This is a genomic window from Marinomonas algae (genome assembly GCF_047525555.1).
GTDB lineage: Bacteria > Pseudomonadota > Gammaproteobacteria > Pseudomonadales > Marinomonadaceae > Marinomonas.
In genome coordinates this window covers 1-230686 of sequence record NZ_JBLIXK010000003.1, presented here as the reverse complement: position 1 = coordinate 230686, position 230686 = coordinate 1, and the positions used below count along the sequence as shown (strand labels likewise).

The following is a 230686-nucleotide window of genomic DNA, read 5'->3' as shown; positions in this document are numbered from 1 at the left end:
TAAACACCAATAGTTTGTCTTTTTCTCTTGGAAGCAATTCCATATTGTCACCTTCAAAAACGAAATTAAGTTGCCCAGATTCTAGGCTCACACGCTGTTTTTCCCGTCAATACTGGGCGAATGTCTCGCCAACATTGAATAAATAACTGTTTCATTTGCTCAGAATCATCATGCACACTTCGCACCATAATGTATTCGTCTACCAAGCTTGCTCCACTTAAAGAGACGTGATTCGTACAATGTGTGCGGAGTTTATCAATCAACTCATCATGATTTGCATTTGAGTCAAATGGGCCTGCGATCATCAGACCGTTAATTGGGTTACCATCCAAGCCAGCTTTAGCATGAAAAATATCTTGGCAGCCTTTGTCTATCACAAAACGCTCACGCACTTTCAAACGGCCGTTTTGTCGAATTTGAAAACCCTGTTCAGCATGCCCTTCTCCAAAACTCGCTTTGTTAGCAGGCAACCCAAAACAAGTAATTTCCCAACCAATAAACTGCGAGTTTTCTTCTAGGTCGATGCAATTTTCAAGTCGGGTATGGGCATTAGGATAAAGAATGGTTTCCTGTGGAAGCCATTCCATCAGGCTATTTTTCCCCACATTTAATTGAGTAATTTGGTGCTGTAAGGTTTTGTCCTCACGAGCTCGATACACTCGTCCGGCACCAGGAGTGGTTATCAGAACATGAGTATTTTCAGCCAAATTCGCAGTAATCGTTAAACGATCACCTGACACCAAACCACCTGGAGGATGCAATAAATACACATGAGCTGTCTCAGCGCCTTCAGGATAAAAGGACTTTTGTACATACAAAGGCCCTTTATGATCGCAAGTTTTTAATACTGTACCGCGTGCTGTCTTACTAAAGCCTAAAGTAAGAAAGGCATGCCATTGGGAAACCGTCAAAGCTATACCGCCAAATATTGTTTTATCAAAGTATCATTCAAATTTTCCATTTTATCTGATGCAACAATACGTCCTTTTTCCATTAATCGAAACTCTTTGCCCACTCGTCTTGCGAAGCCAAGTTTTTGCTCAACAAGAATTACCGTTAGGCCTTCTTCTTCATTGAGCTTAAGAATAACGTCACCAATTTGTTTCACTATATTCGGCTGAATACCTTCATTTGGCTCATCAAGAATCAATACTTTCGGCTCTAACACCAAGGCGCGGCCAATCGCCAGTTGCTGCTGTTGACCACCCGATAAATCCCCACCGCGACGATGCAACATGTCTTTTAGCACGGGAAATAATTCAAAGATTTTTTCAGGAATGTCCTTTGGGCTGTCATCTGTTCGCTTACCACGGACAGGCAAACCAATGCGCAGGTTTTCCTCTACCGTCAGCATAGGAAAAATATCTCGCCCTTGAGGCACATAACCAATACCAGAATAAGCGCGCTTCTCTGCACTTTGCTTATTCAACTCAGCCCCTTCCATAGTAATTGCACCACTTTTGATGGGTAACAATCCCATAATCGTTTTTAGCAAGGTGGTTTTCCCTACACCATTACGCCCCATGATGCAGGTAATCGAGCCTGCTTCGATCTCTAAATCTAAGCCCCAAAGAATTTGTGTACCGCCGTAAAGTTGGTCAACATTATTAATTGAAATCATGCGCTTGCTCCCTCTTCTACCGCTTCTTCTCCTAGGTAAACTTCTATCACATCTTTATTGCTTTGAATTTGATCCATAGTGCCTTCTGCCAATACAGAGCCCTGATGCAACACAGTTACGGTTCTTGCAATACTACGAACAAATTCCATATCGTGTTCAACCACGATAACAGTTCGCTCACCAGCAAGAGAGGTTAGCAGCTCAGCTGTTCGCTCTGTTTCTTGTGCTGTCATTCCAGCAACAGGCTCATCAATCAATAACAAACGAGGGTCAGCCGCCAATAACATACCTATCTCTAACCATTGTTTTTGACCATGAGATAAAGCCCCTGCCAACATAAAACGGTGTTTCGCAAGACCAATAATTTTTAACACTTCATCGATGCGATCAATCTGAGTCGGTGTTAAACGAGAAAACAAAGTCGGCAATACGCCCTTGTCTGTTTTTAATGACAGTTCCAAATTATCAAACACCGTTTGTTCTTCAAACACAGTCGGCTTTTGGAATTTACGACCGATTCCAAGCTGAGCGATAGCAGCCTCATCTTTGTTCAACAAATTATGGTTCTGACCAAAGAAAACCGTGCCAGAGTCACATTGAGTTTTCCCTGTAATAACATCCATCAGCGTGGTTTTACCCGCGCCATTGGCACCGATCAAACATCGTAACTCACCATCATTCACATAAAGGTTAAGATTGTTCAGCGCTTTAAAACCATCAAAGCTCAAGTTCAAATCTTCCACGTATAAAATCATCTGATTGTCTACGTTTACCTTACTTTGAGCTGGCGCTAAAAATGGCCAAACTTGGTCGCGACGAAACGTTTCACGAAAGCTCTCAACTGTGTTTTCAATTGCACTCATGCTTCAGACTCCTGTGCTGTTTTCGGGCGACGTTTAACCATCATTTGTGCGTATAAGCCCATCAATCCTTTTGGCAAATACAAGGTCACCAAGACAAACATGGCTCCCAATGCGAACAACCAAGCATCAGGCAAAATAGCGGTAAATCGTGTTTTGGCATAGTTCACTAGAATTGCACCAATCACAGCACCAATCAAAGTGCCTCGGCCACCAACTGCCACCCAAATCACCATCTCGATGGAGTTGATTGGCGAGAATTCTCCCGGATTGATAATGCCAACTTGCGGCACATACAAAGCACCAGCAATACCAGCGATCACAGCAGAATAAACAAACAACCAAACTTTGTAGCGGTCTGTGCGGTAACCAATGAAACGCGAACGAGATTCCGCATCGCGAATGGCTAACACCACTTTACCGAAGCGAGAAGCCAAAATGCGCTGACTCACCACAAACAGTACTGCCAATAAGAAAGCTGTAATCATAAACAAGCTCACTCGAGTCGAATCCGCTTGCAGGTCAAAACCGATAATCTCTTTAAAATCGGTCAATCCGTTGTTGCCACCAAAGCCCATTTCATTGCGGAAAAATGCCAACAACAAAGCGTAAGTTAGCGCTTGCGTCATAATCGACAAATACACACCCGTCACTCGTGAGCGGAAGGCCAACCAACCGAACACAAAAGCCAATAAACCAGGCACAGCGACCGCCATCAACATAGCGAACCAGAATTGATCCATGCCTAGCCAAAACCAAGGCAACTCTTTCCAATCTAAGAACACCATGAAGTCTGGCAGCAAAGGATCACCGTAAACACCACGGTCACCTATCTGACGCATTAAATACATTCCCATTGCGTAGCCACCGAGCGCAAAGAAGGCTCCGTGACCTAAACTCAAAATGCCACAATATCCCCAGATAATGTCCACTGCTAATGCCAACATGGCATAGCAAAGATATTTACCTAACAAGGTGATGGTGTAAGTACTCACGTACAACGCGGAGTCTTCAGGTAAAAACAGATTCGCCGCAGACGCTAACAAAGAAACTACTAACAGAATCACTACAAACGGCAGCGTATGTTTGCCCGTTGAGCGCCCTGCGGAAAACCATTCTTTAAGACGTGTCATTCTGCCGCCCTCCCTTTTTGTGGAAAGAGTCCTTTAGGACGTTTTTGAATAAAGAGAATAATAAACACCAAGACAATAATGGCTGCGAGAACGGCACCTGTTGTTGGCTCTAGGAACTTGGTTGCAATACCTAAAGAGAACGCCGCCACTAATGTTCCCAATAAGTTACCAACACCACCAAACACCACCACCATGAAAGAGTCGATGATGTACGCCTGACCCAAGTTTGGTCCTACGTTAGTTAATTGACTAAGAGCAACACCCGCGATGCCCGCAATGCCCGACCCAAGGCCAAATGTCATCGCGTCTACCCAATGAGTTTTCACGCCCATTGCTTTTGCCATGTTTCGGTTTTGCGAAACTGCTCGAACATTCAGCCCCAAAGAGGTTTTGCGCAAGACGATAACCAAGGCAATAAATACCAACAAAGCAAAGGCTAGGATGTACAAACGATTCAGAGTCAGAGATAAAACAGGGTTAATTTCCCATGAACCACTCATCCAGCTTGGTGTAGAAACCTGACGGTTCAGTGGAGAGAAAATGGTTCTCACCAACTGCTGTAAAATCAAACTGATACCAAACGTTGCTAACAAGGTTTCTAATGGTCGGCCATGCAAATGTCGAATAACCAGACGTTCAATCAGTACACCCATTAAACCGGATACAAGAAAGGCCGCAGGAATCGCCACCCAGATAGAATAATCAATGTAGTTCGGCATAATCAGCTGAACCACATAAGTCGTGTAGGCTCCCAACATGATCATTTCGCCATGAGCCATATTGATTACGCCCATCACACCAAAAGTAATCGCCAAACCAATAGAAGCAAGTAAGAGCACTGATCCTAAGCTCAAACCGAAAAAGAGCTGATCAATAAATGCAAAACGCTCTGCTCGTTGTGCAATTTTATCTAATGCCGTCGTCGCGGCTTTTACCACCGCTGGGCTTTCATCTTTTGTTAACTTAGTTAGAAGGTTTCGAACATCGCCTTCTAAACTTGAAGACAAACGCTCGATCGCCGCAACTCGATTTGAAGCGGCCAATTCTGTAGAAGAAGCAGTATGCATAGACAAAGCTAAACCCATTGCTTCTTTTACCTTGCTATTCGTTTCATTCGCATACAAAGATTCAATCAAATCAACCGTGTCAGAATCCAGCTTAGATAAAAGCTCTCGCACTGCTGATTCTCGTACAGCTGGCGACTTTGCTGTTAATTGAATCTGCGCAATGGCATTACGCAAGTAGCCGCGTAACGTGTTATTTACGCGAATTTTTTTTACGTCCCGTGTACTCAAATCAGGTACAACTACTTGGCTAAATACGTCTTTATAAACGGTATCGCCCTGTTCGTCTGATTTACCGACCAAAGACTTATCTGCTTTTATGTAGTACAGATCGCCACCTAATAAGGTATAGAAAAGCGGCAATACCGCTTCACCTTGAAGTTCAGCTAGCTGATCTAGAATCGGTGCCATTTCTTTGAATTTTGCATCTGTAAGCTCAGTAAGCAAAGTTTCTTGTTGGCTAACTTCAGCGGCCTGTACTGAAAAGGATAAGAGCCCAAAAAGACAGCAGCAGAGTGCAATTAAATGTCTCAAGGTCATACTCCATGTATTAAGAAAAGGGGGAACAAAAAAGGCTCTCAGACCCTATAAGGTAGAGAGCCAATGTTTGCTGGGAAGCAAGTAACTTAGTAGTTCTGACCAGAACACGCTTTGGTTTTCGTGTTGTAGTTACCGCACTTGATTGGCGCAGTCCAATCAGATATTAAGTCCTTAGAACCTGGTAAGAAGTCAGACCAAGCATCACCTGGAACAACACCGTCGGTTTCCCAAACCACTTCAAACTGACCGTCATCTTGGATTTCACCAATCAGAACAGGTTTGCTCAAGTGATGGTTTTTGTTCATCACCGCAATGCCACCAGTTAGGTTTTCTGTTTCTTGGCCAATCATGGCTTGTTCAACAGCATCTACGTCAGTCGTACCAGCTTCAGTAACCGCATTCGCCCACATCTTGAAACCGATGTAAGTCGCTTCCATTGGATCATTGGTTACGCGATCTGGATTATTCGTGAAGGCTTTCCACTTCGTGATAAATTCTTCGTTTTCATCACTCTCAACACTTTGGAAATAGTTCCATGCCGCTAAGTGACCAACTAAAGGCGTCGTATCTAAACCAGACAACTCTTCTTCACCCACAGAGAAGGCAACAACCGGAATGTCTTCCGCTGAAATACCTTGGTTACCTAACTCTTTGTAGAAAGGTACGTTCGCGTCACCATTAATAGTAGATACAACAGCTGTTTTCTTACCTTCGCTACCAAATTTCTTCACATCAGAAACAATAGACTGCCAATCAGAGTGACCAAAAGGCGTGTAGTTGATCATGATGTCTTCCGCCGCTACACCTTTTGCTTTCAGGTAAGCTTCAAGAATTTTGTTGGTTGTACGTGGGTAAACATAATCCGTTCCCGCAAGAACAAAACGCTCAACCTCCAATTCATTCATCAAGTAATCAACCGCTGGGATCGCTTGTTGATTCGGCGCAGCGCCTGTGTAGAAAACATTTTTAGAAGACTCTTCCCCTTCGTACTGAACTGGGTAGAACATCAAGCCGTTTAATTCTTCCAATACAGGTAAAACAGATTTACGTGATACCGATGTCCAGCTTCCGAAAATCACGTCTACTTTTTCTTGCGTCAAAAGCTCACGACCTTTTTCCGCAAACAAAGGCCAGTTCGATGCAGGGTCAACCACAACAGCTTCAAGTTTCTTACCCAGCAAACCGCCTTTTTTATTTTGCTCTTCCACCATCATTAAGACAGTGTCTTTCAATGTCGTTTCAGAAATCGCCATGGTGCCAGACAAAGAGTGCAATACACCTACTTTAATGGTGTCAGCCGCCATGGAAGGAAGTGCGATCAAGGTTGCACCGGAAAGTGCTATCGCAGAAGCAAGAGTCTTGATTTTCATAATTGAAGCCGTCCTATTGTGATTTATAATTTGTATTGAGTAGTGATAGAAAGTCCCAAGCGGATTAAGTACCGTCGAAACATCAATATCAGTCCATTCAGTATTCAGAAATCACAATAAGAAAGGTATGCGCGAAATGACCTAGAGGCATACGTCATTTGACGTATGCCTCTAGGTCAGAAAGGAAAGAATTACAATTTTTAGGCTATATTTTCGGTATAGCCATAAGAAACGGATTTCGCTAATTCAACAATAGCGCATTTCATTTTTCCATCCGTCAGGTTTTCCCAACTGGCATGAAGGCTAAGAAGCGGCGGTGACTCTACACCTTGTAGAACAACCAAATCACCATTATCCAATTCGTTTTTAATAGCTGCCATAGGTAACGTTGCAATACCTAATCCTCCTTGAACCAAATGACTAATAATGGATATAGACGTTACACAATGTATTTGCTTTGGCTTTAGACCTTTATTCTCAAACATAGAGCACAAAGCCAAATGAGGTTGAGAGTCTCTAGTAAAGGTGATGATCTCCGATTCAGCAATATCATCGAATGTGGCATCTCTATGAGCCAAGTGACTGTCTTTATGACAAACCCAACAGATTTCCAAAGGATTTAAAGCAGAGCTAACAACTGTACTATCTAGAACTGGAGCCGTTTGAATAATTATATCCAAAGCCCCTTTGGCAAAAAGAGCTTGCAGATGCATCGTTGGTTCTGCTGTTAATTCAAACTCAATATTAGGGTAAAGAATTTTCAGTTGAGTTAGAAATTCCCCCAACCAAGTGTGAACAATAGATTCGATTACACCAATTCGTATATTTCTAACAATACTATTATGATGCTTTAAGGATTCTAGTAGATCTTGTTCAGCGTCTAATAAACGTTCCGCTTTTTCTAACAGCAGATACCCTTTATTTGTCAGCACAACATCATGCTTTGCTCGATCAAACAATCGACAATCAAACTCCGCCTCAATTGAAGAAATTCGCCCTGATATCGTCGCCTGAGACACATTAAGTTTTTGCGCAGCCGCACGAAAACTTTTTAATCGAGCAACCCATACAAACGCTTCAACAAACCTAATATTCATTTTTTGCCTCAGTAAAAAGGAAAGTCCCATTAACCCAGTGCGCTAACAATCCGTTCTTCATCCTATATTGCTCAACTCTGCTTCCAGTCGTGAGCCACGCCACTTAACAATTACTTTGAACTTGTAAAAAACCTGTTACAGCTCTCTTCAATATTACCTTTATTCCACGCCCTCTGCACAAAATAAGCATCATAAAAACTGATCACTCTCGATCATAATTTACCGTTTGCTTAAGTGAAAATGAAATATTAGTTTCATTAATGGAACTAAAAAAAATGCAATTAAAAATTAATTCATCCTACAAACAAAATAAGAAATGAATAAATCCAAAAGGTGCAAATATGAAGAAAAAACTGGTCTACCTCCTTTCAGCAATAACACTAAGCTCCGTTTCACTTCCTGCGTTTTCAGCAGACGCCCCCATTAGATGGAAATTGGCTGAAACCTGGCCTAAAGGTTTGCCAATTTACAGTGAAGGTACGCACGAATTCGCAGAAAGAGTAAAAGAACTTTCCGACGGTCGTTTAATCATCACGATTGATTCAGCGAACAAACATAAAGCGCCTCTGGGCATTTTTGACTTTGTTAAATCAGGTCAATATGAAATGGGACACTCAGCGTCTTATTACTGGAAGGGTAAAGATGTAAACACTTTATTCTTCACAACTATGCCTTTCGGCATGATTACCGCTGAACGTTTTGCTTGGTATTACTATGGCGGCGGTGCAGAGCTTGCACAAAAAGTTTATGGCCAATACGGCATCACTCAATATCCAGGCGGTAATGGCGGCAACCAAATGGGTGGCTGGTTTAAAAAAGAAATTAACAGCCTAGAAGACATTAAAAGTCTGAAAATGCGTATTCCTGGCTTCGCTGGTGAAGTTATGGCGAAAGTTGGTGCAACCGTTGTCAACATTCCACCGGGCGAGCTTTATACAGCACTAGAGCGTAACACGATTGACTCATTAGAGTGGGTTGGGCCTGCGATGGATCTTCGTATGGGCTTCCATAAAATTGCGCCTTACTACTACACTAGTTGGCACGAGCCAGGTTCTGGCTTGCAATACATGGTCAACGACAAAGCGTTTAATGAATTACCGAAAGACCTTCAAAGCATCTTAAAAACAGCAATGAAAGAATCCGCTTTCGAAATTTCAACTCGTATGACCCATGAGCATTCGGAAAACTGGGAAAAGATCAAACAAGAGTATCCGAATATCGAAATCAAAACTTTCCCACCAGAAGTTATGGACGCTTTGAAAGCAGCTAACCAAGAATTGATTGCTGACCTAGAAGCTCAAGGGGGATTAACAGCTGAAATTATTCAGTCCCAACGGGAATATCTACGCAAAGTCAGAAACTGGACCAGTATCTCTGATAAAGCTTATTTGAATAACTAAGTTCAGAAAAAGCCCTAATCTTCATTAGGGCTTTTTATATTGTAATAATGGATCCCTTCATGCTGCAAAAAATAGAAAAAATCATTAACAAAATCATGGATATGGTAGGGTACGTATCGAGTTTTCTACTCATCGCACTTACTTTAATCATTTCTTATAACGTTATTGGCCGTTACGCTTTTAATCGCTCTTCGATTGCTCTGGATGAACTGTCTTGGCATATCTATTCTTCACTTTTTTTACTGGGTATTTCTTACGCCTTAAGAACTGAATCTCACGTTAGAGTCGATATTGTATTTGAGCGTTTATCTTCTCGTACACAAGCCATCATTAACACCCTTGGCTCTTTAGTATTCCTATTTCCGCTTTGTTTAATCACTGTTTATTACGGTTGGCAGTTTATGATGGAATCCTATCTATGGGGTGAACATCCAGACACAGTAACAGGGTGGTTTACACAATTATTCACAACAGGAATTGGAGAAAAAAGCTCTGATCCTGGCGGTCTACTCAATAGATTTCTAATCAAAGGGATGATTCCTTTGTCTTTCCTTTTCTTAATATTAAGTAGCGTGGCATTCCTTATAAAAAATGTCTCAACCTTACTCAACAGACAAAATGAAGCAGCCAATTAAAACGCGCTCTACTGGCTCTATTTTTAAGTATTCAAGGTATTAACATGATCGGAATTTCCATTTTTATTTTAGCGCTAATACTGCTTTTGTTTGGCTTCCCTGTTGCCTTTACATTTGCTGGTGTTGGTATTTTATTTGTGGTTTTGTTTGCAGACCCAAGTCAATTGGCACAAATCCCTTATCGTATCTATGCCAATATGGGTGAAAACGGTGGCGGCACAGTGCTGATGGCCATTCCACTTTTCATTTTCATGGGACTCATTTTACAACGCACCAAACTGGCTGAGCAGTTGCTCGTTTCAATGGGGCGTTTGTTTGGTTCTGTAAGAGGTGGATTAGCCATTTCAACGGTTCTAGTGGGAACATTATTAGCCGCTTCAACTGGTGTAGTTGGTGCCAGCGTTGTCGCAATGGGCTTAATCTCCATGCCTATTATGATGCGTTATGGCTACAACAAAGCATTATCCGCAGGCACCATATGTGCAGCCGGAACATTAGGGCAATTAATCCCGCCTTCTATCGTGCTTATTATTCTAGGAGATGTGCTCAGTATTCCTGTAGGGGATTTATTCCGTGCTGCAGTGAAACCCGGTTTAGTTTTGGTCGGCTGCTATATCGCATACATCGTCATCTTCTGTATTATCAAACCTGATGCAGCCCCTATCATTCCATTGGAAAATGATGATACTTCGCGAAAGAAAGCCTTACTAGATGCCCTATTTGCTGTTATTCCGCCTCTGTTACTGATCCTAGTTGTTTTAGGCTCCATTTTTTATGGCGTAGCAACCGCCACAGAATCTTCTGCTTTAGGCTGTATTGGTGCCGTGGTATTAGCCATTATCTATCGCAAATTTTCTCTACCAATGTTGTTTGAAAGTGCCAACGAGACAGTAAAAATAACCGCTATGGTATTCGCAGTTATTATTGGCGCATCCATCTTCTCCATGGGCTTTTCCTACACAGGCGGAGAAGAAGAAGTCGAGCGTCTATTGCTGAATATACCAGGTGAGAAATGGGGATTCTTAGTTTTCACTATGTTGCTTGTGATGGCGTTAGGCTTTTTCTTAGATTACATAGAAATTTCCTACATTGTCCTGCCTCTTGTGTACGTGGTTGTTGAAGCACTAAATATCAACCCAATCTGGTTTGCTATTTTAGTCGCGATGAACCTACAAACCTCATTCTTAACACCGCCTTTTGGCTTTGCTCTGTTTTATTTAAAAGGCGTCGCCCCGCCAGGTGTTAATACATTTGATATTTATAGAGGCGTTATTCCCTTTATCTTGATTCAAATCGCTGTTGTTGTGTCCTTGCTACTTTTCCCAGAACTATATGGGATCAGCCCAGAAGCACCTAGCTTGTGGTAGATAAATAGACAGTTGGGCTCTTGTTATCAGAACAGGAGCCCACTTACTCATGCATTGAATTCTAAATTCCAAAAAATAAAAGATCAGCCATGGTGATCAAGAAGCCATTCTTTTATCACTTAGCCATTCGAACAGCACATCATCTTTCTCTCAAAGTTTGAACAATAATCGAGAATTCCACATTTCATGACTATTAAATAGTAAGCAGTCGAAGGATAATCGTTACATTAACTAACAATAATTTAAGGAAGAGTATGTTTGATCAGGTTGTCAGTATTTTGTTTCCAATACTAGGATTAGCATTCGCAGGCTTATGTGTAGGACGTTGGATTAAGCCGGACTTCCGACCTATCAATCGAGTGAATATGGACGTTTTTGTCCCTGCACTGACCTTCTCTTCTCTTGTTGTCATGCCGCTTGATATAAGCCAAATACCTCTATTAAGCGCCTCACTTTTCGCCGTTATCATTCCGGGTGTATTGATGATACCGGTCTGCTACTTTCTAAAGATCAGATACAAGGTATGGGCGCCACCATTGATGTTTCGAAACAGTGGGAATTTAGCAATTCCTCTGTTCACGTATGCTTTTGGACAAACGGCTGTCGCGCCCGCCGTTATGTTATTTGTCGTGTCATCTTGTCTTCACTTCAGTCTTGGCTTAGCCATTGTTAGCAAAGGCATTTCGCTTTTACAGCTCATTCGCATGCCAATTTTTGTCTCCGCTGTTTTGGCTCTGACACTCAACCTGATCGGCGTGGGAATTTGGGAACCTTTACTGAATGCAACCACTTTACTAGGACAAGCCGCCATTCCTATTATGCTTGTGTCTTTGGGCGCTCAAATGTGCAATATGCGCTTGAGTGGACTAAAGACAGGTCTAATGTGTACCGGATTATCTCTGGTGACGGGCGGCATCTCATTTGGATTAATTTACCTGTTTATCCCGCTCTCTACGCTACACCTGCAAATGATGCTACTTTTCACCCTTTTCCCACCAGCCGTACTCAACTACATGCTGGCAGAGCGTTTTGATTTAGAGCCTGAACGCGTCGCGTCCATGGTGTTATTCAGTAACTTTTTTTGCGTTGTGACCTTGCCCATAATGCTCTCCATTGCCCTATCTCTAGAATAAAGATTTTAGCTTTCACCCAAACTCAGCCTTTCCGTAGGTCACGATAAGGAAGGAACGACCATAATCTGACACTGAAAACGACGCTTCCATTCCCTCAAAATCACCTCAATAGTAGGTCGCACTTTAGTGCGACAAATTGCTTTAATTTTAGATTCGGCCAATTCCTTGCTCGTTTACACTAGCCAAATCACCAAGGGTCGAACCCCTTTTCTATCTGCAAAACTTGTAATCAATAAAAAAACAATTGAAAAGGGCTTTGACCCTACTTAGCAAAATACATACTGGTAAATCTACTTAGCTCAAGCTACATTAACGTCATAACGGAATAGAAAGACAGTGACTAGCGGACAGTTAACCCCTCCAAAAAACCCTTCTTTTTATTCCTTGAAACATAACGCACACACTTGTTTTTTCTATTTTAGAATTTTATGAATAACTTTATAAAACACTGGAAATTCAGTTGGTTATAAAGATATCTAGAGTGTTTTAAAAAAGTATAGATGCGCATGCGCACTATGAAAAATGTTAGCTGCCTCAGAGTGTAGAAATAAATAATTATGACAAGTACTCTTGATTTTATTAAAAAGGACTTTGGCTCAACGCTATTTCCACTTAAAACCAATTTGATATTAGCGGAAGTTATTGGGGATGAGATAAAAGAATATATCGACAACAAGGTGTTGAGCGATCAGCACGAAGGTGACAATTTTCTTTCTCAGCACAAGGTTTACGCAACCAAACCAAGAGGCCATCTTAGGCGAACAGTTAAGCTTGACCCAGTTTCTGAGTACTTCATTTATGATGTGGTTTACAGAAACAGGGCGATCTTCAGACCTCAGGTAAGTGAGAATAGGCGTAGCTATGGATACAGGTTCTATGAAGGAAATCATATTCCTGTTCATAAATCATACTCTGAATACAAAGCTCATCTTGGCGAAGGGTCAGGTGAGTTTTCGCACAATATACAGTTTGATATTGCTTCCTATTTTAATAGCCTATATCACCATGATTTGACGCACTGGTTTGCATCTAAATCCGGTGTTACTGGTGTTGACAGTAATGCTCTTGGAAAATTTTTTAGAGAAACAAACTCAGGAAGGAGTGTCGACTTTCTACCTCATGGAATATATCCATGCAAAATGATTGGAAATGAATTTTTAAAATTTGTTGATCTTTCGGGACTTTTGAAATCATCTAGAATTGTAAGGTTTATGGACGACTTTACACTCTTTGATAACAACCCCAATGTTCTAAAGCAGGATTTTATTCGTATACAACAGTTGCTTGGAAAGTTTGCACTAAATGTAAACCCTTCAAAAACATATTACGACAACAAAGTTGGTGATATTGAAGCAACGTTAACGAATATTAAGCAATCACTAAAAGAAATAATCACAGATTATGAAGAGTTTCCTACAGCCTCTGGTGTAGCTGTTATTGAAACAGAAGTTGAAATTGAAAATAATCTAAGTCAGGAGCAAATTGATGGGCTAATGATGTTATTGAGAGATGATGACTTAGAAGAATCTGATGCAGATTTAATATTGACTTTTCTTCGTTCTCATAGCGATCGGTTGCTAGAGATTTTCCCAACATTACTCGAAAAATTCCCTAATATAATAAAACACATTTATTCACTTAGTGCTGAGGTTGCTGACAAATCCGAACTAACGAAAATAATCCACACCTTTCTTCACTCGGGCGTCGTTTTATTGGAGTATCAACTTTTTTGGTTGGGAGCAATATTAGAAGACTTTCTTTGCGGCACTGATCTATATGGTGAATGCTTAATAAAAATATACGAACTAACTAGCGAGTTTAAAATTGCTAGAGCAAAAATCCTTGAAATTCCCGAGCAAGGCTTTGGGTTTAAAGAAATCCGCGACGAGCTTTTGAAAACTGGGCAGTCAGATTGGTTGTCTTGGTCATCTGCTATTGGTTCAAGGTCATTGCCCGCAGGAGAGAGAAACTACGTACTTGACTATTTTTCTAAAGGATCACCGATGAATTTCTTGGTGGCATCAGGCGTTAAAAAACTATGACTCAGAAATCTACAGCAGCTAATAAGTCAAAGCACTCGGACGTAGCAAGCTGCGCCGATGTTTGAGTCGTTATATTCAATCGGTACTAACATCATAAATAATGGAAAATTATGGAAGTCGACTCTATAGAAAATTTAAGAGCCACAAGAGATTTACTAAAAGCAAGCGTTAAGGCCATAAAAGTCCGGGAATTTGAAGAAAGAACCTTCGGCCCTGAATCTGAGTATGACGCTCGAGGTGTTGTGGCTGGAGTGGATTCAATTATTACTGATATTGGTGGGTTGCTAAGGGCTCCAAAGCGTTTTCTTCAATGTTCAAATCACTCTGAGAGGGTTACACTAAATAAGCAACTGAGCAATTTAAATCATTACCTTGCCGATGAGGATTTAGCTTCTGCATGTAATCATGTTGAAGCTCTTAAGCCTATTCTCCGCAGTTACGCGATTCGATATACAGATGAAAGGTTTGATGAGTTTGTAGAACGAACAAATGAGTTACAGAAAAAAATCCAATCACTGACCGAGCTGCTGAGCGAATCTAAAGAAGCTCATACGGAGATATTAGAGATAACCAGCACAGCTCAATCATTAAAGGAAGAAATTGAGAGTCAAAATGAAACTCTAACCGAACGACAAGCGGAGTTAGAGAAACTTATTGTTCAATCTGAAGAAACACGAAGCACGATAATTGATAACTTCGAAACGGATAAAGCTAATAGTTCTGAAATTGAAGAGTTATTAACTGAAGTACGATCCCATTCAGAGCTGATTGATAGCTTTAGCAAAAAAATAGCGGCTAGAGAGAACCAGATTGAAAATCAAAGTTCAAAGTCAAAAGAATTTGAGACTACTTTGGTTGATTATACTTCGCAGCAGAAAGATTATCTTACTGAAGCCAAAAATCTCATAAAAACAGCCAAGCAAGCCTTGGAATACAAAACTGCTGAAGGGCTCAGCGCAGCATTTATCGCTCAGCATACCGCTGCGAAAAATCCGTGGGTCATGGGGGCGTGGGTGTTTGGTGCAATGCTATTCCTATTTTCTTCCGTCGCTCTAGGTGTTTGGCTTACCGTAGATCATGATATATCCACGAGCTTAATTTTAGGTCGTATTTCTCTTCTCCCTATTCTTATTGGTGGCTCGATATTTTGCGCTAGCCAGTATGTTAAACAAAAGAAAATTGCTGAAGATTACGCTTATAAAACCGTACTTACTAAATCATTGGTAGGGTTTTCTGAACAGCTATCTTCAGATGAAAATAAGGGAGAAGAGCATACTCTTTATATAAAGACCGTTTTAGCACAATTGTTGGTGGATCCTCAAAGAAAACAAAATCATGGTGAAGCGAGAAAAAAACAAGAAGATAAAGAGGTAGATATAAAAAGTGCCTTAGATAGCCTAAAAGAACTTCCGACAATTGTAGAAAAATTATCCAAAGCCGCTGGTGGGAAGTGAATATAACAAAACAATCAACCGGACTTCGCTAAGCGTGGTTCGCTTTGCTCACAATACCACACTTAGCTTCGCCAGTGTTTGAGGCGTTATCACCCCTTTAATCACAAGCAACACTCTAATGACACTCAAACATTCAAGATGAGTGTCATTAGAGTCGACTGAGTGACAAGGTTAAAAAGACAAGCGACAAAAATATTGGCAGACCTTCATTCCTCAAAAGAGCGGATCCTCAAGAAAAATCCCCTCGATTAAAATCATTAAACGCCTGCAATATTTCCGCTTTGGTGTTCATGACAAATGGGCCACCGCGGGCAACGGGTTCGTTTAATGGTTGTCCGGCTATCAGTAAAAACTGCGCGCCGTCGTTGCCACTTTTTAAAGAGACTTGGTCGCCTTTGGTTAAGACACCTAATTGTCTTGTATTGAGTGTTCGCGTGTCACCTTGAGCATCAGACAGGTTAACGTCGCCTTCAATAACATACAAAAAGGCGTTGTGATCCATTGGTAGCTTTTGTTCGAAGTCTGCATGCGCTGGCAAACGAATGTCCATATACGTTGGGCTGGTATAATGGTTCACCACTGGCCCAAATGTCCCTTGGTTCGTTTCTCCTGCAATGACTCGAATTTCTGTGCCGTTTTCATGGCGCTCGATGGGCGTCGTTTCCGGCGAGTACTCTTGGTACGCAGGTTCGATCATTTTAGCCGACGCAGGAAGATTCACCCAAAGCTGGAAGCCTTTTAATAAGCCTTCTTCTTGCTCTGGCATTTCTGAGTGCAAAATGCCCTTTCCAGCCGTCATCCATTGCACACCGCCCGCTTCAATCACGCCTTCGTTACCGACACTGTCTTTGTGCTTCATACGACCATTCAGTAAATAAGTCACGGTTTCAAAGCCACGATGTGGATGCGTAGGAAAACCGCCTAGGTAATCATTCGGTTCATCACTTTCAAAGCAATCTAATAATAAAAACGGATCCAACATGTCGATCTGCGGCGAACCAAGAATCCGCGTTAATTTTACGCCAGCACCGTCAAAGGCTTTAATGCCTGGGTAGTGTTGTACCAAGCTTCTATTTGTCACAAGTCACTCGCTTTCAGTCTCTCATCTCCTCAAACACCCAATAACATGAAACAGATAGCAATACTTTTCCGCTAAACACTCCGATCTCAGATCAGAGTGTTTGGCTTCTTAAGTATGGCAATTACATCTCGTTATTTGGCCAGTTCAGAGGTCATTGCTTCAATCTGTTGATTGATGGCTTCCTCTTTTTCAGGAGTATATTGATCAGCGTTAATAAATTGCACGTCCTTCACGCCAACGAAGTTTAAACAATGAGTTAACCATGGCGTCAGGAAGTCTTGCTCAGAACCGATTTGTGTTCCGCCAGACGCAATCACAACAAACACTTTTTTGTTTTCCAATAAGCCAACAGGGCCGTTTTCGCTGTAGTAAAACGTCTCTTTTGCGCGACACAAAAGGTCAATAAACGCCTTGAATGAAGCTGGTGCGAAGAAGTTATAAACCGGTACACCCATTACCCAAACGTCAGATTCTTTGGCGGATTCCACAATGCGATTAGAAGGTTCTAAGACCGCTTTTTGCTCGTCGGTTCTGTGCTCATCTGGTGTGAAATAACTGCCCACCATAAGATCGTTTAAGAAAGGCAACCCAGCGCTTACGTCTAAAACGTCGCTTTCTATGGTGGTTTTTTGAGCTAAAGTATCAACAAATTTCTTTGTTAATCGTTTACTCTGTGATTGTTCATTTCTAGCGCTTGAATCGATGTGCCATACTTTCATGTTGCTTTCCTTTATCAGATTCGGTGTGTGTCGTTGCTATATAAAATAAGATAGTAGCCACATTAGCCGTCATTATTTCGTTCTTCCGGTAAATCACTAAGATATTCCACAAATTCCACTTCATAACCATCAGGATCTAAGAAGTAGGCATTCTTTCTAAACTCATTCTTTGCCCCATTTTTATCGACTTCAAAACCAACGTTTTTTAAGCGTGCAATCACAGCATCAAGGTTATGAGTAACAAACGAAAAATGTGCCAGCCCTACTTGGTGACCACTTAAATCGCGATTTTCGCCTACGCCGTGATCACTCAATGCAATATATTGATAGTCATCACCCAAATGCACCCAGTTACGATCAACACCTGACCATTGGCCAACGCCTTTGCTTCTAATACTCCAATGAGGCAGTGCAGCTTGGTAAAAATGTAGAGACGCTTCAATGTCTTTTATCACTAAATTTACATGCTCTAATTTCATTCGATTCTCCCCCTAATTTCATTTCCCATTTTCTTTCTATCCACAAAGAATGATGTCACTATAAAACCTCAAGTTAACCTGAGGTAAAGCGTTTTAATCATTTATTTGGAGTGAATGTGGAACAAAAAGATCTAACTGTCGGTCGAGTGGCGAAAAGGTGTGGAGTGAAAGTATCAACTTTGCATTTTTACGAAGAGAAAGGACTCATCCATAGTTCCCGAAATCAGGGGAATCAACGACGCTATAAAAAGGACGTGCTGCGCCGCGTATCATTAATTAAAGCGGCACAGAAAATGGGAGTCAGTCTAGAAGAGATCAAAAGCGCTTTGGCCACCTTGCCAGAAAATCGAACCCCGACAAATGAAGATTGGGCCTTATTAGCTTCCCATTGGCAACAAGGTCTAAATGAGAGAATACAGTATCTAGAAAATCTTCGAGACCTATTAACAGGCTGCATAGGGTGTGGCTGTTTATCAATGGGAAACTGCCCCATTTACAATGAAAACGACAAATTATCTGAACAAGGCCCAGGGCCCGTTTTACTAGATAAAAAATAACCGAAAAATATCTTCGATATGACAACCTACCTTTTATTTAGTAAGTTAAATGTCATCAATTCAAATTAGTAGAGAAGATAATGCGCCCTAGCACTGAACTAAAAAAGCTGTGTATAGATGACTGGACAGCCGCCTCTAGTCACGATTTTTGCCAAGAATTAGCTAAGGGAACATTGCCTTTAGAAAAGATGAAAGTGTATTTAGTACAGGACTACACCTTCATTGATAATTTTGTAAAACTAGCGGCAAGCGCCATACATCATGCACCGACACTTGCTGACAGATTACCTCTAGCGGCTTTTCTTGGCATCATTGCTGGCCCTGAAAATACCTACTTTCAACGCTCATTTGATACCCTTGGAATAACAACCGAAGAACGCATCAACCCTCAACTATTAGAGCCTTGTGCGAACTTTCAAATGCTGATGGCAAAAGCTGCACAAAGTGGACAATACGCTCATATGATTGCCGTTTTATGTGTCGCTGAGTGGACTTACTTAAGCTGGGCTGACAATTTCAAATCATTGGCAAAAGACCTACCCTTTTACTTTCAAGAATGGATAGACCTACACAGTGGCGACTACTTTGAGTCTGTCGTTGAACATTTGCGTTCTCAACTTGATACCGCATATACCTCAGCATCACACACTGAGAAAGAGTCCATCCAGCAATACTTCCAAGAAGCTGTCCGTTTGGAAAAACAGTTTTTTGATAGCTGCTACCAAACCGTCAAATAAGATGAGTTCGAAGTAGCCCCACTAGGGGCTGAGTTTTCAAGTAGTCATAATACCAAAGCACAGCTTATTATTATCCAAGTCTCTTACATACGCGGAGAAAAACGGCCCACGGGCGTTTGGTTTTCCTTCACAGCGGCCACCTAGTGCAATGGCTTTTTGATGTAAGCGCATGACTTCTTCCTCAGAATCAACACCAAATCCGATCATGGTGCCATTGCCATTCGTCGCTTCTTTTTCATCAAAAGGGATCGCCAACGCAAACGCCATATTGTCATTTTGCCAATAGGTCATTCTGTCTGTGGCAAAGGTTTGCATAAATCCCGTTTGTTCAAATAAAGCATCGTAAAATTGAACGGCTGCAGGCATGTTGTTAGTACCAAGTACGACGTAATTCATGTTCATTTTAAGATTCCTTATCCGTCGAAGTGTCAGAGGTAGAAGCCACAGCAGACGCAAAATATTCCATAATTTCGGCTCTGGTCATTTCTTTAGTTTGGTTCGAAAAGCAATAATAATCAGGACGCTGATCGCTGAAATATTGCATGTCCATTTCAATCTCATTCAGGTCTGAGAAAATCCCAACAGGCATGTTATACGCTCCTGTTTCCTTCAATTGATAAAACAAATGCGTGCCGCAATCCGAGCAGAACCCTCGCGACGCCCAGGCGGACGAATCATAGTGTTTTATGTGATTTTGCCCTTCGATAATCACTTCTGTGCCGCATTGCACGGCAAAGAAAGGCGCTCCGCCCCAGCCGCGACAAGAGTCACAATGGCAAACGGTAAAGTTAGGATTAATCTGATTGGCAGTGATTTGCACAGCACCACATAAACACTGTGCTTTTGCTTTTAACATTAGGCTGTTCCTTATTCAGTGAAAGTGTTCAGATAAACAATTTGAACACTCAGATGTCTTTCGAAATGCATTCTACGAACATCAACTGACAGCCCTATGTCAGGGGTTAAGAGAGGTTTTTTAAAACAAGGGAATTATTCAGCATAACGACGAAAATAGTCTTCCAATGTCATGTCGTGAGGTGTGAAAGTTTCAGTGAGTAGATCGAGCGTTTGTATTCTGTCTAGGCGGAAATTTCTAAAGTCTTGTCGTAAACGACACCAAGCCACAAGAATCCAACCGTTTCTGGTGTTTAATAAGGCAAACGGCTCAATACGTCGGCTTGTTGGTTGAGCGCTTTCATCTTTATAAGCAATATCAACCAGAAAGAAGTTGGTCAGCGCTTGTTGCAAGATAGATAAATTATCGCTGTTTTTTTCTTGTGCCTTCATTTGGCTAAATTGCGTTCGCTCTGAAAGCAGATTCACCTTTGCCTTGTTGTCACTGTTGAGCGAGGCTTTAATTTTATCAATCGCGTCTGAGTAATACTTTACCAGCGAAGCGTCTTTGTTGTGCAGCACCAACTGTTCCACCATAACCAAGGCATTGGCTTCGTTTTCAGTGAACATAATAGGTGGTAAACGATAGCCTTCCACTAATCGATAGCCTTTTCCTTCTTGGGTATAAATCGGCACACCCGAGCTTTCCAAAGCTCGAATGTCTCGATAAATCGTCCTGACGCTGACCGAGAAACGCTCGGCTAATTCAGTCGCTGTCACCAAAGATTTTGTCTGCAACTGCGTCGTAATCGCTGACAACCGAGATAACCGTTTTACATCGCCATTATTCAAAACTTCAGCCCTGTTCGCTTATATTATTAACCACTTCTTTTAATGACAATGTGCCATTAATCGCAGCAGGAAAGCCCGCATACACACTCATTAACAACATAATTTCTCGTATTTCTGTTTCGCTTACACCAATATTTAGCCCTGCCTCTATATGAAACTTAAGTTGTGACTGTGCCGTTCCCATAGCGGTTAATGCGGCAATTGTTGTCATCTCTCGATGTTTAAAGTCTAAAGAGGGTCTTGAGAAAATATCAGCGAAACCGTATTCGATGACAAATTTTGCCATATCAGGTGAAATATCTTTAAAGGTTTGTTCTAAATTATCTACTTGATTGGGGTTGAGCCGACTTAAGTTTTTCGCACCCAATTCATAACGCGTTGAATATTCAGGAATCTGTGATGGTTGAATGCAACCAGCTTCGTCCTTTTTACCTTCTTGCTTACGATCAGCCACAACCTCTTTTAACGCCAACATGCCATTAATTGCACTTGGGAAGCCAGCATAGCCCGACATTTGCAGAATCACTTCTTGTACCTCCGCAATGTTACAGCCCACATTCAACGCTCCGTGAATATGTACTTTTAATTGCGGAGCGGCATTTCCTATAGCGGTTAGCGCGGCCACAACAACTAACTCTTTAGACTTTAGAGCCAACTCTGTTCGGTTATAAATATCACCAAAAGCGTATTCAATTATATATTGAGCCAAATCTGGCGAGATGCTGTTTAAGCTCTCAACTACTTTTTCTCCTGCTTCTTGGTCGATGAGTTTTAAATTGTTTAACCCTGTTTCATAACGTTCATTTAACACTGTCATATTCGCTCCTGTTTCTTCATCCAGCCACAGTAGCGTAATAGTTAGAGTGAACTCTAAGTCAAGCCTTCAATTGGCTTTCAATAACCTCTTCGTAATGAATAATTTTTTCTTTAATCTTCATGAGATGTAACGACTCTAACTCGATCTTTTCTTCTAAAACCGCCACATGCTCTTCAAGTAATTGCTTCCTGAGTTGTGCAGTAACATCTCCTTTCTCTCTTAAATCAGCATACTTTTTTATTGCATCTAGCGGCATGCCCATATCTTTTAGGCGTTTCACAAAACTGATCCAATCAATGTCTTTTGAATTAAAAGAGCGATGCCCACTGGTATTTCTTGTTACATGTTTTAGCACACCGATTTTTTCATAATATCGAATGGTGTGTGCTGAAATACCGGTTAAAGCTGAAAACTTCTGAATGTTCATACTCCCCCTAAACACGTTTAATAAAACATTATGATCTAAGTTCCCCTAATCATGACCCAATTTCATTACCTTTCTTGCGTCATTATGTTTGAATAGCGCGATCTCAATTTCACTATACAAAGACCATAATGAAGCACTCAACTTTATCAAATCTGACCTTGTTAGATGGCGGCATTGGTCGCGAGCTTAAACGCATTGGCGCGCCTTTCTCACAACCTCTTTGGAGCGCTCAAGCCTTACTTGAAGCGCCTAACTTTGTTACTCAAGCACATCAAAACTTCATAGAAGCAGGTGCAGAAATCATCACAGTGAATAGCTATGCTTGTGTACCTTTTCATCTTGGTGAAGAGCTCTATAAAGAACAAGGTGCTGCTCTTGCAGAGCAAGCCGCCGTTATTGCCAGAGAAGTTGCCAACAAAGCATCTGAAAACGTACAAGTTGCAGGTGCACTGCCGCCACCGCTTGGCTCTTATCGTCCAGACTTATTCGAGCAACACAAAGCACTCGACATTTTAACGACGCTGTATAACGCACAAGACGAATACGTGGATTTATGGATCGCTGAAACCATCGCTAGTATCAACGAAGCCCGCAGCATAATTCATGTTTTAAAGGACTCAACCAAACCTTGTTACTACGCTTTTACATTGAACGATGAAATAGGTGAAACAGCCACATTGCGTTCAGGAGAATCGGTTTCTGATGCCATAGAAACACTCTTAAAAGAAGCGCATTTGAGAGAAGAAATAGACGGCATTTTCTTCAACTGCTCCATTCCAGAAGTGATGAAACAAGCCATTCTCGATACGAAAAGCGTCTTAGAAAAGCATACAAAAACACTCAACATTGGCGCCTACGCCAATAGCTTCAAGCCCATAGTCCAAGGCCATGAAGCCAACCTCAATATACAAGGCTCCCGCGATTTATCACCGAAAGAGTATCTAGACTACGCGAAAGAATGGCACAAGCTTGGCGCCAATATCATCGGTGGTTGCTGTGGGATTGAGCCGAGCCACATCAAAGCGCTCCAAGAATGGAAGCAAAAGCTTTAAAGCAACGCCGTACAAGAAGCACATGAAAAAGCCTAGCATGCTAGGCTTTTGTTTCTTTCTTTAACCAATCATAGATTTAGAAGCTTAAACTACAAGCTTACTCGCCTGTCATCATTAAGCTGGAATGGGAGAATCCATATTGGAACTCTCAGCAATGAAGCTTACTGCAGGATGCTCTTTCAGCTGTGAAATGATTTTTGGACTCTGATCATGAGTCACATCGATAATGACAATGACTTCACCATTATCTAAGTGTCGATCAAAGACACTTTTAAAGTAAGCGTCATAAGAATCACAAACTATAGCCGCCAACACTTTAGTTGCGATGAAAGCAACACCACTCACCAAAGCCAACCACAATAGATTCTGTATTGTGATGTCCATTACTCCAAGTCCAATAACAAGAATCAGTGCCAGTACGCAAAAAGCAAATAAACCTGCACGGTTACTAGAAGTGAGTAACTTGGTATTTTCAAAACTATTGCCACCATGAAGGTGGTGGGAAAGAATTCCTTTATCATCCCGAGATAAGACAAAAAAGTGTTCATCATCAACACCTTGCTTATGAACCTCATCCGATATCAACTCTGCATCATCAAGGTCATTCGTGCTATAAAATAGACGTTTCATAGTACCCTCCCGACATTCAGCTATTTGGAATTTTTATTAGCTAGGTAAATTTAGTCTGGTCGATAATCAGGGTTTTGCAATTATTTTGTTTAAAAATTAAACAGCGATAACATTTCTTTTCAAAAGGGTGGATAGGAATATCGACTCTCCAGAAACAAAAAATCCCTTTAAGACTCTCGCCTTAAAGGGATTCTAAAACGCTTTTTATGAACCGAAGAAATTAGTCTTGGTTGATAAAGTAGTTAATCACGTAAGCTGGTAATTCTGCCGCAGGAACAACGATTTGTTCCATTGTATCGCGGTCACGAACCGTTACTGGTGCGCCTTCTTTCTCGATAGAGTCAAAGTCGACTGTCACACAGATTGGTGTGCCGACTTCGTCATGACGACGGTAGCCTTTACCTACGTTACCTGTGTTTTCATAAAGAATACGACCTAAGCCCAGTTTCTGCAGCTTGTTCTTAAGCTCTTTTGCTAAAGCAACGATCTCTGGCTTGTTCTTTTTAAGCGGCATGATAGCAACTTTGATCGGCGCTAGATGTGGCTTGAATTTCAGAACAGTACGAGTCGAGCCGTTTTCCAACTCTTCTTCTGTGTAGGCTTCAGTCATGACAGCCAACAAACCACGGTCAAGACCAGCAGAAGGCTCGATACAGAAAGGCACTTCCCACTTGTTCGCTTCTAAATCACGAACCGCCAATTTAGACGTTGAGTGTTCGTTCTTCTTAACCTTTGCAGACAGGCCGAATTCTTCTTGAGCTTTGGTGTGAGAACCCAAATCGTAGTCGGTACGGTTGGCAACACCTTCTAACTCTTCAAAACCATGTGGAAACTTGTACAAGATATCCACAGTTGATTTTGAATAATGGGCAAGGTCATCACCTGTAACGTATTCAAACTCGATATTTTCTTCTGTTAGACCTTGATCCAACCACCATTGCTTACGCGTCTTCACCCAGAATTCGTGCCATTTTTCGTCTTCACCCGGTTTACAGAAGAATTCCAATTCCATTTGTTCGAATTCACGAACACGGAAGATGAAGTTACGTGGTGTGATTTCGTTACGGAAAGATTTACCAATTTGCGCAATACCAAAAGGCAAAGAACGAGAAGTCGAATCCACAACGTTTTTGAAGTTAGTGAAGATACCTTGAGCCGTTTCTGGACGAAGATAAGTGTAAGACTCTTCATTCACCATTGGGCCAACGTTGGTTTTGAACATCAAGTTGAAATCACGAGGTTCCGTTACTTTGTCAGAACCACAGTTGTCACAGATTTTGATGTCTTTCATGTGGTCGGCGCGCATACGAGATTTACACTCATGGCAATCAACCATTGGGTCAGTGAAAGTATCTTCATGACCAGAATATTTATAAACGTTTTTGTTTTGGATAATCGCAGCATCCAAACCTTCTACGTCGTCACGTTCGTAAACCATCGAACGCCACCAAGCCGCTTTTAGGTTGTTTTTCAACTCAATACCTAACGGACCGTAATCGTAAGCACCTTGCATACCACCGTAGATTTCACTGCCTTGGAAAATAAATCCGCGACGTTTACAAAGAGAGACGAGTTCATCCATTGTTTTAGCTGGCATTTCTAAACACACCTTAAGCAAAATTCGTTAAAAAAGACGTAAAACCAAGCGATTCTACGTTCAAGCAATCGTTATAGCCGTACATTGTACTCTTTGCCCGTATTTCGCTCAATGGCGATTCATCTAGCAGATAGAGGGTAAAGCTATGTAAAAAGCACAAGAGAAGACGATATAAGCTAGCATTTATAAAATAATTCGTATAAAACTCTTTCATACACTATATTTGCACATTGTTTTAATACTGGATTTTCTTTTCATGCGTACGTCTGCTTCCACACACCCTATTGTTCTCGCTTCCTTTGGGGTCGTCCCTTTTGCCTTTGCCACTTATTTGAGTTGGTCAAACGGCACCTTATTTGGCGTCTCTGGACTAGAGCTATTCATCACCTACAGTGCCATCATTCTCAGCTTTATGGCGGGTACTTTGTGGGGGCAACGTATCCATAAAGACATTAATTCCTTGAGCAAATATGTACTGATCTCCAGTAACATTATTTCTCTTGGCGCTTGGCTTTCTCTATTAATTAACGTTCCGGTTCTTTCAATCGCGTTATTATTTTTAGGCTTTATTAGCTTATTTTGGGTCGAAGCTAGGTCATTAAAGCAAAGCGAATCCTCTGATGCTCGCTATCTGAACATGCGGTTTTTCCTGACTATCATAGTCTGCGTTTTGCACCTACTTGTGCTCTACCCACACCAATAAATCCAATCAAATTTGATCTAACTTTCCTTTGGTCGCGTATCAATACTCTCTGATCTAAACAAATAAAGACGATAGAGTATTGATCATGCTGACGATTTTTTATGATGGTTATTGCCCACTTTGCACAGCAGAAATGAACTTGCTGCGGGATTTAGATAATCAAAAAAAGCTTATACTTGAAGACATTCACGCTGCTGATTTCTCCGAACGTTTTCCCCATATTGATCCAATCCAAGCCGATAAAATACTTCATGGGCAACTGCAAAACGGTGAAGTGATTAAAGGTCTAGACGTTACTTGTTTGGCTTGGAAATTAGTTGGAAAGCACAAATGGATGCAAGTGTTACGTTGGCCTGTGATTCGTCTTTTTGCAGATCTTGGCTACCTATTTTTTGCCCGTTATCGCCACTCTATTTCATCCTTTGTCACTGGTAAACCACGCTGCACATCCTGCCAAAAGGAGCTTTAACATGTCATCTTTTTACTCCCTCATCATTGGTGCTAGCAGCACTATTGCTCAAGCAGCCATAGAGCAATTCGAACAAAACCCAGATTGTCTTGGTGTGTTTGCGGTAAGCCGATCTTTACCCCATGAAGATAGCGACTCAGCCAAAGTCGAGAAAAAAGTCCGCTGGTTCATCTGCGATAATTCCGAGTCGAGCATCCAAGACGTCGTCCAACAGATCAATCTACATTCCCCAAATATCACGAAAGTACTGATCTGCAACGGCGTATTACATGGTACGCAGCAGAATAACGAAACCATGATGCCTGAGAAAAAACTAGAAGATATTAACGCTGAACAATTGGAAGCCGTTTTCCATGCAAACACCGTGGTTCCTATGCTTTGGCTCAGTAAACTTGTGCCTTTAGTAAAAGGCAAAGAAGCGACTCAAGTGGCATTATTCAGCGCTCGCGTAGGCAGTATTTCAGACAATAAATCGGGGGGCTGGTACAGTTATCGCGCCTCCAAAGCTGCATTGAATATGCTGATTCAAAACAGTGCTATCGAATACGCTAGAAGAGCCAAAAACGTCAAACTCATTGCTTTCCATCCGGGCACAACAGACACGCCGTTATCCAAGCCTTTTCAGCGTTCAGTACCTAAAGACAAGCTCTTTACACCTGAGTTTGTAGCTTCTCAGCTATTAGCCATTATGGATTCTGTCGAGATGAATGCCATTGAAGGGAATAAAAATGCGGCGTTTTTAGATTGGAATAACCAAGCAATCAATTGGTGATTGCTTGGTTTCTTCATCGAGCGTTGTCAGGAAAGACTAAGCTCTGTAACGACGAGTTGGATCAGACGCTTTCGTCGTTTGGTATTCATTAATCGTTAGCTGCTCAAGTGCCACCGCAATCCAACCACTCACCAACATATCAAACCAAGGCTCAACACCACTACAAGCCACAACAATATTGCCGTAAACAAATGAGCCGTAGAACAACACGTCGCCTTCACGCAAAGAAGAAGGGTGAAGCGTTTGATGATCAATATTTGAAACCGAATCACGCCATGCTTGTGCCGCTTTATTACGCGCTAATTCATCAAACGGTGCCGGCCAAGTTTCTGGCGTACCAAAAGTACACTCATGCAAAATAGCGTCTTCGAAAGGGGCTTCCCACGGTTTAAGCTGTGGATTCATAATGACAATATGCAATTCTTTGCGGCATGTTTTATTGAACAGCTGATCAATCGCCGGCTTTACAAGGTTTATGGCTTCGATTGCCAAGGCTTTATTATCCATCATTTTTTCCTTTCTAATCAGTAATGTAATCTTTGCTTTAATTTTACTTCAGCAAAGGATCATCTTTTGGTAAGAGTTTTTGAATCCACAAAGCCAACTTATGCTTCATGCTTGGTAAATCTTCTTTATCTGGTGGTAACGCCACAACCAACTTATCCAATACCAAAAGACGATAAATCGCTTCGGTTTTTTCATTGGCCGACATGGTTGCAGAGAAACCATCGTAGCCTCGTTTCAGTGCGTAATTTTCACCAACTTGGATGGCTTTTTTACTAAGCGCCGCCTCATTCTTTATTTTTTTCATGTTTTCCTCATCTTTTGGCTTATCGAATACTTGCCTATGGAAGCACAACTCACGCAATAAGATTGTCGACACACGGAATAAAAACGCGATTAGGACTCGGTTTCAGACTCTATCAGTTTTTTAGAAGTTGCTGAATCTTTCTCACCATAGAAATCCAAAAAACCGCCATAAAGCCCTACTCTAGCAGGAAAAGAAACTATTTCAGTATTGCTATATACGACTAAAGGATAAGCGTAAAAATAAAAAAGTGTCGACAATCTATCTTGATAATCGTTTAAAACAGGACTATAAAGAATAATATTGTCAACAATTAAGCTATTATTCGATTTTATGAGTAACCTTATTTCTATCAAATCCGCGACCTTGTCAGAAGATCTCGCACAACAGCTAACTAATGCGATTGTGCAAGGCGAAATCCCCCAAGGCAGCAAGATTTCTGAACCGGAACTCGCCAAACAATATGGTGTGTCTCGCGGTCCACTGCGAGAAGCCATCGTCAAATTAGAAGGTTTAGGGCTGGTGACTCGCACTGCAAATGTTGGCGCACGGGTAATTCAATTAAACACTCAAGACATGCTCGACACCTTTACTATGCGCGAAGCATTAGAGGGCATGGCAGCAAGGTTAGCAGCCTCCACAATGCCAGCCGAAGAAGTGAGTAGCTTGTATGATTTACTCGACAAACACCAAGCCTATCTTGATGACAACCAAGACGAACATTATCTGCAACAAGGCGGCAACGACGATTTTCACTTGCGCATTATTCACGCCAGCGGCAACGCCAAACTCATTCGTCTACTTACCGAAGAGCTGTATGCCGTCATTCGTATGTATCGACGTCACACCGCAGACCAACGCAGCGACCCTCGCCAAGCATTACGGGAACACAGAGCCATTTTAGATGCGATCGCCAACCATGAAGGCGATTTGGCTGAATTATTAATGCGACGCCATATTAGTCGCGCAAGCCACTTGTTACAGCAAGCCATGGAGCAAATCGCCCTGGTCTCACCCTAACAAAACCAATAAAAAAGAGAGAACAACGATGACAGCAGATTCTGCAGGCGCTCGTTTTAGACAAGCCGTCGCAACACAATCCCCCTTACAAGTGGTGGGAGCAGTAAACGCATATTGCGCCATGATGGCGGAACAAACCGGCCATCATGCGCTTTATTTGTCTGGTGGTGGTGTTGCCAACGCCTCCTATGGACTACCAGATCTTGGCATGACAGACCTTCACGATGTTTTAGAAGACGTACGCCGTATTACCGCCGCCTCTCAATTGCCTTTATTAGTCGATATCGACACAGGATTTGGCGGCGCATTCAACATCGCCAGAACCATTCAACAGATGGAAAAAGCAGGCGCAGCGGCGGTTCACATCGAAGATCAAGTGCAGCAAAAGCGCTGCGGTCATCGCCCTAACAAAGCCATTGTTAGCCAAAGTGAAATGGTCGATCGAATCAAAGCCTGTGTGGATGCTCGCGTGGATGACAACTTTGTCATCATGGCGCGTACTGATGCTCTCGCTGTTGAAGGGATGGAATCTGCCATAGAACGGGCCATTGCTTGCGTCGAAGCGGGCGCAGATATGATCTTCCCTGAAGCCATGATCACCTTGGAACAATATCAAGAATTTGTCGCTGCCGTTAACGTGCCAGTACTAGCAAACATCACTGAATTTGGCGCGACTCCGCTATTCAGTAAAGAAGAGTTAGCCAGCGTCGGAGTGGATCTCGTGCTCTATCCATTAAGCGCTTTTCGCGCCATGAACAAAGCAGCACTAAACGTGTACCAACATCTATTAAACGATGGCCACCAGCGTGACGTAATAAACACCATGCAAACCCGCAACGAGCTTTATGAATTTCTCAACTACCATGAATACGAAGAAAAGCTAGATGCGCTTTTCACTGAACAAAAAGGCTCAGGAAGAAACAACTAAAAAATAGCCAAGAAATAAAAAAGAAAGCAAAACATACTCAGCTGATTTCTCAAAAAAAATAATAAGAGGATAGAAGATGACGAAGATACTTTCTGGCGCTGGTCTGCGTGGCCAAAGCGCAGGTGAAACCGCACTCTGCACCGTTGGCAAAGCCGCGTCAGGGTTAACTTATCGTGGCTATGGCATCGATGCTTTAGCCAGTGAAGCCAGCTTTGAAGAAGTGGCGTATTTATTGTTGTATGGTGCACTTCCAAACCGCGCTCAATTAACCGCCTATGAGGAAAAGCTCATGGGATTAAGGTCGCTTCCCGAAACCTTAAAAAAAGCCCTAGAGTTGATCCCGAAAAACGCTCACCCCATGGATGTCATGCGCACCGGTTGCTCTTTTTTGGGTAATTTAGAACCTGAAAGCAACCTTGATCAACAACATCAAGCCGCCAATCGCTTAATCGCCACTTTGCCAGCCATTGTTTTATATTGGTATCGCTTTAGTCATGACGGTGTTCGTATCGATACATTGAACGCTCACGTTCCTTCTTTGGCGGGGCATTTCTTAACCATGCTTCATGACATTGAACCGAATCAATTACACACCCAAGTCATGAACGCTTCTTTGATTCTATATGCCGAGCATGAATTCAACGCGTCCACTTTCACTGCGCGAGTGTGCGCGTCCACCATGTCTGACATGTTTTCCTGTGTCACTGGCGGTATCGGCAGTTTGCGTGGCCCACTGCATGGCGGCGCCAACGAAGCGGCAATGGAGATGATAGAACCTTGGATGACACCAGACCAAGCCGAAGCTGAATTACTAAAAAAACTCGCTAACAAAGAAACCGTCATGGGCTTTGGTCACGCGATTTACAGTGAATCCGACCCGCGCAACGAGATCATCAAACAATGGTCGAAAAAACTCAGCGAAGAAGCGGGCGACACTCACCTTTACGCCGTTTCAGAACGTTGTGAAGCGGTTATGTGGCGCGAGAAAAAACTTTTCTGCAATGCTGATTTCTTCCACGCCAGCGCTTATCGATTTATGGGTATTCCAACCAAATTATTCACGCCAATTTTTGTGTGCTCACGCGTCACAGGCTGGACAGCACATGTTATGGAACAAAGAGCCAATAACCGAATTATTCGTCCAAGTGCCGATTATACAGGGCCAGATCATGCGGATTGGGTTGCTATCGACAAACGACCATAAGTCTAATTTTAATCTTTTAATTTTACCTAAAGGACACCAAAAATGAGCGCCAATGTAGATGTAAATAATCGTCCAGATTACGACCAAGTCATTCAAGACATCGCTGACTATGTGATGAATTTTAAAGTCGAAAGCCAAGAAGCGTTGGACACAGCGCGCAACTGTTTAATGGACACTCTTGGTTGCGGCTTGCTCGCCTTACGCTTCCCAGAATGCACGAAACATTTAGGGCCAATTGTTCAAGGCACGGTCGTTCCAAATGGTGCGCGTGTTCCGGGTACGTCTTTGTCGCTCGATCCAGTGAAAGCCGCGTGGGATATAGGTTGCATTATTCGCTGGCTAGACTACAACGACACTTGGCTGGCGGCTGAATGGGGACACCCTTCTGACAACCTTGGTGGCATTTTGGCGGTGGCCGATCACCTTTCTCAGGTTCGTTTATCCAATGGCGAAAGCCCTCTTACCATGCGCGAAGTATTAGAAGCCATGGTAATGGCTCACGAAATTCAAGGCGTGATTGCTTTGGAAAACTCCTTTAACCGCGTTGGTTTATGTCATGTTTTATTGGTTCGCGTCGCGTCTGTGGCTGTCGTCACTAAAATGATGGGCGGTGACAGAGAGCAAATCATGGCGGCGATTTCTCAAGCTTGGGTAGACGGCTCCGCCCTAAGAACATATCGCCATGCGCCCAATGCTGGCTCACGTAAGTCTTGGGCGGCAGGGGATGCGACATCTCGAGCAGTGCGTTTAGCTGATATGTCTATGCGTGGCGAAATGGGTATTCCAAGTGTTTTAACAGCGCCGCAATGGGGCTTCTATGACGTGTCTTTTTCAAAAACCAACAAAGAGCAAGCCATCAAACCCGATGCGCACCGCCAATTTTCTTTCACTCAGGATTACGGCACTTACGTCATGGAGAACATCTTGTTTAAGATTTCTTTCCCGGCTGAATTCCATGCACAAACGGCTGCCGAAGCGGCTGTTACCTTGCATCCTCAAGTCAAAGACCGTTTGACGGAGATCGACAAAATCGTCATTCGTACCCACGAATCGGCAATTCGCATCATCTCCAAATCTGGCCCCTTAGCAAACGCAGCCGATCGAGACCACTGCTTGCAGTACATGGCGGCTGTACCATTAGCCTTTGGTAACTTGGTGGCTGAACATTACGAAAATGATTTTCATGCGTCGAATCCGATCATTGATGAGCTGCGCGACAAGATGGAAATCGTCGAAGATAAACGCTTCACTGCCGAATATTTGGAAGCAGACAAACGCTCTATTGCTAACGCCATTCAGGTTTTCTTTAAAGATGGCAGCAGCACAGAAGAAGTGGCCGTCGAATATCCTGTTGGTCACCGCTGTCGTCGCGCGGAAGGCATTCCATTGCTAGAACAAAAATTCAAAAACAACTTGGCAACCCGCTTCCCGAATCGTCAGTGCCAAGCGATTTTCACCTTGTGTAAAGATCAACAAGCACTGGAACAAACACCTGTTAATCGCTTTATGGATTTATTCGTCATTGGTTAAAAGGCATTTTAAAATGCCAAGATGACCTTAAAACGAGGTAAACGACACATAATATTTGCGCAACTTTATGATCTCAGTATGATACTGAGATCATAAGGAGACGTTATGTATTCACCTGATAATTCGACCGTCAATTTAGTAGGCCAGCATCGCCACTGTTTTTTATTGAAGGGCTCAACTAATGAGGTTTTGTCAGATTTCTTACGTTTAACTGAAGCGTTTTCCGCCCCGCTCATTTGCGCTTACGATGTCAGCGCTTATGACGCACTTATGAATCAATCAACGCCATTCCTCACACGAACTTTCAAACAAGTTCGTCAAGAACTCGGCAGCACTCATGACGCTGTCTTAGTCGATTTAACTCAAGGTATCTCCGCCAGCGTATTGGCTATCTTGTCTGGAACAGTTCGCGGCAACGGCATCTTTGCCATTGCGCTTCCTAGTGATGATTGGCTGTCTTTGGTGGATCAGGATTTGCCTCGCTACTTACCTTGGCCTTATAAACCTGAGCAAATTGATTCCAGCTTTAAACGCTTTTTCTTAAATCATTTAGAAAGCCCAAACTCACCTTTCCAATCGATAAGTCGAAAAACAATTACTGCCTTACCTGCCCTCATATCTGTTGATGAAAATGCTCCTCTCACTAAAGAGCAGACTCACGCTCAAGCCAGCTTGCTAGATCAGCAAGCAGAGTCTTATGTCCTTATTGCTCCTCGCGGGCGTGGTAAATCGACCTTGCTTGGAGACAGCATTGCCAAGTTACTAAAAGCAGGAAAGCGAGTTGCTGTAACTGCACCGAATCAAGCTGCTATCAGCACATTGAAAGCTCGCTTTGAGCATACAGCTCAATCTATCGATCTAAGCCAGAATTTACCGTTTTTCGCCCCTGATGCGTTATTGGCCGATGAAAACCAATGGGATTATTTATTCGTTGATGAAGCTTCAATGATTCCTGTGCCTTTACTCATTGCGCTCAATCAAAAAGCAAAACACAGTGTTTTCAGTACCACAGATTATGGTTACGAAGGCGCAGGAAAAGGCTTTGGAATACGTTTTTGCCAATACTTGAAACAGCTTAATTCGTCATTAAAAGAGCTTTCTTTACAACAGCCGATTCGATGGGGGGGAAATGACCCACTAGAGAATTGGATCAATGATTGCTTCTTTTTAGGCGTCATCAACCAAGCCGCTACAGCCCATAATTCAACAGGCTCGAACGAATACCAACAACTTGTAGGCAAGGAATGGCTAGGTAAGACAGAATTATTGGCTCAAACCTTCCAACTTTTAGTGAGTGCTCACTATCAAACTTCGTCCGATAATTTGCGTTGGATATTAGACGATCCTTCTGTTTCCACCTTTTTGTCGTTACAAGAAGATGCGCTGAATAGTGTGGCTATCGTCACGGAAGAAGGCGATCTTCCTGATGCGCTTTGCCTTGACGTCATACAAGGCACTCGACGTCCAAGAGGACATCTCGTTCCTCAGTCTTTATTGGCTCATGAAGGCATAGCAGATGCAGGGCAATATACTTATTGGCGAATCAGTCGCATTGCCACAGAACAAGCTCAACAAAACCAAGGTTTGGCCAGTGGGTTAATTCGTCATATCGAAGAAGTCGCTAAAGGACGATGTGATTTTCTTTGTACCAGCTTTGCAGCAACCGCGGATGTGGTGGCTTTTTGGCTCAAAAATGGTTTTATCCCCGTGCGCCTTGGTACTGGAAAAGACCAAGCCAGCGGCTGTTATTCCTTAATGATGGTCAAACCCATGCATGCCAAAGCCTGCGACCTCGCCTCATTATGGCACCAGCATTATTGTGCGAACCTCAGTCTCAATTTGCCTAGAGACTATCAAGACCTCTCAGCCGATCTTGCAGAAAAGCTTGTTCAATCCACACAAACAACCAGCCTTACAGAAGAAAGCCTGTACCAGAAAGATATACTCGACCTTACTTTATTTACTCAACATCACCGACCTTATCCAACCATCCGAGCGCAGCTAACACGTCTTGTTCAAAGTGCGATAGCAAATGGAAAACTAACGAAAATACACCCTGAATATGAGCTGTTGAGCAGCGTCATCAGTCAACCACATGGCAAAATAGACTTTATGCTCTTCAGGCTAAAAACGAAGAAGCAAGTGGAAAAGCATTTGAAGCAGGTCGTAGGTGAATTGCTGCTTTAAGATGTGGGTGGAATTCCGCCCATTTGAATTTTTTCTATGTGTGTAATCTCCCCCTTTTTTAGCTTTCCATTCAATTCTCACAAACCTTAAAACGCCCAATATACGAATATTTTCCTTTTAAATCATAAGGTTGAAATAAAAGTGAAATATTTGGCACGTTTCCTGTAATGACTGAGGACCAAAGCAAATCCGCTTTTATGGTTTGTTTCAGGTGCCGTCTATCTTTTTAGATAGCGCCCAATGAAACTGAAAAAGCGGCTAAACAATAATAAATTCGTTTTTTGGAGTCATATAACAATGAAAAAAATCAGCCTTACTCTGACCTCTCTAGCTCTTGCTCTAACAGCAGGAACGGCTATCGCCAATTGTGATCCAGGCGAGCGCGTTGTTAAATTCAGCCATGTAACAGGCGGTACAACTCACCCTAAAGTCGTTGCAGCGAATAGCTTGGCAGAGCGTGTCAATGCTGAAATGAACGGTAAGCTGTGTGTAGAAGTTTATCCAAACTCAACACTGTTTGGTGATTCTAAAGAGCTTGAAGCCCTTCTATTAGGCGACGTTCAACTACTTGCACCTTCTCTTTCTAAGTTTGGTTCTTACACTGACAAACTGGGCGTATTTGACTTACCTTTCATCTTTAAAGACATGGATCATGCAATCCGTTTTACCAATACTCCAGCAGGTAAAGACCTTCTTAACGCAATGAAAGACGACATCGGCTTTGTTGGCCTAGGCTACTGGATGTCAGGCATGAAGTACTTCTCTGCAAAGAAACCACTGCTTGTTCCTAGCGATGCAGAAGGCATGAAGTTCCGCGTTCAAACATCAGACGTTTCAAAACAGATGATCGATGCAATGGGTGCTTCACCACAGGCAATGGCGTTCTCTGAAGTTTACGGCGCACTACAAACCGGCGTTGTGGATGGTCAAGAAAACACTTGGTCTAACATCTACACGAAGAAATTCTACGAAGTTCAAGACAGCACAACAGAAACAAGTCACCAATTATTGGCTTACTTGTTCATGACGTCTTCTGAATTCCTAGACAGCCTATCTGACGAAGATCGCGCGCAGTTCTTGCAAATTGCAGACGAAGTGACTCAAGCAGCAAACTTACACGTGAAAGCAGCTGAAGCCGCTAACCGTGCAAACATTCTAAAAGCAGGCGGTAAAATTAATACCTTAACGCCAGAACAACGCCAAGAATGGGTGGATGCAATGGCACCTGTTTGGAAACAGTTTGAGCGTTATATTGGTAAAGATTTGATTCAAGCTGCTGCTGGCGCTTAATCACTTTTTACCCAGCAGTGAGCTGACCTTGTTGCGTTAAAGCAAGGTCAGCTTTTGTGGTTTTACTCTGCGACTTCTCGATATCCATCTTTGTTAGATAGATTCAAAAACACCAGACATTCACCTTCACTGCTTTGATCTGTTAAGACGCATTTGATTTAGGAGTTCCCATGGCACTTTGGCCGCATCTTTATTTATGTATTTTTATTCTTATTCTTTGGATACTCGAACGCTTATTTCCTAAGGCGATGAACAAAGCAGAAGAAAACCTACTCGTTCTTGTCATTTTTTCCATTATGGCGGTGTCGTTCGGACAAGTTATCGCTCGTTATGGATTCAATACAGGCTGGGATGCAGCACTTGAGTTCAATACGATTGCTTTTTCATGGTTGATTTTATTGGGCATGAGTTACGGCATAAAAACCAATTTGCACCTTGGTGTCGACATCGTTTTGAACGCTGTACCAAAAGGCATAGCGAAAACACTGTCTTTGATCGGTGCAGCTGGCGCCATGCTTTATGGCCTAATCCTATTGGATTCTACTTGGTTGGCGCTATTAGGTATTGATGTAAATGGTGGCGCCATTGCTTACTGGTCGAAGATGTTCAAAATCGGCATAGGCACAGAAGAACTGCGTTACCCTATTTTCATACAAGATATGTTTGACCTACGCCCACGCGTTCAGCGTTGGTTAGTACTGGTTATTCTACCGATAAGCTTAGCCCTGCTGACTTATCGCTCTTTACAAGCCTTTATCGACATCGCTCGCGGCAAACGTTCAAGATTGATCAGTGGACATGAAGCCGAAGACCTTGTGAAAGAAAACCAAAACGTACTAAAAGACTAACGCAGGAGCTTTATTGTGCACTCAATCATTCTATTTTCTATGGTTCTCACCCTGCTGTTTATCGGCTTGCCTGTGGGCATCACGTTGGGCTTATCGTCCATTTTATTCATTACTTTTTTCTCCCATGACTCTTTGTCTTCTGTGGCGATTTCTTTATTTGGTGTCGGTAATCACTACACCTTATTGGCGATTCCTTTCTTCATCATCGCGTCGTCTTATATGTCGACCGGCGGTGTGGCAAAACGTCTAATTAACTTCGCGATCGCCAGTGTTGGTCATTTCCGTGGCGGCTTAGCAATGGCGTCTGTCTTGGCGTGTATGATGTTCGCAGCCTTGTCTGGTTCATCTCCAGCCACTGTAGTTGCGATTGGTACTATTGCTATCGCAGGCATGACGCAAGTAGGTTACTCAAAAGAATTCGCAGCGGGCATTATTGCCAATGCGGGTACGTTGGGCATCTTGATTCCGCCTTCTATCGTCATGGTGGTTTACGCGGCATCAGTTGACGTTTCTGTTGGTCGTATGTTCTTGGCTGGGGTTATTCCAGGCTTGATGGCTGGCGGTATGTTGATGTTGGCGATTTATGTTGTTGCTCGTATCAAAAAGCTTCCTGCTGAAGAGTGGAAAGGCTTTGGAAACCTAATTCGTGGTGGTAAAGAAGCGGGCTGGGGCTTGTTCCTTATCGTTATCATCATGGGCGGTATTTATGGCGGTGTATTCACACCAACAGAAGCGGCTGTAGTCGCTGCGGTTTACTCAATGTTTATCGCACTTTTTGTCTACCGTGATATGGGGCCATTACAAGGTCACGCTTGGGTGAATGAAGACGACGCACCTCATGCTCGTGTTGGGTTTAACGGGCTTGTTTATGGTGTCTCTTTCTTCCTTATCTGGGAAATTATGTCCTTCTTTATTTGGGCAGAGAGCGAAACCATAACTGGCGGAGATCGTGCAACATGGGGCGCCATTCTGTCTATCGCGTTGAGCATTTTCTATGTTTATAAGCGCTCTAGTAAGTTAGACGAATCCATCTTAACTTGTCTTGCGGCTGGTTTCCCTATTTGGGGACGCAACCTGTCTCTTATGACACGTAAATTCTTCCCAACCATGTTTGGCAATGAATCTCGTAAAGTCATGTTGGAAGGTACAAAAACCACCATTATGCTGATGTTCATCATCGCCAATGCTTTGTTGTTTGCTCACACTTTATCAGCAGAGCGTATTCCTCAAGCCATTACAGAGTGGATGCTAGACGCAGGATTCAATTGGTTTACTTTCCTGATCGCGGTCAATGTTTTGCTGTTGATTGGCGGTCAGTTTATGGAGCCTTCCGGTCTTTTGGTTATCGTTGCGCCAGTGGTTTTCCCAATTGCGATGGAACTGGGTGTTGACCCGATTCACCTAGGTATCATCATGGTGGTTAACATGGAAATCGGTATGATCACACCACCGATTGGTCTGAACCTCTTTGTGACTTCTGGTATCACAGGAATGAGTTTGGCTCGCGTTGTAAAAGCCGCTATGCCATTCGTTGCTGTCTTGATGGTGTTCTTGGTTTTGGTGACTTACATCCCTGCACTTTCTACTGCCTTGCCTTACAGCATTATGGGACCAGAGATTGTTCAGTAACAACTGAGTGTTTATTCTCAGCTGAAAACAAAAAAGCGCCGACTGGCGCTTTTTTTATTTTTAAATCGAGGTGTTGAAAACTTAGCGAGCTAACCAACCACCATCAACCGCTATGGTGTAACCATGTACATAACGTGAAGCATCAGACGCCAGAAACACAATCGGGCCCGCCATATCGTCAGGCGTTCCCCAACGACCAGCAGGAATTCGTCCGAGTATTTCACTGGATCGATTCTCGTCAGCTCGCAATGCTTCGGTATTGTTGGTTTCCATGTAACCCGGTGCAATGGCGTTAACATTAATGCCTTGTTGCGCCCATTCATTGGCTAAGGCTTTGGTTAAACCTAACACACCGCTTTTTGAAGAAGTATAAGATGGCACTCGAATGCCACCTTGATAAGACAACATAGACGCAATATTGATGATGTTACCTGTACTTTTCTGAGAGATAACTTGTTTCGCAAAAGCTTGAGACATAAAAAAGACCATTTTTACATTCAGGTCCATCACGTCGTCCCAATCTTGTTCCGTAAAATCAATGGCATCATTACGGCGAATAATGCCGGCATTGTTTACTAAGATATCGACTTTACCAAAGGTTGAAATGGCTTCTTTTATAGCAAGATCAGCCGTTTCTATTTTGCTCATGTCTGCAATAACACTGTGAAAACGACGGCCTGTTTTTTCTATCAAAGCCTCGGTTTCAGAGGGCACACTTCTATTTACACCCACGATGTCTGCCCCTGCTTGCGCAAGTGCCAACGCCATACCTTGTCCTAGTCCTGTATTGCAGCCAGTAATAATGGCGACCTTACCACTTAGATCAAACATGTTATTCATCGTGTCTCCTAACTTGTGCAAATAAACGGGCGGGGAATATTAAGTAACGAGGGGGAGCAATAAAAAAGGACTTACTTTTTAACTATCTCCCTCATAAATAACGTATCCGTTCCGATTCGATTTTTTAACCTCATAGAGGGCTGCATCGGCCATTTTTATGGCTCTTTCTAACGGCTTTTCATTATTCATATGTATAAAAGCAGCACCGATACTAACAGTAAAATGATGATTTTCACCTTCAACATCTACTTCATGTGCTCGAACATCCTTTAATATTGAGTTTATTAAGTGTGCTAGATCGACGGAATTGGTTTGTTTTAAAAACACCACAAACTCATCACCACCAAAACGCCCAACCAAATTGGGCTTTTTAATAAAATCACTCAATATAGAACTCAAAGCCATTAAGACATTGTCTCCACCGACATGCCCTAACTTGTCATTAATAACTTTTAAATCGTCTAAATCTAATAACAAAACCGCAGATCGATTTACTGTCTCTTCGGTTGTCTGTGAGGCTGATGTAGTCGATAACTCAGCAAGAGTTCGCTTACTTTCTTGGTAGAAATAACCTCGGTTATATACTTGAGTTAAGCTGTCTATGCTGGCTAACTCAGTCATTTTAATTTCCAAAGAATCAATCTTGAAAAATAAGCCAATTAAAAACCAAGATAAAAGAGGTGTAACAGTAAAGGTGATACAGGTAATAAGCACGATGTCTTCTAATAAAACATCAGTGAAATGAAAAGCTTTAACGAGAAGATAATTAATCAGACAGGCCAGGACTGTAGCCAACACAGTCAAAATAGACACTAAGCCAAAACGTCCTAATTTTCGCAGCATAGATCTGATTAAGGATGTCATAAGACCGCCACAAAATAATGCTTTTTAGGAGAGCTGTTCATGTCCATTTTCTTGACCTTGAATGCAATTATAAAACGCCTGTCCTTTTAAACGATTCAATGAGAGTATTCATTGAAAAACATACTCTCGATTGTATTACAGTTATATTTCTAACCAAAGGGTTATAATTTAAATATGTCCTTATCTAGGCCATATTTTCGCATTTTGTCGTAAAGGGTTTTTCTTGGTAAGCCAAGTGCATCCATCGTCCCTTTTATAGAGCCTTTTTGGCGCATCAACTCTTGTTCTAACAAGGTTTTCTCGAAGCGTTCCATCTGCTCAGGCAAGGTCATCACACCTGGATTATTTTCATTGGTAATGATCTCATCAAACTCAAAAGAGCCCGCTTCCCCCATCAAGACATAACGCTCAGCAAGATTTCGTAACTCACGAACATTCCCCGGCCATTCATAGCTCAATAAACTGTGCATTCGTGCCGCAGAAAGAGGCTCAGATTCACGCTTATATTGCGCAGTCGCCACCAAACAAAAGTGCTGCCACAACAGTGAGATATCATCTTTTCGTTCACGCAATGGTGGAATATCCACACGTACCACATTCAGACGATAATAAAGGTCTTCCCGAAACGTACCGCCTTCGCTTAATTGTTTCAGATCCACTTTGGTGGCCGCCAAAATACGCAAGTCCAAATCAATCGATGTGTTTGAGCCTAAACGCTCCAAGCGACGCTCTTCCAACACTCGCAATAAGCGAATCTGCATCGACATGGGCATGCTTTCAATTTCATCAAGAAATAAGGTACCGCCATTGGCGTGTTCTAACTTACCAATACGCTGAGTTTTAGCATCGGTAAAAGCGCCTTTTTCATGACCAAAAAGTTCAGACTCCATAATAGAATCCGGCACAGCACCACAGTTAATCGCCACAAAAGCATGGCCTCGACGAGAGCTGTGCTCATGAATATAGCGAGCGACTAACTCCTTCCCTGTACCGGTTTCACCTTGAATTAAAATATCCGCGCCCGTATCCGCCACATGCAATAACGCTTGGCGCAAGCGATGAATGCCAGCTGTATTACCGATAATACGAGGTCCTGGCGCATTTTGAGCGACTAATTCAAGACGTAAGTTTCTGTTTTCTAAAGTTAAGTGACGTTTCTCTGTGGCACGTCTGACCACTTCAATAAAGTCTTCGTTAGAAAAAGGTTTTTCAATGAAATCGTAAGCACCATCGCGTATCGCATTCACCGCCATACTGATATCGCCATGACCTGTTATAACGATAAATGGGATTTCGGCATCAATTTTCTTCACCTCTTCAAACAGCGCTAAACCACTTTTTCCTGGTAAGTTAATATCACTGACAATAACGCCTGAAAAGTCTAGAGAAAGACGTTCAATAACCCCCTGAGCACTGGAAAACTCAGCCACTTCAAAATCTTCTAGCTGCAAGGTTTGAGAGATCGCCATACGAACGGCTTGCTCATCATCGATTAATATTACCTGCTTGTTATCTAGCATGAATCTTCCTTTTGAAAAGCATTATGACTTAACGTCATGAGTCACGGACGATGAATGAAAACGCGGTAGCCTAACACAAAATTCGGCTCCGCCAGCGGGCAGATTACTGGCACTAATTTGTCCGCCCATGGCGTCAATAATTCGCTGACTGATAGACAAACCTAATCCCAACCCTAAACCTGACGATTTCGACGTAAAGAAAGGCTCAAAGAGATTTCTCACCGCTTCTTCACTCAAGCCATCCCCCGTATCTTGAACACAAATAATGACATCGTCTGCGGTGGCTTTTTGCTCAATACAAACCCCTCGTTCAGAGCCAGAGGACTCCAAAATAGCGTCTGCAGCGTTAGCCAATAAATTCACCAAAACCTGCTCTAAAAAGACCATGTCACCATTCACGATCAAGTCTTTATCATCCGCCACCACAAGCTCAATTCCCACTTCTTTGTAGCGAGTTCCCATGATTTTAATCGCGCCCATAATGGCGGTCTGAACGGCTATTGGTCCTTGGTGAACATCGCCTTTTCGCGCAAACACTTTAAAGCGAGCAATGATATCGCTCATGTGCTGACCTAATTGGCTAATGTGTTGCAAATTTATCTGCGCCTGATCGTATTTCCCACGATCAAGAAACTTCAAACCATTCCCAGCAAAAGCTCGAATCGCTGTTAATGGTTGATTTAATTCATGATTTAACCCAGCACTTAGCTGACCAAGTACCGCCAATTTGGCTGTTTGAATAAGCTCTCGCTGAGTGCCTTTGTGTTCTTCAATTTCCTGACGAAGACGAGTGTTCGCGCCTTCCAGCTCATAAGTCCGCTCTCGAACGCGCTCTTCTAAGTCGATCCGCGCCTGAGTGATTTCTTGCTCATAACGCTTCCGCTCCGTCATGTCATGGAAGGTCACCAAATAGCTTAAGCGATTAGGCAATTGCATCTCACACAAGGTCATTTCCACCGGCACAGACGCTTGATCTGGATAACACAAGCTGCCTTCCCTCGTCAGCACTTTCACCCCAAGATTATTAATAGCGTCAAACAAATCATCCGAAGAAAAAGGAGAAGAACCTTCTTTTTCTGTTCGGAACAGCTGACATAAAGGCTGACCAACCAAAGGCGCTAACGGTTGCCCAACGAGCCTTTCAACCGCTGGGTTAAAGGATTCAATTTTGTGGTTGTCATCTAGCGTCACCAAACCCGCTTGTGTATTTTGAATAACTTCACGAATATACGCCTGATTGTGGCGAGTCATTTCGTTGGCGTCAGATCGCTCCCTCAGCATTCGTGTGCGCAACATGGCTAAACCAAATAGCAAAGCCGTAATTGTCACACCACCAGCAAAAATTGCGCGCCATAAGGCGATATCTTCATTAATGGTTTTTAGCGGTGCCAATATGGATATTTGAAAGTCTAATTGGCTAATGGGAAGGCTCATCTTGAGATAAGACACACGATTCAAGTGCTCGCCATTATTTATATTGCGACTCTCAACAATATCGACGATGGACGCATTTTCATCGAAAGGCTTTTGATAAGTAATAGCTAACTTTTCAATCACCTTATCACCGTATCGCTGAGAATCGGCAATACGCTTTAGCTCCTCATGGGACAGTTCACCTAATACTCGATAGAGCCAGCTAGAACGGGAGCCACTGAACACAACATTGTCTGGATCCAACAGCACAAATTCATAATGCTGATTAGCAAAGCGCTTCTCAAATTGCGTCAAATCGACTTTGACAACCGCCACACCAATAATGGAATCACCTTCATAAATCGGATACGAAAAATAATAGCCACGGCGATTCGACATAATACCCAGCGCATAATAACGCCCCGGCTTGCCTTTAATGGCGTCTTTAAAATAAGGGCGAAACACATAATTACTGCCGACAAAACTGCTTGGGCCAGCGTAGTTTGAAGCGGCGATGGTCAAACCATCCGCATTCAAAATATAACTATCTGAGGCTTCGGTGATACGGTTAATCTGTTCTAATTCACGGTTGAGCTGATGGATGTCAGATTCAAAACCGTCCCTAAGTGCTTTTCTTACTCGGTCATTAGAAGCCAGTAAGGTTGGCATGTGTTGGTATTTGGCAATCGCACTTTCCAAAACGCTGGCCAACTGACCAAGCTGCTCAAAAGAGTCGACTTCCAAGGCTTTTATCTGTTGGTGACGCAGTGCTTCACCGCCTTTCCAGATCAGCAAAAACACAACAAAAAAAGCACAGAGATACATCAAAACAGACCGCTTTGGTGACAGTAAACCCTGTATGTTCAAGCCAATTTTCTCTCTCAACACTTTCACCTTTTTATTATTATCGAAAACCTAAGAACGCGAATGAGCAAACGGCATCACTTCTGCAATGTGCTTTTTTTCACACATTAACATCAACAATCTATCTATACCCAAGGCCACACCAGCGCATTCAGGCATGCCGCTTTTTAAAGCACTGAGTAAACGTTCATCGAATTGTCTGTCAGCCAATTTCATCTCATTACGGGATGCTTTATCTTTCTCGAAACGATGCGCCTGTTCCTCAGCATCGGTTAATTCGTGATAACCATTGGCCAGTTCCATGCCTTGCCAATATAACTCAAAGCGCGCGGCAACCCATTGATCGTTATCATCCATATGAGTTTTCGCAAGAGCCGCCTGAGACGCAGGATAGCTGTGAATAAAACAAGGTTGCTCTGTACCAATCGCAGCTTCTACAACACTGGCGAAAATTAACTCCAGCAAGGTGTCTCTATCTGTTTCCTGCAATCCATACTCTGTGTGCTTATGAGCACACTCTTGCAGTTCACTCAGACTCACAGACAAAGGATCCAGCCCAGTATGACGCAAAAAAGCATCTTGGTAACTTAACCGCTCGCACATCAAAGTATCATCATCCAATATGTACGCGAGCAAAGCTTGAATTTCATCCATCAACTGCCAATGATCAAAACCCACTCGATACCATTCCAGCATGGTGAATTCGATGCTATGACGACGCCCAACATCTTCCGCCCGAAACACTTTTCCCAATTGATAAATAGAGTCTGAGCCTGCACAAAGTAGGCGTTTCATGGCGTATTCAGGGGACGTTTGCAGGTAATAGGTTAGGTCTTCGCCTTGCGAGCGAGTCTGGCTAGTTAAGACTTCGATATGTGGGTCAGAAATACTCCCCAAAGACAAACAAGGCGTATCCACTTCCATCACATCGCGAGCATCAAAAAAAGCACGAACTGCTTTTAATAGTTGGGCTCGCTTTTTTAAAACGGGAAGGTCTGCACTGGGTTGCCATAAGGACGTATTGTACATAGTAAAAGCTCTGGAAAAATAAAATCCATCATAGCAAATACTGAGGTTCCATGGTGAGCGCTGAAGCCTATTTGCTTTATTGAGTGACTAAAACACGCACTTCCTATCGGTATAAAAAATACTGGCGGCTAAAGCACTTATTAAAAAGTACTTATCAGACAAAGATACGTTATAATATAACAATATCTTATTAATCCCTTAGGAGAGCAACATGTCTAACCCCATCCCCGTTACCGTACTCACTGGCTTTCTTGGTAGCGGTAAGACCACCTTGCTTAACCGTATATTGTCTGAAGATCACGGCCTACGCATTGCGGTGATTGAAAATGAATTTGGTGAAATCGGCATAGATCAAGACCTAGTCATTAATGCTGATGAAGAAATATTCGAGATGAACAACGGCTGCATTTGCTGCACCGTACGTGGCGACTTAATTCGCATCCTTCATGAATTAGCAGAACGCAAAGACAAGTTCGATCGCGTCATTCTAGAAACCACTGGCATGGCAGATCCTGGCCCTGTGGCACAAACCTTTTTTGTTGATCCTTCGATCAGCGAACAATATGAACTGGATGGCATCATCACTCTAGTAGACGCCAAACACGTCAGCACTCACTTAGATGAAAGTACCGACGAAGTCATGGCACAAGTGGCCTTCGCTGATCGCATCATATTGAACAAAGCCGACTTAGTCACAGAAGATGACATGCTTAACCTGAAAAAGCGCCTAAAAAGCATGAACCAAATGGCGGGCTTCTATTCTGCAACCATGGCTGATGCACCGATTGCCGAATTACTGGACATTGGCGGATTCAACATTCAGCGCGCCATGGACATGAAACCCAACTTCCTAGAGCCGGAGTACCCATTCGAATGGGGTGGAGTTTGGCAACTGCCTGCTGGTAAATACCGTTTCAAAATGGCTAACGGCCCAGATCCTGACATGGCGTTTCTTATCAGTGACATTAAAAGCACAACCGAAGTGACTGTCTTGGATTTAGCAGAAACTGTCTTTGTGGAATTCTCCAAATCTGGAGAGCCTATTTTTCATGGGCAGACACTAAGCGAAAGAAACCAATGCTACCGCCTACAACTTGAAGGCCAAGATCACTATGAATTTCACTTAGAACTGGCCACGGCTCAAGACATCGCCGTGTTCTCTCAACACACACCGGAAGAGTTTGAATTAGCGCTCTTAGACAAAGACAACACAGAGCACTTCCCTGTTGCAGAACACTATTTTAATGCCGAACATGAGCATAACGACGCGGTATCCTCAATTTCTATCGAATTGGCAGGCAGATTTGACGGTGACATCCTCAATGCTTGGATGGGAATGTTTCTGCAAGAAAAAGGCGTCGATGTGTATCGTATGAAAGGCGTACTTGCTATTCATGACGAAGAACATCGAATTGTGTACCAAGGCGTTCACATGCTATTTGGCGGGCAACTTGGAAAACCTTGGGGAGATGAAACACCCACCAACCGCATGATCTTTATTGGCAAAAACCTTGATGAAGACTACATACGCGGCTCATTAGAAAGATGTTTGTATAAATAACATTTACACCCTTAGTAATATAAAATAGAGCATTGGATGGAAGTAAAGTCACTCAATGCTCTCTCCATATCAAATAACCAAGACGACTTTAATTCTATGAAAGATATAAAAAATGTTTTCCGTAATCTCGAAAAACTATTAAGAGACGCGAGCTGGTTTGACGATGACTGGGAAATATACAACCGTGGCCCATACTTGCAACTCTACAAAACAAACTGGCACAACCATAACCAAGGCGGCGTTCATTTCGAAACCTTCATTGAAGCACCACAAATCAAACAAAAGTCGTTTCCTATCTGCATGCACGCCGAAGAAGACTGCCCTTCACAACCAGAGTTTATTGAAAAATTTCTTGAATTAGAAAGCGGCCGTATAAAAAGCTGGAAAGGCTATCAAACCATCGGCAAGGGCTATCACATCTGCGAACGCACCATGCCGCTTAACTTCAAAAACCTAGAGCAACGTATCTTTGAAGAACTGAACCGACTGCGCCAACTGGCAGACAGTATTGAACAAACACTTGACGAAGTGGAAGGTGAGTCAGAATGGTAAAGCGCCAGAAAAGTCCCTGCATCGACCTTTGTGATTTCTCTGGGCCGAAAGGCTGGTGCTTGGGTTGCGCTCGTACTCGCCCAGAGTGCAACCAATGGCAAAAAATGAAACCTTATGACAAAAACAAAATAGAAAAGGAGCTGCAAAAACGCATGAACCAAATCAAAAAAACAACATGAATCATGAGCTCAATTTGCTCATCAATATCTTAATACCAGCCACACCAAAGAAGAATGCAAAGACAGTGTCAAAAGCACGGCTCATTTTAAAATAAAAATGTCTAACTGGCGCATAAGAAAACAACATGGCATAGCCGATAAAAAGGCAAGCACTCTGTAACCCCACAAGCAAAATAATCGACATTAATCCGTCTATGCCAACGGTGCTAGGTACACCCATCGAATACAAAGCTCCAAAGAACAAGATAACTTTAGGATTGGTAAGGTGAATCGCCAATCCTCGCAAATAGACACTTTTAAGAGAAAGTATCGCGGTCTTTTGCAATTCGAACTCTTTAGGAGACAAAGCAGACTTGAACGATTTATAAGCCAAATACAGCAAGTACGCCGCACCAAGGTAGCGAAAAATATCAAACAACCATACATTCGCATACATCAAGGCCGCCATGCCAAATGCCGCCGAGAATGACCAGATAAAAGACCCTGTTAATATACCAAGCGCCATCACAACCCCATGACGACGACCAAAGTTCATAGAAGTACCAGCAATCGCTAAGGTTGCAGGTCCAGGACTTCCCGTCGCGACAAGCGCCGCCATTAAAATCAAACCGTACTGAATCTCCTGCATAGTCACTCCTTTTACATTATTCTGTTTCTAATCTTTTACGATTACTGCTTTTAAAAATCGGGGCAACGTCATTTGCCCAATAAACAACCCAGCAAGAATCAACACAGTTGCCACCACCTGATTCACACCAACCACCTCATCATAAAACACAGCCCCACCCAAAATACCAAACACAGGCACCAATAATGTCATGGGCGCCACACTCGAAATACTGTATTTCATAATCATCTTATTCCAAAACCAATACCCCAATAACGTCGTCGGATACGCCTGAAACAAAACAGAGAACAAGGCCCACTCAGTAAACTGACTCGGCAAATTCGTCAGTATTTCTGAACCATGAAAGAAAACAGCTAGTAGCAACAAAGACAAAGGGGCAAACAACATCCCCCAGATATTGAAAGCAAAGATAGACGTGGTATTCGCCCGCTTCACAATCAAACCATTCACACTCCAAAACACCGAAGCGGCCAGAACAAGAGCCAAACCTTTTGCCGTCACAGCGCCCCCTTCTGAGTAAATGATCAACACCAAACCTAACAAAGCCAACACCGTGCCCAACAACTTATTTCGAGTGATCTTCTCATTAAGAAAATACCAACCGACAAACACCCCACTCACCGCACTCATATCCAACAACAAAGACGCCATACCAGACGATAAACCAGCCCCAATCGACAAGGTCGTCATGCCCCAAACGCCAACCCCAAAAGACACCCCATAAGCCATTAAATATCGCCACGGCACATCCGGCTTTTTAATAAAAAAGATCAAGGGAAACACCGCAAAACTAAAGCGCAATGCGGTCAGTAAGAAAGGGTCAATTTCATTCACCCCAAGCTTAATCACACTAAAGTTAAATCCCCATAACGCCATTAAAGCGAACAATAACCCTAAATCTCGTAATGTCATTTTCTTTCCGTTGGTCTGCTGTGAATAAGAAGACCACCAGTATCAACAAAAAAACAAAAAGAGTGCAGGTTCAATTTTTAACAAAAACTAGAGTACAATCTAAAGAGAACGCTCTCGCTCACTCAGAAAAAAGGCCACCCAATGCCGCTATACGAAGACCTCGCCAACCAATTTATTGCCGACATAAAAGCGCAAAAATTATCCGTTGGTTCCCGTTTACCTGCCTTGCGTACCATGGCAAAACAACACCAAGTGAGCATGACAACTGTCACAAAAACCTACGACTACCTACAACAAACAGGCTGGATATACGCACAGCCTCAATCAGGCTACTTTGTTACCAACCAACACGTGGCTGGCCAACCCAGTCACTCTGCTTTTCCAACCATTCAAATAAACAACATAGAGCAGCGAGACCCAAAAGCCTTTGCCCCAGACAACGGCTACAACCCAACATCCACACTTTTCACCCCACTGGGCACTTCCATGATTGCCCCAGAATTACAACCCATCCAAGAGCTGCAACGCTGCATAAAACGCGTCACCAGAAGAGCCAGCAAACAACTTTTTGAATACCCAGACGCACAAGGTGAGCAAACCTTGAGAAGCGCCCTAGCAAGCCACTTTCAATATGAACACTTTGGTTTTTTAGGAGATGAGTTGGTCATTACCAACGGCTGTATAGATGCAGTACGAACAGCCATAGAAACCGTCACAAAAGAAGGCGACACCATCGCCATAGGCTCGCCCTGTTTCAGCGGCTTGCTGGATTTACTGGTAGGGCTTTCTCGTAACGTGATTGAAATTCCAGTGCAAGAAAATGGGATCGACCTAGACTACTTTGAATCTGTATTACAACAAGAGCTTGTCACCGCCTCGCTTTTCAGCACCTCAAATATCAATCCAACAGGACTAACCTTACCCGCCAAACAGAAACAATCACTGGCGCAATTGGCCGCAAAATACCAAACCCCAATGATCGAAGACGACATCTATTTCGAACTCAGCCACCAAAAACAACAAGATCTACCAACCAAACATTGGGACAAAGAAGACTATGTACTCTGGTGCGGCTCGGTATCAAAAACACTAGCCGCCGGATTACGTCTTGGCTGGTGTTTACCGGGCCGATATTTCGATGACTATCTGGCAAAACACCTTGCCACCGGATTTGGCGTCAATGGCCTCATGCAATCCGCCTTGGCCGAATTCATCAACACAGGAGATTACCGTCGTCATATCAACAAGACCCGCTTAATGCTCATCAAACAAGTGAACCAATATCGCCAATTTCTGATCAAACACTTGCCCAGCAATGCCAAAATCAGCCTGCCACAAGGTGGCGTTGTACTCTGGATTCAGGTGCCAAAATTGAACTGCCTAGAACTTGAAAAAGCCGCCCTAGAAAAACACATCGACATGCGCAGCGGAGCCTGCTTCAGCACCCACGATTACTTCCACGACTGCTTCCGTATTAATTGCGGTTGGCCACTGTACGATTCACTTTGCGAAAGAGGTGACAAGGCTGTTAATAAGACAGAGGTTTATCAACAGCTAATGTCTTTGTGTGAGATTATCTCAGAGATGATATCAACCCGTTAACTGCTGCGGCTTTATGGAATGTGACGAAACTGGCGATTTCTGCCAACGCGGTTTTATGTACTGTGTTTGCAGAAATGGTTTCTCCATCAAAAACGAGATCCCGTGTGGCACAAGCATCGTCCACCACAATCACCTTAAATCCACGTTCCATTGCGGCTCGAGCGGTGGCACTGACGCACATATGCGTCATCATGCCAGTAAGAAACAGTGTGTCCACTTGCATGGCGTGTAAGGTTTTTTCCAATGCCGTCTGCCAAAAACTGTTGGGGAATCTTTTCTCTATAATGGTTTCGTTTTCTAGTGGTTGAACACTGGTATGAATCTCTGCACCTTCCGTTCCCTCTACAAGAAAAGGTCGGCTACCTTGTTTACTCAGGTGTTGTATGTGAATAACGGGGGACGACTTTTCTCTAAATTCAGCCAACAATGGCAGCAATTTTTCTACAGCCTTATCTGGTGCCTTCAGTTCACATTCCCCCTCAGGGAAGTAATCGTTTTGTACATCAATAATGAGTAAAGCACATTGCATCATCAGTCTCCTAATCAGTGCGATATAAAATGAAGACGCTAGATTAGCGGTTTTTATACTGGCCTTTTATGTCTAAAATAGACAAATTTAAGTCAATTTATGACACGAGATTTACACCATGAAATGCCACTTTTTTCTCTTAGATTTTCCCGCTGCGATGGGAGCCGCCCTCGTTGGCGTGGAAGATATTCTGACATTGGCAAATCGTTTCAGTGACGAGGCAAGCTTTCTTAGTGAACGTGTCTGTGTGGGCAATTATCCAACCTTATCTGAAAACGTTAACATACTGTTTTTACCCCCTTGTATGACGCCTTTTAGCGATACGATAAAACCGGAAGGTCTGACAGATTACCTTAACGAATGGCAGCAAAGAAACGCCATCATAGTGGCCTGTTGCGCAAGTGTTTTCTGGTTGGCAGAAACCGGACTATTAGACGACAAAATGGCCACCACACATTGGCGGCTCTTTGAACCGTTATCCCGACAATTCCCCAAGATTAAAGCCATAGAAAAACAAGATGTGGTGGTCGATGAAGGAAGTGTGATAACAGCAGCTGGCTTGTTCGCCTACCAAGATTTGATCTTGCACCTAATTGCAAAATTCACCGGCTTTGACATCGCTAAAGAAGTCGCTGACTTCGCCATGTTAGAAATAAGTCCACGTTTACAAAGCCACTATCAGCACTTTCAACCTAATTACCATCATGGGGATCCATTGGTTCTCAAAGCTCAACAGTTTTGCGATACCTCTGACATCAAGAAGCTCACGGTAAAACGCCTTTGTAAACATATGTCTATGACAGAGCGAACCCTAATGAGACGCTTTAAGCAAGTACTGCACCTATCCCCCAGTCAGTATATTCTGCAAACACGCATCGAACAGAGTAAACAAGCTCTAAGCCTTAGCCTGCAAAGCATAGAGCAAATTGCTTACCAACTTGGTTATAACGATGTCAGCAACTTTAGCCGAGCTTTTAAGCTGGTAACAGGCATAACACCTGCAAACTATCGTAGCCGAGGTTTTTAAAAATTGATAAAACGCTCAAAACCCAAAGCGTGTAATACAAAACCAGAAAACAAAGAGACAAACACGGCAAGAGACGCGTATAACAGGGCCACCTTAAAGCCTAAAATGGGCACGAAGAGCGCCATCACAATAGGGTTCAATAAAGAAGAGGTAAAAAGAAAAGTCATTGTCGGACCAAAGCCTGCCTTTGCTTTTAAAAGCCCAATGAGCATGGGAATGGAGGACAAGATCAATATGACTTCTTACTGACCCTAGACACACCTTCCCTAGCTGTCATTAAGGTATTACATTCAATCGCTAGTGTTCCTGTAATGGTTTTAATGCGGTTTTGTTTACGTAATTGTGACGAAGTATTTAAGACACTGGTATTTAACCGACCCACTTGCTCACTAATTTCAGCTACTAGGTTAAGAATATCGGAGGTGATAATAAAAGGTGGTTTATAACTCATAGATCATTTTCCCTCGACACGTACTTCAGATTGCCAATTTATATATTGGCATACCCCTTCAAGATCAGGAAATATCGTTTGATAACTAATACCAAGCGTATCTAAATCTTTTAAAATTTTATTTTTATTATCAGGGTTGATTTTAATTTTAGTCATGCCTTCTGCATGATGTTCAAGCTCGCCTAAAGGTATAAACCTCCCATACTTTTTCGATGGTGAATGCACTGTGAACCAGCCATCTTGAGCAACCACTCTAGTATCTTCTAATTGAGTCCTCAATATGGATATCCCATTATGTTGATTTGTTTCTAACATCGTATCTCGGTCTAAATAATCAATATCCCAATGAGGTAATAAAATATAAACATGCGGATTATCATTAGACTTTGGATCACTACAGGCAAACCACATCGCAATCAAAGGATTTTTTGTCCAATCTAATAGCCTAGTAGCAAGCCCATAATGCTGAGCTAACGTTAACATCCCCCAAACATCCAGTTGAGAAATTTCTCGATGTAATCTCCCTCTAACTTTAAATTCAGAAAGCAAATACGATTCTTTAATTAATGGATTTTGGTAACTTTCGCCTCTAGCAATTTTCGGAAGCAGTGGAAAGTCTTGTCCTTGACCACGATATAAAAGGTGACCTTCTTGCTTAACATCATATTTATACTTTGCATCAAAATGCCTAGCATTTATCTCTTCCACCAAACATAAGAATTCGGTCACAGAGTTAACCGTCTCAGTTTGCATTTTCATCTTCCTCGAAATATCCCTCTTCCCTAATGTATTGATCTACAAACCTTTTAGGCATATCAATTAACGCCACATTATCGCTGGGAATATAAAAATCAAAGTTGTCATTACTCAGGTTTAATATCATTACTGATTCCCCTATGTCAGCACTAAACATGAGTTCAGATAATCTAGATCCATCAACAATATGAGAAAAAGTCCTACCCTCTAGATTATAAATTTGTGTTTCTAGAACAAGCTCCGCTACTTGTTCAAGGTCTAAATCATGGATATCAGTAAAAGACTCAACAGCCGCTTGAACATTTTTCGCAACAGTATACTCACCTTCACAACCAATAGATGACCAATAGTACTCTTCTAACCCTTTATAGAACTCACTGGGGTTACCTGAATAACCGTCCCAAGGAGGATTCCAATCTCCCATAGGCTGATCAGCATCATCATCCAGAGTCCACATACGGCTTACCATAGTGGGCCTAAATAGTAGAATTCTATTATTCAATGTCTCTACCGTTAGCCACTGATCTCTTGAACTCATATTGTCTAAGGCATTCGATATCCTATTGGCCTGTCCTAATGTTATTGGAAACCACTTAGAATCTTTTTGCCCATTAAGACATAATCCAAAATGCCCCCACCAACCACTTTCTTCATCTTCAGCGAAAATATAATGTGTATTCGTCATGATATAAGATTCATTGCCTGCAAACATATCCTGAAGTTCTTCCGAACTTGAGCCAAAATAATATGCAAGACTACTAAGCCCATCTTTAGAAATACAACTAGCCTCTTTCTCCCAGCTTTTGATCTCGTCAGAGGACACTCCTATTTGATTAGCTAATTCAGAGTGACTTAGGTTCCTTGACTCCCTCAATTTTTTAAGTAACGACATTTAATATCCTATATTGAGTTGCTATTTAACATTCTTTAGAGTTAATTCAATCTCTTTTTAAAATAGAAAGCTCTAAGCTTACTTCTTTCCGCTGTAGCATAAAATGATAGAAGCTCTTGCATGTAGTTATCTTAAGGTGAGGTTGAAGTGTTCTTGTAGATCTTTAAGGATGTTTAAGATCTGCGCTTGTATAGAGACGTCGAGTGCACAGGTGAGTTCAGCACAGAATTCATGATATCTATTGGTGCTATTAAGTTTTGTTCTGGTCTCTCGGTAAAAATACATGGTGTATACAAAGCAGATAAACACCCTCATAAGTGATTAAAAGTGTCTTTTATATCTTCTAGAGAAGATGTGAATAACCCAGCCTTATTTACCGCTTGTCTAGTCTGTATAATTCATATTTTCTCCTCAATAACGCCGCCAATCCGATAGAAAGAATACGTTAAAATGCCACCACATTTTTTATAGGAATTCAGGTTATGACTTATCGCCAAATCAAGCTTATTGCGCGCCCTGAAAAGGAAATCACAGCAGACATTTTTGAAATCACCACTCAAGAGATTCCAACGCCAAGCGAAGGCGAGTTTGTGGTTAAGCTGTCTCACCTTTCTCTCGATCCTGCTATGCGTGGTTGGATGAGCCCAGATACAGAAAGCTACATTCCACCCGTAGAGCTTGGTCATGTGATGCGTGCTAGCGGCATTGGCGAAGTGGTTGAATCCAAAAATGAAAGTTTCCCTGTTGGTAGCCGAGTAATGGGGCTGATGGGAATGACCGAATATGCTTTAACCGATGGCAAAGGTATTAATCTGATTCCAAAAGAGCTACCAGCCGAAGCGATTCTGTCTGTCATTGCCCTACCAGGCATCACCTCTTACCACGGTTTATTTGAAGTATTAAAACCAGAAGCGGGACAGACCATAGCTATCACAGCCGCCGCGGGCTCTGTTGGCTCCCTCGTTGGTCAAATGGCGAAAAATCTTGGTTTAACCGTTGTTGGTGTCGCAGGCTCTGAAGAGAAATGCCAGTGGCTAAAAGACGAATTAGGTTTTGATCACGCCCTCAATTACAAGGATGCAGACTTCGCAGAACAGCTTACTCAAGCCACACCAAAAGGCATTGATTTGTACTTTGAAAATACCGGCGGTGCTGCACAAACACCCATTTTCGAGCGTATGAACGCCCATGGTCGAATCGCAGTTTGTGGGTTAATTGCAGAATACCAAAAAGAAGTGCCAGACCTTGGCCCAAGCTGGTTAAACATCATCAAGAAGCGTTTAACCATTCAAGGCTTCACCATGCCAGATCATTTCCACCGTATTCCAGAATACGGTCAAGTACTTGGCGGCATGCTAATGAAAGGCGAATTGAAGTATCGTGCTCATGTTATTAAAGGATTGGAAAGCGCACCAAGCGGTTTAAATCTTTTATTCGACGGTAAAAATACAGGCAAATTAATTGTAGAGCTTTAAGACGATTAAACTCTGAAACGAATAGCAATAAAAAAGCCTTCGATAGTGTTCTATCGAAGGCTTTTCTTTGATTTGCTTCGGCTAAGAAGCCAAAAGTTACTTACCAGTCGCGCGGGAAACGTATTCGCCACTGCGTGTATCAATACGCAATACTTCACCGATGTTGATGAACAATGGCACACGAACCATGGCACCAGTCACCAAGTAAGCAGGCTTAGAACCGCCGTTTGCAGTATCACCTTTTACACCTGGATCCGTGTCTTTCACTTCAAGTTCAATGAAGTTTGGTGGAGTCACAGCAAGAGGAGCGCCGTTGTATAAAGTCACAACGTATTTTTCTTGCTCTTTCAGCCAATTTTTCGTGTCAGAAATGGCATTTTCGTCTGCTGCGTGTTGCTCGAAAGACCCATCAACCGCCATGAAGTGCCAGAATTCGCCGTCGGTGTACAAATACTCCATATCGGTTTCCATCACGTCAGCAGCTTCAAGAGATTCGCCTGATTTAAAAGTACGCTCCCAAACGCGGCCTGTTTTCAAGTTGCGCAATTTTAAACGGTTAAAGGCTTGGCCTTTGCCTGGTCTAACGTGTTCGTTTTCTAAAACAGAACATGGGTCGCCATCAACCATTACTTTCGCGCCAGTGCGCATATCGCTAGTAGAAATATTAGCCATAAATCCTCACGGTATAAATTTAGAGAAAAGGCTCCGACTGGCGTATCATGTCAGTCTAAAGGTCTTTTATAAGATCTTTAAAAGCCATCAGCCTACGAAAGGCCAAAAAAGTTGGCGCCATAATAACCCAAATCAACAACATTTTGCAGATATTTGACGTGATTCCCATTAAAACACAGAACACAACAAGCTGGCCCCAACACCTCACACAGGCAATCACCTCTCTGAATGACCTTATTGAAAGCCTTGGTTTGCCCAAAGAACTCATCACTCAAGGCCAAGACGCTCAACACAGCTTCAAACTTCTGGTGCCACGACCTTATTTATCTCGAATGGAATACGGCAATCCGAACGATCCTTTATTACGCCAAGTCATGCCAGACGCAGCAGAAATGCTGAAAGTAGCAGGCTACAACAAAGACCCATTAGAAGAAGCCGACCACAATCCGCAAAAAGCCATTGTGCATAAATACAAACGCCGCTTGCTGGTTATCACCACAGGAACTTGTGCGGTAAATTGCCGCTATTGCTTCCGCCGTCACTTTCCTTATGGCGACAACCAACTGGCTCAAGCCGAGTGGCAATCTGTCATTGATTATCTAATCGCACATCCGGAGGTCAACGAAGTAATCCTGAGTGGTGGCGATCCATTAATGATGAAAGACACCTTACTCGCCAATAAAGTACGTCAAATCGAGGCTTTGCCACAAATTAAACGCCTGCGTATTCACTCCCGTTTACCTGTGGTGATTCCTGCTCGTGTGTGTGATGACATGCTGGATTGGATAAAACAAAGCCGCCTAGACATCATTATGGTTTGGCACATAAATCACGCCAACGAGGTAGATGAAGAGCTTGCCCAAGCTGCATTCAAGCTGAAGCAAGCGGGCGTTACCTTGCTCAACCAAGGCGTATTATTGAAAGGCATTAACGATTCAGTAGAAGCACAAGTAAACTTAAGCGAAGCGGTATTTTCGGCAGGTATTCTGCCTTATTACATGTTCACGCTCGATCCCGTAGAAGGTGCAGCGCATTTTGATGTATCCATTGAAGAAGCGCAAAAATTAATGGGAAAAGTAGCCGCAGAATTACCCGGTTATTTGGTGCCTAAGCTCGCGAAAGAGATTCCGGGGCAAACATCAAAAACCGTGTTCGCACCGACCTTTTCATAAATCACTAACGCGATAGAGCAATACGACCGACCTTCACTTGCTCTCGAAGGATTTTTACACTGGGAGCAAGCTGATAAAGGTCGCCATTACGGCCTACTAACTGATTCGGCACATGACTCAATTTCGCGACATCGCCATTGGCAACAAGGTGCTTTGGCTCACCATGAACGGGAATCGCCAGCTGCGGCTGAACCCAAGTATAAAGCTGCTTAAGCTCTTCTCTGCATGGATGCCCGCTGACGTGAATGGGCAGCTCTGTATCTTGTTGCTGCAAGGTGCGAATTTTTTGGCCTTTGAATTGTTCCACCAAACGCATAATGGCGTCTTCGTTGCCAGGTATCATCATGGCGGAGAAAATCACCATGTCGTCCGCTTCCAACGTTAAGTCAAAACAGTTTCCTGCCGCAAGGCGATTCAAGGTCGCTCGAGGCTCCCCTTGGCTTCCAGTAACCACTGCAAGCACTTCTTCTCGCGGCAAATACCCAAGATGCGCCGCATCAATTAAAGGCAAATCATCGGGCCAATGTCCTGTCGCCTTGGCCGCACCCACCATGTTGGTTAAAGAGCGGCCAATCAGCGCCAAATAGCGCCCTGTTTCTTGAGCCACGCGACCAAGCGCCACCAGCCGAGCCACGTTGCTGCTAAAACAACCGACAACAACACGGTTTTTCTCTGTCGAGATGGTTTTTAATAAGGCTTCATAGCAGTCCGTTTCTGAAACCGAATGGCCTTCTTGTAAGGCATTTGTGGAATCACACACCATGGCAAGCATGTTTTCTTTCGCAAGTGCTTTGAAATTTGCAGGAGAAAAGCCTTCGCCAATAATAGGCTTCTTATCAATTTTCCAATCCCCTGTGTGGAAAATTCGCCCTGCTGGCGTATCAATGGTCATGGCAAAAGGTTCTGGAACAGAATGGGTCAAGGCGAGCCAAGTGACGTTAAACACGCCGATTCTTTGGCTCTCATTTTCTTTCACCACAATGACAGGAACGTCGTCTGCTAAACCCACTTGAATCAGCTTGCGACGTAACACTTCGGCAGTAAAAGCCGTGGTGTAAACAGGACATTTGAAACGACGCCAAAGAAAAGGCAAAGCACCCACATGATCTTCATGGGCGTGAGTAATAACAATGCCCGCAAGCCGCTCTTTTTGTTGGGTAATAAAAGTAGGATCGGCACAAACCACTTCCGCAGTATGAAGGTCATCGGCCTTTAAAGGCTCATTAAAAGAAACGCCGCAATCTATCATCAACCATTGGCCATCATGGCCATACAGGTTCATATTCATACCGATTTCGCCCGTGCCACCCAATGGCAAAAACCACAAATCGTCTTGTCCTGGTATTAATGATGAAATAATTAACTCCTTTTAACGTTTAAAAGCATTTTGATCTTGAGGTAATTTATCCGGCTTTTGAGACACTTAGCTAACAATTTGGTTCCGGCCACCATTTTTAGCTTGATACAATTTCTCATCCGCTTTATTTATCAAATCTTCAATCTGTATGCTGTCACTACTCTCATGATGCGCAACCCCAAAACTCATTGTGATACGCTCTTTTCCAGCCAACTCTGTATTTTTTAACTCTTGTCGAATTCCATTGAGCCTTTCTAAAACATGATCTAACGACATATTGGAAAACACTAGAACAAATTCTTCACCGCCATATCGAGCAACAATATCAATCCCAGTTCGGGAGTACAGATTTAAACTCTCAGCCACCTTGATCAGGACTTTATCTCCTTCTCCGTGCCCATATTTGTCATTGAATACTTTAAAATGATCGATGTCACACAAGACCAGTGTCACATTGTGTTTTTGCTCGCCGTCGACTCCCACGACTCTAATAAAATCTTGTTTAAGACCGCGGCGATTATAAATGTTTGTTAGCTCATCTTTGACAGATGTTTCAAGCAAGTTTTCATTCTCGCCTTGAAGCAAAAGCGTTCTTTCTGCCACTTTGGCTTCGAGATTATGCATCACATCACTAAGATCATCCGCCATCTCTTTTAACCCTTGGTTCAGAGCGTTTATCTCTTTGACCTTGCTAATCGATTCAGGTAAAGCTTGGATGTTTTCAAGACGTTTCTTACTCGTTGCGGCACTCAATAATTGAATCGGTTTACCAATATACCAAGCAATTAAAGCACCTAACAAACTGATAAAAATAAACAAGCCGAGCGTAATCAAAATAGAGCTGCGATTATAATCACTTAGAAGGTTTTCATGGTAAGCACTCGGAATTAATACGCCCAATAACCAGGTTTCACCGTACTCAAAACTGACAGGATGCACATGATACAAATAGTCACGCCCATCTAGAGAAAGGCGATAGGCACCGTCCTTTAAATACTCACTCGCCAAACGAAACAAACCATTCTGATGCTCAAGCAGGTTAACTCGTTTTGGTTTGCCATTTTGAGTTGAGAATAGCTCCGTATCAGTCGATGTTGCGATCATGTCGCCGTTTTGCTCGACAAGAAAAAGATAGCCGTCATCTACAATCTCTAATGACTTCAAATAGTTATCCAGCTCGTTTAACGCAACACTGGTCGCGGTTACGGCTAACAAGGTGTCATTGTTGTCATAAATGGCCGCAGAAAGAGTCGCCCCCAATGCTTCGTACCCATAATAACGCTCTATCTTTCCCCAAACAGGCGTTTTTGAACCGACAGCGCTTTGGTAAAAAGGTCGAACTCTCGGGTCGTATGTAAACTCAGCGTCTTGTTGTCTTTTACTGCCAATGCCGACAGTAGGGTCGTAATTGAACCCTTCCATTGTGAGAGGTTTATGAACAAAATTTGTTGCGAGGTGATGGCTGCGATTCTCAACGGGTGTTTGTACAGAGGTAAGATAACGACCATCGGATGTGGCAACTGAAATAAAGGTCATTTGTCGGTAAGGCATTCCCTGCTCATGAAAGCGTATTGCTGCTTTCGACAAATCATTCAGTTCATTCGGACGCGCTAAAAAAGCTTGTTGATTCACTTCAACAATGCGTAGTAACGGAGCCATAAAGCTACGAATACGCTCTTGAACTCGACTTTCCACTTCATGGATATATTGCAAACCCACTTTGTTGGCGATGTTGGACATGGTTGTCGTCGCAACAAAATACATAGTAATACCAGTGATTAAAGCCAGCGCAAAAAATGGCACTATGATTAATCGACGTAATGAAACAGACCTCACGGCCACTCCTTAGAAAAACAGTTAGCGCAGAAAATATAACAACAAACCTTACTTGCTCTCTAATCACCCCAGAGTCAACACACTCAAAAGTGCTAAAGCGGCCGGCAAGCCTTGAACCAAAATAATGGATTTCTTCACGGTCAGACTGCCATAAATCGCCGCGACAACAACGCAGGACAAGAAGAAAACTTGCAGCTGCATGGCAAAGGCTTCGTTACCATGCATTAAACCAAACACCAAACCCGCCGCCAAAAAGCCATTATAAAGTCCTTGATTTGCCGCCATGGCTTTTGTTTGTTCAGCCAAAGCTGGATCAATACCAAATACTTTTAAGGTTCTTGGCTTAGTCCACATAAACATTTCCAATACCAAAATATAAAAATGCTCGACAGCGACTAAGGCAACTAGAATAAAAGTGAGTGTGTGCATGTTTTGGATGAGTCCATCAAAAGTGAGGAGAATTGATTATTTATAACATAGACAGGGTGCGGCCACACTTTATCCCTCTAAGTTTCTTTTATCCTTCAACTTTTCATTGCATCCCCAATACAAGGCACTTAACCTAACTCACCATAGATTTCTCTCATCTTTTTAGTTATGGATTAATGCATTGAGCCGTTTTATAGCAAACATTAAAGACAAAAAAGTCGGTATTCTTGTGTCACTTTTTGTGGTTTTCAGCTTAACTGTTTTAGGTCTCTACGCCATCAAATATTTTGGCACACAATACACGGAAGAAGCCCTTAAAAAGCAACTCGACGATGCTGGCTTAACGCCTTTTGTTCATTATCAAACCGTGCACTTTAACCCTTTTACACTGACGCCATCTATCGAAGAAGTGAGCTTTGGCTTCGAAAACTCGCCTTGGTTGCAGTTCAGCCGAATTTCCCTAAACAGTTACCCATTAACCTACCCTGATTTAGATGTGGATTTCTGGATAAAAAACAGCCCAGCAGAAAGCCTTTCCTACGACACAAGGCGTCTAATGAAAATCGCTGGCATCACCACATTGCTAGGCAAAGGCTCTTTATCTTCTACAATCAATGAGGATCAAGTAACTTCCCAATTCAAGCTCGATATCAAAGACTTGGGCATATTATCGACTTCTAGTCATATTCGTTTATTGAACAACGAGCTATCCATGCACGAGATACGTACAGACTTGCTTGCGTCTATCGCCATGGGACAGCCTTTAGGGCTCTTCTTCATTCATGGTGAGGCTTTGGAAATTAACGATTTAGACATTCGCTATCAGGATTCAGGGCTTGTTACTCGGCTGATTCCTGATACACCCAAAAGTCAGCAGGAAGAAAATCAACTGGCTAGCTTACTGAAGTTTCTAAGCCAAAGCCTAGGCGTCGCAAAAGCGAACTCAGTAGAAGCAGATGAAATTACCAACACCCTAGTCGATTTTTTGAAACCTTCTCAAGATCCATCATTAAACACTCAAGCGAGCAAAAAACAGCTACGCTTACAAATGTCGCCCTCCAAGCCGCTCAGTTTGCAAGAACTGGCGCTAATGGCTCATGAAACGCGCTTATATAAAGACAGCAATATGCGGTTAACCCACTAACGTCACAATTGACCATCAGGATTGCAATGGAAAACGTCACCATTTTAGTAGACGTACAAAACGTCTATTACACAACAAGGGACACTTTCAAACGTCCTTTTGATTACAACGCTTTCTGGAAGCAAGCCACAGAAGGTCGAAACGTGGTGAAAGCCATCGCCTACGCCATAGACAGAGGTGATGAGAAGCAACGACAATTTCAAAACATCCTGCGAGCCATTGGCTTTGAAGTGAAATTAAAACCTTTTATTCAGCGTTCCGATGGCTCTGCCAAAGGCGATTGGGATGTTGGCATTGCGATTGATGGCATCGAATACGGCAAAGACAGCGACGTACTGGTGTTGGCTTCCGGGGATGGGGATTTTGCTTTGCTGGCGGATACGCTTAGGGAAAAATACCAAACCAAGGTAGAAGTTTACGGCGTGGAAGCTTTAACGGCACAAAGTCTCATTCACTCTGCCGATCACTTCATTCCAGTTTGTAACAAATTGTTGCTCGCATAAGCTTTATTGAATACAAATGATTACAATATGGCATTGCAATTCTTTTCATAGCGTTGAATTTACATGCAAAGCATTCAAACTGACATACAATTCGTTAAAACCAAAGCTGTATTGCACAGACGCCTTAGCCTAATTACTGGGCTAATCGTGCTGGCGTTCAGTCTTATAAATCTCTATCTTCAACAGTTTGATATCGCTTTCCTAGAAGCCGTTCTCGAGCGCTAAATGTTTACTTTTTTTGGTCTGCAAAACGCACTGGTACAGTTAACGCTCGTCGTATCAATTTTCTACTGTTTTCCATTTCAGCGGTCATTTTTTACACCTTCAGCATGGTGGACTTAAGAACAGGCATCAGTTATTGGTTGCTTATTCTGCCTCCTCTTTACTGCATTTTCTTAGGTCCCAAAAAAAGCCTGATTTACTCTGTTCTGGTACTGATTCCAACACTGTATTTGATCATCACTAAAAGTGACACAGAGCAAATGTTCGCTTATCGCTCTGCCTTGAATTTCACTGGCGCTTATTTTTTAGCTTATTCAGTCTGCTTTTTATACGAGAACCAATACATTAAAAACAGCCAAATACTCCATCACATGGCTTATAAAGACCCGCTCACAGAAGCAAAGAATCGTCATGCCTTAGAAATTTTCTTCGAGGAATTTAATTCTTCGAAAGATAACAATGCCAAAACAACCCAGCTTTTAATTTTGGATGTGGACTACTTCAAAAAGATCAACGACCAGTTTGGTCACGAAGTGGGCGACCTCATCTTAGTAGAATTTTCTAGCCTTTTAAGAAAGCACGTTGGCAAAGACAACGCTTACCGGATTGGAGGAGAGGAGTTCTTAGTCACTTTACAAAACACCTCTCCATTAGACGCCTGCGAGTTTGCAGAAAACCTTCGTGAAAGCATTGAAAAACATGAGTTTAAAGTCGCGGACAACACCATCACGTTAACTGTGAGCATTGGTATATCTGAGTTAAAAAGAGGAATGGAATTCAACGCTTTCTTACGAAACGCAGACCAAAACCTCTACCTTGCTAAGAACCAAGGCCGAAACATCGTTCGTCATGATGGCGGCCCTTGCCCTGAAATGAGCTAACACTCAACTTTTTACAAGGTCATCAAAAGAAGGTTTCTAAGAACAAGCTCTCGACTTTATCTCTCGCCCAAGGAGTTTTACGCAAAAACTTCAAACTGGATTTGATAGAAGGGTCACTTTTAAAGCAATTAATGTTGATGTGCACAGCCAACTCTTCCCAACCGTAATGATCAATCAACTCTATCAATATCTGCTCTAACGTAATGCCATGCAACGGATTATTGGCTTGTGTTTCATTCATTTCTAATCTGCCCTATTCATTAATTCATACTAAGCTGAAGTATACAGCAAGCAGGAATAAACTCACTGACTCTGCAATATACTCACATTGATATTTGACTAATGACGCCGTTCCCAGAAGAATAGCTTCAAACAGAGTATTTATTCATTATTAGGAGCACAACAATGGGAATCTTATCAGGCTTAAAAAGTTTATTTGCCGGAGGCGAAAGCGCACCAGAGCCGACCGAAGAAGCTATTGAATACAAAGGTTTTATGATCACCCCAGCACCAATCAAAGACGCAGGCCAACTGAGAGTCGCAGCAACCATTACCAAAGGCGAAGGTGAGGAACAACAAGTGCACAACTTCATTCGTTCAGACCTCATTCCAAGCCGTGACGAATGCATCGAAGTGACATTACGCAAAGCCAAAATGACTATCGATCAACTTGGCGACAACATCTTTGGTTAAATACAAATTAGAAAAATAAGAAGGTCATTATGAGCGCACCAATAGGACAACTTTGGTTAAATACAAATTAGAAAAATAAGAAGGTCATTATGAGCGCACCAATAGGACAACATTGGACACAAGTCAGCCAAGGTGAAGACTTATTGGGCGCAGACTTCATATCCCGCACTTTCGCCTTTCCTGGGCCGAAAACGCAAGTACACACAACATTGGTTCATCATATCGGCCGACCAAGAACCGCCAAAGCCATTCTTTATGTTCATGGATACACAGATTACTTTTTTCAAAAAGGCTTAGCAGAACACTTTATCAAGCTTGGTTATCGCTTTTACGCCGTGGATTTACAGGGTTACGGTCGCTCGATTCGTCCATCTACGCCACCAAATTGGTGTGATTCCATCGAACAATACGGGCAAGATTTAGACATAGCGCTCGCGACAATGCGACAAGATGGCGTGAAAGAAGTGGTCATCATGGCACATTCAACAGGCGGGCTTATTGCGTCATCTTATCTTGCGCAACCCTACGCACTTCCAGAAAGAGAAAGCCATTACAACAGAGCTTTTCCAGAAGTCACAGGACTCATACTCAATAGCCCATTTCTAGCTCTGCCATTCCCACCAGCTCTGCTTAACCGAATCAGCTGGCCAATACGCGCTTTGGTATCGATATTTCCTTTTGCCTTTCTACGAGCCAAGAAAATCACCACTTACGCTAAAACATTGCACACACGGTTTGGCGGAGAGTGGGATTATCGATTAGATTGGAAACCCGCGGAAGGTTTTAATTTATCCTTCCATTGGCTAAAAGAAATTATCCGTGCGCAACATAATCTCGCGACACAGAAAATAGACATTCCTACCCTGCTTTGTCGTTCGGAAATCAGCACAATTGGCAAAGAAACGGTAAAAGAAACTCAACAAGGGGATGGCGTATTAGACATAGACAGCATGGAGCAAGCCGCCGAAAAAACCTTTTCGAACCTAGACAAAGCCATCATTCCAAAAGGCTTCCACGACCTTTATCTGTCTCATCAAGAAGCGCGCGAAGCCTATTTGTCAGCCATCTCTAAATGGCTTAAACGCTGATATCAAGCACCTTGACGGCGCATCACCCAATCCAACAAACAAGTTGGTAGAACTCGTCTCATTAAGACAGCGCCGTAAGTAGGTAAGGTCACATAATAACGCGCTCTTGGTCGTGGCGACTCCAACGCATGAATTAACTTGTTCACTACCGCACTCGCTGGCAATGTTTGAGACGACGTTGCCCCTTCCTTACTTAAACGGGCAATTGCCTCTTCATAGCCTTTCTTATGACGGCTGTTTTCCATATCAATATTTTCTTTGAGTGCCACCAAAGCATTGGCACGAAAACGGCTCTCAATCGGGCCTGGCTCAATCAAACTCACTTTAATCGGTGTATCTGAAAGCTCCAATCGCAAGGTATCTGTCAAACCTTCTAAAGCAAACTTACTGGCGTTATAGGCACCACGGAACGGCGCAGCCACCAAGCCCAATACAGAACTGTTGTTCACAATACGTCCATAACCTTGCGCCAACATCAGCTTCAATACTTTTGTCGTGAGTTCATGCGTGCCGAAAAAGTTACTTTCAAACTGAGTTCGTAGCGCCTCTACTGGTAAATCTTCCACGGCACCGGGCTGCCCATAAGCGCCGTTGTTAAACAAAGCAAACAACTTGCCCTGAGTAATCGCCAAGGTATCTTCTAAGCCTTGCTGAATAGAAGCTGAATCCGCCAAATCCAATTGGACAACGTGTTTAATACCTTGCTCTTTTAGTGCTTCCACATCTTCCTTTTTTCGGCAGCTGGCCACTACTAAGAAATTGCGCTCTTGCAACATCTTCGCGGCTTCCAAACCTATCCCAGAAGAACACCCAGTAATTAGAACGGCGTATTGCATGCTTGTCTCCTATTCCACTTTCACTCGTACTTTATTAAGCCACTTCTCTTGGCGACCCAATGCGTTTGCCTTTGTAACGTTTCAACACTATACGGAAACGCAAGACGAGGATAGTCGCCAACAAACACAAACCAGCACCCAAGCCAATATAAAAGCCGCGAACAGACAAGGTCTCAGACCAAGGGCTGTAATGAGATAACCAGTAACCGAATGGCATACTCAAGCCAAACAAAGACACGCCAAAAGCAATCATAGAAGAACGCGTATCACGAAAACCACGCAAAGCCCCAGTGAAAACCGCTTGTAGCATATCTGGGAATTGATAAAAGGCTGAGATCACCAAAATGCCCGCCGCCAAAGCCACAACCTCTTCATTACTACTGTAGATATAAGGAATATGGTTGTGGAAAAGCTGAGTCACCACAAAACAAGTCGTCACGTAAGTTAGGCCAAGTCCGACGATGACACGAACCCGTTTGATAACACCTTCGACGCCTTCTTTAGACATGGCTTTCGCCACCACAATCGCCGTCACCGCACTCATCGCCATCAAAGGTGTGAACAAGAAAGACGTATAGGACATGACAATTTGTCCGCCGCCTAGAGCCAAATCACCAAAGGAAGAAATCAACCAAGTCATTGAAGAGAAAAGCCCAACTTCAAAGGCAAAAGCAAAACCCGCTGGCGCACCAACGTTTAACAAGATCGAGAATTTACGCGTGTAACGCCACACTAATCGAGTGAATAACGGCGTTTTATTAATAAAACGGTCGTACACAAAAAAGATGCTTACAGCCAGATACAAAGACAACAAAGATGCTACCGCCGCGCCTTCTGCGCCCATTGCTGGAAAGCCAAATTTACCGAAAATAAGCACGTAGTTAAAAAGAACATTCAGCACTAAACCCGTGCTCGCAACAAACAAAGGAAAGCCTGGGCGACCCGCGGCTTCAAATAGATTTTTATAGGACGTCATCAGCGCCAACATAGGCAAAGCAGGCGCGAAGATATATAAATAATTCACCGACACTCGACGAGTTTCTTCCTCTGTCGCCATCATGCCAGCAAAATATGGCAACACAAAAACCACCAACAAACTTGCCAACACACCCAAGCCGACAGACAAACCTACAGCTTGAGACATATACAAATTTACCAACTTAGGCTGACGACCGTGCAAGTGACGCGTCACCAAAGGCGTAATCCCAAACGTCACCCCAATCAAAAAGCACCCTACTGGCAACCAAAGACTCGACGCCAATCCAACCGCTGCCAAATGCAATGCTCTGTAATGCCCCAGCATGATGGTATCTACTACACTGATCGACAACTCTAAGGTCATCGTGAGTACCATAGGAAACAATAAATGGAGAACTTCTTTCAAAACAGGAAAACGCTTAACCACACAACACCGCCGACTATCCATAGAACACAAAAAAACAGCCGAGCAATTTACCACCTATCACCCAACAATGCACAGAAAACCACCAAGGCCAAAACACACTCACTCACATCATTGTATTTACTGGAAATTCTCGCGACAATAACGCGCCCTAAAAACTCAATTATGGACGATCTTTATTACATGACTATTCTCGCGACACTCGGCCCATTACTTATCTCATTACTTTTCGGTTATTGGGTGAATATAAAGGTATTTTCTCCCGCTCGAGTGGCGAAATGGCTAGAGCAGTTGGTGTACCTTATTTTGGGTTTAATCGGCTTCAGCCTTGGTGCGCTCGACAACCTTGCAGAAAAACTACTGGTTGCTGGATACCAAGCTGTTGTGTTCTTTGTGCTCGTTAGTGCGATCAGTTTATTCGGGCTTTATTTGAGTGGAATGCGTTTCGGTGGTACACATGCAGAGCATTTATCACAGAACCCAGAGGGCAAACAAAGCCATGCTTTAATGGATGCCGCGAAATCCATTGCTTGGGTCGTTGTCGGGATTATTGTGGGATTTTTCACCAAAGATTGGGTGTCCGGCATCGATGAAATGGTGACCTTTTTACTCTACTTCTTATTGTTCTTGATTGGCTGCCAGCTAAGACAAGGCAACTATCGCCTACGCAAACTCTTCTTAAACTCTCAAGGCGTTATTATTGCGCTGATCACCATCATCACGACCTTATTCGCTGGTTGGTTAGGTAGCTTAGTATTAGGCCTCAGTTGGCACCAAGGGCTTGCGGTTGTCTCTGGGTTTGGTTGGTACAGTCTATCGGGCATTTTAATCACCGGACTTGGCGATCCCGTACTTGGCACCACCGCCTTCTTGCTTGACCTCAGCCGCGAAATCCTTGCTCTGATGCTTATCCCGTTTCTTGCTCGATTAAACAGCCACATGTCCGTGGGATACTCTGGCGCCACGGCAATGGACTTCACCTTGCCTATGCTAGGGAAATTTCACGGTGCGCAAATCGTCCCTGTTTGCATCGCCAGCGGATTCATCATGAGCATACTCTGCCCAATCTTGATTCCGCTTTTTATTGGCATCAACCCAAACTAAGCAATCACAACCAACAATGGACAACTACGTAGGTCGAAATTTATTTCGACAAGGTCGATGTACATGTCGGAGATGTACAGAGTTCAACAACAAAAGAAAGCGTCAAAAATTCGTAAAGATCGAATTGTAAAGAAACGACCTTTAGCAAACACCGTCATGCTTGTGTAAAAGCGATTGTCTCCCATAAGAACTGCAGATTAACCTCATTGCATGCTTTGTCCTTTGCGGGGCCGCTTGAAAATGGAAGAAAGATCTTTTGGAACTCAAACAAAGTGTGCAGGTGAAGGGGTCGCTTTGGTAAAAACGCTCAAACATAAAATTGGCATAAAACACCTAGCTTATGTTAGAACAGATACCAACGGATCTGGCTCCGCGAAGCACAAAGCGTATTAATATCTGAATTTATATGTTTCTAATTTTTTTCCGCTTGATAAAATGCCGAATCGAAACGCTATGCGAACTGAACTCTGTCTAAGTGCTTAGATCACTCAGTGATAACTTTCAAAATAATCATGGAACACTTTTTATGAAAAAATCTCTTATTGCAGCGCTGGTTATGTCTTCAGCGTCTTTTTCCTACGCAGCTGACACGGTCACTCTGGATTCAAAAGAACAGCGTCTTGGTTACAGCATAGGCACAATGTTTGGTTCACGTATGTCACAAGACTTCTCGGAACTGGATATGGAAACTTTCATGGCGGGCTTTAAAGATGCATTTGCTGGTGAAGAAGGCCAAATGACACTGGATGAAGTTCAACAAACTATCCAAGCCTACCAGCAAGAACAAGCAGAACTTGCTCAGCTTGAGCAAGAAAAACAAGCCGCTGAAGCAAAATCCGCAAGCGAAGCTTGGCTGAAAGAAAAAGAAGCTGAAGAAGGCGTGATGAAAACGGAATCTGGCTTGTTGTATAAAGTCATCACCGAAGGCTCTGGCGAGAAACCAGCGGCAACAGACACAGTAGAAGTAGACTATGAAGGCAGCCTAATTGACGGTACTGTATTTGATAGTTCATACCAGCGTGGCGAATCCATCACCTTCCCACTAAACGGCGTTATCCCTGGCTGGACTGAAGGCCTACAACTTATGCCTGTTGGTTCTAAGTACGAACTGTACATTCCAACAGACCTAGCCTACGGCCCTGGCGGCACAGGTCCAATTCCTCCATACGCTGCACTTAAATTTGTAGTGGAATTACACAGCATTCAAGCTGCAGAGTAATCTTCTTTCTCTGTCGCTATACTGACGAGAAAAACGAAAAGCTGTTTCAGTGTTTCTGAAACAGCTTTTTTATTCCCATCAAGCTCACAATAGAAAGCTATTGAAGAAAGCAAGCGACTAAAGGAGAATAACGGCTAACTCAGAACTTGCTAGAAAAGGGAAAGACGTGAAACTTAAAGAATACATACCCTCATTCATAAACATCATCAAACTAAGAAGTCTCCCTCTAGAAAAGCTGAAATCAACAAATGCTCCTACACTACCAGTGATTGTGACTTTAACCTCCATCCCTTCCCGTTTGCATATTATTGACATTACGATTCGCAGTATTTTAAGCCAACCTCAGAAGCCGCAAAAAATTGTACTTTGGCTGCATGAGGAGCTGCAAAACCAGCTTCCCAAAAAGCTAACTGATCTTGTAGGTGAGATATTTGAAATACGCTTTCAAAAAGAGCTTACTTGCTCACATAGAAAACTGATTTACTCTCTAAAAGAGTTTCTAGATACAGCTCTTATCACTTGCGACGACGACCTAATTTACCGCCCAGAATGGCTTGCTTCACTTTACAACGACCACCAAACCTACCCAAACAGTGTCATTGCAAATGAATGTAGAATGATTACATATGATGAAAGTGGAGAGTTATTACCATACAAACAATGGACATATCTAAAAACACCAGGTGTTGTCGATAAAAAATTACTTCCTATTGGATATGGTGGTGTTTTATACCCTAAAAATGCTTTACATGAAGATGCAACCAATCCTGACCTTTTTTTAAAACTAGCACCAAAGGCAGACGACTTGTGGTTCAAAATGATGTCTCTGTTAAAAGGAACAGAGGTAAGACGGTCATCACATCCGTGTCAAAAACCTATTCCAATTGCGGGCTCACAAGCGATATCTTTAAAGAAAACAAATATTAGAGAGGATAAAAATAGACTACAGTGGTTGGCACTTTGCGAATATTACGACATAAAGCCCTAAATAGACGATAACCAAACGCATAGATCATTTAATTGAGCTACGCGCTTTCTTTTGTGCTAATAAAAATGATATATAGCGGTAGATAGAAGTAGTAGATACTTTATCTTGGAGAATTAGCTTATTTAAAGAGATTCCCCATTCTACACGAGTGCTCTCAACTACCTCCAAAACTGAGAGCAAAGCATCAGCTTTTAAAGATCGTATTTCTTTAGCTATTTGAGTAAGGGATCGAACCTTAAGCTCTTGATAAGCTTTTTTCTGTTGCCTAGTAACAACAAAAGCACCTACGGCCGTAATACACTTCAACCAACTCAGATAAGCGCCTGTTTCATATTTACGACCTGTCGCACCACTGTTATGAATACGATATTGATACACTACATCAGGAATTAATACTAAACGGCTCGCTTTGCTAAATACCTCCGCACAAAATAACAAGTCTTGTGCCATACGATATCCAGGTGTAAAACGAATACCTTTAAAACTTGATGTACGAAAAATTTTCCCCCAAGGATGACCGCGTAGCTTTTCATGTTTAAGCAGTACAGTAAAACATTCACCCTCAATATACTCTTCTTTCTCCTTTACTGAATAGTTAACTAAACATGGTGATTGAGTCGTTTTGAAGGAGGTATTATTTCCTTTGACAATATCAGCACCTGATTCTTCTATTGTATTATAAAGTGTTTCTAAAGCTGCTGCTGGAACAATGTCATCAGGGTCAACAAAGATAAAGTATTTACCTTGTACTTGCTCTAAACCTGAATTTCGAGCGACTGAGCTACCGCCATTTTCAGCATGTTCAATAAGCGTAATGTTGTCATACTTCTTCACGTATTCACGACAAATAGACAAACTATTATCTGGAGACTTATCTTCAACTAAAATAATCTGTAAAGAGCCTTGAAAAGATTGAGAGAGAAGAGAGTCTAAGCAATGTGAAATATATTGCTCAACATTATAAACAGGTAAAACTAAAGATACATCATAAGTTTCTACTACCATAAAGCTTTATACTCTATTACTTGTTTTTTTAACAGATTTTACAACGGAAAAGATCATACCTAAAAAACTACACCAAAGCCTTTTAAATATAGTTCATACAGCCCTTCTTTTCAGCGTTAGAAAGTTATCTTTTTCTTCATTTTTTATTGCAGCCCAGAATATCGTAATTGAAAAAAAGTACATCATGACCCCAATATCATGCGAAAATATAACTTCAGTAAAACCAAAATCAATATAAGACATTGGCACTACAGCACCAGCAAGAGCATAAGATTTAATATTCCAATTATTGCCCTTTCTTATTTTTTTCATAAATAACTTCAAAGGAATAAAATACAAAGCCAGTAGAAAAACCAACCCAACCAGACCTCTTTTAGATATAGTATCAAGCACCTCATTATGAGCATGAAAAAAACGTACAGAACTTTGGCTTATATATCCTGAGTCAGCTAAATCCTGTTTTATATTCCTTATTTGACTCTCGCCAACACCTAAAATAGGGGAGTCTAGGAACATATAAACAGCAGACTTCCACATATCAAAGCGCATACCTACAGAAGTTACTTTATTCGTTTCTTGTACGTAGTTTGAAACATTACTTACTGCCGCCTCTACTCGATTTTTTATGCCTGTTTGTGGTGTAAAAAAAGCAATCGAGACCATCATTAAAAATGTTATAAAAGCTAAGACTAGTCGCTTTCTCCCTAGCAACTCTCTGCTTTCCCATAATAGAAAAGCAATAATAAAAGGGATGGCGACCCACCCCCCCCTAGAACCTGAGAGTATTGAGCTAGCTACACCAGAAAAACCGCCGACTAAAAATAAAACGGTAAGTAGTGTTTTTTTACAGCTGTAATAATAAATGGCCCCGACAAAGCTTAAGAAGCCTAATAGCATGCTAATATCACCAAACATTATCGGATTTTCTGCCCCTCTGGCTCTGGGAAAACCCAATATAGTTCTTTCATAGAGTGCTACTAAAAAAGCTGATATAGAACCGATAAAAATACCATACCAAAGCACCTCTTTATAGCCTGAAGCACGTAATAATAAGACAACAACAGGCAACACCACAATTATGAGAGAAAATCTATCAACCATTTTATGAATAAATATACCTGAATGGTACCAGTCAATTAAAATGGAGAAAAAAATACTAATAAGAAATATCAGAAACAAATAAAATAGAACTTTGTCATCATAATCTAAATTTTTCCAACAGCTTTTCAAAAAAAAGAGTGAGATAGATGACAGAAACAACAACCATGCCCCTATATGATAGCCATCTGGAAAACTAATTGATAAGGCAAATATTAAACCAGCACAAAACCATACAAATTGACCTATTTTTCTCTCAAAAAACTTCATGAACTATATTACTCATCTTAATAATTTCTCAGAACTTTTCGCAACATATCATCGGTTCCATTTTCTGAAGAAACCTCCACATAACACCTCAGCTCTGGTGCATTCCCTGAAGGTCTTAAGTGGACAATATCGCCGCTGTTTAGCGTCATACGTAATCCGTCGGTTTCATCCATAGAAACCACTTCCAGCACTTCACCTTCTTCTGCTATCACAGACAATAACTCAGCTTGTTTCGTTTTGCTGTTTCTTAGCTCGGCAATAAGCTGCTTGCTGGTTTGCGTTGGAATATTTTGAATGCGGTCGCTTGCGGTATAACGAGCAGGGTAATCGCTTGTTAATTCACTGATTGGGCAGTGTTTCTCATGGGCCATCGCTAGCAAGATCAAAGCTGGCAGAACAGAGTCACGAGTTGGCAAGGCGTGAAGTGTTTGGCCATTTACCTCGAAATCCGAACCGACCAAAAAACCACCATTGGCTTCGTAACCTACAAGGCGTGCATCAGGTGTTTGCTTTAATAAGGTTTCCATTCCAGCAATCACATAAGGCGAGCCAATTTTGGTTCGTAATGTTTTACGTTCCAGCCCCTGTAATTTGCCCCTTAATTCAAGAACGGTATTCACATTCACTGGCGCGGCAACGTGGCTGGCTTTTAAATAATCCGCACACAACACGCCAAGAATATCACCACGTAACCATTCGCCTTTTTCATTGGCGATCAATGGACGATCACCATCGCCATCGGTAGAAATAATGGCATCCAATTGATGCTCTTGAGACCAAGCCAGACCTTTAGCAACGTCTTCTGGCGACACGGCTTCAGTATCAATGGGAACAAAAGTGTCCGTACGCTCTAGTGACACCACTTGCGCACCAAAATGCGCTAACAGTCGCTTAATCACATCACGAGCCACACTGGAATGCTCATACACACCAACTTTTTTGCCAGCCAGCATGTCGCTTAGGAATAAGGCTTTATAACGATCTTCAAAGGTCGTCATGGCATCGGTATTAACACTTGGAAGCAAGGTATCAGGAGACGCATCTGGCAAGGTGACAAAACCGTCCATAATAGCCGCTTCATCTGCTTTGCTGATTTCACCGTCTGGGCGGTAAAACTTAATGCCATTACGATCAAAAGGAATATGACTGCCTGTAATCATCACGGCAGGCATTTGATGTTGCATGGCATAAAAAGCCAAAGCAGGCGTAGGAATCACACCACAATAAACCGCTTCTGCGCCACTTTTCTCAATGGCAGCAATGCAGGCTTTTGCAATGTCAGGACTGCTAGGACGCAAATCCAAACCAACCGCAACTCGTTTAGAGCCAGAGCAAACACCCTGCAAAAAAGACGCAACAAAGGCAAAGCACAATTCTGGCGTGAGATCCTTCACCAAGCCACGAACACCGCTGGTGCCAAACGCCACACCCAATTCTTCACTCAATACTTTTACTTGCTTATTCATCAACGACCAACGCCTATAACAGTCTAAAAAACGAACAATATCGTCTTTTCTAGGTATACATAATAAACAGAACTCTCTGTTAATGACGCTATGTTTTTATCAATATAGTCAATTTGGTGTTAGGCTATATCATAGCCTTCTTTTACAGCCCTTTTCGCCTCAACACAACCGAAACAGTTCTAATTAAGGTTTCAACTTCCAACCAAATACTCCAATATTTGATGTAATAAAGATCATACATTAGCTTTTGACGGGCATCCTCTATATTACCGCCATAAGGATACAGAACTTGAGCCCAACCTGAAATTCCAGGACGAACTAAATGACGCTCATGATAATAAGGAATTCCATGCTCATACTCTTCTACTAAAATATTCCATTCAGTTCGAGGACCGAATAGATGCATATCGCCAACAAAGACATTCCACAGTTGCGGCAACTCATCTATTCTAGTTCGACGCATAACATTACCAAATGGGAAAATACGAGGATCTTTTTCTTGTGTATAAGGATTAAATTCTGAGTTTTCATGCATACTGCGAAATTTAATAGCCTGAAACTCTTTTCCTTGTAATCCAACCCTAGCTTGTTTGAAGAAAACGCGCCCTGGAGATTGTTTTTTTATCTTATAGACAGAAAACAACATCACTGGCCACACTAATGAAACTAGCCCTAAACAAACAGAAATGTCGACAACACGCTTAATCATATAACTTAATCGATTATAAGCTTGAATTCGACCCAAGTAGCTCAGCTCCACGGATTCATAAGGGATATAACATTTTCGTAAAAAGCTTTCCATAAAGCTATGAAGAGTAAGGATATTAACCCCTTTGAGATCTAAACGTGTCAATACTTTAATTAATTTAGGCTCTGCACTTTTATCTAAATTAATCACTAAAAAGTCTGGAGATAATGTCTCAATCCTTTCATTTATAACAGTTCTATTGAACTCAATTATTGTATGTAGACGAATGTTATGCTTTTCCAGGTATGCAAACTCAAATTCGTTAAAAGAATAACCATTGCCCAACACAAGCACTTCTGTACGACCATGAGAAGTTGAACGGCTCTTTCTATTGATGACAAACTTTAATAAAAATACAAAGGAAGGAGTAATAACAACCCACATAAGAATCACAGATCGCGCAAAGCTAAAAATAGAATAATCAAGATAAGCCGCAAAAGACAAAACAAGAATACTAGATAACCAGGCCTTAAAGGTGATTTCAAGCTTCTTAGCTATCGAACGCTCAAGGTAACGACTATAGCCACCTAAAAGCTGAGTAGACAATAAAAGAAATATTCCAGATAAAACGCCAAGCCAAATATAAGACGCCTTCCATGACTGGTCACTCAAGAAAAGCTGCACACATAACAAAGTTAGCAATGGCAAGCAAAAATCAACCACTCGATAAGCCCACAGAACTCGTTTTGATTGATATCGAGGAATCTCGTTTTCTATCACAATAATTTTACCACTTAAGCCAATAAAAATGAGTTATGACCCTACCATTAAAAAATCACACAGGACTTCCATATTAAAGAATGATCTCCTGAATTCAAGTCCGAAGTGTGGCACCTTTCATTTCAAGTAGCCAAACACATCGGCTTAAAGATAACAGCTGGTTGCTTAAACCCTAAAACTTCCTTAGATGATTGTTTATTCGCCCCCCAAATAAGTTACATGAATGAGAAAAATACACTTTCGTCTCTAATACCACCGGTATCTCAGTGTATAGGCAAACTCTCGGCCATTACATGATCTTTAAGCTACATGGCTGCTTAAGCCACCTCTGACTGACTTTAAGCCCACTTTTCTTTATCAAGTCTTCTCAGTAGCGCTTTCTTTCTTGCCTTAAATGGAGATAAAAGCAAAAATGCCACAGTTTTTGAGTACGTTAAAGATCTACTCGGGAGTTCAGTCGATTTCAATTAGAACCTAGATAAAATCAATCGTTTTTGATGATATGCGATATTTAGATCGTCTGGCTGAACAAATCCTTTGAGTTGGGTCTGGACAATATGCTGCTAGCTATTTTCCTCCTTAACTCACGATAAATCGCCGTCATACTAGCAATTCAGTACTCTTGCAATATTTGTTACTGATATTTCTTGCCCTAAAAAGAGCGAACATCTGGTATGCCTTCGGTCAACTGCTGATAATTCATGTTGGTACTGCTTAGTTTTGTGGTGAGAAGAGGCGTACCAACTGCAGCAGTTGACTTCTTCTACACCTGATTAGCAGTGTCGCACTTGCCATCTAAGTTTACAGGTATATTTATTTTAACATACCTATAAGTCGAGCTATTTTAGGAAATTTGGTTCTCATCAAACCATTGATTGCATAATGCAAAAAATAGTAACTAGCTTTAAATAAGTTTAGTCCTTCAACATCTCGGTACAAGCGCCATGTATATTTTGCTGCATTTATTTTATTCGAGGATATTGAATCAGAGTGCACACGATATTGTGCAAGACTTTCACTAATGCCATGGGCGTAATTTATTTTCTTTAGCAAGCAAAGCCATAAACCTAAATCTTGCCTCTTACGAGTTAATGGCATATACACTTTACCGAAATAATCAGTATCATAAATAACTGTCAAGCAACCAATCGAACACTTCTTCAATAAATCAGAGTAGCAAACTCTATCAGGAATTCCTACTTCTCCAATTACCTGACCATATTCGTTAATTCTTTGATAAGCAGTATAAGTGAAAGGATAGCGCTGCTCTTTCATAAATGCTATCTGCTTTTCTAACTTATCTGGCAGCCAAAGGTCATCACTATCTAAAAAAGCAATATAACGACCTTGAGCAGCCTCAATTCCTTTATTACGAGCAACTGCTGCACCCGAATTATTAAACAACCTAATCAATTTGATTCTTAGGTCTTTTTCTACAAAAGACTGAATCACTTTGACAGAATCATCTAAAGAGAAATCATCTATAACAATCAACTCCCAATCATCAATATTTTGAGAAAGCACAGACTCAATCGAAGATGATATGTAACTGGATGAGTTATGTGATGGAGTTATTATAGAAATCAATATATCACCTTCTTTTCTTGAAAATTTTTCCCAAATGAAAAATTGAAGCTACAATCCTACTAACAATGAATAAAAAATCTTCTCCTTTAAGAATCATTTTCCCATAAATAACTAAAAGATAAACAACCCGCTTAATTTCATAAAAACAAACAACTTTTTCACGAGAGGCTGATTTTTCTCGTTGATAAACATAATAGCAAGCAGACTTATCTGTTTTCTTTATCCCTCTAACTTTACCGCTAATCTCAGCCATGAATAAAGAATCTTCACCAACTTTTAGTTTAGTATCAAACCTATGCGACCCAATAATTTCTTTAGGAATAAGCTTTGCCCAAGGAGATGAAAAAAACTTCCTAGATTTAAAAAGCGATGTTTCATAATCATTTAAATTGGAAAAACTTTTTCCTATATAGTTTTCAGTATAGTCATCAATGGAGTCCTTAAAGTTAAGAACATTAGTCACTGCTATATAATTAGAAGAAACATTATCCAAAAGCTGTTCAAGATAATTTGAAGTTATTACATCATCATCATCTATAAACGCTATATATTTTCCACTAGAAACATCTAGTAACTTATTTCTCGCCTTAGAAACACCAACTTCTTCCACATATATATATTCATAAATAAATGTATATTTCTCCAAAAGATCAATTAGAAATTTTTCGTAACCCTCTTTAGGGCCATTAAGAGCAATATAAACCTTATATTTTTCTTTAGAAAGGGTTTGATTTTCTAAAGAATAAAAGCAACGATCAAGATACCAAGAAGGCTTATAGCTAGGAATAATTACAGATACTTCCACTACACCTCCTACTGGTTAATAAACAGAACTGAGTCTCTTCTTAATTTAGAAATTTTATCTTCTACAATTGAATAATCAATTTTTTTATCAATCACACCTTCGATACAACTTTCATTTAACATTAACCGTGAACTCAAACCAACATCACCAAGCAAATCTGAAAAACGTGACAGACCTCTTTTTTCATTTCCAATTACAATAAATTGCTTTTTGAAAAGAATAGAAAAAACCATCCCATGAAAAGAGTCAGTGATAACAAACTCTGCATTTTTAATATTCCACAACCATTCTTCTACGCCATAAAACTTACCATTTTCTTTATTGGATAGGTTTACTTGTTTAAAATAGCTTTTAAAAGAATCCTCCAAGCTTATTTTAACTGAAGTGATTATATCCTGTTTTTCATCATTCCAATCTAAGATATAGGTAACAATCGTCCTGGAACAACTAGATATGTTAGATCCATCAAAAAACCGGTCATAGAACTCAGCACCAATTAGCATGGTAGGATCCAGTACGTTCACCGCATCAGAGACACCAAATAAATCCTTACATAAAACAACACCACTCTTTTCTCGCGTTGAGATTGCATCAAAACTATGCAATAAACTGGAAACCTTTGCTACATGTTCAGGAGCTTCCCATTCATCCTTACCAAATGAAGCTGCATAAGCAATCTTTTTAACAGATTTATTCGTATCAAAATCCAAAAAGAAAACATTATGGTGACCATCACCGATATACTGATAACGCCAAACCTGATCACTTCCCACGATGACAGAATCAAAGCTTTCACCCTCCACCAATTCCTGCAAGTCTTGAACTGTCACGATTTCCCGTGATTTCCTAGGAAGATTTTTTTCAAGAAAAGGCTTAAGTTGCTTTGTTTTTAAATAATCTTGTCGTTTATTCTTTATATTCTGAAAGGGTACACATTCAAGAAGCTGTATTACTAATCTAGAAAAAAATGAATTTTCAAACCGTTTTTTATCAATAAGTACTACTTCATGCCCTTGATTTTCAAGATAGGAACAAAGAGCCGTTGCCTGTAAAATACCGCCATAATTATTTTTAGGTGTTAATGTTAATACGCCTATTTTCATAAGAAAACCTATTTCAATGTATTCCTCAAGGAAACCTATTCCCTTAAATAGAATAGTTTAAAATTTTGAAACAATATGTTGGTAAATCAAAGTCAAGTCAGTACCGTCTTTACTAGACCATTCATTATTCACGTTAACAGCTAAAGGGATATGCCCTTTTACTACGGTCCGAACACCTTTTTTAATATCTCGTAAATCAAGAGCTTCCTCAGGAATATCCGTCTTAACAATAAAGTCTTTAAATTTATTGTTTGTAAAATAGCCATCTGGACAATCTAAGATTATATCCGGAAATTTATAGGCAACGGGGGAGCTGCTTTGAGGTTTGATTTTCGCTGTTAATCCGTGCTGTAAAGCGAGTGGATGAGCATTAAAATGACGTACTATTCCTTCTGCTATTTTCTTAATCTCATCTGACTTAACTGGCCCACCAAAGCGAACTTCATCGTTAATGTAGATACCATGCTGACCGCTACTGAACGATTGACTAAAGGCTTGTGTTTTCTTGGGGTTAAATGGAACCATAGACTGATAAGCATTTTTTATTTTCTTACTTTTCTTCAGCTTCTCTTTCAGAGAATAAGGTACAAAATGCTTATAGGCTTTGATTATGTCTAATATACCTCTACGGCTTTTATCATTAGTTTGGTAACCTTTCTCAATGAGAAATGCATTCGCATTCACCGAATATCTATTAGTAACCATCGAATGGTCAGATACCAGCAACACTTCTGCTTCATTGTAAGTCTCAACCAAAGCTCTGACATTCCCATCAAGCTCGCGATAAAATACTTCAGACTGCTTAATGTAGTCCTGATTTACTCCCCCTCTTCCTAAAGAGAGTTTTTCAAGCTCAGAAACCAACATAGTTTCAGTAGTCACAGTGGATGACCTATAAACTACAAAACCAAAATCGACTTCGAACTCACTTGACAATTGAATAAATGCTTGTGTACGTTTTTCATTTTTTTGCCTTAATCGAGCAAAAAAATCGGCAGGAGCATACAACCCTTTTTCATCCAGAAGCGTTGGCCTTCTTTCATCAAGAATGTATCCCATATCTCGCAACCTAGCCGCAAGAGCTGATGGGTGACACTGCACAGGAGATACATCTTGTGATATCGGCCCGCCACCGCCGCCACCTGAAACTAAAAACCCATCAACTTCAGGAGCTGGAAACGTTGTTGGTACATTCATAATACCAACTTTATAACCCTTCTCATTTAAAACTTGCCAAAGAGGTTTAACTTGTTTCCCCAGTCCAGGCACATCACTAATCTTAAAAGCTTCTGTCCAATCCAGCCCCCCTTTGGCAGTTGGGCCTTCATATAGACCACCAGTATCTAAAGCATGTTTACCTGTGACAATCTCAGACCACCCTCGACTAATTAGATCTTCTTTCAACTCCAATTTTTGACCTTTATCGAGAAGAGACTTGATAAAAGGCGTCCAACCTCTATCAAAAGTCTCTAAACATACTCCATCCATACCAATTACTAACATTTTCATAAAAATTTCCTTTTGCTATATCCTAAAGCAGAGCTTTCTATAGAGAGACGCTTCTGCACAGCTTTATGTAATATAAAATTCCAAATTACTAAAGAGGTGCTAGTAGCAATTGCCGCACCTTCCATTCCCCACTGAGGAATTAATAAAAAATTCAATAAAACATTTACCAAGATAGAAATACCCAGACCGCGTACCGTGTCGTGCTCATGTCCAGTCATATTTAGCAGAGCACTAACAGAACCAAATGCGGCATTAATAAGCTGACCAATAACTAAAATTGATAATGCTAAGGACCCCGATTCATATTGGTAACCAAAGACCCATTCCATAAAAGGTCCACCAAAAAACATCAATATTAACGCAGGTGGAAGCGACAGAATCAGAATACCTCTTGCACTCAATGTAACCAGTCGCTGCAATTTTTGCATTTCGTTTAATTTATACATTCGTGCAAAGTACGGATGGAGAACTTGATTGATCGCTTGCAACCCAAAGACCACCAACAAAGCAATTTGAGACACAGCCCGATAAATTCCTACTTCCTCGTCCAGACTGAATACACCTAAGATAATAAGATCGGCATAATTATTAATAAGGTGTAGGCCAGTTATCATCGCAAGGGGAATAATAGCTTTACGCCAAACTGCGCTTTCATAATGCAGTTTAGTAACGAACCCAAGCTCTTTTGGTTTTAATTTTGATAAAATCAACGATACAATAATTAATGAACAGGCCACAGCAATAACATGCATCCCCATCACTAATTCTGCAGAGTAAGACACATTCAATTCTGACGTGAAAAAATATCCGCAGACCATACCGAGAAGAATAATTGGTCGAAGAAAAGCATCTGGCAACTGCCCAATAACCACCCTGCGCAAACCTCTAAGACATGCACCTTGCACAACAGTCAGCGCCATCAATGGAATCAAAGCAACTCCAGTTACAATTATTGCCAAACGTCCTACATTATCTTCCAACTGCATAAGCAGAACTGTGATCACTATGGCAAACAGAAAGCCAAGTGCAGAAAAACCCATAACAGCTAAGTTCCCCCAACGCCATAATCCGCGCATCAATGCCCAGTCTTGACTAGCTTGAGCCTTAGCGGTCTCTCTCACTATCAGCTGTGGAACCCCTACCTGAGCAGGTATAGCCACCAACATCAAAATAGCAAAGGCAAATGAGTATGAACCATATTCAGATGGCCCCATAAATCTTGCTAGAACAACTGCCAAAACAAAAGACAGACCTGCTCGCACCACATTAACAAGTAAACTACCTATGCTACCAGTTAAAAGCTGTTTACGTTGCTTACACACTAACTTACCCTCATAAAATAAACACACTAGACCACACTAGACCACACTATAAAAATTTCATAAATTGAATAGTATGATTTCAATACTTTGTAAGGCCTTTAAGGTAGCACCCATTTTTTACTTCCACATCTATCAAACTACATTTCTCTTATAACGCTTCACTTCTTCTCGAAGCTGCTTAACTTCTTTTTCAAGTTCGTCATACTCTTTCAGTTTTCATTTAAGAAAGCGTTGTGTAAGTAATACTCTCTCTATGGACGCCCTGTGGGGTAAATAGGCGCAAATTCAGATAATATCATGGTTGAGTAGGTGGCGAGAGATCAACTACCCATAGGTGGTATTCTAACGTCGCCAAACAATTAGTGCATTACCATGAGCTATAAGCAGTTGATCGAAGGACAACGATATCAGATTCAAGCCTATCTGAGCCAACATTTAAGTTACAGGGAGATTGGCAGGCGACTTAACGTAGCCATTCCAGCATCAGTCGGGAGTTAAAACGGCATACTATCAATGGCACTTATGAGCCAAATGTCGCACAACGCCGTGCTCAACATCGACGACACTGTGCTTGAGATAGTAGATAGCAAACAACGTTTTGGTGACCGGGAGGTCGATACCGTTTTAGGAAAGCAAGGTACTGGAGCGATTGTTAGCTTGGTTGAGCGGAAGAGTAAGATGTACTTAATCCGTAAAGTGCCCAAGAAAAGTACTGAAGATGTGTGTCGAGCGGTTGGTGCTATGCTGTGGCGCTATCGTCGTCACGTACATACGATTACCGCAGATAACGGAACAGAGTTTTGTGCTCATGAAAGCATTGCTCAAAAACTGAAGGCCGATGTGTATTTTGCTAACCCTTACGCTTCTTGGGAGCGCGGCTTAAATGAAAACTTTAACGGCCTGCTGAGGCAATATATCCCCAAGGGAACCGATCTTAGGACAGTGACAGATGAAGAGATTGCGAAGGTTCAAGGATCGCTAAATCTGAGGCCAAGGAAGTGCCTTGGCTATAGACAACCTGCGGTTGTGTTCGACGAACTACGAAGTGCAGCATAATTTAGGGAGTGGTGCACTTCGGAGTTGAATTCGCGGGTACAAATACTTCACTTTATTAGTGTTGTTTTTAAAGTTTTCGGTTTTAATTAAGCCTTTTTCAATTAATACTTTTAAGCAAAAGTTAGCCTTTCCTAAGCTAATACCTAAGCGTCTTGCCAACTCTCGTTGGCTTATATCTGGATTCTTCTGCACCTCTTTGAGAATTTTGTAACGATCTTCCTCTGTTAGCACCGACACTCACCTTTAAATTAGCTTAACGAATTAATTGAAAGACACTGTCACTCTATCGCGTTCAATGAATGAACAATATTAGGTTAAGGGTTTTAGAAATGCAAAAATGTATTGGAGATGTCCCGTAAATTTTTTATCTAAAGATGGAAAAAATAACTGAGAAGTAAGAGCTCTCTCTTGCGTTTTTTTGCGGAAAGAGCTCAGAGAGGGGTTAACCTAATAAGCTTTTAACGTAAGCTTCGATTTCTGGGCTTTGGTTATTTTCAAAGAAACATTGCTGAAAACGCTCGCCAGATACCGCTGTTCGAACCAGTTCTTGGTCGATGGCTTTTAATGTATCTAGGTAGTTTTCTTTGATAACAGCCGTTTTCACATCGTTAAGGATGCTCGCATTGCGAACTTGTGGTTCTTTACGTTCTTGAGGATAGCCTTCACCACGAGGGCCGCTGAAGGCTTTTTCAAAGATATAACGCACATTGAGCTCGGCGCCCCAGCCGTAGCCTTTTGCAAAGGCTAGAGCTAAAGCGTTGCCGTTATTAATTTGGTTAAACAAGAAAGCATCGGAAGGTTCAAGGCAGTAACCGCACACAACACCAGGGTGAACATTTAGAGACATCATTGCGCCTTGTCCTGTTCCACAACCTGCCACGACAAAATCTACTGCTTTAGAATTCAGTAAGATACTTGCCATGATGCCCAAGTGAATATAGGTAAGGTGGTGATCATTACTATCACTCATTCCTACATTGTGAACATCGTGATTAAGAGGAAGCGCTACTGTATTAAGTTGCTCTAACACCACGGCATTTTTATCTGCCTGGCTATTTTCCATCATGAGTGCGATTTTCATAACTGTCTCCGAGTTTTTATGTTTATTAGAGAGATGGTAAAAATAATTTCCTAGGTCATCTTAAGACCTTTGTACCTGAAAGCACAAAGAAAAATCTTAATAACCTTTTGTTTCTAGGAAATCTTTACGCATTGGAGTGAAGTTATCAATCAATATACCTTTTTCAATGCACTTACAGCCATGCATGATATTTGGCACTTTATAGATGGTGTCACCCTCTTGCACAAGTCGAGTGTCATCACCAACGGTAAATTCGAATTTACCAGACTTAACGTAAGTTAATTGCTCATGAGGATGGTTGTGCATTGGCGCAACGGTGCCTGTTTCAAAGTGAACTTCTACAGTCATAATGTTCTCAGAATACTGCATCACTTTACGTGATAAACCGCCGCCCAAATCTTCAAGTTCTACGTCTTTATTAAATGAAAACATAATTGTTACTTACCCTGTGAATTTAATGTTAATACTATAACAGGCCTCCAAAATAGCATTCAAGATTTAATGGGGCTTACAGAGGCATATTGACTATTTCTCAAACACTTTTTCAAAGTTCATTGGAGCACTGATAATCATTATCAAAGACACGATACTATTAAGCTGATTTTTATTTAGACAGGACGATTAAATGAAACCTTTACTCTTTTTCCTCACCCTACTTTTTAATATGGAGTTGCACTCTCAAAACTTAACCATGGCCACGGTGACGCCATTGAAGTTATCCAAACAAGAACTCCTTTCTTTACCACTAAGTGATCTAAAATCCATTGAGAAGTCACTTCTAAGCCAATACTCTGTGATGACAAAGTACATTGAACTCACAAACGACAAGGTGATTAAGAAACCCTACATAAAGATTTCTTACAATAAGACAAGTTACATAGACAACATTTTAAGCGCGCAAAAGTGGATTAATACCAATACCGATACAGTGAACAACACCATTAAGGTTGCTGTGTCCAAATCTCAGCCTGTAAAGATTTTTATCTCTAAAACAACACTCAAAGATGATGCATACGAATGTGAAGCCTTACCTATTCTAATTAACATGCACCTTGGTGAAATCCATCGCTACGCTCTGTCTTGTGATACTGGCAACAGAACCAAACCTCAACTAGAAACTACGTTAATTCTAGGTTATTCGTTGAACTATAAGCTCAAGAGCCTAAACACAAAGATTCTGGATGTTGATCCTCTATCAGATGATCCAAAAACCATTCAAATGAGTTTAGAAAACACAAACAAGATTGATTTGAACGCGACTATTAGTCTTAGAAATTAATAGTCACACAAAAAAGCTTGATATTGATTTAAATGGGATGTTCTATGATATTTGCTTTTCTAGAGCGGTGAGCCCTTTTTCAATGAAGCTAAAAATATCAGTGAAGTAGGTGTTTGAAACAGTGGAACGGATGATTTCAGGATCTATGTTTAGGTAATCGTGAACCAGCGCATTTCTTAAGCCGATGACTTTGCGCCAATTTCTCAGTTCGTCTAATGTCAGCTGCCCGTTCTGAGAAAGTCGCTCAAAAGACAAATAGGCTTCTGCAGAACTCCTACCTGTCATAGGTTTAGCCCAATGCTTGGCCACCCCAATGGCGGTTTCGATACTGACTTGAAGATTTCGTTCACAGGCGCGGTATTCAAACGTCGATAAGTTACGTTCTTGAAGTATTTTACTGAGCTCTTCTAGTTTCCATTGATAGTTTTGCACGTTGGAGCGAACTGAAGACATATAATATAAATCTGCCATGAATATCGCCTTAGTTATATTTTGAGTGGTACAGATAGTCTAATTCAGCTTTCGACATAATAATGCCTTCCGCGACATATCGTGCACTGTGATCACCACAGTATAGAAGTTTTCCTGATATAGCGTTCATGGCCAATGGGACGGGGGCGACTTGAATATCGATGACACTGATGTCCCGCTCTTCTAATTCAAGCTCTTTCACCCAACTCAGAGCAAGCAGCTCAGGGCGTAAGCGACGCTCTAGAGGATCGTTTACGCGACTGAGAAAAAGCACGGCCAGGTCGTAGTCGCTGCTTTTATGGGAAGTCCCCTTCGAGCGGGAACCATATAACCATAATGCAGCAACATCACGATCACGAGACGCAAGATTTATGAGCTCGGTTAAAACAGGTTCTTTATTCAATTCACCCAATTATAAATTCCCACATTTTTATGCTGCCTCTATTCCACCGTAACCGATTTCGCTAGATTTCTAGGCTGATCTACGTCTGTGCCTTTCACGACGGCGACATGATAAGACAATAACTGCAATGGAATAGTATGAACAATTGGCTCCAAAATGCTGTCAACTTTTGGCACTTCTGTGAAGATAATGTTGTCTTCACTATGAAGGTCTGTGCCTTTATCTGCGAATACGTATAACTCACCGCCGCGCGCTGCGACTTCTTGTAGGTTAGATTTTAACTTATCTAACATATCGTTATGAGGAACAAGGGCGATAATTGGCATATTTTCATCCACTAAAGCCAAAGGCCCATGTTTTAGCTCTCCTGCTGGGTAAGCTTCGGCATGGATATAAGAAATCTCTTTTAGCTTCAAAGAGCCTTCCAGAGCAATTGGAAACATGGTTCCGCGCCCTAAGAACAAGGCGTTATGCTTGTTGGCAAAGCGATCTGCAACTTTTTTGATATGCGCATCTTCTGCTAAAGCTGCGTTCACATAAGCAGGAAGAGAGCGCATCGCTTGAACCAACTCTTTTTCTTTCTCTGAGGACAAGCCATTTTCAACCGCAATCGCGACGCTAGTAATCAACAAAGCCGTTAGCTGTGTGGTGAAAGCTTTTGTCGATGCTACGCCAATTTCTGGGCCAGCATTAGTCAGCAAAGTAAGTGCTGACTCACGTACAAGCGTACTCGATGGTACGTTACAGATAGCTAAAGTGGTCAAGTAATCAAGCTCTTTCGCCATGCGCAAGGCCGCTAGAGTATCAGCCGTTTCGCCCGATTGAGACAAGGTTAAAAACAAGGTTTTCTTTGGTACAGCTACTTTACGGTAGCGATATTCGCTGGCCACTTCGACGCTGCACGGCAATCCAGCAAGGTCTTCGATCCAATATTTCGCCACCATTCCAGCGTGATAACTGGTACCACAAGCAACGATATGGACGTTTTCTATGTCTTTTAAAAAGGCAGAGTCTGCACCAAAGCAACTGGTTAATACTTTACTTTCACTGATGCGACCTTCCAAACAAGCGCTGATAACTTTTGGTTGCTCGTAGATTTCTTTCATCATGTAATGACGAAATTCGCCTTTATCTGTAGCGTCTACACTGTGATTAAACACGCTAACAGGACGATCTTGCACTTCGCCTTTGTCGTTATAAATGGTGACTTGATCACGAGTAACATCAACTACATCACCTTCTTCTAGGAAGATAAATTGGTCTGTCACATGCAACAATGCAAGCTGATCTGATGCGACGAAGTTCTCTTCAATACCAACACCAACAACAAGCGGACTACCTTTTCGTGCTGCAATAAAACGTTCGTTGTCGTCATTTTGCACCACGCCAATAGCAAATGCGCCTTCTAACTTTTCCAAGCTAGCTTGAACTGCCTTCAATAAACTTGGCTCTGTTTTGAGTGCATCATGAATAAGGTGAACGATAACTTCTGTGTCCGTTTCAGACTTAAATTCATAGCCTTTTGCTTTAAGCTCGCGACGCAACGGTTCGTGGTTTTCAATAATTCCGTTATGTACTAACGCAAGATTATCACCCGAAAAGTGAGGGTGAGCATTGGCTTCTGTTGGTTTGCCATGAGTCGCCCAACGGGTATGAGCAATACCGATTTTTCCATCTAAAGGCTGTACTGCAAACTTATCTTTTAAAGCTTGTACTTTACCAACCGCTCGGTGTGAAAAAACACCATTCTCGTTGTTAATCGCCACGCCTGATGAGTCGTAACCACGGTATTCAAGACGACTAAGACCTTCGATTAAAATCTTTGATACATTACGGCGCGCTATAGCACCCACTATTCCGCACATGGGAGAATCCTTCTTTGAGTTCACAAAAAGGGGTCAGATCCCTTAAAAAATAGAGTTTTCATTTGATTTAATAGTATTCATTTAAGGGATCTGACCCCTTTTTACATCCGTTATTTCTTAACAGGACGAGGCCAATTATCTTTGTTTGTTTGGCGCGCTCTGGCGAAAGCTAATTGCTTCTCGCTAACAGCTTTTGTAATGGTTGAGCCTGCAGCAATGGTGGCACCTTCAGCAACTTGCACTGGCGCGACTAATGATGTGTTCGAACCGATAAAGACGTTATCGGCCACTTGAGTCAGATGTTTATTCACCCCGTCGTAGTTACAAGTGATAGTGCCTGCACCTACATTTACATTGGCGCCCATTTCTGTGTCACCGATATAACTCAGATGATTCACCTTACTACCTTCACCGATAAGCGCTTTTTTGGTTTCAACAAAGTTGCCTATTTTGGCTTTATTCGCTAATTGGGTGCCAGGACGCAAGCGAGCGAATGGACCAATGTCACAGGCTTCGCCCACTTGGCTCTCATCAATTAAAGTATTGCTTTTGATAATGGTATTGTCGCCAATGGAGCAATCTTTTAAGTGGCAGTTTGGTCCAATTTCTACGCCATTCCCCAACACAACCTTGCCTTCAAAAACACAATTCACATCTATGATGACATCTTGTCCTGTGATTAATTCGCCACGTACGTCAATGCGAGATGGGTCCAATAAAGTCGCGCCATTTTGCATTAGCGTAATAGCTTGCTGGCTCTGCAATTCACGCTCTAAGGCCGCCAATTGCACTCGGTCGTTTACACCTGCCACTTCGGCTTCGTTTTCTGGGTTAACCGTAACGATCTCGACGCCATCTCGCGCCGCCATAGCAATAATATCAGTTAAGTAATATTCGCCTTGAGCATTATCATTGGTTAAGCTCGCTAGCCAAGTTTGCAAATGGTTATTTGGAGCAAGCAAAATACCAGTATTAACTTCTTTGATCGCTAATTCATTTTCTGAAGCGTCTTTTTGTTCAACAATGGCGGTTACTTTGCCAGTTTCATCACGCACGATACGGCCATAACCGATTGGATTATCCAAAGAAATGGTAAGTAAAACTAATGTGTTTGGTGTCGACAAAGCCGACATTTTTTCGAGAGTGCTGGCACGAATCAAAGGCACATCGCCATAAAGCGTTAAAGTCGCTCCGTCTGCTTGCAAAAAAGGCGCGACGCGACGTAATGCGTCACCAGTTCCTTGCGGGTCATTTTGCCAAACCACATTGGCTGAAAAATCCTGACAATTGGCTTCGACTTGCTCACCTTGATGACCGACGACAAGATGCAATTTCGCATTGGTAAGGGTACTTGCTGTGGCTAATACGCGGTTTACCATAGGTACACCGCCAACTTTGTGAAGTACTTTTGAGAAGCTTGATTTCATTCGGCTACCCTTTCCGGCAGCAAGAATTACTATGTCCTGAGTCATGAAACGTCCTTGTGTTGGCGTTTGAAAATAAGAATAAAATTAGAATAGTCGCTATTAAATCGTTTTCGCCAAAACACCACAAGCTAACTTGTCACAAAAAAAATGACAATTTTTAATAAAACCTCATAAGCTGATGATTTTTAGTAATTCTAAAGACAGAAAGTAAAAAAATTGTCAGAAAGAATCTTCTAAATTCCGCCACTAACACTTGGTTTAGGACAGACATTACATTCAGCCTGTAACAGATCAACCAGTAATCTCGTAGCCGGTCCTGTGCGCTCACCTTTTCCGAAAATAGCGTAAAGATAAAAGTTGCGATCACCACCTGAAACAAGATCTAACTTTTTTAATTTGCCGCTATTAAGTTCATCGAAAATATCAGCCTTAGGCAACCAAGCAAAGCCGATTCCACTGACGACAATTTCCAGAGCTGATTGCACGCTAGACACAGTCCAACGTCGTTCAGTACCAAGCCAACCCACATCCACTGAGCTCTCTACGGCGGAATCTCTAATGACAAGCTGCAATTCATGGCTTAAACGTTCGTTATTAATTGGACCTTCTTCTTGAAATAGAAGGTGATCTGGAGAAGCCACCGCCATCATTTCCACTTCTACAATAGGATCAGCGAGATAGCCTTTTGGAACAATAGAGCTGAGCACCAAGTCAGGGTTACCAAGAGTGAGAGCTTCCGTTCCACCACTTAACACCACCTCTCGTAGCTGCACTTGAGTACCTTGGCTTTGTGGTTCAAAGGCTTTTAATGCGCGCAGTAACGCAGGTGTCGGGAAAACTTGGTCAACTACCAACTCTAACTCTGGCTCCCAACCTTGCCCTAACGTATGAGCCAGCTGTTCTAATTCCACAGCTTCTTTTAACAAATGACGAGAGCGGCGCAACAATACTTCGCCTCTTTCCGTTAACTGCGCTTTACGGCCTTCAATGCTTAATAAAGGATAACCTAACTGCTCTTGCAGCTTTGCCACTGTGTAACTCACAGAAGATTGGCTTTTATGCAACGCCTCTGCCGCTTGAGCAAAACCACCTTTATCGACGACAGACTGCAATACTCGCCATTGTTCCAATGTAACTCTAGGGACTTTCAATGTTTATTTCCTTCTGACGCGGGCATAAGACTCCTTTAAAAATATCGCATTTTTCGATACTTATCCTCTAAAAAATTCGCTTTTTTATCTAATAAACTAATCATAGGATATAAACACCTTAAAACATCGAGCTGATCAAGCTCACATCTGCTACGGAGAATTTTCAATGGCTACTTTATTACGTATTGATTCCAGCGCTTCTGGAGATAATTCAAAGTCTCGTCAGCTAGCAAACGAATTTGTTGGAAAATGGTTACAAAACAACCCAGATGGCAAAGTCGTGACACGCGATGTGGATGCAAACCCACTACCTCATTTCACTAATGAAACCTTGGGGGCGTTATTCACTCCAGAAGAAAGTCGTTCTGAAGAGCAGAAAGCCATTGTTGCGATAGGTGATGACTTGATCGACGAGATTGAATCAGCTGATCTTGTAACAATATCAGCGCCTATGTATAACTTCGGGATTCCTTCAACCCTGAAATCATACTTTGATTATATTGCTCGTGCAGGCCGTACGTTTAAATACACTGAAACTGGCCCTGTTGGTTTGTTAAACAAAAGCGCTTATGTATTTGTTGCCAGTGGCAGCTTCCTAGCAGATTCTCCAATGGATCACCAAGTTCCTTACCTCAATACGTTTTTAGGTTTTGTTGGTATTGAAGTGCAACAAACGTTTGTTGCTGGCGGGCAAGCAATGGGCGAAGTTGGTGAAGAAGCCTTTAACAAAGCGAAGGCACAAATTGCAGAAATTACTGTCTCGTAACTGCCTGCACTAATAAAATTAAGCGCAATCCAACAAGGTCTCGCATCTTATTGGATTGCCTTCTTATCCCACCATCTAACCCGTGTGAACTTATAAACCGTTGGCTTTTAGGCCGATACGTTTACGTCTTACATCCACTTCTAACACTGTCACACTAACGACTTGGCCAACACGCACAAGGTCTCTTGGGTCTTTTACAAATCTATCAGCCAGTTGAGATATGTGAATAAGCCCATCTTGATGAACCCCCAAATCCACAAAGGCACCAAATGCGGCCACGTTCGTCACGACACCTTCTAATGTCATACCTTCTTGCAGGTCTTCAAGTGTCTGTATGCTTTGATCAAAAGCCGCATAGCGAAACTCAGGGCGCGGATCTCGACCGGGCTTGGCCAGTTCATTCAAGATATCTGTATAGGTGAAATCGCCTGCCTGTGCGAAGCTAGGAGCAAGCTGTTTCAGCTGCTGCAAAGCGCCGCTGTTGTTTAGTAACTCGTTGGCTTTTAACGCGAGATGATCGGCCATATTTCGCACCAATGGATAAGATTCAGGGTGCACACCAGACTCATCGAGAGGCTCTTTACCATTGAGAATACGAAGAAAACCCGCGCATTGCTCGAAGCATTTATCGCCAATGCCTTTGATTTTTCGTAATTCCGCCCGAGACTCAATACGGCCTTTTTGCTGTCTATAGTCCACGATGTTTTGCGCTATTCGATTCGTTAAGCCTGAAACATAAGAAAGCAAAGACACAGACGCCAAGTTAATATCCACACCAACTCGGTTTACACAGTCCTCAACGACATTTCCTAACGACTTACTAAGTTGAGTCGCTTTGACATCATGCTGATACTGTCCAACACCAATGGCTTGCGGGTCGATTTTAACAAGTTCAGCCAGTGGGTCTTGGAAGCGACGTGCAATGGAAATTGCTCCTCGAATAGTGACATCCAAATCAGGGAACTCTTGTATCGCAATAGGAGAGGCCGAATACACGGACGCACCTGCTTCACTAACCACAATCGCTCGGCAATCTAAATCTGCCTGTGCGATCAGCTCTTTCATGAGTGTTTCTGTTTCACGAGATGCCGTTCCGTTGCCTATGGCGACCCAGCCAATTTCGTACTGCTTAATAAGCTTGGTTAATAATGCGCACGCTTCTTGCGTGCGATTTTGCGGCCCATGAGGATAAATAACGCCATGATCTAACAAGTTACCTTGTTCATCGATAACAGCCAATTTCACACCATTTCGAAAACCTGGATCCATTCCTAGAACTCGAAAAGCGCCTGCTGGCGCAGCCATTAATAAATCCTGAAGGTTGTTTGCAAAAACTTGAATAGCGCCTTCTTCTGCTCTCTCTTTTAATTGTGCTAATACATCACTCTCTAGTTTGGCGAGGAGCTTATGTTCCCATATGATATTTAAATAACGCCATTGAACAGAGCTAAGGTTGTGGGTTATTTGAGCACTCGTGTCTAATAATTGACTCAGATGAGGAAAAATAAGGCTTCTTGGATAACCTGCCTCGCCCATTAAATGAATGCTTAATTTTAATATGGTTTCTTTCTTTCCGCGAAGTAATGCTAAAACCCTATGATCTGGTACTTTTTTGACAGGTTCTTGATATTCAAAGTAATCTCGGTATTTTTCGCCCTGCTCTTTTTTTCCTCGTAAAACTCGGCTGCATAATTGCCCATTGTTTAAAAGCTCGATTCTACCTTGCTTTAAAACCTCACTATCACTTGAAACTGCTTCGCTCAATATTTCAACAACACCTTCTAAAGCGGCTTCAGGTGTTATATTCACATTATGCTTACGTAGCCATGCCTGCACCGCAGATGTGCTGTCTGTATAGTCTCCAGACCAAATAGCCAATGCCAAAGGGTACAACCCTTTATCCTTAGCATCATCCGCTTTACTTTTTCGGGTTTTCTTGAAAGGTGCGTATAAATCTTCTAATTCATTTTTTGTTTTCGCATTTCGGATTTTTTGTTTTATCTGTTCTGATACAGAAGATTCTTTTACTAATAAGCCAAGAATACTTTCTTTGCGCTTATTTAATTCAACAAGATATTGCCATTTATCATAAAAAGAACGTAAATCCATATCACTCATGCCACCGGTACTTTCTTTTCTGTATCTGGCGATGAAAGGAACCGTTGATCCCTCCTCAAACAATTGAATGATGTTGTCACTGTATTTCTTTGAAATGGAAAAATCGGCACTCAGTTCTTTTGATATAGCATCCATTAATTGTCCTATTGTTTACACTTTTATGGCGTTTAAAACACATTTTTTCATTAGCATGTTGAGAATTTTTTCATTAGAATTATTTAATGGAATTATGAAAAACCATAATGTCATGCAACATTATAAAATCATACTAAAATGCACTGATAGTAATTTAAGTATCTTTCAAAATTAAGAGTTCATATTATAACCAACAGACAATATTTAATTTGTCTGACTTATAAGCTCTTGCCTGAATACTACCGTTTTATACAATCGGTTAAAAAAGTTTTAGGGTTGAATTTTAACACTTTTTACTGAGCATAAGGGATCTCTTCGGTGCAGGGTAGTACCCATTTTAAAGATAACTAGGAGAAATCAATGAGTTTATTATTAGAGTTAGCTGGCAACAAAGCAAAAGCTCGAGCGGCCGCTAAAGAACTAACTATTCCACAACTTGAAAACCTCATTGAAGGTTTTACAAATGCGCTAGAAAAAGCAAAAGCGGAAGAAGCAGCACTAGCAGCGGAGCAAGCAGCAAAATCAGCTCGTGCAGAAGAAATTGCAGCGCTAATCGCAAGCAGCGGTTTAACAATGGAAGAAGTAGCGTTATTAAGCGTTCCAAAAGCAAAGAAAGCAGGCGCTACAAAAGGAAAAACTGTTGCACCTAAATACCGTCTTGTTGTTGATGGCGAAACACACGAATGGACTGGCCGTGGCCGTACTCCTAAAGTATTCCAAGAATACTTTAACGCAGGCAATAGCCGTAAGAGTGTTGAAATCAAATAATTCACACTTTTATTGTTCGCATAAAAAATGGCGCATTTTAAATGCGCCATTTTTTTATCTCACGATCTACTCTTAGTTCATATTTTTTGTATAAATCAAATCCCAAACACCGTGCCCTAAACGCTCACCACGCTGTTCAAACTTTGTCAGTGGTCGCCATTCTGGGCGAGGGTGATATTCTCCTTTCCCTGCTGCGTTTGTGTAATTAACTTGTGCTTCCATCACTTCCATCATGTGTTCGGCATAAGGTTGCCAGTCGGTTGCCATATGAAAGCTGCCACCTTCTTTTAATACATTCGCTACTTGTTGAGCAAACAAAGGTTGAACGATTCGACGTTTGTTGTGCTTTTTCTTATGCCAAGGGTCTGGAAAGAATAATTGAAAACCACTGGCCGTTTTTTCAGGCAAACATTTTGCCATTACTTCAATAGCATCATCACAGTAAACTCGAAGGTTAGTCACGCCTTCTTCAGCAGCTAACATCATCAATTTAGCAACACCAGGAGGATGCACTTCGATGCCAATAAAGTCTTTCTCTGGGGCATTTTTCGCCATTTCGACCAAAGACGCGCCCATACCAAAACCAACTTCGATCACCACATCGGATTCACGACCAAAGACGTCTAGATAATCAACTCGACCATTTTCAAGTTCCAAACCATAGACAGCCCAATTCGTGTCATAGTTTTTTTGCTGCCCTTCCGTCATACGACCACCGCGGACAACAAAACTACGGATAGTACGTTTTTTAAAAGGTTCTTTTTCGGTCGCTTCTTGGCTTTCTGTTTTTTGCTCTGACATGTTTTTGTATCGCTTCGTTTGTTCTCTATTAATAAGCCAAGCAATTAACTGCTTATTAGGCCTAATCGATGATTGTTCGTCTACATTGTTTAAATAATTGGCGCGCTATCCTACCTGAAAAACTGAATCCTGTCCTTCTTTGTCTACATCACATTAAGGAAGGTTAAACACCTTCTACGGCTTTTTATAACGCCATAGACTCCAGACTAAATAAAACCAAGCAATCACATAACAGGTTCCGCCCAAAGGCGTGACAGCCCCCAATATACGAAAGTCGGTTAGCGACATGATGTATAAGCTTCCTGCGAATAAAATATTACCCACAAAGAAGAAGCGTAAAATTGTTTTGAGAGAAGGTAAATAATGCAACAGAGAGGAAGCGATTAAACCTGCTAAGGCGTGATACATAAGATATTGGCTGCCTGTATGCCACCAGCCCAATGCGCTAGCGTCCAAAGCATCTGCTAGAGCATGAGCGCCGAAAGCGCCTGCGGCGACAGAAAGAGCGGCTTGGAAGGCAAATGCCGCAGACCATTTTGTATAAGAAGTAGCGGTATGTTTTTCTACAGATGGATACTCAGGCGCCGACATAAATTATTCCAAAACATTGAGATAGCCATTGCTGCCTATCGCGTAATATCGATTGCCCAGAGCATAAGCAAGCGCTAAAACATTGGTGACAGATGGTCGGTTTTTCGCAGCGTAAAGATCCCATTCTTTTTGCACAACACCAGTACTGGTCTGAATAAGTGACACTCGGCCATTGGCTTCACCCACTAAGATACTTCGATCCTTGGTTGAAAATACCGCTTGGCTAATCGTCACGTTACGGTACTTTAAAGAGCCTGTATCAATGGTAGACAGCTCTACGCCGGTTAAAGTAGACCATATTTTGGCAGCCCCAAGATGCGCAGCGCCAAAAGCGTATTTCCCATCGGCTGATAATGCGACAGCGGAGATCTTATTCCCTAGATTCCATTGATGTTTCTGTTCGCCTGTTAAGATATCCCACAAAATCACATTACCGTTGTCATCGCCAGTTAAAGCGAATGTCACATCAGGCGTTACATCTACAGCGCGAACGGTTGAATTAGTTCTGAACGTTTGTTTGATACCACCTCTTTTAATATCAAAGAAGCGAGCTGTTTGGTCGTTTAAACCGAGTAAAGCGTAATCACCATTTTGGGTGAGCTTTAATGATTGAATATCACCAGGTGTTGTCCAAAAGCCATCTAACTTGCCTGTTAGTGCGCTCCATAATACAAGGGTACGTGCGCTGCCTGTCGCCGCAAACTCACCACTTGGATCGATGTCTACACTGGTTAATGTGGTGTATTCGCCTGACGCATGATTCCAATTAAAGCTACGTTCGTTTCTGGCGTTTTTCCAATAGCTCCCACCATGCTGAATAGAGCCAACAACTGAAGAAGATCCGTCATCGCTCAATGCAGCCGAGTGCAAACCTTGCACTGCATATTGCGCAGTACGCACAGGCGCTTCCGCGGAACAAGACAGTAACGCCGCCGCAGAAGTAATTAGTAAGCCAAATTTAAGCGCTTTTTTCACTGTGCGCTTCATGCAATTCCTCAATCAATTGATCTTCATGTTGGAACCTTTCAGCCATAACAAGCATTAATGCCTGCAACGAAAAAGGCAGAGCTTCTAACTGAGCATTACAGTGCTCTTTTGTGTCGTATTTGTCGTTGAATTCTATGGCAATTTCGGTGGTGCTTTCAATCTGTGGCAGCAACTCACCTAATAAGATAACAGCGCCATCGTCATGGAATTCTTTTGCTTCTAACGCCAACTGCTCATAGACGGTAAAATGGCCAGCAGAAACATAGTCCACTAGCATTTCACAGGCTGATTGAATTTTTGGTGTATCCGTCGGGGTAAGATCGCCACGTTCCCGTATATAAACTAGGGCTTCAATTAGCTGGCGGCGCTGCTCTAACCAACGGTCAATGATGTCATGTACACCACCCCATCTTTCTTGTGCTGTTTTACAACCTTCTAGCATTATACAAACTCCCATTAGAGTTAGGCGATAATTGTTATTGAATACCTGGTTCAAGCATATTCCGTTAACTTATCACCTGCAAGGCAATCACCTATGAGGATTTGTAACCGTTCTTTTTGAAACGTTATTCTGAGGCATAGCCCTTAATACTATCGAAATATATGTTTTCGCTTCTTAGAACGTAAGGCAATAATCACATTAATGATGGCCATAGAAGCAAACACAACCAATGTCCAGCCAGGAATACTCAAGCCTAAAAAGGTCCAAACCACATCACCACATTCCCCTGTTCCCATAATCATGGCTTGCATAATTTCTTGCCATGGGAAAACTTCAAACATGTAACTCAAACCTGGCAAACAAGCAGGAAGTTGATCCGCTGGAATGTTTTGTAAATACAAGTGACGTACCGCCAAAGCAGCGCCAGATAAAGATAAGATCACCACTATCCAAGCAATAAAGCGACGAACACCTAGAGAACCAGTTAAAGCAGATAGTAGAGACACCACACCGATGCAGAAAAACACAATGCGCTGCAGCATACATAACGGACAAGGCTCTAGCCCCATTTGATATTCCATATAAAAAGCCACAGCAAGCAATGCAAAAGAAGCCACAGCAACAAGTCCATGAAAACGACGAGCAGTTAACAAAGAGAACATATTTAAAAATTCCTAAACGAAATAAGTTAAATGTAAAACACGAATAATTAACAGATATATAAGAAAGTACAAATTCCTACTGACAGCAGGCTTTAATGGCAGTTAGTATACTGTTTATTGGAATAAATATGAGAGTCTAACATGTCATTGATGATACCTTTGCGCAATAAGCTATTGCTGTTTTTTTTATTCTTATTTAGCAACCTAATAAATTCCCATGTTTTTGCAGAGGATGTTGACCCTGCATCAACAGCTTATATCGAACTGAAACCAAGCTTCGTTGTGAATAACGTAAGCGATGGCTCTAAGCTAACCTATATCAAAGCCGACATCAGCCTTAGAACCAGCGAAGCACAACGAGCTTTAATTGAGGCGAATATGCCACTAGTACAAGACGCTTTGGTGATGTTTTTAAGCTCTCGCACCAATGCACAAGTCACAGGCGCTATCGCAAGAGAAGCAACCAGAGCCGCTGGCGCAGTTGCTGTCAACGAAGCACTACAAGCAGAAACGGGAACGTCACCCATTCAAGACATTTTATTTTCGAGCTTTGTTACCCAATAAAGTTCACCAAGAACCAATAAAAACGCCCTCTGTAAGAGGGCGTTTTTATTGGAAGCTCTATAGTCTAGAGTTCAACCATATCATCAGGACTGACATAGCCAGATAATTTATCTGTCGCTTCGTTATTGAAGAACTTCTCCATTTGCTCCATCACATACTTTCGAGATTCTGGCTGCATCAGGTTTAGCTGCTTTTCATTGATCATCATAGTTTGCAGAAGTTGCCATTCTTGCCATGCCTGCTTAGAGACAGTTTGAAGAATCTCTTGGCCTTTCGTGCCTGGCAAAGGAGCACGTTCTAATGCTTCCATGTCTTTCTGGTATTTCTTACAAAAAACAGTATTCGACATAATAAAGGTCGCTCTTAATTCAAAAAGGATGTCTTCATAATGGCGCTAAAGCAGCAGAAATCAAGCCCCAACAATCCCGACGAATATAAATCCAGTAATCAGCCAGAAAATGGATGGCCTTTTATACTTTAGCCAAGCAAAACCCGCCACAACCAATAAAAGATCCAAAACACTTTGCAGACTCGAGGTGCCAATAGGATGATATAAAGCTGCCAACAATATGCCGACAACCGCCGCATTCAGGCTGCCGACAATGGAACGAAAACGCGCATTATTAGATAGTTTTTGCCACAGACTCTGCGCGCCCAACATAAGCAATAGGCCAGATAAAAAAACACCCAACGTTGCAACACCTGCCCACACCCAAAGACTCGCACCTGCTGGCGCCGCCGACGCACCGAGAAAACTCGCCATAGTAAACATAGGGCCTGGAACAGCTTGTGCCGCCGCATAACCCAATAGTAAGTTGGATTCAGAAACACTATCTGACACAAAAGCCGACAACATTGGTAAGACAACATGACCACCGCCAAATACCAAGGCACCAGCTTGGTAAAAATTAGCGAATAAGCCACTCAGCCCATCGGTTAGCCAGAAGCTCGCGCCAAATAAAACAAGCGCGATAAGCAAATACACACCAGAAAACCGCACTTTGGGTAAAGTTTCATTATTCCCTGAATCAGTACCTGGGAGCATAAGGCCAACACCTGCTGCCAAACATAAAACAATCAAGCTAGACAAACCGAAGGGACTAAACGCAATAAAAAACGCACTGAAAAGCGCGATACAGGCTGTAGCTTTACTTTTACAAAACGAGCGCCACATACTAAGACAAGCATCGGCCACGACAACGACGGCTAAGAGTTTTAACCCATGAACCACACCATCAAACCACGAACTTCCTTGCCAAGCCTCACCAAACATGGCCAATAACACCATGAAGACAAACGACGGCAAGGTAAAACCAACAAACGCCGCTAAGCCACCAACCAATCCCGCTCTATGATACCCAATGGCAAAGCCTACCTGACTCGACCCAGGTCCTGGGACAATTTGGCTTAATGCAACCCACTGAGCATATTGGGACTCTGTTGCCCACTTTTTCAATTTGATAAATTCTTGATTGAAATAGCCTAAATGTGCAGCAGGACCACCAAAGCTGGTAAAGCCTAAAAGAAAGAAAGCCACAAAGACTTCACTAAGACGTTTCAAATAAGAAGGTGTACTGCTCTGTGACATGTATTCTCCAGCTCACGCGATTCATTCAGATTATGAATTGATACTTTCTAAGATACTCCGAACGGGGGCCGGCAAACCAAGCGACAGAGCATCTTGTTGACTAAACCATTGATATTTATCACCTTCCATCACAACACCAAGAGCATCGATTGCAACATGGCTTGGGGAGATATCCAAATGGTAATGACTAAAAGTATGTCGAAAAGATGACAAGGGTGTGACCGTTTGCACTTGCGTGGCAAATCTTTGTTCAATATGCATCACAATGGAATCGTCAGAAGCCAGTTCAGGTAAGCTCCATAATCCCCCCCAAATACCAGTTTGCGGGCGTTTTTCTAATAACAACTGACCTTGAGGGTTTACCAACACCAAAAGTTGAATACTCTTTTCTGGTTTTGCGGCTTTTTTCGGCTTTCGAATAGGGAATTGAGTTGGGTCTGGCGTGCGACGCGCTTGGCAGTCGCTTTCTAATGGGCAAATCAAACACTGAGGTTTTGAGCGAGTACAAAGCGTCGCGCCCAAGTCCATCATAGCTTGAGTGTAATCGCCACAACGCTCACTTGGCATATAGTATTCCGCTAAATCCCAAAGTGCGCTTTCGGTTTTTTTATCACCCGGCCAAGTCGGTACAGCATGAAAGCGACCTAATACTCGCTTTACATTGCCGTCCAAGATGGCAGCTTGAACACCTCGAGAGATAGACAAAATAGCGGCTGCCGTAGAGCGCCCTATTCCAGGCAATTCACACACGCCTTCGACGGTTTGAGGAAATTCGCTGTCAAATTCATCCACCAGCATTTTTGCTGCTTTGTGCATGTTTCTGGCTCTGGCGTAATAACCCAATCCGCTCCAATGAGCTAACACGTCATCTTGTTCCGCATTGGCTAACGCTTCGACATTGGGAAACGATGTCATGAACTTGTGATAATACGGGATTACTGTCGTCACTTGCGTTTGCTGCAACATGATTTCAGAAATCCACACTCGATAAGGGGTTTTGTTTTCTTGCCAAGGCAAGCTTTTACGCCCATGTTCGTCAAACCATGCCAAAACACGGGGCGCAAAATTCTCTACTGGCTGCATGTATGTCTCGCGTTTGCCACCTGTTTATTTTGGATAATTAAAACAGGTCTTTTAGTTTATTTTTCAGCTTCTCTTTCAAAGCTTCTTCTTCCGCTTTTTTCTTGGCTTCTAGCTCAGCTTTAAGGCGCGCTTTTTCTGCGGCTACCTTTGCCTCCAACTCAGCCTTTAACTTGGCTTTTTCTGCTTCAAGTTTCGCTTTCTCGGCAGCCACCTTAGCTTCCAATTCAGCTTTTAACTTAGCTTTCTCTTCCTCTGCTTTTAACTTCAATTCAGCCGACGCTAGATCCAAGAATAAATTGCCAAAGCCTTTTAGATCTGGACGGCATAAACCAGCGGGGTCATCACTGAATTGCCCACGACAAATAATAGGAAAGGTCAATTCCGCAACTTTCTCATTCACCTGACAAGCATCGTCTAAAGTGCTGCCTGGGAAACCTACGTTGGTTTGGTAGTTTAAAGAAGAGTCTGTTAAAGAAATAACACCGTCACCCGTGACTTCTATGCCCGCTGAGCGAATTTTCAGACCAGGCGTAGACACTTGGCCATTCACGATATGAGCAGGGAAAGTCATGGCTTCAAAAGGTGTGTCTTCACCAAATTTCGAACCATCTAGCGCGTCTTGTCGAACAGAAGCAATGCCTTCACAAACAGACTTGGTTAGATTAGTTCCGATTAGCGCGCCGTCTTTAATCTCAACCAACAAATCGCCTTGTAACGACGCCATCAGATCCTCAATACGGTTTCCTTGCATCAAAAGATCGCCATTTAAATAGGTCGCACCCGCCACTTTATCCATGTCCATAAAGTCGACTAACAATGGCTGAATTTGAATAGCATCAATCGAAGGCACAAGCGCTATGGTCGGTGTACTGCTTTGAGCATTAAGATTCGCCGTTGTTGAAAAACTCCCTTCGTATAACGAAGCCTTCAATGGAGCTACTTTTACAATGCCATTCGACTGGGTGGAATCCAGTTCAATTCGATCGACTTTTAGGTTCTTCACTGTCAGATTGTCGAAAGCAAAACCAACATGACCATTCAATTGGCGAATAAGCTCAACAGGAATCAAATCACTTGCTTCGCTTTCAATGGCTTGCTCTGTATTGGCTGGCGCTTCTTCATTTTCACCTTCAACAGGTGTTGGTAAATAACGATCAAGGTCTAAGTTCGCGCCAGCAATACGTAAATCCCAGTACAGTGGAGACAAGTCTAGCGCCGCATTGGCTTCGATTTTTGTTTCGTCCAATTGAAGGGACATAGGTTTCACAACCAAGCGATCTAAGCTTCCCTCTACCGACATATTCATTTGCGCACTAGTAAGAGCGCTATCGTCAGACATTTCAGGCAATGCAATATTGAGCGCCGACATAACGTCTCTTGGATTAAACTCTCCTACAGAAAATATCGCTGTAAATTGTGGGTCACTTAATACTTGATAGGCTTCTAACTTGGCATCTAAATTGACACCCAAAGTGCTTAGCGTCATACCTTCTAATAGAACGTTTTCCTGCGGCAAATCAAAATCAACTCGAATAGCATTTAATTTGGCTTCTAACGGACTGGCTGGCAACAGATCACTTTCTACTTTTGTCGACAATGCCAAAGCATCTACGGAAAAGGCTTCACGCTCTGGAAAAACAGACAAGTTGGCACTTAGCTGCACGTTTGCCTTGATTGGAGAATTGCCCTGTAGATCACTTTGCGTCAACGCCATATCCATGGCCATTGGCCAAGCTTTGTCCCATTGAACGTCATTGATTTGTACGTTTAACGTTGCGTTAACTAATTGATTCGTTTGTTCATCTCGATATTGAAGCTGCGCATTCTCAATGCGTAATTCATCCAGTTGTATCTCCGGAATAACAAAAGGTTCCGCTTCTGTAGCATCATCTGCCATGCTCGATGCAAGGCTTGTCGTTTCTTCTTCAAACGCTGCTTGCGCCGCTTCAGCAGTGTTTTCTGGGATATCGAGTTCCCAATTACCTTGGCCGTTCTTGTCTTTATTTAAGCTGGCTTTCAAGTTCACAAGGTTGACCTTATTCACTTGGATTTTTTGCTGTAACAAAGGTTTGATGGCTAAACCAAACTCAGCACGGTCGAATTGCAGAATTTCCGCATCAGAGCCTAACGCGACACCAATGTCTTCCAACTCAAGCCCAAGCCAAGGAAAAAACGACCAACTAATATCCCCATCCAAACGTAGATTAACATTCGCTTTTTCCAGGGCTACGGTTTTCAGTTCGTCCTTAAAATCATTTGGATTGACGAATAACATCACCGACGCCAACAACAGTGCAACAAGAACCAATAGGCCACCAATTAAAATGGATAAACGCTTCAGCCAAACCATGTAAAACTCCTTATAAAAACATTGCCCTGTAAACTCTTCTCTTGAGCGAGGAAAACAGCAAATAGATGGACATATCATAGCACCCGAAGAGGGTGATTATCGATCCAATAGAAGCAACTCATTAAAAAACACTCGGTCAAAGCGTAGAAGCCTGAGAGCCCACGTTCTATAATGGGGAACTTATGTCATAAAAGTGACGATCTTTTTACGTCGCAACCACTGTGGAGAAACCAATCAATGTCCGATCGCATTGCTAGCGTAGAGCGAAATACGCTTGAAACTCAGATCAAGGTATCAATTAACTTAGATGGTACAGGTAAATTTACGTGCTTTACTGGCGTACCTTTCCTTGATCACATGCTTGAGCAAGTGGCTCGTCATGGTCTAATTGACCTAGACATTCACGCCGTTGGCGATCTTCACATTGATGCTCACCATACAGTGGAAGACTTGGGTATTACGTTAGGTCAGGCTTTTGAGATCGCTGTTGGTGATAAAAAAGGCATCAAGCGTTACGGCCATGCCTACGTTCCTCTAGATGAAGCGCTCTCACGTGTCGTTATCGATTTCTCTGGTCGTCCTGGATTAGATATGCACGTGCCTTTTACTCGTGCTTCTGTTGGCGGTTTTGACGTGGATTTATTTTCAGAATTTTTCCACGGCTTCATCAACCACGCCAAAGTGACACTGCACCTAGACAACTTGCGTGGCAAAAACACTCACCACCAAGCGGAAACTATTTTCAAAGCCTTTGGTCGCGCATTGCGTATGGCATTGGAAGTGGATGAGCGCATGGCTGGACAAATGCCTTCTACAAAAGGCTGTTTGTAAAGTTCTCTCTGTTTAGATAAGTGAGTGAAAAATATGAGTGAAGCAAAAAAGTCCACGGTTGCTGTCATTGATTATGGCATGGGCAATCTGCATTCGGTTGCCAAAGCGCTTGAGCACGTTGCCGATGAAAACACTTCGGTAGTCGTGACCAGCGATCCCGCTGTTATTGATGCGGCAGATCGAGTTTTATTACCGGGTGTTGGTGCTATCCGTGATTGTATTGGTGAAATGCACAATACAGGTTTAGTACCAAGCATTCGTAAAGCCATGGCCGAAAAACCTTTCTTGGCGATCTGTGTTGGCATTCAATCTTTGATGAGCCACAGTGAAGAAAACGGTGGCGTCGATTGCCTTAATCACTTCCAAGGCAATGCGCTGTTTTTTGGCGAACAACACAAAGACCACGATGGCAGTAAATTAAAAGTGCCTCACATGGGCTGGAACCAAGTAAAACAAACCATTCAACACCCTCTTTGGGAAGGCATTCCAGACAATGCTCGCTTCTACTTCGTGCACAGCTTTTACGTTGTGCCAGAACACAAAACAGAAATGGCTGGTACTTGTGACTACGGTTTGGAATTCTGCGTTGCACTGGCTCGTAATAATGTCTTTGCCGTGCAATTTCACCCTGAGAAAAGTCACAAAGACGGTTTACAGCTTTATAAGAACTTTATTCATTGGGATGGCAAGCCATAGTTTTCTATGGACTCAGCAGCATATTTCATCATCTCAATCGTTAGTAGGAGCCAAAAATGGGCTTAGCAAAACGCATTATTCCTTGCCTTGACGTGGACAACGGACGAGTTGTTAAAGGCGTTCAATTTGTTGATATCCGTGATGCAGGCGACCCTGTAGAAGTGGCCAAACGTTATAACGAGCAAGGCGCAGACGAGATTACCTTTCTTGATATCACCGCCAGCTCTGACGATCGCGCAACCACCGTTCACATGGTGGAAGCCATTGCCAGCCAGGTGTTTATTCCTTTAACCGTTGGTGGCGGCATTCGTACCTGTGATGACATTCGTCGCATGCTAAACGCAGGCGCAGACAAAGTCGGTATTAATACCGCGGCTGTGTTTAACCCAGAATTTGTTCGTGAAGCAGCAGAACGCTTTGGTTCACAATGCATTGTCGTTGCCATTGATGCGAAGAAAGTCAGTGCCGAAGGCGAAGCTGACAAATGGGAAATTTTCACTCATGGCGGTCGTAAACCAACTGGTTTGGACGCTGTTGAGTGGGCGAAGAAAATGGTCGAATACGGCGCGGGTGAAATCCTCTTAACCAGTATGGATCGTGACGGTACGAAAAACGGCTTCGACTTGGGCGTCACTCACGCCATCAGTGAAGCGGTTCATGTACCTGTAATCGCCTCTGGCGGTGTTGGTAATTTGGATCACCTTGTTGAAGGCGTGACCAAAGGCAAAGCGGATGCCGTATTAGCCGCCAGTATTTTCCATTTCGGTGAATACAGTATCGAGGAAGCCAAGCAGTGCATGACAAATGCAGGCATTGAGATGCGTTTGTAATCACAAGTTTAAAAGATTATTACGCTGTTTCTACTATAAAAAACAAAACGCAATATCATTTGATGTTGCGTTTTTGCTTTTTAAATCCGCATACTTTGTGCACTTGGGAACTCTGACTTGCTGAAAAGAAGCTCGGCCTTGTACAATTCTAAGAATTTATTTTGAACAAGCCTCGGCTTCATATTGGAAGGATGACTTCTTGACTACTTTAACTGATGCGTTACAAGCTCTGGCGAAACACTGCCAACAGACAACTTCATTCTCCGCATTAACCTTCCATCGCGGCGTTGAACGAGAAGCACTTCGAGTCACTAGAGCCGATGGACGAATTTCCCACTTACCACATCCCAAGTCTTTAGGCTCGCCTTTAACTCACAGCTCAATTACCACAGATTATTCTGAATCCTTGATGGAGTTCATCACACAAGTTCACCCAAGTGTCGAAGGCGTTATCAAGGAACTCGAAGACATTCACAATCTAGTTAATCATGAGCTTTACAAACAAGATGAATGTTTGTGGCCAGCCAGCATGCCGTGTTATTTGAGCGGCAATGAAGATGTTCCTATTGCCTATTATGGCGAATCCAATACAGGCAAATTGAAGCGTGTTTATCGCGAAGGTTTATCCAATCGTTATGGTCGCATCATGCAATGCATCGCTGGCATGCACTACAACTTTTCCTTCGATAAAGACTTTTGGCTGTTCCTAGAGAACTACAAAGGAAAAACCGATCTTACGCCAGCGCAAAAACAGGCTTTTCAGTCTGAAAGCTACTTTGCCTTGATTCGAAACTTCCGTCGTAGCTCATGGATGCTTTCTTTATTATTTGGCGCTTCTCCTGCCATTGACGAAAGCTTCTTAGCCTCCAAGCCAAATCATTTGGGCGAGTTAAACAAAAACACTTGGTTCGGTGAAAAAGCCACGTCCCTTCGCATGAGTGATCTTGGCTACCAGAATAAAGCTCAAGCGGATTTATACGTTTGCTATAACGAAGTTGACACCTACATTAAAACCATCAAAAAAGCCCTGCAAACGCCTTATGAGACTTATCAAAACATTGGCGTAAAAGTGGATGGTGAATATCGTCAGCTAAACACCAACCTGCTACAAATCGAAAATGAATACTACAGTGACATTCGTCCTAAACGTGTCACTCAGCCAGGCGAACACCCAAGCGCAGCACTGCAATCCCGAGGTGTGGAATACATAGAAGTTCGTATTATGGATTTGGACCCTAGCTCTTCCATTGGCATGCAGTCTTCTACTTTGTATTTTATTGATGTGTTTTTGCTGTATTGCATGTTACGCGGTGACGAGCATTTAGACATGAAGGAATGCAGCCAACTTCGCAAAATGCAGCAAGAAATCGCAGAGCATGGTCGTGATTTGGAAATGAATTTTGATTTTGGCCAAGGCCCAGTAAAACTAAGAGACAAAGCAGACAGTATGCTGAGCGAACTAACCGAAGTGGCCGCTTTCCTTTCTACCAAAACTGGAAACACAGCCTATACAGAAGCGGTGGAAACGCAAATTCAGAAGCTTAAAGACATCAGCCTACTTCCATCTGCTCAATTATTGGAACGTTGCAAAACAGATCAAGGCTTCCAAAATGCCATGTTAACACTGTCGAAAGAGCAACAATCCGAGTGGATGACTATGCCGTTATCGGATTCACTGACCAATGAGTTTAAAGCAAAAGCAGAACATTCTTTGCAAGAACAAACAGAAATAGAAGCGGCCGATGAAGTAGACTTCGATACTTTCCTAAAAGCGTATTTAAAGCCTCAATAAGCGAATCATTTAGTAAAACGACAGACATAAAAAAAGCCTTAACAGGCTTTTTTTATGTCGTATTTTCTAAGCGGTTAAGCGTCAAACCTTATGCATTGGGTGAAATTGGAATTTCTTCTAGGTTTTCAAGTACTAACCATTCCGCAAGTTTAATTCTTAATGCATCTACGCCATCACCGTTTAAAGCAGAAAAAGTTTGTACAGAACCTTCAATTCCCTGCTCTTTAATCACTCTTTGCACGCTTAACATGGTCGATTTTGCCGGGCCACGCTTCAACTTGTCAGACTTGGTCAACAACACATGCACTTTCATACCGTTTGCTCGCGCCCAATCCAACATCATTTCATCGAATTCTTTTAATGGGTGGCGAATATCCATAACCAAAACAACGCCCGCTAAAGAGCGGCGGTTCATCAGATAATCTTGCATGTGTGCTTGCCATACTTTTTTCATGGCAATTGGCACTTTTGCAAAACCATAACCAGGAAGGTCAATCAATCGACGGTCTTCAACATTCAAACCAAAACAGTTAATAAGCTGAGTACGACCTGGTGTTTTCGATGTTCTCGCCAGCTTTTTTTGGTTCGCTAACGTGTTCAAAGCGGTGGATTTACCCGCATTAGAACGACCAGCAAATGCGACTTCAACTCCTTGGTCTAAAGGACATTGAGAAAGTTTCTCGGCACTTTTTATAAAGTGTGCAGACTGGAAAATAGAGTCAAAAGGCGTCATAAGTTGATATTCGTCAATAGATTGGATTAAGCGGTTATTCGGTTTCATTCGTTAGCTGTCTATAATGCCAGTAAATAGGATTTTTTACCACGCTAAACCTTCAGCGAGTATGGAATAAGTCCCTGACAACGACTCGTGCAAGCCTCACAAATAGATTGCTGGAAGTTTATTTAACAAAGGCAATGAGTTAGCCACTCACATTAATCTTGAGAAAAAGCGCTAAATAAAAACTTTTTGATGTAAACTTTATGTAAAATTGCAGGAAACACGGAACATTCGCACTATTAGATAATCGTATTCCATAGCGATTCTGTGCATGATGTACGGATACCTGTCATTTATATTATTAGGAGCAATTCATGATCAAGCTGTTCTCGGCCGTGGTACTTTCTTTCTTTATGTCACTTCCTGCTTTCGCAGCAGAATACAGTGATGGCAATGGTTACACGACGATTAAAACCCCAGTTCGCACAAGCGATCCAAGTAAAATAGAAGTCACCGAAATTTTTTGGTATGGCTGCCCGCATTGCAACGCTCTTGAACCTTATGTCAACGCTTGGAAAAAAGACCTAGCCGACGATGTGGATTTCAAATACCTTCCAGCTGTATTTGGTCGCAACTGGTTAGCTCACGCAAAAGCGTTTTACGTTGCTGATTTATTAGGTATTGAAGGAAAAATGCGTGCTGATATCTTTAATACTATTCATGTTGAGCGTCGCGGTCTAAACTCAGAAGATGCACTAGCAAACTTCTTTGAGAACTACGGAGTCAGCGAAGATGAGTTCCGTAAGCAGTTCAACTCCTTTGCAGTAAACAGCCGTTTAAGCCAAGCCGACGCAAAAATACGTGCTTATGGCGCTCGTGGCGTCCCAGGTATTATAGTAAATGGTAAATACCTAGTGTCTGCTCAAACAGCGAATGGTAACCAAAACATTTTTAATGTCGTAAACTTCTTAATAGAAAAAGAAAGACAAAATTAACAAATGAGGCGATATGACGGAATCATCTAGTGATAAACTGATTGAAGCGCTAAGGAAAGCAGTCTCCCGAACCAGTATGCTGGCTGAGGGGAATGATCCAGAATTGGACCCTGTTGTCCGTCATATTCGCCACATCATTGCCAAGGGCGCCAATACTGAAGAAATTCTTGATGCCCTCAGTAATGCAGAACCTCTGCTCATCAAAATTGATGCGGCTCAACATAATAGAGCCAAACAAGTCAGAAGCTCTCTACAAGATTTAATCGACCTACTTGAAAAGCAAGACAATCGGCTTGTTCCACAAAACGAAAAGAAACAGTTAGAAGCGCAAATTCGCTCACATTGGCATGCACCCTCTAAATGGCCAGAGCTTTTAAAAGCTTTCCAATCTCTTGCTGAACAAACACTAAACACGCCTATTGATGAAGCTAGCCAAGCTAAAAGCTCTTTCTTTAAACGCTTACTGAATCAAAAACGACAAACTATTCAACAAGCCAATGATAGAGAGCTTATGCTGCAAATTAGCCATGCTCTTTCAGGGTTGATGAATAACTTACAACTACCCAGTCATTACGATGAAGAAGTTGCTCTACTTAAAAAAGCATTGCTGAAGAATGACAACTTACAAAGACTCCCAGAACTACTAGATGAAGTCATTCACTTCATCATGATTATTATTGGTAAAACCCAAGAAAATCTGACTAATTACCTCAGCCAACTAAACAAGCAACTGGCCAGCATTAACGCAACAGTCGTGACAAGTTATCAGTCTCAGAAATCACTTTCTGAAAGTCGAGAAGGCTTGAACACTAAACTTCAATTACAAGTAGAAGACACCTCTAAAGCCGTTCAAGGCGCAAACAATTTAGACAGCTTGAAAGACTTAATTAACGATCGCCTCACCACCATTTCTGACACTATGACGGAATACCGAACCAGTATGTTAGAAAAGGAAAAGCAAGCAGCTCAGTCCATTACCATGCTAAAAAACAAAGTTACTAGGATGGAAAAAGACACCACCTCTTTGCGCTCGCTTTTACAGGAAAGGCTGGCTCAAGCTATGACAGATTCCTTAACAGATTTACCGAATCGCACCGCTTACCAAGACGCCATTTTACCGCTTTGTAAACTCATGCAAAAAAAGCAACAGCCACTTTGTTTAGCTGTGTGCGATATAGATCACTTTAAGCGAGTAAATGATACTTGGGGGCATTTAGCGGGTGACAAAGTATTGCGACTAGTCCCAAAACAAATCCGAACCGTATTAGCAAAAGAGGACTTATTCTTTCGCTATGGTGGAGAAGAGTTTGTATTAGCGTTTCCAAACACCACCAGCGAACAAGCCATGAAACGAGCAGAGACAATTCGCCAAGCCGTAGAAAAGACACCTTTTAATATGCAAGGCGAGCCCGTTTCTATTTCGGTTTCTATCGGTGTCGCTCAGCTAGCTCCCGAAGAAGACCCTGAATCTTTATTTTCACGGGCAGATAAACAACTTTATTTGGCAAAAGAATCAGGCCGAAATAAAGTCTTAATAGAAAGATAGAAGCAATAAAAAGCGGTACCCGTACTCCACTGTCACGGTTACAATAGCTATTCACATAAAAGCAGTGTTGTTACTTATACACTGTTCTATACCGTCATATAGGATGAAGAAGTAGTTTATGCAAGACGATCAGAATAAAACCACCCACTTTGGCTTTAAAGAAATCCCTACGGATGAAAAGGCCCAAGCCGTTGCACAAGTCTTTCATTCCGTCGCTGCCAAATACGACATAATGAACGATCTTATGTCCGGTGGTGTTCATCGTCTTTGGAAACGCCACACCATTAGCCAATCTGGTGTTCGCGCAGGCAACCAAGTCTTAGACATTGCAGGTGGAACTGGCGACTTAACCCTCAAATTCTCTCGCTTAGTTGGCAGTGAAGGCCAAGTAATTCTGGCTGACATTAACGACTCCATGCTGAAAGTTGGTCGCGATAAATTAGCGAACCAAGGTGTGGTTAGTAACGTAAAATTTGTTCAAGCGAACGCGGAAGCGCTACCTTTCCCTGATAACACATTCGACTGCATCACTATTGCTTTTGGCCTCAGAAACGTAACAGACAAATCCAAAGCATTGGCTTCTATGTACCGCGTATTAAAACCTGGCGGCCGATTATTGGTCTTGGAGTTTTCCAAGCCAAAATCAGAAATGCTGTCTCAGGTTTATGACCAATACTCTTTCCGCTTATTACCAGCAATGGGTAAGTTGATCGCCAATGATTCAGAAAGCTACCGTTATTTGGCTGAGTCTATTCGAATGCACCCTGATCAAGAAACCTTAAAAAGCATGATGGATGAAGTTGGCTTCGAGCGCACAAGCTACCAAAACTTAACCGGCGGTATTGTGGCGCTGCACAAAGGGTTTAAATTCTAATTATGTTGACCAGTGTTTTTCGCCTATTGCGGATTATCTTTACGGTAATTCGCTTTCGCCTTGATGTGTTTATTCCCTTTTCGCTCTTACCTTGGTACATACGCTGCACTTTAGGTGTGATTTGTTCTATTGGTCGTAAAAACGCCAGTAAAAACAAAGGCGAACGCTTGCGCTTAGCACTGGAATCGCTCGGCCCTATTTTTGTGAAGTTCGGACAAATCCTGTCTACTCGTCGGGATTTATTAGATGACGACATTGCCGATGAGCTGGCTAAGCTACAAGACAAAGTCCCTGCATTTTCAGGGAAAGTAGCTCAAGGAATCATTGAACGCGACTTAAAAGCGCCGGTATCTGAATTATTTGCTGAATTTTCTGTTGAGCCTTTGGCATCCGCTTCTATTGCTCAAGTACACACAGCCAAACTTCATTCCGGTGAAGATGTTGTTGTAAAAGTCATTCGCCCAAACATTGAAAAGACCATCGGCAAAGACATCAAGCTACTTTATACATTGGCGCACTTAGTAAACAAAATAAGCGAAGATGGCCGTCGTTTACGCCCTGTTGAAGTGGTTACAGATTACGAATACACCATTCTTGATGAATTAGACTTAGCCAAAGAAGCAGCAAACACTGGCCTTTTACAACGCAATTTCACTGACTCAGATTTGCTGTATGTGCCTCAGGTTTATTGGGATTACAGTCATCGTAATGTGATGGTGATGGAGCGCATCTCTGGTATTCCTGTGGCTGACATTCCAGCACTAAACAAAGCTAACGTTAATATGAAATGTTTGGCCGAGCGGGGTGTGGAGATATTCTTCACTCAGGTTTTCTCACACAGTTTTTTCCACGCAGACATGCACCCTGGCAACATTTTTGTTGATGTAACCAATCCAGAAAGACCAAAGTACATTGCTCTGGATTGCGCCATCATGGGAAGCCTAGACGATGAAGATAAAAACTATTTAGCGCGCAACCTTTTGGCTTTCTTCCAACGAGATTACCGCTTAGTCGCAGAGCTGCACGTCGAAAGTGGTTGGGTACCTAAAGGCACTCCGGTTCATGCTTTTGAATCGGCTATTCGCAGTGTTTGTGAACCCATGTTTGCCAAACCACTCAAAGACATTTCTTTTGGCCAAGTCTTAATTGGCTTATTCCAAACGGCTCGTCGATTCAATATGGAAGTTCAGCCACAGCTGGTTCTTTTGGAAAAAACCTTATTAAACATTGAAGGATTAGGCCGCCAGCTTTACCCTGACTTAGATCTTTGGGTAACAGCAAAACCCTTCTTAGAGCGCTGGATGCGAGAACAAATGGGGCCCAAACGCGTGATGGAAGAAGTTCGTAAACAAGCACCACAATGGGCTGGACAGCTTCCTCAAATTCCAAACTTAATCTTCTCTGCTTTGTCGCAAATATCTCAGCAAGAAGAACGCATGCAAGCTCAAACAGACGCCATTCATCAGCTTGGTGTTGAAATGAAAAAAAACCGCAGCCGTTTACCGTTAAGGCTGTTAGGTTTATTAAGTTTAGGGGGCGCTTGGGCCATCACAGATCCAAGCTCACTATCCCATTTACAAGCCGCCGACCTAACCAGTTTCGGATTAGTTTTACTTGGCTTATATTTAATTGTATTAAAACCGTAACATTTGAGAGACTATAATGAAAAGCGATGTATTGGCTGAATTAGCGGCAACTCTAGAACAACGTAAAAAGGCTGCAGCAGACTCTTCTTATGTAGCAAGCCTACATGCAAAAGGATTAAATAAAATCCTAGAAAAAGTAGGTGAAGAAAGCGTTGAAACCATTATTGCAGCAAAAGATGCAGCGGTTTCCGGTGATAAGTCTGACCTAGTGTATGAAACAGCCGACCTTTGGTTCCATACTCTCGTTATGTTATCCCATTTAGATATTGGCCCTGATGCCATACTGGATGAATTAGCGCGCCGATTTAACTTGTCCGGTTTAGAAGAAAAAGCCAATCGCACAAAATAATCCATGAAAGAACAGACCACACTTTATTAATAAGCAGGAGAAATGCATGTTAGGTGGAATCAGTATTTGGCAATTGTTGATCGTTTTGGCCATTTTGGTGCTTATATTCGGTACAAAAAAACTTAAGAATCTAGGCTCTGATTTAGGCGGTGCAGTAAAAGGCTTTAAAGAAGCCGTTGATAAAGACACGCCAGAAGATGAAAAAGTAGCTCAGAACAAAGTAATTGATTCTGAAGCAAAAAAAGACGACAAGAGCGCATAATCCGTGTTTGATATTGGTTTTTCTGAACTGGTTGTTGTATCTGTTGTTGGCTTATTAATTCTTGGCCCTGAACGTTTACCGCACGCCGCAAAAACGGCGGGATTGTGGGTACGTAAAATCCGTCGCAGCATTAACTCTGTACAAAGAGAAATTAATGCACAGCTTGATCAAGAAGAGCTGCAACAGAAAATCGCGGAAACCAATCAGCGTATTCTCAAAGAAGGCCAAAGCATCCAAAACACCATTACGCCTGTGCCTGAGTCTTATGCTCAGGAGCCAATGCGAGAAACAGCAGACCTTCCTGAACCTGAGAAAGCCGAAGAGACAAATGAGGCGTCTCCAGCACCAGAGAAAGAACCAATAGCAGAGCCAACACAACCTCGTGGTTAATTAACATCCATTTTGATTTTTCCAACGACCTGCGGATATAGAACGCATTATGAGTACAAGTTCTTCTAACCAAGCCCCTTTAGTTTCTCACCTTATTGAGCTTAGAAATCGTTTATTGAAAGCGGTTCTGGTTATTCTGGTTCTTTTTCTAGGTTTATACTCTTTTGCCAACGAGCTGTATTTGCTTGTTTCTGAGCCATTACGCTTGCTGCTTCCAGCTGGCAGTTCTTTGATCGCAACCGAAGTGGCTTCACCATTTCTGGCGCCTCTCAAGCTAACCTTTGCGGTTGCTGTTTTGTTGTCTGTACCTTATTCATTATTCCAAGCATGGTCTTTTATCGCACCAGCTTTGTATAAGAATGAAAAACGCATCGCGATTCCTTTGCTCATTTCGAGTATTTTTCTGTTTTATGCTGGCGTCTTGTTCGCTTATTACGTGGTATTGCCGTTGATCTTTGGCTTTTTCACCACAGTTGGACCAGGCGAAGTAACGGTAATGACAGACATTAACAACTACCTAAACTTCGTTTTAAAGCTTTTCTTTGCTTTTGGTGTGACGTTTGAAATTCCGGTGGCAACTTATTTGTTAATAAAAGCAGGCGTTACTACCGTAGCAACGCTATCGAAAAAACGCCCTTATATCTTCCTTGGCTGTTTTGTTGTCGGTATGTTGATCACGCCTCCAGATATCTTTTCCCAAACTTTGTTAGCCATTCCAATGTGGATGCTGTTTGAACTTGGCCTGATTGCCGGAAGAACAGTAAAAGTCGAGCCAGAAGAAGCGGACGAAGCTGATCAAGCGGCATAAAATCCGGATAAGCAAAATCCCCCCCCTGTTTTCCAAATATAATTCCCTCTTTTTGGGGGAATTGAGCCTTAATTAACGCCCAGCATCTCCGCCACCCTGTCAAATGGGATCTGTAAACCACCCCACAATAGAAGATGTCGTTTAAATGCTATAACTGGTCGATTCGATAATACTGTTAAGTGTATTAAGCCTTATAAGATGACTCTCAAATCCGTTTAAAACACCGTTTTGTCATCACAAGGATATCTTATGAATATGTTCGATACACAAACAGAGATTGCTTCTTTTACGCCTTATTCTATTGAACAGTTACCCCTTTCCATCACTTTACATGATGAGTCACTAAGCATTGTTTGGGATGATGACCACGAAAGCGAATATCACTTTTTATGGTTGCGAGATAACTGTCACTGCTCAGAGTGCGTCAGCATGCTGACGCGAGAGCAAGTGTTTGAAATTTGTGATGTGCCTTATACGATCAAACCTTCTCATGCATATATTACTGATGACCATAGATTGGTAGTGGAATGGAACCATGAGGGACACATAAGTAAATATCACCCTGGCTGGCTTCGAGAGCATTGTTATAGCAAGAGCACAGTAGAGGCAAACCAATGGAAACCTAGATTATGGGACAAATCGAGCATCGCCACGGAACTGCCGAAAAGTACGTTTGATGAAATCACTCAAAGTGACACTCAGCTTTTGATATGGCTGCGCCAACTGAGGGACTACGGTGTTGCACTCATCACTAAAACCAACCAAGCACCCAATGATTTAGTTGAGGTCGCGAACAAGATATCTTTTATTCGCAAAACGAATTTTGGCACTATTTTCAATGTTAAAGCCAAAGCCGATGCTAACAGCAGTGCTTATACGGATTTACGCTTGCCTTTGCACACGGATTTACCTACCCGAGAGTTGCAACCCGGTTTGCAGTTCTTGCACTGCTTGATCAATGATGCCAGTGGTGGCGAGTCTATCTTGGTAGATGGCTTTAAGATCGCCAGATATATGCAAGAGAACCATCCAGAAGAGTTTGATACGCTCAGAACAGTTCCTATGCCATTTCATAATAAAGATCGTCAAAGTGACTATCGCTTTCGGAGTACCGTGATTATGACAGACAGTCATGGTGAAATTGTTGAAGTTCGTTTAGCCAACTTTTTAAGAGGCTCTTTCGACGTACCTGCTTGTCAAACCTTAGCCTTATACCGAGCTTACCGCTGTTTCATAAAACTCACCCGAGAGCCGAGATTCCAGTTTTTTTACCGCCTTAAGGCCGGTGATTTGATGGTGTTTGATAACCGCCGTGTTCTCCATGCCCGCAACGCGTTTGATCTAACATCTGGCTCTCGCCATTTGCAAGGCTGTTATGTTGATCGGGACGAATTGCTATCAAGAATTAGAGTACTTGAGCGACATGAAAACTAATGCCTGCTAGTTTGCCTGAGTTCTTAATTGGGTGGCTGTGATACCGTAGAAATCTCGGAAACAACGACCAAAATGGGCAGCAGAACCAAACCCACTAGCAAAAGCAATTTGGGTTATGTTCAAGCTGGAATCGAGTAGTAAGTTATGGGCATGTTCGATTCGTAACTTTAAATAATAGCTTGATGGTGAGATGTTCAGGTAACGGATAAACAATCGTTCTAGCTGCCTTGTCGAAATAGACAAGGCAGTCGCTAGCTCTTTACTCGACAGAGGGACTTCAAGGTGCTGACTCATTAACTCCAAGGCTTTTAGTACCTTGGGGTTGTAAGTATGCACCCTTTTCATCCAGTTCACCGTTTGATAATCCTCGCGGTTTCTAACACCATTTTTAATTAGCTGATCACACACCCGTATCGCCATATCTGCATTTGTGTATTGTTCAATCAAGTGTAATACCATGTCACTAACAGCCGTGCCGCCTGCGCAGGTAATTCGCGTTCTATCTATCTCAAAGAGCTCATTGCTAATATTTAAATTAGGGTACCTTTCTTCAAGGGCAGGTTTGGCTTCCCAGTGAAGCGTTACTTTATAGCCATCTAAAAGCTTTGCTTGTGCCAATAAATAGCACCCTGTATCCAGTGCGCCAATTACAGACTTCTGTTGATTCAAGCCTTGCAGCCACTTGATTGTCTCTTTGTTGATATGTTGTTCAGGGTGAAAACTGGCATTCACGAATAGGTTCAACGGCTTTTTATCCGTCGCTTTATAGATAGCTTGCTGCAAAGCCATACCATTACTCGCGTATACGGCATTGCCATCTTCACTTAAACATTCCCAGCGAAAGACTTCTTTACCAACCAGACGATTTGCAATCCTAAGAGGCTCTATGGCAGATAACAGAGATATCATTCCATACTCTGGTAAAAGTAAAAAAGAGAGGGTGATCACGCCATCCTCTCCGACAATTAACGCTCCGGACTTAGCAGTAAATGAGAGACTCACAGCATTAGCTCACCAATATATCCAGTTGTGATCGAACATAATCACAGACTTTTGAATAGAGAATTCCACCTTCTTCTGTGACGTTAAAGCCATGTAAACTACCATGAACCAAACCGCGAACAATACACAATTGAACAGAAACGTTTGCCGCCTGCAGTGCTTGCTGATAATTACGGGCATCATCTACTAGTGGGTCGAACTCGGCGGCAAACAGCATAGTATTGGGTAAAAATTCATGACTTTGCGCTTCAAGAGGCCTCAACTCTTCCGCTTCCAAAGCAGATATATTGGGTGTTTGAATATATTGCTCCCAGCAAAAATAGAGACTGTCCAAATCCAACAAGGGAGCGTCAGACATAGCCCTGTGGGAGGCTAACGTGCCAATTTTTGATAAGGCAGGATAAATAAAACATTGTGCATAAGCACCAGTCTGTCCTTTACGTCGAAGACGCAGGGATAAAGCCGCCATTAAATTTGCTCCAGCACTGTCCCCCATCAACATAATCGCTGGTGAGCTATTTGTGACTAGGGATTGATAAACTCGTTCGATGTCATCTAGGCCAGCAGGAAATGGTGACTCTGGTGCCAGTGAATAATCAATAGCAATCACTTCTACGTCACAGTCAGAAGCTAAATGAGCACAAAAGCTATCATGACTATCCAAGTTTCCCAAATACCAACCACCGCCATGAGCAAACAAAATTCGCAGGTTATTTGAAGAATTTTCAGGTATATAGCGCCTTACAGGAACACCTTCAACACTGCTATTTTCAACAACCAGATTCGACGGAGGTGAGCAGGCAAAATGAGAAGTCATCGCTCGATAGGCTGCTCTTTGTGCATCAACACCTTGCGTCACAACGTCTGTAGGAAAAAATGACAAACTTTGATTTACAAAGTTTGTCATCAATACACTTAATGGGTATTTTTTAACCATTTATTGGCTCAACCCCTTATTAAATTCCAAGCTTAAGGTAACCAAGTTTCAACGACTTTAGGATTATTCTTCACCCACTCTTCCGCCATATCAACAGGGTCTTCATTTTCACTGGCGATTTTATACACCCATTCACTCACATAACCGGCAGATAAAGTAACTTTGCTCAAGAATTCAGCTACTTTAGGTGCTCTCTCTTCAAGGGATGTAGAGTAGCCAATGTAAATCTCAGTTTCTGGAATATTACAGGTAATATCGCTGTCTTCTAGCCAGTTTTCTGTGTCATTAAATTTGTAGCAACCTTCTGGATTGTAGTCTTCATGTTGCTTTTTACTGTCTCCGGCGTACCCAGTAAACTTAGGCTCTTCAAGCTTTCTAAGGTCATACGCGTAATGAAGCCACTCTGGCGTCCAGTAGTAAAACAAGATCCCTTCCTTCTTACGATAAGCCGTTTTCAACTGAGCTTTGATGATGGAGTCTGAAACCACAACAGGCTCAAAGTATTCATCAAAACCATAACTTTTTGCTTTTACTTGGTTGATCTTCACCCCTGTCCAACCCGGTGCTCCAGGCCAATATTCACCTAATCCATCACCATCTGAGTCAAACAGTTTCGCAATTTCAGGTTTTTTCAAATCATAAACAGATTTCACGTTGTATTCGTCTTGAATATAACCCGGTATATAAAACCCATCTGTTCCCAAATAAGGATGTTGATTGACCTTCACACTTTCTCTACTTCCTTTCGCAACAAATTTAGCTAAAGGCTCTGTTTGTGAAGAGCTCCAGATATCAGGGTGAATATCCACGCTTCCTTTACCTTTATCCATTGCTGACCAAATTGCGGCTTGATCGGCGGCGATGATTTCCACATCTACATCGAAGTTTTCTTCCATGATTACTTTCAATATATTCTCAATCGCAATCGAAGCATCCCAACTTACTTCACCAATTACTATGGTCTCTTTCGCCACAGCAACCTGAGGTAAAATTAAGCCTACTGCAGCGGTTAATCCTAATGTTGATAGTACTTTTTTCATCGATTTTTCCTCTTTGATGTTCCATTAACAGTTCAGGGAGAAACTAACTTTCTAATACTTACTCACACACTTAACTCATGCTTTGGAATGGTGACCTTGGATAATCTTGTCGAGGATCATGGCGCATAGCACAATCGCCAAACCTGCCAGCAGACCTTTGCCCGCATCAAGATGCTGCAAGGACGTCAAAACATCATAACCAAGCCCACCCGCACCGATTAATGCGGCGACCACCACCATTGATAGACTCATCATGATGCTCTGATTGATCCCAGCCATAATCGATGGCATTGCCAATGGCAGCTGTGCCTTAAATAGAATCTGTCGAGGACTTGCGCCAAAGGCCAACATAGCTTCAATAACGGAGGGATTAACTTGCTGTATACCTAACGCCGTTAAGCGAATCATTGGTGGCATGGCGAATACCACCGTCGCTAACACTGCTGGCGGCTTACCAATGGAAAAGAAAGCAATGGCTGGTATGAGATAGACAAAACTCGGCATGGTTTGCATGACGTCTAAAATTGGATTCAGAAAGCGGTTAAAAGCGGGGTTCTTAGCGGCTAACACGCCTAGCGGTGCACCTATAATCAGACAGATAAATACCGAAGCCCCAACCAATGCCATGGTACTCATGGATTTATCCCAAAAACCAAACACACCAAGGTAAGTTAGCGCCGCGGCTGTAAACATCACCACTCTCCAGCCCGCCATTTTCCACGAAAGCAAAAGAAGCAGTAGAGCCATGACTGGCCAAGGTGTACCGATAAACAGCAACTCTAAAAAATCCAACATGCCACGAATGGCCCAAGTAATAGAGTCAAAAATGTCTTCGAATGAAATGGTTAGCCATTCAACGAATGCGTCGATACTTCTCGCCGTTGAGGAGGCAATTTTGCGACTGGTTGGAAAAGTATCTAAGATTTCAATAACCTGTGAGGAGCTAAATTTGTATACGGTAACAGGGAGAATGGCCGCTATCAGCGCAGCGCCTTTAAGGACTCTATTATTGCTTGTACCGATTAACAGGCCTTTATTCACTCGCCACTTACAGTAAAGCTTGTAGTACATACTGTTCGCAACACAGCCAGCTATTAGGTGACTAACAATGAGCACACTTAACCCAACGGCAGCGCTTGCTTCTGGGTAAGCTTCTGTACTCCACAAACTTCTCGCAATGGAAATACAAGCCAGGGTATCTGTTACCAATAACAGCCAGAATAAAACCCATACATTTCGGCTTGCTGCCCATAAGGGGCCATAAAGCGCAGCTGCTAAGTTGAGTTTATATTTTTCTCCACCGATGATTTCCTTAAATGACTGAGAGTAGTACTCGGTCGAACTTCCTAGAAACTGCTTTAAGTCTTCGATCTCCTTCTTATTCAAAGACTTATCTTGGTTATCCGTTGCATTGACGCTTGCACCTTGCTTCGTAGCATTACTCATTAACATCTCTCCCCTGTATTCCGCGCAATAACTGTCGCTTAGTAATCACCCCAATTTCTATGTCCTGTTTGACGACTAGAATTGGGCTTTCATGATCAATCGCTAAGTTAATGAGCTCATCTAGGTCTGCATCATGAGCGGCTATTGGACATAGACCTTTATCTAACACGTTGTCTTTCAAATATTCGTCGATGGGACGCATGATGGATTGAGCGGAAACCAGTTTTAAACGTGAGATGTCTTTCACAAAGTCGGCGACATAATCGTTCGCAGGCTCAGTGACAATTTGCTCAGGAGTACCGATTTGAACAATCTCGCCGTCTTTCATGATTGCGATGCGGTTACCAATACGGATGGCCTCATCCAAGTCATGAGTGATAAAGATGGTGGTTTTCTTCATTTCTCGAGATAGCTCTAGGAACTGATCCTGTAACTGTCGGCGAATTAGAGGGTCTAGGGCGCTGAACGGCTCATCCATCAACAAAATGGAAGGGTCAGCCGCCATAGCGCGCGCTAGACCAACACGCTGCTGCATGCCTCCTGAAAGTTCTGAGGGTAAGCGATCTTCCCAGCCATTAAGTTGAACAAGCTCGAGCTTCTGTTGAGCGATTTTCAACCGCTTAGACTCTTCCACATGTCTCAGTTCAAGCCCTAATGCAACATTATCTCGAACCGTACGATGGGGTAATAAGGCAGTATGTTGGAAGACCATACCAATCTTTTCTGCGCGAACTCTGCGCAATTCATTTGCATTTAACGCATTAATGTCTTCATTCTCAATGAAGATGTCCCCTGACGTCGGCTCTATTAAGCGGTTGATGTGGCGTACTAAGGTCGACTTACCACTGCCAGAAAGCCCCATAATACAAAATATCTCTCCCGGTAATGCTTGAAAGCTTGCATTGGCAACACCTACCACACAACCATAATCTTCACGCACCTGGTCTTTTGTTAGCCCTTTACTCTTGACTGCCTCTAAAGCCTCAAGTGACCGATCGCCAAATATTTTCCATACGTTCCTACATTCTATTGCAGGTTGCTCTGTATTGGTTCCTGACATCTAACTTAGCCCACCTATTTTAATTGAATGACATCCACAAACATCATATTTTTATCGTGAGATTCCCTAGCGTTCCTCATTCTCAAGCTGATAGAAGCCAGTTTATTTTTCTGAATAAACTGGCCACATGATTAACGCTTAATACCTTTCTCTTTCCGGTACTCATCTAATGTTTGCATGATACGAATCAAGCAATCATCACGCTCTTCTATCAGTTCGTTAATTGATGCACCGTTCGCTTGAGTCAAGCATCCAGCCACCATGTCGTCTTTCAGCTCTTGTGTTAATTTCGGCGCTTTCAAACGTGTCCAAGGCGCTTCCAAAGACTCTTCAAAATGATCGAGCAAATGCGCCATACCACCTTGCCCACCCCCTAGATGATAAGTCAGGCAGTGGCCCATGATCGCCCAGCGTAAGCCCGGACCATAAGCAATGGCCTTATCGATATCCTCAACTGAACACTCTTTGTTTTTCACCATGTGTAAAGCTTCTCGCCATAAGGCTTCTTGTAAGCGATTACCAATAAAGCCTGGCAACTCCTTATCCATTTTTGCGACTTGTTTTTCTATGGCTTCATAGAAATCAGCCGTCCAATCCACCACCTCTTGACTGGTTCTTTCGCCACCACAAACTTCACAGAAAGGCATTAAATAAGGCGGGTTAAATGGATGCCCGACAACGAATCGATCTGGATTATCTTTTAACTCCGACGCCATATCTGTCATTGGAAACCCTGATGTACTGGAGATAATCACCACTTCAGGCGGGGCAATGGCATCCAGCTGAGCAAACAATGCCTGTTTCGCATCCAATCGCTCTGGCGTACTTTCTTGAATCACTTCGACACAGGAAACCATGTCTTCCAAGGAATCAACAAAGCGCAATTTATGTTTACCTGCACCTTCTCTCAACCCGAGCTTTTCTATGGTTGGCCAAACATGATCAACCATAGCCAGCAGCTTTTCTTTTGAGTTAGGGCCTGGGTCATAGGCAACCACTTCCATGCCCATGCGCAAGAAATGCAGCGCCCAAGCGCCACCAATAACACCTGTACCAATGACACCAATTTTCGTTACTTCATTTGGGTTTGGACGAGTCATACCTACCTCCAAGGATTATTGAGTGCCACGTAAGCGTAATTTTTCACGAGCTTCTGTCGGAGTAAGGATGCGCGACCCCATGCCCTCAATAATGCCCACTGAACGCTCAACAAGTTGACCATTGGTCGCCAATACGCCTTTGCCCAAGTACAAGTTATCCTCTAAACCTACTCGTACATGGCCCCCTAATAACGCTGATTGAGCCGCCCATGGGAGTTGATTACGGCCTAGGGCAAATGCTGTCCAATTGGTGTTCGCAGGTAGCATATCGACCATACCTTTTAAAATGCCGATATTTGGTGGCGCGCCCCATGGAATCCCTTGGCACAGCTGAAACATGGCATTGTCGTCTAACAAGCCCTCTTTCATCATTTGTAATGAGAACCATAAGTTACCGGTATCAAAGATCTCTAATTCAACAGTGACACCAAGCTCTTTAATACGAGCAGCACCAATTCTCAGCATGTCTGGTGTGGAGACATAAACTAGGTTGTTATCACCGAAATTTAATGAGCCACAATCGAGTGTACAAATTTCAGGCTTAAGGAGTTCAATGTGCTTCAAGCGTTCTAAAGCACCGACCAAATCGGTGTCTGAACCAAATTCCGCAGGATTTTCTTCAGGGCCAATATAAAGGTCGCCCCCCATTCCTGCAGTCAAATTGAGAATAATGTCACAGCTAGACGAACGAACACGCTCACATACTTCAGCATATAAGTCGACTCTTCTTGAGCCTTGAGTGGTCTCGGGGTCTCGAACATGAATATGGGCAATTGCTGCGCCCGCATTCCATGCTTCTATGACCGAGTTCGCGATTTGTTCTGGAGTAACAGGAACATTTGGGTTGCGGCTAGCGGTATCTGCCGCACCATTTACTGCACAGGTAATAATGACGTCTTGATTCATGCTTTCGATCTTCAGATAAGGTAAATACACAACGGGAACCTAATAAAATACGCTCCCCCTCAACTCACCTAATAAAATCTACTCTGAATAATCCTTTAAAATTGCTCAAATACGATTATTTTTAATTCAAAAAAGACAAAAATTGATTTATGTCGTAATTGGATAATTTGTCGTAAGCTGTCACTTAACTTGAACTTCGATGAAAAATTTCTAAAGATTACAATGAAAGCACTAACGCTCTTGGCTGGGTTTTTTCATGAATAATTGCTGATAACTACGAGTGAAGTGCGAAAGGGAAGAAAAGCCACATGCCGTAGAGATTGCAGTGATACTGTCATGGGTTTGCTGTAGCATCCAACGCGCCTTTTCTAAGCGCAGTTGTCGATAAAAAGCTTTAGGTGTCTGCTGAAGGTGTTTTTTAAAGAGTCGCTCTAGCTCTCGACTAGAGATCTCAAGATGATCAACCAAATCACTGATTAATAAGGGCTCTTCTATATTCCTCTCCATTAACTGTACCGCTTCGATTAGGTTGGCGTTACGACTGTTCAATCTAATTTGAAGTGACCGTCTTTGAGGATCTGTATGAGAACGCTGCTGGGTATACACCAACTCATCTGCAACACTCGTGGCAAGTTCATTTGTATGCTGAGAGCTAATAAGATGCAGCATCATATCCAGACCAGACAGTGCACCCGGACACGAAAAACGCTTTCTGTCTATAACAAGTAGCTCTTGGACAAAATTCACTTTTGGGTAGTGTTCAACGGTACTCGCATAGTTTTCCCAATGAGTCGTGACACGATAACCATCGAGAATACCCGCTGCGGCGGCGATATAAGCACCGGTATCCTGACAGCCTATATCCGCACCGTATTGGCTCTGCTTACGGATGAAGGCCAGAATTCCAGGCGTTAAAACCGTATGAGGCTGTGTGCCGGAACAAATCACCAACATATTGCATTTATCAACAGCACTAATGCTTGAGTTGCAATGTATCTCTATTTCATCACTGCTTGAAATCATACCGCCATGCTCTGAGAGTAAATACCACTCATATAGCGTTTCATTGCTAGTGCGATTGGCATGTCGAAGCGGCGCTAGCATGGAGGTTAGACCAAACAGAGAAAAGCCTGGTACCAATAGGAAATAAATCTTCTGAGGGCCATTTTTAAATGAGTCACCAAACATTGATATCAAACCTCGTTAATTAGAAAAACATCATACATTATTCGAATTTGATCAAGTAGCACCTTTTTTTACCACTAATATAGTCAAAATACTGTTTATTTCGCATCGAAACTAAAAGGTCACACTAATGATTACATTATTTGAAAGTGAAGTATTACCAGAGTGGATAGATTACAACGGACACATGAATGACGCTTATTATGTGGTGGCTTTTAGCCAAGGCATCGAAGGTTTCATGAAATACATTGATCTTCATGACTCTTTTCGCGAAGAGTATGACGTATCAATTTATACCTTACAAAGTATGGTGACTTACCTAAAAGAAGTATCAGAAGAGGAAAACATCGTCATAAAAGGACAGCTGCTTGAAAGCGACGCAAAAAAATTGCGCTTATTTTTAACCATGTATCATGCGACTACTCATGATGAGTTGGCGACGATGGAAACCTTACTACTGCATATGGACATGAAGAATCACCGACCAGCGCCTTTTTTACCTCATACGCTCTCTTTAGTTGAGAGAATCCAAACCGCCCACAATGGACTAGCAACGCCAGCGAACGCTGGCCAACCTATCCAAATGAGAAGACCTAAGCCCCAGAGCCAAGCTAATCCAAAATAAAGGTAACAGGGCCGTCATTGGTAAAAGAGACTTTCATATCTGCTCCAAACTGCCCTGTTTCTACTTTGTTGTATTGTGCTCGTACTTTTTCTACAAAGTCATTAAAGAGACGTTCGCCTTCCGCTGGAATGGCTGCTGTTGAGAACCCTGGACGCAAGCCTTTTTTGGTTTCTGCCGCTAAGGTGAATTGCGACACCAATAAGACACCGCCATTCACTTGCTGAACGTTCAGGTTCATTTTCCCTTCTTCGTCACCAAACATTCGATACTTAAGAAGTTTATCAGCCAAGCGCTGTGTATCTGCTTCCGTATCGCCTTTTTCGATACCGACCAAAACCAGTTGCCCATGATCGATAGCGCCAATGGTTTCACCCTCTACAACCACACTGGCGTTTAATGCTCTTTGTATTAGAACCTTCATAACGGCCTCTTTTTAAATCAAACCTGCTTGCTGCATTTCACTTTATCAAATGCCAGAAAAAACAAAAGCGCCCGAAGGCGCTTCTGTCGCTCCTGAGTTTATTTGCATAAACTCATTTGCTGCTGCTCTTTAAAAGCGACTCGACCAGTCGCTTTAGTAAAGCTCTTACTTACGACCAGCGCGTTTACGCTCGTTTTCAGTCAATAGCTTCTTACGAATTCGGATGCTTTCTGGCGTTACTTCTACCAATTCATCGTCTTCGATAAACTCAAGCGCTTGCTCAAGTGTATGCTTGATTGGCGGCGTCAAAGTTAACGCTTCATCTGTACCAGATGCACGTACGTTAGTCAGCTGCTTACCTTTAATCGGGTTGATTGCCAAGTCATTGTCACGAGAGTGAATACCGATGATTTGACCTTCGTAAACTTCAACAGCATGACCTAGGAACATACGGCCACGGCTCTGCAAGTTGAACAAAGCGTAAGCGGCTGTTTTACCAGACAACATACTTACCAAAACACCATTCTTACGGCTTTGTACTTCACCGTCTTTCACTGGTCCGTAATGGTCAAATACACTGGTCAAAATACCTGAACCAGATGTCAATGTTAGGAACAAACCACGGAAGCCGATCAAACCACGAGAAGGCATCATGAATTCAAGGCGAATACGACCTTTACCATCTGGTTCCATGTTAGTTAGTTCGCCTTTACGAAGACCAACTTCTTCCATGATCGCGCCTTGATGCTGTTCTTCAACATCAATAACCACAACTTCAAATGGTTCGCATTTTACGCCGTCGATTTCTTTTGTCACAACTTCAGGACGAGATACACCCATCTCGAAGCCTTCACGACGCATTGTTTCAATCAATACAGAAAGGTGTAATTCACCACGACCAGAAACGATAAATTTATCTGGCGTGTCACCTTGTTTAACTCGCAATGCTACGTTGTGGATAAGCTCTTGATCCAAACGATCTTTAATATTACGAGAAGTAACGAACTTACCTTCTTTACCAGCAAACGGAGAGTTGTTAACGATAAAGTTCATGCTTACCGTTGGCTCATCTACACTCAATGCAGGCAAAGCTTCAACACAATCAGGATCACACAAAGTATCAGAGATACTTAGTTTATCGATACCGTTGATACAAACGATGTCACCTGCTGTTGCAAGATCTGTATCGATACGATCAAGACCAAGGTAGCCTTTCACGTTAAGTACTTTACCTTTACGCTCAGAGCCGTCTGCAGACTTGATAACAACCTGCTGGTTTGGAGACAAGCTACCACGAGTGATACGGCCTACACCGATTACACCAACATAGCTGTCGTAATCCAATGCAGAAACCTGCATTTGGAAAGAACCAGCTGGATCAACATCTGGAGCAGGAACACTGTCTACAATCATTTGATACAGAGGCGTCATGTCTTCTGCCATTTCTTCTGGATCAGTACCAGCGATACCATTGATTGCAGAAGCATAAATAACAGGGAAATCTAGCTGATCTTCCGTTGCACCAAGGCTGTCGAACAAATCGAATACTTGATCCATAACCCAATCAGGGCGAGCACCAGGACGGTCAATTTTGTTGATAACAACAATAGGACGCAAACCTTGCTCAAATGCTTTTGATGTTACAAAACGTGTTTGCGGCATTGGACCATCAACGGCATCAACCAATAGACATACACAGTCAACCATAGAAAGTACACGTTCTACTTCACCACCGAAGTCGGCGTGCCCAGGTGTGTCTACGATATTAATACGGTAGTCGTTCCATTTGATGGCTGTGTTTTTCGCCAAAATGGTAATACCACGTTCTTTTTCTTGATCGTTAGAGTCCATGATTCGCTCGGAACCTTCGTCTTTACGATCCAAGGTGCCAGACTGGCTTAACAATTTATCAACTAGGGTAGTCTTACCATGGTCAACGTGCGCAATGATGGCTATATTGCGTAACTTACTAATATCATTAGACATTTATAATTCTCTGCATTTGATTTGAGCAAAAAGATATACCGCCGCTTGACTCGGGCGGGTATGCTCTTCAAGCGTCTCGGATCTTGGTGCGGGGTAAAATTCGCGCAATTGTACCCTTATATTGATAAATATCCCATTAAAGTGAGTAAAAAAATCCACAAAAATAGACCAATCAAGTAATAAACTGCGCTGAATTCAAAACAGTAGCATTCATTTACTACAAAAATGCTACGACTTTTCATTTCTTAATTAAGGTAAATAAACACCAACATTCTCATGGCCTTTACCTAATAAGTAAGAGGCATGCATTCGGCTCATGACGCCTTTACCGCAATAAAGCAAATGAGTAACGTCTTTTTCCATTTCAGCCCAATTAGAATCGAGAGCAAAAAATGGAATAACTTTGACTGGACGTCCACTTACTTTCAATGGGCGATGACTTGCTTCATCTGGATGACGAATATCAATAATCACTTCATCACCAACAGGCATTCTCACCACTGGCACTTCACCTTGATATTGCTTCGCTACGTCATCCATCACGTTTTGGATAGACATAATCTTCGCATTCGCAACGGCTTGCTCAAGCACATCAAAATCAAAGTTAGATTCTTGTTTTTCAACACGGTGCATCTTTGCTCGTGTCGTCGGTTTTACCGAAATAACGCCACAGAACTCAGGCATACTCGCCGCAAAAGGTGCCGTACCAATATCAATGGCTTTATCGATAATTTCTTGTTTGTTCATTGTCACCAAAGGACGTAACACCAGCTCTTCAGTAACTTGATCAATCACTTTCAAATTCATCAATGTTTGACTTGATACCTGAGCAACGCTTTCTCCCGTCACCAAGGCTTTGGCGCCAACCTCTTCCATGACTTGAGAAGCCGCACGTAACATCATACGTTTTAAGATCACGCCCATTTCGGCATTATCGACTTTGGTTAAAATCTCACCCACAACCGCTTCAAATGGAACCGTAATGAATTTTACGTTCAATGAAGAACCATATTTCTCCCAAATATAATGAGAAACCTGCTTCACACCAATTTCGTGGGCATCACCACCAAGATTAAAAAAGCAAAAATGCGTTTTTAATCCACGACTCATCGTTAAATAAGAGCTCACGGTAGAGTCATAACCGCCGGACATCAGAGACAAAACCGGATCTTGTGAACCAAGAGGATAACCACCTAAACCTTCCACTCGTTGTTCGATCATCCAAACTCTATCGTCGCGAATATCGATAGGCACCAAGACTTCTGGATTTTTCAAACGAACGGCCAGCGCGCCAGAGCGTGCTTTTAAGCAACCACCAATATGGCGTTCAGCTTCAACCGAGGTGAAATCGTGATGTTTACCAACACGCTTTACGCGTACCGCAAAAACAGCATCTTTAAGAACATCGCCATAAGACACAAGCGCTTCATCAACAATGCCGTCTAAATCAACAAGTGGAAATTCACGTACAAACTGGAAATGAGCAATACCGGCTATGTTAGATAAAGCTTCTGTAAATTCTTCACGTAAATCATCGCACTCGGAAAATATTTCAATAAAATCCCAATTACCGGCAACGGTAACATCAGCATCGTATTTTTTTAGAACCAACTTAACATTATGTCTGAGTTGCTTGATGAAGGACTTTCTTACAGGGCGACTTTTGATCGTGATTTCTGCAAAGAATTTAACAATAAATTTCATAGGAGTTGCGATATATACCGGAGGTTAGAAAGGCGCACAGTATAAAGAAAAGACAATCGATACGAAAACAATAAATTTGCACCAAAACAAAACAAAATCACAAAAAAGCGAACCATAAAAGTGCAAAAGTTATATTTGGAGCGCTATTTATGTTCACTAACCAAGCGAAAATAATATTTATTGGGTCTAAATTATTGTTATAGATAGAATTATTCGATCGCACAAATTTCTGGCACAAGTTGTGCTTTCTATTCTGCAAATGGCGCTTTATATTGAAGCACTTTTAAATAGAAAGTAATTTCGCTTTAACTACGACTGGAGAACAACTATGTCAAACAAGACCCTTGCCTTGATTGCTGAGCATGACGCGAAGTGGGTTGACCTTCGCTTTACCGATTTTAAAGGTAAAGAGCAACACGTATCTATTCCAGCTATTACGGTAGACGAAGAGTTTTTTGAGACTGGTCAGATGTTTGATGGTTCATCCATCGCTGGCTGGAAAGGCATCAACGAATCCGACATGATCATGATGCCTCAGGACGATACTGCTATTATCGATCCTTTCACTGAAGAAGCGACTGTTATTGTTCGTTGTAACATCATCGAACCTTCTACTATGCAAGGTTACGATCGCGACCCTCGTTCTGTTGCTTTACGTGCAGAAGAATTCCTTAAATCTACAGGCCTTGGCGACACTGCATTCTTCGGTCCTGAGCCAGAATTCTTCGTATTTGACGATGTTAAGTGGAAAACTGACATGTCAGGTTCTTGTGTTGAAATCAACGCAGAAGAAGCGGCTTGGGCTTCAAACAAGAAATTTGAAGGCGGCAACATGGGCCACCGTCCAACTGTTAAAGGCGGTTACTTCCCAGTACCACCAGTTGACTCTCACCATGACCTTCGTGCTGCAATGTGTGGCGCAATGGAATCTATGGGCTTGGAAATCGAAGTTCATCACCATGAAGTAGCAACTGCTGGTCAAAACGAAATCGGCGCTAAATTTAACACACTAGTTAAAAAAGCAGACGAAGTTCAAATCCTTAAGTACTGTGTACACAATGTTGCTCACGCTTACGGCAAAACAGCGACATTCATGCCAAAACCAATCGTTGGCGATAACGGTTCTGGTATGCACGTTCACCAATCTTTCTGGAAAGATGGCGTTAACCAATTTGCTGGTGACCAATACGCTGGTCTATCTGAAACAGCTCTTTACTACATCGGTGGTATCATCAAGCACGCTAAAGCGTTGAACGCATTCACAAACGCTTCAACTAACTCTTACAAGCGTCTTGTTCCAGGTTTCGAAGCACCAGTTATGCTAGCTTACTCAGCTCGTAACCGTTCTGCTTCTATCCGTATTCCTTACGTTGCAAGCCCTAAAGGCAAGCGTATCGAAGCTCGTTTCCCTGATCCAACCGCTAACCCATACCTAGCTTTCGCAGCTATGTTGATGGCTGGCCTTGACGGTATCAAAAACAAGATTCACCCTGGTGATGCAGCAGACAAAGATTTGTACGATCTTCCAGCTGAAGAAGCAGCAGCTATCCCACAAGTTGCTGGCAGCCTAGAAGAAGCGCTTAAGTGCCTAAGCGAAGACCGTGAGTTCTTGACTCAAGGCGGTGTATTCTCTGACGACATGATCGATGCTTACATCGACCTTAAAGCAGGTGAAGCTCAACGCGTTGCAATGACAACAACTCCTCTTGAGTTCGAACTTTACTACAGCGTTTAATCTTTAAAACTGCTCAGTAAACACGAAAGCCTCGATTTAGATCGAGGCTTTTTTTTGCACTTAAAAAATGCACGCCACATGACGCACCACAATTGTGCGTATTATTTTTTGTTTAAAACAGATACCTTATATATATAAGCCATTTCAAAGTGCCCAATGTTGGTTCGCTTTTTGCACATAGTGAATGGTCAATAAAGAGGCTTTGTTTTGTATAGTTTATTAATCGATCATCTATCTACCGCTATTATTCAAGTGAATAATAAATTAGAGATAGAATACTTAAATCCTGCTGCAGAAATGCTACTCGCGGTTAGCCGTCGCCGAATTTATGGCAACGACTTAAGCTCTGCTTTTCGTGAAAACGAGAACAGTATCAGTGCCTTATATTCTGCTATTGAGACAGGTCATGCCTTTACGAAACGTGAAGCAGAAATTGAGCGAGTAAATTCAAAAAAGCTTTTCTGCGATTACACTGTGACGCCAATTATGGGGTCATCAAACGCAACAGAAAGCCTCATTATAGAACTCTACCCTCGCGATAGAATGAAGCGAATTTCCCAAGAAGACGAAATTATTGCGAACCACGAAAGCAGCAAAGAATTAGTTCGTGGGCTTGCCCATGAAATTAAAAACCCATTAGGTGGAATTCGTGGTGCTGCACAATTAATTAGCCGTGCATTTACTGACGAAGCTTTAAATGACTACACCCAAGTCATTATTGAAGAATCTGATCGTCTACGAGACCTTGTTGATCGTTTGCTAGGTCCAAGACAAATCCCTAAAAACAAGCCATTAAATATTCACAAAGTGCTTGAGCGTGTTCGACAACTGATTTCCGTTGAAACGGACAATAAAATCAAATTGATTCGAGATTATGACCCAAGTATTCCAGATTTAATCGGCGACGAATCTCAGCTGATACAAGCGCTGTTGAACATTACTCGAAATGCCATGCAAGCTTTAATGGAAGACCAAGACAGCCAGCAAAAGACGATTCGCATGGTCACTCGTACCTTGCGCCAATTCACTATCGGCTCCAAACGACATCGTCTAGTTTGCAAAATCAGCATTATCGACAATGGGCCAGGCATACCTGAATCCATTATGAAAACGTTATTTTATCCCATGGTTAGTGGCAGAGCTGACGGAACCGGACTGGGCTTATCCATCTCCCAATCGGTTGTTCATCAGCATCATGGCATCATCGAATGCAATAGCCACCCACAACACACCGAATTCAATATATTAATTCCCATTGAGACATCAGTCCAAGGCCAGGAGAAAAACACATGACACAAGATGAAACTGTATGGATTGTTGACGATGATCGCTCTATTCGCTGGGTATTGGAAAAGACTCTAGAACAAGAAGGCATCCAATGTCGTTTGTTTGACTCGGCTGAAAACCTCGTCAACATGATAGACAAAGAACAGCCAAGCGCCATCATCAGTGACATTCGCATGCCTGGCATGGACGGTTTAGAGCTTCTTGATAAGCTGCAAAATGACCACCCTTACCTGCCTGTTATTATCATGACAGCACACTCAGACCTTGAAAGTGCCGTCGCATCTTATCAAGGTGGTGCATTTGAATATTTACCAAAGCCATTTGATGTGGAAGAAGCGGTAAGCCTTGTAAAACGCGCTATGCTGCACCACAAAAATTCACGCCCTAGTACGGATGATATGCCTGAGGAAGAAGCCGTTCCTCAAGTAGACAAAGAGATCATTGGTGAAGCACCAGCTATGCAAGAGGTCTTCCGTGCTATTGGACGACTTGCCAATTCCAATATCACCGTCTTAATCAATGGTGAATCTGGTACAGGTAAAGAATTGGTTGCTCAAGCACTCCACACTCACAGCCCTCGTTCAGCGAATCCTTTCATCGCCTTGAACATGGCAGCCATTCCGCACGATTTAATCGAGTCCGAATTATTTGGCCATGAAAAAGGCGCATTTACTGGCGCAAACACACAGCGTCGCGGTCGCTTTGAACAAGCAAATGGCGGCACCCTGTTTCTAGATGAAATTGGTGATATGCCAGCGGAAACACAAACTCGTTTGTTACGAGTTTTGGCCGATGGGGAGTTTTATCGCGTTGGCGGCCACACACCTGTAAAAGTAGATGTACGCATTATTGCGGCGACTCACCAAAACTTAGAAACCTTGGTGCAAAAAGGTTCGTTCCGTGAAGATTTATTCCACCGCTTAAACGTAATTCGCATTCATTTGCCTAAGCTTGCTGAACGCCGCGAAGACATTCCTAAGCTTGCCCGTCATTTCTTGAGCCGTGCTGCAGAAGAGTTATCTGTTGAGCCGAAAATACTCACTAAAGAAACGGAAAACTACCTTACTCAGCTCGATTGGCCAGGGAATGTTCGTCAGTTAGAGAACACCTGTCGCTGGTTAATTGTGATGGCGTCTGGCCGAGAAGTGCTCGTTGAAGATTTACCACCAGAGTTGCTGACTTCCGTTCCTCAAGAACAACCTTTTGCTTCTTGGGAAGATGCGCTTAAGAACTGGGTAGACAGCACGCTAGCAACAGGCCAAAAAGGCATTCTTGATCAAGCTGTTCCTAAGTTTGAACGTATCATGATAGAAACCGCTTTGGCGCATACTGGTGGTCGTCGTCGTGATGCTTCCCTTCTATTGGGCTGGGGACGAAATACGCTTACCAGAAAGATCAAAGAGTTGAATATTGATCACGCAGAGCAAGACGAAGATTAATCACCTCCCATAAAGATGAGATAGCATAGACAGGCTTAATACGTCATTGTCTGTGCTATCTCAATTTTCTACGCATTTTGACTTGCTTTTATACGTGCAATCCCATACTAATAAAGTCTGTTAACTGATTATTAATGAAGGGAAATGGTTATGTATCCAACACTTCAATCCATGGGCATCACAAGCATCCAGGATATTGAAAAATTCACGCTTCGCTATGAAGGCGGAAACGACGTTTTAAAAATTTACTACCGTCGCGAAAAAGGCTCTTTGCTTCCAAAAAGTAAAAAGTTCAAATTTGGCCGTTCTACAAAAACTGTACTTGCAGACGGTGGTCAACAAACTTATCGCCAAGTACAAGAACCTTCCTTAACTGTTCTACGAGCAATGGAAGAACTAGAAAAAATCGTTGGTAGACAGCATGAAGAGAAAGCCACGAAAGAAGATCTAGTGAAAGAGCTTGAGCACCTAGAGAGAGTTATGACGAACAAAATTCAAGAAATTAAGGCAAAAATTGACGCCATGTAATTTGGCTCTCTTGAAACATACATACCTAGTTTCTGCTCACATTGGCTGACCAACACAGTCAGCCAATGCCTCACTAGCTCCACTCAGCATATCCCGCTACAATTCCCGTTTTACTATTTCTTTTTGAGTATTAACTTTTATGAATCTTGTTCGTTCGCCTTCTGAGCTTGCCACTATTCTCAAACAAGGTGGCGTTATCGCCTACCCAACCGAAGCGGTTTGGGGGCTAGGTTGTGACCCTTTCAATGAGTCTGCTGTAAGACGAATTCTGGATCTTAAATCTCGACCAGAATACAAAGGGCTTATTCTTATTGCAGGAGCTGAACAACAGCTAACACCTTGGTTAAATACCTTAGAACCCAAGGTTGCCGACCGACTCCTTAGTATTAACGAAACACCTACTTCTTGGGTCGTGCCAGACACAAGCATCACTCCAAGTTGGGTCAGAGGGGAACACCAAAGCGTCGCTATTCGTTTGTCTCAACACAAGCCAGTTCAAGCACTTTGTGAAGCATTCCAAGGCGTCCTTGTATCGACATCAGCCAATCCTGCAGGGTTAGATCCAGCGATGACAGCGGAAGAAGTAAGTGCTTACTTTGGTGACAAAATCGATGCCATTTATGATGCGCCGTTAGGTGGTGCTTCCCAGCCGTCACAAGTTCGAGACATCATTTCAGACACACTTTTCAGAGCCTGACATATAAAAAACCTGTGCAAAACAACATAAGTTATTCACAGACACAAAAAAAGCGACATTTAGCTTTGTGTATAAGCAAGATGTCGCTTCGTTTATTCTATTTAGTCAAAGGCTTAGCTAAATCAGGAGCCAGTAGTATTTTAGATAAAGGAACAAGAACAACGCCATCTTGCTCTAAGCTTTCTAAACGCTTTTTAAGATAGGACGTTGTTTCTGGATAAGGGTGACCAATTGCCAGCGCACTACCATGACGTCGCGCAAGCTTTATCAAACGAGAGAACTGCTTATCAATCGCTTTTTCAGTACGAATATTGTCTAGGAAGACATCTCGTGTCACTGTTTTCAAACCATGCTCTTTCGCTATTTTTTCCGCGACACTTTTTGGACTCGTTAAACTGTCGATAAAGAAAAGCGAGCGACCTTGTAACACTTCCATTACCCACGTCATCGAGTCAGCTTTCGTGGTGAGTAAACTTCCCATATGGTTATTAACGCCCTGTATTCCAGACAAACCATCCAAGTCTTTTTTTAGTGTTGCCTTCAACTCTTCTTTTGTCATCTTTGCATATAAGCCGCCAGGCCCAAGCGCCAACTCTCGTTGGTTTTCCATAGGAGCGTGCAATAAGGTAATGCGTTGCTGCTCCTGTGAAGTAACAGCCGTTTTTTGTGCGTAAGGTGTTTCTGGCAAGATCGCGAGCGCGACTTCTTTAGGTAACGCGAGAGAGGCTTCCATACCTTGTCGGTTGTAACCCAAGTCATCAATCAAAATAGCGATAACAGCTTGCTCTGGGTAAGAATCCGCTGCCTCTGTTTCAGGAGGAAAAACATTTTCTTGATCCACTTCAACTTCAACCTCAGTCTCAGTCTCAGAAGCAACAACTGGCTCTGGGGTTGAGTCTTGTGGCCTTTCTACCAATGGCTTTTTTACCAATGATTTCTCATCAGTCGATTGAGTTTCAGGTAATGCATTCTTCAACGCTTCGTATTTCAGTTGCTCATCCAAAAAAGGCGCAAGCGCTGGCTGCCAAGGCTTGGCAGTATAAATAATTGGCTCACCAAAAAACTCCACTTCACCTTGAGACTTTTCTATTACAGGGCCAAGCGATTCAGGATGCACAAGAGTAGAGGTTTCATCATCGAATTCTGCGGCGATACAGGTAATAGAAAAAAATAAAAAAAGACTCCCCGTAAACCAAGTTTTGCAGGAGCTTTTTAACGCGTAGAGAGACATAAATAGTTTTAAATAAGAAATCACTGGATTTGAACTAACTTAGGCAAGGTTTTCAAAATACTAACAGCTTGAAATAACTGAAAATCCGAGTTTGCTAGCTCACCAATCTCAGGTTGAGCGTCAGCGCTGGTGCGTTCTTCACCACCAGTGCCATTGCTTAAGTGACCTTTTAGTTCCGCTTCTTTGACGAAGAACTGGCCTTTTTCCACAGACAAGGTCGCCTGCGGCACAATGAGATCTGGTGTAATGCCTTGAGCTTGGATAGAGCGGCCATTTGGCGTGTAGTAAAGCGCTGTCGTTAACTTCACAGCATCGCCATTTGATAGAGGAATAACCGTTTGAACGGAACCTTTACCAAAGCTTTCTGTTCCTAGAACCACGGCTCGATTATGGTCTTGCAAAGCGCCTGCAACAATTTCAGATGCAGAAGCAGAACCTTCATTAATCAAGACAACGACAGGAACTTTCCCTAGCAAGGTGTTCTTTTTAGAGGCCGTAAATTCACTCCTAGAAAGCTCATGTCTGCCTTTTGTGTAGACGATTAGGCCTTGATCAACAAAAGCATCAACTATGCCCACCGCACTTTGTAAAACACCGCCTGGATTATTACGAAGATCCAAAACAACCGCTTGAATAGGTTCCTCTTTGTTCATCGTTTTAATCGCGCTAGAAAATTCTCGACTACTGTCACTTTGAAACTGACTGATACGAAAATACGCAATACCATTACCTAGCCATTTGCTCGACACACTTTCGTCTTCCACCAACCTACGAGTCAGCTCGTAATTTTTGATTTCACCCTCACGCTCTATTGCTAACTTCACTTTCGAGCCAACATCTCCACGCATTAAGCTAACAATGTCCTGCATGCTTAAATCGGAAATCAATGTGCTGTCGATTCGGACAATAACGTCACCCGGTAAGATACCGGCTTCTGCCGCGGGAGAACCATCAATTGGAGTAATAATCGTCAAAAGATTATCTTTCATCTCGACTTCTACACCAATGCCAGCGTAATTCCCTGATGTAAGCTCATCAAAGTCTGCCAGTTCGCTTTTAGTGAAATATTCAGAATGAGGATCAAGGCCGGACACCATGCCTTTCAATGCTTTGTTAAGTATGTCTTCATCAGAAAGGGTCTCAACGTAACCTTCATGTATGGTTTCAAAAGTCTCAACGAAAGACTGAATCTCGGCGGTAGGTAAAGCATCTTTGGCCTGAACACCAGAAGACAGAATAGGCAACAGCATCAGCGCCATGAATAGACTGGAAATTCGTTGACGCAAACTTTTGATCATATTTATACCTATTGCTGTTTATACGTTTCTAGCCAATTAAGCGGCTGCGAATTGTCGAGCACAAGTCTCGCTAAAATAGCTCATCAGACAAATGCCAAATGTATTAGATATGGAAACCGCTAACCAGACACAACCCAAGAAAGAGGCGTTAAAGGTGTTCCATTATGACGAATTGCAAAAAATAAAGCCGAATCTTGTCGTCCACCAGAACTGCCAGCCATAGCAACGACATCATTAGCGCCAACCCACTCACCAACGTCTTTCAGTAAGCTTTGGTTGTAGCCATATAGTGACATATAACCGTCACCATGATCTAAAATTAGCAGAAAACCAAAACCTCGCATCCAATCAGAGAAAACCACTCGTCCTTGGAAAATCGCACGAACAGGTTCGCCTTCTTGCGCCTTCAATGTCACGCCACCCAAATTAATACTGCCATCTGAAGGCAAGCGAGTGATTTTATTCAAAGGTCGAACTAACTTTCCTCGCTGTGAAGCAAAAGGCACATCAGGGTCAGGAATTTGAACATCTGCTAACGCTTCTTCCAAGCGTTTTAACATATCTTGTAGGTTTTGCTGGTCTTTCAATAGCTGCTGAGAACGTTTATCACCATTTGCTAAATCTTTATTCAATTTAGCCAATAAATTACGTCTTTCTGCTTGTTGCCCTGTCAATCTTGCTCTTTCTTCTTTTAGAGCGACTTCTTCTCTGGCTTGCTGCGCGCGATGACTGCGTATGCTTTTCTCAACGAGGTTTAAATCGCTCACCTCATTTATAAAGCCATTTATCAAAGACTGACGAGCCGTAGAAAAGTACCGATTGTATTGAACCAAACGCTCTGAATCTTCCGAGTCATCCCCATTCAATAATAGCTTAATACTTTCTTCATCGCCGGAACGATAAACCGCCCTTAATTGGGCGGCTATTTGTTCGTTTTGTTGCTGAATACTCAGCTGAAGTGACCGCTGCTGAACGCGTAATTCGCTCAGCTGCTTTTCTCCTTTCTTGAGACTTTCTTGAATCGTCTGGATCTTTTTCAGTAGGTCTTGAATCTCTTTTTCTTTGCCTTCAAGTTGCTTTTCTACACTAGATCGTTCTGATTTAAGATCTTTCAGCCACGAATTCAGTTTTTGCAGATCTTTTTGCAAAGCCTGAATTTGCTGTTTTGCTTCCGCGGGCGTTTGTGGCTCACCTGCTGCCCAGCCGAAGCTGGACAACATAATCAAACACAACAAAAAGCCGCGGGTTATAACCTTCATTCTAACCTCATGAACGAGTAAGCAAGCTTACGCCTGTCATTTCAGCTGGCTGTTCAAGGCCCATCATATCTAACAATGTTGGAGCAAGGTCACACAAAGCACCTTCTTTCAAGCCTAGACCAGGTGTTGGTGAAACCAATACCAAAGGCACAGGACCGATGGTGTGAGATGTCAGCGGCTGAGAACCGTCTTCACTCAACATTTGTTCTACGTTACCGTGGTCAGCTGTAATCAAACATTGGCCGCCATTCACTTTTAGAGCGTCAATAATACGACCTAGACAAGCATCAACGGCTTCTACTGCTTTAACAGCCGCTTCAAAAATACCACTGTGACCAACCATGTCGCCATTCGCAAAGTTACAAATGATAGTGTCGTATTTGCCCGCTTCGATCACTTCAACCAACTTATCTGTCACTTCTGGAGCACTCATTTCTGGTTGTAGGTCGTATGTCGCAACATTTGGAGATGGAATCAATTCACGCTCTTCACCTTCAAATAGAGACTCTTCGCCGCCATTAAAGAAGAAAGTAACGTGCGCGTATTTTTCTGTCTCAGCGATACGCAATTGCTTCTTATCGTTTTTCGCTAGCACTTCGCCCAAAGTATTGCTCAAGGCAACAGGTGGGAAAGCAACGTCTGCTGCAATATCAGATGCAAACTCAGTAAAGGTCACGAATGCAGACAATTTGGGGTAAACAGCACGTTCGAAACCATCAAAGCCTGCGTCTGTGAAAGAACGAGTCAATTGACGAGCACGGTCTGGGCGGAAGTTAGCGAAGATAATCGCATCGCCATCTTCAACTGGTGCAGATTCACCAATGATGCTTGCTTTAACAAACTCATCGTTTTCATCGCGATCGTAAGCTGCTTGAATGGCTTCTTCAGCCGTTTCAGCATGGAACTCACCTTTGCCCAAAACAATCGCATCGTAAGCTGTTTGAACACGATCCCAGCGATTATCACGGTCCATTGCGTAATAACGGCCAGTTAAAGTCGCAATTTTACCTACGCCCAACTCAGCCAATTTCGCATTCAATTCCGCTGCAGGTGTTTTTGCAGAGCGAGGTGGAGTATCACGTCCGTCAGTAAAGCCATGAACATAAACCGCCTTCGCGCCACGTTTCGCAGCCAATTCACACATTGCCATGATTTGTTCGTGATGGCTGTGAACACCGCCGTTAGAAAGCAAACCTAAAACATGAACCGCTTTACCCGCAGCTACGGCTTTGTCTACCGCGTTTACTAACGCTTCGTTTTCAAAGAAAGAACCGTCTTCAATCGCTTTACCAATACGAGTAAAGTTTTGATAAACAATTCGGCCTGCGCCTAGGTTCATGTGGCCAACTTCAGAGTTACCCATTTGACCTTCCGGCAAACCTACCGCCATTCCAGATGTTTTAATCAAAGAATGAGGCTTTTCGCTCCAAAGTGCGTCCCAATTAGGTGTGTTCGCTGCAGCAATAGCGTTAGATGTAGACGTTTCGCTGTAGCCCCATCCATCTAGAATAAAAAGTGCGGTTGTTTGTTTGTTCATGTAAATCTATCCCGTAAATTGATCATGATTATGGTTTGATACTACCACAGGCTTGTAATTTTGTTACAGCACACCTTGCCTATTCAGATTATTAATTTTAGTTATGACGCCTTCATTTTCGCCAATAACCAGTCACGAAAAATCATGACTTGCTCTAAATCCGCTTTGTCAGCAGGGTAAGATAAAAGGTATTCGTGGGGTGTTGTCACTTGCTCGCCAAACGGCGCGACCAGATCCCCAGTCTGCAAGCTTCTTTCAGCCAAAATACTCGGCAAAATAGCAATCCCCATACCATTTTTAGCGGCTTCCAATACCATGTGAAAATGCGCAAATGATGCACCTGAAAACGATCCGCTTTCTAACCCTTGCGCCACCATCCAATCCGGCCATGCATTAATACGTGACGATAGATGCAAAAAAGGAAACAAGGTAACGTCTTCAACATGCCATTCTTTGTGGTCTTCACCGCCGATTCTCGTTAATAACTCAGGCGAACAAACAGCAACCACTTGCTCGCGTATAAGCTGATGGGAAACGGCTCGCGGCCAATGATCACCACCATAATGTAAAATGATATCGATGTTGTCAGGGTCGATTTTCGCCGCGTCATCCAGCGATTGAACTTTGACTTGGAACTGAGGGTGTTCCGCTTGAAACTCAGCAAGACGTGGCATCAACCAATAAGAAGCCAATGTGGGCAAGGAAGAAATGGTTAACGTGATCTTTTCATCTTCTCGATGCAACATACGCAAACATGCGCTTTCCATGCCATCAAGCAAAGGCACCACTTCTTTGTAATAAGCCGCGCCCGAACCTGTCAGCACAAGCCTCTTATTAAGTCGAATAAACAAGTCCCGAGCGAGAAACTCTTCCAAGTTACGTATTTGGCGGCTGACGGCACTTTGAGTGAGATAAAGCTCTTCAGCCGCTTTGGTAAAACTCAAATGACGAACGGAGGCTTCAAAACATTTTAAAGCCGTTGATGATGGAATATAGCGGCGCATCCAGACGTTACTCATAAAATCCAATACAGAAGACCACCACTTTATCCTATATTAACTGTATTCCCAACCGCTTAATGGCGCAGGATATGCTCGATAAAACTGGCTCAAGCTCAGAAATAAAAGCACAAATAATCGAATCTTAATTCTTCACTCGCATGCTTTTTACGAATCACATAATGCTTTTATATCTTTTGCACCACTCCCCCTAACTACTTTAAAGTGGGTGAATTGTTTAACGAAAACCGCTTTATTGCAGGACTTCTATTATGAAACCGTCTGATTTTTTTAATGCGTTATGGGACAGCTACACTCAGGTGACGCCTCAAGCGCAACGCATTCAGAAATTATTTGAAAGCCATGGCGAGACAGTACTAAACGACCATGTGGCATTTCGTACTTTTAATAATTCCCCTGTTGCATTGGAAAAATTGGAACCTCAGCTTGAAGCAATTGGTTACAAAGCTTATGGCGCTTTTCGTTTTGAGAGTAAGCACCTAAAAGCTCGTTGTTATAAACATGAAACAGATGCGGACTCGCCAAAGATCTTTTTGTCTGAACTCTTAGTTGAAGAACTACCAGAAAACTGCCAAGCCATTATTGCTAAGTTTGTTGGTCAAATTCCGGCAGATGCCGTACAAAGCCCTGCTGTCTTTTGGGCTGGAAAATTATGGGAAACACCGACTTCAGAAGAATACGCAACATTAGCTGAACACAGCGAGTACGCGGCATGGCTATCTACCATGGGCTTACAGGCGAACCACTTCACGGTTAGCATTAATCATTTGAAGCAATTCCCAACCATTGAGTCGGTCAATTCCCTACTACAAGATGAAGGCTACGCACTCAACGAAGTTGGCGGGCTAGTCAAAGGCTCACCCACTTCATTCTTAGAACAATCATCGACCATGGCCGATAAAATCACATACAGCTTTTCAGACGGTATCGAAAAGAGCATCCCGAGCTGTTTTTACGAGTTTGCCCGTCGTCATGTTCAACCGAATGGCTCTTTATTTGACAGTTTTATTGAAGGTAACGCAGATAAAATCTTTGATTCAACCAACACCAAATAAAGCCTCCCCCGAAAACGAGCTGCAAGGCTCGTTTTCTTTTTCTGCCAGCTTCACTCTCTCTTTCTCGATCATCATATCTTTGTCACCTTAATTTGAGAGTATGTACCGATTCCGCTTGCCGTGTATAATGCGGACAGTTTTTAACTAGGCTTTAAGATTATGATGAACCAACTTATTGAATTTTCACTAAACCACTGGGAAATGGTCGCTGTTTTCCTTGCGATTCTGGCTACTGTTATTTTTGTTGAAAGTAAAAATGGCGCTCAGGCTCTTTCGCCTTCTGCGGCAACCAACCTGATGAACTCAGACAATGCGGTTATGGTCGATACTCGTCCAGCCAAAGAGTTCTCGACAGGACACATCACAGGCGCAATCAACATCCCTGCCGCTAAAGTAAAAGAAAATCTCAATCTACTTGAGAAACACAAAGAAGTCCCAATCATTATTGTATGCAAATCAGGAATGACTTCTGGTGCAACGGCAAAAGACCTTAAAAAAGAAGGCTTTAAAGTATTTAAACTTCAAGGTGGGATTGCAGAATGGCAATCATCAAACCTACCTTTAGTAAAAGGATAAGAAGCATACAATGGCTACTGTAACGATATACTCAAGCAATTACTGCCCATTTTGCACAAGAGCAAAACAACTGCTTTCGTCTAAAAATGTAGATTATAAAGAAATCCGAGTCGACGGCGCGCCGAAAGTTCGTGCAGAAATGACGAAGAAAAGTGGCCGTACTTCTGTTCCTCAGATATGGATTGGCGAGCAACACATTGGTGGCTGCGATGACCTTTACGATCTAGAGCACAAAAAACAGCTTGATGGTTTACTCAATAAATAAGCATTTTATTCATTAAAATTGCAGCAACATACTAGTCTAACGATATAAAAAAGGAGCAATCATGCCAGAGGCAACAGAAACAAACGCAGCAGCAGAAACACAAGAAGCACCGACACCACAACTATCTATGCAGCGCGTTTTCCTAAAAGATATTTCTTTCGAGTCTCCTCGCTCTCCTATGGTTTTCCAAGAAGAGTGGAAACCGGAAGTTGGCATGGAGCTTAATACGAAAAGCCGCCAAGTTGGTGAAAACGTTTACGAAGTAGTTCTAGAAATCACAGTTACTGTGAAGAACAAAGGCGAATCTGCTTACCTAGTTCAAGTTCAACAAGGTGGTTTATTCGTAATTTCTGGTCTAGACGATCAACAACTACACCACGCTTTGGGTGCATTCTGCCCAGCAACACTTTTCCCATACGCTCGCGAAAACATTGATGCGGTTGTCGTAAAAGGTAGTTTCTCTCCTCTTATGCTTGCACCAATCAATTTCGATGCACTGTATGTTGAAAGCCTACAAAAGCAACAGGCTGAAACACAGCAGTAAGCGAAGTTAGGTATTAAAGCGCTCTACTTAAAAATAGATCGTCATTAAAAAAGGAGACTACTTAAGTCTCCTTTTTTTGTATCATAACCAGAGCTTGCCAAAGGAAAGCTCTGTTTATTCTTTGGCGCCTTACACTAGAATGGAAATTGTGATGAAAAAGAAAAAGCCTTGTCCATATTGTCTCAAAGTTCGCTGGTTGATTCTCTACCTTGGCTGTTTCTCACTTTTTGCGGTTCTGATTGTTAACCAGTTTTTAGAGAAAGGAATCTAGTGTGCGAAAGGCTCTTCTTTGGTTTCTTGTTGTAACGCTCAGTGGATGTGCAACCTATAAGCAAAGTATCGACGAAGGTTTAAACCTTGCGAAAGAAGGCAATTGGGCGCAAGCAGAAAGCACTCTAGAACCCGTTTTAAACAATCCTCAAGACCAGCTTCTTTATTATTTGGAAATCGGCACGCTGGCGCAAAACCAAGGCGATTACGAACGCAGTAACGATTTATTGGAACAAGCCGAAACTCTGAGCGACACCTTTCTAAAAGACAGCTTTTCCAACCGATCTTGGGCATTACTGAGCAACCCAAGACAAAGCAACTATCGCGGCAACGGCTTAGAACGCGTTTATATCAGCTACTTAAAATCCCTCAACTATCTCGCCTTAGCAGAACAAGCTAAAACACCCACTGAAAAGCTCAAACTGCAAGATGCCGCTCTGGTTGAAGTACGACGCATAGACATCAAGCTCAATGAAATTCGAGCACAAAACCCAAGCTACCAAGACTTAGACGACAAGAACAACCAAGCCTTTTATCTGAAAGCTCTAAACTGGTTAGGCGACTTTTATACTGGCGGACGAGACACAGACAAATACCTCTATCGCGATGACGCTTGGGCCCGTTACATGGAAGGCTTGCAGTACGAAAACAGCCAAGAATTCGACGATGCCAGAATCAGCTACCAAAAAGCAGCCGAGCTTTATGAAGCCGGTTACGCTAAACAATATGCTTTATCAGACTTAACCTCTGAGCGGGCGTGGCTGGATACAATACGGATGATGCAAAAAGGCGGTTTCAGCCAAGATGAGATCGACAAAAAAATCACCGAGAAGCTCTCATCAAGCATGCAAAGCACTCTGGAAAAATACCAAAACAAGAGTTCAGAATTGGTTGTTTTAGAGCACCAAGGCTTCATTCCTCACAAAGAGGAAATGACACTTCTACTCTACGCTGATCCACGAGATTACTCTTTAGTATTGGAGCCTCTTCATGGTGGCGGAAGAATAGAAGAAAACGATGCATTCCGCTGGTTTACCATGGTGTATGCGGATATTAACCCTCTCAATCTCATCGCCAACTATAAAGCGGGCGGCGCTTGGGGAACCTTTTCTGGCATCTTTACCAAACGAGTGATTCTTGGTCGCCCAGTATGGCGACAGCTTGAAGCCGCCAACGTGGACACCTTACTGACACGTCAGACCATTCGTGTCACTGTGCCGTATTATTCACGCTTCAAATTGAATAATAACCAGCCAGTTTTAGAAGTGAATAATGCCAGAACCTCACAAAGTGTAAGAATGACATCCTTGGCCGACATCGCTTTTCAAGAACAACTAGCACAAGCTCAACGAGACATTTATGAAGGCCTAATCCGTGAATTACTGCGCAGTTGGTTGGCTTACCAAGTAACCATCACTGCAGAAGATGAGGGACTGAATCCACTATTAGGCTTAATTGGCCAAGTGGCTGTGTTTGCCTCTTCAGCCGCCGACACTCGCAATTGGCTAACATTACCAGCGCAAATAAGGCTAACGAGAGAACCGCTTCCACCGGGAACTTACTCACCAAATTACCGAGTAAATGAGAAACAATTTTCGCTGGGTGAGGTCTCATTGGAAGCCAACAAAATAAAGATATGGAATCTACGCAATCCAGACTAAATTGATTACACTAACCCTTTAACATTACGCAAAATGAGTATTGGGAAAATCGAACGTAAGGAAAATATTATGCAAACAAGCAAGATCAAAATGCCTTTCTGGTCACAAGTTTCACTACGAAATCTTGTCACCCTTTCCATGCTTATCTTATTAACAGCATGCTCCAGCGGCAGTGTAAAACGCCTTGATGTGAACGAAGAAGTCGCGCTTTCTGACCGTTGGAACGATACAGATTCACGCCTTGTCGCAGAAGAAATGATGGGCGACATGCTCACTTTCCCGTGGTTCCGTGACTATAACTTCAGCCAAAAAGGCAACCCAACCGTTATTGTTCAGACCATTCGTAACAAAACCTCTGAGCACATTCCTGTTGATACCTTCGTAAATGACATCAAACGCAGCCTATTACGCGCAGGCAAAGTGGACTTTGTTGTTTCGGGCGAAGAGCGAGAAGAAATCCGCAACGAACGTGAAGAGCAAGCACTCAACGCTGCACCAGACACCGTGGCTCAGTTTGGTCTAGAGCAAGGTGCAGGATTTGCGTTATCCGGCACCATTAACTCTATCGTTGATTCAAATGGCGACCAACGCGTGAGCTTCTATCAAGTGGATTTGAAATTGATTGATATGACCACCAATCGCGAAGTATGGAATGGTCAAAAGAAAATCAAAAAGTTAGCGGATAAAGGCTTCTTCTAAAGATGAAAAGCACCTTAGGTTCTAAACCCTTTCGTTGGATGCTGACCCTAGGTTTGCTATCCAGCTTAACGGGCTGCATCGGCACCAACACCAAAACAGAGCAGGCCGAAGTCTTGCCAGAATGGGTTGTCTCTCCTCCGAAAGACAATACACATATTTATGGTGTTGGCAGCTCTGCGCGCATTGAAAACCTTGCCTTGGCGTTTATTCAAGCCGAACAAAATGGCAATGCGCAAATCGCCCAGCAGCTAAGAACCCAAGTTAGCCAAACCAATATCCAAGACACTCAAGTCACCTCAATACAAGGCAATGAACAAGTTTTAAAAGTTCAAAGCGCCTACACACAAGTCACCACAGCGCCCATTGAATTAGAACAAGCCCTAAATGAAGACCGCTTTGTGGGCAAAAACTACGTTTACGCCTTACAGTCTATTGATCGATCACGAATCATCGCCAGTTTAACTGACGCACTTAACGACTTAGACGACACGATTCGTAAGCAGGCGAAATCACTCACTACCCGTTCTGATCAAGCGCCAGTTGCAGAAGATTGGCCCCATTATATGCGCCTCATCCCTCATTTCGCGCAACGAAAATCCTACGAAGAAGAGCTCGGCCTTTACTCCACTCAGCGCACACTCGCAGGGAAAGCAGACAGCGACATTCAGGCGATAGAGGAACAGCTCAATCAAGCCTTATTGAGTTACGGCTTTGATGTTTCAAACACGGCTCAGGCGAATCAATTAGCCAGTGCCTTGTCTCAATATGGCTTCACGCCAAAAGCCAATGGTTTATTCACATTACAAAGCCAAACAGCTCAGCATCAGGAAATACAATCCGGCCGTTTCTACGTATTTGAAGAAGGCACATTAGAGCTTATCGACCCGAACGGCTCTCGATTAGCATCATGGACAGTCAGCGCCAGAGGCATTGCAGCAAGTCAAAAAGGCGCTCAAAGTAAAGCCACCGAAAACTGGGCAAATCAGGCAGTAAACGCCATGTTTACTTGGCTCACACGACTGGAATAAGAGTGACTTTTTCTAACCTATTAGCTGAAATATGATCGTTTGATGTACAGCTGACCAACTCCTATCATAACCATATTGAAACACTCATTAATTGATAGGAGATCCACCATGAAAAGCGATATCAAATACGACACTTTTAATAATGTTGATGTAGATTACTACGTAGAACAAGCGTACAAACTACGCCGTGAATATTACGCTGGTGTCATTAAAAAAGCAGTTGCTCGCGTTAAAAGCACTTTCACTAACCTAACAGTGAACCGCCCATTAAAGTCAGCGTAAGACTCTAAACAAACTGTATCCGATGATCGACAGGCAAAATAAAAATAGCGATCCGGTAACAGTGTTTTCCCTTTCAATTTCTTAGATTTTTCCTTTCCTACCTTTTCACTTTTATTTCAATCTCGCCTTGTCATTAGTCTGTCACAAATACGACATAAGATAACCTGTTGCTAATTCATAATCAGGCGAAGTATGCGAAATGATGAATCAAATCAATGATAACGCTCTATTTGATCGGATTCTCAAAGATGAGTTAATCACCCCTTACTTTCAACCCATTTACGATTTAACCGATGGCACAGTGCATGGTTATGAAGCCTTATCTCGTGGGCCAAAAAACTCCGCTTTATTCTCGCCTATTCCATTATTTGACTTGGCTCAGCAAGAAGGAAAGCTGCATCAGCTAGAGCTGCTTTGCCGAAAAAAAGCCCTGTCTAAGTTCTCCAAATTAGCACTAGAAGGTAAGCTCTTTCTCAACATTAGCGCCTCTCTGTTTTCGTCTCCTGAGCACCAATCAGAAATGAGTTTATTGGAGCTCGATCAGCTCGGAATCGACAAAAACCAAATTGTTATCGAGCTATCTGAACAACACCCTTACGAATACACGGATTTAACTCACAGTCGCATCAAAGGCTACAGAGACATAGGTTTTCAAATCGCGATTGATGATTTGGGCGTCGGTTATTCTGGCTTACAACTTTGGTCCGAGCTGCAACCTAACATTGTTAAAATAGATCGGCATTTTATTCAGAACATAGACACAGACAAGATCAAACAAGAATTCATCCGCGCCATGATCTGCATTGCCGAAAGAACCAATTGCACCGTCATTGCGGAAGGCATTGAAACCAAACAAGAATTGGCGTTCCTTATTAAAATGGGCGTCACGTTAGGACAAGGTTACTTCCTTGGCCATCCGACAGATTCACCAAAGTTTGCGACCAATCCCGACTTGGCCAAACAAACGAAAAAGCCATCACAATTCAATGAAGAGAACTCAGAAAGCGTTCAATCCCTTTGTCGTCCAACGCCCTATTTACACGAGAACAGCGTTTTAGACGACGCTTCCAAGCATTTCAAAAAGCACAAAGAGCTGACTGTCATTCCGATTCTCGACCACCAGCATTGCCCTATTGGCGTTATTCGTCGTCACCAGCTACACGAAATCTTCTCGACGCCGTACGGCCGGGCTTTATACGAACAAAAACCAGTCACTCAGTTATTAACCAGCAATGTACTAGTGGTTGAGAGCAGCATTAGCCTTGCGACCGTTTCCACATTGATAACAGATCAAGAAGCCGACGTATTAAACAACGAGATTATTATCGTTCGTAACGGAAAATACTCAGGAACAGGGCATTTAAAAGACTTACTCAAGCGCATTACCGAGTTAAAAATACAAAACGCTACCTACTCAAATCCGCTTACCTTGTTGCCCGGCAATGTACCCATTCATAAAGAAGTCAGCCGACGCTTATTAGCCGATAAAGATTTCCATGTGGCGTATTTTGATCTAAACGACTTCAAACCTTTTAATGACTTTTTCGGCTATGCAAAAGGCGACGCTGTCATTCAGCTGGTCGGTTCACTCATTAAAGATTTTGTCTCGCCAGAAAATAACTTTATCGGCCATATTGGCGGCGATGATTTTGTGGTGATATTTGGGGATACAGACTGGAAGCCACAATGCGAAGCGATTTTATCGGCATTCGCACAAGAGATCAGCGACTTCTATTCACCAGAAACCCTACAAGAAGGCGGCGTTTGGACCAAGAACCGAGAAGGTGAAATGCGCTTTCACGCCATTCTTAGCTTGGCCATTGGCGTCATCAAAACCAGTGCCAGACAATGCAGCAATCACCATCAAGTGGCCGAAATGGCCGCTCACGCGAAAAAATCGGCCAAAGAATACGAAGGGAATTATGTTCATTTGCTCCCTTCTAACTTCCTTGAAATCGCAGAATAGCCGTCTTAATTATTGTGATCTAATTGTCATAAAGAACACACAAGTCTGTCATAAACGGGAATTAGTCTAAAGGTAACTCATGAGGAGAAGCTTATGCAGACGACATTTCGATCCGTATTTATTTCTGATGTTCACCTAGGAACAAAAGCCTGTCAGGCAATCCATTTATTGGATTTCTTACAAAACATTAAAACCGATACGCTTTATTTGGTTGGCGACATTATTGACCTTCAAGAAATGCGTCATAAAGCTTACTTTGTTGATACTCACCACAAAGTCATTGAGCAGATTTTGCTTATGGCAAAAACAGGCACTAAAGTCGTTTATATCCCTGGCAATCACGACGCTTTCTTCCGCCAGTTTGCAGGGCAGACCTTATCCGGCGTTGAAATAAAGTTAAACACTCGCCATAAAACAGCAGATGGTAGAACCTTCCATGTCAGCCATGGTGATGAGTTCGATCAGATGGTAAAAATCAGCCCATTAATGTTAGCTATAGGTGACAAAGCCCATAACCTAATGCTTTCCCTTAACCAATGGATAAATGGCGTAAGACGCTTCGCTGGTAAACCTTATTGGTCGCTCGCAGGCTATGTGAAAAGCCACATCAGCAAAGCGAAAGAATTTATCGAACGCTTTGAAACCGCAGCAATCAAATCCGCCAAAAACCAGAAAGTCGATGGTTATATATGCGGGCATATTCACTTCGCTTCTTTTCAGATGAAAGAAGGCGTTTTGTACTGCAATGACGGCGACTGGGTTGAACACTGCACCGCACTGACAGAATCCGCTTCTGGCGAACTCAACTTACTGCATTGGTCTGAACAGCCAAAAATGCTGGCAACAGAACCTAAGCAAGAAGAATGGGGATATGAGCCGATTCCATCAAACAGCTAAGTTGTTTAACGCCCTAATCAGCCGACAAATCATCAGTCGGTTGTATTGATTTGTTAAACCCTTTAAGTACTGACTCAAATAGCTGATTTCTAAAATCAGCTTTGGTTTTCTCTGGCATAGTGTGACGATCATAAGAGCTCATTACAGAAAAATAAGTTTGATACCATTTTGTTAAAGCTCTCTCCACTGTTTTCATATTGTCTACAACTTCTTTATTCGATGTTGAAATATGAGCATTTTTTATAGCTATGTTCAGCCTTATGGTTGCTGTACCTAATTCTCCCCCTCCATAAACTAGAAGTCCTTGAGCTAGTTGATTTAGTTTAGCAATATGATTATCTACCTCATCAACATGCTCTCCCAATAACTCAATAACTTCAAATAATGAAACTAAGTATTGCTCAGCCCTCTTACGTATCTCTTTAGCATTTTCGTTTGCATTACTCGCTGATAAAACAAGTTTATCTTTCTCAATCTGCGCTTTGGCACTTTCCAAAGCGTAATTAGAGGTCAAAAAAGATGCTCCTAAAGCTCCAACCAACGCAACTAAAGCTGTCACTATTTGAATCCAAAGTGTATGTCGATTATCCATCTCTACACGTATTCTCCTGTCAGCTTAACACCCGTTTAAGATAATTGAATGGGGCAAAAACTTTAGCAAAACAAAATTCTCCTGAAAGCATTTGCTATGCATCATAATCTAATGACGCCTGCAACTTGCGAACAAACGCTCTGCCATTTTTATCATACGGAAGCACTACCTTGATATCGGTATGAACTCTAGGGTCAGAGATATAATCGAAAATCTCTTGAATTAGTTCCAAAATATTTTCTATATCTTCATATTCAAATTTGATTTCTAAGGGTTTTCTACCCATTAGCGTACTTAAGTCATTATGAGCAAGTAACTTTTGTCGCCACTTCTTTATGCCTGTAGAAGTATAAAGATTTTTCAGCTGTTCTTCTTTATCTCTCAACTCGTGACAATCACACTGCTCAATTATCCGTGCTAACGATAAGTTCTTATTTTTTCCTGTTTCAGCAGGATCTAATAAACAAGCAATACTCAAACATAGTTTTTCTATATAAGCCTTCTGAACTCGGGAAAACACTAATGAGTTAAACTCATTCAACACATCAACAGTTTCTTTAGAGGTGAATAATTCACTATATAAAGTTAGGTCTGTACATAAGTTAGAAAAATAGCCTTTTATCACGTCTAATTCAGCTTGGTTTACTTTTGTAAGCGTCAAACTCAACTATTTTTGGCTTTTGAAAACCATGCTTCTCACAAAATTCATCATAAGATATATAGCTGTTTACTTTTGATTTTTCGTTACTCACAAGTACCTCCAAATACATAACAGCTTAATCATGCACATTTAGACATTTTTAAAATTCTCTTAATAATTCTATAACATACTGGTTATGGAAATATCGCTAAATATATTAACAAAATCGAAAACTGGTAAAACGAGCATACGTATTATCCTTTTTATCCACGGCGCGATATTTCCACACCGAGGTGCTTTATCGATACTAAAAGACTTTTTATTTATCTACCAGAACAAACACGCAAAGCTTTGTCAGCCTAAAGGCTGACCTACAAGAGCCAGACATAAGCCCTCCCCTTGAAAAAATGGGAGGGAACAATGCGTTGCGAGATATTAACGCGGTGTGAAGGAGGTTTTACCACCGCCCATTTGGTTTAGGTCGTGCAGACGGCAATCAACACCTTGATAAGCAATTTGAGCCAATAACAGTTCTGCTGTCGCTAAAGCATCTGTTAGCGCGTCATGACCATCGTAATCCGGCAAGCCGTAGCGCTCTCGACAAGCGCATAGACGAAAACCACCATCTTGAATTGGCTGTTGGGCTCTATTGGCTTTGGCGCGTTCTATGGCTAATGTGTCTAGCCAATTCACTGAAAAAGCAGGCAAGACTTCTTTCTTCCAAGCTTGTTTTAGAAAGTTTAATTCCAGCGGCGCATGGTGCATGACTAAGATGCGATCTCTTAAAAGGTGGCGAAGGTAACGCAACACACTTTCTTGCCGTTTTCCGTGCAACTCTATGTCTGAATCTGTAATCATGTGAATGCCGACGCTTTCACCCACATCTGTGCTTTCAATCACAATATGGCGAGCGGTATCCAGCTCTATCACGCCATTTTGAATACAAACCCAGCCGACACTGACAATGTGATCTTGCTTGGCGTCTAACCCTGATGTTTCGATGTCCAATATCAAATAATTCCATTCAGACCAAACATGCTTACTGGCCTGATACGACATCCAACGCTCATTAACACTCTGTATTAACCCAGCCAACATTTAACTGTACCCTCGCAAGAAACGTTGTTGAGCCACATCCTGCACATCGCTAATAATGCCGAATGTCGTTTTTAAATGCTTACGCTCTAAGGAGCTCAGGCTTTCAGGGTCTAAATACGCGCTGGCCTTACCTGTGGATTGCCAATGGGCTCTTTGGGTTTCTAAACGCAGTTCGTTTAATTGATCCCACGCGTCCATCAGGTTACGCGCCGTGTCCACACTGATTAACTTTTCCCGAATCGCCTGTTCGATACGATCCAGCGTCGCCACGCGGTAGGTTCGACAAGACAAGCCATAAAGCCTTGCGAGATCATTAATCAAAGCCAAGCCTTGGTGTTTCAAATCCAGCTGATGCTTATGCTCGCCAGAAGACTCTAATAAGAAGTGACGGAAGAATCCCAAAGGAGGTTTAGTCGACAATGCGCTGCGGGTTAAGGTCGCCAGAAACACACTGTTCTTACTGATGGTTTGCTGCATCTTGAGAATCAATTCATCAACCACAGAGGCCTCGCCATAGACGCAACGAATATCAAAAAAGATGCTCGCATTTAATAAGGCGCTCGGTGAACCAGATTGAATCCACGAGGTAAATTTCTGCTGCCAACCTTGGTTCGTCATTCGCCATTGTGGGTTGCTCGCCATAATGTTTCCGGGACAAAGTCGAATCCCACAAGCGCCAAGACCATTGCAGACAAACTCAGCCAATGTCGCGAAGTATTGACTCTCTTCGTCAGTTGGCTCTCTTTCCAGCATCAAACCATTGTCTTGATCGCTCCCCAAAGATTGATCTCGACGAGCTTGTGAGCCAAAGACTAAAAACTGAAACGCCATCGGCGCTGGCCCCAGTGTTTCTAATGCCAGTTCGATTAAGCGACGGGTTAAATTGTCGCTTACCGTCGCCAACACCTTACCGATATCAACGGGTTTCATATCAGTCACAATCAGATTAATCGTTAAGGTTGGCCATTGCTTACAGGTTTGCGCAAGACCTTCCACGCTGTGCTGGCGATGAATCTGATTGACTAAAAGCAAAGGACTTAGCTCTTGATGACGCAGTAAATCCGCTACCGTGAGCATTCCCATCACGTTCAGCCCGTCATCGACAATCGGCAAATGGTGAATATTGCTTTCGCTCATTAAGGTCTGAGCCTGCATTACCAAGGCATCGGTTTTCAGGCTCACCGGATCTTTCGTCATCACTTGTTCAATTGGAATGTCTGACGATCCGCCCACAGCCAAGATACGTGAACGCAAATCTCGGTCAGTCACTATGCCTAATAAGCGCTTGTTCTCTAGAACCAGAATCGAGCTAACTCGCGCTTCCGTCATACGCATGGCAACGGTTTGTACGCTTTCATCTGGCGAGGCTTGAATCAATTGACGAGACATAATTTGCGTCACTGGCATAGACAATTGCAACGCCGGAGAAGAGAGTTCACTTGATTGGCTGCGAGATAATTTTCGGAGGCGATTGTGTCGCGTATGTTCAAAGAAAAGGCCAAACGCCTCATTCTGCTCAACGGCGTCTAAAAAGCGCTTTTTCTCGAATCGGTATACAAGGCTGTCTTCCATCGCCACAACCTGTAAACCATCTGGATTCTGCGACATGGTACTCGATAAACCAAAACACTCACCGTCTGCGATTTGATCCACCAGCCCGCCTTTTGGGGTACGGATTTCGCACGCGCCTCGACGAATTAAATGCACTGTCGCCGCGCCATTTTTTAGGGAAATAACCTGCCCTTGGCGCACATACAACATAGACACACCCGTCAACAGCTGCTTCCTTTCGGTTAAATTCAAACTGGAAAAAGGAGGAACCGTCGCAATAAATTTATGCACTTCAGGAATGTCTATGGCGGCCATATTATTTTTCTCATTTAGCATTCGTCATCTGTTCTTCATCTGGAGTGTGCGCTTTTATTATTCAGAACAAAATGCTTTTTAGACCAATGTCTAAAGCTAAGGAAAGCTGTTCTTGTATTTCCAGCTACCACTATCCGCCCAACTACTCGTATTAAATTCTTATATAGATCAATCAACTATCTAATCTTTTATTTAATTAGCTATCAAACGCTTGACTAGAAGGAAAAGTTACCGGTAACATTCGCCTAAGAGTTACCGGTAACATAAGATCGGATTTGAATACTCTTTTCCTAAAAAAAATAATCATCAGGAAGTTATATTATGAGCAAGATTAGCACAGTTCTTCTGACTGCCACTTTAGCTGGCGCACTATCTACTTCTGCCATTGCTGCAGACTATAAATTCAAATTCCAGTCTTCTGATCCAGCGGGCGACAAAAACTTCCAAGTTCAAAAAGAGTGGACAGAACGCGTTGAAGCCATGACAGGTGGTCGTGTTCAAATCGATTTACTTCCTGTAGGCAGTGTTTTTAAACATACTGAAACCCTTGATGGAATAAAAATGGGCATCCTAGATGGCCACATCACTGCGACAGAGTTTTTCTCTGGTAAAGATCCAGCATTTGGATTAATTGGTAATACTGTTGGCGCATGGTCAAGTACTCAGCAACTTCTACAGTATGTAAACTACGGTGGTGGTTACGAGCTAATGACTGAACTTTATGCACCTTATGGCGTGAAATTCATCGGTGGTTCAACAACTGGTGTAGAGTCTTTTGTTTCTCGTGTTCCATTGAACGGCGTTGCAGATCTTAAAGGCTTGAAACTTCGTGCTCCAGAAGGTTTAGTTCAACGTGTATTTGCCGCTGCAGGTGCTGCTCCAGTAAACCTACCAGGTTCTGAAGTATTCACAGGCCTAAGCAAAGGCGTTATTGATGCGGCCGACTATACGGTTTTCTCCACAAACCAAAAAGCGGGCATGAATGAGATCGCGACACATCCTGTACAACCTGGCTTCCATTCTTTGCCATTGATCGATATCTCAATGAACCAAAAGAAATGGGATAAGTTACCAGCAGATATCCAAGAAATCCTTACTGTCTCAGTACGTGATTTTGCTCAAGATATGACAACACAATTACATATTGCGGATCAGATCGCGGTAAAAGCAGCTCAAGCTGATCCAAATATCACCATTCATGATTGGTCTGCTGAAGAGCGTAAAAAGTTCCGTGCAATTGCCCGTACACAATGGGAAGAGTTTGCTAAGGGATCTAAAAATGCTCAGAAAGTATACGATTCCATTACAAGCTACTTAGAAACAAACGGTCTTCTATAAGTTGTAAACACACAACTAAGACGATTTATTAAGCCACGCAAAGCAGGTGTAATATTGCGCCTGCTTTTCATTGGACCTGATTATGAAAGAAGCTATTCATCCTCCTATTACTGATAACTCAGACGAGCCAAGAAACGCTTTAGATCGTTTCATTTATAAGCTTGGCAACATCTTGAGCCTATTATTTATCCTCACTGTTGCGATTTCTTTTTATGAAGTATTGATGCGCTATGTATTCAACGCCCCCACAATATGGGTACATGAAACCGCTTCCTTCCTTGGCGGTTGTTTATTTGTTTTCGGTGGAATTTATGCGCTATCGATTAACAAACATGTTCGCGTCGTGTTGATCTACGATATGGTTTCAGACAGAACTCGACGCTGGCTAAATGTTTTCCACCATATTATGGGACTGATTTTTTCTGGTTTATTAAGTTGGGCGGCTTATCAAGTAGTACAAGATTCTTGGTTCTCACCATTTGGTGAAATACGTTTAGAGACATCTGGTTCAGCTTGGAACCCAGCTTTCCCTGCATTAGTAAAAGGCATGATTTTTCTTACTTTAAGTATCATGTTTGTGCAGTTTTTATTGCACCTGATTCAAGAGATTAACGGCCTAAGGAAACGCAAAGATGTTTGATTTATCCGCTATGGGCATAGGCTATGGCAGCCTACTCATGCTCGGTTCCATGATTCTATTATTGTTAACTGGTATGCAGTTGGCCTTTGTTACTGCTCTTGTCGCGCTAGTTTTTGCTGTTGGTTGGTTTGGTGTTGGCGCATTACCACTAATTACCAGTCGCTTATATAGTTTTGTTGGCAGTTATGTTTTCCTCGCTGTTCCCATGTTTGTCTTAATGGCGGCACTTTTAGATAGGTCTGGCATTGCGCGAGACTTGTTCGATGCGATGAAGGTTTTCGGCCGTAAACTTCGTGGCGGTGTTGCCGTACAAACATTATTAGTTGCGATTGTTTTAGCTTCTATGTCTGGTGTTATTGGTGGTGAAACCGTTCTGTTGGGTATTCTAGCTTTACCTCAAATGTTACGCCTTGGTTATAACCGTAAGTTAGCAATCGGAACAACCTGTGCAGGTGGCGCACTTGGCACTATGCTGCCTCCAAGCATTGTATTAATTATCTACGGTTTAACGGCCAGCGTTTCTATTGGTGACTTATTTAAAGCGGCGTTTTTACCTGCTTTTATATTGGCTTTTGCCTACATGGCTTACGTCCTTATTCTATGCCGTATTCATCCAGAATACGCGCCGTTACCAACAGCAGAAGAACTTGCCGCTGATGATGACATCAACTATTTCAAAGCGCTTTTCTTTCCTCTATTAACTGTTATGACAGTTCTAGGCAGTATTTATTTAGGTGTCGCATCGGTAACAGAAGCTTCTGCTCTAGGCGTAGTCGGTATCTTAATTAGTGCAGCTATTCGAGGCGAGCTTGATTTTTCTATGATCAAAGACAGTGCCAAAGCGACTATGAGCACATGTGGCATGATCATCTGGATTGGTATTGGTGCAACTGCTCTTGTTGGTGTCTACAATTTGATGGGCGGTATCGATTTTGTTGAAGAAATCATTCTTACTCTAAGTGGCGGCAGCATTATGGGTACCATTATGATCATGATGGTTATCTTACTTGTCTTAGGTATGTTCTTAGATTGGGTAGGCGTCGCATTGTTAACTATGCCTATCTTTGTACCCATTATTGTAGGACTCGGCTTAGATCCAATTTGGTTCGGAGTGGTGTTCTGTTTGAATATGCAGGTTTCTTTCTTATCACCACCTTTTGGCCCAGCCGCTTTTTACCTTAAATCTGTTGCACCCAAAGATATCAGTCTAGGTGAAATATTCAGCTCCTTGCTTCCTTTTATTGGCATTCAAGTTGTCGTACTCGCCTTGGTCATATTCTTCCCAGAATTGGCACTTTGGTGGAAATAGACAGCAAAAAATAATGCCGTTCAAGCGGTTCTTTGAACGATACAGCCTTGCTGATAACAGCAAGGTATAAGGATTTAAGAAGATGATAAAAAAAATTGTAGTATTGGGCGTTTCAGGCTCAGGCAAGTCTTTAATAGGTAAAAACATCGCGGATAAACTTGGCTATCGTTTCTTTGATGGTGATGATTTTCACAGTGCAGAAAATGTAGCAAAAATGAGCCAAGGAATTCCTCTTACAGACGACGACCGTAAAGATTGGTTAGCGGTACTCAACAGATTATTAATCGATAATCCAACTGCTGTCATTGCCTGTTCTGGTTTGAAGCCTGAATATCGAACTATGCTCCGTCAGGGTCTGGATGATGTTGCTATGATCTACTTAAAAGGCAATATTGATACTATCTGGGAACGTCACCAAAAACGCGATGGTCATTATTTTAACGGTCGTGAGATGCTAGAAAGCCAGTTTGCGACCTTGGTCGAACCGACAGAAGAAGAAGCATTTGTTATTGATATCTCTCAAGATGCGGATGCGGTTCTGAACGAAGCGCTTTCGCTTCTCTCTAAAACCTAACGATGAAAGATACAAAGGCATAATTAAGCTGTTATGCCTTTGTACATTGTCACGCTAAATTACCTTTTTTATTTCTAGCCATGAATTGCTTATGCTAATGTTACAGGTAACAATTCATGGATAAATCTCTTGATATGAAAAGCTCAGGTATAAAAAATAAACGCCCTACACTACAAGATGTTGCCAATTTAGTCGGCGTGACAAAAATGACGGTGAGTCGTTATCTTAAAGATTCAGATCAAGTCTCTCCTCCTCTACGAATAAAGATCAAAGAAGCCTTAGATGATTTAGGCTACATACCTAATCGCGCGCCAGATATTTTGTCTAAGTCTAAAAGCAATGCGATTGGAGTTTTACTGCCATCATTAACCAACCATGTTTTTGCTGAAGTTATTCGTGGCATTGAATCCATATTAGAACCTGCTGGTTATCAAACCATGTTGGCTCATTATGGTTACAGTCAAGAAGCCGAAGAAGCCCGAATTGCGACCTTACTTTCTTACAATGTTGACGGCCTGATTATTTCGGAAAGTTATCATACCGAGCGTGTTCGAAAAATGCTTAGTGTGGCTGGTATTCCAGTCATTGAAATCATGGATTCCACATCACAACCAATTGAGCAAGCAATCGGTATCGACAACCAAGCAGCCGCTTACGCCATGACAGAATGCATGATTAAAAAAGGTCATACTAAAATTGTGTATTTTGCTGCCCGAATGGACCAAAGAACTTTGTTAAGGTTGCAAGGCTACAAAGCGGCAATGAACGATAATAGTTTGACTGAACTCTGTATCACTACAGACAGTGCCTCGTCTTTTTCATTGGGTGAACAATTCATGAAAGAAGCCCTAGAAAAACAACCAGATACAGATGGCATCTTTTGTACCAATGACGATTTAGCAATTGGCGCTCTCTTCGCTTGTCAAAAGGCTGGCATTAAAGTCCCAGAAGAAATGGGAATTGCAGGCTTTCATGGTCATGATATCGCAAGAGTTATGGTGCCATTGTTGGCTACAGTTATTACACCTCGAGAAGAAATAGGTCGCTTGGCCGCTGAGCACTTATTATCTCGCTTAAAAGGCAATCCAGTCACAGAAAGAATCATTAACTTACCCTTTAAGATAGAACCCGGAGAGAGTATTTAGATCCACAAAACCTCCTAAACATGACTTCTATAGGGAAATAACACTTTATGCGCAATTAAGAAGTGTTATTATTCTCATGTTTTTATTTCCTCATTAAGGTTTTGTTTTATGAAACGCTTTTTCGCGTTCGTTTCTTTACTCCTTTCTATGTCCAGTTTTGCTGTCACCGTTCAAGACAGCCAAGGCGATTTTCACATTGATTATGTACCCCAACGCATTGTGGTGTTGGAATACTCTTTTGTGGACGCCCTCGCCATTGTTGGCGTCAGCCCAATTGGTATCGCAGACGACAAAGACACAAGCCGCATAGCATCAGAAATACGCGAATTAATCACACCTTGGGAATCCGTTGGCACACGCTCACAGCCAAGTTTAGAAGTTATTTCCTCCTTAAAGCCGGACTTAATCATTGCAGATTACAGTCGCCATCAGAGCGTTTATAAAGATTTGCAGAAAATCGCACCAACCTTGATTCTGCCGTCTCGCCGAGAATCTTATCAAGGCAACTTAGCAGCGGCGGCGATTATCGGTAAAGTGCTCGATAAAGAAGACGCCATGCAAGCGCGCCTCGCCAAACACCAAGAAATCATGAGCGAATACGCAGCGCAATTACCAAAGGGCATTGAAGTGCAATTTGGTAATGTCATGGAAAAATACGCGTCTCTTCACCCAGGAAAATCCTATGTGGGCACCTTGCTGCAATCCTTGGGTTTTAAAGCACCGCCTATGTTAAAAAATGAGCTGAGCTCTGTTCACACAGGCTTAGAACAATTGTTGGCGAGCAATCCTGAGTATTTGATTCTGGGCCATTATTCCTCTTCTGACATTGCCAATACATGGGAAAAATCCCCATTGTGGAAGGCGCTCAAAGCCGTGCGCAATGACCATGTGTATCACATTTATAACCCAAGTATTTGGTCTCGTAGTCGTGGCATCATCGCGGCGGAAATCATTGCGGGTCAGTTAGTCGAGCTGCTTACTTCAAAATGATGTTATGAAACTTTCGCCTCTTATTTATACCGCTTATTGCCTGCTCTTCTTCGCGCTGCTGTTACTTGGCTTTTGGACAAGCTTATTCACTTGGTCGAGCTTTCCCATTTCTGCCATGGACGCCATACAAGGCCTATTGTCACCGAGCGAAGATGCCATTGCGCAACACATAGTTCATGATATTCGCCTGCCAAGAGCCTTACTTGCTGCCACTGTTGGTGCCTGTTTCGCAGCGGCTGGCGTGGTCATGCAAGGCTTAACGCAAAACCCGCTTGCTTCTCCTGCTGTTCTTGGCGTGAACGCTGGTGCGGCGCTTGGCATGGCGGCGGTTTCGACCATTACACCTTGGTTTGGTTTGCTCGGTATTTCCATGGCGGCGATGATCGGCGGTGGCTTCGCTTGGACGTTAGTAATGATTCTCGGCAGCGCGTGGCGTGGCGGCAGCGACACTGGCCGTTTGGTTTTAGCGGGCGTGGCGATTTCAGCTCTTTGTGCCGCTTTCACCAAGGCATTGGTGATTATGGAAGAAGATCAGGCGTCCGCTGTCTTGTCTTGGCTCGCTGGCAGTTTCGCCAATGGCAACTGGGAGACTTGGTCGCTCTTCTGGCCTGTCGCGTTATTCGCCTTGATTGGCAGCCAATTGCTCACGCCAACACTCAACTTATTACAGCTGGGCGATGACAACGCTCAGAACTTAGGCATTTCACTGATTTGGACAAAACTGGCTGGCAGTGTGTTGGTGCTGATTTTAGTGGGTTCCGCCATCGGCGCGTCTGGCAGCATCGGCTTTGTTGGCTTGCTCGTTCCGCACATGGCAAGAATCCTGTGCGGACAAGATCACCGCTATTTTTTACCTTTATCTATGTTAATGGGCAGCGCCTTGGTGGTGCTTGCAGACACCTTAAGTCGTGGCATTATTTTCCCATTAGAGACACCCGCTGGCGCCATATTAGCTCTCATTGGCGCGCCTTTTTTCATCTATCTTGTTAAGAAAAGGGCCTCGTAATGTCACTCAAAACATGGCCGTTATTACTCGTTATTCTGTCTCTTTTATTGGTGGCGAACTTAATGTTTGGCGCGGTTTCTATTTCTTTCGAGGGAATATTAAACGGCTTTCAAGCAGACAGTGAGCACTATTTCACTGTCTACGAATACCGCTTTCCTCGCACCTTGTTAGCCATGATGGTGGGCGCCATGATGGCCTTGGCGGGCGCGCTCGTTCAAGGTGTGATTCGCAATCCGTTAGCCTCGCCAGATGTGCTTGGCGTGAGTCATGGCGCTGGCTTAGCCGCTGTGACTTATATGACCTTGTTCCCAACATCCGACATTGCTTGGCTGCCCGCCATGGCGTTATTGGGCGGTTTTTCTGCGGCCTTTATTTTGTGGTGGTTGTGTGGCAATCACAGCAGCGCCATTAAGCTTGCCATCACAGGTGTTGCCTTGGGCGCACTTTACGCCAGCACGGTCGACTTCCTGATGTTGGTAAAACCCTTAGAAATCAACAATGCCTTGCTCTGGTTGACGGGCAGTTTGTGGGGACGCGGCTGGAATCAATTTTTCATCTTGTTGCCTTGGCTCGGTTTGATTCCCATCGCACTTTGGTTAGCCAAATCTCTGAATTTAATCTCACTGGGCGACGACAGCGCGATCAGCCTCGGTGTGAATGCCAATACATTGCGTTTAACATCATTGGCGGTTGCAGTGGGACTCACTGCTTCGTGCGTCGCCATTTGTGGCCCAATCGGTTTTTTAGGCTTAGTCGCGCCCCATTTGACGCGCAAGTTAGTGGGCGGACAGCATCAAATATTATTGCCTTGCACCATGCTGGTTGGCGCAATATTACTGTTATTTGCGGATTTAGTGGCTCGCACCATTGACCCGCCGATTGAATTATCCGCTGGGATTATGACGGCCATTATTGGCGCACCTTACTTTCTTTGGCTTTTATTTAAAAACAAATAGTTCGGACGAAACACATTATGTCACTTAGCACTCAAGATTTATCCGTTGGCTACCACGGCAAAGCCATTGTGAAAAAGGTGAGCTTTGGGCTTCCGAAAGGGAAAATCATCGCTCTGTTAGGACCAAATGGTTGCGGAAAGTCCACCTTATTAAAAGCCATGGCGCGCATTCTAAAACCCATGACAGGCCAAGTGTTTTGGAACGATCAAGACTTGCATCAAATGCCTTCTCGCCAATTATCAAAGGAATTGGCTCTGCTGCCACAAACACAACCGATTCCAGAAGGCGTGAAAGTGAAAGACTTAGTGGCTTACGGTCGCAGCCCTTACACTGGTTTTTGGGGACGTTTAAACAAGGAAGACAATCGCATTATTAACGATGTGATGGCGCAAGTGGGCATTACCGAATTGGGTGAACAGCTGGTAAGCGAACTGTCTGGCGGACAACGCCAACGCGCTTGGTTGGCCATGACATTAGCGCAAGACACGCCGTATTTATTGTTGGACGAACCAACGACCTATATGGATTTGAGCCATCAAGTGGAATTAATGCAAACTCTCAGAAAGCTGAATTCGTCCGGCAAAACAATCATCACAGTACTTCACGACATCAACCAAGCGGCACGTTATTGTGACCACTTGATCGTCATGAAAGACGGCGAAATCATCACCCAAGGGGAACCAGAAAACGTCCTCACCCAAGACATGTTGAAAACCGTTTTCTCATTAAACGCACAAATCCACCGAGACCCAATCGCCAACACACCAATGTGCGTAGTTGAGTAAAAGCTAAGTGATTAACTATCCGCGTTGGCTTCTTCTCTCGACGACTCTAAAGCCTGTAGTCGTTTATGCTGATGACGAACTTGCAGAGAAAGCGCCACCAGAGCGATACACAAAATAAAGGTAAGCACAGCAAAGAACTCCACTCTGCCTTCAAGAGAAGTGATACGAGCCATTTTCTCATTCATGACTTGATAATCTTCCAAGCTCGCCTTAGAAAGCTGCAAGATGGCAACACTGCGCTCTAACTCAAACACAGTTTGAGCCAACTCTTCACTTTCTTCCATGCTGCTTTCTTCCGATGCCGCCATTGACGCCGACATGAAAAGACTCAAACACAGAATAAACGCCAATCTTGTTAACATCGTTCTCTTCCTCAATATAAATGCTTCTTTATCTTAGCTGACCCGCAAAGCAGGAAAACATCAAAGAATTTTCGAAAACCCTTATAAGGTCAATTTCGTTCAATACTAAAGGCAATTCAAAGACGATAGTAAGCGCCTGTTTAAATTTCTGAGAAACATCTTATGACCTTTTCCCTAATCACGTCTATGTCGGTATTTGCCTTGGCCGCTTCTTTGTCACCCGGCCCTGTGAACCTTCTGTCTTTAAGCGGCAGTGCCCGTTATGGCAAACGAGTTGGGTTAATTTATATCACTGGCGCGACATTAGGTTTTATCGCGCTGTTTTTGCTGATTGGATTAGGACTGCAACATGTCATGGTGGCGCTGCCTTGGATAACTCAGGTATTACAATGGCTTGGCATCGCCTTTTTGTTATACCTAAGCTACCAACTCTTCGTAGACAGCGGCGACCTTAATACAGACTCTTCCAAAGCAGAACCAACCTTTATGACAGGTGCCATTATGCAGTGGCTCAACCCAAAGGCTTGGTTAGCGTCTGTTTCTGGCATTGCCGCTTACATTCCAGAAGCGACAACCGATCAAGTTCTATTGTTCGCAAGTCTATACTTGCCGATTTGCTGGCTATCGCTCGGAGTGTGGGTGTTGGCTGGCATCATGTTAGGTCGCTATTTTCAAAGCCCAGCAAAGATGCGCTTGATGAACAAAACCCTGTCGGTTTTATTGGCGGGCAGCTGTGTGTTGCTGATTATTTAAGGGCAGCGCCCGACAGGGAAAAGGTACGGCGATACTGATCGGGTGTGGCCGCCACTCGCTTTTTAAACACACGCTGAAAATGTGCCTGATCGCTAAAGCCTACTGCTTGTGCCACGTCTACGATGGCTTGACCTTCTTTTAGCGCTTGCTGACTTAATTGGACTCGGCGATTTAAACGATAGGCATGGGGCGTCATATTAAAATGGCGTTTAAAAGCTCGCACAAAATACGCCGCACTGAAACCAAACTGCCCACTGATCTCATCAATGGGCGTTTCATCTAAACAATGATGATGTAAATACTCCGCCACATGATCAAGCTTGTGAGTCAGTCGCTGTTTTTCAGCACCCGCCACCGAGCTATCCAAGTAAGAGAACAAATCCACAAAATAGGTTTTTAATACCTGCTCTTTTTCATTAGCGGATATCTCTTCGGACATCAGGCTTTCACACAGGTTAAGAAAGTCCGTATAAAAAACATCGTCCGTTAGCGTATCCAATAAACTGTCTTGCCAATGAGTGATATTTCTCACTTTATATTCATGCAATAAACTCGCTAACCAAGCTTTATCCAGATGCATCATATAATACGCCCAAGGTGAATTCTGGCTCGGATTACAGGCATGCACCACATTCGGATTCATCATCACCAAAGCGCCAGACTCCACGACATGACGACGGTCTGCGCACAAGAACTCACTCTGCCCATTGAGAATCGCGCCGATGGACCACTCTTCATGGGAATGCAGCGCATAGCTTACGTCTCGTCCGTCCAGAACTTGTCGAAGCTCGACAAAAGGCAAAGCGCTATCTCGCCAAAACAAAGGATGAGTAGAGGGTTTCAAAGCACACTCCTTTTTACTAAAGCATTCAATAATAGCATGTGTAAGACGACCAGCTTCGTTGACTTGTTATGTTTCTATATTAAAATGTACGACATTACCGTACATAAAGGCGAACTTACTATGAATACCATTAGCGTGAATCAATTTAGAGATAATTTGAAATCTTATGTTGAGCAAACCGCAAACGACCACGAGCCCTTAAAGGTTACGAGACGTGCTGGTGACGATTTTATTGTAATGAGCGTTGATGATTGGGAGCGCGAACAAGAAACACTGCATGTTTTACAAAGTAATAGCTTAATGCAACAAATAGCGGAATCAATGAAAACTCATACCACGAATCAAGGCTATCAACCGACAAAAGAGCAGTTAGATGAGATCACTAATCTTTGAAGGTAAAACGTGGCTAGTATATGAGCAACTAAGAGAGAAGGATAAAAAATTACATAAGTCTTTATGTAAGGTTCTAAAAGAAATGTTGCGTTCAGATCCTAGCTCAGGTTTAGGCAAACCAGAACCGTTAAAACACAATTTATCTGGATTATGGTCGAAACGTATCTCACAAAAAGATCGACTGATTTACAAATTTGATGACGAATACATTTATATTTTCGCGATTGGTGGGCATTACGATGATTAATAGGAAATGTAATGCCCGAATAAAAGGCGAGTGGTAGCGAGTACAGCCTAAGTTTTTTGAGGACGATTTTTAATGTGCTTGCTATAAGGTATTTTGCTGCCACTCTGATTTACTAATTTTATATAAAACATGTTCACACAGAGGATGAGATGCCTCAATATCGGGATGCATGAAGTTTTGAGCGCTATCATGCATACCAATTCTTTGCATAACGGATTTAGAGCGATTATTGGCTAACGTTGTAAATGAGACAACCTCGTTTAGGTTTAGCGTCTCGAATGCAAATCTTAAAGTTTCTTTGGCTGCTTCGGTTGCATACCCTTTACCCCAATGCTTTTTTGATAGCCGCCAACCAATTTCTACGCAGGGCGAAAATGGCATTTTCTTAGTTGGGATATGCAAACCGACAAAGCCTATAAATTTATGCTGGTCAGGGATTTCGACTGCCCAAAAGCCCCAGCCACGCTCATTAATAAGAGATAAAATTTTCTCCCCCATTTTATAGCTTTCTTCTTGAGTTTGAAGCTTAGGAAAATACTCCATCACCTCCTTGTCACTACACAATTCAGCAAAAGGAAGAAAATCCTCCTCTGTCCATTGGCGAAGCAACAATCTGTCCGTTTTCAACATTTTATGACCATGCTTTATAACGCCCCGCTTAGGGGCAAATTATTGCTGGCTATAATACCAAGCGCAGCGCAGGGAGCCAGCGATAATTTGTCCCAGCGAACGCAGTGAGCGAACTACAGCGGCTTGTTAGGCATTTTTAATCAATAGCCAATATATAAACCAACTGACATGTAGAATCATAAAAATTACTTGAATATATATGGGCAAATCTTCCTTTTTTGCATTTAGACGATAAGTTGAATACCCCAACGATTGACAGTACGAGATGATGGCGGAACCTATTGAGAAACGAATTAACTCCTGAATAAACAGTATTTCTTTAGGATTATTCACATCTCTAAAAATAAGTAATAGAGCAACAGCACCCAAGGAAAAGGCGGGGATTTTAAAAGCACCCCACCTACTTATATCAAACAAAAATTCTGGTAATTTCTTCATACTACTCTTAAATGCCTAACGCTCACCACACAGGCGAGCAACTTGTTGCGAGTCCAAGGCACGAAGTGCCTGTTTGTGCTGGTACTTGTTAGTGGCGATATATTCAAAGGACACTTAGGAAGTCTTTATCCAAAAATATCCCATAAACCAAACAAGCGGAATAGCTAGAAAAACATTTATTTTCACGACGCACTAAACCTCGCTCTTGATATAGAAAAGTATACATCCCTACAGTTGGGTAATCTTTTAAACAATAATGACCATCATAGGTCTTCAATTCAGTGTATCCCCAGCAATTCTTTTTGAAATGTTCAATAAGTACTGAATGTATATCATAACGTTCATCTGCAATTAAAATGAGCTCTTCTTTTGTCTTTATGTTGTACATAGACAATACATCTCGAAAATCCTGAAAAGCTTTTAGCTTCGATTCTTTAATAGGCACTGTAGAAGGAACCTCACTAACGCCCAATTAACAGGCAAAAAATTGTTGGCTAAAATAGGTGAACGTAGTAAACAAAAAGCCAACTGTTTTTTGTCCTTGTTTAATTTCTTGTTAGGTTTCAGACCTCACATATCAATTTTCAAAATCGTCAGGTTCGCTATCAGAGGTAGCTATATGTAGCACATTACCAAAAAGTGAGAACTCTTGCGCTATGTCTGTGATTTTACCGAAACATTTTGTAGGCTTACCTTGAGAACAAATACAGACCTCATGTAGAATTTTATCAATTGATAAATTACCGATTTTTAATAGATTTTCTAAATCTGTAGAAGACCAAACTTGATTAGTGTTTTTTCGTTTGCTATCGAATGAAATTGCGTCTTTATGCCATACACAAGATGAAACATCATTTTGCATATAAACAGGCTGTTTAGAGTACGGTAGGTCACAATAAAACATCTCAAAAATTGCATGCATGCTAGAAAATCGTTTTTGCCTTTCAAGTTGATCTGAAAAGTGAGATAAGCCAGTTGAAGTTTGCGAATAGTCCCAGTTATAGTATTTCTTTGACATTCGAGGGTACTTTGCTTCAAAAGTAATGACTTTAAAATAATTATTTGAAGTAAGGATTATCGTAGCATCACATCCACTTAACCTTTCATCTGCTGGAGATAATAAATAAGAAGTTGCAGTTAATTTTGTTTTACTATTTGCATTAATTATTCTTCGTAAAGCACCTGTAAAGTTTGAAGTATAATCATTTTCAGTTGCTATATACCCACCAACTAAGTCACTTCGTGCTTCTTTATCGGCCATATATGCAAAATTACACAGTTCCATGATTTGATTATTATCCATTTTAAACATGACTGACTCCATAGAAACCTAACAGTTTATTCTGCCGCTTAAGCGGCTTTGTACGAAGCGTTTTTTCAGACCGTTGAAATTAACACTTCCCTTTGTAAGCCTTTAATACTCTCGCTCTAGAGCAATCCTGTCAATTTTAATATCTATAAAAAACCGCGCGCGCAGTTTTCCTCTTGTTTCTGCTGCGTCGATAGATCTTTAATCATAAGCCATTTAGCTTTCCTCTAAAAAGAGCTTCCAAAGATGTAGTTCCATTTCATATGTTGTAGCACAAGTAACTCGGCTGAGTTTGGGTCAAAGCCCTTTTTGATGATGTCTTTTGTGATTGTGAGGTTTTGTGGCTCAAAAAGGGGTTCGATCCTTGGGGTGTTGTCACACTGAAGTGTGACCTACGTCGAAGGCGGAATGCTAAATTGGGAGCAAAGCCCAACAACTTAGAGCGAGGTCAAACGATAGTGTTAAAAATCGCACGATTTAATTAAATTGCACATTTCGCACAAACACCTATAATCCTATTGTTAACCCGAGTTTGGAATTTGTACATGTATACATTAACCGCAAATGACGCTAAGCGTAATTTTGGTGAGCTACTTCTCAGTGCTCAACGAGAGCCCGTTAAAATCAGTAAAAACAGCAAAGATGCTGTCGTTGTTATGTCTATTAAAGACTACGAAGAACTTGAAGCGATGAAAGCGGATTACATTAAATATTGCTTTGAGTCTGCAAAAGAAGACCTAGCACAAGGTCATGTTATTGATGGCGAAACATTCTTAAAGACCCTGTAGCCAAAATATGCAATCAAACAAATATAAGCTAAGTAAATTGGCTCAAATTCATCTACGCAAAATCAAAAGCGACACCGTCGCTAATTTTTCCGAGTTACAGTGGAATAACTACAAAGACAGCCTACTTACAGCTTTTCAAATGCTGGCTGATAACCCTGCTGTTGGGCGAAGCTGTGATGAATTGTATCCAAACGGATTCTACTTCCCTGTTGGTAAGCACACGGCTTACTTTACCAAAGAAGATGGCTTTATTCTGGTTGTTGCTGTTCTTGGTCAATCACAGCTGCCTCAAAACCATTTGAGATAAAACGAACACCCTAGACGCAACAGTTAGAGTACTGAACTTGGGTGAAAGATGACATTCCGTCGAGGTAGGCGGCAGTTACAAGAAAGAATGTCATTTTCAAATATCTGCAAGATACGGTAAATCGGGTCAAAACTCTTTTTGATGTACGAGGAATGTGCACCGATTGTCGCTCTGAAGCACAACCTTTATTCCTCGGTTATAGGTTCGGCCATTTTTACTTTTTCTATCGCCAATAAACGTTTGTGTTGATTACACAAAAAGACAAACAAAACTGCTAATATAAAACATAAAACCAGTGTTAAAACCGCAAAGAAGTCCACTCTATTTTCTAAAGACATTACCTTGTCATTCATGCTTTTATAATCTTCTAAATTGGCTTTAGATAGCTGAAGAATCGCTACACTACGCTCCAATTCAAACATCGTCTGCTCTATGGCTTTCTCTTCTGGTGCGGCTACTAGCGTCATAGCAAAAACGCTAATACATAAACTCAATACCCATTTGCGTAACATGACACTCCCCTTTCATTAAACGATTGGCTTAATCTTAAACAATTTATCAATAATAGAGAGGAAGTTTACAAAGCCCTCCATGAGACACTAAATAGTTCTGACCCTCCTTTAAGAGTGTTTCAGGACTCGGCACATAGTCACTTCTGTTTAGTATTGCTTTTCATTAGCAAGCTACTGAATCAGCTGATGAGCCAATGCGTATTTCACTAAGCCTGCTGAGGTATGAATATCCAGTTTGTTTTTAATATTTTGTCGGTGGGTTTCTACCGTTCTAACGCTAATATCCAATACTTGCGCTATCTCTTTATTTGATAAACCCGTTGCTACTTCCACCAGCACAGCGGTTTCGCGCTTTGTTAATTCTTCGTGTTTTTGCTCTAAAGAGGTTTGTGCGAACAAGGCGTCTGAAGCACCAGAACTAAAATAGGTGCCACCTTGATGAACTGTATTAATGGCTTGAACCAACTCTTCAGACGATACGTCTTTTAGCACATAGCCATTTGCTCCAGATTGAATCAACGACATGATGTATTCCTTGTCGTTGTGCATACTGAGCATCAGGATTTTTATGTCTGGTTGTTCGATTTTAAAGCGTTTTGTCGCTTCTAACCCGTTCAACACTGGCATAGAAACGTCCATTAATACTAAGTCTGGTTTCAGCTCTTTGGCTTTATCCAGCGCTTCTAAACCATTGGTTGCCGTTCCAATAACTTGTATGTTTCCTTCTAATTCTAGGCGAGCTTGAAGGCCATCCAAAACTAAGGTGTGGTCGTCTACTAGCAATACTCGTAACAAAGAAGGCAAGGTTGTCATATTCTTAATTCGCTCTAATATTTTATATAAAAACTACACAGGGAAAGCGGCATAGACCCAAGTTCCCTGGCCTTTTTGAGAGGCAATATGGAAATCACCACCGATCAATTCTAAGCGCTCTCGCATATTAATAAAGCCAATTCCCGGCTCTGGGTTATCTGAAATCCCTTTGCCATTGTCTCGGCATTCGAACTCAATTTTCTGACTCTTCTGTCGCAATACGAGCCTTACTGAACTCGCCTCCGCGTGTTTTTCAATGTTGGTTAAGGCTTCTTGAGTGAGTCGATAAATACTGATTTCCACTTCATCTGACATCTCTCTCGTCACTTCAAAGCGGTAATCCACATCAATTTCCGTACGCTCAGAAAATTGGTCTATCAAGGAGCGTATCGCCGTATCTAATCCTAAATCATCCAATAAAGTAGGACGCAAGTTATGCGAGATCTGTCTCACTTCATTGATGGTCTGGCTGATTAAATCACTGGCTTTTAATAGCTCTTCTTGAACAATTTCATGGCTATCGTTACGGCGTAATTTGTTGCCCGCTAACTCTATACGAAACTTACAACTCACAAGCGATTGGTTAATGCCGTCGTGAAGCTCTCTTGAGAAGCCTCGGCGCTCGTTTACTTGTAATCGCATAAAGCGTTGAGCAACCGCATTCAAGCGAGTGTCCGCCAACTTATGTTCATGGAGATTAATCACCACGCCCAACAAAATCACCAAGAGAACAGTAATAACCGCGACAACAATGACAACAAAAAAACTCCCTTGAATATTACGGTTCATGGTCGCTTCTGTTTTTGCTAGCTCATCGTAAATATCGTCTAAATAAAGGCCCGTTCCCATCATCCAATTCCATCGGTCGATGGCAACAACATAACTGAGTTTGTCTTCTAATCGCATTAATGGCGGTTTCTCCCAAACGTATCGATGGAAGCCACCACCAGCTTGAGCGGCATTAATCAAACCTTGAATCAAATAGTTACCAGAGCGATCTTGAAACGCCCATAAATCTTTGCCGACAAACTCTGGAATAGTGGGATGAACAAGGTTCACACCTGACATTTCATAAACGAAAAAGTAGCCATCTTCATCGTAGCGTAGGTTTTCTAATATTCTTTTTACTTCTTCCTGTGCCGTCGCATCATCCATCTGATCGTTTTCTAAAACAGATGTAATCGCGGACAAGGCAATATTAACGTGGTTTTTAAGGGCTTTTTCTTTCGCGTTGACTAGATTGTATTCATAAATTGCCAACTCTTCTGCCGCCAGTTCTTGGGCAGATTGTAGGCTCAGATAGATAATAATGGCCGTCGCAAGAATCAGCGGCGCAACAGCTAATAGGATGATTTTACTTTTTAAGCCCACTCGGCAAGACCTGTTTTATAGAATGTAAGAAGCGTAATGGGTCACTTTAACCTGAAAACGCACAAAAACAAAAAAGCGAGCTCAAAGCTCGCTTCCTTTTGACTTTACATTTTGTGAATAAGGCCAGCCTATTCACAAAATGTTTAACTTTCCCATGGCTACTTTAGCCCATGCCGTACCATGCAGGGAAAATCATGATGCTGGCAAGTACAAGTATTTGGATCATGATAAACGGCATAACCCCTTTATAAATGTCCGTTGTGCGAACAGATTTTGGAGCCACACCTTTGAGATAAAAGAGGCTGAATCCAAAGGGCGGCGTCAAGAAAGACGTCTGTAAGTTCATCGCAATCAAGATCGCAAACCACACCATGTTGATGCCCAAAGCTTCAGCCACTGGCGCTAGAATTGGTACAATAATGAAGGCAATTTCAACGAAGTCGATGAAGAAGCCCAAGATCAAAATCGCAATCATAGCTAAGATGATGAAGCCCCATTTTTCGCCAGGTAAGCTCAACAATGCTTCTTCAACGATGTAATCGCCGCCTGTGTAACTAAAGGCCATCGAGAAGGCTGTCGCACCCATTAGAATCGCGAAGACCATCGCGGTTACTTTAACTGCTTCTAAGCCACTGTCGTAAAGCATTTTCCAGCTGAACTGGCCGTAGATTAGTGCCAAAATAATCGCACCAACGCCACCTAATGCAGAAGACTCTGTTGGTGTCGCAATACCGGTAAAGATAGAACCCAATACGATTAGAACCAAAGCCAATGGTGGGATAATCGCTTTCAATGCGCTAATGATTTGCTCTTGACGAGTCTCACCACTTTCATCCTGAGGCATAGCTGGCGCCATTTCAGGGTTCATGAAAGTCACAATTAAAATATAAACAATGTAGCAACCGATCAGAACCATACCAGGCACAAGCGCCGCTTGGAAAAGGTCGCCGACTGGAATGCCCAACACATCACCTAGGATGATCAGAATAATCGATGGTGGGATAATTTGTCCCAATGTACCAGACGCACAAATGGTGCCGCAGGCCAAAGACTTGTCATAGTTGTATTTCAACATAACAGGCAAAGAGATAAGACCCATTGCCACAACACTCGCACCAACAACACCGGTTGATGCCGCTAACAAAGCGCCAACTAAGATAGTCGAAATTGCCAAACCACCACGAACACCGCCAAACAATTTACCCATGGCTTCAAGCAACTGCTCCGCCAATCGGGTTTTCTGCAATACGATGCCCATGAAAATAAACAGAGGAACTGCCATCATGACGGTGTTTTCCATATAACTTTGTATACGGAACGGCATAAAAGCAAACATATCAAAACCTTCGGCAAATACACCGAAGATCAACGCAATACCGCCAAAAGTAAAGGCGACAGGGAAGCCCAGTAACAACATTACTAGAGCAACAAAAAACATGATAATGCCAATCATAAATGACCTACTAGCTTAAAATAATGACTTGGATTAGTGTTGGATAGGCGGATGAGAAAAACCTTCTTCACTCACACCACGGATCGCATTAATAGAGCGAATCATCATTCCTAAACCACTGATTGCCATAGAGAAAAAGGCAAAAGGAATCACCGCTTTAATAATCCAACGATAAGGCAAACCACCAGGATCGCCACTTGTTTCACCTAAAAGGTAAGCTTCTTGGGCAAAACCGACACCGTAGTAGCCAACTAGTAAGGTAAAAGGTATCAAAAGAAACACACAACCGAGTAAATCAATCCACGCTTTGCCTTTAAGTGGCAAGTTCTCGTATATCAAATCCACGCGTACATGCCCGCCATGTTGTAATCCGTAAGGAATACCTAGCAAGAAAATCGCCGCATATAAGTGCCACTCTAGTTCCTGCATTGCAATAGACACATCGTTAAAAACATAGCGCATCAACACGTCATAAAACACGTTGAATAACAGGCCAATGAATAAAACTGTGGAGACAACACCGAGTAGATTTGAGAAACGAGTAATACCTCGTTCTAGGCTCACTAAAAACATAACAAACTCCTAGAAATAAAAAAGGGTGAGAGCACATTTGTCCATGCTCTCACCCTGTAGAGGTCTTATTTCGCTAGATTATCAACACTATCAAGGTAAGCACGGTCGGAGATGTTTGTCCAAACACGTACTTGTTTCATGTAGTTCGCTTGAGAATCAAGGATTTCTTTCGCTAACGGATCCGCTGCTGCTTTCTCATCAAGTAGTTCTTGGTTTGCTTCTTCCATAGCAACCAATACGTCATGCGGGAAAGTTTTTACTTGAACATTTGGGTATTCCGTTTTCATTGTCGCCCAGTTTTTCGCACTCTCGTGGTAAGACTGGATGTACATGTCGTAAGAAGCTAGCTTCATAGAAACACGTAGAATTTCGCGAAGATCTTCAGGTAGTTTTTTCCAAGTACGTTCGTTAACTAGGAACTGAAGTTCAGTCGCTGGCTCATGCCAACCTGTGTAGTAGTAAGGTGCGATTTTGTGGAAGCCCATACGTAAATCAAGTGATGGTCCAACCCACTCTAGTGCATCGATAGTACGACGTTCAAGGGCTGTGTAAAGCTCACCAGATGCGATGTTTGTTGGCTTAGCGCCCAATTTCGCCATTACTTCACCAGCGAAACCTGGAATACGCATTTTCAGACCTTGAAGATCTTCAAGAGAGTTGATTTCTTTTTGGAACCAACCGCCCATCTGATTACCCGTGTTACCACCAGGGAAAGATAATAGACCGAAAGGCTTATACACTTTTTCCATCAATTCCATGCCGTCACCTTCATAGAACCAACCATATTGTTCTGGTGTCGTCATACCGAATGGCATTGTTGTGAAATAAAGTGTGTTTGGCACCTTGCCTTTCCAATAATAGGAAGCAGAGTGACCCATGTCGTATTGACCAGAACGAACCATATCAAATACACCAAGTGGCGCTTTGTGTTTGTTCGCTGAATCAATGGTGATTTTTAGACGTCCGTTAGACATTTTTTCAGCGATGCTTGCCATGTTACGTGGCGCATCACCAAAGATAGGGAAGTTAGAAGACCAAGTTTCGGCCATCTTTAGTTTGTACACTCGGTCTGCTGAAAAAGCAGGCAGAGAGAAAGCGCTAATAGTAACGGCCGCGGCAGTAACAAGAGTTGTGATTTTTAAGGATTTCATTGTTTTTATCATCCTGCTGTCATGTGAAGAAACCTAATGACACCCACTTATGCGAGACTAGAAAGCGGCTTTGACAAACATTTGTTCATTCAAGCCCAAGTAGCAAACATACATCGATACGCAAAGGTTTCGTTTATTATTGTTTTACATAATTGTGCAGGACAGATAATCGCGTGAATAGAAAGCGCAAACAATTCGTATGAATACCGAACTGAATAGGAGAATACGTAGACAAAACTAAGTAGTAATACTGAGTTTTTGTTTCATATAGGCTGGCTGCTTTCACAGCCATTTTGACAAATAAGGCTCTATCGCTTCCGCCCAAACCCTGTATTGGCTTGCGTTTGGGTGGAGAAAATCATTCATCACATTGCTAGTTAAACACCCCTTTTCATCTAAAAAGTGATGGTTAATATCGAGAAAAAATACGCGCTGATTGTCCGAAAAATGCTGAATTTTTTGATTAATAGCGTCATTTAAAACTCGTAATGTTTGTGTCGGCTTCGCACTTCGGGGAAAAATAGCCAACAATAAAATTTTCGTTTCCGGCAACTTCTTAGATAGTACAGAGAGAATCTGCTTGATGCCTTCGACTGTATCTTCCGGTGAATCCTGTCGATGACCTGTGTTATTGGTGCCAATCAGCAAAACCAATAATTTAGGTTGAAGACCATCCACTTCGCCATGCTCCAAACGCCACAAAATATTTTCTGTACGGTCGCCATTAAACCCAAGATTTAACGCATGACGTGGTGCGTAGTACTCATCCCAAACCTCTGCGCCTTCTTTTTCCCAAGCTTGCGTAATGGAATCCCCTAAAAACACCAAATCCACACGAGACATAGAATTTTTGAGTGCCAGTTTCTCTTCATGGCGAGGCATCCACCAAACGGTTTCTTGCGGCATTGGGTTTAACGCTAAAGTAGAACTCACAGAAACTTCACACATTAATTCACCCTCTTCATAATTCATTGGAACCGATCCTTGTTTTTGAAATCAGATATAAAAACCACCACGGAGCCGTCAGATGAAAGCCTTACTTCGCGCCAGCTTAGCATTAATGCCACTTTTGATATTTCAGGTACACACTATTCAAGCACAAGAATGGCATAGTGGAACCAAACAAGCGCAACTTGTTGAGCTTTATACCTCGGAAGGTTGCAGTAGTTGCCCACCGGCAGACAAATGGCTCTCCACACTAAAAGATCACCCCGCTCTTTTTGATGGTTTAGTCCCTGTTGCATTCCACGTAGATTATTGGAATTACATTGGTTGGGAAGATCCTTTCGCATCACCTGTTCATACACAACGCCAACAAACTTACGCTCGTGTTGGGCACATTAGTCAAATGTATACTCCAGGATTTGTTATTGATAATAAAGAATGGCGTGCTTGGTTTCGAGGACAAAAAGCACTTCCTGCATCTAATAAAACCTCGGGGGAATTAAGTGTCGTCTTAAATGACAACAACATTTTGGACGTGAACTATAGCCAAAACCAAGATATGGAACTGCACGTCACTTACCTTGGCATGGGGCTGTCTACGAATGTAAAAGCAGGAGAAAACCGAAATCGCCAGCTGCACCACGACTTCGTCGCTTTGAACTACTTAACGCTTCCTGGTACTCAAAGCTGGAAATTACTCCTACCGAGTATTCCAGAAAAAGGCCAAGAAAGAACCGCCTTAGCAGTTTGGGTGTCAGACAGAAACACAAAAGAAGTGCTACAAGCCGTGGGCGGATACTTAAATTAAAAATCAGCCCACTGGCCTATTCGTCTTTATAAAACAGAACGAAAAAGGAGTAATGACTAAAGCCATTACTCCTTTAAACATTAACGCCTAAGACATGACTCTTGATTCTACATCTCGGCAATCGCATCCATACTTTCTGGAAGAATTTGACCGCCATCCACGACAATTTGCTGACCCGTAATATAAGCCGCTTCGTCAGAAGCAAAAAACAGCGCAGCATTAGCAATATCTTCCACCGCCCCTAACTTCTTTAATGGGATGGAAGCCGCCATAGAAGCAAGATACTCTTCGCCTAAGTCATCCAATCCTTCAGTGGCAATATTTCCCGGCATGACAGCATTAATAGTCGTATTAAAACCAGCTAATTCCATTGCGGCGGTTCTAATAAAACCAAGTTGCCCTGCTTTGGAAGCGCCGTAATGTGACCAACCTGGATAGCCGGTAATCGGGCCAGTAATAGAAGAAGTAACAATCACCCGACCTTTATTTTGTTTCTCAAAAATAGGCATACAAGCTTTGACGGTTAAAAAAGTACTTTTGAGATTGGCAGACATGACATCATCCCAATCGCTCGGCTCCATGTCTGACAATTTAATTTGTGGAAAAATGCCCGCATTGGCACACAGAATGTCAACACTGCCAAATTTTTCTACCGTGGTCGCGATTAATGCTTGAACAGCTTCCCAATCAGAAACATCACAAAGAAAGTAATCTGCAATACCGCCATCAGCCAAGATTTCATCCACAGCCTTTTTGGCAGAGTCTTCACCACGTGCCGCAATCATTACCTTGGCACCTTTTTTAGCAAAGACTTTTGCTATGCCTTTACCTATCCCTTTCGAGCCGCCAGTGACTATGGTTACTTTATCTTTAATTGGGGTCAGCATGAAAACACTCCTCATAATGAAATCGTTCGATTGTTCTTATAATCCACCCATAAAAATTGGAAATCAACATAAAAATGTTGCAAGTCAAACAAAATATTATTATTAATACCTTATTGATTCTTGGAGAGCGCTTTGATGTCAGACATATACAACTCAGATTTCATTAACAGGCTAAGCAAAGGCGTGAACCTTCTAAAGCATCGTTGGGGAATGAGTGAAAGCGCGAATGTTCGCTTATTAACCCTCTCCGAAAATGCCACTTTTATTGTTGAAGACAGCACTTCAAAAGATAAGGCTCTCGAAACCAAAATCATTGTTCGTGTCCATCGACCTAACTATCATTCTTCTGAAGAAATCGCCTCTGAGATCGCTTGGATTAACGCACTGCGCCAAGATTCGACCATTAACATTCCTGCGCCTTTGCCTTTAGACGATGGCTCTTACATCGCCTCGTTTGATGATGAAGGACAAACACGACATCTTGTCGCTTTTGAATTTATGGCAGGTTCAGAGCCTTCGGTAGATGATTCCCTTACTGCAGGTTTTGAGTTGCTTGGAAAAATATCGGCTCAGCTTCACCTTCATGCGAGCCAATGGCAAACACCTGAGAACTTCATTCGTAAAAGCTGGACGTTTGAAACCAGCTTTGGGGACAACCCATTATGGGGAAATTGGCGACAAGCCTTAGGATTAGAAAAAGAAGGTAAAGCGGTTCTAGAAAACTTATGTAAAAAGCTCGAAAGTCAGCTGTCTATTTATGGAGAAGCGCCTGATAGATTTGGTTTGGTTCACGCAGATTTACGTTTGGCAAATTTGCTTATTGATCAAAACACCTTGTCAGTGATCGATTTTGATGATTGCGGCTTCAGCTGGTTTATGTACGATTTTGCCTCTGCCATTTCATTTTACGAAGACTCACCACACGTTCCCGATTTAATCACCGCATGGCTGAAAGGTTACCGAACAATGAGACCTTTAAGCCAAGAACACGAAGCCATGATTCCTACTTTTATCCTGTTTAGACGCTTATTGCTCACGGCTTGGATTGCCACACACTCCGAAACAGAAACCGCCATCGAAGCGGGGTTAGAAGCTTACACAAAAGGCACCGTGGAACTTGCACAGCAATATTTGGAAGATCGTTACTTAGCAACGACAGCCTAACTGAATCATCAATAGAGAAAGCCTTATGATGGAAAAAAGCGTACGCCCGATATTAGAAATGAATGCGTTCGATAAACAATCTCCGCACAATACCAATGTCGCTCGACGCCTCGCCAATACTGGCGCTTCTTCCGTTTTGTTTTATCGTGATCCTATTGAAATGGTGTCGGCGGAAGGCGTATGGATGACAGCAAAAGACGGCACCCGCTATCTCGATTTTTACAACAACGTTCCTTGTCTCGGTCATAGTCATCCAGCCGTTGTTGCAGCCGTCAGCCAACAACTCGCCAAACTCAATACCAATACTCGTTACATAGTGCCCATTGTGGATGACTATTTAGAAGCCTTAAAAACCACCTTTCCTGAGCCTCTTTCAAATGTGGTTTTAACTTGCTCCGGCAGTGAAGCCAATGACCTCGCCATGCGCCTTGCTTGCAAACATACTGGTGGAGAAGGTTTCATCGTCACAGAATCGGCTTACCACGGAAACACATCGTTGGTGACCCAAGTCTCGCCTTCTGCTTTAAAAAATACAAAGCTGCCAGACCATGTTATTGCGATCCCACCGCCTTCGAAAAAATATTATGGTAGCAACATCGCTCAAGGATTTGCAGAGCGAGTAGAAAGCGCCATCGCACAATTAGAACAAAGAGGCATTAAAGCCGCCGCGTTATTACTAGACAGTATTTTCTCTTCAGATGGTGTTTTTGCTGAGCCAGATGGCTTCTTAAAGCAAGCTGTTGAAGTCATTCATAACGCAGGCGGTTTATACATCGCAGATGAAGTTCAACCAGGATTTGCTCGAACAGGCACCGCTTTTTGGGGATTTCAAAACCACGATGTTGTGCCTGACATTGTCACGCTAGGAAAACCCATGGGAAATGGTTTTCCAATGGCGGGCGTGGTCACTAAGCCACAATTCCTCGATGAATTCTGTGCAGATGTAGGTTACTTCAATACCTTTGGTGGCAACCCAGTAGCCGCCGCAGCAGGTTTAGCGGTTTTAAACGAAATTAAAAATCAAAACCTACAAGACAATGCTCGAATATTAGGCGACTACTTAAAAGCAGGTTTACAGAAGATAGCTGACTTATCACCACATATTGGCGAAGTAAGAGGTTCTGGTTTGTTCTTAGGAATAGATATTTGTCACCCTAACGACAACAATCAACCCGATCCAGAAGTTACGCTTGCCATGATCGACAAGTTTCGAGACGAAAACATTTTGATTGGTGCCGCTGGTGCCGCTGGTGCTACTCTAAAGCTTCGCCCAGCATTATGCTTAACCAAGTCAGAAGCAGACTTATTTCTTCAAGCTTTTAAAAAGATACTGGATGACATTTAAAAAAATACTGGACGTTGAAGAAAATATTGAACGAGAGTTGGGAAAGTAAAAAGCAAGTGTTAGTTCGCACTCAAGACAACACTGACTTTTTCATCTTCAAGCGCCTGATTAAGCACACCGTTTGGTTGAACATCCGTCGCCAAGTAATCAATATCACTCCAGTGGCTGAACTGTGCGACAGCTTGTCGATCAAACTTCGTATGGTCAGCCGTGATCATGCAACATTCACTGTTTACAATCATAGTTCGATACACATCCGCCGCTTCCATCAAGGCATCACTCGGGCCGGTAGCCGTCATACCACTTGCCCCTAGCACTGCCCAATCAGCCGTTAATTCCGATAAAAATCGAACCGTTTGAGCGCCATGAACAGCGCCTTCACTAGCATAATATTCACCTGGCGCCATGATCACTTTAATCGTTGGATTTAAGGACAGAACCGTTGCCACACCAAAAGAGTGAGTAATAACAGTTACATTATTCATTTCAAAAGCGATACGCTTCGCCACATGAACCGTTGTTGCTCCAGAACCAATCATGATCACTTTCGCCCCTTTTAATAAAGGCGTAGCAACCTTCGCAATCGCCGATCGCTCTTCACGCATGGCTTTATGTCGTTCAGATAAAACCGCTTCCGAAGGCTGACGCAATACCGCACCACCGTAAGTTCTGTCGATAATATTCTGCTCGGAAAGCTCTTCTAAGTCCCGTCGAATCGTTTCCTTCGTCACACCCAATACATTAGATAACTCCCCAACTCTCATAGAAGGGTTCGTTTCTAATTGATCAATAATGGCTTTATGACGAATGGCTTTCTTACGCGACATACGATTCCTAGTTTATGAGTGAAGTGTTTACAGTGTCATCTAATGATACCAAACTCAGGCAAACCTGAACGCAGTTTCTTAGCTGGTTTCATCCAATTAAGATTCACGCCTTCAATCTCATAAGGCAAAGGCAACCTAAGTACTGGTCCCCAATCGGTCTGTTCATTAAAGCAATAATCCGTATAAACACCAGCGCCATTTTTATGAGTCTTCCCTGCAAGCATAGCGGTATGATCAATATCAGCATCCAATAAAATCTGAGCCTGTCTCGCCAGCGATAAATGGGCCGAAGCCACGCCGCCGCCAGCATGTTGAAGACGCAATGCCTGCATCACGGTGGCCGCAGTAAGATATCCCGTAGAATGATCAAGTGCTTGATAAGGCAATGCGGTCACAATGCCCGACTTCTCCATCGCCACACCACTGCTACGTTGTACCAAACTGTCAAACCCTCTTCGGTTTTGCCACGGCCCTGTTGCGCCGTAGGCATTTACTCCTACAGAAATCAGAGCAGGATTCAGCTCAGATAAGCGTGATTTTGTTAGGCCAAGGCGAGATAAAGCATCTTTACGGTATCCATGAACCAATACATGAGCCGACTTAATAAGTTCGATAAGCCTTGATAAATCTTCAGGCTCACGTAAGTTCAAACCCGCGCATGTTTTCCCTACCGCCATATCAATTGTGTTACCGCCTTCATCCCAATGTGGTGGATCAATACGCAACACATCAGCCCCGAGATTCGCAAGAAACCTCGTCGCCACAGGGCCAGCGATCACACGAGTCAAATCTAATACGCGCAAACCAGACAAAGGTAGCTCCGATGTATGAAGCTTCCAATGATGAGAGGAGGATTGAGTAATATCCCAATTCACAATAGGTTCTTGAGCAACCGCAATGCCTTGCGGATGAGACTGCCATTCTTGTCGATTACGTAAAACCGCAGCACAACCACCGGCATTCACGATCGCACTTTCAAGCTCGGAGCTATTCCAGTTAGCAATCACCTCTGCCGCTTCTTCAGGTGTCGACACATCACCAAGCACGGACAAAGCACAATCACGATGATGACTGGCATTTGTGTGTAATCGAATCCAACCGTCACGGGCTTGATAATCTTTTGCGAACTCATCCCACTCTGACGGTAAATTCCAGCCCGTCGGTGTCACACTGCTAACACACCATCTATCCACTAAAGTGCGATCCATTTTCGCGCTAGGTCGCGTACCAAAATACTCTTGTATAAACATCTGAGTCGATGACACCGCCGCACGCACCGATGCCGCGGCCAACTCATTAACCCCATGAAGAGGCTCTTCTGCACCAACAAACATGGACAAATCAATATCTGAAACGTCAGTTTCACTGCAAACCGCTTGCATCATACTCTTATACATTTTTATTCATCCTGTAAAAACGCATCCGTGGAATAACGAATTAACCATATCTCACTCACAGAAAACTAGAAACTTTTATAAACCAGATATGCCTTGTTGAGACTTTCATTCTGTACTAACGTTTGTGTGTAAATATAATTTACCAAGGTGCAAAACATGGATACTAAAATCCAATTCAGAGTCGACAAAGAAACGAAACACATACCTCATAATGACTGGATAACAGAGCAAGTAAATATCGCTTTTGAGCATTTAGATGAAGGTACAGCAGAATTTGTTACTCAAGAAGAAGCCAATGCAAAAATGGAAGATTTCAAAGCGAAAATACGTGCTCGTTTCCTACTATCATGACAAATAAAACATCAATTTTTTTGCATTTTGCATATGAAACAGAAGTTTCCGGCATAACCTATTACTCAAGTATAAAAAGTTCAAAGACAAAAAAGGCCGAGCAATCACTCAGCCTTTTTACATAATTCATACCTTTCTACACCTGAAATAAGAAGTTTTTAATCAGGTCTTTTCGCCTTCTGTGGCAAAGGGTTATGGGTGGAATTAAATACCTTGGATTGGATACTCTTTATGACGAATGCCCATGAGTTCAAAGTCACCGCCTTGGTGAATGTTGCTTATATTACTTAAACAACACGCTATACAGATAGCTATATTGCCCATTAGGGCCTGTTTTTCAGCGTAGCTGACTGTTTGCTCAATTTACTAGGTTGAACCGAAAATCTTTGCTGAAAGCGCTTTGAAAAATGACTAGGATATGAGTAGCCAGTTGCTAAACAAACATCTAACACTTTGTGGCCCTGTTCTAATAAATATTTAGCTTTGGTAAGTCTTATTTCTTCAAGGTAACGATGTACAGTTGATTGTACTGCTAAATGAAACCCTTGTTTTAATTTACTTTGATTAATGCCTACTGCCTCTGCCAGTAATGCGATCGTCCAAGGTTGGTCGTATTGCTGTTCGATAAGGGAAATTGCATCTTGAATTTTAACATGATCCAACTTACTTAACTGTACATGGCTATTAGAATCTTCAAGCGTGGTTAAAACTTGTGATAACGCCTCAAGTGCCTTACTTTGGAGAAATAAAGATCTCGCAACACCCTCTATTTCGCAATCTAAAACCTGCTTAGCTATATCTTTGAGTTTAAATGATGTCTTTTTAGCGAGCATAGTGACTTTCGCAACGCTGTAATTTTGATCGAACATAGGAATAATTCGATCGAGGTTAACAATACCAAAGCTGGACAAATACTCTAAGCTGAAACGAAAATCTAAACAGTGAATATGGCTGTTTCCAGCAAAAAGAGTTCTCCCTAAAACAGGTTCTGAAGAGTGAAAAACAACAGTCATATCTGGCTCTATTTCCAAAACACCTCCAGACTCAATAGACAACTCACCTTTACCGTCTAAGAATATTGCAATACAAAAGGTTGGTGGCCCTTCGGTTTGAATATCTTTAGAAGATTCTAACTTTAAATCTAAAGTTGATATTTGTAAGTTATCACCAACCTGTTCAGTCACTAAGCCTGGAGCGGCTAATACAGTATCTATCGATATCTGTAAGTCAGGAGGAGCAATTTTTGTGTAAATAGTTTCCATAGAAAATACAATATTGAAATAATGTAAAGTATATATAAATAAGAATCGTTTTCAATAAAGTTCGTAAAACGTTCTTTTTCAACCAAAAGTGTTAGTTTGAAAATTAATCTCTTCACATAATTCGCCATCATATTAACAACGGCGATGACTATGCAAAAGCCTCCTTCCATTAATCTATCATTCTTAGCTTTACTTGGCATTTTATACAGTGTTCAAAGTGTTTTAGGATCCATCACTTTTCAAGGTATGCCTGCTGTTTTTAGAGAGTCAGGGATAGAGCCAATACAAATTGGTCTTATTTACTTACTCATGTTGCCTTGGGTTTTTAAATTTTTATGGTCTGCGCCGTTAGAAATTTGGAGACAAAAGCAAACATACAGAACGAAGAAATTATTCTTCATAGTAAACGGTCTCGCCATTACTATCTTAGCTCTATTAACCATAACTACACCCGCAGTAGATTTTTATTTGGTTTTTGCCTTATTAATGGTTATCGCAGTACTTTCATCCACAGTAGATATCGCATTAGATGGCTATGCAATCAAAGAAAGTAATGTGCGAGAGAAAAACTGGGTCAATGTAATGCAAATAGGTGGTGGTTATCTGGGCTCTATTATTGGCGGAGGCTTGTTTCTGCTACTGGTTGGCCTATATGACTGGAAATGGGCGATTTGTGCAATAGTCGTTTTTTTGTTCCTAATGCTTAGTTACGTGTTCTTCCAACAACAATCAACACCTCACCAACAAAGCGACATTGCCCCTCATCAGAGTTTAACAAAAGCCTTTTCCTCCAAAAAAATTCTATATGGAATTAGCATTGTCATAATAGCTCAACTGGGTTTGAGGTTAGCACAAGGGATGGCAATGCCTTTCTTCGTTGACTATGGAATAACATTAACCCAATTAGGTCTTGTTGCCAGCTTCGGTGGTGCAACGGTAAGCTTACTCGCTGTCTTTCTAACTGGCTTATGGATTGCTCAAAAAGGCCCTTGGTTTGTTTTATTAACGCTATTAGTTGCACAGCTATTCATTTACCTTAGTTATTATTATTTCAGCCTTCAGGAGCAGCTTTCCTTCTTTGAAGCCTGTGTACTTTTTTTGCTAAACAGCGCCTGTGCTGCAGCCAGCTTTGTTGCTCTTTACACTATTCTCATGCGTTTGACTTCTCCGGAACAGGCTGGAGTGGACTTCAGTTTGCTACAAAGTGTAGATACTGCAATAGCACTATTAGCTGGTATTAGCAGTGGCGTTTTAGTGCAAAATCTGGGCTATCAAAATTATTTTCTCTTTTGTTGCATTGCTAGCCTTAGCGCTGTAGTTACCCTCCCGCTACTCTTCTCTTTCTTATCCTCATCTTACAAAGAAGTCATTTAAATGAATAATCAAACAGTTGTAATTATTGGTGCTGGTGTTGCTGGTTTAAGCAGTGCTTGGTGGTTAAGTGAATCAGGTTGGAATGTTGTTGTCATTGAAAAAGCAACAGATTTACGAGCTGGCGGTTATATGCTGGGGCTATCTGGTCCAGGTTATAGTGCTGTCGAAAAGATGGGGTTACTCGAAGTATTGCAGAAACACCAATATCGTTATCACGTTGAGAACAATGAGTACTTTAATAGCAAAGGTAAAAAAATATTTTCGCTAAATATTAAAAAAATATGGGGCGACATCAAAATATTGATGCTATCCAGAACCGATTTAGTTAATGAACTATACACAAAAACCAACCAACAAAAAAATATTGATATTAGATTTAACTGTTGCGTAACCCACCTAGAAAACAATTCAGAAAACATCGAGGTTTACCTTTCCGATGAAACTGTTATATCAGCGAATTTGGTAATTGGGGCGGACGGTGTTAACTCTCAAACACGGAAAGAAATATTTCCACTAGAAGAAAAAAATAGTCGTGAGTACTTAAACTACAAGGTGGCTGCTTTCACGACGAAAGAGGTTTCAGGGGAGATTAAAAACTTCAAATCTTTTGCTGAACCAAATCGTGTTGTTGAGCTTTATCCAGTTGGTAAAGATCAGTCTGCTGGATTGTATCTTTGGAAAGATAACCATCACTCAGCTATAGATACTCCTCAAAATACGAGAGAAGAACTGTCCAATCAATTCTCCAATTCACACCCTTTAATTAAGAAAAAAATCGTCTCTCTAGAAGAAAGCACACCGCTATTTTTTGACAATCTAGTAATGATTAATTTGCCAAAATGGTCGAAAGGGCGTGTCGTTCTAATTGGAGACTCTGCACATTGCTTAACTCTTTTATCGGGTCAAGGCGCTGGAATCGCCATGGTCTCAGCTTATCTCTTAGCGCAATCTATTGAGCGTTACGGCATTGATCAAGGACTAACAGATCATGAAGAGAAATTAAGACCTGTAATACACCGTTTACAAGAAAGAAGTCGAAAGCTAGCAACTTGGTTTATCCCTACCTCTAAATGGAGCTTTAACCTTCGAAACATGATTGTTAGGTATATGCCAAATGCATTAATTGGTTGGTTTTTTTTACGGGCAATTCGATCAGATATCCTTGCTGCGTCGCTTAATGAAGAAAACTAAAAACACATTTTAAAAATAGAGGAATAGGTAGCACCGATGAATCATCACTTAACATTAAAAACACTCATAACAAGCATGGGACTTTTGTTTATTGTATACAGTCCACAAGCATTGGCCGACAGTGCGGTATCAGACAGCCTAACACTGGACACTATTCTAGTTACTTCGACAAAACAAGAAACAAATCTAGCAAAAGTCGATAGCGCTATTTTAGTCAAGACAGCGGAAGAGTTGTCTCTTGCAGGCGTTACGGAAGTGGCTGATTTAGAAAAGGTGTTCCCGGGTTTAGCCATACAAACAAGAGGAAATAGAACCTATTCAAGTACGTCTGTGCGTGGCATAAACTCTCCAGACTTCTATTCACCAACGATCAATGTACTCGTAGATGGTGTTAAACAAGATAACGCTTTTATTACCCAGAAATTAATTAATGTAGAACGCGTAGAGTTCTTAAAAGGCTCTCAAGGCAGTTTATATGGAAGTAATGCTCAAGGTGGTGTCATTAATATCATTACTAAAAATAGCCAACCCAACTCTATGCTTGAATTGGGGATCTCAAATCAAAAACAATACTTACAAGGCGTGTTTTCTACTGACCTAAGCGACGAATTATATGCAGACTTAACACTCTATTCAGAAGATGAAAAAGGTTTTATTGACCATGAAACAAGCGGTACAGAAGATGCAAATTCAAGTCGTTCACTCAGCGCAGGATTAAAGCTTTATTATGTGCAGAATGACGGACCTTGGGATGCAGTTTTGTCATTATCCAATGACGAACTTGACTCCCATGAAGAGTGGTATTTAAGCGCAGACGAGTACAGCAATAAATCCACCACTCAAGATATACCAGACTTAGAACGTAAAGTAGAAAGTTATGGTTTTACGGCAAACTACGAACAAGACAAGATTAAAGTAACAAGTATTAGCCATGTGCAAAATAGACGCATAGACCGTCAGTATGTAGGAGGTTTATGGAATGAAGACCAAACGGTTACTTCCCAAGAACTAAACCTGAAAACAAATCATAATGACAACTTGAGTTCTTTACTGGGTGTTTATTTTGAAAACCTAGCATTCTATGGCAGTGCTTATGGTGCCCAGAATGAAATTGATACAGACACTGTAGCGATATTTGGTCAAATAAATTATGCCATTAGTCGTGACGTTGATATCACGGCAGGAGGTCGATTCGAGCACGTCACCACTTCATCGGATTACTCTGGCAATACATCGTTTGGAATATCGGCTTACGATGAAGAGTTAACCGATAGTCAGTTTTTACCTAAAGTGTCGGTTGGTTGGCAAGTCAGTGACATCACTAGATTGTATGCCTCTTTATCGGAAGGGTATCGTTCAAAAGGCTTTAACCGAGTGCCATTTGGTGACAACAGTGCCGGCTATGATACTGAAACGTCCTGGAGCGGTGAACTAGGTTGGCGTACCAAGTTATTAAGTAATCGTGTGAATTTCAGCGGTGCTTTATACCAAATTGAAACCAGCAATGTGCAGCTTTACAGTGGCTCCATACCCAATCAGGTATTAACCAATTTTGGCGATGCAACCAGTCGAGGGTTAGAAATGGAGCTTAACTGGTTAATTGGGAATGGATTAGGTATTCATCTAGGCGGTACATTTGGTAAATCTGAATTCGGCAGTGGAAACGGTAGCTATGAGGGAAACCACTTAACCTATACACCTGATACTAGCGTGCTTTTAGGAATGGATTACACTCATCTAGGAAGTGGCTTACAGCTTATGGCAAACGCTCGATACACGTCAGAAGTGTATTATGACGAGGCAAATACCGTGTCACAATCTGCGCTTACTTTACTAGATTTAGCGGCTGAATATACCTATAAAGGCGTGAATTATCGTGTTTTTGTGAATAATGTGACAGACAAAGAATATGTTAGCTATGCGTATCAAGGTTATAGTGGGATACAATCCAACTATGAGCAAGGCAGAGAAATTGGCCTAAGCGCAAATTACCAATGGTAACTTATAAAATACAAAAAAGGCCGAGCAGTCACTCAGCCTTTTTACATAATTCACACCTTTCTACACCTGAAACAAGAAGTTTTTAATCAGGTCTTTTCCACCTTCTGTGGCGAAGGATTCTGGGTGAAATTGAATACCTTGAATTGGGTATTCTTTATGGCGAATGCCCATGAGTTCAAAGTCGCCGCCTTGGTGGATTTTACTCACGTCACTAAAGTCACCTTCTTTCAAGTCGCCAACCGATGCGGTGACTTCTAGCACATCAGGGAAGCTTTCAGCTTCGGCGATGAGCGAGTGATAACGCATGACTTCCAGTTGGTCTGGAATGTCGTAGAAAATGCCTTCGCCGTTGTGATTAATCGGGCTGGTTTTCCCGTGCATTGGCAATGGCGCTTTCACCACCTTGCCACCAAACACATGACAAATTCCCTGCATGCCAAGGCAAACGCCCATCAACGGAATGGTTTTACCAAACTCTAAAATCACATCCGCACAGACACCAAAATACGCTTTGTCGTCTGGCGAGCCTGGCCCTGGAGAAATGATGATGCGATCTGGCGCGGCTTGACGAATGTCGTCTAACGTCACCTCGTCGTTACGTTTCACAATCACATCAAAGTGATCAATCGCGCCTTTGCTTTTTTCGGTTTCCAACACTTCGCCAATAAACTGATACAGGTTGTAAGTGAAGGAATCGTAGTTGTCGATAATATAAACTTTCATCTTGCCTTCCTTAAACCTTCGCTTCTGTCTTGCTTGCGTCTGGCGCAAAGCTGTCTAACACGCGCTTAGTGCCTGCAAATTTGCGTTGAATTTCTTCGTATTCGTCTTCCGCGTTTGAGTCATATACGTTACCGCCACAGGTTTGCACATAAGCTTTATTGCCCTTGGCGAATACGGTACGAATCGGAATGGCAAACATGCAATCGCCATTGAAAGAGAACTGTCCTACCGCGCCGCCGTATGGGCCACGGCCATCACTTTCCAAATCGTCGATGATTTTCATCGCTTCGATTTTCGGTGCGCCAGTCAAAGTACCCGCTGGGAAATTACTTGCCAAGGCAGAAAACATGTCGCGATCTTCTGCCATAATGCCGACAATTTCACTGGAAATGTGTTGAACGTGGCTAAAACGTTTAATGTCCATCAAGGAACGAACTTTAACCGTACCAAAACGCGCCACGCGACCGATGTCGTTACGATGCAAATCCACAATCATATTGTGCTCAGCGATTTCTTTTGGATCGTTCAACAAAGCGCGAGCCAACGCCGTATCTTCTGTGGCGTCTTTACCGCGCTTCGCCGTACCTGCAAGCGGGAAGGTTTCCATTTCGCCTTGGCGCACACGGAACAAGAGTTCAGGGCTCGCGCCAATCACTTTTTGTTCACCAAACTTGATGTAATACATTTGTGGCGAAGGGTTCACTTCTCGTAGCTCTTCGTACAAGTTGATGGTGTCGCCTTCAAGGTCAAACCACTTTTTGAAGCCCACTTCGCACTGGAAAATTTTACCTTCCACAATGTCTTGCTTAACTTTGGCAACTGCATCAGCATGATCGGATTTCGTCATGGATTCGCCAACAGGACGAACCACAAGCGGACCATTTTCTGGCGTAGGTTCCGCCATCATCGCTTTCACTAATTCGACACGATTGCCTTGCGAGCCTTCACCATCTTCATAATAAAAATAGAAAACTTCGCCTGTCATCTTGTCGAGGATCAAACCGTCTTTGTACAAGCCAAAGCGGAACGCATCAAACATCTCGCTGGATTGCAGATCCAAAGTCGGCTCGAAGTAATTCATACTATCGTAACCTATATAACCCGTTAAGCCACCAGCGAAGCCGCGCGATAAAATATTTTGTGGCACGATATCACGCAATAAATAATACGGATTGTCCGAGTCGTAAGCTTCTATCTCGCCAGTGCGTTCTTGGATGAACAGCTTTTTGCCTTCTGCCCAAATCAGCTTTTCAGGGTCAAAACCAATAATAGAATGGCGGGAAATGAAGCTCTCTTCGCCAAGGGATTCCAACATAAAACAGTTCTCAAATCGCTTTTCTACCTTCTTGAACAAGGCAAAAAAATCGCAATCGGAACTGATGGTAATGTACTTAGGTTTGCGCGGTAGCGTGATGCGCTCCGGCTTTTTGTGATGTGTACTCATTCTTCTTTTAATTCCTTCAATGCTCTAGAACCACGTGTCACCGTGGCAATACCAACGCCCAACTGCTTGGCAATGTCGCGCTGCGGCACACCTTGCTCCAAGAGGGAAAATATCTCTAACCTGTGCTGCAACTCATTCAACTCATTTGGTGTTAGCAAGGCCTTTAAACGCTTCTCCAACACCGCATCGTCTGCGTCTTTTAAAAACTCGATCAAATCTTTCATAAGGGTTTCTATCTAATGAAATTGCCATGTATTCGCGTACTAGTACAATATAGTTTTGTGTTTTGATAAGCAAGTAGGAGACATAAAAAAACACCGACATACGGTGTTTTTCTTAATTCATAGTAAAAAGTCTACAAACCTAATTTTTCCTCAAATTTCGCTTTATTGGCTGCAGCGCCATCCATTAGCTTTTGTAGTTCAGGCTCTTTTCTGTATTTGAATCGCTTATTCAATTCCTCATATACGGCAATCGCCTCTTCTAAACGATTCAGCTGAGCTAACCTAACACCTTTGTTCATCAAAGCTTTCACAATCTGTTTTTCAAAAAATAATTCGGTTCTGTTTTTGAATCTCTTATCTAATTCTTCATATACGGCAACTGCCTCTTCTAAACGCTTTAGTTGACCTAAGGTGATCCCTTTGTAGACCAAAGCTTTCACTACCTGTTCTTCTAAAACCAACTCTGTTCTATCTTTGTATCGCATATCCAATTCGTCATACACAGCGACCTCATCCTCTAAGCGATTGAGGCGACCAAGTCTAATCCCTTTACCCAACAAAGTTCTCGCTACCAACTTCTCTATAATTAACTCAGTTCTGCCTTTGAATCGCATATCCAATTCGTCATATACGGCGATCTCATCCTCCAAGCGATTGAGGTGGCCTAACCTAGCCCCTTTGTTCATCAAGGCTCTCGCTATATATTCCTCTAAAGCCAACTCAGTTCTGTTTTTGAATCGCGTACCCAACTCGTCATACACGGTGATCGCCTCTTCAGAACGGTTCAGCTGCCCCAAGGTAATCCCTTTGTACATCAAGGCTCTAGCTACCGTTTCGTCTATAGCTAACACGGATCTATTTTTGAATCGCGCATCTAATTCTTCATACACAGTGATCGCCTCTTCTGAACGCTTTAGTTGACCTAAGGTGATCCCTTTGTTGACCAAAGCTTTCGCTACTCGTTCCTCTAAAACCAGTTCGGTTCTGCCCTTAAATCGTTTATCTAGTTGGTCATATGCAGAGACTGACTCTTCTAAGCGATTTAGACGACCTAAAATTACCCCTTTGCTGATCAAAGCTTTCGCTATCTGTTCCTCTAAAACCAGCTCAGTGCTACCTTTGAACCGAGTATCTAGTTCGTCATATACTACGATTGCCTCTTCTAGACGATTAAGACGACCTAAGGCAATCCCTTTATAAAGCAAAGCTACCGCGACCTGCTCTTCTAAAACCAATTCGGTTCTGTTTTTGAATCGGTTATCCAATTCATCATATACGACGATCGCCTCTTCTGAGCGATTTAAGCGGTATAATACGGACGCTTTCAATGAAAGAAGTTCCGCAATTTTTTCATCCGAAGAGTTCTCCATACTCTCTAGCACTTTATTGACAAACCCTAATGCGTTGTCGAATTTCCCATCAGAATATGCATTAACTGCTAATAACCTCCAATCCTGTTTTGCACTTTCAGAATCCAACTTATAATCAAGGACTGAAACATTATTAATAGCCGAAACAGAGACTACCGAAAATAAAAAGAGAATTAGAATAAAACGAGTTGCTAGAAGAAAAGGCACTTAACAACATCCTTATGAATTAATGTTGTTAGAGAATAGCCTCTAAGGCTTTATTATGGAAATGGATTCCCTTCAAGAATTTAGAGCATTACATTCGAAGGAGAATTAATTTGTGTATTTTTCATACTTGTGCATCGAACCAAAAGGAGTACAGTGTACACTCATAAAAACAATAGGGTTTGTTATTTATGAGTCACGCTATCGAGTTTATCGAGACTCACTTATTCACAAAGCAAATAAAAACCATCGCCACTGATGACGAATTAAGACAGTTACAACACGAAATCATAGCACAACCCAAAAGGGTGATTTGATCCAAGACACTGGCGGATTACGCAAAGTCAGAATGGCAATAAGGAACCAAGGTAAAAGCGGCAGCACGAGAGTGGTGTACTTTTTAGCGACACAAGAAACCATTTACCTGATTATGGCTTACCCGAAAAATACAAAAGATAGCCTAACCAAGGCCGAGAAAATCGAATTCAGGAAAAACTAACAAAACTATTAAAGAGCGAGGTTTAACATGAGCATTTTTAACGATCTAAAATCCTCTTTAGAAGAAGCCGTCGAGATACATCAAGGCGATAAAGCAGCCGCGAGAGTGACGCGATTTGAAATCGCGGATGTAAAGAGCATTCGCCATAATTTACAAGTCTCTCAAGCAGATTTCGCCAAAGCGCTTGGCACCAGTGTTGATACGATTAAAAGCTGGGAAAGTAGACGCCGAACCCCTACAGGACTGGCGGTGAAAGTATTGGCAACGATTAAAGAGAACCCGAATTTTTATAAAGCACTTTCAGCCCATTAAAACCTACTCTGTCCCTTAAATTGAGGCAAAACGTCAGAAAAATCGGTAATCTAGGAAAAAGCTAAACTCTCAAATTTGGATTTCTCTAATTCGTACTCATGGAAGGTAGTATGTTTAAATATATAAGGATTTACCCGTTTTCCCCGTTGCAGTCTTGCTCAATAAGAGCATACAAAAACGTTGCAACAGATGATTCAATGGCTATAATGAACAGCAACAACACCCCTCCCGCTACCCGTAAGATCAGCGCCCTGCGAGGGGTTACTTGTTTCTGGGGAGTAGAAAATGACTGACCAGAACAAAATTCCTTTCAATAAACCTCCTAAAACATTTTCAGAACAGGTCACTATTCTGAAATCTCATGGCTTAATTATCCAAGACACAAACAAAGCTGAATTCTACTTATCCCAGCTCAATTACTATCGTCTAGCAGCCTATTGCATTCCATTTGAAACGGATCATGACACTCACCAGATATTGGAAGGAACCACTTTTGATGATGTGCTTAATTTATATACTTTTGATCGGGAGCTTCGTTTATTGCTAATGGATGCTATTGAGCGAATCGAGGTTTCTCTGCGCACGCAAATGGCTTATCAATTAAGTCATCGCCACAATACATCTCATCCACACCTTATCAGTAACAATTTTAAAGACGACAGAAAATATCAAAATGGACGAAAGAAATTAGAACATGAGGTAAACCAAAGTGACGAAGACTTTATTTGCCACCTAAGAACAAAGTACAGAGAAGATTTGCCTCCAATATGGGCTGTGGTTGAATTAATGACCATGGGACAATTATCTAAGTGGTTTTCCAATATAAACCAGAGAAGCGATCGTATGGCGATCAGTCAGGCCTATAGCCTTAACGAAGCAATCATGACCTCTTTTTGCGAGCACTTATCTTTAGTAAGGAACAAAGCGGCTCATCATGCAAGGCTATGGAACCGAGTATTCCCTAAACAAATGAAGCTTCCCAAAAATGGCCCAAGTGACTTGATTAATAGTCTTTTGAACCTGCCTAACGAAAATAGAAATTTAAAAAAGCTCTACAACACTTTGACGATCATTCTCTACATTATGAATATTATTTCTCCTGAACATCATTGGAAATCTCGTGTTAAAAATTTAATAAAAACTCATGATATAGACACGACAAAAATGGGCTTCCCTTTAGATTGGGAGACTAGACCTTTGTGGACGTAAAGTGCTGGCGATGATTAAAGAAAAAACGAATTTTTCCATTTTTTGTGTAAGAACAGTGAATGACTCTACGTCTAAAGACTAAAATAACGGATAGGCTTAGTCTGCCTGCGCGTTTTCTATCTCGCATAAACACTCAAAAAGGGCTCCGATATGGGCATTGTGGTCACGATTTTTATGGCACTTATTTTGTTTCTGTCGATCCCTAATCCTGTTGAGAAGCGTTTGAAGAAGTATCAGGATAAGATCTTTGCCATTACTTTTTTGATGGGTGCATGGAATGCTTTTTGGTATGGCGCTCAACATTTTGATGAGTTTTGGGGAATTGCTGCACTGATTTCAGGCTTCGCTATGATGATCACCAGCTTGCCAAACATATCATTGGATAAATCACCCTCTTATCTCAGCACACCGCTTGGCTGGCTTCAAACTAAGATCAACTCGCTACCGCAAGGCTTCCAAGAGTTAATGCTTTTAATGCTACTTGGCTGCGCCTGTATTTATGGTTATACACTGATTCAACTGAACTTGGCTTAATTTAGAAAAGCACAACTTACGACACTAAGGGAGTAAGCCAATTCAGGTTTTCTCCCTTTTTTACAACCTCATCAAGCTCTTGATGTGACAAAACGCGGCTCGCCCTAGTGCGTCTATGTTGTAGCCGCCTTCCAGCACAGAGACCACGCGTCCTTCGCAGTGCTTATCAGCCGCATCCATTAACACATCGGTAATCCACGTGAAGTCCGCTTCGTCTAGTCTTAACTGTCCCATTGGGTCTTCTTTGTGTGCGTCGAAACCTGCAGAGATCATGATGAGCTGAGGCTTGAACGCGTCCAGCGCTGGCAGAAGTTGCTCGGTGATAATGGCGCGGAAAGCGTCGCTGCCAGAACCCGCTTCCAATGGCATGTGAAGAATATTGTCGTGGGAAGCACCCGGATCGGCGTAAGGATAAAACGGATGTTGATAACTGGATGCGTACAATACTTTGGTATCCGCTTTAAAAACATCTTCTGTGCCGTTACCGTGATGAACATCAAAATCAACAATGGCGACTCGTTCTAAACCGTATTGATGAATAGAGTGGCGCGTGCCAACGGCGATGTTGTTGAACAAACAAAAACCCATGGCTTTGTCGGATTCCGCATGATGTCCCGGCGGACGAATTGCACAAAAAGCATTATCCACTTCACCTGTCATGACTAAATCGACTGCTTTCACCACAGAGCCAGCGGCATGAAGAGCTGCGTCTAATGTATGCGGCATCATCAAGGTTTCTGGCTCTAATTCAACATGCCCTGATTCTGGTGCTCGGGCAAAAATAGAATCCACATAAGCGGTTTCATGGGTTTGAACTAGCTGTTCATAAGTAGCAGGATCGGCTTCTAGGCGGCGGATAAAATCCATCAACTGTCCGGTAATCAAACGGTTTTGGATTGCTCCAAGACGTTTCGGTGACTCTGGATGATCATCACCCATGTTGTGGCGGTCACAATAAGTATGTGTAATGTAGGCGGTTGTCATCTCGTCTCTCGGGTTCTTTATTCTTGTTTTTACTCTCGTTGTTTTAACGAAAACCACAAAGACAGTCTACCCTACCATGGTCTACAATCCATAAAGATAGAAACCGTGGTACCTTAATTTTTTGTTCTGTATTAGCCACTCGGAGAACGTCAATGAGCCAACATGCATTGCATCCCTTACTTGCACCAAAGTCCATGGTGGTTTTGACCGGTGACGATGCAAACGATCCTCTCATGCTGGCGCTATTGAAGTCCTTGGCTCATACAGACAAATCTAGTCGTCAAAAGTCTTGCCCTGTTAGCTTGGTAGGCTCGGAACCTGCGGCCTCTTTTTCATTCCCTTTGTTTACGTCTTTGGATGAATGCATTGTTTCAAATGGAGCAAAGCCAAGCCCAGATCTTGCTGTGCTGGTTGGTACTCATTCCAATTCATCAATGGAAGACATTATTGCGGCATGTGGCGAAGCTGACATAGGCTCTTTGTTGATGCTGTCTTGGACAGGTGAACCTGAAGCCAAGTTGATTCCCATATTGCGCAAGCACAATGTTCGTTTGCTTGGCCCAAACAGCTTTGGTATTTGCCGCCCTAAACAAGGGGTTTACGCTTGGCTTGGCTTAACTCAGCCATTAACAGGGCGATTAGCCTTGATGTCTCAATCTGGCACCGTTGCCAGTGCCTTAGTCGATTGGGCAACATGGCAAGGCATCGGCTTCTCTCAAGTTGTATCAATGGGTTCGCCTGTTGATGTGATGCCGTCACAAGTTCTGGATTATTTATCAACCGATTTCGACAGTCAGGCCATCCTAATGTATCTGCAAAAAATCGGTCGTCCAACTCGTTTCTTGAGTAGCTTACGCGCCACAGGTCGAAGCAAACCTGTCGCCGTGGTTACCGAGCACTCGGTTGGCTCTGACGAACGCGTACTGGATGCCGCCCTTAGCCGAACTGGCGCGGTTCGCGGTCGTCGCCTAAACGATTTAATCGCTGCGGCGTCAGTAATGACGAACGCTCGTCGCGTCAAAGATGGCTCTTTATTAATTATCGGGAACGGCGCTGGCCCTGGCGAACTAGCCGCCCAACGCGCGATGGAATTGAATGTCGATTTACTCACACCAGAAGGTGAGCTGTGCGAAAAACTAGAATCCACCATGATGGGACGAGGCGGTATTGGCCCAGTCACAACTGTTTGGGCAAGTTGTGCTACTGATTTATTTATTGATTTAGCCGCAGACGCACTCAGCAGCCCGCAATGCGGTGCCGTCTTACTCACCCTAAGCCCAACCGCCTTGATCGATATCGACTCCTTGTACGACCTAATAACCAAGCTTCATCGAGACCAGAAAAAGCTCGTCATGGTCTGTTTGCTTGGCGGCGGCAACATGACCAACATGCGTACTCGCATCAACGAAGCTGGGATTCCAACTTTCCGAACGCCCGAAACGGCGATTGAGGGCTTTCAGTTTTTAGTGCAATTCCAGCGCAATCAGTTATTGGCAAAGCAATCACCAGACAGTCATGCATTTCGTTTTAAAATTGATGTATCAGAAGCGACTAACAACCTGAATGAGCTATTAAAAGCCGGACAAAGTACAGCAACCGCAGACGATTTGCGCAGCATTTTTGAGTTGTTCCATATTCCCTTAATTTCTCGTAGGCAAGCATCTCACCAGTTATTAGCGCCGATTCACTTACGCGTTTTCCAAGACCCAATATTTGGACCGGCAATTGGCTTGTCTTTAGAAGGCGCTCATCAGCATAAACAAGTTGAAGCCGTTGCTTTGCCGCCACTCAATACCGTTTTAGCAAAAGACCTAATACAACGGGCTTTTCCTGGAGAAGAATCCTTTGAATTAGAAAGCTTGCTGAGAAATTTATCCACCATGGTTTGTGAACTCCCTGAAATAGAAAGCCTAGAATTGGCTGATTTGAGGGTACATGAAACGGGAAGCGTCTATGCGGATGTCAGTGCAACGTTACGACCGCGTAAAAGTGAGCGACGATACGAACATTTGGCAATTCACCCTTATCCTAGACAATGGGTTTCCGAGCGGATTTTGAAAAATGATGAAGTCGCGACCGTTCGCCCTGTTTTACCAAGAGACGCCGTTATTTTGGCGGATTTTGTTCGCAGTATGTCTCACGAAACACGCTACTTCCGCTTCATCTCTAACATATCAGAGCTAACGCCGCGTATGCTGGCGAGCATGTCTCATATCGACTACGACAGAGAAATGGCGCTGTTGGCCGTTATCAATCGAGATGGCCAAGATTTATTGATTGGCACAGCGCGATATGTGGACAACTTCGACGACCAAAGCTGTGAATTTGCTGTCGTTTTAGGGGATGAGTTTCAAGGATTAGGACTGGCTTCTTATCTCATGCGACAACTGTTCAAAGTTGCGGCAGACAAAGGTATTAAAGTGATGAAAGGTATCGTACTGGCAGAAAACAAACGCATGATCGCCTTCTGTCGCCATCTAGGTTTTACAATTCAGCGGGATCCAGATGACTTTGGACAAGTGGTTGCGACAATCAAACTGACACCGAACATGCTAAGCAAACTCAGCGACTAGATAGCACTTTTGCCTAAACGCCTATTATAAAAAAACCACGCAAAGGCGTGGTTTTTGACAAGTCGTTTGAAGAACCAATTACTTCAGATTTTCAGGCCCGAATGAGAAAGGCAGCAATTCTTCCATAGTAAGTGATTTACGCACACCTTCTGGACCACAAATGTGAATCATAGTGTCGGTAGACGAAAACTCTCGAATCTTCTGACGACAACCGCCACAAGGCGTAACAAGTTGATCGCCTTTACCAATCACATAAATGTCTTTGATTTGCGTATCACCGCCTAAAACCATGGCAGAGATAGCGCCACCTTCGGCGCAGACACCTTCTGGATAAGCTGCGTTTTCAACATTACAACCTTTGTACAGATTGCCACTGGCGGTACGAATCGCAGCTCCAACTGTGAAGTCTGAGTAAGGAACATAGGCCTTACTCATCGCTTCTTTTGCCAGTTGAAAAAGCGTTTCATCTTGCTTTACAACAGACATATTAGGCTCGCTCTTTCACATAAGGTCGACCGACGGCTTTTGGCCCTATCGCTTTACCAATGAATCCAGCAAGCAGCAACACGGTCAACACATAAGGAAGCACTTCGATCGCCTGTACTGGCACTTCACCAATGCCTGGAATCACCACGCCTTGCATACGAATCGCAACAGCATCTAAGAAACCAAACAACAAACATGCAAACAACACAGGAACGGGACGCCACTTACCAAAGATAAGCGCTGCAAGAGCCATATAGCCTTTACCTGCACTCATGTCTTTCAAAAAGCCTGCGTTGTGTGCTGTTGATAAATAAGCACCTGCCAAACCACACAAGATGCCACAAACAATCAAGGCACGGTAACGAATAAAGGCAACGGAAATACCTGCTGTATCAACCGCATGAGGGTTTTCACCCACCGCACGAAGACGTAAACCAAAACGTGTTTTATAAACAACCCAATAGGTTAATGGCACCATGGCAAAGCCTAGGTAAACCAAAATATTATGGCCGCTCAATAGTTCTGAATAAATTAAGCCAATCACTGGAACATCAGCTAATGCATCAGCAAAAGGCAAGGTAACAGAAAGGAATCGAGAATCACCAGACAGTGTTGGCGTTTGGCCGCCCATACCGAACCAATTCATCGACAAAGTCACCGTTAAGCCCGCCACAATGGTGTTAATCGCAACACCAGAAACGATATGGTCACCACGGTGAGTGATACAAGCAAAGCCATGAATCATCGCCAAAGCGACTGATGTCGCGATGCCAAAGCACAAACCAATCCATGCAGAGCCGAACACTGCAGCGCCTGCCGCAGCAGCAAATGCACTGCCTAAAATTTTACCTTCCAAACCGATATCAACAATGCCCGCTCGTTCTGAATATAAACCCGCTAATGCAGCAAAAATCAAAGGCGTAGATACACGCATGGTTGCATCTAGCATAAGTATTAATGTTTCAAACATATTCTTCCCCTACGCCACAGCTCTGCGAATAAAAAAGCCTTCGATGCGATCTTTAAACATGTGTTCAAGCGCACCAGAGAATAAAATAACCAAACCTTGGATCGCGACAACGATCTCTGGTGTGATGGTCGGAATTTCAAACGCCAACTCTGAACCACCTTGGTACAAGGCACCAAACAGAATGGCAGCAAGGATAATTCCTATCGGATGGTTGCGCCCCATCAAAGAAACCGCAATACCAGCAAAACCGTAACCTGCGGTGAAGTTAAGCAGCAAGCTGTGATTTACACCCATGATTTCATTGATACCGACAAAACCAGCCAAACCACCAGAAATCAACATCGCCCAAATGGTTACTTTTGCCGTATCAATACCAGCATACTTAGCCGCCGTTGGGTTGGTTCCTAATGTACGTAACTGATAACCCCAGCGAGTGTGCCAAAGCAGTCCCCACACAAAAACACAACATACTAAAGCTAATACAAAAGCAAAGTTAAGCGGCGAGTCACCAATATCAATACCAAGTGGCGCAAAGAATTCATGTATGTAAGGCATCCAAGCGTTTTCGCCAAACGTACGGCTGTTCGGTGCCATGCGTCCGTCTTCTTTTAACCAGTTCACAATTAAGTAAACCATCAAAGAAGAAGCGATAAAGTTGAACATGATGGTCGTGATAACGATGTGACTACCACGACGTGCTTGTAGATAAGCCGGAATATAACCCCATGCAGCACCAAATGCGGCAGCACCAAGAATGGCGAGAGGAGCAATGATGTAAAACGGCATTGTGTGGTCTAAAGCCAAACACACTAGGCCAACACCCAAACCACCAATATACGCCTGACCTTCTCCACCTATGTTGAACAAGCCACCTTTAAAGGCGACCGAAACAGCCAAACCAGTGAAGATCAAGTTCGTTGCGTAATATAAGGTGTATCCGATGCCTTCGTTGTAGCCAAACGCACCATAAATCAGATACCCCGCCGCTTCGATTGGGTCTTCGCCAATGGCGAGAATCACCAAACCAGACACAATAAAAGCCAACATGATGTTTAAGAAAGGAATAAGCGCAATGTTTACCCAAGCAGGAACTTTTGCCTGACTCATGCTGACACCTCTGCTTTTTCTTCGTTGTAGGCGTTCGCCATCATTAAGCCAAGGGTTCGTTCATCTGCGTCTTTTGCATCAAGCTCGCCCACAACTGCACCATCAAACATAACAATGATGCGATCACTCAGTGCCATAATTTCATCCAATTCAACAGAGACCAACAAGATTGCTTTGCCAGAGTCTCGTAATTTAACAATTTGTTCGTGTATATTTTCAATCGCACCGATATCTACACCACGCGTTGGCTGACCAATCAGCAAGATATCTGGGTTCTGCTCTACTTCACGAGCAATAACGATTTTTTGCTGGTTACCACCAGAAAAGTTTGCTGTTTTTAAATGAGGGTTCGGCGGACGAACATCCCAATCAGCCATGCGCTCATTACATTCATCAATCATCACTTTACGGTTCATCAGAATCTTACCGTTGTAAGCATCTGAATTGTGGTAACCAAGCACAGCAGCTTCATAAGCTTCAAAGCCTGTTACCAAGCCCATTTTGTGACGATCTTCAGGAACGTGGGCCATTTTAAGCTCACGCATTTGTGCGGCATTTTTCGGGGCTTTCGCAGTAATTACTTGGCCTGCGATATGAATTTCACCTTCACTCATTGGCTCAATGCCAGAAAGCACATTCAAAAGCTCACTTTGACCATTACCAGAAACCCCTGCGATACCAAGAATTTCACCTGCGCGCAGTTCTAAACTCACGTCTTTAAGACGCTTCACGCCTTGGCTATCAAATTGAGAAAGGTTTTTAGCAGAAAGGAATACATCACTTGGTTTGGCTTCGTCTTTATTAACAGTTAGACGAACTTTTTTACCAACCATTAACTCAGCAAGCTCTTCTTTGTCTGTCTTAGCTGTTTCACGATGCGCCACCATTTGACCTTGTCTCATGACAGAAACATTGTCAGTAGAAGCCATAATTTCACGCAATTTATGAGTGATAAGCAAAATGGTCACGCCTTGTTCTTTCAAGGCTTTTAAAATACGGAAAAGGTGATCGGCTTCTTGCGGGGTTAACACACCCGTTGGTTCATCAAGAATGAGGATACGAGCGCCACGGTAAAGGGCTTTTAAGATTTCTACTCGTTGCTGTAGACCAACTGGAAGATCTTCCACAATCGCGTCTACGTCAATATCTAGGCTATATTCTTGCGCCAAACGCTGTAGCTCAACTCGTGCAGCGTCCACACCAACTTTTAAGAGTGCGCCACCCTCAGCACCCAAGATAACGTTCTCAAGTACACTGAAATTCTCTACCAGCATGAAATGCTGATGCACCATACCTATGCCTGCATTAATAGCATCCTGAGAACTGCGGATATCAACACGCTTGCCATCTACTTCTATGTGGCCTGTATCAGCTTCATAAAAGCCATAAATAATGCTCATTAGAGTCGATTTACCAGCGCCATTTTCACCGATTATGCCGTGAACTGTGCCGACTGGAACTTGTAAGCAAATATCTTTGTTAGCCTGAACGGCACCAAAGCGTTTGCTGATATCTTGCAATTCAATTGCGTATGGCTTTGTTTTATTCGTCATATCTAAAAATAATTCATCTGCTTCAAAATGGAACACTCTAAGTGTATATCAAGACCAAGAACACATTAGGTGTTTTTATTGCTACTTTCTCGCAATAACTTAACTACCTGCTACAAAAGCCAATGAAAACTCTGTTGTTGTCGCATTTAATGAAAAAATATAAGAGCAAAAAAAACAGCTGCCTGCGAAAGGCAGGCAGCTGTTTTATCTTACAACTTAGTAGTTACAAGTGTTGTCTGACATGTAGTCATGAACAACGATTTCACCGCTTACAATCTTAGCGCGAATTTCTTCTACCTTCGCTTTCATGTCAGCTGTAATCAAGCTTGCATTGTTGTCATCAAGAGCCCAATCAACACCGCCTTCAGCTAGACCAAGAACAACTAGACCTGGCGCCCAAGTGCCTGCTGCAGAATCTTTATAAGTGTTGTATGCCGCTAGATCTACACGCTTAACCATAGACGTTAGCATAGTGCCTGGCTGGATGTGGTTTTGGTTTGAATCCACACCAATAGCAAATTTGCCTTCATCTTTAGCTGCTTGATAAACACCGATACCAGTACCACCAGCCGCAGCGAAAACAACATCCGCACCTTTAGAGAATTGGCTCTTAGCTAATTCAGAACCTTTAGTTGGGTCGTTAAATGCCGCACCAGTAGAACCTGTCATGTTTTGGTAAACAGATGTGCCTGAAGCAACGTATTTCGCACCTTGCTCATAACCACAAGCAAAACGACGAATTAGAGGAATATCCATACCACCCACGAAACCAACAGCGTCAGTTTCAGACTTCATCGCAGCAACCGCACCAACAATGAAAGAACCTTCGTGCTCTTTAAACACAACAGATTGAACGTTTGGAAGATCGATCACACCATCGATGATAGTGAAGTGAACATCAGGGAAGTCTTGCGCTACTTTAGTAACCGCTGATGTCATGTTGAAACCAACAGTTACAATTGGAGAGAAACCACGGTTAGCAAGGCGACGTAGGCCCTGTTCTACCTGAGCTTCGTTTTTTGGTTCAAATTCACGAACTTGAATACCAGTTTCAGAAGTGTATTTCTTAACGCCGTTATAAACACCTTCGTTAAAAGACTTGTCATATTTACCAGCTTGATCATATACAACCGCAGGGTCTGCTGCTTGAGCCATCGTTGATGAGATAGCTAACGCCGTAACAGACGCAATAAATATACCCTTCATTCCAATTCCTCTTTTTAGTGTAGTTAAATATATGGTTAATTCTTCTGCCCAATTGGTCAAAAATAAACCCATTAGTAAAATACCGCAATAAAATATGCACTCTTTTAACAATATTGTTGCACATAAAACCGTAAAGACAATCAAAAACTCACATCATGATTTCTCTATTAGCACGATTAATTAGCAATTCTCGTGCCTAATCTGAACAAAAGGTCAAGTTTGACATTTTCGGCAATAAACCGTGCTTCGCTGAGCCTGTCTAATCTCTTTTAGAGTCGTGCCACAAACCGTACAAGGCTTGTCTGCTCGACCGTATACTAGCAGTTCTTGCTTGAAGTACCCTGGCTTTCCATCGCCGCCAACAAAGTCTTTCAAGGTGGTGCCGCCCTGTTTGATTGCAGCTGCCAGCACCAACTTAATGCATTCTACCAATATAGCCAGACGCTTTTTACTGATATTGCCCGCCATACGGCTCGGATGAATGCCGGCTTTAAAAAGCGCTTCATTCGCGTAAATATTTCCAGCGCCTACCACAACTTTACTGTCCATAATAAAAGTCTTAATTGGCACTTTGCGACCTTTCGCCCGAGCGTGCAGCATGTCTACATTAAATGCATCAGACAAAGGCTCTGGGCCAAGGTGTTTTAACAAATCATGCTCGAGCCAATCTTTCGTCGTCCATAAAATAGCGCCAAAACGGCGAGGGTCGGTATAACGCAACAATGGCTCATCTTCTGCAAAGCAGAAATCCACATGATCATGAAACAAAGGTGGCGTTTGAGCTGGCACAAAATACAAACTACCAGACATGCCAAGGTGAACAATCAATGTCCCTTTTGCCGTATGAACGCCAATATACTTACCGCGACGAGAAAGGTGTGTAATTTCTTGTCCGACCATTTCTGAGCTCAGCTCTGGCGTAATTGGCCAACGGAGCTTTGGTTGACGAATATCTATCTTAAAGAGGGTTCGGCCCACAAGATGAGGCTCTATACCACGTAACGTGGTTTCCACTTCTGGCAATTCAGGCATAAGCGACCTCGGCAAACATTAAAGACGTTCTACTAGATACAAAAAAACCGACTCAATGAGTCGGTTTCTTCGGCAAGAATCAAAAATTATTTGATTTTCGCTTCTTTGTACATAACGTGTTTACGTACAACTGGATCAAACTTTTTCATTTCAAGTTTATCCGGAGTATTTCGCTTGTTCTTGTCAGTTGTGTAAAAGTGACCAGTACCAGCAGAAGATACCATGCGAATTAAATCGCGAGCGCCTTTAGAAGCCATGATTCAGATCCTTATACTTTTTCGCCGTTAGCACGCATTTCAACAAGAACTGCTTCGATGCCTTTTTTATCGATAATACGCATACCTTTAGAAGATACACGTAAACGGATGTAACGGTTTTCACCTTCGACCCAAAAACGGTGCCAATGAAGGTTAGGAAGAAAACGACGCTTAGTACGACGCTTTGAGTGAGAAACGTTATTACCTGTAACAGGACGTTTCCCAGTAACTTGACATACGCGAGACATAATTAAATACCTTTTGCTATCCAGAAAGATTATTGGAAGTGTTTCACTTCCTCAGGCGGAGCATGATTCCTTATGAATCAAAAAAATCCCATACCGAGGATATAGCGGCGCGAATTCTCCCATAACATCGACCATTCGGCAAACTTTTTGTTAAAAAAATGATCAATTAATGAGTTTGTTAAAGCAAACCTCTTTCCGCCAATGAAACAGGCGCGCCATCGCCAACCACAAAATGATCCAACAACCTGACATCAACAAGGCTAAGGGCTTCTTTAATACGGCCTGTAATCGAGATATCCGCTTGGCTTGGCTCGGCGACACCACTGGGATGATTGTGCGCCAGAATAACCGCCGCTGAGTTGTACTTTAATGCTGCTTTCACCACTTCCCTCGGGTAAACCGCCGCGGCATCAATGGTGCCCATGAAAAGTTCTTGATAACAAATCAGTCTGTGTTGCGAGTCCAAAAACAGAACCGCAAAGACTTCCCGCTGAGCATGGCGTAATTGTGAAGAGAGATAGGTTCGGACGTGTTCCGCGCTACTAAAAACCGTTTCGCGCATGAGTTGTTCTTGTAAATGGCGTTTCGACATTTCTAGAACGGCTTGTAATTGGGTATATTTTGCGTCCCCCAGACCAAAACCTTTACAGAATTCTTCTCGACTGGCCGACATAAGGGAACGTAATCCGCCAAATTGGGTCAATACTTGTCGAGCAAGCTCAACAGCACTAATACCTTGGGTACCCGTTCGCAGAAAAATCGCCAATAACTCAGCATCGGTTAAGGCTTCGGCCCCTTGATGTATGAGTTTTTCACGAGGTCTTTCCTCTGCGGGCCAATGTTTTATACTCATGATCTGCTCCTTGATCCATGGTAATCTTGCTTAAGCGCTGTCAAGTTCAACAACAGCAAAATAAAATAACGAATAACAGAAGGCATCCTGCCTCGTTATCAACTTTAATCCATCACAGAACGAATTGAGAAGTTTTTTATGTCACATCTAGCCCAAAAACGCATTCTATTAGGCATTACTGGCGGCATCGCTGCTTATAAAAGCATCGAACTCATTCGTTTATTAACTAAAGCCGGCGCAGACGTTCAAGTTGTTCTAACGGATGGAGCAAAAGCATTCGTCACAGAAATGACACTGCAAGCCATCTCAGGCCATCCAGTACGCAGCACATTACTCGACCCAAATGCTGAAGCAGGAATGGGTCATATTGAATTAGCAAAGTGGGCAGATCTCATTGTTGTGGCTCCAGCCTCAGCCGATTTCATAGCACGCTACACTCAAGGCATGGCGAACGATTTACTTTCTACCTTATGCATCGCCACAGAATCTCCTGTTTTAATCGCACCCGCGATGAACCAAGCCATGTGGCGCCACTCAGCCACTCAAGCCAATACAGCACTATTAACAGAGCGTGGCGTTTTGAGCATTGGCCCTGCCGATGGTGCGCAAGCCTGTGGTGACATTGGTCCTGGAAGAATGAGCGAGCCAGCTGATATTTTTAACGCCATATCTGAGCATTTTCAAACAACAAGCATTAAGCAAGACCTTGCTGGACAGCATTGGGTCATTACCGCAGGCCCAACGATGGAAGCTATCGACCCTGTTCGCTACATCAGCAATCACAGCTCAGGAAAAATGGGCTATGCGCTAGCGTCTTCAGCATTACAACGAGGCGCGACTGTCACACTCGTTAGCGGCCCAGTACAATGCACGCCGCCAGAAGGTGTCAATTTGGTTTCAGTGAAAAGCGCAGACGAAATGCTAGCTGCTTGCGAACAGGCAATGGAAAAACAAGCGGATGTGTTTATTGGTGCCGCTGCCGTGGCAGACTTTAAAATGAAAACAGCCACAGATCAGAAGATGAAGAAGAAATCTGATACTAACGAAATTCAGCTTACTCTTGTCAAAAACCCAGACATCATTGCGACTCTTGCCCAACAAAAGCGCTCAAAAGTGATGGTAGGTTTTGCAGCAGAAACACAAAATGTGATCGAATACGCGAAAGGCAAATTAGAGCGCAAAGGTCTAGACATTATTATTGCCAATGACGTCTCTCGTTCCGACATAGGTTTTAATAAAGATGAAAACCAAGTCACCGTAATTACTAAAGAAAACACATGGGAGCCAGCCAAAGCAGCCAAAAGCGAGCTTGCTAATCAGCTGGTAAACTTTATCTACGAACATACTCAGGCGAACTAACCTTTTTTAAGGGCTGTTTCCCTCTGTACATTGAAGACATTAAAAAGAGAGCAATATGAAGCAAGCAATTCAACTCAAGATTTTAAGCGACAAAATTGGCAAAGAAATTCCTTTACCAACCTATGCAACAGAAGGCTCTGCTGGCCTAGATTTGCGCGCTTGTTTAGACACTCCTATTGAGCTTGCTCCAGGTGAAACAACATTGCTGCCGACTGGATTATCGATTTACATCCAAGATCCAAACTTAGCAGCGACTATTCTTCCTCGCTCTGGATTAGGCCACAAACACGGTATTGTTTTAGGTAACCTTGTCGGATTAATTGACTCAGACTATCAAGGGGAACTGATGGTTTCCTGCTGGAACCGTGGAAATACTACTTTCACAATAGAGCCTGGCGAGCGTGTTGCACAGCTTGTTCTTTTACCTGTTGTACAAGCAGAATTCGATATAGTCACTGAATTTGAAAGCACTGAACGCGGCGAAGGCGGCTTTGGTCACACTGGTACAAAGTAATATCAAACTACGGAGTAGGTGAGTTTTTCTCATCTATTTCGTGTTACTTTTTCAAATAACTCATCCATTCTCACACACAAGAATCAAATTTGTTTTTTCGACCGCTAACTCTGTAATTATATTACAAATTTCTGTAGTTAATCCGTTTAGATCACGCTATTATTTCCACCCTAAGTGGTTGCTTACACTCGTTGCCAGCCTTGACTGTCACCGTTTTGACATCACAACCCACTAATTTATCTATCGATGGCACTCTCTTCTTTTACTGTAAAGATTTACGGTGAGGCGTTTTGTCATCGAGCCAGTTTGTTCTTATTGATAGGAGTATGTAATACGTGCCTTTTTCTCGTGAGTCTGCTTTAGATGTTGCTAAGGTTTTAAGTGAATCACTGCCTTATATTCAACGCTTCGCTGGTAAAACATTGGTCATCAAATACGGCGGCAACGCAATGACAGATGAGTCTTTACAAGCAGGATTCGCACGAGACATCGTTTTGATGAAGGCCATTGGTATTAACCCTATCGTTGTTCATGGTGGCGGCCCACAAATTGGCGAGATGCTGACCAAGCTTAATATTGAGTCAAAATTCATTAATGGCATGCGTGTTACTGATACAGCAACTATGGATGTTGTTGAGATGGTGCTTGGCGGCCAAGTAAACAAAGAGATCGTTAACTTAATCTGTGAAGCCGGCGGTAAAGCCATCGGCATCACAGGTAAAGATAGCCGCTTCGTAAAAGCCAAAAAGCTTTTCGTTAAGCATCAAGCGGAAGGCATGACAGCACCAGAGCAAGTAGATATTGGCCATGTTGGTGAAGTGGCGAGCATTGATACAAGCTTCTTAAAATTATTCGAAAGCAGCGACCTAATCCCTGTCATTGCTCCAATTGGTGTGGACGATCAAGGTAACTCATACAACATCAATGCTGACCTTGTTGCAGGCAAAGTTGCGGAAGCAGTTGGCGCTGAAAAGCTAATGCTGTTGACCAACATTTCTGGCGTACAAGACAAGCAGGGTAATGTGTTAACTGGCCTAAGTACGGCTCAAGTTGATGCTTTAATTGCTGATGGCACAATTTACGGTGGTATGTTGCCGAAAATCAGTTGCGCTCTATCGGCCGTTAACTCAGGTGTCACAAGTGCTCACATTATTGATGGCCGAGTTCCGCATGCTACCTTACTGGAAATCTTTACAGATACTGGCGTTGGTACATTAATTTCCAACACCAAGTTAGGCGAATAAAGACAGTCTAAAAACTATACGAATAATACGAGTTAAAACTGGATACGACACATGAGCAATAAGAAGAACGATCGTCGCACACAGATTCTGCACGCACTTGCTCAAATGCTAGAGAGCAGCCCAGGTGCACGCATTACAACGGCCGCTTTAGCAAAGCAAGTTGGGGTTTCTGAGGCGGCGCTTTATCGCCACTTTCCTAGCAAGGCTAAGATGTTTGAAGGCCTAATAGAATTCATTGAAGAATCTCTATTCACCCGCATCAATCTTATTGTTCAGAATGAAAGCGATGTCGTTGTACGTATAGAAACCATACTCATGCTCATACTTGGCTTTGCCGAACAAAACCCAGGCATGTGTCGCTTGTTAACAGCAGACGCTCTAGCAGGTGAAACAGAGCGTTTACGAGTTCGCATTGCCCAGGTATTTGATCGTATTGAAACTCAGTTGAAGCAAGTTATTCGTGAAGCAGATTTAAAACAAGGTTTACGACCAGCAATGGGCGTAACGCCAAGTGCTAATTTTCTTGTTGCTATTATTGAAGGGAAAATTCGCCACTATGTACGCAGCGAATTTAAAGTGAAGCCAATGGATGTTTGGCAAGATCAATGGGCAGTATTGGCACAAAACTTGATGATAAACCGCTAGGGCTTGAAGTCACTTTTCAAACCCTAGATTTAGCACTAAATTAGATACCATATTCATGGCGATAGGCTTTAACTGCACCAAGATGTTCGGCAAATTCCGGCGCATCTTGTTCTGCCAAATACGTCATGATGTCATTTAAAGACACTATGCTGATAACAGGCATATCGAAGTCACGCTCGACTTCTTGAATGGCAGACAATTCGCCTTGGCCTCGTTCTTGACGATCTAAGGCAATAAGAACACCAGCAGGAGTGGCATTGGCTTCTTGAATAATAGCCATAACTTCTCGGATAGCGGTTCCAGCCGTAATAACATCATCGATAATCATGATGTTACCTTCTAATGGAGCCCCAACAAGAGAGCCACCTTCGCCGTGAGCCTTTGCTTCTTTGCGGTTGAATACGTATGGTGTATCTACGTCATGGTGATCATAAAGCGCAACAGCGGTTGTTGTTGCCAATGGGATGCCTTTGTAGGCAGGGCCAAATAAAACATCAAATGGAACATTTGCTTCCATTAGTGAGGCTGCGTAAAAGCGACCTAACTTTGCCAATGCTTGGCCAGAGCTAAATAAGCCAGCATTAAAAAAGTAAGGGCTTACGCGGCCTGATTTGAGAGTAAATTCGCCAAAGCGCAAAACGTTTTGTTCAATAGCGAATTCGATAAAGTCTCTTTGGTAAGGTTTCATGCCAACTCCAGAAAGATAAATAATACACAACACAGCGTCGCCAAGATCGAGCGAAGCCATGCCAACTTTGGATAGACGCTAATATAACACACGGCTAGGAATTGTAGGGACCAGAAATGAAGGTCATCAGCCTTAATGTAAACGGTATAAGACAAGCAGCCGATCGCGGCTTTTTTGAATGGATGGTTCGTCAGAACCCAGATGTTGTATGTCTACAAGACATACAGACAGATGAACGCAGTTTAAATGACAGTGTTTTCTTTCCACCAGAGTTCAATACTTACTTTTTTGACTCAATGGAAAACCCAGATCAGGCAGGTGTTGCGATTTATTGTAAAACCATGCCTAAAGCCATTATGACCGGCATGGGTTTTACCGAATGTGATTTCGAAGGTCGTTTTATTCAAGCGGATTTCGATAAAGTAAGTATCGGTACTTTTTTAACGCCTCATGGCTCGAATCATGAAGAAGCGTTACAAGAGCACAAATACCGCTTTATGGAAGGCTTCAAAAACCATTTAATAAAAACTCGCCGTAAGCGTCGTGAATTTATTTTCTGTGGTACAGCCAATGTGGCGCGCTCACCGATTGATGTAAGCAGCTGGTTCGTTAATCAACGCAACTCTGGTTTCTTGCCAGAAGAGCGTAAATGGATAAACGAGATCTTCAATGAAATGGAATACATTGATGCGTTTCGCCAAGTGAACAAACAAGACAAACAGTACACTTGGTGGCCGGATTACGAACGCGCTTGGAAATTAGATGAAGGTGGTCGTTTAGATTATCAAATCACCACTCCTGGTATCAAAAATTTGATTCAAGGCGGTAGTATTTACAAAGGTCAACGCTTCTCTGATCATGCTCCATTGATCATGGAATACAATATCGACTAGTCGCTTACAGGTTCAGCTTTATCTGAACCTGTGAAGTGAGACAAAAAGAAACCCCACTCGGCATATGCCCAGTGGGGTTTCTTGTTTATACGATGTTTTTACTCTTCATCGGCCAAAGGTTTGAGTTTCACCTTTAACTTAAGCTGATGTATGCTACCCGGCGCAATTTCATAGCCGTCTGTCAGAACATTCGCAGCTTCGACACAGACAAAACGACGATACTCTTCGTCTTCCATATCTGTTCGTTTTTTAGCAAGCTCAGCACCAGGGTTCCATAAAACCGTGCTTTGACTTCCTTCCGTCTGAATAACAATCTTACGATTGAAAACAGGATCTTGGATCTCACATTCATCTGGCGCGGATAAATAGACTCGATCCATGCAATCACATGGTGTCACTATGCCTTCTTGCAGTTTCTTCTCGCTATTGTCGAACTTATCAACATAAGAGATTTGATCTAAACCATGCACTTCTGCTGCTTTGTTATCAGCCACATTGAAATACGTATGTAAGGCTTCGCTGATTGGCATAGGTTTATCAGATAAGTTAGCTGCAGAAAAATTGATTCTGAAGCCTTTATTGGAGAATCGAAATACTTGTCTTAATTCAAAGGCATGTGGCCACATTTCTTCGATTAAAGGATGGTCTTCGGAAGCAAGACGAATCACGATTTTCACATCGCCATTTTTGAAATGACCCGCTTCAATGAGCTCCCAACGGAAATATCGAGCCAAACCATGAGCTGGGTAGTCATCATGCTCTTCATTCGCCCCAAACCAAGGCCAACATACTGGAACACCAAAATGACGACGTTCAAAACGCCCTTTTCCACCTAGGTTCTCAGATTGAAATAAAAGGTCCTCTTGACCAGTAGGAATAAAGCTCTCTAAATGCCCTCCCCATAACGCAATCGCTGCGCTAAAGCCGGGTTGATCAATAATGATCTCATCGCACTTCTTCAAGCTCGCTGGGCGGATCTCACCACCTAGCTCTTCCAACTCTTTTATCAGTCGGCCATTCATTAACAACTCCGTTAAATGTTTATTGTGAACACATATTAACTTCAGATGATACGATTACAATAGTTTGTAGTGATACTGACAATTCAACAAAGCAGATAAGCCTATTTTTCGTTAAATAAAACTTAACCTCATACTGCTTTTACGCTATAAAACATGGCTATCAACAGATGAACTTACTATTGCTAATATTTTCAAAGGTGTCTTCAAATCTATGGATCAGTTAAGCGAATCCAAAATGATCATTGGTAGCGACGAGTGGTGTGCATTCCCCTCTCTTAACATACCAGCCATCAAAGCTAGAGTAGATTCTGGCGCAAAAACATCCTCATTGCACGCCATCAATATTCAGCGCTTTATGAAAGATGAAGAGCATTGGGTTCGATTTGACGTTCATCCATTAAAGGGCAATCGAAAAACAACCGTTCATTGTGAAGCGCCATTAATCGACCAAAGAGTGATTAAAAGCTCCAGCGGCGACAAAGAAAAACGCCCTGTTATTAGCACGTCTCTGTCTCTTGGCGAAAAAACATGGAACGTCGAAGTAACACTAACAAACCGAGACAGCATGGGATACAGAATGCTTCTCGGCCGAGAAGCAATGAATGGGCACGTACTCATCGACCCTCAGGGTGAATGCCTGCTTGGCAATCACCTTTCTAACGAGCTAGCCGACCTTTATAAAGCTCATAAAGCCTAATTCATGAACTGGCCTTATCTTATTTCGATAAGGCCTTAGTCAACCTCTGCAACCTTGCATTCGCAGTCGATAAAGCTGTTTTATTGACCGCAATATCCGTGACATCATAAACCACCAAACAAAGATGCTTGATCGAGCCATCTGGCTCAGAGATCGGCCTAATTGCTACATTCTGGTACATCTTGTCCGAAACACCTGTGATGGGTCGGTAGCTTTTAAAAGGGAATAAATTCGGCCTTTGCTCCCAAGAGATAAATATAGGCGTTTTCAACCCAAATACATTATCAAGCTTCTGGCGTAACCAACTCGCATCTAAATCTGGAAAAAGCGTTAATAGTGACTGTTGCTTCGCAATAGAAGAGCTCACACCACTGTGGTTTTCCATAAAGCTATTCCAAAGCTGTATCTCATACTTTGTATTCAATACGACAAGCCCAACATCAATATGATGGAGCATATCAAACATCCAATGAAAATCAGCTAACCCTTCTGACTCTTTCATTATTCATCCTCAGCCAAAAACGATAACAGGTTCTCAAGCGTTGCTACTGAATCTTCGGTGAACAACAACATTAAGTCGCAATTTATTTGATAATTTTCTACTTCATAGACGATCTCAACGGCCAAAGTACGCTTCCAAGTCGTTCTCTTAGCATTAATAATGTCTTTGATTTTAACGTGCTGCCCCAGTAGAACTGGGTGACTGTGGCTGAAATCAATGTTCAACTGCTTGCCAATGGCTTGCATAAAAGGACCAACAAGAACGGAAGAGACATCCATCAAAAGCTCGGTTTCTAACTCTCTTGTAATTTCCTCTGTTACGCCCAGCAACTCCGCCATGTCGGGAAAGCTCGAATCACTAAAAATAAGCAATGCTTCAAACGCAATACCAGAACCAACAAAACCTTGAGATACCGCAGAGCAACTGTCCTCTTTAACACTGTAATCCAGCGCCATTTGAAGCTCACCCACTTCAAGGATATTTACTTTAGGAACAGGTAATTTGATAAAAACATTCAGCATATTCGCCAGAACACTGGCCGCACGCCCCATGGCGATGTTCGAGATTTCTTGCAGACACTCATTAAGAGAAAACTGCTCTGCCGCCGTAACGACATGAGTATTCGTGTAATTTTCGTTTTGACTTGAGGAAAAGAGCCCTAAAGAAATAAGTAAGGCGCGAAGTTCATCCGCCTCGGCAGGTTTTTTATGGAATGCCACCGCACCCATGTTTTTCACCCGCTCGATCGCTTTTGGCTGAACATCACCAGAGACCACAATAACGGCAGGAGATTGAGCAAAAGACTGAAGCGCTTCGAGCGTTTCGTAGCCGTCTTTTACTGGCATATTCAAATCTAAAAATAAAATATCAAATACAGAAGACGATAAAATGTCTAAGGCTTCTTGGCCATGTTCTGCATACTCAACTTCGACATCCCAATCCGTTGGTAAAATTCTAGTTAGCTGTTTTCTCGCGATTTTTGAGTCATCGCATATCAGCACTCGTGTACTCATTACTGCCTCTTAATATTAGAGTGTTTCTAACGTGTACTATGACATCCTACATGGCTTCACTAAAATGACAAAAGTGTTACTTAGCGTAAAGTTTCATTACTTTAGCATAGTATAGACTTCTATTTTTACCTCACACCACAGAGTCAAACGCAAGACAGTAACGCGACAGACACAAGCCTTTCATCGTATTTATTGGGTTTCGTACTAATAAGAGAGGTTTTTATGACACTAATACCAAGTCGATCCAACCCCTCAATATCGACAAAACCGTAATCATAAGCATCATCTAAAAGAAGATAATCCAATGCCGAAAAACTTGGTTTTTCTTCACCTAAATCCGCTAATACAGTGCCGACCAGACGCTTTACCCTTTCCATTAATGACAAGCCTTGCTGTTCTGGATCGACACCTAAATTAGGCAAATATACTTTAGGATTCGGGTTCTGGCAGATAGCACGACCAACACCTTCCGATAACAAGTTCGCCAAAAGGCTACTGTAATAACTACCAGGGGGATAACAAATCAAATCCGCGCTTTCTATGGCGTCTTTACGGTCGTCTGCTATGAGTTGATTAATGGGAGAAACCGCTCGTAAACCGCGATTTAGCCACATTTTTTTGATTGGGCTGGATAATGCTTCTGTTTCTTTCCCTGTAATATTGTGCTGACCTAAAACAACTTGCCCATTTTCCAACTCTACACCCAGATGGAAACTGGCATCCACAGTGGTTTTTACATCGCCCAATGTTTTCACCAAACGAGAAAACAGGAACACGATAGGATCAAGTTGCTGAAAGTTATTTAAGTAGCCACCAGCAATAATCAGATTACCAATGCTTGCGCCTCTCAAATCGAAACTTTCATTAATTCGAGCCTGAGTCACCGCCAACTGCGCCTGAATAAGCGCTTTCATGGGATTAGGAATACTCTCAATTAAAGGATGCTGCCCAGAAACAAGTTGCTGCAATTGTATTTTGAGCGCTTCAGGAGAGTCATTTTGACTTAATCTGTGTGTAAACAAAGCATACACTTCTGGCTGCCCCATGACAGTTTCATCAGCCAACGCCATTAATCGACTGCGTAAGTCACCTACCGCAGGAATATCAAACTCAGCTCGCAAACGCGCAGAGCTGCCACCAGAATCAAACGGTGTAACAAGATGAATAGAATGATGTGTGTACTCTTTAAACACTCGGCTGATTTTATTCAACGCCGAGCCGCCACTGAAGAAAAGCACTTTCGGCCCTTGCTCTGGCAAGGTTTGATAACGATGGACACGAATAAGATCAGGCATTGTCATTCGACGAAAAATGCGCAAAGAGTCCACCATAGAAAAGCCTCATTAAAAAAATCAAAATTGGAGCAAAACGTTCTTTCAGAACCCGACAAACATTATAAACCTATTATGTCTTTAAAAACCGCCACGGCTCGACAATACTATCTTCGCGAGTTCTGCAAAGCCCAACCCACCAGGTTGAGTCGTTTTATAGCGTGGAATATATTTCATTGATGAGAGGTGCTGCGCGATATTCGCCACACCAACACTGAGCGGAAACCGTGCAAACATGCTTTCATCATTTGGCGCGTCTCCAACATACAACACCTGCTCTTGCTGCTCTTCAGGTGTTAACCCATATACTTTCGTTAACACACGTTCTGCCATCGAAAACTTGTCATAACCTTCAGAGCACACGTTAATGTGAATGGAACTGGCTTTTGCATTCAAACCAAGGGCAATCAATTCTGCGAGGAAAGCGTCTTTTTCTGTCACTGCTGGCGGAGTCACATCTTGGGCGTAATCAATGGCCACATCCGTTAATCGATAGGACTGATCTCTTGCCAAACGCAATCTCGGATACTTAACCAGTAGCAAATTTACTTGTTCAAGCAAGCGAGCTTGTTCGTCGCGCATAATAGCCTCTTCACGCCAGAACGCATAAGAAAGGTGCTTCTGTTCCGTTTTGCCGATAAAGCAGGCTCCACCTTCCGTGATTACCCCCTCAACCGGCAATGCGCGAGCTATCATGTCCGACCAACCTGCGCAGCCACCTGTAACAGGAATAACCTTAATGCCATTTGCTTCTAATGCTGTCAAAGCCTGTAGTGTTTCAACGGGTAGCATTCCTTCCCATGTAAGCGTGTCATCAAAGTCTGTGAGAATAAAACGCAGTCCGTGACAATCGTTCGCTGTAAGATCTGACAAAGCTGAAATAGGCATTAACCACCTTATGAGCAAAGTTGAATGTTAACACCTTGTGTGGTGAGTAAATGGATTTGAGCTTCTGTAAGCAAATCCGTAAAGAGGTAATCAATTTTGGAGAATGTGTGCACTCTTGCCATCGCTTTTCGCCCCCATTTATGCTGATCTGCCACCAATAAACTATGGCGGCTTTGCTCAACTAAAACACGGCTAACCGCCGCTTCTTCGGGATCAAAATCCAATATTCCCTGCTCTTCATCCATTCCGCCACAACCCAATACGCCGTAATCAAAATAATATTGTTTTAAACCAAACAAAGTCTCTTCACCAACTAAGTCATGATGACGATGGCGCAATTTACCGGCTAAAACACGCACGCGTATTTCTGGATAATGTCCAAAAATTCCTGCGACTGTGAGGTTATTGGTGAATACTTGCAAGTTTTTATGAGACACCAATGCTTTGGCCACGTATTCAACCGTGGTGCCTATACCTAAAAATACAGACGCGCCATCAGGAATCATCTCTGCAACCTGACTGGCGATCAAAGACTTGGCGTCACTGTTCAAGAACTGTCGGTGATCAAAAGGAAGGTTTTCTGTACTCGATACAGGCGCAATACCACCATGTGTTCGACGCACTAAATGACGCTCTGCTAACTGATTAATGTCCTTACGGATAGTTTGGGAGGACACATTAAAACGCGCCACCATTTCTTCCACTAACAGAGCATCTTCTTGTTGTACCCAGTTGAGTATCTGGTTCTGTCGCTCGTTTAAGCTCACACAAAGACCTTATTTATTCAGATAAAAATGCAAACTTACTTGGGTCATCTGTAATAACCGCATCCATTCCCCACGCCCAATGGGACTCTACAGCTTGAGGGTCATTCGCTGTATAACAAAGTAACTTGTAGCCTGCCGCTTTTACTGCTTTGGCTTGCGTTTCAGTTAATCTGGAGTAATCACAATTCAAACTGTAGGCTTGAATACTCTCCAACTCTTCCTGCCAATTATCTGGAATATCCTCATACAACTGGGCTAAATGTCGGTCACTATTAATGCCATAACTCATCTGCAAAGCCGCATGGTTAAAGCTAGAAATCATCAACTTATTATTGTCGACCCAATGCGTTTTCAAGATTTCCATCACCGCAGGAACGATAGTCTCGACATCTGCACCATCGTGTTTGATTTCAAGGTTTAAGCCCAATCCTAAAGACTGAATGCACTCCAATGCTTCCAACAGTGTGGGGACTTTTTCACCCGCAAAATCGGCTGAGAATTTCGTACCGGCATCTAAGCCAATCACATAATTCAGCTGTGCGTCACGGGTGAGGCCCTCACCATTGGTACAACGCTCAAGCGTGTCGTCATGGAAAATAACAAGGCTGCCTTCGGCAATCAAATACACATCAATCTCAACCCAAGTAGCGCCTGCAGCGGCGGCCGCGCGAATCGAAGACAAGGTGTTTTCAGGCGCAAGTAATGCCGCACCTCGATGTCCCATGACTTTTGTGTTCAATATGTCAGTATTTGAGCGTTTGTCTTTTTGCATCTAAATTTCACAGCCTCTGTTGGTTTACTGCATCAAATAAGTGCCAATGTTTAACGGGAGCTTTTAACCACATAAGGCTATTTATCTCAGGCAAATGAGGCCCAGATAACCGAACGACAAAAGCTTCTCCCTTTTCTGAGTCGTCATCCAATATGCCATGAATTAACGTCTCCGCACCAAGGGATTCTACCGCTTGAACACGCAAAGCGAAATCAGCATTTTGCTCATCTGTCATTTCCAAATGCTCAGGACGAATTCCCCATATCACACTACCGCGATAATCATGAGAAAGTGTCAAGATAAGAGACTCGGACAGCTTCACTCCTTGCTCAACCAAATTAGCAGGAATAAGGTTCATCGAAGGCGAACCAATAAAAGACGCAACAAAAGGTGTAGCAGGCTTGTTATACAAATCCATTGGCGTACCAATTTGCTCTGCTTTGCCTTTGTTCAAGACAACTAAGCGATCTGCCAAGGTCATGGCTTCAACTTGATCGTGAGTCACATACAAGGTCGTCGTGCCTAGTTTTCGCTGTAACTGGCGTATTTCCACGCGCATTTGCACTCGTAACTTGGCATCAAGGTTTGATAAAGGCTCATCAAATAAGAAGACCTTTGGATCTCGCACCATGGCACGGCCCATCGCCACACGCTGTCGCTGACCACCAGATAATTGGCCAGGTTTACGCTGTAGCAAATCCGTTAGACCCAACATTTCTGCCACGTCTGTGACTTTCTGCTCAATAAGCTCTTTCGCCACTTTACGGTTCTTTAAGCCGTACGCCATGTTGTTGTAAACCGTCATGTGCGGATACAAGGCGTAATTCTGAAACACCATAGCAATGTCTCGCTCTGCTGGCTCTTTTTCATTCATGCGTTCGCCACGAATGCGCAACTCACCATCAGAAATACTTTCTAATCCTGCCACCATACGCAACAAGGTTGATTTGCCGCAGCCTGATGGGCCAACCAGAACAATAAACTCACCTTCTTCAATAGAGAGATCCACACTTGGGATTGCGTGATAACCATTGGGGTATGTTTTGCCTATTTTTTCTAAAATAACATCCGTCATCACTACTTCTCCGAATCCACTAAACCTTTAACAAATAACTTCTGCATACCTATAACAACGGCCACAGGCGGCAACATGGCAAGTAACGTTGTTGCCATAATTTGGTTCCACGCAATATCGCCATCCGTAACAGACAACATGCGTTTAATACTCATCACTAGGGTGTAATAAGCGTCATCTGTGGTGATCAACAAAGGCCACAAATATTGATTCCAACCATAGATAAACAAGATCACAAACAAGGCCGCGATATTCGTGCGCGATAACGGCAACAAAATATCAAAGAAAAAACGAAACGGTCCTGCGCCATCAATACGCGCGGCTTCCACCAATTCACCAGGAATACTTAAGAAACACTGACGAAACAAAAAGGTCGCCGTCGCGCTGGCAATCAAAGGCAGCGTTAAACCTGTGTAACTGTTCAATAATCCAAGATTCGCCACCACTTCATAAGTCGGCACGATGCGCACTTCAACTGGTAACATCAGAGTCATAAAGATGATCCAGAAACAAAAGTTACGAAAAGGAAAGCGAAAGAAAACAATGGCATAGGCAGAAATTAAAGAAATAGCGATTTTTCCGAACGTAATACCCAACGCCATAATCAAAGAATTCAACATCATGAAAAACACTGGCGTATCAATGCCGTTTCCGGCTTTCTCAAGCAAGACAGTTTTCCAAGTATCAACGCCAGCATCACCAAACCACAAAGGAATATGTCCGACACCAAAAGCGGACGCAGGGTGCGTTGACGCCACTAACGCCACCCAAACAGGCAAAGCCACCAAAGCAATGCCAGCCAATAAAGTAGCGTGACTAATAAAAGTTAACCAAGGGCGATTTTCTATCATGAGTACTGCACCTTGCGTTCAATAAAACGAAACTGAATAACCGTCATAAGACCAACAATGCCCATCAAAACGACAGATTGAGCCGCGGATCCACCTAGATCGAGACCGACAAAACCGTCTTCAAATACCTTATAAACCAAAGTGTTCGTGCTTTGCCCCGGACCACCTTTTGTCGTTGCATCAATAACACCAAAGGTTTCAAAAAAGGCATAAACCAGATTCACCACGAGTAAAAAGAAAGTCGTCGGTGATAAAAGAGGAAAAACAATCGTCCAGAAACGTTTGAATGGACTGGCACCATCAATTGACGCGGCTTCAATTAAGGAGCGAGGCACAGCTTGTAAGCCAGCCAAGAAGAATAAGAAGTTATAGCTTATTTGCTTCCAAGTAGAAGCGATCACCACCAGCACCATAGCTTGATTGCCATTTAAGTAATGGTTCCAATCTACCCCTGCCGATTTCAGCCAAAGGGCAATCGGCCCCATGCTAGGGTCAAATAAAATCCACCAAAGCACGCCCGCCAAGGCTGGCGCAACCGCATAAGGCCAGATCAATAAAGTTTGATAAGCCAATTTACCGCGAATAACACGATCCGCCATCACAGCTAAAAATAACGCCACAGACATACCAAAAATGGCAACAGAGAAGCTAAACACCAAGGTCGTTAGCATGGATTGGTAATAAAGAGGGTCTGTAAACAAATCCAGAAAATTGTCTAAACCTACAAACTCTCGGCTCAAGCCAAAAGCATCTTCTTGGTAAAAAGCTTGCTCTAATGCTTGCTCCGCAGGCCAAAGAAAAAAGATTGCCGTGATCAATAATTGTGGCAAGAGCAACAACCAAGGCAGGCCTTTTTGAGGGAAGGTAACCGTCATAGAAGTATCCAAATAAAGAAAACAAAAACACTTAAAAAAATCGCCCTTATGTCACAACATAAGGGCGATCATTTTATTTAGTCATTTGCGTTTTCAAACTTACGAAGAAGTGCATTACCACGTTTAACCGCAGTGTTTAGAGCTGTTTGAGCGTCAACATCACCACTCCATACAGACTCAAGCGCTTCATCAATCACACCGCGAATCTGAACAAAATTACCTAAACGTAACCCTTTTGTATTCGCCGTCGGTGTGCCTGTTGTCATTTGAGTAACGGCAGTTTCTGTACCAAGGTTCGCATCATAGAAGCCCTGACCTTTGGTCAAGCTGTACGCCGCTTTGGTTATTGGTAAGTAACCTGAGAATTGGTGCCAATCCGCTTGAACAGAAGCACGAGATAAGTAGCTTAGGAAAGAAGCCACACCTTTGTACTCTTCTTTTGAGTGACCTTGCAGAACCCACAAAGACGCGCCGCCGATAATTGTGTTAGAAGGCTGCTTAACTTTACCTTCCCAATAAGGAAGCTCAGTCACACCAAAATCAAATTTAGCGTTACGTTTAATACCCGCATAACCAGCTGAAGATTCAGTGAACATTGCGCACTCTTCACTATAGAATTTCGCTGCGCCGTCGTTTGTACGACCAGAGTAGCTGAATATGCCATTTTTCTGCCATTCACCCATTTTCTCAACATGAGCAACTTGCAAAGGATCGTTGAACGTTAACTCTGTTTTTAAACCGCCAAAACCATTATCTAAAGAAGCAAATGGTACATTGTGACGAGCACTCAAGTTCTCTAAATGAACCCAAGACTGCCAAGCTGTTGTGAAGCCACAAGATACGCCAGACTGCTGTAATTTTTTCGCTGTCGTCTCAACTTCTTGCCAAGTTTTAGGCGCTTGAGTAATACCGGCCTTTTTGAATAGATCTTTGTTGTAGTAGAGAACAGGTGTTGAACTGTTGAATGGCATAGAAAGCATTTTGCCTTCACTGCTTGTGTAATAACCAGTAACAGCGCTCAAATAAGCGCTTTCATCGAAAGACTGACCTGCTTCACGCATTAATTCATTTACTGGGTAAATCGCGCCTTTCGCCGCCATCATACTTGCTGTACCAACTTCGAATACTTGTACGATTGCAGGTTGTTGTTTAGCTCGAAATGCCGCAATTGCCGATGTCATTGTTTCAGTGTAGCTGCCTTTATAAACAGGCTTTACGACATAAGCGTCTTGGGAATCGTTAAAACCTTGAGCAATTTCATTTACTTTTTCACCATTTGCGCCACCCATTGCATGCCACCACTCGACTTCTGTCGCAGCAAACCCTGAACCCGCAATTGACATACCTATAACAGCTGACGCTAATTTCAAATTATGCATTTCTGTGTTCCTCGCAATGAGTGTTTATTAGAAAAAAACACACTATATCGAGGATATATTTCACTTTAATGATAAATTGGTTTCATTTGAAATACACAAACAAGCTAAATGAAACCAAAAAATGAAAAATACTGAAAGGAAAAAAAGCTCTATAGCTTACGAGGAAAGTGAAAACTCTTGTTGCAAAGCCGATATCAGATTATCAAACTCGTTCTTCAAGTCATCGTTCACTTCTGAAGAAATACTACGCCCTTCTTCGAACGAGATCTCAATCTCTCTAATAAGTAGGCAAAACCTGTGGCCAGAGACTTCTAAACCTGCACCTCTTAACCTATGCGCCAAATCATCAAGGCTTTTCCAATCTTGAGACACAAACGCTTCTTGAAAGCGTTCAAATAATGACGTTGCTTCCAAAATAAATTCATTGGCAACCAGCGCCATCAGCTCACGATTGGAGGCTAGCCTGTTTTTGTAGTCTTCATAATCGAACACTTTAGTTTCAAGCATATTAAGGCAACCACTTATTTAAAATGGCGAGCAGCTTATCCTGAGAAACTGGCTTGGCCACATGATCATTCATACCAGCAGCAAAACAATCACTTTCATCTTCTTTCATTGCATTGGCACTAAGCGCAACAATCGCAACGTCCGCAGGCGTTTTACTGCCCGTCAGCTGACGAATTTGCCTCGTCGCTTCATAGCCGTCCATAACAGGCATTTGGCAATCCATAAAGATCATATCGAAAGACGTAGACTGGGCAAGCTCAACCGCTTTCTGACCATTTTCAGCAATAACAACTTCCACTCCGTATAGTTTTAATAAACCGCGCGCGACTATTTGGTTGGTTAAATTATCTTCCGCAAGCAAAACCGTCGCGCTAAATACAGGATTAGCATCTGCTTTTTCTTCCGTTTCCTGTGCTTTGCTTTCCGCATCGACAGAGAATGCATTTAAGCTCTCTAATGCATTTCGTAACGGCTTATCAAAGACAGGTTTAATAATCGAACCATCGTAGTCATTCGAGTCAAAGTGTGTCTCTGAGCGTCCATGTAACAGCACTTGTTGTAATGAGTTTTCATGAGCAGCAGCTTTCAATGCTTCTACGTCGGAGGAAGAGGCATGATTGAGCGCATCACTATCCAATAAAATATGACCAACCCACTCATTACTAGCAAGTGCTTGAGCAAGACTATCGTAAGCACGATAACCGACACCTAGAGTGTCCAACAGCTTTTCAACGTATTCTCGGCCAACCTGATTTTCATAAATTAAAGTCACATCTGAGTCATAATTAGCCGGCTTTTCCAAAACTTCTGTTGTATCTAAATCGAGTGGTACGCTAACCCAGAATGTCGAGCCTTTTCCTTCTTCAGAAATGAGGCCAATCTTGCCGCCCATGGCGCCAGCTATTTCTTTACTGATCGCCAAACCTAAGCCAGTACCACCATATTTTCTTGTCGTCGAACCGTCAGCTTGTTTGAAACGGCGGAAAAGGTGTTTTTGGTTTGTCTCTGAAATGCCCACTCCTGTATCAACAATGGAGAATTTCAATGCCACTTTATTATTTCCAAGGTCTTCTATATCAAGATACAGAGCCACACCACCTTCTTGCGTGAATTTGATTGCATTACCTAATAGATTCACCAAAATTTGTTTCAAACGCAGGCGATCACCTTGCAAACCAAGATGTTGAATAGGTACGGCAGGAACATTTAAAACAATGCCTTTTTCTTCCGCTTTAAGAATAAAAATATTCGCTGTTTCTTCTATTAATTCTCGTAATTCAAAAGGTTCTTTCTCTAATATGAGATTCCCCATTTCGATTTTAGACAAGTCCAAAATGTCATTAATAATATCCAATAAAGACTCGGCGCTTTGCTGGGACAATTTTGCCAAGTGAGCCTGATCCGCTTCTAACTTTGTGTTCATTAATAAAGAAAGACACCCGATTACCCCATTAAGCGGCGTTCGAATCTCATGGCTCATGTTCGCCAAAAACTCACTTTTTGCTCTATTTGCCTCTTCGGCTTCTTCCTTAGCTTTACTCTGCTCAAGCTCGGATTCTTTTAAATACTCATTTGCTAATCGTAAGTCTTTTGTTCTCACACGAACTTTGTTTTCTACTTCAGCCGCATGCCCACTTACTATCAATAGGAACCAACCAAACAGACCTGAAATTAAGAAGCCACAAGCCAAGATAAAATGCAGTATCCAAGGTTGCTTAAAGAAATAACTATCACTGGTTTGAAACAGCTTCCAAGACTTAGCACCAACATCAATATCGAAGCTCACTGCATGACTAAAATCACCGTGTTGATAGTGGCTTAGTAACTCATCCACAGACAAATCCGCTGAATCACTTTTGGTCACCATAACTGGCTGTTTACCTGCTTCATTCATATCCACCAAATACAGCTCGGTATTTGGAAGAAGCCCTTGCTGAACAATTAAATCGGTCAGCCCAGCCAATTCGATTACCGCCGTTGCAACCCCTAAGAACTCATTGGTCTCTTGGTCAAAGAAAGGCAAAAAGAGCAAAATACCGTCTTTTTTCTGAATAAGCTTGATGGGGGTAGTTGGGTACACTTCCTTCAATAGAACCGCTTGATCTAGGGCAAACTGTCTATCTACTTGGGTATAGATATCGTAGCCAATTGCGGCTTTGTTCACTTCTACAGGGGAAACAAAAGTCACAACAATATGCTTATCTCTTGGTTTTACTGGAATAAAACTGCCATCTTCGCTTTTCTCTTTCACCATAAAATCAAAATCTGGATAGTTGCTTTGAATCCTATCCTCAAACTCAGCAATATCACTGCCTAGAACTTTGAAGTTTAATGAAACCCCAAGAATAGAGAGATCTCGCTGAGCAACACTGCTCGCAAACAGATCGAACTCCTGAGCTTCCAAGCGCTCGCTACCTCTCAACAGGCCAACAAAGCTATACAAAATATCTACCGTGCTCTTTATACGATTATTGAGCAAGACACCCAACAACTCTGCATTAGATCGAAACTCTTTAGACTGTTTATTCCACTCAGAATAACTTGCTCCAAGAGACAAAACCAAAGTCAGTACCAATACAAATAGAAAGCCTCCCAATAATCGGAAAGGATGCTCGAAATGATTGCCAAAATGACGAGGAAAACAAATAGCTAAAAGGGGAACCATGACTAAAACGCCAATCATGTCGCCGCCCCACCAAATCAACCAGTTAGCTAAGAAACCAGATTGATCAAGCAAGCCGACATAAAGCAAAGAAACAGAACCAACCGTGGCGCCAATTGTAGTCGATAGGACAGCGACCAGAAGCACAAATCGAGACACCAAACGTATATTATGAAAACGGAAAGAAGTACCAATAAAACGATGAACTAAATACGCGCCAATACAAGATTGTAAAGTGGAACCTATAGCAATAAGAGAAGGAAGAAGCACCGCAAAACTGGCGTGATTAACCCAAGTTGCTCCCATATTAACGAGAAAAGAGCCTAGAAAAACACCGTATGGAGCGAATTTCGGAAAGAATATAACGGCTGCCACCGCCAAACCAGACGCCGGCCAAATAATGGTTGAGTAACCCGGTGACGTCGCAACAGCAAGCCCTGCAACACCTAAAAGAAAATAACCAAGCGCTGTTACTCCAATAATGACAAAAGCTTTTATCATGCAGATTCATTCCTTATGTAATCAGATACTTGATTTGAATATGGCACATCAAAACAATGGTAGGTAACGGCTTAGTATAGGCGTATCGATTAATATTATATGAAAACAAAAGAGCCATAGTATGAGTTTTCATATAAACACAATAAAACAACATAAAAGTACAATAGGGTAACAGTGAAAAATCGATAGTATCTTTCATCCAAACCATCATTTCCCATAAAGGGAAGAGCAGAAAGAGTACCAAGATTCTGAACAGCCCTTAAAAGCATGGCATGACGAAGCCAAGCACGCTGACTGGAGAACCCCTCACGATGTCAAATCACAGTATCAAAATGCCAGTATTCTGAAAAATGGCAAAGTTGTTTTTAACATCCATGGGAATAAATACCGCCTAGCGGTAGAGATTGATTACATGTATTCGCTCTGTTTTGTCCTTTTTATAGGCACTCATGAGCAATATGACAAAGTGGATATGGATTCACTTTAAGGAGATATAAATGAACATTAAGCCGATTAAAAATGACAATGACCTAGCTTCTGCTGTACTTCGTATGCGTAGCCTTCGTGGTGCTCAACCATACACCTGAAGGTGACGAGATAGAGATACTCGCGGCATTGGTGGAAGCTTATGAAGAAAAACATCACGATATCGAAGCTCCAGATCCTATTGAAGCGATTAAATTCCGCATGGATCAAATGGGGCTTAAAGATGCAGACTTAACACAGTTTGTAGATCAACGTAGCCGCGTCAGTGAAATCCTAAATAGAAAAAGAGCGCTCAGCCTAAAAATGATTCGTAGCCTTCATCAAGGACTGAACATTCCTTTAGACGCACTTGTGAAAGATTACCCACTAGAGAGAGAAACTATTTAATCTTCATTGTGTTAAGAGTCGTTTAAATAACCAATACTCAAATAGGGCATTCAGAAGAAAAGGACGAGGGGTGTAGATAGAGTTTGTGCTTATTTAGACAAATTTCAGGCGAAAAAAAACCTGCTATAAAAGCAGGTTTCTTTAATATGGTGCCCAGAGACGGAATCGAACCGCCGACACGAGGATTTTCAATTCTGTATTTAATCTATATAAATCAATTATTTAGCTTTATTTTATGTGCCTAGAAATATAGAAAATTCTATTGTTAAATCAATACGTTAGATAAATTGTGCCTAGTCGTTTTATAGCGAATTGTTAGATTCATTGAATTTCTAAAAGAAGGTTGCTAATTTATTAATTAACAAGGATTGCTACAACTAGAAATAACGAAAGGATGCACTTATGAATACTGTAGAAATACAACTACTCGCAGAACAAGCCCTCGGACTCACTCCAGACCAAGCAGACACCCTGATCGATAGCGGGGAAGATTACGACACTCCATTAAAAGAGCGCTTTGGTGTCGACCTAAAAACTTTTGGCAAAATCGCTAACGCCCTTATTCCGCTGACTCCAGTGATCGAGCAGCCACAAACACATCAATTGATACATGCTTTTGTTCAGTTTCAAGACGGACGCGGCACTGTGACAGCTAAAGAAGCTATTCATAATTAATCATGTGACTAGTCCTGATATAGGTTGACACTTATTCAGGTTCTAAAACGCTCGATGAACCTCATCGGGCGTTTTGTATTTTAAGGCCATATGTGGCCGACTCTTATTATAACTTTCTACCGACTCC

General features: G+C 42.5%; 235 protein-coding genes and 3 pseudogenes (1 of these 238 cut by a window edge). 106 read left to right on the top strand and 132 right to left on the bottom strand.

The window, feature by feature from the left end; translation table 11 throughout:
• The 8 genes from ACMUMQ_RS07345 to ACMUMQ_RS07310 form a co-directional block, all read right to left on the bottom strand.
• Positions 1-43 carry the 5' end (the start) of an urease subunit gamma gene (locus tag ACMUMQ_RS07345; protein WP_067013674.1) on the bottom strand. Its footprint begins 260 nt before the window's first position, so the window shows 43 of its 303 coding nt (coding positions 1-43); its start codon is at positions 41-43; its stop codon lies beyond the left edge, outside the window.
• Between the two features lie 22 nt (positions 44-65).
• A complete protein-coding gene (locus ACMUMQ_RS07340) occupies positions 66-911 on the bottom strand; it encodes an urease accessory protein UreD (RefSeq protein ID WP_414681350.1) in 846 nt (281 codons plus the stop codon).
• A 2-nt stretch (positions 912-913) separates the two neighbouring features.
• Complete coding sequence (gene urtE / locus ACMUMQ_RS07335; protein WP_414681349.1) at positions 914-1621, bottom strand: urea ABC transporter ATP-binding subunit UrtE; 708 nt, start codon at positions 1619-1621, stop codon at positions 914-916.
• Entirely contained in the window at positions 1618-2484 is an 867-nt protein-coding gene (gene urtD / locus ACMUMQ_RS07330) for an urea ABC transporter ATP-binding protein UrtD (RefSeq protein ID WP_414681348.1), read from the bottom strand. Before urtD ends, urtE begins: the two co-directional genes overlap by 4 nt.
• A complete protein-coding gene (urtC, locus tag ACMUMQ_RS07325) occupies positions 2481-3614 on the bottom strand; it encodes an urea ABC transporter permease subunit UrtC (RefSeq protein ID WP_414681347.1) in 1134 nt (377 codons plus the stop codon). The genes urtD and urtC overlap by 4 nt, the downstream gene beginning before the upstream one ends.
• Positions 3611-5218, bottom strand: coding sequence for an urea ABC transporter permease subunit UrtB (gene urtB / locus ACMUMQ_RS07320; RefSeq protein ID WP_414681346.1), 1608 nt, complete (start codon positions 5216-5218; stop codon positions 3611-3613). The genes urtC and urtB overlap by 4 nt, the downstream gene beginning before the upstream one ends.
• Positions 5219-5304: 86 nt before the next feature.
• Positions 5305-6588, bottom strand: coding sequence for an urea ABC transporter substrate-binding protein (gene urtA / locus ACMUMQ_RS07315; RefSeq protein ID WP_414681345.1), 1284 nt, complete (start codon positions 6586-6588; stop codon positions 5305-5307).
• A gap of 200 nt (positions 6589-6788) precedes the next feature.
• Positions 6789-7685 carry a LysR family transcriptional regulator gene (locus ACMUMQ_RS07310; RefSeq protein ID WP_414681344.1) on the bottom strand — a complete coding sequence of 299 codons (897 nt, stop codon included), beginning with the start codon at positions 7683-7685 and terminating at the stop codon, positions 6789-6791.
• A 341-nt stretch (positions 7686-8026) separates the two neighbouring features.
• Here ACMUMQ_RS07310 and ACMUMQ_RS07305 point away from each other — a divergent pair, with 341 nt between their 5' ends.
• The 6 genes from ACMUMQ_RS07305 (at position 8027) to ACMUMQ_RS07280 (ending at position 15716) form a co-directional block, all read left to right on the top strand.
• Entirely contained in the window at positions 8027-9085 is a 1059-nt protein-coding gene (locus ACMUMQ_RS07305) for a TRAP transporter substrate-binding protein (RefSeq protein ID WP_414681343.1), read from the top strand.
• 59 nt (positions 9086-9144) lie between these two features.
• A complete protein-coding gene (locus tag ACMUMQ_RS07300) occupies positions 9145-9720 on the top strand; it encodes a TRAP transporter small permease subunit (protein ID WP_317005118.1) in 576 nt (191 codons plus the stop codon).
• Positions 9721-9764: 44 nt separating this feature from the next.
• Positions 9765-11087, top strand: coding sequence for a TRAP transporter large permease (locus ACMUMQ_RS07295; RefSeq protein ID WP_317005119.1), 1323 nt, complete (start codon positions 9765-9767; stop codon positions 11085-11087).
• 254 nt (positions 11088-11341) lie between these two features.
• The gene (locus tag ACMUMQ_RS07290) at positions 11342-12220 is read left to right on the top strand and encodes an AEC family transporter (protein ID WP_414681342.1); all 879 of its coding nucleotides are present in this window, start codon (positions 11342-11344) and stop codon (positions 12218-12220) included.
• 557 nt (positions 12221-12777) lie between these two features.
• Positions 12778-14262 carry an antiviral reverse transcriptase Drt5 gene (gene drt5, locus ACMUMQ_RS07285; RefSeq protein ID WP_414681341.1) on the top strand — a complete coding sequence of 495 codons (1485 nt, stop codon included), beginning with the start codon at positions 12778-12780 and terminating at the stop codon, positions 14260-14262.
• A gap of 110 nt (positions 14263-14372) precedes the next feature.
• Positions 14373-15716, top strand: coding sequence for an AAA family ATPase (locus tag ACMUMQ_RS07280; RefSeq protein WP_414681340.1), 1344 nt, complete (start codon positions 14373-14375; stop codon positions 15714-15716).
• A gap of 229 nt (positions 15717-15945) precedes the next feature.
• On the opposite strand, the gene ACMUMQ_RS07275 is transcribed toward ACMUMQ_RS07280, so the two are convergent.
• The 3 genes from ACMUMQ_RS07275 to ACMUMQ_RS07265 form a co-directional block, all read right to left on the bottom strand.
• Positions 15946-16797, bottom strand: a complete 852-nt coding sequence (locus ACMUMQ_RS07275) for a pirin family protein (protein ID WP_414681339.1) — start codon at positions 16795-16797, stop codon at positions 15946-15948.
• A gap of 131 nt (positions 16798-16928) precedes the next feature.
• Entirely contained in the window at positions 16929-17516 is a 588-nt protein-coding gene (locus ACMUMQ_RS07270; protein WP_414681338.1) for an FMN-dependent NADH-azoreductase, read from the bottom strand.
• Between the two features lie 62 nt (positions 17517-17578).
• Positions 17579-17995, bottom strand: a complete 417-nt coding sequence (locus ACMUMQ_RS07265; protein ID WP_414681337.1) for a VOC family protein — start codon at positions 17993-17995, stop codon at positions 17579-17581.
• A gap of 116 nt (positions 17996-18111) precedes the next feature.
• Here ACMUMQ_RS07265 and soxR point away from each other — a divergent pair, with 116 nt between their 5' ends.
• Complete coding sequence (soxR, locus tag ACMUMQ_RS07260) at positions 18112-18552, top strand: redox-sensitive transcriptional activator SoxR (protein ID WP_414681336.1); 441 nt, start codon at positions 18112-18114, stop codon at positions 18550-18552.
• Between the two features lie 80 nt (positions 18553-18632).
• Complete coding sequence (locus tag ACMUMQ_RS07255; protein WP_414681335.1) at positions 18633-19289, top strand: TenA family protein; 657 nt, start codon at positions 18633-18635, stop codon at positions 19287-19289.
• Positions 19290-19325: 36 nt separating this feature from the next.
• Here ACMUMQ_RS07255 and ACMUMQ_RS07250 read toward each other — a convergent pair whose 3' ends face one another.
• The 5 genes from ACMUMQ_RS07250 to ACMUMQ_RS07230 form a co-directional block, all read right to left on the bottom strand.
• A complete protein-coding gene (locus ACMUMQ_RS07250) occupies positions 19326-19691 on the bottom strand; it encodes a VOC family protein (protein ID WP_414681334.1) in 366 nt (121 codons plus the stop codon).
• A 1-nt stretch (position 19692) separates the two neighbouring features.
• On the bottom strand, positions 19693-20145 hold the full coding sequence (locus ACMUMQ_RS07245) for a GFA family protein (RefSeq protein ID WP_414681333.1): 453 nt from the start codon (positions 20143-20145) through the stop codon (positions 19693-19695).
• Positions 20146-20279: 134 nt separating this feature from the next.
• A complete protein-coding gene (locus ACMUMQ_RS07240) occupies positions 20280-20975 on the bottom strand; it encodes a helix-turn-helix transcriptional regulator (RefSeq protein ID WP_414681332.1) in 696 nt (231 codons plus the stop codon).
• Between the two features lie 4 nt (positions 20976-20979).
• Positions 20980-21792 carry a carboxymuconolactone decarboxylase family protein gene (locus ACMUMQ_RS07235; RefSeq protein ID WP_414681331.1) on the bottom strand — a complete coding sequence of 271 codons (813 nt, stop codon included), beginning with the start codon at positions 21790-21792 and terminating at the stop codon, positions 20980-20982.
• 58 nt (positions 21793-21850) lie between these two features.
• A complete protein-coding gene (locus tag ACMUMQ_RS07230) occupies positions 21851-22219 on the bottom strand; it encodes a MerR family transcriptional regulator (RefSeq protein WP_414681330.1) in 369 nt (122 codons plus the stop codon).
• 128 nt (positions 22220-22347) lie between these two features.
• Here ACMUMQ_RS07230 and ACMUMQ_RS07225 point away from each other — a divergent pair, with 128 nt between their 5' ends.
• Positions 22348-23271: a homocysteine S-methyltransferase family protein gene (locus ACMUMQ_RS07225; protein WP_414681329.1), complete on the top strand. Its 924-nt coding sequence runs from the start codon at positions 22348-22350 to the stop codon at positions 23269-23271.
• A 114-nt stretch (positions 23272-23385) separates the two neighbouring features.
• Here the strand turns inward: ACMUMQ_RS07225 and ACMUMQ_RS07220 are convergent, their stop codons facing one another.
• Positions 23386-23901 carry a hypothetical protein gene (locus ACMUMQ_RS07220; protein ID WP_414681328.1) on the bottom strand — a complete coding sequence of 172 codons (516 nt, stop codon included), beginning with the start codon at positions 23899-23901 and terminating at the stop codon, positions 23386-23388.
• Positions 23902-24121: 220 nt separating this feature from the next.
• Positions 24122-25498 carry a glycine--tRNA ligase gene (locus ACMUMQ_RS07215; RefSeq protein ID WP_414681327.1) on the bottom strand — a complete coding sequence of 459 codons (1377 nt, stop codon included), beginning with the start codon at positions 25496-25498 and terminating at the stop codon, positions 24122-24124.
• 256 nt (positions 25499-25754) lie between these two features.
• On the opposite strand from ACMUMQ_RS07215, the gene ACMUMQ_RS07210 reads away from it, so the two are divergent.
• The 3 genes from ACMUMQ_RS07210 to ACMUMQ_RS07200 all read left to right on the top strand — a co-directional run bounded on the left by ACMUMQ_RS07210 (position 25755) and on the right by ACMUMQ_RS07200 (position 27442).
• Positions 25755-26201: a DUF3429 domain-containing protein gene (locus tag ACMUMQ_RS07210; RefSeq protein WP_414681326.1), complete on the top strand. Its 447-nt coding sequence runs from the start codon at positions 25755-25757 to the stop codon at positions 26199-26201.
• 85 nt (positions 26202-26286) lie between these two features.
• Entirely contained in the window at positions 26287-26670 is a 384-nt protein-coding gene (locus ACMUMQ_RS07205) for a thiol-disulfide oxidoreductase DCC family protein (protein WP_414681325.1), read from the top strand.
• Position 26671: 1 nt separating this feature from the next.
• Positions 26672-27442, top strand: coding sequence for an SDR family NAD(P)-dependent oxidoreductase (locus ACMUMQ_RS07200; RefSeq protein ID WP_414681324.1), 771 nt, complete (start codon positions 26672-26674; stop codon positions 27440-27442).
• Positions 27443-27478: 36 nt separating this feature from the next.
• On the opposite strand, the gene ACMUMQ_RS07195 is transcribed toward ACMUMQ_RS07200, so the two are convergent.
• On the bottom strand, positions 27479-27952 hold the full coding sequence (locus ACMUMQ_RS07195) for a hypothetical protein (RefSeq protein ID WP_414681323.1): 474 nt from the start codon (positions 27950-27952) through the stop codon (positions 27479-27481).
• 40 nt (positions 27953-27992) lie between these two features.
• Complete coding sequence (locus ACMUMQ_RS07190; protein ID WP_347983971.1) at positions 27993-28253, bottom strand: DUF5062 family protein; 261 nt, start codon at positions 28251-28253, stop codon at positions 27993-27995.
• Positions 28254-28583: 330 nt separating this feature from the next.
• Here ACMUMQ_RS07190 and ACMUMQ_RS07185 point away from each other — a divergent pair, with 330 nt between their 5' ends.
• The 8 genes from ACMUMQ_RS07185 (at position 28584) to ACMUMQ_RS07150 (ending at position 38886) form a co-directional block, all read left to right on the top strand.
• A complete protein-coding gene (locus ACMUMQ_RS07185; RefSeq protein WP_414681322.1) occupies positions 28584-29270 on the top strand; it encodes a GntR family transcriptional regulator in 687 nt (228 codons plus the stop codon).
• 28 nt (positions 29271-29298) lie between these two features.
• Entirely contained in the window at positions 29299-30198 is a 900-nt protein-coding gene (gene prpB, locus ACMUMQ_RS07180; protein ID WP_414681321.1) for a methylisocitrate lyase, read from the top strand.
• A gap of 76 nt (positions 30199-30274) precedes the next feature.
• Positions 30275-31402, top strand: a complete 1128-nt coding sequence (prpC, locus tag ACMUMQ_RS07175) for a bifunctional 2-methylcitrate synthase/citrate synthase (RefSeq protein ID WP_414681320.1) — start codon at positions 30275-30277, stop codon at positions 31400-31402.
• Positions 31403-31444: 42 nt separating this feature from the next.
• Positions 31445-32932 (top strand): 2-methylcitrate dehydratase, encoded by a 1488-nt coding sequence (gene prpD, locus ACMUMQ_RS07170; RefSeq protein ID WP_414681319.1) that lies wholly within the window; start codon positions 31445-31447, stop codon positions 32930-32932.
• 105 nt (positions 32933-33037) lie between these two features.
• Positions 33038-35119 carry a tRNA(Met) cytidine acetyltransferase TmcA gene (locus tag ACMUMQ_RS07165; RefSeq protein WP_414681318.1) on the top strand — a complete coding sequence of 694 codons (2082 nt, stop codon included), beginning with the start codon at positions 33038-33040 and terminating at the stop codon, positions 35117-35119.
• Positions 35120-35416: 297 nt separating this feature from the next.
• Entirely contained in the window at positions 35417-36409 is a 993-nt protein-coding gene (locus tag ACMUMQ_RS07160) for a TRAP transporter substrate-binding protein (RefSeq protein WP_414681317.1), read from the top strand.
• A gap of 170 nt (positions 36410-36579) precedes the next feature.
• Positions 36580-37257 (top strand): TRAP transporter small permease, encoded by a 678-nt coding sequence (locus tag ACMUMQ_RS07155; protein WP_317002726.1) that lies wholly within the window; start codon positions 36580-36582, stop codon positions 37255-37257.
• 15 nt (positions 37258-37272) lie between these two features.
• Positions 37273-38886, top strand: a complete 1614-nt coding sequence (locus tag ACMUMQ_RS07150) for a TRAP transporter large permease (protein WP_414681316.1) — start codon at positions 37273-37275, stop codon at positions 38884-38886.
• Positions 38887-38967: 81 nt separating this feature from the next.
• Here ACMUMQ_RS07150 and kduD read toward each other — a convergent pair whose 3' ends face one another.
• The 5 genes from kduD to epmA all read right to left on the bottom strand — a co-directional run bounded on the left by kduD (position 38968) and on the right by epmA (position 45416).
• Positions 38968-39726, bottom strand: a complete 759-nt coding sequence (gene kduD / locus ACMUMQ_RS07145; protein ID WP_414681315.1) for a 2-dehydro-3-deoxy-D-gluconate 5-dehydrogenase KduD — start codon at positions 39724-39726, stop codon at positions 38968-38970.
• Between the two features lie 78 nt (positions 39727-39804).
• Positions 39805-40590, bottom strand: a complete 786-nt coding sequence (locus ACMUMQ_RS07140; RefSeq protein WP_414681314.1) for a GGDEF domain-containing protein — start codon at positions 40588-40590, stop codon at positions 39805-39807.
• 161 nt (positions 40591-40751) lie between these two features.
• Positions 40752-42110 (bottom strand): sigma-54-dependent transcriptional regulator, encoded by a 1359-nt coding sequence (locus ACMUMQ_RS07135; protein WP_414681313.1) that lies wholly within the window; start codon positions 42108-42110, stop codon positions 40752-40754.
• 21 nt (positions 42111-42131) lie between these two features.
• Positions 42132-44411: an ATP-binding protein gene (locus ACMUMQ_RS07130; protein WP_414681312.1), complete on the bottom strand. Its 2280-nt coding sequence runs from the start codon at positions 44409-44411 to the stop codon at positions 42132-42134.
• A gap of 27 nt (positions 44412-44438) precedes the next feature.
• Entirely contained in the window at positions 44439-45416 is a 978-nt protein-coding gene (epmA, locus tag ACMUMQ_RS07125) for an EF-P lysine aminoacylase EpmA (protein WP_414681311.1), read from the bottom strand.
• A 211-nt stretch (positions 45417-45627) separates the two neighbouring features.
• Here epmA and ACMUMQ_RS07120 point away from each other — a divergent pair, with 211 nt between their 5' ends.
• Genes ACMUMQ_RS07120 through ACMUMQ_RS07110 form a run of 3 tightly spaced genes read left to right on the top strand, consistent with a single transcriptional unit; the run spans position 45628 to position 47708 of the window.
• Positions 45628-46977: a CobW family GTP-binding protein gene (locus ACMUMQ_RS07120; RefSeq protein ID WP_414681310.1), complete on the top strand. Its 1350-nt coding sequence runs from the start codon at positions 45628-45630 to the stop codon at positions 46975-46977.
• Positions 46978-47013: 36 nt separating this feature from the next.
• Positions 47014-47529 (top strand): hypothetical protein, encoded by a 516-nt coding sequence (locus ACMUMQ_RS07115; protein WP_414681309.1) that lies wholly within the window; start codon positions 47014-47016, stop codon positions 47527-47529.
• A complete protein-coding gene (locus ACMUMQ_RS07110) occupies positions 47523-47708 on the top strand; it encodes a DUF1289 domain-containing protein (RefSeq protein ID WP_414681308.1) in 186 nt (61 codons plus the stop codon). Before ACMUMQ_RS07115 ends, ACMUMQ_RS07110 begins: the two co-directional genes overlap by 7 nt.
• Before the next feature lies 1 nt (position 47709).
• Here the strand turns inward: ACMUMQ_RS07110 and ACMUMQ_RS07105 are convergent, their stop codons facing one another.
• Both ACMUMQ_RS07105 and ACMUMQ_RS07100 read right to left on the bottom strand, forming a co-directional pair.
• Positions 47710-48336, bottom strand: coding sequence for a LysE family translocator (locus ACMUMQ_RS07105; protein ID WP_414681307.1), 627 nt, complete (start codon positions 48334-48336; stop codon positions 47710-47712).
• Positions 48337-48363: 27 nt separating this feature from the next.
• The gene (locus ACMUMQ_RS07100) at positions 48364-49248 is read right to left on the bottom strand and encodes an EamA family transporter (protein ID WP_414681306.1); all 885 of its coding nucleotides are present in this window, start codon (positions 49246-49248) and stop codon (positions 48364-48366) included.
• A 141-nt stretch (positions 49249-49389) separates the two neighbouring features.
• Between ACMUMQ_RS07100 and ACMUMQ_RS07095 the strand changes: the two genes are divergently transcribed.
• Positions 49390-50850, top strand: a complete 1461-nt coding sequence (locus ACMUMQ_RS07095; protein ID WP_414681305.1) for an aminotransferase-like domain-containing protein — start codon at positions 49390-49392, stop codon at positions 50848-50850.
• Here the strand turns inward: ACMUMQ_RS07095 and ACMUMQ_RS07090 are convergent.
• A complete protein-coding gene (locus ACMUMQ_RS07090; RefSeq protein WP_414681304.1) occupies positions 50822-51382 on the bottom strand; it encodes a cysteine hydrolase family protein in 561 nt (186 codons plus the stop codon). The genes ACMUMQ_RS07095 and ACMUMQ_RS07090 overlap by 29 nt on opposite strands.
• Before the next feature lie 115 nt (positions 51383-51497).
• Between ACMUMQ_RS07090 and ACMUMQ_RS07085 the strand changes: the two genes are divergently transcribed.
• Entirely contained in the window at positions 51498-52406 is a 909-nt protein-coding gene (locus tag ACMUMQ_RS07085) for a GlxA family transcriptional regulator (RefSeq protein ID WP_414681303.1), read from the top strand.
• Here ACMUMQ_RS07085 and ACMUMQ_RS07080 read toward each other — a convergent pair.
• The 4 genes from ACMUMQ_RS07080 to ACMUMQ_RS07065 are packed head-to-tail and all read right to left on the bottom strand — an operon-like array spanning position 52403 to position 54505.
• The gene (locus ACMUMQ_RS07080; protein WP_527195808.1) at positions 52403-52618 is read right to left on the bottom strand and encodes a permease; all 216 of its coding nucleotides are present in this window, start codon (positions 52616-52618) and stop codon (positions 52403-52405) included. The genes ACMUMQ_RS07085 and ACMUMQ_RS07080 overlap by 4 nt on opposite strands.
• Before the next feature lie 17 nt (positions 52619-52635).
• Positions 52636-52857, bottom strand: a complete 222-nt coding sequence (locus ACMUMQ_RS07075; protein WP_414681301.1) for a hypothetical protein — start codon at positions 52855-52857, stop codon at positions 52636-52638.
• A gap of 3 nt (positions 52858-52860) precedes the next feature.
• The gene (locus tag ACMUMQ_RS07070) at positions 52861-53610 is read right to left on the bottom strand and encodes an FRG domain-containing protein (RefSeq protein ID WP_414681300.1); all 750 of its coding nucleotides are present in this window, start codon (positions 53608-53610) and stop codon (positions 52861-52863) included.
• A complete protein-coding gene (locus tag ACMUMQ_RS07065) occupies positions 53600-54505 on the bottom strand; it encodes a helix-turn-helix domain-containing protein (protein ID WP_414681299.1) in 906 nt (301 codons plus the stop codon). Before ACMUMQ_RS07065 ends, ACMUMQ_RS07070 begins: the two co-directional genes overlap by 11 nt.
• A 482-nt stretch (positions 54506-54987) precedes the next feature.
• On the opposite strand from ACMUMQ_RS07065, the gene ACMUMQ_RS07060 reads away from it, so the two are divergent.
• Positions 54988-55980, top strand: a complete 993-nt coding sequence (locus ACMUMQ_RS07060; protein WP_414681298.1) for an NADP-dependent oxidoreductase — start codon at positions 54988-54990, stop codon at positions 55978-55980.
• A gap of 96 nt (positions 55981-56076) precedes the next feature.
• Here the strand turns inward: ACMUMQ_RS07060 and efp are convergent, their stop codons facing one another.
• Positions 56077-56652, bottom strand: a complete 576-nt coding sequence (efp, locus tag ACMUMQ_RS07055; protein WP_414681297.1) for an elongation factor P — start codon at positions 56650-56652, stop codon at positions 56077-56079.
• A 158-nt stretch (positions 56653-56810) separates the two neighbouring features.
• On the opposite strand from efp, the gene epmB reads away from it, so the two are divergent.
• Positions 56811-57824: an EF-P beta-lysylation protein EpmB gene (gene epmB, locus ACMUMQ_RS07050; protein WP_414681296.1), complete on the top strand. Its 1014-nt coding sequence runs from the start codon at positions 56811-56813 to the stop codon at positions 57822-57824.
• Positions 57825-57828: 4 nt separating this feature from the next.
• Here epmB and ACMUMQ_RS07045 read toward each other — a convergent pair whose 3' ends face one another.
• From ACMUMQ_RS07045 to ACMUMQ_RS07035, 3 genes are all read right to left on the bottom strand, one after another.
• Positions 57829-59151, bottom strand: coding sequence for a ribonuclease J (locus tag ACMUMQ_RS07045; RefSeq protein ID WP_414681295.1), 1323 nt, complete (start codon positions 59149-59151; stop codon positions 57829-57831).
• Between the two features lie 96 nt (positions 59152-59247).
• Entirely contained in the window at positions 59248-61017 is a 1770-nt protein-coding gene (locus ACMUMQ_RS07040) for a sensor domain-containing diguanylate cyclase (protein ID WP_414681294.1), read from the bottom strand.
• A 63-nt stretch (positions 61018-61080) separates the two neighbouring features.
• The gene (locus tag ACMUMQ_RS07035) at positions 61081-61446 is read right to left on the bottom strand and encodes a DUF1304 domain-containing protein (RefSeq protein WP_414681293.1); all 366 of its coding nucleotides are present in this window, start codon (positions 61444-61446) and stop codon (positions 61081-61083) included.
• Between the two features lie 181 nt (positions 61447-61627).
• Here ACMUMQ_RS07035 and ACMUMQ_RS07030 point away from each other — a divergent pair, with 181 nt between their 5' ends.
• The 4 genes and pseudogenes from ACMUMQ_RS07030 to ACMUMQ_RS07015 all read left to right on the top strand — a co-directional run bounded on the left by ACMUMQ_RS07030 (position 61628) and on the right by ACMUMQ_RS07015 (position 64196).
• Positions 61628-62590 (top strand): aq_1923 C-terminal domain, encoded by a 963-nt coding sequence (locus tag ACMUMQ_RS07030; protein ID WP_414681292.1) that lies wholly within the window; start codon positions 61628-61630, stop codon positions 62588-62590.
• A gap of 26 nt (positions 62591-62616) precedes the next feature.
• Positions 62617-63093: an NYN domain-containing protein gene (locus tag ACMUMQ_RS07025; protein ID WP_414681291.1), complete on the top strand. Its 477-nt coding sequence runs from the start codon at positions 62617-62619 to the stop codon at positions 63091-63093.
• 239 nt (positions 63094-63332) lie between these two features.
• A pseudogene (locus tag ACMUMQ_RS07020) lies at positions 63333-63653 on the top strand (hypothetical protein); the annotation flags it as partial.
• Between the two features lie 33 nt (positions 63654-63686).
• Complete coding sequence (locus ACMUMQ_RS07015; protein WP_414681456.1) at positions 63687-64196, top strand: GGDEF domain-containing protein; 510 nt, start codon at positions 63687-63689, stop codon at positions 64194-64196.
• A 22-nt stretch (positions 64197-64218) separates the two neighbouring features.
• Here the strand turns inward: ACMUMQ_RS07015 and ACMUMQ_RS07010 are convergent, their stop codons facing one another.
• On the bottom strand, positions 64219-64437 hold the full coding sequence (locus ACMUMQ_RS07010) for a VF530 family protein (RefSeq protein WP_414681290.1): 219 nt from the start codon (positions 64435-64437) through the stop codon (positions 64219-64221).
• Between the two features lie 164 nt (positions 64438-64601).
• Between ACMUMQ_RS07010 and ACMUMQ_RS07005 the strand changes: the two genes are divergently transcribed.
• Both ACMUMQ_RS07005 and ACMUMQ_RS07000 read left to right on the top strand, forming a co-directional pair.
• On the top strand, positions 64602-64889 hold the full coding sequence (locus tag ACMUMQ_RS07005; protein ID WP_317002697.1) for an HlyU family transcriptional regulator: 288 nt from the start codon (positions 64602-64604) through the stop codon (positions 64887-64889).
• An 89-nt stretch (positions 64890-64978) separates the two neighbouring features.
• The gene (locus ACMUMQ_RS07000) at positions 64979-65977 is read left to right on the top strand and encodes an alpha/beta hydrolase (RefSeq protein WP_414681289.1); all 999 of its coding nucleotides are present in this window, start codon (positions 64979-64981) and stop codon (positions 65975-65977) included.
• Positions 65978-65979: 2 nt separating this feature from the next.
• On the opposite strand, the gene ACMUMQ_RS06995 is transcribed toward ACMUMQ_RS07000, so the two are convergent.
• Positions 65980-66813: an SDR family NAD(P)-dependent oxidoreductase gene (locus ACMUMQ_RS06995; protein WP_414681288.1), complete on the bottom strand. Its 834-nt coding sequence runs from the start codon at positions 66811-66813 to the stop codon at positions 65980-65982.
• Positions 66814-66847: 34 nt separating this feature from the next.
• Positions 66848-68167, bottom strand: coding sequence for an MATE family efflux transporter (locus ACMUMQ_RS06990; protein WP_414681455.1), 1320 nt, complete (start codon positions 68165-68167; stop codon positions 66848-66850).
• A 12-nt stretch (positions 68168-68179) separates the two neighbouring features.
• Between ACMUMQ_RS06990 and ACMUMQ_RS06985 the strand changes: the two genes are divergently transcribed.
• From ACMUMQ_RS06985 to ACMUMQ_RS06975, 3 genes are all read left to right on the top strand, one after another.
• Entirely contained in the window at positions 68180-69319 is a 1140-nt protein-coding gene (locus tag ACMUMQ_RS06985; RefSeq protein ID WP_414681287.1) for a LysO family transporter, read from the top strand.
• 526 nt (positions 69320-69845) lie between these two features.
• Positions 69846-70538, top strand: a complete 693-nt coding sequence (locus ACMUMQ_RS06980) for an FKBP-type peptidyl-prolyl cis-trans isomerase (protein ID WP_414681286.1) — start codon at positions 69846-69848, stop codon at positions 70536-70538.
• A gap of 166 nt (positions 70539-70704) precedes the next feature.
• Positions 70705-71526 (top strand): hypothetical protein, encoded by an 822-nt coding sequence (locus ACMUMQ_RS06975; RefSeq protein ID WP_414681285.1) that lies wholly within the window; start codon positions 70705-70707, stop codon positions 71524-71526.
• A 24-nt stretch (positions 71527-71550) separates the two neighbouring features.
• Here ACMUMQ_RS06975 and ACMUMQ_RS06970 read toward each other — a convergent pair whose 3' ends face one another.
• The 9 genes from ACMUMQ_RS06970 to ACMUMQ_RS06930 form a co-directional block, all read right to left on the bottom strand.
• Positions 71551-72531, bottom strand: coding sequence for a glycosyltransferase family 2 protein (locus tag ACMUMQ_RS06970; protein ID WP_414681284.1), 981 nt, complete (start codon positions 72529-72531; stop codon positions 71551-71553).
• 93 nt (positions 72532-72624) lie between these two features.
• Positions 72625-73899: an O-antigen ligase family protein gene (locus ACMUMQ_RS06965; protein ID WP_414681283.1), complete on the bottom strand. Its 1275-nt coding sequence runs from the start codon at positions 73897-73899 to the stop codon at positions 72625-72627.
• A gap of 17 nt (positions 73900-73916) precedes the next feature.
• The gene (locus tag ACMUMQ_RS06960; protein WP_414681282.1) at positions 73917-75365 is read right to left on the bottom strand and encodes a phosphomannomutase; all 1449 of its coding nucleotides are present in this window, start codon (positions 75363-75365) and stop codon (positions 73917-73919) included.
• A 142-nt stretch (positions 75366-75507) separates the two neighbouring features.
• Complete coding sequence (locus ACMUMQ_RS06955; protein ID WP_414681454.1) at positions 75508-76776, bottom strand: exopolysaccharide biosynthesis polyprenyl glycosylphosphotransferase; 1269 nt, start codon at positions 76774-76776, stop codon at positions 75508-75510.
• A gap of 870 nt (positions 76777-77646) precedes the next feature.
• Positions 77647-78420: a glycosyltransferase family 2 protein gene (locus tag ACMUMQ_RS06950; protein WP_414681281.1), complete on the bottom strand. Its 774-nt coding sequence runs from the start codon at positions 78418-78420 to the stop codon at positions 77647-77649.
• A gap of 4 nt (positions 78421-78424) precedes the next feature.
• On the bottom strand, positions 78425-79225 hold the full coding sequence (locus tag ACMUMQ_RS06945) for a glycosyltransferase family 2 protein (RefSeq protein ID WP_414681280.1): 801 nt from the start codon (positions 79223-79225) through the stop codon (positions 78425-78427).
• 8 nt (positions 79226-79233) lie between these two features.
• Positions 79234-80328, bottom strand: a complete 1095-nt coding sequence (locus tag ACMUMQ_RS06940; protein ID WP_414681279.1) for a polysaccharide pyruvyl transferase family protein — start codon at positions 80326-80328, stop codon at positions 79234-79236.
• A 57-nt stretch (positions 80329-80385) separates the two neighbouring features.
• Positions 80386-81837 carry an alkaline phosphatase family protein gene (locus ACMUMQ_RS06935; protein WP_414681278.1) on the bottom strand — a complete coding sequence of 484 codons (1452 nt, stop codon included), beginning with the start codon at positions 81835-81837 and terminating at the stop codon, positions 80386-80388.
• Entirely contained in the window at positions 81834-83159 is a 1326-nt protein-coding gene (locus ACMUMQ_RS06930) for a flippase (RefSeq protein ID WP_414681277.1), read from the bottom strand. Before ACMUMQ_RS06930 ends, ACMUMQ_RS06935 begins: the two co-directional genes overlap by 4 nt.
• A 372-nt stretch (positions 83160-83531) precedes the next feature.
• Between ACMUMQ_RS06930 and ACMUMQ_RS06925 the strand changes: the two genes are divergently transcribed.
• Complete coding sequence (locus tag ACMUMQ_RS06925) at positions 83532-83657, top strand: helix-turn-helix domain-containing protein (RefSeq protein ID WP_414681276.1); 126 nt, start codon at positions 83532-83534, stop codon at positions 83655-83657.
• A gap of 78 nt (positions 83658-83735) precedes the next feature.
• A pseudogene (locus ACMUMQ_RS06920) lies at positions 83736-84215 on the top strand (IS30 family transposase); the annotation flags it as partial.
• Here the strand turns inward: ACMUMQ_RS06920 and ACMUMQ_RS06915 are convergent.
• The 3 genes from ACMUMQ_RS06915 to ACMUMQ_RS06905 all read right to left on the bottom strand — a co-directional run bounded on the left by ACMUMQ_RS06915 (position 84198) and on the right by ACMUMQ_RS06905 (position 85728).
• Positions 84198-84446, bottom strand: coding sequence for a MarR family EPS-associated transcriptional regulator (locus ACMUMQ_RS06915; protein WP_414681275.1), 249 nt, complete (start codon positions 84444-84446; stop codon positions 84198-84200). The pseudogene ACMUMQ_RS06920 and the gene ACMUMQ_RS06915 sit on opposite strands and share 18 nt — an antisense overlap.
• Before the next feature lie 211 nt (positions 84447-84657).
• Complete coding sequence (locus ACMUMQ_RS06910) at positions 84658-85296, bottom strand: RpiB/LacA/LacB family sugar-phosphate isomerase (RefSeq protein ID WP_414681274.1); 639 nt, start codon at positions 85294-85296, stop codon at positions 84658-84660.
• A gap of 96 nt (positions 85297-85392) precedes the next feature.
• Positions 85393-85728: a cupin domain-containing protein gene (locus ACMUMQ_RS06905; RefSeq protein WP_347984019.1), complete on the bottom strand. Its 336-nt coding sequence runs from the start codon at positions 85726-85728 to the stop codon at positions 85393-85395.
• A gap of 193 nt (positions 85729-85921) precedes the next feature.
• On the opposite strand from ACMUMQ_RS06905, the gene ACMUMQ_RS06900 reads away from it, so the two are divergent.
• Positions 85922-86575 carry a hypothetical protein gene (locus ACMUMQ_RS06900; RefSeq protein ID WP_414681273.1) on the top strand — a complete coding sequence of 218 codons (654 nt, stop codon included), beginning with the start codon at positions 85922-85924 and terminating at the stop codon, positions 86573-86575.
• 42 nt (positions 86576-86617) lie between these two features.
• Here ACMUMQ_RS06900 and hepT read toward each other — a convergent pair whose 3' ends face one another.
• From hepT to ACMUMQ_RS06875, 5 genes are all read right to left on the bottom strand, one after another.
• On the bottom strand, positions 86618-87046 hold the full coding sequence (gene hepT / locus ACMUMQ_RS06895; protein WP_414681272.1) for a type VII toxin-antitoxin system HepT family RNase toxin: 429 nt from the start codon (positions 87044-87046) through the stop codon (positions 86618-86620).
• A 10-nt stretch (positions 87047-87056) separates the two neighbouring features.
• Complete coding sequence (mntA, locus tag ACMUMQ_RS06890) at positions 87057-87458, bottom strand: type VII toxin-antitoxin system MntA family adenylyltransferase antitoxin (protein ID WP_414681271.1); 402 nt, start codon at positions 87456-87458, stop codon at positions 87057-87059.
• A gap of 29 nt (positions 87459-87487) precedes the next feature.
• Positions 87488-89314 carry a glutamine--fructose-6-phosphate transaminase (isomerizing) gene (glmS, locus tag ACMUMQ_RS06885; RefSeq protein ID WP_414681270.1) on the bottom strand — a complete coding sequence of 609 codons (1827 nt, stop codon included), beginning with the start codon at positions 89312-89314 and terminating at the stop codon, positions 87488-87490.
• Positions 89315-89424: 110 nt separating this feature from the next.
• Positions 89425-90786: a bifunctional UDP-N-acetylglucosamine diphosphorylase/glucosamine-1-phosphate N-acetyltransferase GlmU gene (gene glmU, locus ACMUMQ_RS06880; RefSeq protein WP_414681269.1), complete on the bottom strand. Its 1362-nt coding sequence runs from the start codon at positions 90784-90786 to the stop codon at positions 89425-89427.
• A 188-nt stretch (positions 90787-90974) separates the two neighbouring features.
• Positions 90975-91892 carry a LysR family transcriptional regulator gene (locus tag ACMUMQ_RS06875; RefSeq protein ID WP_414681268.1) on the bottom strand — a complete coding sequence of 306 codons (918 nt, stop codon included), beginning with the start codon at positions 91890-91892 and terminating at the stop codon, positions 90975-90977.
• 166 nt (positions 91893-92058) lie between these two features.
• Here ACMUMQ_RS06875 and ACMUMQ_RS06870 point away from each other — a divergent pair, with 166 nt between their 5' ends.
• Entirely contained in the window at positions 92059-92658 is a 600-nt protein-coding gene (locus ACMUMQ_RS06870) for an FMN-dependent NADH-azoreductase (protein WP_414681267.1), read from the top strand.
• 90 nt (positions 92659-92748) lie between these two features.
• Here the strand turns inward: ACMUMQ_RS06870 and ACMUMQ_RS06865 are convergent, their stop codons facing one another.
• Positions 92749-94911: a Tex family protein gene (locus ACMUMQ_RS06865; protein ID WP_414681266.1), complete on the bottom strand. Its 2163-nt coding sequence runs from the start codon at positions 94909-94911 to the stop codon at positions 92749-92751.
• A 360-nt stretch (positions 94912-95271) separates the two neighbouring features.
• On the opposite strand from ACMUMQ_RS06865, the gene ACMUMQ_RS06860 reads away from it, so the two are divergent.
• Positions 95272-95679, top strand: a complete 408-nt coding sequence (locus ACMUMQ_RS06860; protein ID WP_317002585.1) for an H-NS histone family protein — start codon at positions 95272-95274, stop codon at positions 95677-95679.
• 72 nt (positions 95680-95751) lie between these two features.
• Here ACMUMQ_RS06860 and trmB read toward each other — a convergent pair whose 3' ends face one another.
• From trmB to ACMUMQ_RS06835, 5 genes are all read right to left on the bottom strand, one after another.
• The gene (gene trmB / locus ACMUMQ_RS06855; RefSeq protein ID WP_414681265.1) at positions 95752-96480 is read right to left on the bottom strand and encodes a tRNA (guanosine(46)-N7)-methyltransferase TrmB; all 729 of its coding nucleotides are present in this window, start codon (positions 96478-96480) and stop codon (positions 95752-95754) included.
• Between the two features lie 174 nt (positions 96481-96654).
• Positions 96655-97071 carry a DUF423 domain-containing protein gene (locus tag ACMUMQ_RS06850; RefSeq protein ID WP_414681264.1) on the bottom strand — a complete coding sequence of 139 codons (417 nt, stop codon included), beginning with the start codon at positions 97069-97071 and terminating at the stop codon, positions 96655-96657.
• Positions 97072-97074: 3 nt separating this feature from the next.
• On the bottom strand, positions 97075-98058 hold the full coding sequence (locus ACMUMQ_RS06845) for a WD40 repeat domain-containing protein (protein ID WP_414681263.1): 984 nt from the start codon (positions 98056-98058) through the stop codon (positions 97075-97077).
• On the bottom strand, positions 98030-98500 hold the full coding sequence (rsd, locus tag ACMUMQ_RS06840; protein WP_317002580.1) for a sigma D regulator: 471 nt from the start codon (positions 98498-98500) through the stop codon (positions 98030-98032). The genes ACMUMQ_RS06845 and rsd overlap by 29 nt, the downstream gene beginning before the upstream one ends.
• 149 nt (positions 98501-98649) lie before the next feature.
• Positions 98650-99162 (bottom strand): disulfide bond formation protein B, encoded by a 513-nt coding sequence (locus tag ACMUMQ_RS06835; protein WP_414681262.1) that lies wholly within the window; start codon positions 99160-99162, stop codon positions 98650-98652.
• Between the two features lie 141 nt (positions 99163-99303).
• Between ACMUMQ_RS06835 and ACMUMQ_RS06830 the strand changes: the two genes are divergently transcribed.
• Positions 99304-99726, top strand: coding sequence for a flagellar basal body-associated FliL family protein (locus ACMUMQ_RS06830; RefSeq protein ID WP_414681261.1), 423 nt, complete (start codon positions 99304-99306; stop codon positions 99724-99726).
• Positions 99727-99790: 64 nt separating this feature from the next.
• Here ACMUMQ_RS06830 and ACMUMQ_RS06825 read toward each other — a convergent pair whose 3' ends face one another.
• The 4 genes from ACMUMQ_RS06825 to ACMUMQ_RS06810 are packed head-to-tail and all read right to left on the bottom strand — an operon-like array spanning position 99791 to position 104747.
• A complete protein-coding gene (locus ACMUMQ_RS06825) occupies positions 99791-100075 on the bottom strand; it encodes an oxidative damage protection protein (RefSeq protein WP_414681260.1) in 285 nt (94 codons plus the stop codon).
• Between the two features lie 60 nt (positions 100076-100135).
• Complete coding sequence (gene chrA / locus ACMUMQ_RS06820) at positions 100136-101314, bottom strand: chromate efflux transporter (RefSeq protein WP_414681258.1); 1179 nt, start codon at positions 101312-101314, stop codon at positions 100136-100138.
• Between the two features lie 30 nt (positions 101315-101344).
• Positions 101345-102397, bottom strand: coding sequence for an A/G-specific adenine glycosylase (gene mutY, locus ACMUMQ_RS06815; RefSeq protein ID WP_414681257.1), 1053 nt, complete (start codon positions 102395-102397; stop codon positions 101345-101347).
• Between the two features lie 37 nt (positions 102398-102434).
• The gene (locus tag ACMUMQ_RS06810; RefSeq protein WP_414681256.1) at positions 102435-104747 is read right to left on the bottom strand and encodes an AsmA family protein; all 2313 of its coding nucleotides are present in this window, start codon (positions 104745-104747) and stop codon (positions 102435-102437) included.
• Positions 104748-104984: 237 nt separating this feature from the next.
• Here ACMUMQ_RS06810 and hisB point away from each other — a divergent pair, with 237 nt between their 5' ends.
• The 4 genes from hisB to gshA all read left to right on the top strand — a co-directional run bounded on the left by hisB (position 104985) and on the right by gshA (position 108896).
• The gene (hisB, locus tag ACMUMQ_RS06805) at positions 104985-105578 is read left to right on the top strand and encodes an imidazoleglycerol-phosphate dehydratase HisB (RefSeq protein WP_414681255.1); all 594 of its coding nucleotides are present in this window, start codon (positions 104985-104987) and stop codon (positions 105576-105578) included.
• A 33-nt stretch (positions 105579-105611) separates the two neighbouring features.
• Positions 105612-106274, top strand: coding sequence for an imidazole glycerol phosphate synthase subunit HisH (gene hisH, locus ACMUMQ_RS06800; RefSeq protein ID WP_414681254.1), 663 nt, complete (start codon positions 105612-105614; stop codon positions 106272-106274).
• A 56-nt stretch (positions 106275-106330) separates the two neighbouring features.
• Positions 106331-107104, top strand: coding sequence for an imidazole glycerol phosphate synthase subunit HisF (gene hisF / locus ACMUMQ_RS06795; RefSeq protein WP_414681253.1), 774 nt, complete (start codon positions 106331-106333; stop codon positions 107102-107104).
• 199 nt (positions 107105-107303) lie between these two features.
• Positions 107304-108896, top strand: a complete 1593-nt coding sequence (gshA, locus tag ACMUMQ_RS06790) for a glutamate--cysteine ligase (protein ID WP_414681252.1) — start codon at positions 107304-107306, stop codon at positions 108894-108896.
• A gap of 88 nt (positions 108897-108984) precedes the next feature.
• Here the strand turns inward: gshA and yihA are convergent, their stop codons facing one another.
• Positions 108985-109629, bottom strand: a complete 645-nt coding sequence (gene yihA / locus ACMUMQ_RS06785; RefSeq protein ID WP_414681453.1) for a ribosome biogenesis GTP-binding protein YihA/YsxC — start codon at positions 109627-109629, stop codon at positions 108985-108987.
• Between the two features lie 359 nt (positions 109630-109988).
• On the opposite strand from yihA, the gene ACMUMQ_RS06780 reads away from it, so the two are divergent.
• The 9 genes from ACMUMQ_RS06780 (at position 109989) to ACMUMQ_RS06740 (ending at position 117918) form a co-directional block, all read left to right on the top strand.
• On the top strand, positions 109989-110609 hold the full coding sequence (locus ACMUMQ_RS06780; RefSeq protein WP_317002568.1) for a thiol:disulfide interchange protein DsbA/DsbL: 621 nt from the start codon (positions 109989-109991) through the stop codon (positions 110607-110609).
• A 13-nt stretch (positions 110610-110622) separates the two neighbouring features.
• The gene (locus tag ACMUMQ_RS06775) at positions 110623-112155 is read left to right on the top strand and encodes a diguanylate cyclase (RefSeq protein ID WP_414681251.1); all 1533 of its coding nucleotides are present in this window, start codon (positions 110623-110625) and stop codon (positions 112153-112155) included.
• Positions 112156-112273: 118 nt separating this feature from the next.
• On the top strand, positions 112274-113029 hold the full coding sequence (ubiE, locus tag ACMUMQ_RS06770) for a bifunctional demethylmenaquinone methyltransferase/2-methoxy-6-polyprenyl-1,4-benzoquinol methylase UbiE (protein WP_414681250.1): 756 nt from the start codon (positions 112274-112276) through the stop codon (positions 113027-113029).
• Positions 113030-113031: 2 nt separating this feature from the next.
• On the top strand, positions 113032-114675 hold the full coding sequence (ubiB, locus tag ACMUMQ_RS06765; protein WP_414681249.1) for a ubiquinone biosynthesis regulatory protein kinase UbiB: 1644 nt from the start codon (positions 113032-113034) through the stop codon (positions 114673-114675).
• 16 nt (positions 114676-114691) lie between these two features.
• The gene (locus ACMUMQ_RS06760) at positions 114692-115024 is read left to right on the top strand and encodes a phosphoribosyl-ATP diphosphatase (protein ID WP_414681248.1); all 333 of its coding nucleotides are present in this window, start codon (positions 114692-114694) and stop codon (positions 115022-115024) included.
• 46 nt (positions 115025-115070) lie between these two features.
• Positions 115071-115286 carry a Sec-independent protein translocase subunit TatA gene (gene tatA, locus ACMUMQ_RS06755; RefSeq protein ID WP_414681247.1) on the top strand — a complete coding sequence of 72 codons (216 nt, stop codon included), beginning with the start codon at positions 115071-115073 and terminating at the stop codon, positions 115284-115286.
• 3 nt (positions 115287-115289) lie between these two features.
• Positions 115290-115676: a Sec-independent protein translocase protein TatB gene (gene tatB / locus ACMUMQ_RS06750; RefSeq protein ID WP_414681246.1), complete on the top strand. Its 387-nt coding sequence runs from the start codon at positions 115290-115292 to the stop codon at positions 115674-115676.
• Between the two features lie 49 nt (positions 115677-115725).
• A complete protein-coding gene (tatC, locus tag ACMUMQ_RS06745; protein WP_414681245.1) occupies positions 115726-116484 on the top strand; it encodes a twin-arginine translocase subunit TatC in 759 nt (252 codons plus the stop codon).
• 249 nt (positions 116485-116733) lie between these two features.
• A complete protein-coding gene (locus tag ACMUMQ_RS06740) occupies positions 116734-117918 on the top strand; it encodes a TauD/TfdA family dioxygenase (RefSeq protein ID WP_414681243.1) in 1185 nt (394 codons plus the stop codon).
• A gap of 6 nt (positions 117919-117924) precedes the next feature.
• Here ACMUMQ_RS06740 and ACMUMQ_RS06735 read toward each other — a convergent pair whose 3' ends face one another.
• From ACMUMQ_RS06735 to ACMUMQ_RS06700, 8 genes are all read right to left on the bottom strand, one after another.
• Positions 117925-118827 (bottom strand): GlxA family transcriptional regulator, encoded by a 903-nt coding sequence (locus ACMUMQ_RS06735; protein ID WP_414681242.1) that lies wholly within the window; start codon positions 118825-118827, stop codon positions 117925-117927.
• Between the two features lie 97 nt (positions 118828-118924).
• Positions 118925-119827 carry an alpha/beta hydrolase gene (locus ACMUMQ_RS06730; RefSeq protein WP_414681241.1) on the bottom strand — a complete coding sequence of 301 codons (903 nt, stop codon included), beginning with the start codon at positions 119825-119827 and terminating at the stop codon, positions 118925-118927.
• A gap of 62 nt (positions 119828-119889) precedes the next feature.
• Positions 119890-120897: an ABC transporter substrate-binding protein gene (locus tag ACMUMQ_RS06725; protein WP_414681240.1), complete on the bottom strand. Its 1008-nt coding sequence runs from the start codon at positions 120895-120897 to the stop codon at positions 119890-119892.
• 75 nt (positions 120898-120972) lie between these two features.
• Positions 120973-122343: an ABC transporter permease gene (locus tag ACMUMQ_RS06720; protein WP_414681239.1), complete on the bottom strand. Its 1371-nt coding sequence runs from the start codon at positions 122341-122343 to the stop codon at positions 120973-120975.
• The gene (locus ACMUMQ_RS06715) at positions 122336-123403 is read right to left on the bottom strand and encodes a quaternary amine ABC transporter ATP-binding protein (protein ID WP_414681237.1); all 1068 of its coding nucleotides are present in this window, start codon (positions 123401-123403) and stop codon (positions 122336-122338) included. The genes ACMUMQ_RS06720 and ACMUMQ_RS06715 overlap by 8 nt, the downstream gene beginning before the upstream one ends.
• A gap of 131 nt (positions 123404-123534) precedes the next feature.
• Complete coding sequence (locus tag ACMUMQ_RS06710; RefSeq protein WP_414681236.1) at positions 123535-124503, bottom strand: 3-hydroxyacyl-CoA dehydrogenase NAD-binding domain-containing protein; 969 nt, start codon at positions 124501-124503, stop codon at positions 123535-123537.
• Between the two features lie 15 nt (positions 124504-124518).
• The gene (locus ACMUMQ_RS06705) at positions 124519-125409 is read right to left on the bottom strand and encodes a beta-keto acid cleavage family enzyme (protein ID WP_414681235.1); all 891 of its coding nucleotides are present in this window, start codon (positions 125407-125409) and stop codon (positions 124519-124521) included.
• A 231-nt stretch (positions 125410-125640) separates the two neighbouring features.
• Entirely contained in the window at positions 125641-126597 is a 957-nt protein-coding gene (locus ACMUMQ_RS06700) for a GlxA family transcriptional regulator (protein WP_414681234.1), read from the bottom strand.
• 127 nt (positions 126598-126724) lie between these two features.
• Between ACMUMQ_RS06700 and ACMUMQ_RS06695 the strand changes: the two genes are divergently transcribed.
• Positions 126725-127219 (top strand): thioesterase family protein, encoded by a 495-nt coding sequence (locus ACMUMQ_RS06695; protein ID WP_414681232.1) that lies wholly within the window; start codon positions 126725-126727, stop codon positions 127217-127219.
• Here the strand turns inward: ACMUMQ_RS06695 and dtd are convergent.
• The 3 genes from dtd to thiI form a co-directional block, all read right to left on the bottom strand.
• Positions 127206-127640 carry a D-aminoacyl-tRNA deacylase gene (dtd, locus tag ACMUMQ_RS06690; protein ID WP_414681231.1) on the bottom strand — a complete coding sequence of 145 codons (435 nt, stop codon included), beginning with the start codon at positions 127638-127640 and terminating at the stop codon, positions 127206-127208. The two genes, ACMUMQ_RS06695 and dtd, sit on opposite strands and share 14 nt — an antisense overlap.
• Before the next feature lie 165 nt (positions 127641-127805).
• The gene (typA, locus tag ACMUMQ_RS06685; RefSeq protein WP_414681230.1) at positions 127806-129626 is read right to left on the bottom strand and encodes a translational GTPase TypA; all 1821 of its coding nucleotides are present in this window, start codon (positions 129624-129626) and stop codon (positions 127806-127808) included.
• Between the two features lie 249 nt (positions 129627-129875).
• Positions 129876-131330, bottom strand: a complete 1455-nt coding sequence (gene thiI, locus ACMUMQ_RS06680; RefSeq protein WP_414681229.1) for a tRNA uracil 4-sulfurtransferase ThiI — start codon at positions 131328-131330, stop codon at positions 129876-129878.
• A 328-nt stretch (positions 131331-131658) separates the two neighbouring features.
• Here thiI and glnA point away from each other — a divergent pair, with 328 nt between their 5' ends.
• The 5 genes from glnA (at position 131659) to tsaC (ending at position 137016) form a co-directional block, all read left to right on the top strand.
• Complete coding sequence (glnA, locus tag ACMUMQ_RS06675; protein WP_414681228.1) at positions 131659-133065, top strand: glutamate--ammonia ligase; 1407 nt, start codon at positions 131659-131661, stop codon at positions 133063-133065.
• A gap of 207 nt (positions 133066-133272) precedes the next feature.
• Entirely contained in the window at positions 133273-134358 is a 1086-nt protein-coding gene (glnL, locus tag ACMUMQ_RS06670) for a nitrogen regulation protein NR(II) (RefSeq protein ID WP_414681227.1), read from the top strand.
• A complete protein-coding gene (ntrC, locus tag ACMUMQ_RS06665) occupies positions 134355-135791 on the top strand; it encodes a nitrogen regulation protein NR(I) (protein ID WP_414681226.1) in 1437 nt (478 codons plus the stop codon). The genes glnL and ntrC overlap by 4 nt, the downstream gene beginning before the upstream one ends.
• Before the next feature lie 150 nt (positions 135792-135941).
• Complete coding sequence (locus ACMUMQ_RS06660; RefSeq protein WP_317002523.1) at positions 135942-136319, top strand: DUF3461 family protein; 378 nt, start codon at positions 135942-135944, stop codon at positions 136317-136319.
• Between the two features lie 139 nt (positions 136320-136458).
• Complete coding sequence (tsaC, locus tag ACMUMQ_RS06655; RefSeq protein ID WP_414681225.1) at positions 136459-137016, top strand: L-threonylcarbamoyladenylate synthase type 1 TsaC; 558 nt, start codon at positions 136459-136461, stop codon at positions 137014-137016.
• A 97-nt stretch (positions 137017-137113) separates the two neighbouring features.
• Here the strand turns inward: tsaC and ACMUMQ_RS06650 are convergent, their stop codons facing one another.
• From ACMUMQ_RS06650 to ACMUMQ_RS06630, 5 genes are all read right to left on the bottom strand, one after another.
• Positions 137114-138247 carry a divergent polysaccharide deacetylase family protein gene (locus ACMUMQ_RS06650; RefSeq protein ID WP_414681224.1) on the bottom strand — a complete coding sequence of 378 codons (1134 nt, stop codon included), beginning with the start codon at positions 138245-138247 and terminating at the stop codon, positions 137114-137116.
• A gap of 20 nt (positions 138248-138267) precedes the next feature.
• The gene (gene ctpA / locus ACMUMQ_RS06645) at positions 138268-139545 is read right to left on the bottom strand and encodes a carboxyl-terminal processing protease CtpA (protein WP_414681223.1); all 1278 of its coding nucleotides are present in this window, start codon (positions 139543-139545) and stop codon (positions 138268-138270) included.
• Positions 139546-139664: 119 nt separating this feature from the next.
• Positions 139665-140804, bottom strand: coding sequence for a murein hydrolase activator EnvC family protein (locus tag ACMUMQ_RS06640; protein ID WP_414681222.1), 1140 nt, complete (start codon positions 140802-140804; stop codon positions 139665-139667).
• 7 nt (positions 140805-140811) lie between these two features.
• A complete protein-coding gene (gene gpmI, locus ACMUMQ_RS06635; RefSeq protein WP_414681221.1) occupies positions 140812-142341 on the bottom strand; it encodes a 2,3-bisphosphoglycerate-independent phosphoglycerate mutase in 1530 nt (509 codons plus the stop codon).
• A 101-nt stretch (positions 142342-142442) separates the two neighbouring features.
• A complete protein-coding gene (locus ACMUMQ_RS06630; protein WP_414681220.1) occupies positions 142443-143360 on the bottom strand; it encodes a LysR substrate-binding domain-containing protein in 918 nt (305 codons plus the stop codon).
• A 251-nt stretch (positions 143361-143611) separates the two neighbouring features.
• Here ACMUMQ_RS06630 and ACMUMQ_RS06625 point away from each other — a divergent pair, with 251 nt between their 5' ends.
• The 10 genes from ACMUMQ_RS06625 to ACMUMQ_RS06580 all read left to right on the top strand — a co-directional run bounded on the left by ACMUMQ_RS06625 (position 143612) and on the right by ACMUMQ_RS06580 (position 152603).
• The gene (locus ACMUMQ_RS06625; protein WP_414681219.1) at positions 143612-144415 is read left to right on the top strand and encodes a DUF1338 domain-containing protein; all 804 of its coding nucleotides are present in this window, start codon (positions 143612-143614) and stop codon (positions 144413-144415) included.
• A 159-nt stretch (positions 144416-144574) separates the two neighbouring features.
• Complete coding sequence (locus tag ACMUMQ_RS06620; protein WP_414681218.1) at positions 144575-144991, top strand: rhodanese-like domain-containing protein; 417 nt, start codon at positions 144575-144577, stop codon at positions 144989-144991.
• 10 nt (positions 144992-145001) lie between these two features.
• Positions 145002-145256 carry a glutaredoxin 3 gene (gene grxC, locus ACMUMQ_RS06615; RefSeq protein WP_317002506.1) on the top strand — a complete coding sequence of 85 codons (255 nt, stop codon included), beginning with the start codon at positions 145002-145004 and terminating at the stop codon, positions 145254-145256.
• Between the two features lie 61 nt (positions 145257-145317).
• A complete protein-coding gene (gene secB / locus ACMUMQ_RS06610; protein ID WP_347984085.1) occupies positions 145318-145800 on the top strand; it encodes a protein-export chaperone SecB in 483 nt (160 codons plus the stop codon).
• Positions 145801-146072: 272 nt separating this feature from the next.
• Positions 146073-147731, top strand: a complete 1659-nt coding sequence (locus tag ACMUMQ_RS06605; protein WP_414681217.1) for a COG3014 family protein — start codon at positions 146073-146075, stop codon at positions 147729-147731.
• A gap of 69 nt (positions 147732-147800) precedes the next feature.
• Positions 147801-148430, top strand: a complete 630-nt coding sequence (locus ACMUMQ_RS06600; protein ID WP_414681216.1) for a penicillin-binding protein activator LpoB — start codon at positions 147801-147803, stop codon at positions 148428-148430.
• A gap of 2 nt (positions 148431-148432) precedes the next feature.
• The gene (locus ACMUMQ_RS06595) at positions 148433-149458 is read left to right on the top strand and encodes a hypothetical protein (RefSeq protein WP_414681215.1); all 1026 of its coding nucleotides are present in this window, start codon (positions 148433-148435) and stop codon (positions 149456-149458) included.
• A 108-nt stretch (positions 149459-149566) separates the two neighbouring features.
• Complete coding sequence (locus ACMUMQ_RS06590; RefSeq protein ID WP_414681214.1) at positions 149567-149740, top strand: RSP_7527 family protein; 174 nt, start codon at positions 149567-149569, stop codon at positions 149738-149740.
• A gap of 199 nt (positions 149741-149939) precedes the next feature.
• On the top strand, positions 149940-151706 hold the full coding sequence (locus ACMUMQ_RS06585) for a GGDEF domain-containing protein (protein WP_414681213.1): 1767 nt from the start codon (positions 149940-149942) through the stop codon (positions 151704-151706).
• A gap of 93 nt (positions 151707-151799) precedes the next feature.
• Entirely contained in the window at positions 151800-152603 is an 804-nt protein-coding gene (locus ACMUMQ_RS06580; protein ID WP_414681212.1) for a UDP-2,3-diacylglucosamine diphosphatase, read from the top strand.
• A 13-nt stretch (positions 152604-152616) separates the two neighbouring features.
• Here ACMUMQ_RS06580 and ACMUMQ_RS06575 read toward each other — a convergent pair whose 3' ends face one another.
• The 4 genes from ACMUMQ_RS06575 to ACMUMQ_RS06560 all read right to left on the bottom strand — a co-directional run bounded on the left by ACMUMQ_RS06575 (position 152617) and on the right by ACMUMQ_RS06560 (position 156820).
• Positions 152617-153162, bottom strand: coding sequence for a hypothetical protein (locus ACMUMQ_RS06575; protein WP_414681211.1), 546 nt, complete (start codon positions 153160-153162; stop codon positions 152617-152619).
• A 127-nt stretch (positions 153163-153289) separates the two neighbouring features.
• On the bottom strand, positions 153290-153856 hold the full coding sequence (locus tag ACMUMQ_RS06570) for an AbiU2 domain-containing protein (protein ID WP_414681210.1): 567 nt from the start codon (positions 153854-153856) through the stop codon (positions 153290-153292).
• Positions 153857-154270: 414 nt separating this feature from the next.
• Entirely contained in the window at positions 154271-154933 is a 663-nt protein-coding gene (locus tag ACMUMQ_RS06565; RefSeq protein ID WP_414681209.1) for a 3'-5' exonuclease, read from the bottom strand.
• Entirely contained in the window at positions 154934-156820 is a 1887-nt protein-coding gene (locus ACMUMQ_RS06560) for a DUF294 nucleotidyltransferase-like domain-containing protein (RefSeq protein ID WP_414681208.1), read from the bottom strand.
• Positions 156821-157120: 300 nt separating this feature from the next.
• On the opposite strand from ACMUMQ_RS06560, the gene ACMUMQ_RS06555 reads away from it, so the two are divergent.
• From ACMUMQ_RS06555 to fecE, 9 genes are all read left to right on the top strand, one after another.
• On the top strand, positions 157121-158137 hold the full coding sequence (locus tag ACMUMQ_RS06555; RefSeq protein ID WP_414681207.1) for a TRAP transporter substrate-binding protein: 1017 nt from the start codon (positions 157121-157123) through the stop codon (positions 158135-158137).
• A gap of 82 nt (positions 158138-158219) precedes the next feature.
• The gene (locus ACMUMQ_RS06550) at positions 158220-158777 is read left to right on the top strand and encodes a TRAP transporter small permease subunit (RefSeq protein ID WP_414681206.1); all 558 of its coding nucleotides are present in this window, start codon (positions 158220-158222) and stop codon (positions 158775-158777) included.
• Positions 158770-160086: a TRAP transporter large permease gene (locus ACMUMQ_RS06545; protein ID WP_414681205.1), complete on the top strand. Its 1317-nt coding sequence runs from the start codon at positions 158770-158772 to the stop codon at positions 160084-160086. Before ACMUMQ_RS06550 ends, ACMUMQ_RS06545 begins: the two co-directional genes overlap by 8 nt.
• Before the next feature lie 82 nt (positions 160087-160168).
• A complete protein-coding gene (locus tag ACMUMQ_RS06540) occupies positions 160169-160660 on the top strand; it encodes a gluconokinase (RefSeq protein WP_414681204.1) in 492 nt (163 codons plus the stop codon).
• Positions 160661-160776: 116 nt separating this feature from the next.
• Positions 160777-161805 (top strand): gluconate operon transcriptional repressor GntR, encoded by a 1029-nt coding sequence (gene gntR, locus ACMUMQ_RS06535; RefSeq protein WP_414681203.1) that lies wholly within the window; start codon positions 160777-160779, stop codon positions 161803-161805.
• Positions 161806-161913: 108 nt separating this feature from the next.
• Positions 161914-162795, top strand: coding sequence for a Fe(3+) dicitrate ABC transporter substrate-binding protein (locus tag ACMUMQ_RS06530; RefSeq protein WP_414681202.1), 882 nt, complete (start codon positions 161914-161916; stop codon positions 162793-162795).
• A 4-nt stretch (positions 162796-162799) separates the two neighbouring features.
• Positions 162800-163801: an iron chelate uptake ABC transporter family permease subunit gene (locus ACMUMQ_RS06525; protein WP_414681201.1), complete on the top strand. Its 1002-nt coding sequence runs from the start codon at positions 162800-162802 to the stop codon at positions 163799-163801.
• The gene (gene fecD / locus ACMUMQ_RS06520; protein ID WP_347984102.1) at positions 163801-164757 is read left to right on the top strand and encodes a Fe(3+) dicitrate ABC transporter permease subunit FecD; all 957 of its coding nucleotides are present in this window, start codon (positions 163801-163803) and stop codon (positions 164755-164757) included. Before ACMUMQ_RS06525 ends, fecD begins: the two co-directional genes overlap by 1 nt.
• Positions 164758-164774: 17 nt before the next feature.
• Positions 164775-165542 (top strand): Fe(3+) dicitrate ABC transporter ATP-binding protein FecE, encoded by a 768-nt coding sequence (gene fecE / locus ACMUMQ_RS06515; protein WP_414681200.1) that lies wholly within the window; start codon positions 164775-164777, stop codon positions 165540-165542.
• 11 nt (positions 165543-165553) lie between these two features.
• Here the strand turns inward: fecE and ACMUMQ_RS06510 are convergent, their stop codons facing one another.
• Entirely contained in the window at positions 165554-165904 is a 351-nt protein-coding gene (locus tag ACMUMQ_RS06510) for a hypothetical protein (RefSeq protein WP_414681199.1), read from the bottom strand.
• Between the two features lie 162 nt (positions 165905-166066).
• On the opposite strand from ACMUMQ_RS06510, the gene ACMUMQ_RS06505 reads away from it, so the two are divergent.
• Complete coding sequence (locus tag ACMUMQ_RS06505; RefSeq protein WP_414681198.1) at positions 166067-166657, top strand: LysE family translocator; 591 nt, start codon at positions 166067-166069, stop codon at positions 166655-166657.
• Here ACMUMQ_RS06505 and ACMUMQ_RS06500 read toward each other — a convergent pair.
• Positions 166650-167501, bottom strand: a complete 852-nt coding sequence (locus tag ACMUMQ_RS06500; RefSeq protein WP_414681197.1) for a helix-turn-helix domain-containing protein — start codon at positions 167499-167501, stop codon at positions 166650-166652. The two genes, ACMUMQ_RS06505 and ACMUMQ_RS06500, sit on opposite strands and share 8 nt — an antisense overlap.
• 120 nt (positions 167502-167621) lie before the next feature.
• Between ACMUMQ_RS06500 and ACMUMQ_RS06495 the strand changes: the two genes are divergently transcribed.
• Positions 167622-167894, top strand: coding sequence for a type II toxin-antitoxin system Phd/YefM family antitoxin (locus ACMUMQ_RS06495; RefSeq protein WP_414681196.1), 273 nt, complete (start codon positions 167622-167624; stop codon positions 167892-167894).
• The gene (locus tag ACMUMQ_RS06490) at positions 167875-168141 is read left to right on the top strand and encodes a Txe/YoeB family addiction module toxin (RefSeq protein ID WP_317005892.1); all 267 of its coding nucleotides are present in this window, start codon (positions 167875-167877) and stop codon (positions 168139-168141) included. The genes ACMUMQ_RS06495 and ACMUMQ_RS06490 overlap by 20 nt, the downstream gene beginning before the upstream one ends.
• A gap of 81 nt (positions 168142-168222) precedes the next feature.
• Here the strand turns inward: ACMUMQ_RS06490 and ACMUMQ_RS06485 are convergent, their stop codons facing one another.
• From ACMUMQ_RS06485 to ACMUMQ_RS06470, 4 genes are all read right to left on the bottom strand, one after another.
• Positions 168223-168771 (bottom strand): GNAT family N-acetyltransferase, encoded by a 549-nt coding sequence (locus ACMUMQ_RS06485; protein WP_414681195.1) that lies wholly within the window; start codon positions 168769-168771, stop codon positions 168223-168225.
• 126 nt (positions 168772-168897) lie between these two features.
• Positions 168898-169209 carry a hypothetical protein gene (locus tag ACMUMQ_RS06480; protein ID WP_414681194.1) on the bottom strand — a complete coding sequence of 104 codons (312 nt, stop codon included), beginning with the start codon at positions 169207-169209 and terminating at the stop codon, positions 168898-168900.
• Between the two features lie 103 nt (positions 169210-169312).
• Positions 169313-169654: a hypothetical protein gene (locus ACMUMQ_RS06475; RefSeq protein ID WP_414681193.1), complete on the bottom strand. Its 342-nt coding sequence runs from the start codon at positions 169652-169654 to the stop codon at positions 169313-169315.
• 132 nt (positions 169655-169786) lie between these two features.
• The gene (locus ACMUMQ_RS06470; RefSeq protein WP_414681192.1) at positions 169787-170521 is read right to left on the bottom strand and encodes a hypothetical protein; all 735 of its coding nucleotides are present in this window, start codon (positions 170519-170521) and stop codon (positions 169787-169789) included.
• 542 nt (positions 170522-171063) lie between these two features.
• On the opposite strand from ACMUMQ_RS06470, the gene ACMUMQ_RS06465 reads away from it, so the two are divergent.
• Both ACMUMQ_RS06465 and ACMUMQ_RS06460 read left to right on the top strand, forming a co-directional pair.
• Positions 171064-171306, top strand: coding sequence for a type II toxin-antitoxin system Phd/YefM family antitoxin (locus ACMUMQ_RS06465; RefSeq protein WP_414681191.1), 243 nt, complete (start codon positions 171064-171066; stop codon positions 171304-171306).
• A 7-nt stretch (positions 171307-171313) separates the two neighbouring features.
• On the top strand, positions 171314-171613 hold the full coding sequence (locus ACMUMQ_RS06460; protein WP_414681190.1) for a type II toxin-antitoxin system RelE/ParE family toxin: 300 nt from the start codon (positions 171314-171316) through the stop codon (positions 171611-171613).
• Positions 171614-171798: 185 nt separating this feature from the next.
• Here ACMUMQ_RS06460 and ACMUMQ_RS06455 read toward each other — a convergent pair whose 3' ends face one another.
• The 7 genes from ACMUMQ_RS06455 to ACMUMQ_RS06425 form a co-directional block, all read right to left on the bottom strand.
• On the bottom strand, positions 171799-172125 hold the full coding sequence (locus tag ACMUMQ_RS06455; RefSeq protein ID WP_414681189.1) for a hypothetical protein: 327 nt from the start codon (positions 172123-172125) through the stop codon (positions 171799-171801).
• A gap of 171 nt (positions 172126-172296) precedes the next feature.
• Positions 172297-172938 (bottom strand): response regulator, encoded by a 642-nt coding sequence (locus tag ACMUMQ_RS06450; RefSeq protein WP_414681188.1) that lies wholly within the window; start codon positions 172936-172938, stop codon positions 172297-172299.
• Positions 172939-172971: 33 nt separating this feature from the next.
• Positions 172972-174309, bottom strand: coding sequence for a cache domain-containing protein (locus ACMUMQ_RS06445; protein WP_414681187.1), 1338 nt, complete (start codon positions 174307-174309; stop codon positions 172972-172974).
• Positions 174310-174472: 163 nt separating this feature from the next.
• Complete coding sequence (locus tag ACMUMQ_RS06440) at positions 174473-175762, bottom strand: TRAP transporter large permease (protein ID WP_414681186.1); 1290 nt, start codon at positions 175760-175762, stop codon at positions 174473-174475.
• 33 nt (positions 175763-175795) lie between these two features.
• Complete coding sequence (locus tag ACMUMQ_RS06435; RefSeq protein WP_347983313.1) at positions 175796-176335, bottom strand: TRAP transporter small permease subunit; 540 nt, start codon at positions 176333-176335, stop codon at positions 175796-175798.
• 65 nt (positions 176336-176400) lie between these two features.
• Positions 176401-177486 (bottom strand): TRAP transporter substrate-binding protein, encoded by a 1086-nt coding sequence (locus ACMUMQ_RS06430; RefSeq protein WP_414681185.1) that lies wholly within the window; start codon positions 177484-177486, stop codon positions 176401-176403.
• Positions 177487-177768: 282 nt separating this feature from the next.
• Complete coding sequence (locus ACMUMQ_RS06425; RefSeq protein WP_414681184.1) at positions 177769-178458, bottom strand: platelet-activating factor acetylhydrolase IB subunit; 690 nt, start codon at positions 178456-178458, stop codon at positions 177769-177771.
• Positions 178459-178513: 55 nt separating this feature from the next.
• Here ACMUMQ_RS06425 and ACMUMQ_RS06420 point away from each other — a divergent pair, with 55 nt between their 5' ends.
• Positions 178514-179239: a DUF1223 domain-containing protein gene (locus ACMUMQ_RS06420; protein WP_414681183.1), complete on the top strand. Its 726-nt coding sequence runs from the start codon at positions 178514-178516 to the stop codon at positions 179237-179239.
• A 107-nt stretch (positions 179240-179346) separates the two neighbouring features.
• Here the strand turns inward: ACMUMQ_RS06420 and fabG are convergent, their stop codons facing one another.
• Positions 179347-180126, bottom strand: a complete 780-nt coding sequence (gene fabG / locus ACMUMQ_RS06415) for a 3-oxoacyl-ACP reductase FabG (RefSeq protein WP_414681182.1) — start codon at positions 180124-180126, stop codon at positions 179347-179349.
• A 135-nt stretch (positions 180127-180261) separates the two neighbouring features.
• On the opposite strand from fabG, the gene ACMUMQ_RS06410 reads away from it, so the two are divergent.
• Complete coding sequence (locus ACMUMQ_RS06410) at positions 180262-181290, top strand: phosphotransferase enzyme family protein (RefSeq protein ID WP_414681181.1); 1029 nt, start codon at positions 180262-180264, stop codon at positions 181288-181290.
• 25 nt (positions 181291-181315) lie between these two features.
• Positions 181316-182635 carry an aspartate aminotransferase family protein gene (locus tag ACMUMQ_RS06405; protein WP_414681180.1) on the top strand — a complete coding sequence of 440 codons (1320 nt, stop codon included), beginning with the start codon at positions 181316-181318 and terminating at the stop codon, positions 182633-182635.
• A 59-nt stretch (positions 182636-182694) separates the two neighbouring features.
• Here the strand turns inward: ACMUMQ_RS06405 and ACMUMQ_RS06400 are convergent, their stop codons facing one another.
• Both ACMUMQ_RS06400 and ACMUMQ_RS06395 read right to left on the bottom strand, forming a co-directional pair.
• Positions 182695-183462, bottom strand: coding sequence for a DeoR/GlpR family DNA-binding transcription regulator (locus tag ACMUMQ_RS06400; protein WP_414681179.1), 768 nt, complete (start codon positions 183460-183462; stop codon positions 182695-182697).
• A gap of 35 nt (positions 183463-183497) precedes the next feature.
• Complete coding sequence (locus tag ACMUMQ_RS06395; protein WP_414681178.1) at positions 183498-184859, bottom strand: CoA transferase; 1362 nt, start codon at positions 184857-184859, stop codon at positions 183498-183500.
• A gap of 156 nt (positions 184860-185015) precedes the next feature.
• Between ACMUMQ_RS06395 and ACMUMQ_RS06390 the strand changes: the two genes are divergently transcribed.
• On the top strand, positions 185016-185210 hold the full coding sequence (locus tag ACMUMQ_RS06390; RefSeq protein ID WP_414681177.1) for a hypothetical protein: 195 nt from the start codon (positions 185016-185018) through the stop codon (positions 185208-185210).
• A gap of 323 nt (positions 185211-185533) precedes the next feature.
• On the opposite strand, the gene ACMUMQ_RS06385 is transcribed toward ACMUMQ_RS06390, so the two are convergent.
• Positions 185534-186472 (bottom strand): helix-turn-helix domain-containing protein, encoded by a 939-nt coding sequence (locus tag ACMUMQ_RS06385; RefSeq protein WP_414681176.1) that lies wholly within the window; start codon positions 186470-186472, stop codon positions 185534-185536.
• Between the two features lie 150 nt (positions 186473-186622).
• Here ACMUMQ_RS06385 and ACMUMQ_RS06380 point away from each other — a divergent pair, with 150 nt between their 5' ends.
• Genes ACMUMQ_RS06380 through ACMUMQ_RS06370 form a run of 3 tightly spaced genes read left to right on the top strand, consistent with a single transcriptional unit; the run spans position 186623 to position 191038 of the window.
• A complete protein-coding gene (locus ACMUMQ_RS06380; RefSeq protein ID WP_414681175.1) occupies positions 186623-187846 on the top strand; it encodes an MFS transporter in 1224 nt (407 codons plus the stop codon).
• Positions 187847-189037, top strand: coding sequence for an FAD-dependent oxidoreductase (locus tag ACMUMQ_RS06375; protein ID WP_414681174.1), 1191 nt, complete (start codon positions 187847-187849; stop codon positions 189035-189037).
• 36 nt (positions 189038-189073) lie between these two features.
• Entirely contained in the window at positions 189074-191038 is a 1965-nt protein-coding gene (locus ACMUMQ_RS06370) for a TonB-dependent receptor (protein WP_414681173.1), read from the top strand.
• A gap of 60 nt (positions 191039-191098) precedes the next feature.
• Here ACMUMQ_RS06370 and ACMUMQ_RS06365 read toward each other — a convergent pair whose 3' ends face one another.
• The 4 genes from ACMUMQ_RS06365 to ACMUMQ_RS06350 form a co-directional block, all read right to left on the bottom strand.
• Entirely contained in the window at positions 191099-191761 is a 663-nt protein-coding gene (locus ACMUMQ_RS06365; RefSeq protein ID WP_414681172.1) for an anthranilate synthase component II, read from the bottom strand.
• Positions 191762-191771: 10 nt separating this feature from the next.
• Positions 191772-193205 carry an anthranilate synthase component I family protein gene (locus ACMUMQ_RS06360; RefSeq protein ID WP_414681171.1) on the bottom strand — a complete coding sequence of 478 codons (1434 nt, stop codon included), beginning with the start codon at positions 193203-193205 and terminating at the stop codon, positions 191772-191774.
• Complete coding sequence (locus tag ACMUMQ_RS06355; RefSeq protein WP_317005873.1) at positions 193202-193429, bottom strand: Trp family transcriptional regulator; 228 nt, start codon at positions 193427-193429, stop codon at positions 193202-193204. The genes ACMUMQ_RS06360 and ACMUMQ_RS06355 overlap by 4 nt, the downstream gene beginning before the upstream one ends.
• Positions 193430-193560: 131 nt before the next feature.
• Positions 193561-195006 carry a hypothetical protein gene (locus ACMUMQ_RS06350; RefSeq protein ID WP_414681170.1) on the bottom strand — a complete coding sequence of 482 codons (1446 nt, stop codon included), beginning with the start codon at positions 195004-195006 and terminating at the stop codon, positions 193561-193563.
• A 310-nt stretch (positions 195007-195316) separates the two neighbouring features.
• On the opposite strand from ACMUMQ_RS06350, the gene ACMUMQ_RS06345 reads away from it, so the two are divergent.
• The 4 genes from ACMUMQ_RS06345 to ACMUMQ_RS06330 all read left to right on the top strand — a co-directional run bounded on the left by ACMUMQ_RS06345 (position 195317) and on the right by ACMUMQ_RS06330 (position 197557).
• Positions 195317-195502 (top strand): type II toxin-antitoxin system RelE/ParE family toxin, encoded by a 186-nt coding sequence (locus tag ACMUMQ_RS06345; RefSeq protein ID WP_414681169.1) that lies wholly within the window; start codon positions 195317-195319, stop codon positions 195500-195502.
• A 27-nt stretch (positions 195503-195529) separates the two neighbouring features.
• Entirely contained in the window at positions 195530-195814 is a 285-nt protein-coding gene (gene nadS, locus ACMUMQ_RS06340; protein ID WP_414681168.1) for a NadS family protein, read from the top strand.
• Positions 195815-196099: 285 nt separating this feature from the next.
• Positions 196100-197023, top strand: coding sequence for an Abi family protein (locus ACMUMQ_RS06335; RefSeq protein ID WP_414681167.1), 924 nt, complete (start codon positions 196100-196102; stop codon positions 197021-197023).
• Positions 197024-197173: 150 nt separating this feature from the next.
• Positions 197174-197557 carry a hypothetical protein gene (locus ACMUMQ_RS06330; protein WP_414681166.1) on the top strand — a complete coding sequence of 128 codons (384 nt, stop codon included), beginning with the start codon at positions 197174-197176 and terminating at the stop codon, positions 197555-197557.
• 60 nt (positions 197558-197617) lie between these two features.
• Here ACMUMQ_RS06330 and ACMUMQ_RS06325 read toward each other — a convergent pair whose 3' ends face one another.
• Positions 197618-198541, bottom strand: coding sequence for a histone deacetylase family protein (locus tag ACMUMQ_RS06325; protein ID WP_414681165.1), 924 nt, complete (start codon positions 198539-198541; stop codon positions 197618-197620).
• A gap of 152 nt (positions 198542-198693) precedes the next feature.
• Between ACMUMQ_RS06325 and ACMUMQ_RS06320 the strand changes: the two genes are divergently transcribed.
• Entirely contained in the window at positions 198694-201114 is a 2421-nt protein-coding gene (locus tag ACMUMQ_RS06320; RefSeq protein WP_414681164.1) for a bifunctional acetate--CoA ligase family protein/GNAT family N-acetyltransferase, read from the top strand.
• A 78-nt stretch (positions 201115-201192) separates the two neighbouring features.
• Here the strand turns inward: ACMUMQ_RS06320 and cdd are convergent, their stop codons facing one another.
• The 9 genes from cdd to radC all read right to left on the bottom strand — a co-directional run bounded on the left by cdd (position 201193) and on the right by radC (position 208826).
• A complete protein-coding gene (cdd, locus tag ACMUMQ_RS06315) occupies positions 201193-201600 on the bottom strand; it encodes a cytidine deaminase (protein ID WP_414681163.1) in 408 nt (135 codons plus the stop codon).
• A gap of 1 nt (position 201601) precedes the next feature.
• Positions 201602-202570, bottom strand: a complete 969-nt coding sequence (locus ACMUMQ_RS06310; protein ID WP_414681161.1) for an ABC transporter permease — start codon at positions 202568-202570, stop codon at positions 201602-201604.
• A 9-nt stretch (positions 202571-202579) separates the two neighbouring features.
• The gene (locus tag ACMUMQ_RS06305; protein WP_414681160.1) at positions 202580-203677 is read right to left on the bottom strand and encodes an ABC transporter permease; all 1098 of its coding nucleotides are present in this window, start codon (positions 203675-203677) and stop codon (positions 202580-202582) included.
• Positions 203674-205230 carry an ABC transporter ATP-binding protein gene (locus tag ACMUMQ_RS06300; protein ID WP_414681159.1) on the bottom strand — a complete coding sequence of 519 codons (1557 nt, stop codon included), beginning with the start codon at positions 205228-205230 and terminating at the stop codon, positions 203674-203676. The genes ACMUMQ_RS06305 and ACMUMQ_RS06300 overlap by 4 nt, the downstream gene beginning before the upstream one ends.
• Before the next feature lie 216 nt (positions 205231-205446).
• Positions 205447-206436, bottom strand: coding sequence for a BMP family lipoprotein (locus ACMUMQ_RS06295; protein ID WP_414681158.1), 990 nt, complete (start codon positions 206434-206436; stop codon positions 205447-205449).
• A 213-nt stretch (positions 206437-206649) separates the two neighbouring features.
• Entirely contained in the window at positions 206650-207468 is an 819-nt protein-coding gene (gene mutM, locus ACMUMQ_RS06290; RefSeq protein WP_414681157.1) for a bifunctional DNA-formamidopyrimidine glycosylase/DNA-(apurinic or apyrimidinic site) lyase, read from the bottom strand.
• An 86-nt stretch (positions 207469-207554) separates the two neighbouring features.
• Complete coding sequence (rpmG, locus tag ACMUMQ_RS06285) at positions 207555-207725, bottom strand: 50S ribosomal protein L33 (protein ID WP_011978459.1); 171 nt, start codon at positions 207723-207725, stop codon at positions 207555-207557.
• Positions 207726-207736: 11 nt separating this feature from the next.
• Positions 207737-207973: a 50S ribosomal protein L28 gene (gene rpmB, locus ACMUMQ_RS06280; RefSeq protein ID WP_317005857.1), complete on the bottom strand. Its 237-nt coding sequence runs from the start codon at positions 207971-207973 to the stop codon at positions 207737-207739.
• 178 nt (positions 207974-208151) lie between these two features.
• A complete protein-coding gene (gene radC / locus ACMUMQ_RS06275) occupies positions 208152-208826 on the bottom strand; it encodes a RadC family protein (protein WP_414681156.1) in 675 nt (224 codons plus the stop codon).
• A 138-nt stretch (positions 208827-208964) separates the two neighbouring features.
• Between radC and coaBC the strand changes: the two genes are divergently transcribed.
• The 4 genes from coaBC to slmA all read left to right on the top strand — a co-directional run bounded on the left by coaBC (position 208965) and on the right by slmA (position 212588).
• On the top strand, positions 208965-210185 hold the full coding sequence (gene coaBC, locus ACMUMQ_RS06270) for a bifunctional phosphopantothenoylcysteine decarboxylase/phosphopantothenate--cysteine ligase CoaBC (RefSeq protein WP_414681155.1): 1221 nt from the start codon (positions 208965-208967) through the stop codon (positions 210183-210185).
• A 55-nt stretch (positions 210186-210240) separates the two neighbouring features.
• The gene (gene dut, locus ACMUMQ_RS06265) at positions 210241-210699 is read left to right on the top strand and encodes a dUTP diphosphatase (protein ID WP_317005855.1); all 459 of its coding nucleotides are present in this window, start codon (positions 210241-210243) and stop codon (positions 210697-210699) included.
• Positions 210700-211034: 335 nt separating this feature from the next.
• A complete protein-coding gene (gene argB / locus ACMUMQ_RS06260; RefSeq protein ID WP_414681154.1) occupies positions 211035-211943 on the top strand; it encodes an acetylglutamate kinase in 909 nt (302 codons plus the stop codon).
• Between the two features lie 51 nt (positions 211944-211994).
• Positions 211995-212588, top strand: coding sequence for a nucleoid occlusion factor SlmA (gene slmA, locus ACMUMQ_RS06255; RefSeq protein WP_414681153.1), 594 nt, complete (start codon positions 211995-211997; stop codon positions 212586-212588).
• 40 nt (positions 212589-212628) lie between these two features.
• On the opposite strand, the gene pyrE is transcribed toward slmA, so the two are convergent.
• Positions 212629-213276: an orotate phosphoribosyltransferase gene (gene pyrE, locus ACMUMQ_RS06250; RefSeq protein ID WP_414681452.1), complete on the bottom strand. Its 648-nt coding sequence runs from the start codon at positions 213274-213276 to the stop codon at positions 212629-212631.
• Between the two features lie 116 nt (positions 213277-213392).
• Between pyrE and ACMUMQ_RS06245 the strand changes: the two genes are divergently transcribed.
• On the top strand, positions 213393-214169 hold the full coding sequence (locus ACMUMQ_RS06245; protein WP_317005853.1) for an exodeoxyribonuclease III: 777 nt from the start codon (positions 213393-213395) through the stop codon (positions 214167-214169).
• A gap of 98 nt (positions 214170-214267) precedes the next feature.
• Here ACMUMQ_RS06245 and ACMUMQ_RS06240 read toward each other — a convergent pair whose 3' ends face one another.
• Positions 214268-215191, bottom strand: a complete 924-nt coding sequence (locus tag ACMUMQ_RS06240; RefSeq protein ID WP_414681152.1) for a D-hexose-6-phosphate mutarotase — start codon at positions 215189-215191, stop codon at positions 214268-214270.
• Between the two features lie 211 nt (positions 215192-215402).
• On the opposite strand from ACMUMQ_RS06240, the gene ACMUMQ_RS06235 reads away from it, so the two are divergent.
• Positions 215403-215888: an ATP-dependent zinc protease family protein gene (locus tag ACMUMQ_RS06235; protein ID WP_414681151.1), complete on the top strand. Its 486-nt coding sequence runs from the start codon at positions 215403-215405 to the stop codon at positions 215886-215888.
• A 19-nt stretch (positions 215889-215907) separates the two neighbouring features.
• On the opposite strand, the gene ACMUMQ_RS06230 is transcribed toward ACMUMQ_RS06235, so the two are convergent.
• From ACMUMQ_RS06230 to ACMUMQ_RS06175, 12 genes are all read right to left on the bottom strand, one after another.
• Complete coding sequence (locus ACMUMQ_RS06230; protein WP_414681150.1) at positions 215908-216390, bottom strand: nitrogen regulation protein NR(II); 483 nt, start codon at positions 216388-216390, stop codon at positions 215908-215910.
• Positions 216390-217403, bottom strand: coding sequence for a response regulator (locus ACMUMQ_RS06225; RefSeq protein WP_414681149.1), 1014 nt, complete (start codon positions 217401-217403; stop codon positions 216390-216392). The genes ACMUMQ_RS06230 and ACMUMQ_RS06225 overlap by 1 nt, the downstream gene beginning before the upstream one ends.
• A 143-nt stretch (positions 217404-217546) precedes the next feature.
• Complete coding sequence (locus tag ACMUMQ_RS06220) at positions 217547-218734, bottom strand: GAK system CofD-like protein (RefSeq protein WP_414681148.1); 1188 nt, start codon at positions 218732-218734, stop codon at positions 217547-217549.
• 81 nt (positions 218735-218815) lie between these two features.
• Positions 218816-219622, bottom strand: coding sequence for an HAD family hydrolase (locus tag ACMUMQ_RS06215; protein WP_414681147.1), 807 nt, complete (start codon positions 219620-219622; stop codon positions 218816-218818).
• Positions 219623-219630: 8 nt separating this feature from the next.
• Positions 219631-220389, bottom strand: a complete 759-nt coding sequence (locus tag ACMUMQ_RS06210) for a DeoR/GlpR family DNA-binding transcription regulator (RefSeq protein WP_414681146.1) — start codon at positions 220387-220389, stop codon at positions 219631-219633.
• Positions 220390-220402: 13 nt separating this feature from the next.
• Entirely contained in the window at positions 220403-221161 is a 759-nt protein-coding gene (locus ACMUMQ_RS06205; protein WP_414681145.1) for a glycerophosphoryl diester phosphodiesterase, read from the bottom strand.
• A gap of 7 nt (positions 221162-221168) precedes the next feature.
• The gene (locus ACMUMQ_RS06200; RefSeq protein WP_414681144.1) at positions 221169-222236 is read right to left on the bottom strand and encodes a sn-glycerol-3-phosphate ABC transporter ATP-binding protein UgpC; all 1068 of its coding nucleotides are present in this window, start codon (positions 222234-222236) and stop codon (positions 221169-221171) included.
• A gap of 2 nt (positions 222237-222238) precedes the next feature.
• Positions 222239-223087, bottom strand: coding sequence for a sn-glycerol-3-phosphate ABC transporter permease UgpE (ugpE, locus tag ACMUMQ_RS06195; RefSeq protein ID WP_317005841.1), 849 nt, complete (start codon positions 223085-223087; stop codon positions 222239-222241).
• A complete protein-coding gene (gene ugpA, locus ACMUMQ_RS06190; RefSeq protein WP_317005840.1) occupies positions 223084-223962 on the bottom strand; it encodes a sn-glycerol-3-phosphate ABC transporter permease UgpA in 879 nt (292 codons plus the stop codon). The genes ugpE and ugpA overlap by 4 nt, the downstream gene beginning before the upstream one ends.
• Before the next feature lie 77 nt (positions 223963-224039).
• Complete coding sequence (ugpB, locus tag ACMUMQ_RS06185) at positions 224040-225341, bottom strand: sn-glycerol-3-phosphate ABC transporter substrate-binding protein UgpB (RefSeq protein WP_414681143.1); 1302 nt, start codon at positions 225339-225341, stop codon at positions 224040-224042.
• A gap of 156 nt (positions 225342-225497) precedes the next feature.
• Positions 225498-225848 carry an Hpt domain-containing protein gene (locus ACMUMQ_RS06180; RefSeq protein WP_414681142.1) on the bottom strand — a complete coding sequence of 117 codons (351 nt, stop codon included), beginning with the start codon at positions 225846-225848 and terminating at the stop codon, positions 225498-225500.
• A 1-nt stretch (position 225849) separates the two neighbouring features.
• Positions 225850-229011 (bottom strand): ATP-binding protein, encoded by a 3162-nt coding sequence (locus ACMUMQ_RS06175; RefSeq protein ID WP_414681141.1) that lies wholly within the window; start codon positions 229009-229011, stop codon positions 225850-225852.
• A 262-nt stretch (positions 229012-229273) separates the two neighbouring features.
• On the opposite strand from ACMUMQ_RS06175, the pseudogene ACMUMQ_RS06170 reads away from it, so the two are divergent.
• The 3 genes and pseudogenes from ACMUMQ_RS06170 to ACMUMQ_RS06160 form a co-directional block, all read left to right on the top strand.
• A pseudogene (locus tag ACMUMQ_RS06170) lies at positions 229274-229498 on the top strand (type II toxin-antitoxin system HigB family toxin); the annotation flags it as partial.
• Between the two features lie 80 nt (positions 229499-229578).
• Complete coding sequence (locus tag ACMUMQ_RS06165; protein ID WP_414681140.1) at positions 229579-229884, top strand: helix-turn-helix domain-containing protein; 306 nt, start codon at positions 229579-229581, stop codon at positions 229882-229884.
• Between the two features lie 402 nt (positions 229885-230286).
• A complete protein-coding gene (locus tag ACMUMQ_RS06160) occupies positions 230287-230559 on the top strand; it encodes a hypothetical protein (protein WP_414681139.1) in 273 nt (90 codons plus the stop codon).
• Positions 230560-230686: the final 127 nt, after the last annotated feature.

Coding starts and splice junctions, on each gene's coding strand:
- ACMUMQ_RS07095 (WP_414681305.1), top strand. CDS start 49,390: ATGCCGCTATACGAAGACCTCGCCAACCAATTTATTGCCGACATAAAA.
- yihA (WP_414681453.1), bottom strand. CDS start 109,629: ATGACGCCTTTTGACTCTATTTTCCAGTCTGCACACTTTATAAAAAGT.
- ACMUMQ_RS07070 (WP_414681300.1), bottom strand. CDS start 53,610: ATGCAAACTGAGACGGTTAACTCTGTGACCGAATTCTTATGTTTGGTG.
- ACMUMQ_RS06720 (WP_414681239.1), bottom strand. CDS start 122,343: ATGAGTAATGCTACGAAGCAAGGTGCAAGCGTCAATGCAACGGATAAC.
- ACMUMQ_RS06540 (WP_414681204.1), top strand. CDS start 160,169: ATGATAAAAAAAATTGTAGTATTGGGCGTTTCAGGCTCAGGCAAGTCT.
- ACMUMQ_RS07230 (WP_414681330.1), bottom strand. CDS start 22,219: ATGAACATTCAGAAGTTTTCAGCTTTAACCGGTATTTCAGCACACACC.
- dtd (WP_414681231.1), bottom strand. CDS start 127,640: ATGAAGGTTCTAATACAAAGAGCATTAAACGCCAGTGTGGTTGTAGAG.
- ACMUMQ_RS06725 (WP_414681240.1), bottom strand. CDS start 120,897: ATGAAAAAAGTACTATCAACATTAGGATTAACCGCTGCAGTAGGCTTA.
- ACMUMQ_RS06455 (WP_414681189.1), bottom strand. CDS start 172,125: ATGTTACGCAAATGGGTATTGAGTTTATGTATTAGCGTTTTTGCTATG.
- secB (WP_347984085.1), top strand. CDS start 145,318: ATGCCAGAGGCAACAGAAACAAACGCAGCAGCAGAAACACAAGAAGCA.
- ACMUMQ_RS06780 (WP_317002568.1), top strand. CDS start 109,989: ATGATCAAGCTGTTCTCGGCCGTGGTACTTTCTTTCTTTATGTCACTT.
- ACMUMQ_RS06580 (WP_414681212.1), top strand. CDS start 151,800: ATGCAGACGACATTTCGATCCGTATTTATTTCTGATGTTCACCTAGGA.
- fecD (WP_347984102.1), top strand. CDS start 163,801: ATGTCACTCAAAACATGGCCGTTATTACTCGTTATTCTGTCTCTTTTA.
- ACMUMQ_RS06490 (WP_317005892.1), top strand. CDS start 167,875: ATGAGATCACTAATCTTTGAAGGTAAAACGTGGCTAGTATATGAGCAA.
- ACMUMQ_RS07060 (WP_414681298.1), top strand. CDS start 54,988: ATGACTTATCGCCAAATCAAGCTTATTGCGCGCCCTGAAAAGGAAATC.
- prpB (WP_414681321.1), top strand. CDS start 29,299: ATGACAGCAGATTCTGCAGGCGCTCGTTTTAGACAAGCCGTCGCAACA.
- ACMUMQ_RS07225 (WP_414681329.1), top strand. CDS start 22,348: ATGAAGCACTCAACTTTATCAAATCTGACCTTGTTAGATGGCGGCATT.
- ACMUMQ_RS07270 (WP_414681338.1), bottom strand. CDS start 17,516: ATGAAAGTATGGCACATCGATTCAAGCGCTAGAAATGAACAATCACAG.
- ACMUMQ_RS06460 (WP_414681190.1), top strand. CDS start 171,314: ATGCAATCAAACAAATATAAGCTAAGTAAATTGGCTCAAATTCATCTA.
- ACMUMQ_RS07290 (WP_414681342.1), top strand. CDS start 11,342: ATGTTTGATCAGGTTGTCAGTATTTTGTTTCCAATACTAGGATTAGCA.
- fabG (WP_414681182.1), bottom strand. CDS start 180,126: ATGCTGACCCCAATTAAAGATAAAGTAACCATAGTCACTGGCGGCTCG.
- ACMUMQ_RS06495 (WP_414681196.1), top strand. CDS start 167,622: ATGAATACCATTAGCGTGAATCAATTTAGAGATAATTTGAAATCTTAT.
- mutY (WP_414681257.1), bottom strand. CDS start 102,397: ATGCAGCCAGTAGAGAATTTTGCGCCCCGTGTTTTGGCATGGTTTGAC.
- ACMUMQ_RS06870 (WP_414681267.1), top strand. CDS start 92,059: ATGGCTACTTTATTACGTATTGATTCCAGCGCTTCTGGAGATAATTCA.
- ACMUMQ_RS07250 (WP_414681334.1), bottom strand. CDS start 19,691: ATGAACATGAATTACGTCGTACTTGGTACTAACAACATGCCTGCAGCC.
- ACMUMQ_RS06640 (WP_414681222.1), bottom strand. CDS start 140,804: ATGAAGGTTATAACCCGCGGCTTTTTGTTGTGTTTGATTATGTTGTCC.
- ACMUMQ_RS06825 (WP_414681260.1), bottom strand. CDS start 100,075: ATGTCGAATACTGTTTTTTGTAAGAAATACCAGAAAGACATGGAAGCA.
- ACMUMQ_RS06295 (WP_414681158.1), bottom strand. CDS start 206,436: ATGAAGGGTATATTTATTGCGTCTGTTACGGCGTTAGCTATCTCATCA.
- ACMUMQ_RS06485 (WP_414681195.1), bottom strand. CDS start 168,771: ATGTTGAAAACGGACAGATTGTTGCTTCGCCAATGGACAGAGGAGGAT.
- ACMUMQ_RS06245 (WP_317005853.1), top strand. CDS start 213,393: ATGAAGGTCATCAGCCTTAATGTAAACGGTATAAGACAAGCAGCCGAT.
- ACMUMQ_RS06160 (WP_414681139.1), top strand. CDS start 230,287: ATGAATACTGTAGAAATACAACTACTCGCAGAACAAGCCCTCGGACTC.
- ACMUMQ_RS07200 (WP_414681324.1), top strand. CDS start 26,672: ATGTCATCTTTTTACTCCCTCATCATTGGTGCTAGCAGCACTATTGCT.
- ACMUMQ_RS06865 (WP_414681266.1), bottom strand. CDS start 94,911: ATGGATGCTATATCAAAAGAACTGAGTGCCGATTTTTCCATTTCAAAG.
- ACMUMQ_RS07245 (WP_414681333.1), bottom strand. CDS start 20,145: ATGTTAAAAGCAAAAGCACAGTGTTTATGTGGTGCTGTGCAAATCACT.
- ACMUMQ_RS07160 (WP_414681317.1), top strand. CDS start 35,417: ATGAAAAAAATCAGCCTTACTCTGACCTCTCTAGCTCTTGCTCTAACA.
- ubiE (WP_414681250.1), top strand. CDS start 112,274: ATGCAAGACGATCAGAATAAAACCACCCACTTTGGCTTTAAAGAAATC.
- ACMUMQ_RS06175 (WP_414681141.1), bottom strand. CDS start 229,011: ATGATAAAAGCTTTTGTCATTATTGGAGTAACAGCGCTTGGTTATTTT.
- ACMUMQ_RS06430 (WP_414681185.1), bottom strand. CDS start 177,486: ATGAAATCCTTAAAAATCACAACTCTTGTTACTGCCGCGGCCGTTACT.
- ACMUMQ_RS06440 (WP_414681186.1), bottom strand. CDS start 175,762: ATGATTGGCATTATCATGTTTTTTGTTGCTCTAGTAATGTTGTTACTG.
- ACMUMQ_RS06480 (WP_414681194.1), bottom strand. CDS start 169,209: ATGAAGAAATTACCAGAATTTTTGTTTGATATAAGTAGGTGGGGTGCT.
- urtA (WP_414681345.1), bottom strand. CDS start 6,588: ATGAAAATCAAGACTCTTGCTTCTGCGATAGCACTTTCCGGTGCAACC.
- ACMUMQ_RS06835 (WP_414681262.1), bottom strand. CDS start 99,162: ATGTTCTCTTTGTTAACTGCTCGTCGTTTTCATGGACTTGTTGCTGTG.
- ACMUMQ_RS06325 (WP_414681165.1), bottom strand. CDS start 198,541: ATGACAACCGCCTACATTACACATACTTATTGTGACCGCCACAACATG.
- epmA (WP_414681311.1), bottom strand. CDS start 45,416: ATGTACAATACGTCCTTATGGCAACCCAGTGCAGACCTTCCCGTTTTA.
- coaBC (WP_414681155.1), top strand. CDS start 208,965: ATGTCACATCTAGCCCAAAAACGCATTCTATTAGGCATTACTGGCGGC.
- ACMUMQ_RS06335 (WP_414681167.1), top strand. CDS start 196,100: ATGACTGACCAGAACAAAATTCCTTTCAATAAACCTCCTAAAACATTT.
- rpmG (WP_011978459.1), bottom strand. CDS start 207,725: ATGGCTTCTAAAGGCGCTCGCGATTTAATTCGCATGGTATCTTCTGCT.
- ACMUMQ_RS07115 (WP_414681309.1), top strand. CDS start 47,014: ATGGAAGTAAAGTCACTCAATGCTCTCTCCATATCAAATAACCAAGAC.
- ACMUMQ_RS06410 (WP_414681181.1), top strand. CDS start 180,262: ATGTCAGACATATACAACTCAGATTTCATTAACAGGCTAAGCAAAGGC.
- ACMUMQ_RS06240 (WP_414681152.1), bottom strand. CDS start 215,191: ATGAATGGCCGACTGATAAAAGAGTTGGAAGAGCTAGGTGGTGAGATC.
- ACMUMQ_RS06365 (WP_414681172.1), bottom strand. CDS start 191,761: ATGAAAGTTTATATTATCGACAACTACGATTCCTTCACTTACAACCTG.
- ACMUMQ_RS06695 (WP_414681232.1), top strand. CDS start 126,725: ATGATTACATTATTTGAAAGTGAAGTATTACCAGAGTGGATAGATTAC.
- ACMUMQ_RS07165 (WP_414681318.1), top strand. CDS start 33,038: ATGTATTCACCTGATAATTCGACCGTCAATTTAGTAGGCCAGCATCGC.
- ACMUMQ_RS06925 (WP_414681276.1), top strand. CDS start 83,532: ATGAGCTATAAGCAGTTGATCGAAGGACAACGATATCAGATTCAAGCC.
- fecE (WP_414681200.1), top strand. CDS start 164,775: ATGTCACTTAGCACTCAAGATTTATCCGTTGGCTACCACGGCAAAGCC.
- ACMUMQ_RS06425 (WP_414681184.1), bottom strand. CDS start 178,458: ATGAATTATGAAGAGGGTGAATTAATGTGTGAAGTTTCTGTGAGTTCT.
- tatC (WP_414681245.1), top strand. CDS start 115,726: ATGAGTACAAGTTCTTCTAACCAAGCCCCTTTAGTTTCTCACCTTATT.
- ACMUMQ_RS06505 (WP_414681198.1), top strand. CDS start 166,067: ATGACCTTTTCCCTAATCACGTCTATGTCGGTATTTGCCTTGGCCGCT.
- dut (WP_317005855.1), top strand. CDS start 210,241: ATGAAGCAAGCAATTCAACTCAAGATTTTAAGCGACAAAATTGGCAAA.
- ACMUMQ_RS06990 (WP_414681455.1), bottom strand. CDS start 68,167: ATGGTACTCACGATGACCTTAGAGTTGTCGATCAGTGTAGTAGATACC.
- ACMUMQ_RS06850 (WP_414681264.1), bottom strand. CDS start 97,071: ATGTCGGCGCCTGAGTATCCATCTGTAGAAAAACATACCGCTACTTCT.
- thiI (WP_414681229.1), bottom strand. CDS start 131,330: ATGAAATTTATTGTTAAATTCTTTGCAGAAATCACGATCAAAAGTCGC.
- ACMUMQ_RS06435 (WP_347983313.1), bottom strand. CDS start 176,335: ATGTTTTTAGTGAGCCTAGAACGAGGTATTACTCGTTTCTCAAATCTA.
- ACMUMQ_RS06320 (WP_414681164.1), top strand. CDS start 198,694: ATGAGCCAACATGCATTGCATCCCTTACTTGCACCAAAGTCCATGGTG.
- ACMUMQ_RS07000 (WP_414681289.1), top strand. CDS start 64,979: ATGAGCGCACCAATAGGACAACATTGGACACAAGTCAGCCAAGGTGAA.
- ACMUMQ_RS07105 (WP_414681307.1), bottom strand. CDS start 48,336: ATGCAGGAGATTCAGTACGGTTTGATTTTAATGGCGGCGCTTGTCGCG.
- radC (WP_414681156.1), bottom strand. CDS start 208,826: ATGAGTATAAAACATTGGCCCGCAGAGGAAAGACCTCGTGAAAAACTC.
- ACMUMQ_RS06510 (WP_414681199.1), bottom strand. CDS start 165,904: ATGTTAACAAGATTGGCGTTTATTCTGTGTTTGAGTCTTTTCATGTCG.
- ACMUMQ_RS07135 (WP_414681313.1), bottom strand. CDS start 42,110: ATGCTAGATAACAAGCAGGTAATATTAATCGATGATGAGCAAGCCGTT.
- ACMUMQ_RS07025 (WP_414681291.1), top strand. CDS start 62,617: ATGGAAAACGTCACCATTTTAGTAGACGTACAAAACGTCTATTACACA.
- ACMUMQ_RS07190 (WP_347983971.1), bottom strand. CDS start 28,253: ATGAAAAAAATAAAGAATGAGGCGGCGCTTAGTAAAAAAGCCATCCAA.
- ACMUMQ_RS06960 (WP_414681282.1), bottom strand. CDS start 75,365: ATGAATAAGCAAGTAAAAGTATTGAGTGAAGAATTGGGTGTGGCGTTT.
- ACMUMQ_RS06390 (WP_414681177.1), top strand. CDS start 185,016: ATGGATACTAAAATCCAATTCAGAGTCGACAAAGAAACGAAACACATA.
- ACMUMQ_RS06860 (WP_317002585.1), top strand. CDS start 95,272: ATGAGTTTATTATTAGAGTTAGCTGGCAACAAAGCAAAAGCTCGAGCG.
- ACMUMQ_RS06555 (WP_414681207.1), top strand. CDS start 157,121: ATGAGCAAGATTAGCACAGTTCTTCTGACTGCCACTTTAGCTGGCGCA.
- ACMUMQ_RS06300 (WP_414681159.1), bottom strand. CDS start 205,230: ATGACGAATAAAACAAAGCCATACGCAATTGAATTGCAAGATATCAGC.
- ACMUMQ_RS07210 (WP_414681326.1), top strand. CDS start 25,755: ATGCGTACGTCTGCTTCCACACACCCTATTGTTCTCGCTTCCTTTGGG.
- ACMUMQ_RS06355 (WP_317005873.1), bottom strand. CDS start 193,429: ATGAAAGATTTGATCGAGTTTTTAAAAGACGCAGACGATGCGGTGTTG.
- ACMUMQ_RS06935 (WP_414681278.1), bottom strand. CDS start 81,837: ATGAAAATGTTAGTAATTGGTATGGATGGAGTATGTTTAGAGACTTTT.
- ACMUMQ_RS06730 (WP_414681241.1), bottom strand. CDS start 119,827: ATGACAAACTTTGTAAATCAAAGTTTGTCATTTTTTCCTACAGACGTT.
- ACMUMQ_RS07280 (WP_414681340.1), top strand. CDS start 14,373: ATGGAAGTCGACTCTATAGAAAATTTAAGAGCCACAAGAGATTTACTA.
- ACMUMQ_RS07265 (WP_414681337.1), bottom strand. CDS start 17,995: ATGAAATTAGAGCATGTAAATTTAGTGATAAAAGACATTGAAGCGTCT.
- ACMUMQ_RS07295 (WP_317005119.1), top strand. CDS start 9,765: ATGATCGGAATTTCCATTTTTATTTTAGCGCTAATACTGCTTTTGTTT.
- ACMUMQ_RS06330 (WP_414681166.1), top strand. CDS start 197,174: ATGGGCATTGTGGTCACGATTTTTATGGCACTTATTTTGTTTCTGTCG.
- ACMUMQ_RS06710 (WP_414681236.1), bottom strand. CDS start 124,503: ATGACTCGTCCAAACCCAAATGAAGTAACGAAAATTGGTGTCATTGGT.
- ACMUMQ_RS06940 (WP_414681279.1), bottom strand. CDS start 80,328: ATGAAAATAGGCGTATTAACATTAACACCTAAAAATAATTATGGCGGT.
- ACMUMQ_RS06215 (WP_414681147.1), bottom strand. CDS start 219,622: ATGCCTATTTCAGCTTTGTCAGATCTTACAGCGAACGATTGTCACGGA.
- ACMUMQ_RS06405 (WP_414681180.1), top strand. CDS start 181,316: ATGATGGAAAAAAGCGTACGCCCGATATTAGAAATGAATGCGTTCGAT.
- ACMUMQ_RS07220 (WP_414681328.1), bottom strand. CDS start 23,901: ATGAAACGTCTATTTTATAGCACGAATGACCTTGATGATGCAGAGTTG.
- ACMUMQ_RS07300 (WP_317005118.1), top strand. CDS start 9,145: ATGCTGCAAAAAATAGAAAAAATCATTAACAAAATCATGGATATGGTA.
- prpD (WP_414681319.1), top strand. CDS start 31,445: ATGAGCGCCAATGTAGATGTAAATAATCGTCCAGATTACGACCAAGTC.
- ACMUMQ_RS06775 (WP_414681251.1), top strand. CDS start 110,623: ATGACGGAATCATCTAGTGATAAACTGATTGAAGCGCTAAGGAAAGCA.
- ACMUMQ_RS06905 (WP_347984019.1), bottom strand. CDS start 85,728: ATGTTTTCATTTAATAAAGACGTAGAACTTGAAGATTTGGGCGGCGGT.
- hisH (WP_414681254.1), top strand. CDS start 105,612: ATGAGTGAAGCAAAAAAGTCCACGGTTGCTGTCATTGATTATGGCATG.
- ACMUMQ_RS06995 (WP_414681288.1), bottom strand. CDS start 66,813: ATGCAATACGCCGTTCTAATTACTGGGTGTTCTTCTGGGATAGGTTTG.
- ACMUMQ_RS06980 (WP_414681286.1), top strand. CDS start 69,846: ATGAAAAAATCTCTTATTGCAGCGCTGGTTATGTCTTCAGCGTCTTTT.
- ACMUMQ_RS06385 (WP_414681176.1), bottom strand. CDS start 186,472: ATGGAAACTATTTACACAAAAATTGCTCCTCCTGACTTACAGATATCG.
- ACMUMQ_RS06985 (WP_414681287.1), top strand. CDS start 68,180: ATGGAGAACTTCTTTCAAAACAGGAAAACGCTTAACCACACAACACCG.
- ACMUMQ_RS06760 (WP_414681248.1), top strand. CDS start 114,692: ATGAAAAGCGATGTATTGGCTGAATTAGCGGCAACTCTAGAACAACGT.
- prpC (WP_414681320.1), top strand. CDS start 30,275: ATGACGAAGATACTTTCTGGCGCTGGTCTGCGTGGCCAAAGCGCAGGT.
- ACMUMQ_RS06595 (WP_414681215.1), top strand. CDS start 148,433: ATGAAAAGCACCTTAGGTTCTAAACCCTTTCGTTGGATGCTGACCCTA.
- tatA (WP_414681247.1), top strand. CDS start 115,071: ATGTTAGGTGGAATCAGTATTTGGCAATTGTTGATCGTTTTGGCCATT.
- drt5 (WP_414681341.1), top strand. CDS start 12,778: ATGACAAGTACTCTTGATTTTATTAAAAAGGACTTTGGCTCAACGCTA.
- ACMUMQ_RS06225 (WP_414681149.1), bottom strand. CDS start 217,403: ATGAGTACACGAGTGCTGATATGCGATGACTCAAAAATCGCGAGAAAA.
- ACMUMQ_RS06910 (WP_414681274.1), bottom strand. CDS start 85,296: ATGAAAATCGCACTCATGATGGAAAATAGCCAGGCAGATAAAAATGCC.
- ACMUMQ_RS06380 (WP_414681175.1), top strand. CDS start 186,623: ATGCAAAAGCCTCCTTCCATTAATCTATCATTCTTAGCTTTACTTGGC.
- ACMUMQ_RS07085 (WP_414681303.1), top strand. CDS start 51,498: ATGAAATGCCACTTTTTTCTCTTAGATTTTCCCGCTGCGATGGGAGCC.
- ACMUMQ_RS07305 (WP_414681343.1), top strand. CDS start 8,027: ATGAAGAAAAAACTGGTCTACCTCCTTTCAGCAATAACACTAAGCTCC.
- grxC (WP_317002506.1), top strand. CDS start 145,002: ATGGCTACTGTAACGATATACTCAAGCAATTACTGCCCATTTTGCACA.
- rpmB (WP_317005857.1), bottom strand. CDS start 207,973: ATGTCTCGCGTATGTCAAGTTACTGGGAAACGTCCTGTTACAGGTAAT.
- ACMUMQ_RS07010 (WP_414681290.1), bottom strand. CDS start 64,437: ATGAATGAAACACAAGCCAATAATCCGTTGCATGGCATTACGTTAGAG.
- ACMUMQ_RS06550 (WP_414681206.1), top strand. CDS start 158,220: ATGAAAGAAGCTATTCATCCTCCTATTACTGATAACTCAGACGAGCCA.
- ACMUMQ_RS06465 (WP_414681191.1), top strand. CDS start 171,064: ATGTATACATTAACCGCAAATGACGCTAAGCGTAATTTTGGTGAGCTA.
- ACMUMQ_RS06525 (WP_414681201.1), top strand. CDS start 162,800: ATGAAACTTTCGCCTCTTATTTATACCGCTTATTGCCTGCTCTTCTTC.
- ACMUMQ_RS07140 (WP_414681314.1), bottom strand. CDS start 40,590: ATGACATCCTTAATCAGATCTATGCTGCGAAAATTAGGACGTTTTGGC.
- ACMUMQ_RS07255 (WP_414681335.1), top strand. CDS start 18,633: ATGCGCCCTAGCACTGAACTAAAAAAGCTGTGTATAGATGACTGGACA.
- ACMUMQ_RS06590 (WP_414681214.1), top strand. CDS start 149,567: ATGAAAAGCGATATCAAATACGACACTTTTAATAATGTTGATGTAGAT.
- ACMUMQ_RS06970 (WP_414681284.1), bottom strand. CDS start 72,531: ATGGTAGTAGAAACTTATGATGTATCTTTAGTTTTACCTGTTTATAAT.
- urtB (WP_414681346.1), bottom strand. CDS start 5,218: ATGACCTTGAGACATTTAATTGCACTCTGCTGCTGTCTTTTTGGGCTC.
- urtE (WP_414681349.1), bottom strand. CDS start 1,621: ATGATTTCAATTAATAATGTTGACCAACTTTACGGCGGTACACAAATT.
- rsd (WP_317002580.1), bottom strand. CDS start 98,500: ATGCTAGAAGGTTGTAAAACAGCACAAGAAAGATGGGGTGGTGTACAT.
- typA (WP_414681230.1), bottom strand. CDS start 129,626: ATGTCTAATGATATTAGTAAGTTACGCAATATAGCCATCATTGCGCAC.
- gntR (WP_414681203.1), top strand. CDS start 160,777: ATGGATAAATCTCTTGATATGAAAAGCTCAGGTATAAAAAATAAACGC.
- ACMUMQ_RS06545 (WP_414681205.1), top strand. CDS start 158,770: ATGTTTGATTTATCCGCTATGGGCATAGGCTATGGCAGCCTACTCATG.
- ACMUMQ_RS06235 (WP_414681151.1), top strand. CDS start 215,403: ATGGATCAGTTAAGCGAATCCAAAATGATCATTGGTAGCGACGAGTGG.
- ACMUMQ_RS06715 (WP_414681237.1), bottom strand. CDS start 123,403: ATGTCAGGAACCAATACAGAGCAACCTGCAATAGAATGTAGGAACGTA.
- ACMUMQ_RS07100 (WP_414681306.1), bottom strand. CDS start 49,248: ATGACATTACGAGATTTAGGGTTATTGTTCGCTTTAATGGCGTTATGG.
- ACMUMQ_RS06740 (WP_414681243.1), top strand. CDS start 116,734: ATGAATATGTTCGATACACAAACAGAGATTGCTTCTTTTACGCCTTAT.
- ACMUMQ_RS06310 (WP_414681161.1), bottom strand. CDS start 202,570: ATGTTTGAAACATTAATACTTATGCTAGATGCAACCATGCGTGTATCT.
- ACMUMQ_RS07080 (WP_527195808.1), bottom strand. CDS start 52,618: ATGCTCATTGGGCTTTTAAAAGCAAAGGCAGGCTTTGGTCCGACAATG.
- ACMUMQ_RS06305 (WP_414681160.1), bottom strand. CDS start 203,677: ATGAGTCAGGCAAAAGTTCCTGCTTGGGTAAACATTGCGCTTATTCCT.
- glmU (WP_414681269.1), bottom strand. CDS start 90,786: ATGACTCAGGACATAGTAATTCTTGCTGCCGGAAAGGGTAGCCGAATG.
- ACMUMQ_RS07015 (WP_414681456.1), top strand. CDS start 63,687: ATGGCTTATAAAGACCCGCTCACAGAAGCAAAGAATCGTCATGCCTTA.
- ACMUMQ_RS06470 (WP_414681192.1), bottom strand. CDS start 170,521: ATGTTTAAAATGGATAATAATCAAATCATGGAACTGTGTAATTTTGCA.
- nadS (WP_414681168.1), top strand. CDS start 195,530: ATGAGCATTTTTAACGATCTAAAATCCTCTTTAGAAGAAGCCGTCGAG.
- ACMUMQ_RS06965 (WP_414681283.1), bottom strand. CDS start 73,899: ATGAAGTTTTTTGAGAGAAAAATAGGTCAATTTGTATGGTTTTGTGCT.
- ACMUMQ_RS07235 (WP_414681331.1), bottom strand. CDS start 21,792: ATGACAGTGTTAAATGAACGTTATGAAACAGGGTTAAACAATTTAAAA.
- ACMUMQ_RS06735 (WP_414681242.1), bottom strand. CDS start 118,827: ATGATATCTCTGTTATCTGCCATAGAGCCTCTTAGGATTGCAAATCGT.
- hisB (WP_414681255.1), top strand. CDS start 104,985: ATGTCCGATCGCATTGCTAGCGTAGAGCGAAATACGCTTGAAACTCAG.
- ACMUMQ_RS06845 (WP_414681263.1), bottom strand. CDS start 98,058: ATGAAGCGCACAGTGAAAAAAGCGCTTAAATTTGGCTTACTAATTACT.
- ugpA (WP_317005840.1), bottom strand. CDS start 223,962: ATGACGGTTACCTTCCCTCAAAAAGGCCTGCCTTGGTTGTTGCTCTTG.
- ACMUMQ_RS06360 (WP_414681171.1), bottom strand. CDS start 193,205: ATGAGTACACATCACAAAAAGCCGGAGCGCATCACGCTACCGCGCAAA.
- gpmI (WP_414681221.1), bottom strand. CDS start 142,341: ATGAACAAACAAACAACCGCACTTTTTATTCTAGATGGATGGGGCTAC.
- ACMUMQ_RS06565 (WP_414681209.1), bottom strand. CDS start 154,933: ATGTTGGCTGGGTTAATACAGAGTGTTAATGAGCGTTGGATGTCGTAT.
- ACMUMQ_RS07155 (WP_317002726.1), top strand. CDS start 36,580: ATGGCACTTTGGCCGCATCTTTATTTATGTATTTTTATTCTTATTCTT.
- urtD (WP_414681348.1), bottom strand. CDS start 2,484: ATGAGTGCAATTGAAAACACAGTTGAGAGCTTTCGTGAAACGTTTCGT.
- ACMUMQ_RS06660 (WP_317002523.1), top strand. CDS start 135,942: ATGTATCCAACACTTCAATCCATGGGCATCACAAGCATCCAGGATATT.
- ACMUMQ_RS06650 (WP_414681224.1), bottom strand. CDS start 138,247: ATGTCTCTCTACGCGTTAAAAAGCTCCTGCAAAACTTGGTTTACGGGG.
- ACMUMQ_RS07195 (WP_414681323.1), bottom strand. CDS start 27,952: ATGATGGATAATAAAGCCTTGGCAATCGAAGCCATAAACCTTGTAAAG.
- tsaC (WP_414681225.1), top strand. CDS start 136,459: ATGAATCTTGTTCGTTCGCCTTCTGAGCTTGCCACTATTCTCAAACAA.
- ACMUMQ_RS06450 (WP_414681188.1), bottom strand. CDS start 172,938: ATGACAACCTTGCCTTCTTTGTTACGAGTATTGCTAGTAGACGACCAC.
- ACMUMQ_RS06810 (WP_414681256.1), bottom strand. CDS start 104,747: ATGGTTTGGCTGAAGCGTTTATCCATTTTAATTGGTGGCCTATTGGTT.
- ACMUMQ_RS07110 (WP_414681308.1), top strand. CDS start 47,523: ATGGTAAAGCGCCAGAAAAGTCCCTGCATCGACCTTTGTGATTTCTCT.
- ACMUMQ_RS06395 (WP_414681178.1), bottom strand. CDS start 184,859: ATGTATAAGAGTATGATGCAAGCGGTTTGCAGTGAAACTGACGTTTCA.
- ugpE (WP_317005841.1), bottom strand. CDS start 223,087: ATGATAGAAAATCGCCCTTGGTTAACTTTTATTAGTCACGCTACTTTA.
- cdd (WP_414681163.1), bottom strand. CDS start 201,600: ATGTCTGTTGTAAAGCAAGATGAAACGCTTTTTCAACTGGCAAAAGAA.
- trmB (WP_414681265.1), bottom strand. CDS start 96,480: ATGTCAGAGCAAAAAACAGAAAGCCAAGAAGCGACCGAAAAAGAACCT.
- ACMUMQ_RS06700 (WP_414681234.1), bottom strand. CDS start 126,597: ATGTTTGGTGACTCATTTAAAAATGGCCCTCAGAAGATTTATTTCCTA.
- ctpA (WP_414681223.1), bottom strand. CDS start 139,545: ATGATCAAAAGTTTGCGTCAACGAATTTCCAGTCTATTCATGGCGCTG.
- ACMUMQ_RS06200 (WP_414681144.1), bottom strand. CDS start 222,236: ATGACGGATGTTATTTTAGAAAAAATAGGCAAAACATACCCCAATGGT.
- ACMUMQ_RS06205 (WP_414681145.1), bottom strand. CDS start 221,161: ATGCAAAAAGACAAACGCTCAAATACTGACATATTGAACACAAAAGTC.
- ACMUMQ_RS06420 (WP_414681183.1), top strand. CDS start 178,514: ATGAAAGCCTTACTTCGCGCCAGCTTAGCATTAATGCCACTTTTGATA.
- mutM (WP_414681157.1), bottom strand. CDS start 207,468: ATGCCTGAATTGCCAGAAGTGGAAACCACGTTACGTGGTATAGAGCCT.
- urtC (WP_414681347.1), bottom strand. CDS start 3,614: ATGACACGTCTTAAAGAATGGTTTTCCGCAGGGCGCTCAACGGGCAAA.
- pyrE (WP_414681452.1), bottom strand. CDS start 213,276: ATGAAACCTTACCAAAGAGACTTTATCGAATTCGCTATTGAACAAAAC.
- ACMUMQ_RS06585 (WP_414681213.1), top strand. CDS start 149,940: ATGATGAATCAAATCAATGATAACGCTCTATTTGATCGGATTCTCAAA.
- ntrC (WP_414681226.1), top strand. CDS start 134,355: ATGACACAAGATGAAACTGTATGGATTGTTGACGATGATCGCTCTATT.
- ACMUMQ_RS06400 (WP_414681179.1), bottom strand. CDS start 183,462: ATGTCGCGTAAGAAAGCCATTCGTCATAAAGCCATTATTGATCAATTA.
- hisF (WP_414681253.1), top strand. CDS start 106,331: ATGGGCTTAGCAAAACGCATTATTCCTTGCCTTGACGTGGACAACGGA.
- glmS (WP_414681270.1), bottom strand. CDS start 89,314: ATGTGCGGAATAGTGGGTGCTATAGCGCGCCGTAATGTATCAAAGATT.
- ACMUMQ_RS07075 (WP_414681301.1), bottom strand. CDS start 52,857: ATGAGTTATAAACCACCTTTTATTATCACCTCCGATATTCTTAACCTA.
- ACMUMQ_RS07185 (WP_414681322.1), top strand. CDS start 28,584: ATGAGTAACCTTATTTCTATCAAATCCGCGACCTTGTCAGAAGATCTC.
- chrA (WP_414681258.1), bottom strand. CDS start 101,314: ATGTCACAGAGCAGTACACCTTCTTATTTGAAACGTCTTAGTGAAGTC.
- ACMUMQ_RS06370 (WP_414681173.1), top strand. CDS start 189,074: ATGAATCATCACTTAACATTAAAAACACTCATAACAAGCATGGGACTT.
- ACMUMQ_RS06230 (WP_414681150.1), bottom strand. CDS start 216,390: ATGAAAGAGTCAGAAGGGTTAGCTGATTTTCATTGGATGTTTGATATG.
- ACMUMQ_RS06630 (WP_414681220.1), bottom strand. CDS start 143,360: ATGAGTAACGTCTGGATGCGCCGCTATATTCCATCATCAACGGCTTTA.
- slmA (WP_414681153.1), top strand. CDS start 211,995: ATGAGCAATAAGAAGAACGATCGTCGCACACAGATTCTGCACGCACTT.
- kduD (WP_414681315.1), bottom strand. CDS start 39,726: ATGAATAACATGTTTGATCTAAGTGGTAAGGTCGCCATTATTACTGGC.
- ACMUMQ_RS06560 (WP_414681208.1), bottom strand. CDS start 156,820: ATGCTAAATGAGAAAAATAATATGGCCGCCATAGACATTCCTGAAGTG.
- ACMUMQ_RS06600 (WP_414681216.1), top strand. CDS start 147,801: ATGCAAACAAGCAAGATCAAAATGCCTTTCTGGTCACAAGTTTCACTA.
- ACMUMQ_RS07065 (WP_414681299.1), bottom strand. CDS start 54,505: ATGTCGTTACTTAAAAAATTGAGGGAGTCAAGGAACCTAAGTCACTCT.
- ACMUMQ_RS06705 (WP_414681235.1), bottom strand. CDS start 125,409: ATGAATCAAGACGTCATTATTACCTGTGCAGTAAATGGTGCGGCAGAT.
- ACMUMQ_RS07005 (WP_317002697.1), top strand. CDS start 64,602: ATGGGAATCTTATCAGGCTTAAAAAGTTTATTTGCCGGAGGCGAAAGC.
- ACMUMQ_RS07215 (WP_414681327.1), bottom strand. CDS start 25,498: ATGCCAGCTAAAACAATGGATGAACTCGTCTCTCTTTGTAAACGTCGC.
- ACMUMQ_RS07310 (WP_414681344.1), bottom strand. CDS start 7,685: ATGAATATTAGGTTTGTTGAAGCGTTTGTATGGGTTGCTCGATTAAAA.
- ACMUMQ_RS06625 (WP_414681219.1), top strand. CDS start 143,612: ATGAAACCGTCTGATTTTTTTAATGCGTTATGGGACAGCTACACTCAG.
- hepT (WP_414681272.1), bottom strand. CDS start 87,046: ATGGCAGATTTATATTATATGTCTTCAGTTCGCTCCAACGTGCAAAAC.
- ugpB (WP_414681143.1), bottom strand. CDS start 225,341: ATGCATAATTTGAAATTAGCGTCAGCTGTTATAGGTATGTCAATTGCG.
- ACMUMQ_RS06530 (WP_414681202.1), top strand. CDS start 161,914: ATGAAACGCTTTTTCGCGTTCGTTTCTTTACTCCTTTCTATGTCCAGT.
- ACMUMQ_RS06620 (WP_414681218.1), top strand. CDS start 144,575: ATGATGAACCAACTTATTGAATTTTCACTAAACCACTGGGAAATGGTC.
- glnA (WP_414681228.1), top strand. CDS start 131,659: ATGTCAAACAAGACCCTTGCCTTGATTGCTGAGCATGACGCGAAGTGG.
- ACMUMQ_RS07120 (WP_414681310.1), top strand. CDS start 45,628: ATGTCTAACCCCATCCCCGTTACCGTACTCACTGGCTTTCTTGGTAGC.
- ACMUMQ_RS06375 (WP_414681174.1), top strand. CDS start 187,847: ATGAATAATCAAACAGTTGTAATTATTGGTGCTGGTGTTGCTGGTTTA.
- ACMUMQ_RS06900 (WP_414681273.1), top strand. CDS start 85,922: ATGAAACCTTTACTCTTTTTCCTCACCCTACTTTTTAATATGGAGTTG.
- ACMUMQ_RS07205 (WP_414681325.1), top strand. CDS start 26,287: ATGCTGACGATTTTTTATGATGGTTATTGCCCACTTTGCACAGCAGAA.
- ACMUMQ_RS06180 (WP_414681142.1), bottom strand. CDS start 225,848: ATGCTTGAAACTAAAGTGTTCGATTATGAAGACTACAAAAACAGGCTA.
- ACMUMQ_RS07090 (WP_414681304.1), bottom strand. CDS start 51,382: ATGATGCAATGTGCTTTACTCATTATTGATGTACAAAACGATTACTTC.
- ubiB (WP_414681249.1), top strand. CDS start 113,032: ATGTTGACCAGTGTTTTTCGCCTATTGCGGATTATCTTTACGGTAATT.
- ACMUMQ_RS07035 (WP_414681293.1), bottom strand. CDS start 61,446: ATGCACACACTCACTTTTATTCTAGTTGCCTTAGTCGCTGTCGAGCAT.
- ACMUMQ_RS06830 (WP_414681261.1), top strand. CDS start 99,304: ATGTCATTGATGATACCTTTGCGCAATAAGCTATTGCTGTTTTTTTTA.
- ACMUMQ_RS06220 (WP_414681148.1), bottom strand. CDS start 218,734: ATGGTGGACTCTTTGCGCATTTTTCGTCGAATGACAATGCCTGATCTT.
- efp (WP_414681297.1), bottom strand. CDS start 56,652: ATGGCTAATATTTCTACTAGCGATATGCGCACTGGCGCGAAAGTAATG.